Annotated in this window: 205 protein-coding genes, 2 tRNA genes, 2 rRNA genes and 1 pseudogene; 114 read left to right on the top strand and 96 right to left on the bottom strand. The window is 45.3% G+C overall.

The window, feature by feature from the left end:
• From R2S67_RS14240 to R2S67_RS14220, 5 genes are all read left to right on the top strand, one after another.
• Positions 1-94: ribosomal RNA gene (locus tag R2S67_RS14240) — 23S ribosomal RNA — on the top strand; the annotation flags it as partial.
• A gap of 93 nt (positions 95-187) precedes the next feature.
• Positions 188-304 (top strand): 5S ribosomal RNA (rrf, locus tag R2S67_RS14235).
• A gap of 101 nt (positions 305-405) precedes the next feature.
• A tRNA-Ser gene (locus R2S67_RS14230) sits at positions 406-496 on the top strand.
• Between the two features lie 277 nt (positions 497-773).
• Positions 774-1535: a cytosolic protein gene (locus R2S67_RS14225; RefSeq protein WP_317345203.1), complete on the top strand. Its 762-nt coding sequence runs from the start codon at positions 774-776 to the stop codon at positions 1533-1535.
• A gap of 103 nt (positions 1536-1638) precedes the next feature.
• On the top strand, positions 1639-2670 hold the full coding sequence (locus R2S67_RS14220; protein WP_317345201.1) for a cytosolic protein: 1032 nt from the start codon (positions 1639-1641) through the stop codon (positions 2668-2670).
• A 156-nt stretch (positions 2671-2826) separates the two neighbouring features.
• Here R2S67_RS14220 and R2S67_RS14215 read toward each other — a convergent pair whose 3' ends face one another.
• Both R2S67_RS14215 and R2S67_RS14210 read right to left on the bottom strand, forming a co-directional pair.
• Positions 2827-3183, bottom strand: coding sequence for a YibL family ribosome-associated protein (locus tag R2S67_RS14215; protein WP_005374274.1), 357 nt, complete (start codon positions 3181-3183; stop codon positions 2827-2829).
• A gap of 85 nt (positions 3184-3268) precedes the next feature.
• On the bottom strand, positions 3269-4264 hold the full coding sequence (locus tag R2S67_RS14210) for a 2-hydroxyacid dehydrogenase (RefSeq protein ID WP_054866878.1): 996 nt from the start codon (positions 4262-4264) through the stop codon (positions 3269-3271).
• A 289-nt stretch (positions 4265-4553) separates the two neighbouring features.
• Here R2S67_RS14210 and R2S67_RS14205 point away from each other — a divergent pair, with 289 nt between their 5' ends.
• Positions 4554-5036 carry a murein L,D-transpeptidase family protein gene (locus R2S67_RS14205; RefSeq protein ID WP_048624649.1) on the top strand — a complete coding sequence of 161 codons (483 nt, stop codon included), beginning with the start codon at positions 4554-4556 and terminating at the stop codon, positions 5034-5036.
• A gap of 35 nt (positions 5037-5071) precedes the next feature.
• On the opposite strand, the gene R2S67_RS14200 is transcribed toward R2S67_RS14205, so the two are convergent.
• Entirely contained in the window at positions 5072-5782 is a 711-nt protein-coding gene (locus tag R2S67_RS14200) for a glycerophosphodiester phosphodiesterase family protein (RefSeq protein WP_048625142.1), read from the bottom strand.
• 239 nt (positions 5783-6021) lie between these two features.
• Here R2S67_RS14200 and R2S67_RS14195 point away from each other — a divergent pair, with 239 nt between their 5' ends.
• The 20 genes from R2S67_RS14195 to R2S67_RS14100 all read left to right on the top strand — a co-directional run bounded on the left by R2S67_RS14195 (position 6022) and on the right by R2S67_RS14100 (position 24161).
• Positions 6022-6975: a lactate/malate family dehydrogenase gene (locus tag R2S67_RS14195; protein ID WP_317345194.1), complete on the top strand. Its 954-nt coding sequence runs from the start codon at positions 6022-6024 to the stop codon at positions 6973-6975.
• A gap of 147 nt (positions 6976-7122) precedes the next feature.
• Positions 7123-7788, top strand: a complete 666-nt coding sequence (locus R2S67_RS14190; RefSeq protein WP_005393531.1) for a response regulator transcription factor — start codon at positions 7123-7125, stop codon at positions 7786-7788.
• Complete coding sequence (locus R2S67_RS14185; protein ID WP_317345192.1) at positions 7788-9161, top strand: histidine kinase sensor domain-containing protein; 1374 nt, start codon at positions 7788-7790, stop codon at positions 9159-9161. The genes R2S67_RS14190 and R2S67_RS14185 overlap by 1 nt, the downstream gene beginning before the upstream one ends.
• A 207-nt stretch (positions 9162-9368) precedes the next feature.
• Positions 9369-11468 carry a TonB-dependent siderophore receptor gene (locus R2S67_RS14180; protein WP_317345190.1) on the top strand — a complete coding sequence of 700 codons (2100 nt, stop codon included), beginning with the start codon at positions 9369-9371 and terminating at the stop codon, positions 11466-11468.
• A gap of 74 nt (positions 11469-11542) precedes the next feature.
• Positions 11543-12310, top strand: coding sequence for a DUF3450 domain-containing protein (locus tag R2S67_RS14175; protein ID WP_317345189.1), 768 nt, complete (start codon positions 11543-11545; stop codon positions 12308-12310).
• Complete coding sequence (locus tag R2S67_RS14170) at positions 12311-13678, top strand: MotA/TolQ/ExbB proton channel family protein (protein ID WP_054866882.1); 1368 nt, start codon at positions 12311-12313, stop codon at positions 13676-13678.
• Positions 13678-14232, top strand: coding sequence for a MotA/TolQ/ExbB proton channel family protein (locus R2S67_RS14165; RefSeq protein ID WP_006741219.1), 555 nt, complete (start codon positions 13678-13680; stop codon positions 14230-14232). Before R2S67_RS14170 ends, R2S67_RS14165 begins: the two co-directional genes overlap by 1 nt.
• Positions 14229-14633, top strand: a complete 405-nt coding sequence (locus R2S67_RS14160) for an ExbD/TolR family protein (protein ID WP_005374257.1) — start codon at positions 14229-14231, stop codon at positions 14631-14633. Before R2S67_RS14165 ends, R2S67_RS14160 begins: the two co-directional genes overlap by 4 nt.
• On the top strand, positions 14633-15253 hold the full coding sequence (locus tag R2S67_RS14155) for an energy transducer TonB (RefSeq protein WP_005393542.1): 621 nt from the start codon (positions 14633-14635) through the stop codon (positions 15251-15253). Before R2S67_RS14160 ends, R2S67_RS14155 begins: the two co-directional genes overlap by 1 nt.
• A complete protein-coding gene (locus R2S67_RS14150) occupies positions 15250-16422 on the top strand; it encodes a tetratricopeptide repeat protein (RefSeq protein ID WP_054866885.1) in 1173 nt (390 codons plus the stop codon). The genes R2S67_RS14155 and R2S67_RS14150 overlap by 4 nt, the downstream gene beginning before the upstream one ends.
• A gap of 133 nt (positions 16423-16555) precedes the next feature.
• Positions 16556-17185, top strand: a complete 630-nt coding sequence (locus R2S67_RS14145; protein ID WP_048625143.1) for a PepSY-associated TM helix domain-containing protein — start codon at positions 16556-16558, stop codon at positions 17183-17185.
• A gap of 21 nt (positions 17186-17206) precedes the next feature.
• The gene (locus R2S67_RS14140) at positions 17207-17746 is read left to right on the top strand and encodes a DUF2271 domain-containing protein (protein WP_006741224.1); all 540 of its coding nucleotides are present in this window, start codon (positions 17207-17209) and stop codon (positions 17744-17746) included.
• A gap of 15 nt (positions 17747-17761) precedes the next feature.
• A complete protein-coding gene (locus tag R2S67_RS14135; protein ID WP_046873905.1) occupies positions 17762-18592 on the top strand; it encodes a DUF4198 domain-containing protein in 831 nt (276 codons plus the stop codon).
• A gap of 42 nt (positions 18593-18634) precedes the next feature.
• Positions 18635-18955, top strand: coding sequence for a hypothetical protein (locus R2S67_RS14130; protein WP_046873904.1), 321 nt, complete (start codon positions 18635-18637; stop codon positions 18953-18955).
• Positions 18952-19506, top strand: coding sequence for a DUF6162 family protein (locus R2S67_RS14125; protein WP_046873903.1), 555 nt, complete (start codon positions 18952-18954; stop codon positions 19504-19506). The genes R2S67_RS14130 and R2S67_RS14125 overlap by 4 nt, the downstream gene beginning before the upstream one ends.
• A 22-nt stretch (positions 19507-19528) precedes the next feature.
• Complete coding sequence (locus R2S67_RS14120; protein ID WP_170901992.1) at positions 19529-20455, top strand: metal ABC transporter solute-binding protein, Zn/Mn family; 927 nt, start codon at positions 19529-19531, stop codon at positions 20453-20455.
• Positions 20455-21183 (top strand): metal ABC transporter ATP-binding protein, encoded by a 729-nt coding sequence (locus tag R2S67_RS14115; RefSeq protein ID WP_053807975.1) that lies wholly within the window; start codon positions 20455-20457, stop codon positions 21181-21183. Before R2S67_RS14120 ends, R2S67_RS14115 begins: the two co-directional genes overlap by 1 nt.
• Complete coding sequence (locus tag R2S67_RS14110; RefSeq protein ID WP_005393560.1) at positions 21183-22058, top strand: metal ABC transporter permease; 876 nt, start codon at positions 21183-21185, stop codon at positions 22056-22058. The genes R2S67_RS14115 and R2S67_RS14110 overlap by 1 nt, the downstream gene beginning before the upstream one ends.
• 22 nt (positions 22059-22080) lie before the next feature.
• The gene (locus tag R2S67_RS14105; RefSeq protein WP_237284788.1) at positions 22081-22950 is read left to right on the top strand and encodes a metal ABC transporter solute-binding protein, Zn/Mn family; all 870 of its coding nucleotides are present in this window, start codon (positions 22081-22083) and stop codon (positions 22948-22950) included.
• A gap of 215 nt (positions 22951-23165) precedes the next feature.
• On the top strand, positions 23166-24161 hold the full coding sequence (locus R2S67_RS14100; protein ID WP_006741232.1) for a porin: 996 nt from the start codon (positions 23166-23168) through the stop codon (positions 24159-24161).
• A gap of 215 nt (positions 24162-24376) precedes the next feature.
• On the opposite strand, the gene R2S67_RS14095 is transcribed toward R2S67_RS14100, so the two are convergent.
• The 4 genes from R2S67_RS14095 to speA all read right to left on the bottom strand — a co-directional run bounded on the left by R2S67_RS14095 (position 24377) and on the right by speA (position 31302).
• Positions 24377-26542 carry a S9 family peptidase gene (locus R2S67_RS14095; RefSeq protein WP_317345179.1) on the bottom strand — a complete coding sequence of 722 codons (2166 nt, stop codon included), beginning with the start codon at positions 26540-26542 and terminating at the stop codon, positions 24377-24379.
• A gap of 310 nt (positions 26543-26852) precedes the next feature.
• Positions 26853-28058, bottom strand: coding sequence for a multidrug efflux MFS transporter EmrD (gene emrD, locus R2S67_RS14090; RefSeq protein ID WP_005393574.1), 1206 nt, complete (start codon positions 28056-28058; stop codon positions 26853-26855).
• Positions 28059-28469: 411 nt separating this feature from the next.
• Positions 28470-29390 carry an agmatinase gene (gene speB / locus R2S67_RS14085; protein ID WP_006741236.1) on the bottom strand — a complete coding sequence of 307 codons (921 nt, stop codon included), beginning with the start codon at positions 29388-29390 and terminating at the stop codon, positions 28470-28472.
• 1 nt (position 29391) lies between these two features.
• Positions 29392-31302 carry an arginine decarboxylase gene (gene speA, locus R2S67_RS14080; RefSeq protein WP_161444533.1) on the bottom strand — a complete coding sequence of 637 codons (1911 nt, stop codon included), beginning with the start codon at positions 31300-31302 and terminating at the stop codon, positions 29392-29394.
• 323 nt (positions 31303-31625) lie between these two features.
• Here speA and R2S67_RS14075 point away from each other — a divergent pair, with 323 nt between their 5' ends.
• A complete protein-coding gene (locus tag R2S67_RS14075; RefSeq protein ID WP_046873896.1) occupies positions 31626-32351 on the top strand; it encodes an MBL fold metallo-hydrolase in 726 nt (241 codons plus the stop codon).
• A gap of 66 nt (positions 32352-32417) precedes the next feature.
• Here R2S67_RS14075 and R2S67_RS14070 read toward each other — a convergent pair whose 3' ends face one another.
• The 4 genes from R2S67_RS14070 to R2S67_RS14055 form a co-directional block, all read right to left on the bottom strand.
• Entirely contained in the window at positions 32418-32846 is a 429-nt protein-coding gene (locus tag R2S67_RS14070) for an ATP-dependent zinc protease (protein ID WP_005393584.1), read from the bottom strand.
• Positions 32847-32908: 62 nt separating this feature from the next.
• Complete coding sequence (rimK, locus tag R2S67_RS14065; protein ID WP_005393586.1) at positions 32909-33814, bottom strand: 30S ribosomal protein S6--L-glutamate ligase; 906 nt, start codon at positions 33812-33814, stop codon at positions 32909-32911.
• Positions 33815-34115: 301 nt separating this feature from the next.
• Positions 34116-35024 (bottom strand): LysR family transcriptional regulator, encoded by a 909-nt coding sequence (locus tag R2S67_RS14060; RefSeq protein WP_317345176.1) that lies wholly within the window; start codon positions 35022-35024, stop codon positions 34116-34118.
• 529 nt (positions 35025-35553) lie between these two features.
• Positions 35554-35799, bottom strand: a complete 246-nt coding sequence (locus R2S67_RS14055; RefSeq protein WP_065645589.1) for a hypothetical protein — start codon at positions 35797-35799, stop codon at positions 35554-35556.
• Positions 35800-35966: 167 nt separating this feature from the next.
• Here R2S67_RS14055 and R2S67_RS14050 point away from each other — a divergent pair, with 167 nt between their 5' ends.
• Entirely contained in the window at positions 35967-36833 is an 867-nt protein-coding gene (locus tag R2S67_RS14050; protein WP_124007450.1) for a helix-turn-helix transcriptional regulator, read from the top strand.
• Between the two features lie 631 nt (positions 36834-37464).
• Here R2S67_RS14050 and R2S67_RS14045 read toward each other — a convergent pair.
• A complete protein-coding gene (locus R2S67_RS14045; RefSeq protein WP_005393599.1) occupies positions 37465-37803 on the bottom strand; it encodes a YggL family protein in 339 nt (112 codons plus the stop codon).
• 266 nt (positions 37804-38069) lie between these two features.
• On the opposite strand from R2S67_RS14045, the gene R2S67_RS14040 reads away from it, so the two are divergent.
• The gene (locus R2S67_RS14040; RefSeq protein WP_317345175.1) at positions 38070-40106 is read left to right on the top strand and encodes a PhoX family phosphatase; all 2037 of its coding nucleotides are present in this window, start codon (positions 38070-38072) and stop codon (positions 40104-40106) included.
• A gap of 99 nt (positions 40107-40205) precedes the next feature.
• Here R2S67_RS14040 and R2S67_RS14035 read toward each other — a convergent pair whose 3' ends face one another.
• From R2S67_RS14035 to R2S67_RS14025, 3 genes are all read right to left on the bottom strand, one after another.
• The gene (locus tag R2S67_RS14035) at positions 40206-41597 is read right to left on the bottom strand and encodes a 6-phospho-beta-glucosidase (protein ID WP_317345174.1); all 1392 of its coding nucleotides are present in this window, start codon (positions 41595-41597) and stop codon (positions 40206-40208) included.
• 242 nt (positions 41598-41839) lie between these two features.
• Positions 41840-42916 (bottom strand): conjugal transfer protein TraF, encoded by a 1077-nt coding sequence (locus R2S67_RS14030; RefSeq protein ID WP_317345172.1) that lies wholly within the window; start codon positions 42914-42916, stop codon positions 41840-41842.
• Positions 42917-43129: 213 nt separating this feature from the next.
• Entirely contained in the window at positions 43130-45202 is a 2073-nt protein-coding gene (locus R2S67_RS14025; protein WP_317345170.1) for an ATP-binding protein, read from the bottom strand.
• A gap of 169 nt (positions 45203-45371) precedes the next feature.
• On the opposite strand from R2S67_RS14025, the gene R2S67_RS14020 reads away from it, so the two are divergent.
• Complete coding sequence (locus R2S67_RS14020; protein WP_256893957.1) at positions 45372-46721, top strand: sigma-54-dependent transcriptional regulator; 1350 nt, start codon at positions 45372-45374, stop codon at positions 46719-46721.
• Positions 46722-46766: 45 nt separating this feature from the next.
• On the opposite strand, the gene R2S67_RS14015 is transcribed toward R2S67_RS14020, so the two are convergent.
• A complete protein-coding gene (locus R2S67_RS14015) occupies positions 46767-47975 on the bottom strand; it encodes a sensor domain-containing diguanylate cyclase (RefSeq protein WP_170901982.1) in 1209 nt (402 codons plus the stop codon).
• A gap of 103 nt (positions 47976-48078) precedes the next feature.
• On the bottom strand, positions 48079-49389 hold the full coding sequence (brnQ, locus tag R2S67_RS14010) for a branched-chain amino acid transport system II carrier protein (protein WP_006741250.1): 1311 nt from the start codon (positions 49387-49389) through the stop codon (positions 48079-48081).
• Positions 49390-50225: 836 nt separating this feature from the next.
• On the opposite strand from brnQ, the gene R2S67_RS14005 reads away from it, so the two are divergent.
• The 3 genes from R2S67_RS14005 to lhgO all read left to right on the top strand — a co-directional run bounded on the left by R2S67_RS14005 (position 50226) and on the right by lhgO (position 54683).
• Entirely contained in the window at positions 50226-51236 is a 1011-nt protein-coding gene (locus R2S67_RS14005) for a TAXI family TRAP transporter solute-binding subunit (RefSeq protein WP_005374185.1), read from the top strand.
• Between the two features lie 88 nt (positions 51237-51324).
• Positions 51325-53448, top strand: coding sequence for a TRAP transporter permease (locus tag R2S67_RS14000; protein WP_317345164.1), 2124 nt, complete (start codon positions 51325-51327; stop codon positions 53446-53448).
• 8 nt (positions 53449-53456) lie between these two features.
• Positions 53457-54683, top strand: coding sequence for an L-2-hydroxyglutarate oxidase (lhgO, locus tag R2S67_RS13995; RefSeq protein WP_213870219.1), 1227 nt, complete (start codon positions 53457-53459; stop codon positions 54681-54683).
• A 47-nt stretch (positions 54684-54730) separates the two neighbouring features.
• Here lhgO and R2S67_RS13990 read toward each other — a convergent pair whose 3' ends face one another.
• From R2S67_RS13990 to R2S67_RS13980, 4 genes are all read right to left on the bottom strand, one after another.
• Complete coding sequence (locus R2S67_RS13990) at positions 54731-55135, bottom strand: cystatin (protein WP_317345161.1); 405 nt, start codon at positions 55133-55135, stop codon at positions 54731-54733.
• Between the two features lie 76 nt (positions 55136-55211).
• The gene (locus R2S67_RS22885) at positions 55212-55310 is read right to left on the bottom strand and encodes a DUF2474 family protein (protein WP_080955913.1); all 99 of its coding nucleotides are present in this window, start codon (positions 55308-55310) and stop codon (positions 55212-55214) included.
• The gene (gene cydB, locus R2S67_RS13985) at positions 55310-56308 is read right to left on the bottom strand and encodes a cytochrome d ubiquinol oxidase subunit II (RefSeq protein WP_317345160.1); all 999 of its coding nucleotides are present in this window, start codon (positions 56306-56308) and stop codon (positions 55310-55312) included. The genes R2S67_RS22885 and cydB overlap by 1 nt, the downstream gene beginning before the upstream one ends.
• Positions 56309-56318: 10 nt before the next feature.
• The gene (locus tag R2S67_RS13980) at positions 56319-57707 is read right to left on the bottom strand and encodes a cytochrome ubiquinol oxidase subunit I (RefSeq protein ID WP_317345158.1); all 1389 of its coding nucleotides are present in this window, start codon (positions 57705-57707) and stop codon (positions 56319-56321) included.
• Positions 57708-57867: 160 nt separating this feature from the next.
• Here R2S67_RS13980 and R2S67_RS13975 point away from each other — a divergent pair, with 160 nt between their 5' ends.
• Positions 57868-59112 carry an NADH:ubiquinone reductase (Na(+)-transporting) subunit B gene (locus R2S67_RS13975; RefSeq protein ID WP_317345157.1) on the top strand — a complete coding sequence of 415 codons (1245 nt, stop codon included), beginning with the start codon at positions 57868-57870 and terminating at the stop codon, positions 59110-59112.
• Positions 59113-59411: 299 nt separating this feature from the next.
• Entirely contained in the window at positions 59412-60812 is a 1401-nt protein-coding gene (locus R2S67_RS13970) for a tryptophanase (protein ID WP_005393637.1), read from the top strand.
• A 74-nt stretch (positions 60813-60886) separates the two neighbouring features.
• Here R2S67_RS13970 and R2S67_RS13965 read toward each other — a convergent pair whose 3' ends face one another.
• Together R2S67_RS13965 and R2S67_RS13960 are read right to left on the bottom strand one after the other, a co-directional pair.
• Positions 60887-61498: a DUF2913 family protein gene (locus tag R2S67_RS13965; protein WP_258684281.1), complete on the bottom strand. Its 612-nt coding sequence runs from the start codon at positions 61496-61498 to the stop codon at positions 60887-60889.
• A gap of 32 nt (positions 61499-61530) precedes the next feature.
• Positions 61531-61614: transfer RNA gene (locus R2S67_RS13960), tRNA-Leu, on the bottom strand.
• 562 nt (positions 61615-62176) lie between these two features.
• Between R2S67_RS13960 and R2S67_RS13955 the strand changes: the two genes are divergently transcribed.
• Complete coding sequence (locus tag R2S67_RS13955) at positions 62177-63385, top strand: NupC/NupG family nucleoside CNT transporter (protein WP_005393641.1); 1209 nt, start codon at positions 62177-62179, stop codon at positions 63383-63385.
• A 54-nt stretch (positions 63386-63439) separates the two neighbouring features.
• Here R2S67_RS13955 and R2S67_RS13950 read toward each other — a convergent pair whose 3' ends face one another.
• Positions 63440-64528 carry a DUF3541 domain-containing protein gene (locus R2S67_RS13950; RefSeq protein WP_317345151.1) on the bottom strand — a complete coding sequence of 363 codons (1089 nt, stop codon included), beginning with the start codon at positions 64526-64528 and terminating at the stop codon, positions 63440-63442.
• A 69-nt stretch (positions 64529-64597) separates the two neighbouring features.
• On the bottom strand, positions 64598-65203 hold the full coding sequence (locus R2S67_RS13945) for an alpha-ketoglutarate-dependent dioxygenase AlkB (RefSeq protein WP_317345209.1): 606 nt from the start codon (positions 65201-65203) through the stop codon (positions 64598-64600).
• Positions 65204-65334: 131 nt separating this feature from the next.
• Here R2S67_RS13945 and R2S67_RS13940 point away from each other — a divergent pair, with 131 nt between their 5' ends.
• Positions 65335-66690: a diguanylate cyclase gene (locus R2S67_RS13940; RefSeq protein ID WP_317345149.1), complete on the top strand. Its 1356-nt coding sequence runs from the start codon at positions 65335-65337 to the stop codon at positions 66688-66690.
• Positions 66691-67078: 388 nt separating this feature from the next.
• Here the strand turns inward: R2S67_RS13940 and R2S67_RS13935 are convergent, their stop codons facing one another.
• On the bottom strand, positions 67079-68635 hold the full coding sequence (locus R2S67_RS13935) for a DUF3612 domain-containing protein (RefSeq protein ID WP_104973366.1): 1557 nt from the start codon (positions 68633-68635) through the stop codon (positions 67079-67081).
• Positions 68636-68809: 174 nt separating this feature from the next.
• Here R2S67_RS13935 and R2S67_RS13930 point away from each other — a divergent pair, with 174 nt between their 5' ends.
• A complete protein-coding gene (locus R2S67_RS13930; protein WP_317345146.1) occupies positions 68810-69388 on the top strand; it encodes a hypothetical protein in 579 nt (192 codons plus the stop codon).
• 102 nt (positions 69389-69490) lie between these two features.
• Here the strand turns inward: R2S67_RS13930 and R2S67_RS13925 are convergent, their stop codons facing one another.
• Positions 69491-70504, bottom strand: coding sequence for a GGDEF domain-containing protein (locus R2S67_RS13925; protein ID WP_005393654.1), 1014 nt, complete (start codon positions 70502-70504; stop codon positions 69491-69493).
• A 366-nt stretch (positions 70505-70870) separates the two neighbouring features.
• Between R2S67_RS13925 and R2S67_RS13920 the strand changes: the two genes are divergently transcribed.
• Genes R2S67_RS13920 through R2S67_RS13910 form a run of 3 tightly spaced genes read left to right on the top strand, consistent with a single transcriptional unit; the run spans position 70871 to position 74460 of the window.
• Complete coding sequence (locus R2S67_RS13920) at positions 70871-72205, top strand: DASH family cryptochrome (RefSeq protein ID WP_256893965.1); 1335 nt, start codon at positions 70871-70873, stop codon at positions 72203-72205.
• A 3-nt stretch (positions 72206-72208) separates the two neighbouring features.
• Positions 72209-73753, top strand: coding sequence for a cryptochrome/photolyase family protein (locus R2S67_RS13915; RefSeq protein WP_317345145.1), 1545 nt, complete (start codon positions 72209-72211; stop codon positions 73751-73753).
• Positions 73753-74460, top strand: coding sequence for an SDR family oxidoreductase (locus tag R2S67_RS13910; RefSeq protein ID WP_048624688.1), 708 nt, complete (start codon positions 73753-73755; stop codon positions 74458-74460). Before R2S67_RS13915 ends, R2S67_RS13910 begins: the two co-directional genes overlap by 1 nt.
• A 71-nt stretch (positions 74461-74531) precedes the next feature.
• On the opposite strand, the gene R2S67_RS13905 is transcribed toward R2S67_RS13910, so the two are convergent.
• Positions 74532-74678, bottom strand: coding sequence for a DUF2256 domain-containing protein (locus R2S67_RS13905; protein WP_074189751.1), 147 nt, complete (start codon positions 74676-74678; stop codon positions 74532-74534).
• Between the two features lie 51 nt (positions 74679-74729).
• Entirely contained in the window at positions 74730-75872 is a 1143-nt protein-coding gene (gene msrB, locus R2S67_RS13900) for a peptide-methionine (R)-S-oxide reductase MsrB (protein ID WP_047007986.1), read from the bottom strand.
• Positions 75873-76075: 203 nt separating this feature from the next.
• Between msrB and R2S67_RS13895 the strand changes: the two genes are divergently transcribed.
• From R2S67_RS13895 to R2S67_RS13875, 5 genes are all read left to right on the top strand, one after another.
• Positions 76076-76474, top strand: a complete 399-nt coding sequence (locus R2S67_RS13895; protein ID WP_005393675.1) for an OsmC family protein — start codon at positions 76076-76078, stop codon at positions 76472-76474.
• Positions 76475-76603: 129 nt separating this feature from the next.
• On the top strand, positions 76604-77158 hold the full coding sequence (locus R2S67_RS13890; protein ID WP_317345143.1) for a sugar O-acetyltransferase: 555 nt from the start codon (positions 76604-76606) through the stop codon (positions 77156-77158).
• 87 nt (positions 77159-77245) lie between these two features.
• Complete coding sequence (locus R2S67_RS13885) at positions 77246-77479, top strand: hypothetical protein (protein ID WP_005393681.1); 234 nt, start codon at positions 77246-77248, stop codon at positions 77477-77479.
• Between the two features lie 1029 nt (positions 77480-78508).
• Positions 78509-79378: a hypothetical protein gene (locus R2S67_RS13880; protein ID WP_317345135.1), complete on the top strand. Its 870-nt coding sequence runs from the start codon at positions 78509-78511 to the stop codon at positions 79376-79378.
• Positions 79379-79409: 31 nt separating this feature from the next.
• Complete coding sequence (locus tag R2S67_RS13875) at positions 79410-83528, top strand: M66 family metalloprotease (protein ID WP_317345133.1); 4119 nt, start codon at positions 79410-79412, stop codon at positions 83526-83528.
• A gap of 70 nt (positions 83529-83598) precedes the next feature.
• Here the strand turns inward: R2S67_RS13875 and R2S67_RS13870 are convergent, their stop codons facing one another.
• From R2S67_RS13870 to R2S67_RS13855, 4 genes are all read right to left on the bottom strand, one after another.
• Positions 83599-83781, bottom strand: coding sequence for a hypothetical protein (locus R2S67_RS13870; protein WP_005393690.1), 183 nt, complete (start codon positions 83779-83781; stop codon positions 83599-83601).
• Positions 83782-83945: 164 nt separating this feature from the next.
• Positions 83946-84632 (bottom strand): helix-turn-helix transcriptional regulator, encoded by a 687-nt coding sequence (locus tag R2S67_RS13865; RefSeq protein ID WP_020834875.1) that lies wholly within the window; start codon positions 84630-84632, stop codon positions 83946-83948.
• Between the two features lie 47 nt (positions 84633-84679).
• Positions 84680-84994: a hypothetical protein gene (locus tag R2S67_RS13860; protein WP_021452372.1), complete on the bottom strand. Its 315-nt coding sequence runs from the start codon at positions 84992-84994 to the stop codon at positions 84680-84682.
• Positions 84995-85108: 114 nt separating this feature from the next.
• Entirely contained in the window at positions 85109-86032 is a 924-nt protein-coding gene (locus R2S67_RS13855; protein ID WP_025571935.1) for a LysR family transcriptional regulator, read from the bottom strand.
• A gap of 138 nt (positions 86033-86170) precedes the next feature.
• On the opposite strand from R2S67_RS13855, the gene yjjG reads away from it, so the two are divergent.
• Entirely contained in the window at positions 86171-86845 is a 675-nt protein-coding gene (gene yjjG, locus R2S67_RS13850) for a pyrimidine 5'-nucleotidase (RefSeq protein ID WP_029800868.1), read from the top strand.
• Positions 86846-86896: 51 nt separating this feature from the next.
• Entirely contained in the window at positions 86897-87436 is a 540-nt protein-coding gene (locus R2S67_RS13845; RefSeq protein WP_005393699.1) for an NUDIX domain-containing protein, read from the top strand.
• A 71-nt stretch (positions 87437-87507) separates the two neighbouring features.
• On the opposite strand, the gene R2S67_RS13840 is transcribed toward R2S67_RS13845, so the two are convergent.
• The 5 genes from R2S67_RS13840 to R2S67_RS13820 form a co-directional block, all read right to left on the bottom strand.
• Entirely contained in the window at positions 87508-87942 is a 435-nt protein-coding gene (locus R2S67_RS13840) for a hypothetical protein (protein WP_005393700.1), read from the bottom strand.
• Between the two features lie 20 nt (positions 87943-87962).
• Entirely contained in the window at positions 87963-88514 is a 552-nt protein-coding gene (locus R2S67_RS13835) for a YtfJ family protein (RefSeq protein ID WP_317345107.1), read from the bottom strand.
• A gap of 79 nt (positions 88515-88593) precedes the next feature.
• Positions 88594-89313, bottom strand: coding sequence for a carbonic anhydrase (locus R2S67_RS13830; protein WP_104972244.1), 720 nt, complete (start codon positions 89311-89313; stop codon positions 88594-88596).
• 78 nt (positions 89314-89391) lie between these two features.
• Positions 89392-90735, bottom strand: a complete 1344-nt coding sequence (locus R2S67_RS13825; protein WP_317345105.1) for an OmpP1/FadL family transporter — start codon at positions 90733-90735, stop codon at positions 89392-89394.
• A 715-nt stretch (positions 90736-91450) separates the two neighbouring features.
• Entirely contained in the window at positions 91451-92707 is a 1257-nt protein-coding gene (locus R2S67_RS13820; protein ID WP_005395362.1) for a type 2 secretion system lipase, read from the bottom strand.
• A 466-nt stretch (positions 92708-93173) separates the two neighbouring features.
• On the opposite strand from R2S67_RS13820, the gene R2S67_RS13815 reads away from it, so the two are divergent.
• Together R2S67_RS13815 and R2S67_RS13810 are read left to right on the top strand one after the other, a co-directional pair.
• On the top strand, positions 93174-95207 hold the full coding sequence (locus tag R2S67_RS13815) for a S8 family serine peptidase (protein ID WP_006741281.1): 2034 nt from the start codon (positions 93174-93176) through the stop codon (positions 95205-95207).
• Between the two features lie 9 nt (positions 95208-95216).
• Positions 95217-95564: a hypothetical protein gene (locus R2S67_RS13810; RefSeq protein WP_005395359.1), complete on the top strand. Its 348-nt coding sequence runs from the start codon at positions 95217-95219 to the stop codon at positions 95562-95564.
• Positions 95565-95685: 121 nt separating this feature from the next.
• Here the strand turns inward: R2S67_RS13810 and R2S67_RS13805 are convergent, their stop codons facing one another.
• The 3 genes from R2S67_RS13805 to R2S67_RS13795 form a co-directional block, all read right to left on the bottom strand.
• On the bottom strand, positions 95686-96942 hold the full coding sequence (locus R2S67_RS13805) for a PTS ascorbate transporter subunit IIC (protein WP_047007992.1): 1257 nt from the start codon (positions 96940-96942) through the stop codon (positions 95686-95688).
• Positions 96943-96951: 9 nt separating this feature from the next.
• Positions 96952-97239 (bottom strand): PTS sugar transporter subunit IIB, encoded by a 288-nt coding sequence (locus R2S67_RS13800; RefSeq protein ID WP_005374080.1) that lies wholly within the window; start codon positions 97237-97239, stop codon positions 96952-96954.
• A 67-nt stretch (positions 97240-97306) separates the two neighbouring features.
• Complete coding sequence (locus R2S67_RS13795) at positions 97307-97750, bottom strand: PTS sugar transporter subunit IIA (protein ID WP_317345090.1); 444 nt, start codon at positions 97748-97750, stop codon at positions 97307-97309.
• A gap of 249 nt (positions 97751-97999) precedes the next feature.
• On the opposite strand from R2S67_RS13795, the gene R2S67_RS13790 reads away from it, so the two are divergent.
• Positions 98000-99028 (top strand): LacI family DNA-binding transcriptional regulator, encoded by a 1029-nt coding sequence (locus tag R2S67_RS13790; protein ID WP_317345088.1) that lies wholly within the window; start codon positions 98000-98002, stop codon positions 99026-99028.
• Positions 99029-99108: 80 nt separating this feature from the next.
• Here the strand turns inward: R2S67_RS13790 and phnX are convergent, their stop codons facing one another.
• The 3 genes from phnX to phnW all read right to left on the bottom strand — a co-directional run bounded on the left by phnX (position 99109) and on the right by phnW (position 102524).
• Complete coding sequence (phnX, locus tag R2S67_RS13785) at positions 99109-99924, bottom strand: phosphonoacetaldehyde hydrolase (RefSeq protein WP_317345086.1); 816 nt, start codon at positions 99922-99924, stop codon at positions 99109-99111.
• A 90-nt stretch (positions 99925-100014) separates the two neighbouring features.
• Positions 100015-101394 carry an aspartate aminotransferase family protein gene (locus R2S67_RS13780; protein ID WP_317345084.1) on the bottom strand — a complete coding sequence of 460 codons (1380 nt, stop codon included), beginning with the start codon at positions 101392-101394 and terminating at the stop codon, positions 100015-100017.
• Between the two features lie 26 nt (positions 101395-101420).
• The gene (phnW, locus tag R2S67_RS13775; protein ID WP_317345082.1) at positions 101421-102524 is read right to left on the bottom strand and encodes a 2-aminoethylphosphonate--pyruvate transaminase; all 1104 of its coding nucleotides are present in this window, start codon (positions 102522-102524) and stop codon (positions 101421-101423) included.
• 268 nt (positions 102525-102792) lie between these two features.
• Here phnW and R2S67_RS13770 point away from each other — a divergent pair, with 268 nt between their 5' ends.
• The 5 genes from R2S67_RS13770 to R2S67_RS13750 all read left to right on the top strand — a co-directional run bounded on the left by R2S67_RS13770 (position 102793) and on the right by R2S67_RS13750 (position 108719).
• The gene (locus R2S67_RS13770; RefSeq protein WP_317345080.1) at positions 102793-103803 is read left to right on the top strand and encodes a putative 2-aminoethylphosphonate ABC transporter substrate-binding protein; all 1011 of its coding nucleotides are present in this window, start codon (positions 102793-102795) and stop codon (positions 103801-103803) included.
• 325 nt (positions 103804-104128) lie between these two features.
• Positions 104129-105235, top strand: a complete 1107-nt coding sequence (locus tag R2S67_RS13765; protein WP_317345078.1) for a putative 2-aminoethylphosphonate ABC transporter ATP-binding protein — start codon at positions 104129-104131, stop codon at positions 105233-105235.
• Between the two features lie 8 nt (positions 105236-105243).
• Entirely contained in the window at positions 105244-106968 is a 1725-nt protein-coding gene (locus R2S67_RS13760; RefSeq protein ID WP_317345076.1) for a putative 2-aminoethylphosphonate ABC transporter permease subunit, read from the top strand.
• A gap of 9 nt (positions 106969-106977) precedes the next feature.
• Positions 106978-107679 (top strand): phosphonate utilization transcriptional regulator PhnR, encoded by a 702-nt coding sequence (phnR, locus tag R2S67_RS13755; RefSeq protein ID WP_053808131.1) that lies wholly within the window; start codon positions 106978-106980, stop codon positions 107677-107679.
• 131 nt (positions 107680-107810) lie between these two features.
• A complete protein-coding gene (locus tag R2S67_RS13750; protein ID WP_317345073.1) occupies positions 107811-108719 on the top strand; it encodes an EamA family transporter in 909 nt (302 codons plus the stop codon).
• 47 nt (positions 108720-108766) lie between these two features.
• Here the strand turns inward: R2S67_RS13750 and R2S67_RS13745 are convergent, their stop codons facing one another.
• Entirely contained in the window at positions 108767-109318 is a 552-nt protein-coding gene (locus tag R2S67_RS13745) for a porin family protein (protein WP_085343330.1), read from the bottom strand.
• A gap of 51 nt (positions 109319-109369) precedes the next feature.
• Positions 109370-110278 carry a VirK/YbjX family protein gene (locus tag R2S67_RS13740; protein ID WP_317345072.1) on the bottom strand — a complete coding sequence of 303 codons (909 nt, stop codon included), beginning with the start codon at positions 110276-110278 and terminating at the stop codon, positions 109370-109372.
• Positions 110279-110702: 424 nt separating this feature from the next.
• Between R2S67_RS13740 and R2S67_RS13735 the strand changes: the two genes are divergently transcribed.
• The 6 genes from R2S67_RS13735 (at position 110703) to R2S67_RS13710 (ending at position 117297) form a co-directional block, all read left to right on the top strand.
• Positions 110703-111062, top strand: a complete 360-nt coding sequence (locus R2S67_RS13735) for a DUF3316 domain-containing protein (RefSeq protein ID WP_005395335.1) — start codon at positions 110703-110705, stop codon at positions 111060-111062.
• Between the two features lie 216 nt (positions 111063-111278).
• Positions 111279-112679, top strand: a complete 1401-nt coding sequence (locus R2S67_RS13730; RefSeq protein ID WP_317345070.1) for an FAD-dependent oxidoreductase — start codon at positions 111279-111281, stop codon at positions 112677-112679.
• Between the two features lie 113 nt (positions 112680-112792).
• Positions 112793-113917: a M14-type cytosolic carboxypeptidase gene (locus R2S67_RS13725; RefSeq protein WP_005395332.1), complete on the top strand. Its 1125-nt coding sequence runs from the start codon at positions 112793-112795 to the stop codon at positions 113915-113917.
• Positions 113918-114374: 457 nt separating this feature from the next.
• A complete protein-coding gene (locus R2S67_RS13720; protein ID WP_005395330.1) occupies positions 114375-115355 on the top strand; it encodes an OmpA family protein in 981 nt (326 codons plus the stop codon).
• Positions 115356-115491: 136 nt separating this feature from the next.
• Positions 115492-116361, top strand: a complete 870-nt coding sequence (locus R2S67_RS13715) for a LysR substrate-binding domain-containing protein (protein WP_317345067.1) — start codon at positions 115492-115494, stop codon at positions 116359-116361.
• Positions 116362-116523: 162 nt separating this feature from the next.
• Positions 116524-117297 carry a phosphotransferase enzyme family protein gene (locus tag R2S67_RS13710; RefSeq protein ID WP_109168869.1) on the top strand — a complete coding sequence of 258 codons (774 nt, stop codon included), beginning with the start codon at positions 116524-116526 and terminating at the stop codon, positions 117295-117297.
• Here the strand turns inward: R2S67_RS13710 and R2S67_RS13705 are convergent.
• Positions 117294-118169, bottom strand: a complete 876-nt coding sequence (locus R2S67_RS13705) for a LysR family transcriptional regulator (protein ID WP_317345064.1) — start codon at positions 118167-118169, stop codon at positions 117294-117296. The two genes, R2S67_RS13710 and R2S67_RS13705, sit on opposite strands and share 4 nt — an antisense overlap.
• A gap of 256 nt (positions 118170-118425) precedes the next feature.
• Here R2S67_RS13705 and R2S67_RS13700 point away from each other — a divergent pair, with 256 nt between their 5' ends.
• A complete protein-coding gene (locus R2S67_RS13700) occupies positions 118426-118662 on the top strand; it encodes a hypothetical protein (RefSeq protein WP_005395322.1) in 237 nt (78 codons plus the stop codon).
• Positions 118663-118739: 77 nt separating this feature from the next.
• Here R2S67_RS13700 and R2S67_RS13695 read toward each other — a convergent pair whose 3' ends face one another.
• Positions 118740-120236, bottom strand: coding sequence for a peptide MFS transporter (locus R2S67_RS13695; protein ID WP_005395321.1), 1497 nt, complete (start codon positions 120234-120236; stop codon positions 118740-118742).
• Positions 120237-120567: 331 nt separating this feature from the next.
• Entirely contained in the window at positions 120568-121938 is a 1371-nt protein-coding gene (locus tag R2S67_RS13690) for an L-serine ammonia-lyase (protein WP_317345061.1), read from the bottom strand.
• A 131-nt stretch (positions 121939-122069) separates the two neighbouring features.
• On the opposite strand from R2S67_RS13690, the gene R2S67_RS13685 reads away from it, so the two are divergent.
• Positions 122070-122912 carry a YdcF family protein gene (locus tag R2S67_RS13685; protein ID WP_317345059.1) on the top strand — a complete coding sequence of 281 codons (843 nt, stop codon included), beginning with the start codon at positions 122070-122072 and terminating at the stop codon, positions 122910-122912.
• On the opposite strand, the gene R2S67_RS13680 is transcribed toward R2S67_RS13685, so the two are convergent.
• Positions 122902-123558, bottom strand: a complete 657-nt coding sequence (locus R2S67_RS13680) for a hypothetical protein (protein WP_046873846.1) — start codon at positions 123556-123558, stop codon at positions 122902-122904. The genes R2S67_RS13685 and R2S67_RS13680 overlap by 11 nt on opposite strands.
• Positions 123559-123807: 249 nt before the next feature.
• The gene (locus tag R2S67_RS13675) at positions 123808-124074 is read right to left on the bottom strand and encodes a DUF333 domain-containing protein (RefSeq protein WP_005395313.1); all 267 of its coding nucleotides are present in this window, start codon (positions 124072-124074) and stop codon (positions 123808-123810) included.
• Positions 124075-124352: 278 nt separating this feature from the next.
• Between R2S67_RS13675 and R2S67_RS13670 the strand changes: the two genes are divergently transcribed.
• Positions 124353-124871, top strand: coding sequence for an NUDIX hydrolase (locus tag R2S67_RS13670; RefSeq protein ID WP_005395311.1), 519 nt, complete (start codon positions 124353-124355; stop codon positions 124869-124871).
• A 436-nt stretch (positions 124872-125307) separates the two neighbouring features.
• On the opposite strand, the gene R2S67_RS13665 is transcribed toward R2S67_RS13670, so the two are convergent.
• The 4 genes from R2S67_RS13665 to flgA all read right to left on the bottom strand — a co-directional run bounded on the left by R2S67_RS13665 (position 125308) and on the right by flgA (position 127706).
• The gene (locus R2S67_RS13665; RefSeq protein ID WP_256955539.1) at positions 125308-126054 is read right to left on the bottom strand and encodes a lytic transglycosylase domain-containing protein; all 747 of its coding nucleotides are present in this window, start codon (positions 126052-126054) and stop codon (positions 125308-125310) included.
• Complete coding sequence (gene flgN / locus R2S67_RS13660; RefSeq protein WP_006741304.1) at positions 126035-126472, bottom strand: flagellar export chaperone FlgN; 438 nt, start codon at positions 126470-126472, stop codon at positions 126035-126037. Before flgN ends, R2S67_RS13665 begins: the two co-directional genes overlap by 20 nt.
• A 20-nt stretch (positions 126473-126492) precedes the next feature.
• On the bottom strand, positions 126493-126774 hold the full coding sequence (flgM, locus tag R2S67_RS13655; RefSeq protein WP_006741305.1) for a flagellar biosynthesis anti-sigma factor FlgM: 282 nt from the start codon (positions 126772-126774) through the stop codon (positions 126493-126495).
• 134 nt (positions 126775-126908) lie between these two features.
• A complete protein-coding gene (flgA, locus tag R2S67_RS13650) occupies positions 126909-127706 on the bottom strand; it encodes a flagellar basal body P-ring formation chaperone FlgA (protein ID WP_046873844.1) in 798 nt (265 codons plus the stop codon).
• A gap of 77 nt (positions 127707-127783) precedes the next feature.
• On the opposite strand from flgA, the gene flgB reads away from it, so the two are divergent.
• The 12 genes from flgB to R2S67_RS13590 are packed head-to-tail and all read left to right on the top strand — an operon-like array spanning position 127784 to position 137774.
• A complete protein-coding gene (gene flgB, locus R2S67_RS13645; RefSeq protein WP_005395306.1) occupies positions 127784-128146 on the top strand; it encodes a flagellar basal body rod protein FlgB in 363 nt (120 codons plus the stop codon).
• A gap of 2 nt (positions 128147-128148) precedes the next feature.
• Positions 128149-128583: a flagellar basal body rod protein FlgC gene (flgC, locus tag R2S67_RS13640; protein ID WP_005395305.1), complete on the top strand. Its 435-nt coding sequence runs from the start codon at positions 128149-128151 to the stop codon at positions 128581-128583.
• Positions 128583-129266: a flagellar hook assembly protein FlgD gene (flgD, locus tag R2S67_RS13635; protein ID WP_005395303.1), complete on the top strand. Its 684-nt coding sequence runs from the start codon at positions 128583-128585 to the stop codon at positions 129264-129266. Before flgC ends, flgD begins: the two co-directional genes overlap by 1 nt.
• 27 nt (positions 129267-129293) lie before the next feature.
• Entirely contained in the window at positions 129294-130490 is a 1197-nt protein-coding gene (flgE, locus tag R2S67_RS13630) for a flagellar hook protein FlgE (RefSeq protein WP_046873843.1), read from the top strand.
• A gap of 12 nt (positions 130491-130502) precedes the next feature.
• A complete protein-coding gene (gene flgF, locus R2S67_RS13625; RefSeq protein ID WP_317345049.1) occupies positions 130503-131234 on the top strand; it encodes a flagellar basal-body rod protein FlgF in 732 nt (243 codons plus the stop codon).
• 27 nt (positions 131235-131261) lie between these two features.
• The gene (gene flgG, locus R2S67_RS13620; RefSeq protein WP_005395297.1) at positions 131262-132047 is read left to right on the top strand and encodes a flagellar basal-body rod protein FlgG; all 786 of its coding nucleotides are present in this window, start codon (positions 131262-131264) and stop codon (positions 132045-132047) included.
• Between the two features lie 32 nt (positions 132048-132079).
• The gene (gene flgH / locus R2S67_RS13615) at positions 132080-132751 is read left to right on the top strand and encodes a flagellar basal body L-ring protein FlgH (RefSeq protein ID WP_005395295.1); all 672 of its coding nucleotides are present in this window, start codon (positions 132080-132082) and stop codon (positions 132749-132751) included.
• On the top strand, positions 132751-133872 hold the full coding sequence (locus R2S67_RS13610) for a flagellar basal body P-ring protein FlgI (RefSeq protein ID WP_031780462.1): 1122 nt from the start codon (positions 132751-132753) through the stop codon (positions 133870-133872). The genes flgH and R2S67_RS13610 overlap by 1 nt, the downstream gene beginning before the upstream one ends.
• A gap of 10 nt (positions 133873-133882) precedes the next feature.
• Positions 133883-134431 carry a rod-binding protein gene (locus R2S67_RS13605; RefSeq protein WP_046873842.1) on the top strand — a complete coding sequence of 183 codons (549 nt, stop codon included), beginning with the start codon at positions 133883-133885 and terminating at the stop codon, positions 134429-134431.
• Positions 134432-135805 carry a flagellar hook-associated protein FlgK gene (flgK, locus tag R2S67_RS13600; RefSeq protein ID WP_005395291.1) on the top strand — a complete coding sequence of 458 codons (1374 nt, stop codon included), beginning with the start codon at positions 134432-134434 and terminating at the stop codon, positions 135803-135805.
• Positions 135806-135816: 11 nt separating this feature from the next.
• The gene (gene flgL / locus R2S67_RS13595) at positions 135817-136716 is read left to right on the top strand and encodes a flagellar hook-associated protein FlgL (protein ID WP_005395290.1); all 900 of its coding nucleotides are present in this window, start codon (positions 135817-135819) and stop codon (positions 136714-136716) included.
• 17 nt (positions 136717-136733) lie between these two features.
• Positions 136734-137774: a flagellin gene (locus R2S67_RS13590; RefSeq protein ID WP_317345045.1), complete on the top strand. Its 1041-nt coding sequence runs from the start codon at positions 136734-136736 to the stop codon at positions 137772-137774.
• 88 nt (positions 137775-137862) lie between these two features.
• Here the strand turns inward: R2S67_RS13590 and R2S67_RS13585 are convergent, their stop codons facing one another.
• Entirely contained in the window at positions 137863-140493 is a 2631-nt protein-coding gene (locus R2S67_RS13585; protein WP_411057561.1) for a DUF2339 domain-containing protein, read from the bottom strand.
• Positions 140494-140940: 447 nt separating this feature from the next.
• Between R2S67_RS13585 and R2S67_RS13580 the strand changes: the two genes are divergently transcribed.
• From R2S67_RS13580 to R2S67_RS13565, 4 genes are all read left to right on the top strand, one after another.
• Positions 140941-142740, top strand: coding sequence for a cation:proton antiporter (locus R2S67_RS13580; protein WP_005395287.1), 1800 nt, complete (start codon positions 140941-140943; stop codon positions 142738-142740).
• Positions 142741-142978: 238 nt separating this feature from the next.
• Positions 142979-143998: a type 2 isopentenyl-diphosphate Delta-isomerase gene (fni, locus tag R2S67_RS13575; RefSeq protein WP_074189797.1), complete on the top strand. Its 1020-nt coding sequence runs from the start codon at positions 142979-142981 to the stop codon at positions 143996-143998.
• Positions 143999-144190: 192 nt separating this feature from the next.
• Positions 144191-144454, top strand: coding sequence for a DUF3012 domain-containing protein (locus tag R2S67_RS13570; RefSeq protein ID WP_005395285.1), 264 nt, complete (start codon positions 144191-144193; stop codon positions 144452-144454).
• Between the two features lie 280 nt (positions 144455-144734).
• Positions 144735-145133: a GFA family protein gene (locus R2S67_RS13565; protein WP_258587217.1), complete on the top strand. Its 399-nt coding sequence runs from the start codon at positions 144735-144737 to the stop codon at positions 145131-145133.
• 96 nt (positions 145134-145229) lie between these two features.
• Here R2S67_RS13565 and R2S67_RS13560 read toward each other — a convergent pair whose 3' ends face one another.
• Positions 145230-145580, bottom strand: coding sequence for a rhodanese-like domain-containing protein (locus R2S67_RS13560; protein WP_048624720.1), 351 nt, complete (start codon positions 145578-145580; stop codon positions 145230-145232).
• Between the two features lie 269 nt (positions 145581-145849).
• Here R2S67_RS13560 and R2S67_RS13555 point away from each other — a divergent pair, with 269 nt between their 5' ends.
• The 6 genes and pseudogenes from R2S67_RS13555 (at position 145850) to R2S67_RS13530 (ending at position 150130) form a co-directional block, all read left to right on the top strand.
• Positions 145850-146140: a co-chaperone GroES gene (locus R2S67_RS13555; RefSeq protein WP_005373989.1), complete on the top strand. Its 291-nt coding sequence runs from the start codon at positions 145850-145852 to the stop codon at positions 146138-146140.
• 33 nt (positions 146141-146173) lie between these two features.
• Positions 146174-147772 carry a chaperonin GroEL gene (gene groL / locus R2S67_RS13550; protein WP_257887316.1) on the top strand — a complete coding sequence of 533 codons (1599 nt, stop codon included), beginning with the start codon at positions 146174-146176 and terminating at the stop codon, positions 147770-147772.
• A 105-nt stretch (positions 147773-147877) separates the two neighbouring features.
• Complete coding sequence (locus R2S67_RS13545) at positions 147878-148087, top strand: hypothetical protein (protein WP_005464025.1); 210 nt, start codon at positions 147878-147880, stop codon at positions 148085-148087.
• 154 nt (positions 148088-148241) lie between these two features.
• Positions 148242-149213 (top strand): leukocidin family pore-forming toxin, encoded by a 972-nt coding sequence (locus tag R2S67_RS13540; RefSeq protein ID WP_006741319.1) that lies wholly within the window; start codon positions 148242-148244, stop codon positions 149211-149213.
• A 134-nt stretch (positions 149214-149347) separates the two neighbouring features.
• Positions 149348-149666, top strand: a pseudogene (locus tag R2S67_RS13535) (LysR family transcriptional regulator); the annotation flags it as partial.
• A 92-nt stretch (positions 149667-149758) separates the two neighbouring features.
• On the top strand, positions 149759-150130 hold the full coding sequence (locus tag R2S67_RS13530) for a VOC family protein (protein WP_005395273.1): 372 nt from the start codon (positions 149759-149761) through the stop codon (positions 150128-150130).
• Between the two features lie 101 nt (positions 150131-150231).
• Here R2S67_RS13530 and R2S67_RS13525 read toward each other — a convergent pair whose 3' ends face one another.
• Positions 150232-150453, bottom strand: a complete 222-nt coding sequence (locus R2S67_RS13525) for a hypothetical protein (RefSeq protein ID WP_317344995.1) — start codon at positions 150451-150453, stop codon at positions 150232-150234.
• A gap of 125 nt (positions 150454-150578) precedes the next feature.
• On the opposite strand from R2S67_RS13525, the gene R2S67_RS13520 reads away from it, so the two are divergent.
• A complete protein-coding gene (locus R2S67_RS13520; protein ID WP_134645408.1) occupies positions 150579-151106 on the top strand; it encodes a TetR/AcrR family transcriptional regulator in 528 nt (175 codons plus the stop codon).
• A 44-nt stretch (positions 151107-151150) separates the two neighbouring features.
• On the opposite strand, the gene R2S67_RS13515 is transcribed toward R2S67_RS13520, so the two are convergent.
• Positions 151151-152101, bottom strand: coding sequence for a helix-turn-helix domain-containing protein (locus R2S67_RS13515; protein WP_317344992.1), 951 nt, complete (start codon positions 152099-152101; stop codon positions 151151-151153).
• A gap of 184 nt (positions 152102-152285) precedes the next feature.
• Between R2S67_RS13515 and R2S67_RS13510 the strand changes: the two genes are divergently transcribed.
• The 4 genes from R2S67_RS13510 (at position 152286) to R2S67_RS13495 (ending at position 157233) form a co-directional block, all read left to right on the top strand.
• The gene (locus R2S67_RS13510; RefSeq protein WP_317344991.1) at positions 152286-153698 is read left to right on the top strand and encodes an ethanolamine ammonia-lyase subunit EutB; all 1413 of its coding nucleotides are present in this window, start codon (positions 152286-152288) and stop codon (positions 153696-153698) included.
• The gene (eutC, locus tag R2S67_RS13505) at positions 153691-154575 is read left to right on the top strand and encodes an ethanolamine ammonia-lyase subunit EutC (protein ID WP_317344990.1); all 885 of its coding nucleotides are present in this window, start codon (positions 153691-153693) and stop codon (positions 154573-154575) included. The genes R2S67_RS13510 and eutC overlap by 8 nt, the downstream gene beginning before the upstream one ends.
• Before the next feature lie 11 nt (positions 154576-154586).
• Positions 154587-155990: an ethanolamine permease gene (gene eat, locus R2S67_RS13500; protein WP_317344989.1), complete on the top strand. Its 1404-nt coding sequence runs from the start codon at positions 154587-154589 to the stop codon at positions 155988-155990.
• Between the two features lie 187 nt (positions 155991-156177).
• The gene (locus R2S67_RS13495) at positions 156178-157233 is read left to right on the top strand and encodes a nitronate monooxygenase (protein ID WP_317344988.1); all 1056 of its coding nucleotides are present in this window, start codon (positions 156178-156180) and stop codon (positions 157231-157233) included.
• Between the two features lie 62 nt (positions 157234-157295).
• On the opposite strand, the gene R2S67_RS13490 is transcribed toward R2S67_RS13495, so the two are convergent.
• From R2S67_RS13490 to R2S67_RS13480, 3 genes are all read right to left on the bottom strand, one after another.
• Positions 157296-158696 (bottom strand): fructose-specific PTS transporter subunit EIIC, encoded by a 1401-nt coding sequence (locus tag R2S67_RS13490; RefSeq protein ID WP_317344987.1) that lies wholly within the window; start codon positions 158694-158696, stop codon positions 157296-157298.
• 11 nt (positions 158697-158707) lie between these two features.
• On the bottom strand, positions 158708-159148 hold the full coding sequence (locus R2S67_RS13485; RefSeq protein WP_025787941.1) for a PTS sugar transporter subunit IIA: 441 nt from the start codon (positions 159146-159148) through the stop codon (positions 158708-158710).
• Between the two features lie 298 nt (positions 159149-159446).
• Positions 159447-159920, bottom strand: a complete 474-nt coding sequence (locus R2S67_RS13480; protein WP_134646420.1) for a peptide-methionine (S)-S-oxide reductase — start codon at positions 159918-159920, stop codon at positions 159447-159449.
• A 193-nt stretch (positions 159921-160113) separates the two neighbouring features.
• Here R2S67_RS13480 and R2S67_RS13475 point away from each other — a divergent pair, with 193 nt between their 5' ends.
• On the top strand, positions 160114-160503 hold the full coding sequence (locus R2S67_RS13475) for a VOC family protein (RefSeq protein WP_301658742.1): 390 nt from the start codon (positions 160114-160116) through the stop codon (positions 160501-160503).
• 91 nt (positions 160504-160594) lie between these two features.
• Positions 160595-161335: a DNA-binding transcriptional regulator YciT gene (locus R2S67_RS13470; RefSeq protein ID WP_301658743.1), complete on the top strand. Its 741-nt coding sequence runs from the start codon at positions 160595-160597 to the stop codon at positions 161333-161335.
• 3 nt (positions 161336-161338) lie between these two features.
• On the opposite strand, the gene R2S67_RS13465 is transcribed toward R2S67_RS13470, so the two are convergent.
• From R2S67_RS13465 to R2S67_RS13455, 3 genes are read right to left on the bottom strand one after another with little or no spacing between them, the layout of a single operon-like run.
• Entirely contained in the window at positions 161339-161695 is a 357-nt protein-coding gene (locus R2S67_RS13465; RefSeq protein WP_054866935.1) for a VOC family protein, read from the bottom strand.
• A gap of 29 nt (positions 161696-161724) precedes the next feature.
• Entirely contained in the window at positions 161725-162378 is a 654-nt protein-coding gene (locus R2S67_RS13460) for an isochorismatase family protein (RefSeq protein WP_005392655.1), read from the bottom strand.
• Between the two features lie 32 nt (positions 162379-162410).
• On the bottom strand, positions 162411-163136 hold the full coding sequence (locus R2S67_RS13455; RefSeq protein WP_005373953.1) for an NUDIX domain-containing protein: 726 nt from the start codon (positions 163134-163136) through the stop codon (positions 162411-162413).
• Between the two features lie 299 nt (positions 163137-163435).
• On the opposite strand from R2S67_RS13455, the gene pncB reads away from it, so the two are divergent.
• The 4 genes from pncB (at position 163436) to R2S67_RS13435 (ending at position 167122) form a co-directional block, all read left to right on the top strand.
• On the top strand, positions 163436-164746 hold the full coding sequence (gene pncB, locus R2S67_RS13450) for a nicotinate phosphoribosyltransferase (protein WP_074190011.1): 1311 nt from the start codon (positions 163436-163438) through the stop codon (positions 164744-164746).
• A 334-nt stretch (positions 164747-165080) separates the two neighbouring features.
• Positions 165081-165440 (top strand): hypothetical protein, encoded by a 360-nt coding sequence (locus R2S67_RS13445; protein WP_005373947.1) that lies wholly within the window; start codon positions 165081-165083, stop codon positions 165438-165440.
• Between the two features lie 214 nt (positions 165441-165654).
• Positions 165655-166173 (top strand): glycine zipper 2TM domain-containing protein, encoded by a 519-nt coding sequence (locus R2S67_RS13440; RefSeq protein ID WP_005392659.1) that lies wholly within the window; start codon positions 165655-165657, stop codon positions 166171-166173.
• A gap of 169 nt (positions 166174-166342) precedes the next feature.
• Positions 166343-167122: a methyltransferase domain-containing protein gene (locus R2S67_RS13435; protein WP_268844528.1), complete on the top strand. Its 780-nt coding sequence runs from the start codon at positions 166343-166345 to the stop codon at positions 167120-167122.
• 65 nt (positions 167123-167187) lie between these two features.
• Here the strand turns inward: R2S67_RS13435 and R2S67_RS13430 are convergent, their stop codons facing one another.
• The gene (locus tag R2S67_RS13430) at positions 167188-168084 is read right to left on the bottom strand and encodes a DMT family transporter (RefSeq protein ID WP_317344984.1); all 897 of its coding nucleotides are present in this window, start codon (positions 168082-168084) and stop codon (positions 167188-167190) included.
• Positions 168085-168178: 94 nt separating this feature from the next.
• On the opposite strand from R2S67_RS13430, the gene R2S67_RS13425 reads away from it, so the two are divergent.
• The 3 genes from R2S67_RS13425 (at position 168179) to R2S67_RS13415 (ending at position 171686) form a co-directional block, all read left to right on the top strand.
• Entirely contained in the window at positions 168179-169063 is an 885-nt protein-coding gene (locus R2S67_RS13425) for a LysR family transcriptional regulator (RefSeq protein WP_301658744.1), read from the top strand.
• Between the two features lie 180 nt (positions 169064-169243).
• Complete coding sequence (locus R2S67_RS13420) at positions 169244-169858, top strand: outer membrane beta-barrel protein (RefSeq protein WP_301658368.1); 615 nt, start codon at positions 169244-169246, stop codon at positions 169856-169858.
• Positions 169859-170018: 160 nt separating this feature from the next.
• Positions 170019-171686 carry an ABC transporter substrate-binding protein gene (locus R2S67_RS13415; protein WP_124007507.1) on the top strand — a complete coding sequence of 556 codons (1668 nt, stop codon included), beginning with the start codon at positions 170019-170021 and terminating at the stop codon, positions 171684-171686.
• 75 nt (positions 171687-171761) lie between these two features.
• Here R2S67_RS13415 and ompV read toward each other — a convergent pair whose 3' ends face one another.
• The 4 genes from ompV to R2S67_RS13395 all read right to left on the bottom strand — a co-directional run bounded on the left by ompV (position 171762) and on the right by R2S67_RS13395 (position 175668).
• Complete coding sequence (ompV, locus tag R2S67_RS13410; RefSeq protein WP_301658745.1) at positions 171762-172538, bottom strand: outer membrane protein OmpV; 777 nt, start codon at positions 172536-172538, stop codon at positions 171762-171764.
• Positions 172539-172757: 219 nt separating this feature from the next.
• Entirely contained in the window at positions 172758-173294 is a 537-nt protein-coding gene (locus R2S67_RS13405) for a copper resistance protein NlpE (RefSeq protein ID WP_046873821.1), read from the bottom strand.
• Positions 173295-173546: 252 nt separating this feature from the next.
• The gene (locus R2S67_RS13400) at positions 173547-174776 is read right to left on the bottom strand and encodes a glycine betaine/L-proline ABC transporter ATP-binding protein (protein ID WP_258669792.1); all 1230 of its coding nucleotides are present in this window, start codon (positions 174774-174776) and stop codon (positions 173547-173549) included.
• A complete protein-coding gene (locus tag R2S67_RS13395; RefSeq protein ID WP_046873819.1) occupies positions 174769-175668 on the bottom strand; it encodes an ABC transporter permease in 900 nt (299 codons plus the stop codon). The genes R2S67_RS13400 and R2S67_RS13395 overlap by 8 nt, the downstream gene beginning before the upstream one ends.
• 502 nt (positions 175669-176170) lie before the next feature.
• Here R2S67_RS13395 and R2S67_RS13390 point away from each other — a divergent pair.
• The 3 genes from R2S67_RS13390 to nqrM are packed head-to-tail and all read left to right on the top strand — an operon-like array spanning position 176171 to position 177184.
• On the top strand, positions 176171-176461 hold the full coding sequence (locus R2S67_RS13390; RefSeq protein ID WP_048625148.1) for a DUF134 domain-containing protein: 291 nt from the start codon (positions 176171-176173) through the stop codon (positions 176459-176461).
• Positions 176458-176973: a NifB/NifX family molybdenum-iron cluster-binding protein gene (locus tag R2S67_RS13385; protein ID WP_048624742.1), complete on the top strand. Its 516-nt coding sequence runs from the start codon at positions 176458-176460 to the stop codon at positions 176971-176973. The genes R2S67_RS13390 and R2S67_RS13385 overlap by 4 nt, the downstream gene beginning before the upstream one ends.
• Position 176974: 1 nt before the next feature.
• Positions 176975-177184, top strand: a complete 210-nt coding sequence (nqrM, locus tag R2S67_RS13380; protein ID WP_005392671.1) for a (Na+)-NQR maturation NqrM — start codon at positions 176975-176977, stop codon at positions 177182-177184.
• Here the strand turns inward: nqrM and R2S67_RS13375 are convergent.
• Complete coding sequence (locus R2S67_RS13375; protein WP_005392672.1) at positions 177162-177956, bottom strand: phosphotransferase; 795 nt, start codon at positions 177954-177956, stop codon at positions 177162-177164. The two genes, nqrM and R2S67_RS13375, sit on opposite strands and share 23 nt — an antisense overlap.
• Before the next feature lie 210 nt (positions 177957-178166).
• Here R2S67_RS13375 and R2S67_RS13370 point away from each other — a divergent pair, with 210 nt between their 5' ends.
• The gene (locus R2S67_RS13370) at positions 178167-178361 is read left to right on the top strand and encodes a hypothetical protein (protein ID WP_164665409.1); all 195 of its coding nucleotides are present in this window, start codon (positions 178167-178169) and stop codon (positions 178359-178361) included.
• A 71-nt stretch (positions 178362-178432) separates the two neighbouring features.
• Here the strand turns inward: R2S67_RS13370 and fusA are convergent, their stop codons facing one another.
• The 5 genes from fusA to R2S67_RS13345 all read right to left on the bottom strand — a co-directional run bounded on the left by fusA (position 178433) and on the right by R2S67_RS13345 (position 185137).
• Positions 178433-180457 (bottom strand): elongation factor G, encoded by a 2025-nt coding sequence (fusA, locus tag R2S67_RS13365; RefSeq protein ID WP_005392674.1) that lies wholly within the window; start codon positions 180455-180457, stop codon positions 178433-178435.
• A 293-nt stretch (positions 180458-180750) separates the two neighbouring features.
• Positions 180751-181743 (bottom strand): N-acetyl-D-Glu racemase DgcA, encoded by a 993-nt coding sequence (gene dgcA, locus R2S67_RS13360; protein ID WP_317344978.1) that lies wholly within the window; start codon positions 181741-181743, stop codon positions 180751-180753.
• A gap of 50 nt (positions 181744-181793) precedes the next feature.
• Complete coding sequence (dgcN, locus tag R2S67_RS13355) at positions 181794-182798, bottom strand: N-acetyltransferase DgcN (RefSeq protein WP_317345205.1); 1005 nt, start codon at positions 182796-182798, stop codon at positions 181794-181796.
• 65 nt (positions 182799-182863) lie between these two features.
• Complete coding sequence (locus R2S67_RS13350; protein WP_317344977.1) at positions 182864-183781, bottom strand: LysR family transcriptional regulator; 918 nt, start codon at positions 183779-183781, stop codon at positions 182864-182866.
• Between the two features lie 147 nt (positions 183782-183928).
• Complete coding sequence (locus tag R2S67_RS13345) at positions 183929-185137, bottom strand: MFS transporter (RefSeq protein WP_317344975.1); 1209 nt, start codon at positions 185135-185137, stop codon at positions 183929-183931.
• Between the two features lie 201 nt (positions 185138-185338).
• On the opposite strand from R2S67_RS13345, the gene soxR reads away from it, so the two are divergent.
• Positions 185339-185773: a redox-sensitive transcriptional activator SoxR gene (soxR, locus tag R2S67_RS13340; protein ID WP_317344974.1), complete on the top strand. Its 435-nt coding sequence runs from the start codon at positions 185339-185341 to the stop codon at positions 185771-185773.
• A 9-nt stretch (positions 185774-185782) separates the two neighbouring features.
• Here the strand turns inward: soxR and R2S67_RS13335 are convergent, their stop codons facing one another.
• A complete protein-coding gene (locus tag R2S67_RS13335) occupies positions 185783-186178 on the bottom strand; it encodes a DUF2391 family protein (RefSeq protein WP_005373896.1) in 396 nt (131 codons plus the stop codon).
• A gap of 13 nt (positions 186179-186191) precedes the next feature.
• Positions 186192-187037, bottom strand: coding sequence for a tetratricopeptide repeat protein (locus tag R2S67_RS13330; protein WP_317344973.1), 846 nt, complete (start codon positions 187035-187037; stop codon positions 186192-186194).
• A 200-nt stretch (positions 187038-187237) separates the two neighbouring features.
• On the opposite strand from R2S67_RS13330, the gene R2S67_RS13325 reads away from it, so the two are divergent.
• On the top strand, positions 187238-187708 hold the full coding sequence (locus R2S67_RS13325; RefSeq protein ID WP_048624747.1) for an ASCH domain-containing protein: 471 nt from the start codon (positions 187238-187240) through the stop codon (positions 187706-187708).
• Between the two features lie 50 nt (positions 187709-187758).
• On the opposite strand, the gene R2S67_RS13320 is transcribed toward R2S67_RS13325, so the two are convergent.
• Together R2S67_RS13320 and R2S67_RS13315 are read right to left on the bottom strand one after the other, a co-directional pair.
• Positions 187759-188346, bottom strand: coding sequence for a class I SAM-dependent methyltransferase (locus R2S67_RS13320; protein WP_237284845.1), 588 nt, complete (start codon positions 188344-188346; stop codon positions 187759-187761).
• Positions 188347-188434: 88 nt separating this feature from the next.
• On the bottom strand, positions 188435-189952 hold the full coding sequence (locus R2S67_RS13315; RefSeq protein WP_046873810.1) for a phospholipase D family protein: 1518 nt from the start codon (positions 189950-189952) through the stop codon (positions 188435-188437).
• A 518-nt stretch (positions 189953-190470) separates the two neighbouring features.
• Here R2S67_RS13315 and R2S67_RS13310 point away from each other — a divergent pair.
• The 3 genes from R2S67_RS13310 (at position 190471) to R2S67_RS13300 (ending at position 195403) form a co-directional block, all read left to right on the top strand.
• Positions 190471-191628, top strand: a complete 1158-nt coding sequence (locus R2S67_RS13310; protein ID WP_139059295.1) for an efflux RND transporter periplasmic adaptor subunit — start codon at positions 190471-190473, stop codon at positions 191626-191628.
• A 13-nt stretch (positions 191629-191641) separates the two neighbouring features.
• Complete coding sequence (locus tag R2S67_RS13305; protein WP_317344972.1) at positions 191642-194794, top strand: efflux RND transporter permease subunit; 3153 nt, start codon at positions 191642-191644, stop codon at positions 194792-194794.
• A gap of 342 nt (positions 194795-195136) precedes the next feature.
• Positions 195137-195403: a hypothetical protein gene (locus tag R2S67_RS13300; protein WP_046873807.1), complete on the top strand. Its 267-nt coding sequence runs from the start codon at positions 195137-195139 to the stop codon at positions 195401-195403.
• Between the two features lie 642 nt (positions 195404-196045).
• Here the strand turns inward: R2S67_RS13300 and R2S67_RS13295 are convergent.
• From R2S67_RS13295 to R2S67_RS13270, 6 genes are read right to left on the bottom strand one after another with little or no spacing between them, the layout of a single operon-like run.
• Entirely contained in the window at positions 196046-196705 is a 660-nt protein-coding gene (locus tag R2S67_RS13295; protein WP_317344971.1) for an HAD family hydrolase, read from the bottom strand.
• Between the two features lie 2 nt (positions 196706-196707).
• Entirely contained in the window at positions 196708-197727 is a 1020-nt protein-coding gene (locus R2S67_RS13290) for an ABC transporter ATP-binding protein (RefSeq protein WP_109168901.1), read from the bottom strand.
• On the bottom strand, positions 197724-198512 hold the full coding sequence (locus tag R2S67_RS13285) for an ABC transporter permease (RefSeq protein ID WP_074189833.1): 789 nt from the start codon (positions 198510-198512) through the stop codon (positions 197724-197726). Before R2S67_RS13285 ends, R2S67_RS13290 begins: the two co-directional genes overlap by 4 nt.
• A 2-nt stretch (positions 198513-198514) precedes the next feature.
• Entirely contained in the window at positions 198515-199405 is an 891-nt protein-coding gene (locus tag R2S67_RS13280) for an ABC transporter permease (RefSeq protein ID WP_085343277.1), read from the bottom strand.
• Positions 199402-200226: an alkaline phosphatase family protein gene (locus tag R2S67_RS13275; protein WP_046873802.1), complete on the bottom strand. Its 825-nt coding sequence runs from the start codon at positions 200224-200226 to the stop codon at positions 199402-199404. The genes R2S67_RS13280 and R2S67_RS13275 overlap by 4 nt, the downstream gene beginning before the upstream one ends.
• Before the next feature lie 12 nt (positions 200227-200238).
• Positions 200239-201306, bottom strand: coding sequence for an ABC transporter substrate-binding protein (locus tag R2S67_RS13270; RefSeq protein ID WP_005392695.1), 1068 nt, complete (start codon positions 201304-201306; stop codon positions 200239-200241).
• Positions 201307-201516: 210 nt separating this feature from the next.
• Between R2S67_RS13270 and R2S67_RS13265 the strand changes: the two genes are divergently transcribed.
• Positions 201517-202245: a UTRA domain-containing protein gene (locus R2S67_RS13265; protein ID WP_074189836.1), complete on the top strand. Its 729-nt coding sequence runs from the start codon at positions 201517-201519 to the stop codon at positions 202243-202245.
• A gap of 62 nt (positions 202246-202307) precedes the next feature.
• On the opposite strand, the gene R2S67_RS13260 is transcribed toward R2S67_RS13265, so the two are convergent.
• Positions 202308-203894, bottom strand: coding sequence for a BCCT family transporter (locus tag R2S67_RS13260; protein ID WP_005392697.1), 1587 nt, complete (start codon positions 203892-203894; stop codon positions 202308-202310).
• A 304-nt stretch (positions 203895-204198) separates the two neighbouring features.
• On the opposite strand from R2S67_RS13260, the gene R2S67_RS13255 reads away from it, so the two are divergent.
• Positions 204199-206607: a beta-mannosidase gene (locus R2S67_RS13255; RefSeq protein WP_317344969.1), complete on the top strand. Its 2409-nt coding sequence runs from the start codon at positions 204199-204201 to the stop codon at positions 206605-206607.
• A gap of 100 nt (positions 206608-206707) precedes the next feature.
• Here the strand turns inward: R2S67_RS13255 and R2S67_RS13250 are convergent, their stop codons facing one another.
• The 5 genes from R2S67_RS13250 to R2S67_RS13230 all read right to left on the bottom strand — a co-directional run bounded on the left by R2S67_RS13250 (position 206708) and on the right by R2S67_RS13230 (position 213788).
• The gene (locus R2S67_RS13250) at positions 206708-206962 is read right to left on the bottom strand and encodes a hypothetical protein (protein WP_046875806.1); all 255 of its coding nucleotides are present in this window, start codon (positions 206960-206962) and stop codon (positions 206708-206710) included.
• A gap of 185 nt (positions 206963-207147) precedes the next feature.
• A complete protein-coding gene (locus R2S67_RS13245; protein WP_317344968.1) occupies positions 207148-208650 on the bottom strand; it encodes an efflux transporter outer membrane subunit in 1503 nt (500 codons plus the stop codon).
• On the bottom strand, positions 208647-211709 hold the full coding sequence (locus tag R2S67_RS13240; RefSeq protein WP_317344967.1) for an efflux RND transporter permease subunit: 3063 nt from the start codon (positions 211707-211709) through the stop codon (positions 208647-208649). Before R2S67_RS13240 ends, R2S67_RS13245 begins: the two co-directional genes overlap by 4 nt.
• 10 nt (positions 211710-211719) lie before the next feature.
• Positions 211720-212802 carry an efflux RND transporter periplasmic adaptor subunit gene (locus R2S67_RS13235; protein ID WP_317344966.1) on the bottom strand — a complete coding sequence of 361 codons (1083 nt, stop codon included), beginning with the start codon at positions 212800-212802 and terminating at the stop codon, positions 211720-211722.
• Positions 212803-212906: 104 nt separating this feature from the next.
• Positions 212907-213788, bottom strand: a complete 882-nt coding sequence (locus tag R2S67_RS13230) for a LysR family transcriptional regulator (RefSeq protein WP_005392703.1) — start codon at positions 213786-213788, stop codon at positions 212907-212909.
• A gap of 112 nt (positions 213789-213900) precedes the next feature.
• On the opposite strand from R2S67_RS13230, the gene R2S67_RS13225 reads away from it, so the two are divergent.
• Positions 213901-214260, top strand: coding sequence for a DUF6559 family protein (locus tag R2S67_RS13225; RefSeq protein ID WP_181869521.1), 360 nt, complete (start codon positions 213901-213903; stop codon positions 214258-214260).
• 78 nt (positions 214261-214338) lie between these two features.
• Here R2S67_RS13225 and tyrS read toward each other — a convergent pair whose 3' ends face one another.
• From tyrS to ppsA, 4 genes are all read right to left on the bottom strand, one after another.
• Positions 214339-215598, bottom strand: a complete 1260-nt coding sequence (tyrS, locus tag R2S67_RS13220) for a tyrosine--tRNA ligase (RefSeq protein ID WP_258644543.1) — start codon at positions 215596-215598, stop codon at positions 214339-214341.
• Positions 215599-215680: 82 nt separating this feature from the next.
• Positions 215681-216487, bottom strand: a complete 807-nt coding sequence (locus tag R2S67_RS13215; protein ID WP_257887822.1) for a helix-turn-helix domain-containing protein — start codon at positions 216485-216487, stop codon at positions 215681-215683.
• A gap of 193 nt (positions 216488-216680) precedes the next feature.
• Complete coding sequence (locus R2S67_RS13210; protein WP_006741381.1) at positions 216681-217460, bottom strand: hypothetical protein; 780 nt, start codon at positions 217458-217460, stop codon at positions 216681-216683.
• A 170-nt stretch (positions 217461-217630) separates the two neighbouring features.
• Positions 217631-220003: a phosphoenolpyruvate synthase gene (ppsA, locus tag R2S67_RS13205; protein WP_317344965.1), complete on the bottom strand. Its 2373-nt coding sequence runs from the start codon at positions 220001-220003 to the stop codon at positions 217631-217633.
• 251 nt (positions 220004-220254) lie between these two features.
• On the opposite strand from ppsA, the gene R2S67_RS13200 reads away from it, so the two are divergent.
• A complete protein-coding gene (locus R2S67_RS13200) occupies positions 220255-221091 on the top strand; it encodes a pyruvate, water dikinase regulatory protein (RefSeq protein ID WP_005392709.1) in 837 nt (278 codons plus the stop codon).
• Positions 221092-221096 lie beyond the last annotated feature (5 nt).

Here is a 221096-nt window from a genome sequence, read left to right as displayed (position 1 = left end):
GGGTTGTCGTAGACTACGACGTTGATAGGCAGGGTGTGTAAGCGTTGTGAGGCGTTGAGCTAACCTGTACTAATTGCCCGTGAGGCTTAACCATACAACACCCAAGGGGTTTTGATGGACTCAATGAAAGAACGTTGAATGTGTAAGAACGAGAATTAAGAAACAGCTTTCCGGATTAAAGAATTTGCTTGGCGACCATAGCGTTTTGGACCCACCTGATTTCCATGCCGAACTCAGAAGTGAAACGAAATAGCGCCGATGGTAGTGTGGGGCTTCCCCATGTGAGAGTAGGACATCGCCAGGCTTTAAACATCGCTTTCAAGTTTTCTTTTTAATTAAGATAACTGAAGGCAAAACTAAAAATTAGCATCGATAGTATAAGACTAAGTTTTAGTGACAATTTGTGGAGAGATGGCTGAGTGGTTGAAAGCACCGGTCTTGAAAACCGGCATACGTTAATAGCGTATCTAGGGTTCAAATCCCTATCTCTCCGCCACCTTTAAAAAACCGCTGTTCTTACAGCGGTTTTTTTGTATCTGCTGTTTTTTAACAGCTGTTATCGAAAACGTCTAATTGGCTTTTCTCCGGCCCTTTCTCTAAGTTCTTTAGCGTACTCACTTTGAGTTTAGTTTACGCAGTAATATCTGCAATCGAAGACATTTTCATAGGTCATTTAGGCTTTAAGTAGAGCTTTGTTAAGTCTCAACGTGGGATGCTTAAAAGCATTTTGATAGAGTTTCAGTCTAAATACTGCTGATGTACTTGGAGAAAAAATGAAGCTACTTTACTGGTTAGATGAATGGCAAGTGCTTACTCAAAAAGAGCAAAATGCTGCTTTACCAATTTCTGGCTACGATTTACTTGATGATGTATTTGTGAAGTATGAGCTCGTCGATCTTAACAAGCCATTGTTGTTCACATTTTCTCCTTCCGGCACTGATGTGCAGGTACAAGATTTAACTCCGAATTTTTCTCCTTGGGGCTACGAGCTCGGAATACAACAAAAAGTAAACATTATTGCCTTTCAACATTTAGGACAAAGTAATTGGTTCCGTAGTCGGAATTTGATTTTCTTTCTGGAGCAGCTGTCTGAGTTGCTTCATCCCTTCCAATGTCGTTTGGGTTATGGGCAAAGTCGAGGTGGCTTTGCAATTGGCGCGTTCGCTAACTTGCTGAAATTAGAACATCTTTTGTTGTTTTATCCTGTGAGCACAAAAAATAAAGCTTTAGTGCCTTGGGATGATCGGCCCAGCACTGAGCTTGCTCAACAGTTCGATTGGGAAGGCGGCTACCATGATCGAGATTTGGGCAATGCCAAAGGTTACATTATTTATGACCCCACCAATCGTATTGATCGTCTTCATGCTGAACGTTACCCAGAGCTAACTCATTTAAAAGTCGTCGGTATGGGGCACGGCACTCAATCCACACAATTAGATAAAGTAGAATTTTTTAATCTGGTGGCGAAGGAGTTTGTTCGTCATCAAACCATAGATATTGACCAATTTAATAAGCAAATTCACGCTTTGTTTTAAAAGAGGACTGATATCAGAGTCCCCTGTAACCAGGGGGAGATGATCACACACTAAAAACTAGATTTTTAACACAATTGCTAGGCGCAATTTAGATGGAGGATTAATGAAGTTACTGTACTGGTTGGATGAATGGCTGGCTCTTTCTCGTGAAGACCAGCAAACCAGGCTACCGATGTCCGGGGAGGACTTACTTGATGATGTGTTTGTTAAGTATGAGTTTGTCGACCGCAATAAACCGCTGTTGTTCACCTTTTCCCCTGCTGGTACGAATCTACAAGTACAGGACTTATACTCAGACTTTGCGCCTTGGGGCTATCGCTTAGCCCAGAAACAAAAAGTAAATATTATTTCTTTTCAGCACCTTGGGAAAAGTAACTGGTTTCGCAGCCGTAATTTGATTTTCTTTCTAGAGCAGTTATCGACATTACTTGAGCCTTTTGAATGCCGTTTAGGTTATGGCCTTAGCCGCGGTGGTTTTGCTATTGGCGCTTTTTCCAATCTATTAAAGTTGGATCAAGTATTGATGTTTCACCCGGTCAGTACAAAAAACAAAGTGCTAGTGCCATGGGATGACAGGCCAAGTACTGAACTTGCCCAACAATTTGATTGGGAAGGAAAGTACCACGACCTCGACCTTGGAGATGCAAAAGGTTACATCATTTATGATCCAACCAATGAAATCGACCGCCTTCACGCCAAACGCTACCCAGAGCTCACTCACTTGAGAGTCTTCGGTATGGGACATGGTACCCACGCGACGTATTTGAATAAATTCGGTTTTTATAAGCAAGTGGCTGTAGACTTTATACGTTATCAGAAGATAGATATAGCGCAGTTTCGTCATCAGACTAAAACGCTGCGATTAAAAGAAGATTACTATCAGTGCCTTAACAAGGCGAATGCGAGTTCACAGCATCGTTTGAACTTACTGAGTACCGCTCATAATGTGTTAATTGAAGAAAAGAAAGAACATGTGAAGGAGCATCAAGCGCAAATCGATATTCAGCCACTTGTTGATATTGCGATGAAGCATGAGCATGACAATCCGCAAGATGCAGTACAACTTTTGGAAGTGGCTCAGCAGTTAGTTCCGAATGACCCCGTTGTGGAGCACAAGTTGCAGCAACTGTCGTAGGCGAGTAATGCAGACTGGCATTTTGAATTTGGTCAGTGGCTTTTGTCGCTGGCCTTTTTAAGAGCTTATGGGTTGATATTTCGATGAAATTTAATGAAGCAGTACAAAATAAAAAGCCCAAGCAAATGCTTAGGCTCAACGAGTATTAATATGAGTTTAAAACTCTTTTGGCGCAAAGCCTGTCATGACATCGAGGCGAAGCTCTTTACCAACTTTTGTTAGTGGGTGAACGATTACTAAGCCGCGTACGCGTTTTTTCAGTTTGCCGATGTCCGCTTGTTCTGCTTTGGTGATTTCACGAGAGAATGGCATATCAAGTAAGCTTTTACGTTCTTTGTTCAGCTCATAGTTTTGCTTATGCTTTAACTGGTTAAGCTTTTTGGTTAGCTGTTCTACTTCATCCGTGAACTTTGTAATCATTTCGTGATCACCACGAGAACGTGCCGCATCAAGTTTACGTTGGCATGTATCTAAACGGTTGTGCAGCTTTTGAATATCAGTTTTTATGCTCATGGTAATTTGGCTCAAATTTTAAATAGTCGAGAAGTATAGCATAGCTGAGATCACACGCTCTACTATACTTCTCGATTGTCTGGCTTTAGTTAATCAGTTCATTGCCCGATACGTTACCAGAGAAAAAGGCTTCGACGTTATCGAGCGTAACTGAGGCAATATTATTAAGTGCTTCGTGAGTCAAGAATGCTTGGTGGCCAGTAAACAGCACGTTATGACAAGCCGATAAGCGACGGAAAACATCGTCTACGATGACATCGTTAGATTTATCTTGGAAGAACAAGTCTTTTTCATTGTCATACACGTCTAGACCAAGCGCGCCAATCTTACCTTGTTTCAAGGCTTCTATCGCCGCTAGTGAATCCAGCAACTCGCCTCGACTAGTGTTAATGATCATCACACCATCTTTCATTTGCGCGAAGGCTTTTTCGTTCAATAGGTGATAGTTTTCTTCACTCATTGGACAATGGAGAGAGATAATATCCGCATTAGCGTAGATTTCTTCAAGCGAACAGTAACGCGCTCCCATTTCTAGTGCTAATGGATTTTCGTAAGGGTCATAGCAAAGCAGCTCCATGCCAAGCCCTTTGAAGATACGCATCGTCGCGATACCAATCTTACCTGTACCAATGACACCAACGGTTTTCCCGTAAAAGTTAAAGCCAACTAGGCCCTCTAGCGAGAAGTTGGCGTCACGTGTACGTTGGTAGGCTTTGTGAAGGCGACGATTTAGGCACATCATCAAACCGACTGTGTGTTCAGCCACCGCTTCTGGTGAGTAAGCAGGAACTCGAACCACTTGTAAGCCAAGTTCTTTAGCGGCTTGTAGATCAACTTTATCAAAACCCGCGCAGCGCATGGCAATAAGCTTAGTTCCGCCTAGAGAAAGCTGTTTAAGAACGGGAGCTGAAAGGTCATCATTGACGAAAGCACACACGACATCGCAACCATGTGCCATTTTGGCGGTTTTTTCGGTTAGCCGGAAGTCGTGATAGTGGAATTCAAAATTTCGGTTATTTTTAATTTTATTAAAAGAGGCCTCGTCGTAGGATTTTGCACTAAAAAAAGCAATATTAATCATGGTTCCCTCTCAAAAAGTGCGGACTTTATAAATAAATATACTTATAAAGTAATGCAACTTAGGCGGAATGAATAGAGAAATCTTCTCTTTAACTTTTGCCATATCAAACAACGATAACGATCACGCCTTTCAATGAGTATTATCTTACGATTCTGCACTTGTGCGTTCATCCCTTTAGCTCCTGGGGTAATACAGGTTCTACCCTAGATACTGTTTGCTTTACGGGCGCTAACTGACTAGCATAATCGCTCTTTTCTTGTTCACTTTAGTTAGGTTAGGCGTTCCGGCAATGTCAGTGAAATGGTGCTCTATGTTCTTGTGTTGTGTGTTGGCTTCTGGCGTCCATGCAGCTGTAGATTTTGTTAAAGTCGACAAGTCAAAGCGTCGAATGTATTTAATGGAACAAGGCACAATACTAAAAGAATACCGCATTGCTTTAGGAGCGAACCCTAAAGGGCATAAACAAGAAGAGGGAGACAATCGTACACCTGAGGGCGAATACACCTTAGATTACGTCATAGAAGACTCGGCTTTTTATCGTTCTGTGCATATTAGCTACCCTGATGCGATTGATACGTTGGAAGCGAAGCGCCGAGGTGTGTCCCCAGGAGGGAACATCAAAATTCATGGTTTAAAAAACGGTGAGAGTCAGTTGCCGATTTATATCCAAAGCTTTGATTGGACCAATGGGTGTATTGCGATTACCAATGAAGAGATGGATGAATTTATCCAGCTTGTAGAGATGGGGACACCAATTCAGATTGAGTGGTAACGAAATGGTGCCTCTGAAGCTCAAGGTGGTATGTGCTATGGCATAAAGCGTTGTGGATGATCACTGAATATACCGTCTAACTGAGGTAGGTACTTCAGTTTGTTTGGATTGTTCACTGTATAACACATCACTTTGTAACCCGCCTGCTGGAGTTTGTTTATTTGGCGCGAGCGAACCCAGTTAATGTTTAGGTTGCAGCTATAGGCGTTAACTTCTTCCAAAAGGCGTTTATCTTTTCTCGTTAAGAATTCACTCAATACACCTAATCGATACTCATTGCAGTATTTATGCAGCGCTCTAATGACATCATGACTAAAACTGGAGAGTAGTACCTTCTCTTGCGGCATGGGACTTTTTGCTAGTACGTTGGCGAGAGCTTGTGCCACTTCTTCTGCTGGGTGGCGATCTACCTTAACTTCAATATTCAAGTTAAGCTTGTGCTCAGTAGCTAAAGTGAGCAGCTCATCTAATGTCATGATTTTCTCACCTGAAAAATCTGCGCTGAACCAGCTACCAAAATCCAACGCCTTTAACTCTTCCAGAGTCAGTTCATCGACACGCCCTTGTCCATTACTGCATCGATTTATGGTGTGATCATGGCAAACCACTAAAACATTATCTTTGGTCGGTTGTACATCAACTTCAACCCAATTTAATCCGAGGTCAATGGCGGCCTGAACGCTCACTTTTGTATTTTCTGGGTATGAGCCAGCAACACCACGATGACCAATTACTAATGTTTCCATGTTCTTCATCTTCTGCTTTGTGTTGAGCAGATTGTACTCGTTTTTTGCTTTGAAGGTATACCTCAAGGTGCATGTTGTCAGATCGTCTTAATAAAAGCCAAATCGCCCATTCGTCAAGGTAGGTCGTTGGAAGCACTCCTGTCGAATCATGAACCAAAGTTGGACTTTTATTCTCCTGCCGCTCATTTTTAAAGAGCAAGGTAGTTGCGAGTGCATCATGGTTATCGGGAGAGAGAAATATGAAGATCGGTGTTATTGGTGCAGGGGCTGTCGGTGTGGGGGTGTGTAATTATCTACTCACTCTGGGTGGTTTTAGTGAGCTTGTTCTACTTGATAAAAATTTAGAACGTGCCGAGGGTGAAGTGTTTGATTTTCGTCACACGATGGCACTGACTTTTTCAAAAAACACACGCATTATGCCGTCGGATGATTACTTAGATTTACTCGAAGCCTCTCTTGTTGTTATCACCGCTGGTACGCAGATTAAACAAGGCCAAACTCGTTTAGATATTGCTGAGGTTAATGCTCAAATTGGAGTTGATATTGCGCGTCAAATAGAACGCGTAGCGCCAAATGCGGTGTTGATTGTTGTGTCAAACCCATGCGATATCGTGGCGCACTTTATTGTAACCAACACCGGTTTTGAGCCGAGTAAAGTTATTAGCAGTGGCTGTGTAGTTGATACCGCTCGTTTAATGAGTATTGTTGCTAGCCGTGTAGACCTAGACCCGAAGAACGTGTTTGGTTATGTATTAGGAGAGCATGGTAGCCATTGCTTTACTCCTAAGAGCTTAATTTCTATCGCTGGGCAACCGGCCGACTATTACTGCGATACCCATAACATTGAGAGAATTGATCCGCACGCACTTCTTGAGGCGGTGAAACAGGCGGGATATGAAATCTTTCGGCGTAAGCAGAACACCGTTCATGGCATTGCCGCCAGTGTCTTTCGAATCATTCAAGCTGTGACGATTAACGAACGATCGGTGTTGCCCGTCGGTACGATGATGTCGGGGCAATATGGTTTGCATGATGTTGTTCTCAGCCTACCTACGGTTATTGGAAAAAACGGAGCAAATTCAGTTCTGATGCATCCCTTCACTGAAGAGGAGTTTGTCACATTAAAAACGATCAGCGCCCACTTAAAACACATCGTCGAAAATGTCGCTAAGGAGACGAAGCTAAAGCCCTGATCTACCCTCATTATCAGGTGATAGTTAGCTTAGCACTCCGGTCTACTGCTATAGAGCTATTTGTACTAAAGCCCTAGGGTGTGTAGTTGTTTAATTTGTAAATGAGTAATAGAATGCGAACCATTTTTATTTGAATGGTGAGTGGTAATGTCTCGAGTTTTGATAGTGGATGATGACGTTCCTTTGTGTGAGCTATTAGAGGCAGTTTTGCAAGAGGAGGGCTATATTGTCTCTTCTGTACATTGCGGTGAAAGTGCTTTGCAATATATGGAAAAAACGCCGGTAGATCTTGTACTGCTTGATGTCATGTTACCAAACCTTAACGGCATGCAAGTTGCCCGGAGAATCTGTCAACGCTTCGCGACACCTATTCTAATGCTTACTGCTCTTAATGATGAAAACTCGATGCTTGATGGCTACCAAGCGGGAGCCGATCAGTACATAGGAAAGCCTTTTAATGTTGCTGAGCTTCTGATGCGCATCAAAGCGATTCTTCGTCGTGTTGGTTTAGAGCGCCAACGTCAGGCGATGTGCAGTACCGTTCAAACGATCAGTGCTCAGCTCAATAGCTTACCACTCACAAGCACGGAAGCTGAATTACTGAGCTATTTAGTCAAAAACCAAGGTGTGGTGATTTCAAAAGCGGAACTCCAAACCGAAGTATTAAAGAAAGAGCTAAGCCCTTTTGACCGCAACCTTGATATGCACATCAGTAATATACGTCGCAAGCTAGTAGAAGCAGGGCTCTCTAAGCAACATATCAAAACCTTCCGTGGCAAAGGTTACAGCTACCTAGAGGCTGTAAACAATTAATGAAGCTCACGTGCCCACCTTTTATCGCGAAACGTAAAGACAGCTTAGCGTTTAAGTTGTTTAGTTATATGACTGCAATTGTGATAAGTATTTTGGTCGTACAAGCAATGGCGGAGCAAGCTCTCGTGAAAGCCATGCTAAAAGTGCCGGACAGTGTGCGAGAAGAAATGCTCGATCTTGCACATCAAGCCAATGTGCTGATTGAGCACGGAGACATGGATGAACTTGCTGACTGGGCGAACGCGCAAAACTTTTATCTGTTTGTGCTGAATGAGCACCAGCAACCCGTCACTCACCGTTTAATGCATCCACACTTCGAGTTCAAACTTCAATTTAAAAGAAGTATTGATGATCAACTTGAGGGAAAGGTAAATCGCCCGATTATCAATATCCCTTTGGTAAAAGATAATAGCTTGGTAATTCAACTGCCACATCGACTGCATCCCGCACATGACTTCATTTTATATTTCTCTATTCTCAAAGTGGTGATTGCGGTAGTTATTTTGGCGTTGTTCTCATTGCTAATGGCACGCAACTTACAACAGCCGCTTGATCGCTTAAGAGAAGCAAGCAAAAAGCTATCTAACGGTGACTTTAATGTCAGTGTGGTGAAAGAGTTAAAATCGAATACGCGCGAGTTTAACGAGCTGGCGCAAGACTTCGACCACATGACACAGCAAATTCATTCTCTTGCCGAAAAGCAGCGATTGCTTATAAGAGATGTCTCCCACGAGCTCCGAACGCCGTTAGCAAGACAGAATTTAGTTCTACACCTTTTGCGGAAGCGAGTTGGGGAGAACGAGCAAAGCTTGGTGACCAGGCTAGAAGACGAAGCTAAAGAGCTAAACCATTTGATAAGCGATATCTTGGAGTTCAGTCGCTTGGAAAATGCGCGTTTCGACAAAGGTGCGAAACGCCGTGATTTAGAGGTGTTGCTCGCACCGCAAGTTGAGCGGTGCAAAATCGATTTAAAGCCAGAACAAACATTGTCATTCCGTTCAGAAGCAATATGCGCCAAAGCTTTTTGCGAAGAAACGCTCATCATTCGTTGTTTGAATAACCTTGTTGGAAATGCCATCAAATATTCAGGGCAAGCATCTCAGATAGAAGTTTCTCTGGCTAATCATGTCAAAGATGGGCAGCAATTGATTTCCATGTCTGTATCCGACAATGGGCCAGGTATTCCAGAGAACAAGTTGGTCGATATTTTTGACCCGTTTACTCGCTTAGATGCATCAAGAGATAAGAAGCTTGGCGGCTATGGTTTAGGTCTCGCGATTGTCAAAGAATCCATGCGCATTATGGGTGGATCCGTTACGGCGAAAAATCGTGAACAAGGAGGTCTGAGTGTTACTTTGGTGTTCAAGCAGTAAGTATGGTTAAGTCTTATTAACTGTGATATTTATCACGTTATTGTGGCTCATCATCAGAGAGTACTTTACAAAAGTTTGCAAATGCAAAGAATGTAAATTTAATGCAAATGGTAATACTTATCACTTATATTCACCCGCGAAATAATTAAGAGGGAATCGCATTCAACAAGCATGTGACCCGAAAAATAATAATCGGAGTGAAAGGATATGTTTACTAAGAGCCATTTGGCGCTAGTGATCGGTGCGGTGTTAGCAACACCTGCAGTGGCGGACGTTCAAACAGACGAACATGTAGTTGTAGAAGGTCGAGAGTTCGGCTACAAGGCGGATACAAACAGTACAGCAATGCGCATGGAAATGACGCAGCTGGAAACGCCAGGACAAGTAGCGGTTATCGATGAAACGGTAATTGATGAGCAGCGTGCAAGTACACTTGGTGAAGTGCTACGTAACGATGCAAGTGTTAGCGCGGGTGGTACAAGCCGTAACCGCGAACGTTTCTCTCTACGTGGTTTTGAGCTTAGCAGTTCAGACGGTTTTCTTCGTGATGGCCGTCAACACTGGTCACACTACCGTCAGCCAATTGAGCTTTTAGAGCGTGTTGAAGTGCTTAAAGGTCCATCAGGCTTGCTATACGGTAAATCTGAGCCGGGTGGCTTGGTAAACATGGTTTCGAAAAAACCAACAACTCAAACACAAGCTAGTTTGAGTCAAGATCTAGGTTCGAATGATCACTCACGCACGGTGCTTGATGTGAGTGGCGCGCTAAATGATGCAGAGACACTGCGCGCGCGCGCAATTTTTGCCAAAGAAAGCTACGGCTCTTGGCGCAGCTACGGCGATGGTACCGAGCCAGAAACGGATCGTACGGTTGCGGGCCTAGTGGTTGAGTACGACATCACCGACAACTTTATGGTATCAGCGCATTACGATCGCACGAAAGACGATGGTAGCGTGGATTCTGGTGCTTACATTGTGGATGGTAAAGCGGTTCGCGGTGACAAGCACATCTGGGATGCCCAGTGGTCAAAGATTGACAACGAAGTAGAAAACTACGGTATCGATATTAATGCTCAAGTGACTGACAATGTAAACGTAAAAGCGGGTTACAACCGTCAAGACTTTAAGCGTTTTGATGTAGAGTCTTACCCAGGTTTCGATACTTATGACCAAGATACTAAGATCGACCATTCTGGTAACGAACGCAAAGATAATTGGGTGTTTGATACTGCATATATAGATGTGACGACGGACTTTTCTCTGTTTGGTACAGATAACACGTTTTTGGTAGGTGCGAACTATCTAGAGTATACCTATGACCGTTTCCAAAAGTATTACAACCCTATAAGTATAGAAGCCGGTCAGTCAGTGCCTCGTCCTGGCTACTCTGGGAAAGTTAAACAGTCCACAAGCGAGCACGACACTTGGGGTATCTACGCGCAAAACATGATGACGATTAATGATTACTGGCAAGTGCTTGCAGGTGTTCGTTATGACGAAAAGCGTGACGATGACCTGACTGAAAACCAGGTTTCTCCAAAATTTGGTGTAATTTTCCACCCAGCGACGAATGGCTCGGTTTACGTTCAGTACTCTGAAAGTTTTATGCCGCAAGGTGAAGTCAGCAGTGGTCGTGGCAAAACTTACGTGAACGATGGCGAGAAGCTAGATGCAGAGCGCGGAATTTCTTATGAAATCGGTACGAAGTGGGAACTGTTTGATCAGCGCTTATTTGTATCAGGTGCTGTGTTTGATATCACATTAGAGAACATGTCGCTGGATGTTGAAAGTGGTAAAGATGCTAGTAATAAGGTTCTACATAAGAAAACTCAAGGTGGTGAGCAAGTACACAAAGGTGCTGAGCTAATGGCCCAAGGTTTTGTGACCCCTGAGTTGTCGCTAACCGCTTCTGCAATGTATTTGGATGCAGAGTTGACGAAAGCGGATAAAAAATTCGAGGGTAACCGCCCTGTAGATGTGCCAGAGTTCTCGGCAAGTCTATGGTCTAGCTACAAGGTTCAAGACAATACGAACCTAAACCTTGGTTTGATTTATGAAGGTGATCGCTACGGTGATGCAAAGAACACCTTCAAGAAAGATGGCTACGCTCGCGTTGATATGGGCCTGTCATACAAACATAAGTACGATGAAAACTTGGATATCATTGCTCGATTCAATGTCGAGAACTTATTCGATACCGACTACTTCGCAGGTGGCGGTAGCACGAATAGCGAGCAAAAAGGTGCGAGTGGGGTTGTGGTTGGAGAAGACCGCAACTACATGGCAACAATCCAGTTCAAGTACTGATAACAATTTGATTATTAAAGGGGAAGGGTAGTCTTCCCCTTTGGTCGTTTTTGGAACACAGAAATATAACTCGTATGAATCTAATGAAATCAAGTATCGCTCTGTTGATATCATCGGTTTTGATTCCCGCTCACGCGGCGAACTTAAACGATGCACAAGCTGTGCAGAGTAAAACAAACCAGTCGTCGGCGGTAAGCCAAAAACGTATTGATGCAAGCGCAGAAAAATCACTTGCTCTAGAAGCTGAAATTGAGCAGCTGCAAGAGGAAGTCGGTAACTTGAAGATTTATCGCGATCATCTTGCAAGCCTTGTTGAGAGCCAAAATCAAGAAGTTGATAGCTTGAACGAGCAAATTGAGCAGATTGCTCAAACTCGTCAAGGTGTCGTGCCTTTGATGTATCACATGCTTGAGGGCTTAAAAGCGCTCGTTGCTAACGACAAACCTATACGCAAAGCGCAACGTGAGGAGCGAATTGCAAAGCTGGATTCCATGATGACGCGTGCAGACGTTGCGGATGCAGAGAAGTTTCGTCGTATTTTAGAAGCGTACCAAATTGAAATGGATTACGGCACCAAGCTTGGCGTTTACCAAGGCAAGATTAACCTGGGTGACAATGAAGCTGTGGAGGCGGACATTCTCTATTTAGGGCGTTTGTCTTTGGTAGCGCGTAGCTTATCTGGTGACACATTTTGGAGCTGGTCACAGCAACAACAAGCATGGCAACAAGTGGGTTCTGAGCAAAAATCAGAGCTAGATAAAGCGTTCGCTATGGCGAATAAACAGATCGCGCCGAGTATGTTAACTCTGCCAGTGTCGTTAACCGCTGCGGAGGGCAAATAAATGATGAAAAAATGGTTATCGGTTGCACTAATCTCGACAGCCGCATTAATGCCTCATACAACTGTTGCTAGTGATGCATTGTTACAAAAGGCGCAGCAAGAAAATCGTCAACAGCAATCGCACAATGTCGCGCGTGAATCAGGTTTTAAGAAAACAGAGCAAGAGCTACAGGCTATAAAGAATAAATTGGCCGCAGAGCGAGCGGCTCTTCAAGCAGAAGCGGACTCATTAAGTGTTACTTTCGGTGAAAATGAAGCGGAACTGGCGCAGCTAGAAGAAAAGCTACGTCTAGAAACCGGGAGCTTAGGTGAGCTATTTGGCGTCGTTCGCCAGAACGCAAAAGAGCTAGAGTCAGAGCTCAAGAGCTCAGTAACGGGTGTTGATGCAAACTCATATCAGAAAGATATCGATGCTATTGTTGCAGCTAAATCACTGCCAACGTTGACCCAACTTCAGGCGATGTGGCGCAGCATGGAAGAACAAATCAAAGCAAGTGGTGAGATGGCAAACGTCTCTTTCACACTGCTAAATGGCGAAGGTCGTGAACAAACGGTTAATGGTGTTCGTCTTGGTTCTATGGCGCTGCTGGATGACACTGGCTACGTTAAGTGGAATGGTCAACGCGGAGATGCGGTAAACTATCTTCGTCAGCCTGAAAGCGGTCCAACAGCGAATACTATTTCCTCTGGTGACATTGATGCGCTTGTCATTGACCCGTCACGCGGCATTCTTCTTGAGCAGCTCGCAAACTCACCGACTTTGGCTGATCGCCTAAATGCAGGCGGCGTTGTCGGTAAAATCATCCTTGGTTTATTAGCTATCGGCCTATTGATTGCTCTCGTACGTGGTGCATCTCTGATGATTTCGCGCCAGAAAATCATGAAGCAACTGAAAACTCCAGCACAGCCAGGAGACAACCCTTTGGGTCGTGTGCTTGCGGTGTATCAGAAAGATAAGCATCGCAGCGTAGAAGCGTTAGAGCTACGTCTTTTGGAAGCCGTTGTTGATGAGCAAACCCACCTAGAAAAAGGGTTGTCGATGCTGAAGCTTCTTGCTGCGCTGGCTCCTATGCTTGGTCTACTGGGCACGGTAACGGGTATGATCGAAACCTTCCAAGTCATCACTCAATTTGGTAATGGTGATCCGAAAGTAATGGCGGGTGGTATTTCGATGGCGCTTGTAACTACTGTACTTGGCCTTGTTTCAGCCATGCCATTGTTATTGGCGCACAACGTATTGAGCTCTCAAGCAGAAAATATTCGCAGTATCTTAGAAAAGCAAGGCATCGGTTTAGTTGCAGAACAAGCTGAGCGTGATATGCCGAGCAACAAAAGTCACTCTAACACCTTAGCGGAGAACGCAGCGTAATGGAGCAGATCCTACTCAACACATTGGGTTTGATCAGTGAGGATTGGGCCACAACCTTGATGAGCTTTATGCAGCAAGGTGGTCAAATCCTATGGTGGCTGGCTGCCGTCGTGGCGGTGTGCTGGCTGTTGGTTATGGAGCGAGTTATTTATCTCACAACGGTTTTCCCTGGGGTAAAGAAACAGCTTTGTGAGCAGTGGCAAGCAAGATCAGAGCACCACTCTTGGTACGCGCATCAAATCCGTGAAGGATGGATTGCAAAAGCGCAAATCGAACTGCGCCAAAACCTATCGACTATTAAGCTGCTTGTGGCGGTTTGCCCAATGCTAGGGTTGTTAGGGACGGTGACGGGCATGATTACGGTGTTTGACGTAATGGCATCGCAAGGCAGCAGCAATCCGAAATTGATGGCTTCTGGTATCTCACTTGCTACGCTGCCAACCATGGCGGGTATGGTAGCAGCGCTGGCGGGCATGTTTATTCATGCTCGCCTTAGCAAAGTGTGTGAACGAAAAGCTATCCAGTTAGAACAATCTTTAAGGAGTCAAAAGTGAGACTCGGACGCAGACCTAACCAACAAGATGAAGCTCAAGTCGATTTAACGTCGATGCTTGATATCGTCTTCATCATGTTGATCTTCTTCATTGTGACCAGTTCGTTTGTACGTGAGTCCGGTGTAGAAGTGAATCGCCCTCAGGCTTCTAATGTGGTAAGCCAAAAAGATGCGGGCATTTTTATCGCGGTAACGGCAGCAAATGACGTGTACATCGACAAACGAGTGGTTGATATTGAGCGTGTTGAGGCTTCTATTGAGCACCTGTTACTTGATCAGCCTGATGCTTCGTTAGTTATCCAAGCTGACGAGCATGCTTATAATGGCACTGTCGTGAAAGTGATGGACGCTGCAAAAGCGGCGGGCGTGAAAAACATCGCATTGGCGGCGGAGAAACCTTAATGGGCAGGCTGTTACTTGCACTACCAGCATCACTGTTAATTTCTGTGAGCCTGTTTAGCTTTATGGCGTGGATGGTTGATAAAGGCAACCAGCGAGCGCCAGAAGCTTCGGAAGCGGTTCGTTTTGATATGGTGATGGTAGAGAATGAAGCAGACGTGCAGCGTCGTCAACGTTCAGTGCCGGAGCAACCAGAACCACCCCAAGCGCCGGAGCCAATGGATCTGTCTCAAGCTGACACTCAAATGGAGCCAATGAGCCAGATGACGCCAGTCAGTGCTTTAGGTTTGAACACTGCTCTTGAAGGTATCGCGATCAGTGCGCCAAACTTGAAGGGAACAATGGGCAACCAACAAGCACTGCCGTTGTATCGTGTTGATCCTCGCTATCCTAGTAAGGCGCTGAAACGTAGAGTTGAAGGCTATGTCATTATGCGTTTCACGATCGATGCAACAGGACGACCAAAAGATATTGAAGTGATCGAGGCTGAGCCACAGCGTATGTTCGAAAGAGAAGCGATTCGTGCGCTTAAAAAATGGAAGTATCAGCCAAAAGTTGAGGATGGTGTGTCAATTGAGCAGTTCGGACAAACCGCTAAAGTGGAGTTCAAGTTAGCCAAATGATGAAAAAATTCTTAATCGGTACGGTATTAAGCCTGAGTGCACTTTCAACCATTGCCAGTGAGTTAAGCCAATACACTGCCGCGAGAGTTCAACGAGCACACAACTTGGCTCAAGAGGAGAAACTAAAAGAAGCGATTTCATCTCTTGAAGCTATGGAGCTTTCTCGTGGATATGACCAAGCTTATGTCGCTCGAATGTTGGGTATTTTTTACTGGCAGAATGAACAAACTCAAGCAGCAATTAAGCAACTTGAGTTGGCAGTCAATAGTGGTTTGCTACAAGATGAGCAAGCATGGCAAACCCGAAAGATGTTGGCAGATATACTGCTGAACGAGCAACGCTTTTCTAAGGCGTTACCTCATTACTATGCCTTGAGCAAAAACATTCCTAAAGGTCAAAAAGCGCATGAGCTATGGCTGCGTATTTCCCAATCTCATTATCAACTGAGTCAGTGGCAGAAAGTGCTTTCAGCAATGGCTCGTTATGAGAAGTTTGGTCAGCCAGACAAGCTTGGCGCATTGTCGATAAAGCTTTCTGCTGAGCTAGAACTGAAAAAGTGGAAGCCGGCAATCTCGACCATCAAACGCTTGATCGCGATTGAACCTGAGCGAATTGAATGGTGGCGTCAGCTTGTTGCTCTTTACCTGCGTGTTGATGACAACAAACGTGCTCTGGACTCTTTGGCGTTGGCAAAACTGAAAGGATTACAACTTAGCCAAGATGACTTAAAGCTGCTGGCACAATTGTACGCGAAACGAGGTATTCCTGAGAGAGCTGCGTTGGTGATGAACGAGCTAGAGGATGTAAACTCGAATAGTAAACTTAAAGCTCAGCAAGCGACGTATTGGCAAATGGCAAAAGAGTGGGAAGAGTCTATCGATAGTTGGCGTGTTGCTGCTCAGCTAGATAGGCAGTATTACTGGAACTATTCTCAACTGCTAGTGCAAGAAGGCCACTATAAAGATGCTCTTGCCGCGCTCGATAAGGTCAGCGGTCGTAAAGCGGATGTCGCACTTATCAAAACTCGCGCTTACTACAAGCTTAAGCGGTTTGACGATGCACTCGCTAATGCCAAAAGAGCGAATGAGATTAAACCGTCGAATCAGGCAAAAAGTTGGGTTAAGTATCTATCACAGCTACGCAAAGTAGAATCGACGCAGAACTCATAGCGAACATTTTTATTAAATACCCGAGCTCAGTCTCGGGTATTTTTTTGTCTAAAGTAAACAATGTAAATTAAATGCCAATACGAATGATTATCACCTAAATTATGCCCCACATTTATTGGTGATGATTGTTTCTATGTTGCTTAAAAGCAAAGGTGTTCAAACTTGGGCTCGCCGCCTACATATCTATATTTCGATGGCTCTTCTCTTAGTTACGCTGTTTTTTGCAATAACTGGTATTACCCTCAATCGCCCCGAATTATTTGAACGCCGTGAACCTATCATTCAACAACATACTCTTACGGTTCCACACTCAGTCCTATTCTCACATTCAGATACTTTTCAACCTAGCCGTGAAGAACTGCTTGCTTTCCTGACTAAAGAAACCGAGCTTCGCGGCACTCCCTCTGCGTTAGATGTGTATACCGAAGTTGAGCAAGGTGAGTTGTTACTCGGAGAGTTGTCTATGGATTTTAAAGGCCCGGGTTATAACGCTACGGTCTTTATTGATATGACTACTGGTGCGGCAGAGGTTGAAACGACGCACTACGGTATTGTTGCGTTGTTGAACGATCTACATAAAGGCCGCAACAGTGGCGGGATTTGGAAGTGGTTTATCGACGTCACTGCGCTTTTGATGGTGTTTTTTGTTCTAACAGGTGTGTGCTTATTACTGCCTAAGAAGAAGACGCTTAGAACGTCAATGCAATGGATGAGCTTTGGTACGTTACTGTCGCTCGTGATTTATTTTGTTGCTGTTCCATAACAGCTTTTTTAGAGAACACTTATGTTGAACACAGGAAGATTTTTCCGCCGTAATCACTTTTGTAAAGCCGCTTTGATCGCGGCTTTTGCTCCTTTCTCTCTTTCTGCGGCTCCTCTACCAGATAACGCGAAGATCGATTTCGAATTCGAACTTCCAAAGATAGACACTTCAATGTACGCACGCCCTTATGTGGCGGTGTGGGTTGAAAATGACCAGCGTAAACCGGTTAAAACCATTCAGCTATGGGTAGGAAAAGACGAATGGCTAAAAGACCTGCGCAGCTGGTGGAGAAAAGCGGGTCGTTATGATCGTGAACTTGTTGATGCGGTGACGTCTGCAACGCGCCCTGCTGGACAGTACCGTTTTGTCTGGGACGGAACCAATGATGCAGGAAAGCGTTTGGAGCAAGGAAATTACACGTTGTACGTCGAAGTTGTTCGTGAACATGGTGGGCGAAACTACTTACGTCAAAAAATAACGCTAGCGGACAGTGAAGTGCGCTATGAGCTTAAACCAACTCAAGAGACGGGTGTCATCACCGTCAATTATCAAGTTAAGTGATTAAAGGACACAACAATGAAAACCAAAATGAAAGCAGTGGCATTGGCGAGTGTAATGGCAATGGGATTGGCTGCAACAACCACCGCACAAGCGCATCCACGTTGGGTTCTGCCTTCTCACTTTACGGTTTCAAAAGAAGGAGGTGACTGGCTGACATTTGATGTTACTGCTTCTCACGGGACGTTTGTTTTTGATAAGCCTGCGGGTAGTGACCAAGCGTTCGTGGTGATGCCGGATGGCCGTTCTGAGCGTCCTAACTTTGTTGTTCGTGGTAAACGTCGTTCTATGTTTGATTTCTTTTTTACGGAAGAAGGCACGCACAAAGTCGCGATCAATAATCAGCCGAGCTACTACACCCAATACAAAGCGGGTCGTCGTGATACGGTGAAATGGGCGCGAGCAAACAAAGCTGAGCGTCATGATGTTCTTCCAGAACAGGCGCGTGATGTGGTTACTCAACTAAGCTACACCCGAGCAGAAAGCTACATTACGGTTGGTATGCCAACGGGCAAAGCGTTGGAGATTGAAGGCAAAATGCTGGAGATGAAGCCGGTCACGCATCCATCGGATATCATTGAAGGTGAACCAGTCACTTTCCAGTTTTTCTTCAATGGTGAGCCACAAGAGGGCGTCACAGCGGAGATCACACGTGAAGGCACCATGTACCGAAACCATCAAGAACAAATCGATGTGGTGAGTGATGAAGATGGCAAAGTGATCTTCACGCCAGAGGTCGCAGGGCGCTACTTAATGAAAGCGAACTACAAAGGTGAATTAAAAGATAATCCATTGGCGGATAAAGCGAGTGCCAATGTTCACCTTACGTTTGAAACTCAACTTAACTAATCGAATTAGGCTCAGCAATCGCTGGGCCATTTTGGAATCATCATGAATAACACTTCTCTTCTCAAAGCTGCTTTGCTTTTTTCTGGATTTGCTTCTTTTCACGCTGCTGCACACTTCCCTCTGATGAGTTGTCACTTGGCGCAAGATAAAGTGATTTGTGAAGCGGGCTACTCGGATGGATCGACAGCGGTCGACTACGATGTCGAAATGTACGATTACGACGACAATCTGATCGCCAAAGAGAAAACAGATAAGCGTTCCATAGCAGAATTTACTCACCCTGAAACAGATTTCTATTTGGTATTTGATGCCGGACATGAAAGCCCGGTGGAAGTGGATATCGTTGAGCTGAAAGAGAAATGAGTGTACAGAAAGTTCGTCCCGATGATGGTAACCGAGAAGGAAAGTGGGTCGCACTGACTATCGCAGCGATTCTCGGTTCTGCAGCCATACTTATGCCCTACCATCAGGTCGCGACTGAAAAGCCAGACATACAGGCTCATCAAGTTTTAATCACGGACTTACATCAAAACGAGTTGGGTTTGATCGCTGAACTTAAGCTTGCTCATGAAGAGATTCGTGATTTGCAGCTAGAAACTGGAACTTGGCCTGAGGTCTCTGACATGGAGGCGCTTTGGATTGCTCCATTCGTAAAAGACCAAAATTGGAAGCGCAAAGGGTCTCATCAGTGGAAACGAATCGATGACGGAGTCTACATTGGCATGAAGAAAAATGCCCAAGGTTCTGCCTCTATGCTTCTGGATAGCCGTGGCTCTCAAGCTGATATTTGGTTTAGTGATTCTAGCCGATCGTTAAATGCGGAGGTACTAAGCGATCTAGCAAAACGCCGCCAGCATGGCTGGCAACAAATCGTTCTGTCAGATTCCTCTTCTTCCCATTCTCACGCCCATTAAGACAACATAATTGATAAGTACTATGCTCAAACGCTCTCTTTTACGTCGTATTCTTACAGCCACCGTGTTATTGACGGTGTCTTCTACAGGCTTTGCTGCCGATAAACTCAGTATTGGTATTACGCTTCAACCTTATTACAGCTATGTCAAAGCTGTTGTTGATGACAAGGCGAACATCATTCCTCTGGTCGATGCTGGTTTTAACCCTCATAACTATTTACCGCAACCCAATGATCTTAAACGTTTGAATGAAATGGATGCGATAGTGATCAATGGTATTGGTCATGACGATTTTGCACTGAAAGTGATCAAAGCCTCTCAGCGTGATGATCTCGTGGTTATCGAAGCGAACAAAGAAGTGCCTCTGTTACCGGCGATGGGGCAGTCAGTTGGTCAAGGTGCAGTGAACCCTCACACCTTTGTTGGTCTATCGACCACTATTCAAAAGGTTTACACCATCGCGAGTGAGCTAAGTAAACTGGACCCAGACAACGCTACTTTTTATCGCCAAAATGCTCGTAAATATGCGAAAACTTTCCGCCTGATGAAGCGTGATGCAATGTTGTCTCTTGGTGAGTTGGACACGGCTGGTATGAAGGTGGCGACAACCCACAATGCTTACGGATATATCCTTCAGGAGTTTGGTGTTGACGTTGCCGCTGTCATTGAGCCTGCTCATGGTGTTGAACCAAGTGCCAGTCAGTTGCAGGAAACGATTGAGAAAATTCGTGAATCGGGTATTGATGTGCTGTTTTATGAGCTCAATATGCCGAACCGTTTTGTTGATACCATCGAAGAGGCGACAGGGGTGCAGCTTTATCGCTTTTCCCACATGACTCACGGTGAGTATGAGGCTGATAAAGTCGAGGTTGAGATGCGAGATAATGTGGAAACACTAATCGAAGCCATGAAATTTGTGGCGAGTAAGCGAGCAGGGGAAAAGGCGTAATGACTGGACCTTCCGTTTCCTTAAGTAACGTGGGCCTAAAATACGCCGACAATATCATTTTGCAGAACATCAGCGCTGAATTCGAGAGCGCGAAATGCCACGTTATCATGGGGCCGAATGGTGGTGGGAAAACCTCTTTGCTTCGTTCGATACTTGGGCTAACACCATTTTCGGGAAACATTGCACTCAATTGGCCAGAGCAATCAGCTGCATCGGGTAAGATAGGATATGTACCACAAAAGGCGATGTTCGAGGCAAGCCTCCCGTTAACCGTGATGGATTTTGTGCTGCTTAATCAAACCCGTATCCCTCTATTTTGGCGACGTAAAACAAAGCAAACTCAACATGCTCTGGCCCAGCTTGATCGTGTGGGCATGGCAACGCGTTGCGATCGTCGTATGGGGCAACTCTCTGGCGGAGAGCAACAGCGTGTTTTGTTTGCGCAAGCTTTACTGGATGAGCCCAATTTATTGGTTTTAGATGAACCTACAACTGGCATGGATGAGCAAGGTGTTCGATATCTTGAAGGTTTGATTCATGAAGTCGTTGGAGAAGGCAAAACGGTACTGGCAGTACACCATGACGTGACCGCAGTGCGCCGTTTAGATGCGCAGGTCCATGTTGTAAATCGTCAAATTGTGGCGTCAGGGCACCATTCAGATGTGCTAAGTCCTGATCGTATAGAAACATTATTCAAGCACTACACAGCAAAAGTGGAGGCTGCATAATGGATTGGTTACGAGAGTTAGCGGTTAGCGGCGTTGAAGCTGGATGGTTAAGCGATAGCTTTTCTTATGCCTTTATGGTGAACGCAATTGTGGCAGCGCTGATATTAGGACCGTTACTTGGTGGTCTTGGGACATTAGTCATCGCCAAGCGACTGGCTTTTTTCTCTGAAGCGGTTGGGCACGCTGCGCTTACCGGAATCGCGATTGGTGTGTTGCTCGGTGAGCCGCCAGAGAATCCGATCATCGGATTGTTTAGCTTTTGTATGATTTTTGCGCTGTTGCTTCACTTTGTTCGTAATCGTACGAATGTACCTTACGACACACTGGTTGGGGTTTTTCTTGCGCTAGCGTTAGCGGTTGGTGCTGCGCTGTTAATGTACGTTGCTCGTAAGATCAACATTCACATGTTGGAGAACGTGTTGTTTGGCTCGATCTTGACTGTGACGGACAACGATATCCTTATTTTAGCGATCAGTTGTTTGATCATATTACTGCTTCTTATTCCAACGTTTAACCGCATTTTGCTGACTTGTATTAGCCCGGATATTGCACGTGTACGCGGCTTTAATACCAGCTTTTATGATTACTTATTTGTCATGATGATCACCTTGGTCACCATCGCCGCGGTAAAGATTATTGGCGCGGTATTGGTTGGTGCATTGCTACTGATTCCTGGTGCAACGGCTAGGTTATTGACTAAACGCATGGGCAGTTTCGTTCTCCTTTCTTCTTTATTGGCAACCATTGCGTGTTTAGTCGGAACCATACTGCCGATGGAGCTTGAGCTACCAGTGCCATCAGGCGCATCCATCATCATTGTTTCTGCGGCATTTTTCCTAACAGCAACGGTTTACCGAATTATCCAAAAAGCGTAACCCTTTTTATAAAGTAATGAACATGAAGATAAAAAAATTAGCGATAACTTTTGGTTTGGTTATAGCGACGACATTTCCATCGTTGGCAAGCGCCAAAGACATTTTAACCAGCACTCCCGTCACGTACATGTTGTCTGAGCAACTCATGAAAGGTACAGGGATAGGGACTCAGTATCTGCCTCCAAAGCGTTACGGCGTTGAGCGTCTTGAGAACTGGTTCGCAAATAAAGGTACAGAGCAAGTTAAGCAAGCGGGTCAAGCCGCGACGGTTGCTATTACTCTTGGTGCGATTTGGAAACAAGACCCGACTTATGTTTACGCTCGACAGGGCAACATTCACTTGATTGAAATCGATGCATCGCAGGCCATTTCTCCTAGAGCTCAAGGAGTTGCAGTACTGACATTGGAAAACGGGTCAACATCGAAGTACGCGTGGCTGAACCCTACAAACTTAATCCGAATGGCGGGCATTGTTGGAGAGGATCTACAACGTGTATATCCTGAACACCAAAAGGCGATTCAAACGAATCAACAGGCTCTTATGCTCAATGTGCGTGAACTGATCAACCAACAACAGGCAGAGATCTTTGATAAAGGCATCGATTCAGTGGTACTGATGAGTGAGTCACTAGAGGACTTTGCCTCTGGCAACCAATTGTTTGTGGTTGGGCGCGAATTTAAGCCAGAACTCGAGTGGACAGAAGAAGACAAATTATCTTTAAAAGCTCAGTTTGAACAAGATAAAACGCTATGGTTAGTGACGGATAAACGACCGTCGAAAACCTTGACATCGCTTATTAAACCGAGTCGTATACTGCAAATTGATGTTATTGACCGCTGGGGCAGTAAGGGTATCAAAACTGAGAAGCCACTCGCACGTTGGGAGATGTGACACGTAAAAAGCCACAGATTTTATGATGGGGAATGAAAAGTTCCCTATTTTTTTGTGACTTAGTTCAAAACGTGAGCATTAATACCACTGGTTGCATAAGAAAGTGTTTGTTTCATTTCTATTTCATTACTACTTTGTTATGTGTTCGTTGCGATTGATTCGGATTTAATCTGTCTCTAAGCGAACCGGTACAAACAACTATACGGATGTTAACAATGAAAATGAAAACTCTAGCCGTTGCAGTGGCGGCACTAGCATGTGGTTCACAGGCCTTCGCAGCAGAAGTTTATAACAGCGATGGTACATCTTTATCGATCGGCGGTCACGTTTCAGTTGGCGTGGGTGAGTACTACGAGGAAGATGTGAAAGTTCATCAAGTGTCTCCACGTATTAACGTCGCGGGTAAGAAAGACATTGGCAACGGTATCACTATCGACGCTAAAGGCGAATGGGCGCTTAACTACCTAAATGGTGGTGAACAGTCATTCAAAACTCGTCTAGGTTACATCGGTGCAACTCACGAGCAGTACGGTCGCCTTGTTGCAGGTACTCAATGGTCACCTTACTACGATGTCGCTGGTGTTGCGGATCTACCAATCGCGTTTGCGAACGACTTTTTGTACGACAACCACGGCAACCTAGGCTCAGCTCGTGCTGATAAAATGCTTAGCTACCGTAAAGGTTTTGAATTTGGTGAAGGCTTTGCTTTCAACCTAGGTCTAGGTTGGCAAGGTGAGCAAACTTCAGATGCAACAACATACGAGCAACGTGGTCAAGTTGCACTGAGCGGTTCTGTAGCTGGCTTTGGCCTAGGCTACGTATACAGCGGCGGTGATGTTAAAAACGCGACTCTAGGTACTAAGAACGCTGAATCACACCTATTCTCTGTAAACTACGGTCAGTACGGTTCAGGTCTATACGCAGCAGTAGTATACGGTATGAACGATTACTTCTACGAGATGCGTAAAGAGACTTCTCAAATTGAAGCTCTTTTGGCATACGGCGTGAACGATTGGACATTCAGCGTTAACTACGAAGGCGTAGAAGACGAAGAAGACAACAAGACAGTTTCAAGCGAAACTGCGCTACAAGCAGAGTACGCTGTAACTCCTGCTTTCGTAACGTTTGCTGCTTACCAGTTTGACCTAGGTAACGATTACACTAGCGAAGAGAACGACTACTGGACTCTAGGTGCTCGTTACTACTTCTAATAAATAGGCCAGTTTCTACTGCCTAAACACATTTATTGTGTTAACGCCTACTCGTTGTGAGTAGGCGTTTTTCTTTCTGCTTTCCGTTGGCTATAAGAGACACTGGTAATGATGTGCTTAGGTACCCCAACTCTCTGTTTAGAGAGCGCGTCTATAAAAAATGCCCGCAASTTGCGGGCATTTTTGTTGTTAGAGATGCAGTTCAATTGAAACGATTATTTTTTATCGAGTAAATCGAGGAAGAACGCATACTCTAGCGCATCTTCTTTTAAGCGTTTAAATCGACCAGATGCGCCGCCGTGTCCGGCTTCCATATCGGTTTTGAACAACAAGACGTTATCGTCTGTCTTCATTTCACGAAGTTTGGCGACCCACTTCATTGGCTCAAAGTACTGCACTTGAGAGTCGTGCAAGCCAGTCGTTACCAACATGTTCGGGTAGTTTTGTGCCTTGATGTTGTCGTAAGGCGAGTAACTCAACATATAGTCATAGTATGTTTTGTTATTTGGGTTACCCCATTCATCATATTCATTGGTGGTCAATGGAATTGATTCATCGAGCATAGTGGTTACCACGTCCACAAACGGAACATGAGCGCCGATACCGCGATACAGTTCTGGTGCTTGGTTGATGACAGCCCCCATTAAGAGACCACCTGCAGAGCCACCAACAGCGAAGACTTTATCTTTCGCGCCATAGCCTTGTTCAACCAAACCTTTAGTCACATCAATAAAGTCGTTGAATGTGTTTTGCTTGGTGAGTTTTTTACCATCTTCATACCAAGGACGGCCAAGCATTTCAGATCCACGGATATGAGCGATGGCGTAAACAAAGCCGCGGTCTAATAGACTCAAACGTGTCGAGCGGAAAGTTGGCTCAATGGTTGCGCCATAAGATCCATAACCGTATTGGTAAAGCGGATTTGTACCATCTTTCTTAAACAAGTCCTTACGATACACCAGTGACACAGGGACCTCTTTTCCATCACGTGCTTTGATCATGATGCGCTCTGATTGGTAGTTATCCGCATCAAAGTCACCCAATACAGGTGTCTGCTTCATGATTTCAGATTCGCCCGTTTTCAGATCGAAGTCGTAGTAGGTTCCTGGAGTAGTCAAGCTACTGTAGTAAATGCGAACTTTTTTGTTATCCAGTTCGAAGTTGCCTGTTAAGTATGCCGCGAACGCATCGTCATTAAATGTGAGTGGGAATTCTTTTCCTGTTGAAAGCTGACGCACAGTGACGCTCGCTAGGCCGTTAGAGCGCTGCTCATAGACGAGGTGATCATCGAATAGCTCGAAGTCGACAAGTTGAGTGTTGTCATCTGCGGCAATCACGTCTTGCCACTTAGAGCGATCGTGCATCTCTTCTTGCTTAACTTTCATCAAACGGAAGTTCACGGCTTGATAGTTGGTATAAATGTAATACCAATCGCCTAGCTTAGAAATGCTGTATTCAATGCCATTTTCACGAGGATAAAAAGGCTTCGCCTTTGCTTTAGGGTTGTTCGCATCGATGATGGAGACGCCGCTGGTTTCTGTACTGGAATGCCAGATATAAATATCTTCGCCATCTTTGCTTTTGCTTAGTGAGGTGTAATAGGCGCTGTCGGTTTCTTCAAAAATCAACTCATCGCTGCTTTGTGGCGTGCCTAAAACATGACGATACACTTGGTAGCCCAGCAAGGTCTGTGGATCTTTTTTGATGTAGTAAAAGGCGTTGTTATCGTTCTGCCATGCAATCGCGCTTGAGGCGCCTTCGATTTCATCTTGTAGGTAATTGCCTGTTTTCAGGTCTTTGATCTTAAGAGTGTAAACGCGGCGGCTTAATGTATCTTCGCCATACGCTAGTAAGTTTTCATTCGGACTAACGTACAAGCCGCCAATGCTGAAGAACTCATGTTCTTTTGCAAGTTCATTGACATCTAAAATGACTTGCTTGTCTTTGCCTGCAAAGTCTTTAGCTCGAAGGTGAACTTCGTATTCGTTATCTCCGGTCACTTCACTTGAGTAGAAGTAGTTGCCTTTACGCACAGGAACGGAGTTGTCGTCTTTTGCTATACGACCTTTAATTTCTTCAAATAGCTCATTTTGAAGAGCTTCAGTGTGCTTGAGAACGGTTTCCGCATACTGATTTTCTTGCTCTAGGTGCTGCAAAATTTCCGGATCTTTACGTTCGTCGTCACGCATCCAGTAGTAGTTATCAACGCGAGTATCACCATGAATAGTCATCGCGTGAGGGACTTTTTTCGCAACCGGAGCTTGAGTTTGTTGAGCAACGATCTGTGATTGGGAGTATTGAGTCATGCTGGGGGTTCCTTGATTGCTGCATCCGGCGACAAGCGCGACCGAGACGGTCAACGTAGTTAAAGTGAAACGCATCTGTTTTTGTCCTTATTATACGCCCAAGTGGCCTCATCCTGAGGGCTGGGCTTTCATTTCGTTAGTGGTTTTCAGTTGTCCATTCTTTGTTATGGGGTGTGCCGAAAAAGTGAGAATTCTCAATATTTCCGAGTTGGCTACTCAATTTGAAGGGAGCTGAAAACACATTGTGTAAGCAGCTGTTATTTTTAACAAATATCAATTCGAAAGTTAAATCATTCTCATCGGTAAATCGATATAGTGTGATATGAAAAAGGGACACACTAGTTTAGTGTGTCCCTTTTGGATTTTGAACGTTAGTCGATAATGATCAGATGACTTGCGGCACTTCGTTTGAGTGGTTGTGCGCTCGATTTACCCACATGAGCCCAAGCATTGCAATTACCGACATTGCCATCATCAAAACACCTAGTGGCATCTGGTTATGCGCTGGAAATAGTGATGCAAGCAAGGTCGCAATACCTGCTCCCAAGTTTTGCATGCCACCCAATGTCGCGCCTGCTGTTCCTGCATGGTATGGGAATGGCGCAATTGCTCCGGTTGTTGCGGCTGGGAATAGGATACCCGCACCCAAAAAGTACACGGTTGCGCCACCAACCAGCGTTAACGCCGTGGTTAAACCAAACAAGCCAGGGATGAGCACAATAGCAGAGCCAACAAAAATCGATACCAAGCCAACATTTAAAGCACGACGCTCAGAGCGACGCTGCGCGATGTAGCTAGATAAGCCCGCACCCACCAAGTAACCAGGGATTGGCAAGATAAACAGCAAACTTACTGTGGTCGCTGGTAATGCCAATACACCACCTAGCAATACCCCAGCTGCTGCCTCGAACACACCTACGCCAGCAAACGTCGCAACTAGGCAGATCAAAAAGCCTTGGAAGCGGCGGTCAGACAAAACGTGTTTGTAGCTTTTGGCTACTGGTTCGAACTTGCGTTTCTCTTTTGGTAGCGTCTCCATCATGCTGGTCATCATGGTAATCACCACTGCAATGCCAAACAGCGCTAAGAATAGGTAGCTAGAGCGCCAGCCAAACGCTTCGGTTAAGTAGCCGCCAAGTACGGGAGCCAACAATGGTGAGAAAATCACACACATGCTGATTAAGCTATTTGCTCTGTGTAGCTCAGAACCTTCAAAGCAGTCGCGAGTCAGAGTACGTGACATCGCACCACCGCAGCCAATACCTAAACCTTGGATGAAACTACCAATCAAGAACCATTCAAATTGGTGTGCAAAGAGCGCCACCAATGTACCTACGATGTAGATAAGTAGGCCTGCTATGATGATTGGCTTGCGACCTAAGCGGTCCGATAACGTACCGTACACGAATTGCGATAAGCCATATGGAATCAGGTAACAAGCCATCACAGCTTGAAGTGATGACGCAGACACCAAAAACTCACCCGCCATATGACCGATTGAAGGCACGTACATTGTTTGGGTCATTTGACCCACGGCAGTCAATATTGCGATTAAAAAGGTAAGTTTCGCTAATGGAAACGAAGCAGACATTTGCGTATCTCTCCAAAAAATTTAAGACGTAAAAACCCTTAGCGCTCTAATGCAGAGTGCCAACAGACTTTTGGTGTTACGGGGCTATTTGCGCGAGATATTAGTCTTTGCGTGTACAATTAGCAATCGAAAAGTGTGAAGTTGAGCAAGATAAAAATCTATAATATGCATTAGAAAAACTAATCTTAATTAGCATTCGGAAATAGGCTGCTTTTCTTTGTTGAATTACGTTAAATCTCTTATTTGTTGTGAATGGAAACCTACTTATAGGTCATTGGTTTTTATGGTTAAAATCGAGGGGAGAAGAATTGTTTTGGTTAGCCAGAGCAAGACATGGTTCGAACGAAGAAAAGACTGGAGAAGGCACCATGAACAAAAAGGGAGCCGAAGCTCCCTTAGAAATGATTATGTTTATTCGCGGCCAGATGCGTATGCGTAAAGCATTTCTAGCGCGATGGTTGCTCCCGCTAATGCGGTAACATCACTGTGGTCGTACGGAGGCGATACTTCTACAACATCCATACCCACAATATTCATACCGGCTAAGCCACGAATGATCTTCAGTGCTTTGTCTGAGTTCAAGCCACCACAAACGGGTGTACCTGTTCCTGGTGCGAAGGCTGGATCCAAGCAGTCGATGTCAAAAGTAACATACACTGGCTTGTCTGCGACGGTGCGACGAATCTCCTCTAAGATCTCGTTCACCGACATGTCATTCGCTTGCATCGCATTAATCACATTGAAGCCGTGATCTTGCTGTTTGTATTCAGTACGAATACCGATTTGTACTGAGTTCTTCGCAGAGATCAAACCTTCTTTCGGCGCATGGTAGAACATTGTACCGTGGTCGTATGAACTGCCATTTGCGTAGGTATCCGTATGAGCGTCAAAGTGAATCAGAGCCATTTGACCATGATGCTTCGCGTAGGCACGCAGGATAGGCAGTGTGATGAAGTGGTCACCGCCCAATCCCAACATGGTTTTACCGCTTTTTAGAATTTCACTGGTTGCCGCCTCTAGACGGTAAGTGAAATCTTCCGCATCACCACAGTCAAACACGAGATCGCCCGCGTCGATCACTTTCAACTTATCCAATACGTTGAAGTCCCAAGGGAACTTCTTACCTTCCCATGCCAAGTTGACTGAGGCACGGCGAATCGCATCTGGACCCATGCGCGCGCCTGGACGACCAGATGTAGCCATGTCCAGAGGAACCCCTAGCACCACAACGTCTGCGTCTGCCGATACCGGATTACGAATGTACGGTAGACGTAAAAACGACATAGAGTTGGAGTAAAGCGAATAATCGTTTTTAGTAAACAAATCATTCATATCAGAAGTCCTCTAAATAGGTGTATCCCGCTAGACCTTGTTCTAGTTCTGCTAGGATTTGTGCTTGTTCATTGGCTTCAACTCGTTGGGAAACCAATTGTTTGTAATTGTCACGAATCGCATCCACGTCGATATGAACGTAGCGCATCATGTCTTCTACACTATCACCTTCATTGATATAACTGATCTCAAATTGACCGTGTTCATCAACATTGACTACTGCACTGTGGGTGTCACCAAATAGGTTGTGCATGTCACCAAGGATTTCTTGGTATGCGCCTACTAGGAAAAAGCCCATTAGGTACGGTTTGTCTTTGCTCCAAGCTGGTACAGGTAGCGTGCTCTCGATGCCTTGACCATCAACGTAGTGATCGATCGCGCCATCAGAGTCACAGGTGATGTCCAACATCACAGCACGACGCTCTTCCGCATCGCCAAGACCAGAAAGTGGCAGAACAGGGAACACCTGATCAATACCCCAAGCATCTGGTAGAGATTGGAAGAGAGAGAAGTTCACGAAGAACTTATCTGCAAGACGTTCGCTCAACTCGTCCAGAATCGGACGGTGGAAGCGATTTTTAGTGCTCATCTTGCGGCTTAGTTCGAAGTAAATGCGCAGTGACAGTTGCTCTGCCCACGCACGTTGCTCCAAGTTAAGCACGCCAGTTGCGAATTGAGAGTGTACCTCTGCCAAATCACTTTGGGTATCGTTGTAGATCTCAATTAACGCACGAGCGTCGGTACCATCTTGTAAGTTTTCCCAGTTTCGCCACATGTTTTGTAGTAAAAGTGGAGCATCTGCGCCAAGTTCATGCACTTCTTCCGGTTGGTACGTTTCTGTACCAATTACGTTAGAAATCAACACAGCGTGGTGCGCTGTCAGTGAACGACCGGATTCAGAAATGATCACTGGCATCGGTTGTTCGTATTGCTGACACACGTCGCCCACTGTGTTGACGATATTACGTGCGTACTCTGCAAGGCCGTAGTTCATCGAGTTCGATGATTGGCTGCGTGTGCCGTCGTAGTCGACTGCCAAACCGCCGCCCACATCGAAGTACTCGATGTTTGCACCCAGTGCGCGCAGTTCGCAGTAGAAACGTGCAGACTCATTCACACCATTACGTACGTCACGGATGTTTGCCATCTGTGAACCCAGGTGGAAGTGAACCAGTTGCATCGCATCTAGGCTGCCTTCGCGTTTCAGACGTTCAATAACGCTAAGCACTTGCGATGCAGACAAACCGAACTTCGATTTTTCACCGCCACTTGCTTGCCATTTCCCTGCACCTTGAGAGGCGAGGCGAATGCGCAAACCAAGGCGCGGTTTTACGCCCAAGCTTTTCGCTTCTTCTAGCACCAGATCCAGCTCAGAAAGCTTCTCTAGTACGATGAATACTTTGTGGCCCAGCTTTTCACCGATCAGTGCAAGACGCACATACTCACGGTCTTTGTAGCCGTTACACACGATCACGGAGCTGCCTTGTTGAGCCAATGCAAGTACTGCCAACAATTCTGGCTTGCTACCCGCTTCAAGACCAAGCTGTTTGGTTTCTAGTTGAGCTTGGCTCGCTAGAATTTCATCCACCACTTCACGTTGTTGGTTTACTTTAATTGGGTACACCAACAGGTATTTGTTTGGATATTGGTATTCTTCAATTGCTTGGTTGAAAGCGTGGCAAATTCCATGCACACGTTGGTGCACGATTTGCGGGAAGCGCACTAATACAGGCAGATTTAACTGCTTCGCTTCTAGCTCATTTACAATGGCACTGAAAGGGATTTGATGTGCACGATCACTACGAGGTGATACGTAAACCTCGCCTTGGTCATCAATACCGTAGAAACCTTGGCTCCAGTAGTGAACGTTGTAGTCCGCGCGGATGCGGTCTAATTTAGTTGCTTTTTCCAACTCGATTCTCACAAAAATGTACTTAAGTCCTTAATTAATTAGAAGGAAAAGTACAAAAAAGCAAATCATGAGGCATTAACCTCATACCCTGACACGAACTCCGTGTGCGCGCATTAACGAATAAAAGTGCCGCTGAGTCTAATGATTAAAATCTATCATCTCGATTATGATTTCTTGTCGTGCGCTGATGTGAACATTTGTTTACCAGTGCGTCCATTCAGCTGTTATAGTTGGTCTGACCAGCATGGAAGCGGTCATGAAAAATCTCACTCAAATAAGGACATATTTTGCAGCTGCACAGAATTCAGGGATACATTCAGACCATGTATCTCGCCGAATATCCCGATAAATTAATGTTGCTTGATGGTGCAAGTCGAGCAGACATTCCTCACCTTAAAGATTTTATTGAACATCAACTCCATCGTCCTTTTTCTGACCTAAAGTTGGTCGTTGTAACTCACATGCATCCAGACCACGCTGGTGGCGCGCACAAACTGCGTGATTTAACTGGATGTAAGCTATTGGCCGCAAAGCGAGAGAGCCAGTGGTATAGCGGTGTAGACGGTTGGCTAATGCATTTGACCGATTTGATGTTAGCGCGCTGGATGGCGAACCGGATGCGTAAACCAAAGCAAAACCTGTGGTATTCGCGCAAGTTAAAGCCCGATATCGAACTCATCGATGGTGAGTGTATTCCGGGGTTTGATGATTGGCAGGTGCTAGAAACGCAGGGACATACCGATAGAGATTTGTCGGTTTATCATTCTGAACAAGATGTATTGTATGTGGCGGATTTGATGGTGCAGGTTAAGAAACACCTGATTGCGCCGTTTCCCATATTTCATCCAAACCAATATCGCCAATCATTAAAGCGTGTGTTTGAGATGAATCCGCAATGTTTGCTTTTGGCGCATGGGGGAGAGGTGACTTTTGATGAGAAAGCGTATCAGCACATTCTGCATACTGCGCCGACTAAGCCGATGACCCATTGGCGCGTTACAAAGGTCAAAGCGAAGGGCTTGTTGTTTGCGCTATTTAGCAGGAAGTAGACGAAGATAAAGCCAGACGAGTGATGCTCAACAAAGATGCTCGATCACTCATCTGAAGCTACGGGGTTAAGATGCCAATAAATGAGATTGGCTAGGGTCTACCAGCACTTTGTCTGCCATGCCCTGACGACCTAACAGCATCATGTAAGTCATTTTTTCACGGTTGGTCAACGTAATGTCGATTGGCCATTGTTTGTCACCCATGCGCAGCATGGTGGTGATAACGCAGCGATGCTCAAAGGTACCGTTTGAAGATTTAACTTTACGGTTTGCCTTTAGCTTCGCTGTGCAGCGAACCACTTGTTCTAAATGATAAACATCCGGGTGTAGATCGAATGCAACGTAAGACTGACCATCTTTTTCAAAGCAATCAATGTTATCTACATGCAATGAAGAGGTTTGTGCGCCCGTATCAATGCGCGCTTCAAGGTGAGTAATCCCTAACTCAGGTAAGCAAATAGCTTCGGCGTTCCCAATGATCATTTTCTGATTCATAGTGTCATCCTAGCGATGAGTAATACGAGAGCCTACTAAGCAGGCTCTCACTCAAACAATTATCAACCTTTACCACGAGTACGGTTTGCGTGTGGTTTTGCGTTTTTCTCGATAAAGTCGAAAATCATACCAGCAACGTCTTTTTCTGTAGCGAGCTCGATACCTTCAAGACCTGGTGAAGAATTCACTTCCATTACCACTGGGCCGTTTTTAGATTGAAGGATATCTACACCGCATAGGTTTAACCCCATGACTTTTGCCGCGTTAATCGCAGTAGCGCGTTCTTCTTTGCTTAGTCGCACTAACTGTGCAGAGCCGCCGCGATGTAAGTTAGAGCGGAACTCGCCTTCTTTCGCTTGGCGTTTCATCGCTGCAATCACTTTATTACCGACAACAAAGCAACGTATGTCTGCGCCTTTAGCTTCTTCGATGAACTCTTGCACCATGATGTTTGCTTTCAACCCCATGAATGCTTCGATCACGCTTTCTGCTGCTTTGTTGGTTTCAGCAAGCACAACACCGATGCCTTGAGTGCCTTCTAGTAATTTAATCACTAGAGGTGCGCCACCAACATTTTTGATCACGTCCTGAATGTTATCAGGGTGGTGAGCAAAGCCAGTGCGCGGCAAGCCGATGCCTTTACGCGATAACAGTTGCAACGAGCGTAATTTGTCACGAGAGCGGCTGATCGCGACCGATTCGTTGACACAAAATGTGCCCATCATTTCAAACTGACGTACAACCGCGGTACCGTAGAATGTGATGGATGCACCGATGCGAGGAATCACAGCGTCGTATTGTGGCAATTCTTCACCCTTATAGCGGATCTTAGGGTTGTTGCTCGTAATGTCCATATAACAGTGCAGAGTATCGATGACGTCTACTTGATGTCCACGCTCTTCACCTGCCTGTTTTAGGCGCATGGTTGAATATAAATTCTCATTACGAGAGAGAATAGCAATACGCATGGCAATTCCTTAGTAAGTCAGTACCAAATTAAAAATATAAGTATAGAGTATAGAATGCAGCAGGTATGTGATATTTAGGTGATATTACCTACTGACTTCAACGATTTAGATGTGTGGTTGGACAACCACTTCGTTAGAGGTGCGCACCTTAGGTTTTTTTCTCGCGAGAAGAAAACGAAAAAAACTCGTCGTTACGACAAAAATAATTTGTTGAATCATCGGGCATTCCCAGCGTTGTAAGCTGGAAGTTGTCTGTGGGCTTTTTTAAGCAAACGGATTACAACGAGTTTAAAACGTTAGGCTATTCTGTAGTTTGTTTTGAGTTTGTGATGACGTCCAATAACACATCGTTAATTGTTTGATAGCGCAGTGGCAGAACACGACTGCGTTTGCGAACTAAAAATAACTCTTCACACACGGTGTTTTTCAGTTGTGCGATGTGCAAGGTATCTTTTTGTGGGAAGTTGTCGACAGCACTTTGAGGCAGCACGGTGAAGCCGAGTCCTTTACTCACAGGTAGTAAAATTTGGCTTAATTGATTCACGTAGCCGGATAATGGTAAATCGCTCATCTTAATTTCTTGGAGCTCTTGTTCCGCGCATTGGTCAAAAAACAGCGTCATGTAGTGCTTGGCATCAGGATGGGCAATGACACCACAGTCGTGCAAGAGTTGTGGTGTTATCTGCTTTTCGCGGTATTGATTAGGTAGGACTAAGCACAACTGCTCCTTACCAATTCTTTCACTGTGAAATAAACCTTTGTGAGGAACATCAGTTACGATACCAATATCAATGCTCCCTTCCGTTATTGCATTGAGAATCGAGTGATTGGGTGCGGCTTCTAAATGCAGCGATAAGCCTGGGTGCTGTTTTTGCTTTTCTAAAAGAGGGCCATACAGCATCAATGCCATTGCGCCAGAACAGGCCAGTTTACAGTGACCTGAAAATGCATCATCAAAACTGAGTTCTTCGAGCAACGCTTTCTCTCTTTCTTCTAACTCCAGCGCGTAGGCGTAAACAATCCGACCTTGCTCTGTTAATTCGAAGCTTTTGTTTTCACGTTTGATCAGCGCATGCTGACAACTTTGCTCTAACTTTTTGATGTGTTGGCTGACACCAGGTTGGGTCATAAAAAGTTTTTCTGCCGTTTGTGTGAAATGACCGACTTCAATCAATGTCTTAAATGTATGTAACCAAACAGGATTAAGCATAATGTGAGATTTGCTGTGAGCTTGCTGAAAGACGTAGAGAAAATGATAGCACGGCACGAAATAAATCGACGCAAGAGAATCGGGTGCCTCGTGAATAATAAATACCAGACAAAATAAAACCCCGCCTGGTTTCCCAGACGGGGCTTATTCTCTTTCGCAGCAATCCGGCTACTATAGGTGCTCCCTGCATCTATCCTTGATTGTGGCTAAGTCCTTTAACCGAGTTCCTTGTTCATCGCCTTCCTAGCGGTGTCCATTCTTGCCTATCATCCTGACGGGCGAACTCTATCCTAGAGCTTAACTACATCCCTGCTGATAACTCATCCTAAGCTACCAAATCTTCATCCTGAAGATACCTAGTCCATTAGGCTTTTTTCCTGTTCCCGCCAACATCCTGTCGACACAATCAGTATTGATGTTTTTCTGATTACTCTCAATTAGCTAGGTAAAAAAACTTTGGCAGTGAATATTGTTTGAAATGATATAACTGATAATTTTCAATGGTTTATGTTAATTTTTCGATTTTGTCTTAGTCAATGATGGTCGTTTTGCTTACATTGCTTGTAAGAGATCTCGCACAAGGTGTCGAGCAAATGTCCGAATTGGTGTCGTTTTCATCCTGTTTAAGAATTTGCTCAAGATCACAACTCGATTTGTAGCCATAAAATTTGGCGATAGTATTAGGTGGAATTTCCATTTCTTTGATGGCGAATGTTGCCCATTCATCACGTGTTTTGTGCAGGACTTGGCGTAGCTTGACAGTGAAGTGACTCATGAAAGCCTCCTTAGTTATCTTGTCTTTCAAGGCAACAATAAGGAGCGTGACGACACAAAGTTGATAGTATGCCGCTTAATATCAATACTATTTCGGCGTGATGAAGATTAAGCTGGCAATACTGATATTATTTGAGCGTGAAACAATACTATTTTGTGGAGTAGCCAATGGCACACATCGAAAAAGTACCACAAAGACCAGGTTTTTCTTGGCGCTATCGTCGCATTGATGAGCCAGAAAAAGAGTACGATCTCCATTTTCACGATGATGTGTTTGAATTAGTCATCCATCGCCACTTCACTGGCAGTTTGCATATTGGTCATCACGAATTAGAAGTGACTCACAACCAAATGCTATTGATCGCTCCAGGTGTGCCTCACTCTATTCATTCCACATTGGTCGAGAGCAAGTGCGAGACTCATGTGATCTGGTTTAAGCGTGAGTGGATTGCCAATTTGATGTTCTATTGCGCAGAGCTTAGAAAGCTTGATCCGCTTTTAAAGGCGGCCAACAAAGGTGTGGTGTTTTCTGAGCGGACAGCTCAGCACGTTGTGGATCTTCTGCATGAGCTCATGACGTTTCCTGCAATGGAGCAACTATCGAGATTTCTCCATGTTTTGTCTCTGATTGCTCACGACGAAGGGGCGAAAACACTGATGACTCACTCTTACTTATCGATGAGTGAACACGAATTACAGGAAAGAGAACGAGTGGCAAGTGTCAACGCGTATCTCGAACAGCACTTTGCAACTAAGGTGACGCTCGCAGACTTGGCGAACTACTTATCGCTGAGTGAAAGTGCGGTCACAAGATTGTTTCAAAAGCACTTTAAAGAGCCGTTTAGCCAACGCCTAATGAAATTGCGGATCAATCATGCCGCAGATTTGCTGCAATCAACGCCTTTGCCGATTGGAATTGTGTTTGAGAGAGTAGGGTATCGAAATCAAGCCCTGTTTAATCGTCACTTCAAAACGTATAAAGGGCTTACGCCACGCGAGTACCGCCAGCAATATCAGCAGCGAATCCAGCCTTAATTGGGTTGCACACAACTGCGATCACGAACGCGAAAAGAGTTGCTCGGTTGAAAGTGATGGGCAATTGATATCTTACTTGCAAAATTTTTCAGGAATCATTATTAAGATTCAGTGACAGATAATATAGGGAACTTGATTGCCATTTTTCTGTCATATCTGGTGAGTAAGTTAACCGTGTCAGAGAGATAATACGCCGTTTACTAGTCAAAGATGACTGCAAGAAATCGGTAATTATCATTATGTTGTGAAATTGGTCACGGTTAAATAATTGGTTCCCTTATAGATTGAAGGGGATTCGACCTTAGACAATAAGCTCCATAAGGAGCGTTACTTATATAAGATGAGGGATTTTACTATGAAAAAGACTAGAAGAGCTCAGCTACATCGTGTGCGTATTCAATACTGGAAAGACACGAAAGACGCACCAGCTAAAAAATCATAGTTAATGATACCTAAAGGCACGAGCTGGCAGTGGAACGCCGTTTCCCGCTGATTGCCAGCTCAAAAACGCCACAATCACATTCACTCCGCACAACCTCCCAGCACTCTACTTTTACTATCACACACTTCCAAAAGTAAAAAAGCCAGTCCGGAGACCAGCTTTTTATTATTGTCAGTATGACTCTGTTACTTACAGGTAGTTTGCGTCAACCAAGTCGCCAGCTTTTGCGCTTTTCACTTCTGGACGTGCTTCTAACCATGCAATAACTTGTGCTTTTTGCTCTTCAGTAGCACTGCCGTAACGGTCAGTAGAGCATAGGAAGCCTTCAAACAGTTCTAGACCACCGCCGCCGAAGCAAAGGCCAAGCCCATCAATGTAGTCGATAAAGTCATCAACGAATGCATCGTAACGGTCGAAGTCGTTGATGTCTGTTTCACAGCTGATCTCGAAACCTAGGATTGCGAACTCACCTAAGAACAGCTTTTTACGGATACGACGGCTCTTGTTATCGATCTTGTCTAATTTCATGATTATCTCTCGTAGATGATTTGAATTCGTACACCTTATACCTTCTATCACACTTTAGCCCAAGTAAAATCAGAATGACGCGATACAGTTGGTGATTATGTGACCAAAACTTAATTGCTCAATTGGTAACGCTGCTGAGTTTGCTGCACTGCTGAAACACAAGTTTCATATGTTTTAAGCACTTTTGTCATTTTTCTTCTCCAAACTTCTTGCCGTTCAACTAATCACTTATTTATTAATTAAACTATAAGATCGGGAAAGTAAAAATGAGCAAGGAAACCTTTGACGCGACGCGTTATAACCAAAGTGAAAACAAACCATTTGAAGAAGTATTAGAAGCGAGCCTATCTCGACGCAGCATTCTAAAAGGTGGTTTAGGTATCAGTGCGATGACAGCGTTTGGTGCTTTCGGATTGGCTGGTTGTAATTCGTCTGACTCAGGAAGTACAGTAAGCAGTGGCTCGGGCGTATCTAAAGCCGTTCTTAACTTTGAATCTATCCCTGGCTCACTCACTGATGCCGTTTCAATTCCACAAGGCTACACCGCACAAGTACTGGTACCTTGGGGTACACCGCTGAATGCTCAAGGCAGCGCGTGGAAAAATGATGGCAGCAATACCAGCTCAGACCAACTTAACGCGTTGGGCATGCACCATGATGGCATGCACTTTTTCCCATTAAATGACAGTACGACCGACGGTCTGCTTTGCATCAACCACGAGTACATTGATACATCAGCACTGCATCCAAACGGTCCGACGGTTGAAAATGGCGTACGTACCATTGTAGATGAAGTGCGTAAAGAGATTAATGCGCACGGTGTGTCAGTGGTTCGCATTCAACTGGAAGACAACATGTGGAAGTTGGTTGATACCGATCCACTAAACCGCCGTTACACTGGTGCGACAGCAATGGACTTATCTGGCCCAGTCGCGCACACGTCACTAACCGTCACTCGTTTCTCGCCAGATGGCAGCCAAGCACGTGGTACGTTAAACAACTGTGGCAACGGCTACACGCCATGGGGCACTTACTTAACTTGTGAAGAGAACTGGCCAGGTTACTTTGTTAACGCCGGGACTCGTACAGAAGAACAAGATCGCATTGGTGTTGATGACCAAAGCACACGCTACTTGTGGGAAACACTTGCAGGAAATGCAGAAGAGCGTCTTGATGAGTTCTCTCGCTTCAATGTGGCTCCAACAGGAGCAAGTGCAATGGATGATTACCGTAATGAAGCCAATGGTCACGGTTACATCGTCGAAATTGACCCTTACACGCAAAACTCGCGTGCGAAGAAGCGTACTGCACTAGGTCGTTTCCGTCACGAAGGCTGTACTTTTGGTAAGCTTGAAGAAGGCAAACCAGTGGTATTCTACTCTGGTCACGACTCTCGCTTTGAGTACCTATACAAATTTGAATCTGCGGCAGCGTGGGATCCAGCAGATGCAAACTCGGAAAACCGCCTAGCGGCAGGCGATAAGTACATGGACGAAGGCACACTGTATGTTGCGCGTTTCAATGAAGACAGTACAGGTACTTGGTTGCAGTTGACGCTTGATAGCGTAACAAAATCTGGTGGTACGTTAGCGGAGCACTTTAACTCATTGGCTGAAATTATCATTAATACGGCAGGCGCGGCTGACCTCGTTGGGGCAACCCCAATGGATCGCCCAGAGTGGTGTACGGTTGATCCATTCACAGGCTCGGTTTACTTAACATTGACGAATAATACGCGCCGTACTGATGAAACTAATCCTGCGAACCCACGTTTGAACAATAAGTTTGGTCACGTTATTCGTTGGGATGAAGGGGCTTCAGCTACAGACTTTACTTGGGATATCTTTGTCTTTGGTTCGCCAGCAAATGGTGATGCAGATACCAACCGTTCTGGCCTGAATGAGCTAAACCAGTTTGCTAGCCCTGACGGATTAGCGTTTGATGGCCGTGGTATTTTGTGGATTCAGACCGATAACGGTGCAGATGAAGTTACGTCTTACACTAATGATCAAATGTTGGCCGTTGTGCCATCTAAGCTAACAGATGAGAATGGTGACCAAGCAGTGATTGGTGCGGATAACCAAGCGGAGCTTAAACGCTTCTTTGTTGGACCAAATGGTTGTGAAGTGACAGGCTTTACTATCAGCCCTGATTACAAATCATTGTTTGTGAATATTCAGCACCCAGGCAACTGGCCATACAGTGAAGATGCCGCCGAAGAAACGCCTGCTGGTGTTTCTGTGCGTCCACGAGCTGCGACGGTTGTCATTCGACGTGAAGACGGTGGAGAGATTGCAGTTTAATCTCTAAATGCATTAACACCTTAAAATTCAAGCCCTGCAAATGCAGGGCTTGATTGTTTAGGCGAATGCCCAGTCGCACTTTATATCCAGACAACAGGCTTAGCTTTTCAATGAACCGCCTGAAGTACGAATCACGTCTTGATACCAGTAGAAGCTCTTCTTGCGTTTACGTTCTAGCGTTCCTTGCCCATCATCATGACGATCGACATAAATATAGCCGTAACGCTTGCTCATTTCGGCTGTTGAGTTAGCCACCAAGTCGATTGGCCCCCAGCTGGTGAAGCCCATCAACTCAACGCCATCCAGAATCGCTTCGTGTGCTTGAACCAAATGATCATTAAGGTATGAGATTCGATAATCGTCTTGGATTTCCCCGTTTTCATCGAATTCATCACGAGCGCCTAAGCCATTCTCGACGATAAATAGCGGCTTTTGGTAACGATCGTGAAGGAAGTTAAGCAAAACGCGCAGGCCTTTTGGATCGATCAACCAGCCCCATTGGCTCTTTTCAAGGTATGGGTTTGGTACGCTATCGACGATGTTACCCACTTCTTTCTGTTTCGGATCGGCACTCGCACAGCCACTTGCGTAGTAGCTGAAGGAAATAAAATCGACACTTGCCGATGCGATCTCTTCTAAGTCGCCTTCTTCCATCTGAATTTCAATGCCATTTTCACGGAAGTAACGCTTCATGTAGCCAGGGTACTGACCACGTGTTTGTACATCACCGAAGAACAACCACTTGTTGTTTTCATGCATGGCGGCTAACACATCATCAGGGTTACAAGTGTATGGGTAGTTGATTGCGCCAAGCAGCATGTTACCAATCTTGCCGTTTGGTACGATTTGCTGACACAGTTTTACCGCTTTCGCGTTTGCGACTAGCTGGTGGTGAATCGCTTGATAAATGTCTTGTTCACAGGCGTCTTCTTGCAAGCCCACTCCCGTAAATGGCGCATGAAGTGACATGTTGATTTCGTTAAAGGTAAGCCACAGCTTCACTTTGTCTTTGTAGCGTTCAAGCACGGTGCGAGCGTAACGCTCGAAAAACTCTATCACTCGACGATCGCCCCAACCACCATAATTCTCAACCAAGGCGTAAGGCATCTCGTAATGAGAAAGCGTTACAAATGGTTGCATATCGTGTTTGGCCAGCTCATCAAAAATTTTGTCGTAAAACGCCAGTCCTTCTTCGTTTGGCTCAAGCTCATCGCCATTAGGAAAAATACGACTCCAAGCGATGGACAAGCGCAGGCAGGTGAATCCCATCTCTTTAAACAGGGCAATATCTTCTGGATAGCGATTGTAGAAATCGATCGCAAGATCTTTGATACCAGGCGTTCGTTCTTCACGCGTTTGATGCGGGCTCAGAATGCCGTTTGGCAACATATCTGATGTTGATAAACCTTTCCCCCCAAGGTTGTATGCCCCCTCTACCTGGTTTGCCGCAATGGCACCACCCCAAAGGAAATTATCTGGAAACTTAATCATGTTTCTCACTCTTTATATTTAGGAAATGTTTGTGGATTTATTGCTTGAGAATAGTGTAGGAGACATCTCGATACTTGTAGCGAGATCGTGTTTTTATCAGTTCATCACCAAACGTCAGTAATGATAAACATTGAGATATAGGATGGTTGTTAACAATGCCAACCTAAGTGAATTTAGGTTGGCATTCGTATTCAAAACGTAAATGCTAAATTCGCCGCCGCACCAAACTGGTTATCGCCAGCCTAAGACCCTGCTAGGTCTACACTGATCACATCAAAAGGACTGATGCCAATGCCCCCTGTCACCGAGTTATCGAGATTATTTTCTAGGTCAACTTCATAACCAGCGCGGAGTTGCGCCCATCCCCAAGCATTCCCCTCGATACCAACGCGAATAAACTGGGTGTCATCGTCGAGCTCTTTAAAGCGCTTTTGTTTGGTGAGATCGGCGTCTAGGCTCAGAGCGACATAATCCCCGACATAGCCGATACCAAGGGTCGCTTGTGGCGTGAGTTCGTAGGTATAGTTGCCTAGTTTTGTTTCTATATCTTGCTCGAAGACGTCTTTTAACGAGAGACCAGCTCTAAATGCGTTGTGATACCAAGCGACCCCAAGATCCATATTGAACGTGTTCTTTGATACTTCACTTTTGTCGTAATCCTCGATATCAAAGTCATCTAGTGTTGTACGCTGCGTATAGGTTTTAAGTTGTTGGTATTTGGGCGTAATACCAAATGCGAATTGCTGCCCACCTATCGTGTATGCGCGAGCTAAGGCAACGCCATATTCCGCACTACCGAAAGCCGCTAGGTCGACGGCAGAATTGAGGTATCGATCTGCGGTGTTTGTTGAATCTGAGATATCGGGTGCCGCAAGTATCTCCACATAACCAGCGCTAAAAAGGTTTACCGACATGTAGCGTGTCGGAATCGCAATCGCGAGGCTCAGACCTCCGTTAATGACGACTGGAGCACTCTTATCTAATTGATCGAGTAGTCGATTAAGTTCGGCTTCGTTCGCAGGTGTGGGAATGCCCTGAATACTATCGTAAAGGTCTTGAACATCATCAACGGCTGATAAAGCTTCATCCTCATCGTGAATATTGACGCCGAGAGCAGGAATGAGTAGGCCGATATCGTCATTTTCTCGATAGAGAGCGCCTAGGGCTGGGTTGTGTAGAGGAGCGGTTAAATAGTCAGCGGAAACGACGCCTGTATTTCCCATTCCGTGACTTCGAGCGTCTGCTGCGTAAGGTGCTGCAAAAGCGTGAGGTGATAAAATAAAAAGCGCCCCTGTTGCTGCTAAAGTTAGTTTTCTCATAACGCATCCATTCTTACTTTAAATAATTACTTATCAATAAATTAGATGGTGGGAGCTAAAACTTGGTGTCAACCACCAAAAATTGTGCTGATGAATAGCATATGGCGATTCATCAAGTTAAGCGTAGGTTAGGCAACTCGCTTTATAAAGTTGATCAAGATTTATTGCTCTTTAATTGTGTGGAGAAAAGCTGAAGAGGTGGATGGTATTGGGTTAGCTACGATGAGGAGCGAGCTTAAACATTAAGGTGAAGGACATGCCTTTATCAGCGTTGAGCTGCGCACTGACTTTCCCTTGCATATCTCGCATATTGTTGGCGGTGATGGAAAGTCCTAACCCCAGTCCTTCACCAATTTTTTTACTGGTTTGGAAAGGCTCGAACATGGTATCGAGTTGGTCTGAAGGTACCCCACACCCATTATCACTTACCACGACCTCAACATTATCGGTAGTGGGTGTAACGGCAATCATTAACTGGGGATCTTGGGTCTCTTTCATCGCATCTAATGCGTTGGAAATTAGGTTGCCGAGCACTTGTTGTAGGCGTTGCTCTTCACCAATGATATTGGGTAAATCGTTGGGAATGCGTACCCGAACATCTACCTTCGCGAGTTGAGATTGATAGACGCGTAGCGTCTCTTCTAAAGCGTTTGTCAGCGATATCTCGTGCAGTGTCTCTGGTTTATTGTAGGCAAACGTTTTTAGCTGACTGGTCATGCTTGCCATGCGGTCAATCAACTTTTGAATCAACTTGTTATTGGCTTTCATCATGTCTGTTTGTCCACGTTCTGCTAGCAACTCGTTGGTGGTTAAAAGGGTACGCAGGCCAGTCAATGGTTGGTTTAACTCGTGGGTAATCGCGCTCGACATTCTGCCCAATGCTGCCATTTTGCTTGATTCAATCAATTGCTCTTGGGCTTGTTTTAAAGCTTGAGTTCGCTCTTCCACCCTTTGAGCTAGCTCTTGGTTAATCAGCTGCAGCGATTGTTCCGCTTTTTTACGTTTGCTAATGTCGATTACGGTAGCAAGAAAATACTGCTCACCGTGCCATGGGAAGCTAGTGAGTGAAAATAGTACAGGAAATACGCTGCCATCACTGCGTCGCGCCATGGTTTCTACAGCGCTAATCTCTGCCAGTTCCTTATGCTTTGGCAGATCTCTAAGCAAAGTGAGTGTGGTTGAATTTGAATTACCTGCATCAAATAATTCCCAGGCGAAGGTATGACGATTCACACTTTCAGGAAGACAAAAAAGGCGTTTTGCCATTGGGTTGAGGTCGAACAATAGACCTTGTTCATCAATCAACAACAAACCAACATGTGTTTTATTGATCATCTGTTTAAGTCGGCGTTGCGATTCTTCTAGTAAGGCTTGAATACGCTGCTGATTGAGATGTTTTTGTCGACGCTGTAAACCAATGATGACCAACAGGATAAGGAGCAAGAGGAGCGCTGCGATGCTCCATCCAATGACACTAATCGTTTGCTGAACAGGTTTGGTCGGAATAAGGTAACTGACAAACCAGTTTAAGTCGTCCAGCTTTACTGTGTGTGCAAAGTAGCGCTGCTGATTGAGAGTCCAGAAATGAATCACCGTATTGTCATACAGCGTTTGAGTTTCGACTTTGGCTTGGTTATTCGGTTCATTAAACCAGTCGGCGTTATAGTTTGTACTGCTGGAGAGGAAGAAGYGTTGATGGCGATTTTGTAGCGTGATGATGTCTTGGCTGGTGATGGTCTGCTCCGTTAGCAAACTCAGGTTGATTTGAACAACAACGATGCCCGCTATCTCCAAACCATCAAAAATTGGTGCAGAGAGGTAGTAAAGGGGACTAGAACCTTTTGTTTTATTCACCAGTGAGACGCCTTCTCCCTGACGTTGTATTTGTTCGACAATCGCACGGCGGTCAGAGCGGCTGAACCGTTCATCGATCAGACTTGATACCAACACTTCTCCCGAGGTTGAAAGTATCAACCAGCCCTCTGTATTCGCGGCTTTATCGAGCTGTGTCAGTTGTGCTTGAAGTGGCTCGTAGTAGTTTAAATTGCCTTTCACAAACGAAATTGTTTCTGGGTTATTCGTGACGAGATAGGGAAGGTGATAGAAACGTTTTAATGCTCGGCGGACTTCACCAATGTAGTCGAGGAGTTTCTGTTGTGCTTCTTGTTGAGTTTGGACGCTCAGCCATTGATGGGCCACCTCTCGGCTAGCACCGTAGAAAAAGATCACCAGCGCACTGATCAATACGGCGGTTAGCCACATTTTCCCATTCTTAGTGCGCTGCATACGAGCTCCGTTTGGCTGAACATAGTTATCGTAGTTGGTAGTGAAAGAGTGCGCTTAACTGATTGGATGTTAAAGAATTGTGATTAAGAAGTGGGATCTAGCTCCTTTTCTATAGCATGGTTTTTGCTAACTTTAGCAAAGACTTCTATCACCGATCAGGCAGTAACTCATGACTTTTGACGACATTCCGCGTATCGCCCTAATTGAAGATGATGACATCGTTCGTCAAGCAACAAGCCAATGGCTGCAATTGGCGGGGTTTGACGTCACAGCTTTTAGCTCGGGGGAGGAAGGCAAAACCGCCATTCTGAACCAAGAGTTTGATGCGATAGTTAGTGATGTTCGTTTGCCAGATACTGATGGAATTTCGATTTTAGAGAGCCTTATTGCGAATCACATTCCAACACCAATGATACTAATTACTGGTCATGGTGATGTGGATATGGCGGTGAATGCGCTACAAAACGGCGCGTTTGATTTTATTGAAAAACCTTTCCAGCCGGAGCGTTTGTCTCAACGTGTGACAGATGCGGTCGAGAGCCATCGCGCGCAAACATCGACGCTTCACCGCCAAGAGTATCTAGCTAGCGTGAGTGGTTTAGAAGAGGTGCTCATTGGTCAAAGTCGAGTGATGCAGCAATTACGCGAGCAAGTTGCGAAATTGGCGAAAATCGATACTAACGTGATCATTTACGGCGAAACAGGTTGTGGTAAAGAGCTGGTGGCGACCAGTTTACATAATGAAAGCCAACGCAGAACCCATCATTTTGTGCCAATCAACTGTGGCGCCATTCCTGAGAACCTGTTTGAAAGTGAGCTGTTTGGGCATGAAGCTGGGGCATTTACCGGAGCGGGTAAAAAGCGCATTGGCAAATTGGAATACGCGGATAAAGGCACCTTATTCTTTGATGAAATCGAGAGTATGCCGCTGTCCATGCAGGTGAAAGTGCTGCGTTCATTACAGGAACATACAGTTGAGCGCGTTGGAGGCAATCAACAGATCTCGGTTGATTTGAGAGTGATCGCCGCCGCGAAAGAAGATCTCAATGATCATGAAGAGTTTCGGCAAGATTTATACTATCGGCTCAACGTCGCGCAAATTTATTTGCCGCCACTCAGGGAGAGAGAAGAAGATTCACTGATTTTGTTTGAGCACTTCACCTTGCAAACTAACCCTGAAACCCGACCATTGAGTGATGCCGACAGAAACGCTGTGCTTTCCTACGCTTGGCCTGGAAATGTTCGAGAGCTGCGAAACGTGGCTATGCGTTTTGCCTTGGATGAAACGGTATCTGTGATGGAAATTCTCTCTAGCCGTCCTTCGTCAACCACGGAGGAGACGCAAGTGGGTGTTCCACTGGTTATTCAATTACACAATTTTGAGCGCAAGGTGCTGCATGATTCATTGGTCAGGCATCACGGACGCATTAACGAGGTGATGCAGGAGTTGGATTTACCTCGTCGAACTTTGAATCAAAAGATGCAAAAGTTTGGTTTAAATCGCTCTGATTATACTTAACGCAATTTTTAAGCTGACTTACCGCTATGGGCGTCACAAATATGATTATGCGCTTTTCGAGGGAGTCGGGACAAACTTATAAGTTAGGCCTTTCCCTTCTCCAAACAAGGTGACTTGGTTTCTGCCCGTATGTTTAGAGCTATACAGCGCTTCGTCAGCTTCAGCAACGACATCGTGGAGTGATTGTCCCTCAGATAACTCACTGATTCCAAAGCTCATGGTGATCTCATTTTCGAATGACTGCAGTGAGGCTTCAGTTTCTACCGCTAGGCGAATTTGCTCGGCAACAATTTTGGCTCGGTGTGCTTTTTCAAGTAAAACAATCATGAACTCATCACCACCAAATCGTACTGTGCAAGCTGACTCCGGGAGGTGTTTCTTAAAGATAGCGGCAATCGTAGCCATGACGGAATCGCCTACCGTATGGCCATAATGATCATTAATCGCTTTGAACTCGTCCATGTCGGTCATGATGATGCTTATTGATTGCTTCCGTTTGTGCGCTTGATTAACAAGGTTTGGAACAATTTCTTCCATCGCGCGACGATTATGAAGCCCTGTGAGGGCGTCTAAATGTGAGAGATCATTGATTGACTGTATCAAGCGGCCATTAATTAGCCACAACATGCTAAAGCTCATAGCGACAATCAGACAGATGCTAAGTAAAAACGTCATCTGGTGGATAAAACCTGCGGTCATAAAGTTTGGCACTTCATTGGCGAAAGCGCTCCAAAGTGCTCTGAAGCCCATAAAAATACTGAAGCAAAAGAAGGAGCACGCCATCACTATGGTTGGGAGTTTTTGGTCTTGCTTGGTGCCTTTCAGCATGGCGATCCCACTAAAAAACGTAACGATGCAGATATAAACACTTAAGTAAATGATACGGCTTTTAATTGAATGGTCATGGAAGGTGAAATAATAGAACGAACCGCTGAAAATGGGCGTTAAAAAAGCGAGTGAGTGGGCCAGTTTTAGAGGGAATTGACGAAAAATGCTCACACTGTAAAGCGTAAGCAAGAAGCCGATTAATATGAGCGTATTCGCTATGACGATGGTAAGCCAATCTGGTGCAGAGCCTCTAAATCCTAGTAAAAAAGGCCCAAAGCCAATAAATAACAGCGAGAGAGAGAAAGTCTTTAAACCTTTGATCTTTTTTTGTGTGTATTGGTAACAAAGTAGACTGATTGAGTAAATGCAAGAGAACAGAATAACGATAAAGTTGAGCGTTCTGATGTCTAAATACTGATTGTCCATAAGCGCTCCACATCAATCCATAGTTCAGGCAACTCCTTTGCCTGATATCAATAAGCGAACTACATATTAACTTACTTATTGAGTGATGTCTTATGTTAAACGGCTATTCATTTACCAGCTCGAATTGTTCGGTTTGGTTGGTTTTCGTCGTAAACAGCAGACCAACAATCATCATCAATACGCTAGGCATAATCCAGCTAGCAAAGTCATTGTACAGAGGCATGTAATTACCCATCCACTCATCGGTGGAATCTGGCATGTAACCTAGGATGTGCAGCGCATCAACACAACCAAACGTTAGAGCAGTGAACGCCGTCGCGACCACCATGATTTGCGACATCTTGTTACGCACTGGTGCCATGATCATCAATGCAATCGCTACTGGGTGAAGCGCCACAACCGCTGGCAATGTGATAGCCAATAGTTGCTCTAGACCTACGTTAGCGATTAAACCTGCCAATACCATAGTCGTGACAACGCAGCCTTTGTAGTTCACTTTGCTGAAAGTGTTGTCGTAGAACTCACTGCCTGCGGTGGTTACGCCGATAGCAGTAGTCAAACACGCCAATACCATCACGGCACCAAGTAATAGTGAACCAAATGCGCCGAAGTGGCTGAAGGTGAATGCCGTTAAAATGTCGCCACCGTTACTGAATTCAGAACCCAAGTATGAGCTCGTCGAGCCAATGTAAGCCAATGAGATGTAAACAAATGCCATGGCAACCGCGTACATCAAAGCAGCAATTAGTGTGTATTTTGCAGTGGCTTTCGGACAATCCACACCCATGCTGCGAATCGCACGGAAGATAATCCAACCAAAACCGATAGAACCTAGCGCATCCATGGTCATGTAGCCTTGCGTTAAGCCTTCAGCAAATGCACCAGATACGTATGGTCCCGTTGCGGCAGTTAGCTCGCCTGCAGGAGAAACCAAAGCAGTCACAGACATGATGATCAAGATCGCCATCAATGCAGGCGTTAAGATCTTACCTAGGTTGTCGACCAACTTACCCGGATATAGGGCAAATAGAATGGTGATAGCACAGAAGGCAATAGTGAAAGGCACCAAAGCGGCATCACCAAACATTGGCGCAAAGCTGAACTGGTAAGCCACGGTAATTGCGCGCGGAATCACGAACGCAGGGCCAATCACGATAAACACCATCACCCAAAAACTGGTCGCCAAAGGTTTAGGTAGGGCAGCGGTTAATTTGTCTGAACCGTTTACGATAGCCACCATCACCAGTGCCATCGCAGGCAGACCTACACCCGTCAAGAGGAAGCCAGACATCCCGCTCAGAAAGTTTTCACCTGCTTGGTAACCCAAAAATGGAGGGAAGATCAGGTTACCCGCGCCTAAGTACATGGCGAAAGTCATGAAGCCCAAAGCGGCGATATTGCGTGCGCTTAACATTATTATTCCTCTTATGTTTCGCTTGGAAGAAACTGAAAGGAATGGGAGGAGTATGTGGTGTTCCCGTCAGCTTCTTCTCAAGCTGACAGAAAGTTAAGATATAGCCTGTCAGCTCTGAATCAGTTCCAGAGAGAGCAGGAGGATCGCAGCAGCAACGCCAGATGGGCGTTTTAAAGCGAATTGTAATTGCGCAGTTGCTGACATGGTTGATCCTTAATGACGAAAAAATACCAAGGAATACGTTTGCCTTGGTGTGTAGTTACCCTAACGAACATAGGGCTATTGGCACAACCCCGAAGTAGAAAATAAGTTGATACGGTCAATGTTTGTTTCTGAATTGGTGGATCGAACTGGTTTGTAAATTCAAAATTAGAATAAATGACTTTTCATTTCGTTAACATGGCTTGTTTTGCTGTATTTTTGTGCTATTTGTAGTCGTTTAGGCTATAAGCCTCCGCTGATAAAGTGAGCAGTGTAGAATGATGCGCTTTTTATTCTTATTGTTAATACGCTCATTAGTTGCAGTTCAACCTAAAATCACGTCGGCAAAATATTGCTTATCAGCGAATCGTCCATTTATTTAGTCTTGATCACATTTTATTAACCTTTTGCGATCTAGGCGTGCAACCTTCTTCTCTTGAATAAGCAAGATCTTGCTCATCGCTTTTCTATCAAATCAGCAGAATTTTGCTCATTTTTGATGTCTTTCTGTGCTTGGATCAACAAATACAATGACTTAAAAGTTGGCATTTCAATTGCTCTAGGGAATGTGTTGTTAATAAAGATTTAACATGATGTAAATCCCCAATCGTGAAACGACTACACGGAGAGTAATAATGAAAATGAATAAGCTGGTAAAAGCTTTGGCTGTCGCTGTGACTTCTTTTGGTATTGCTGCTAACGCTGCGGCAGAAGATCGTAGCTACATTCTTGCAACGGCATCGACAGGTGGTACTTACTACCCTGTGGGCGTAGCGTTGGCGACGTTAAGCAAAGTGAAATTGGCACCAAAGCACCACTTCTCCCTTTCTGCAATCAGCTCTGCGGGCTCTGGTGAAAACGTCAAACTGCTGAACGAGAACGAAGCACAGTTCGCGATCCTACAAGGTCTTTACGGTGCTTGGGCTTGGTCTGGCGAAGGTCCTTATGAGAAAAGCGGTCGCCAAGAGCAGCTGCGTTCAGTCTCTATGCTGTGGCAAAACGTTGAGCACTTTATTGTTCGCTCTGACTTAGCAAAAACTGGCACGGTGACAGATCTGAACAACCTAGATGGCAAGAAGTTCTCTATCGGTAAGAAGAACTCTGGTACTGAGAACTCGGGTCGTCAAATCATGAAAGGTCTGAAGGTAGACCCTGATAAATTCAATCTTGCTTACATGGGCTACGGCGGCAGTGCGAGCGCACTTCAAAACGGCACCATTGACGGCATGAACACGCCTGCGGGTGTACCTGTTGGTGCGGTTACTCAAGCTTTTGCTGCGTTGGGTAAAGACATTTCGATTCTTTCGTTTACTGACGAGCAAATCAAAGAGGCGAACGGTAACTACAACCTATGGACGAAGTACGAAATTCCTGCGAACACGTATCCGGGTCTAGATAAGCCAATCACCACCATTGCACAGCCAAACTTCTTGGCAGTTCGTGAAGATATCTCGGAAGAAGACGTTTACCAGCTAACCAAAGCGATCTACGAGAACTTGCCTTTCCTACAAGGCATCCACAAAGCAACAAAAGCAATGGCGATTGAGAAAGCGATTGCTGGCTTGCCAGTGCCTCTTCACCCGGGTGCGGCGCGTTACTACAAAGAAATGGGCATCGAAATCCCATCAGATCTAATGGCGAAATAACGCCTACTTCGCCCCGAGTTTTGGCTCGGGGCATTTTATCCCTACCGATTTCTAAGATGGAAAAAGCCGCCAGAGCTTGGAGTATGAGATGAGCGACTCAATAGAAAAGGAATTGCAGAAGTTTGAGCTGCCCACGCGCACTGACTTTCCGTGGGTAACCACCACAATTACAGTGTTTGGCGTGGTGTTGTCTGCTTTGCACATTTGGTTTAACACCTTATCGACGTTACCAGAGTTATGGATTTCCGCGACCCACTTTGCTGGCTTTGCGGTGATTTGTGCGCTTTGGTATCCGGCTCATATCTCTCTCAAGCAGAGTAAGATTGCACTCGGTATTGATGTGTTAATTGCTATGGGGGCGGTCGCGTGTTTGCTCTATATTCCCTATGCCGAAGACGCGCTGTATGAGCGTGGCGTGAAGTTTGTGACCAGCGATTGGGTCTTCGCCATCATGGCAATTCTGATTGTTATCGAGCTGATTCGACGCACCATGGGCTGGTTTATTCCAGTGCTGATTGTGGTGTGTCTGAGTTACGTTGTGCTTTGGGGTAAGTGGGCGACAGGTATTTTCCACTTCCCGGGTTTGAGCATGGAAACTTTGCTCTACCGCAGCTTCTATTCTTCTGAGGGTATGTTTGGCTCTATCTCGCGAATCAGTTGGACTTTCGTATTTATGTTCATTCTGTTTGGTGCATTTCTCGTCCGCTCTGGTGTTGGTGATTACATCATCAATGTGGCACGTGCTGCGGCTGGCAAAATCATCGGCGGTCCGGGTTTTATTGCGGTGATTGGCTCCGGTTTGATGGGCTCAGTATCTGGATCTAGTGTGGCAAATACGGTTTCAACCGGTGTTATCAGTATTCCTTTGATGCAAAAAGCAGGTTTTCCTTCGCGCTTCGCGGCGGGCGTTGAAGCTGCGGCGTCGACAGGTGGTCAGTTGATGCCACCAGTGATGGGAGCGGGCGCTTTCATCATGGCGTCTTACACGCAAATTCCTTATGTTGATATTATTGCCGTTTCTTTCATTCCTGCTCTTATCTATTTCTTGTCTGTGGCGTTCTTTGTGCGTATCGAAGCCAAACGCAGCGGCGTTCAAAAAATCACGACCAGCGATGAATCTCTACTGAAAGTGTTGATCAGCGGTTGGCACAACCTTATCCCACTGGCGGTATTGGTCACTTTATTGGTTCAAGGCTTTACACCGACTTACGCTGCGGGCTTGTCGATCATTTCAGTGGTGGTGGCTTCTTGGTTCTCGAAAGATCACAAGATGGGACCAAAAGCGATCATCGAAGCACTTTCGCAAGGCGCGAAAAACATGGCGACAACCGCCGTATTGCTGGTGGGTATTGGTTTGGTGATCAACGTGATCAGCACAACGGGCATTGGCAACACGTTCTCATTGATGATCGACGGCTGGGCGAATGGTGACTTGTTCATCATGATCGTTCTGATCTCGCTCGCTTCTCTTGTTTTGGGTATGGGTTTACCTGTGACAGCGGCGTATATTGTATTGGGTACACTGTCTGCCCCAGCGCTTTACAAGTTGATTGCGGAAAACCAATTGCTTGAATTGATGGTGTCAGGTCAATTGCCTGAACAAGCAAAAGCCATCTTTATGTTGGCGGCGCCAGAAAAGCTGGAACTGCTTAATGCACCAATGGCGTTGGAAACCGCGAAAGAAATGGTGGCGCTAGTACCTGCGGACTTTATGGAGACGCTACTAGAGCAAAGTTTGGGTATGGAAGCAGTAGGTTTGGCATTGCTGGCTGCTCACCTCATCATCTTCTGGTTATCGCAAGACAGCAACGTAACACCACCAGTGTGTTTGACCGCTTTTGCAGCAGCAACCATCGCCAAAACACCGCCAATGCGCACCGGTTTGATGGCGTGGAAAATCGCCAAAGGTTTGTATCTTGTACCGCTACTTATTGCCTACACAGGCTTAGTTAGTTGGGATGTGACGTCGGTAATTACCGTGGGCTTCTTCGCCATCATCGGTACCTATGCATTGATTGGTGCGATTGAAGGCTACTTGGAAGGTCCACTAAACATTCTGATGCGTCTTGTGTTGATTGTGGTGGGTACATTGCTGGTTTGGCACGACATCCCAATGTTGGTTCGTGTAGCAAGCTGCGCAGTATTTGTCGCGATTTTTATTTACAGTGGTCGTAAGTTCAAATTGCAACAATCTCAACTATCGGTTTTATAAGAGGTCGTATGAAATCAGTCTATGACTACATCATTGTTGGTGGCGGTATCGTTGGCGTGTCGACGGCATGGCAACTGCAGCAACGTCACCCTGACAAATCCATTTTATTGGTTGAGAAAGAGTCCGGCTTTGCTAAGCATCAAACTGGACACAATAGCGGCGTGATTCATGCTGGGGTGTACTACGCTCCGGGCAGTTTAAAGGCGGACTTTTGCAAGCGCGGGGTAGAGCGAACCATTTCGTTCTGCGCTGAGCACGATATTCCGGTGGAGAACTGTGGCAAGTTGCTGGTTGCGACCAACGAGCAAGAAGTCGAACGCATGAATGCCCTCTATGAGCGCTGCCATGTCAACGGCATCGACGTAAAGCTTCTCGATGAAGTTCAACTCAAGCTGGCTGAGCCAAACATAACAGGCTTGGGCGCGATTTATGTTAAAACCACCAGTATTGTCGATTATCGTTTGGTCACAGAGCAGATGGCGGAAGAGTTCAAAAAGCTCGGCGGGCAAATCAGCTTGAGAACCAAAGTGGTGGCTGCCGAAGAGAAGGATGAAGAAGTCCAACTGACCTGCATTTCAGACGGTCAAACGATGCAGCTTAATACCAAGTTCTTGGTTACTTGCAGCGGCTTGATGGCGGATCGTATGACTAAGATGATGGGTATTCCAACCGATTTTCAGATCATCCCTTATCGTGGTGAATACTACCGCTTAGATAGCAAACACGACCAAGTGGTGAATCATCTTATTTATCCAATTCCCGACCCTGATTTGCCATTCTTAGGTGTCCACCTGACTCGCATGATTGATGGCAGTGTGACCGTTGGTCCAAACGCGGTGCAAGGCTGGAAGCGAGAAGGGTACGACAAGGTTAACTTTAGCCTGCAAGATACCATGCAAATGCTCAGATTCTCCGGTTTCTGGAAAGTGACACAAAAGCATCTAAAAACCGGACTGGATGAGTTTAAGAACTCGTGGTGGAAGCCGGGCTATCTCAAGTTGGTCAACAAATACTGCCCAAGCATCAAGGTGGAAGATCTCAAACCATATCCTGCGGGTATTCGCGCGCAAGCAGTGTTATCCGATGGCACTTTGGTTCATGACTTCTTGTTTGCCGAGAGCGCAAGAAGCCTACACGTTTGCAACGCACCCTCTCCTGCTGCGACATCTGCAATGCCCATTGGGGAGTACATTTGCGATAAGGTGAATGAGAAGATAGAGGCGAAAACTGTATAAAACAAAGGCGACGTAACTGTCGCCTTTGTTTTATTTGAATCTGGGGATTAGGAGTCGCCATCTTTAGGGCAGAGTTCGCCTTTCTTTGCGTGTCTTTCGATCATGTAATCGCCTCGGGCACTGTGCAGAACGATCGCATTCCAGACTTGGCCATCTTGCAACTCGAACTCAAACGCATAATGGGTGCCGCCGACCATTTTCGTTCTCACCTCATGAATCGCTTTCAATTTATCATCGGCATTCATTTGATAAAGCACCATGTTGAGTGAGCGTCTGGCGTCAGGAGTTGCTTGAGCAACTTGCCAATGGCTCTGTTCGTTTGTTGCGGAGCAAATAGACCGCATTTTACTTTTCATGGCGGATGACATCTGCTTGTCTACGGCCAATGCATTTGGTGAAAACAGTAGACCTGTCAAAGGAATCAAAGTTGCCAGAATCTGCTTTAAGGTCATAAAAACACTCCGTTGTTTTACTCTTGCTTGAGTATAGACCTCAATGACTTCAGATGTGGTGCAGTAGACTCTTGGCCTACAATATCGCAGCTCGTATCAGCGAACTGACGATAAACAAGGCGACCACGCTTGCCAGCCAAATGCCAATGAACCACAAAATGGGTTTTAGTTTCATTAGTGATATCCCTCTCCACGTTTCATCTTACCGCGGAAAACCCAATACGAATAAGCCGTGTAGGCTATGATCAGAGGAAGTAATACCACCGCACCGGCAAGTAAAAATGCCAAACTTTTATCTGGCGCGGCGACGTCTTGATAAGTGAGTGCGAATGGGACCAAGTAAGGAAATGTACTGACACCGAAACCCATCGCGGAAACAAGAAACAGGCCGATGGCAAGTACATAGGCACGAACAGCTTTGTGGTCGAGTAAGGCTTTGAATAGCTGCCAAATGAGTGCCGCTGCAATAACTGGTAAGATGAAAAACAGCAGCGAGTTTGGTAATGAGAACCAACGTTCAAAGACGATATGTTGGCTCAATGGCAACCACAAACTGGCGATGAATATACAGGCTACCATTGCTAGCCCCCATCGTCGCGCGACCACGTAGTAACGCCCCATCAGCTCTTCTGGAAGCTTGGTTAATAACCAGCATGAACCAAGCAGAATATAAGCACAAACAAGCGCCAAGCCACAAAATACGCTAAATGGCGAAAGCCAATCAAACCATCCACCTGCGTATGCTCGTTCACTAACTTCTATACCTTGGAGCAGGGTTCCAAGCATAATGCCTTGCATCAATGCCGCGGTGAGTGAACCAATGAAAAAAGCGCTATCCCATAAAAACTTTCCGCGTTGTGTTCGGAAGCGATACTCAAAAGAAACCCCGCGCAGAATTAACCCGAGCAGCATTAAAATCAGGGGAGCATAGAGTGCTGGCATAATGACCGCGTAGGCGAGGGGGAACACGGCAAAAAGCCCACCACCGCCAAGAACTAGCCAAGTTTCATTACCATCCCAAACAGGAGCGATGCTGTTCATCATCATGTCGCGCTCTTCATCGTCATTCGCGCTGAGGAAAAGGATACCAATACCGAGATCAAAGCCATCTAACACGACATAAATCAGAACGGCGAGCCCAATCAAAGCGTACCAAATTAATGCGTAATCCATGAGTTAGCTCCTAGGTTAGATGGTTAGAATGTGTGATGGCATCGGTTTTCGTGCCATCAGGAAGTCGGCTGTCTAAGCCTTCTTCATAACGAGTTGGAGATTTGCGCATCAAACGCAGTAGATAGAAGAAGCCTGCTCCAAAAACCACAAAGTAAACCACGATGAACGCCGTCAGGGATACGCTCACCGCGGCGGCATCAATAGGCGATGCCGAATTGGCTGTGGTTAAAAGACCGTATACGGTGTAAGGCTGGCGACCGACTTCGGTGGTTATCCAGCCTGCTAAAACTGCAATGAACCCCGCTGGGGCAAACAGGACACAAATACGTTGAAGTGCCCTTGAATCAAAAAGTTTGCGACGTTTTCTTAGCCAAAGGCTCCACAAACCAATAACAAGCATGCCAAAACCAAGCGCGACCATTACTCGGAAAGACCAGAAAACGATAGATACAGGAGGGTGTTCCTCCTCTGGAAAAGCATCTAATCCCTTCACTTCACCGTTGAGGTCATGAGTTAAGATCAAACTACCGAGTTTGGGGATTTCCAGTGCGTATTCCATACGTTTTTCTTCATCGTTAGGGATACCGAAGAGGATCAATGGCGCGCCTTGGTGAGACTCATAGTGCCCTTCCATCGCGGCGACTTTGGCGGGTTGATGTTCAAGGGTGTTTAATCCATGCATGTCTCCAGCAACGATTTGAATAGGTGTCACGATGGCAGCCATCCACATTGCCATCGAGAACATAATTCTGGCTAGAGGGTTATGGTTTGCTTTTAGCAAGTGATAAGCGGCAACGCCGGCTACAACAAAAGCAGTAGTAAGGTAAGCGGCGAGCAACATATGAACGAGCCGGTAAGGGAAGGAAGGGGTGAAGACAATCGCCCACCAGTCTTCTGGGACAAACTGTCCGGCTTCGTTGATGCTGTAGCCTGCTGGTGTTTGCATCCAACTATTAACCGAAAGTATCCAAAACGCAGACAAAAACGTCCCGAATGCAACAATACAAGTCGCGGCGAAGTGAAGCTTCTTACCCACCTTATCCATACCGAAAAGCATCACGCCTAAAAAACCAGCTTCGAGGAAAAACGCAGTAAAAACTTCATAACCCATTAGCGGGCCTAGGACTGGGCCTGTTTTGTCGGCAAACACGCTCCAGTTAGTACCGAATTGATAGCTCAACACGATGCCACTCACCACACCCATACCAAAACTGATGGCAAAGATTTTGAGCCAGTACTTATAGATTTGCATGTACTGTTTGTTGCCCGTTTTTAAGTACAAGCCCTCTAATACAGCGAGATAACTTGCCAAACCAATCGTAAAAGCTGGAAAAATAATGTGGAAAGAGACAGTAAAGGCAAATTGGAATCTAGCTAGGTCAATGGCGAGTGTGTCCATGAGCGGTCCCTTTTTCGTTGAATAAAACTGTTCGCCGGATTTAAAGAGGAGACAGAAGAGTGGCGAACAAGGTGAAATACGAAGAAGGAAGACGAAGAGATTAAAAAACGATCGCTTTTTACACATGTGCGTACCATCTTTTAGATAAAGGAGGAGCGTTATGAGCCTTAAACATTACTTTGAGAAAGCGACACCTAAGTTTGGTCCAGGTGGGAAGTATCACAAGTTCTATCCATTGTTCGAAGCTGTCGAAACCATTTTTTACACGCCTGGTAAGGTAAACCAAGGCATGACTCACGTTCGAGATAGCATCGATTTAAAACGTATTATGATCATGGTGTGGCTGGCGGTCTTCCCTGCCATGTTCTGGGGTATGTACAACATAGGTCAGCAGTCCAGCGATGCTTTGTTGTATGGAATGGATCAAGCCTCAGCTCATCAAGCGCTGGCTTCTTCGTGGAAACTGAGTTGGGTATGGGGCTCGTTAGATGCGGTTTCACAGGCGGGGTGGGCAAGTAAAATGTGGCTTGGTGCTACTTACTTTCTCCCGGTTTATGCGACGGTGTTTATCGTTGGTGGTTTCTGGGAAGTTCTGTTTGCTATTGTTCGAAAGCATGAGGTGAACGAAGGCTTTTTTGTCAGCTCTATACTATTCGCGCTGATCCTTCCTCCGACAATTCCACTGTGGCAAGCGGCTTTAGGTATCACTTTCGGTATTGTTGTGGCGAAGGAGATTTTCGGTGGTACGGGGCGAAACTTCTTAAACCCGGCACTAGCAGGGCGAGCCTTCTTGTACTTCGCTTATCCCGCTAACATGTCTGGCGGGGCTGTTTGGGTTGCGGCAGATGGTTACTCTGGCGCTACACCGCTGAGCCAATGGTATGAAGGTGGACAAAGTGCCTTGATAAATAGTATGACGGGACAGCCAATTTCATGGGGAGATGCTCTTGTTGGTAATTTGCCAGGCTCGATGGGTGAAGTCTCCACGCTGTTGATTGCATTAACAGGCTTTATTCTTATCTTTATGAAGATAGCGTCGTGGCGAATCGTTGCAGGCGTGTTGGTTGGTTTAGTGGCGGCTTCATTATTATTGAATGCGATCGGTTCGGACTCTAACCCAATGTTCTCCATGCCGTTTTACTGGCACTTCGTGATTGGTGGGGTCGCGTTTGGTACCTTCTTTATGGCGACAGATCCTGTCTCGGCGGCTTTTACCAATGGCGGTAAATGGGCATACGGACTATTAATCGGTGTGATGACGATTTTTATCCGAGTGCTGAACCCAGCTTATCCAGAAGGCATCATGTTAGCGATTCTATTTGCTAACTTATTCGCGCCACTTTTCGATTATTTAGTCAAAGAAAGTAATATCAAACGCAGAATGAAAAGGGCGAGACCTTCTTAAAATGAGGGTGACTTCACTGAAAGTTGATTGAAAACTGCACTATATTGAAAAGGTCAGAAACATGGGGTTTCTGGCTTTTTATTTTTATCAGGAGGACGAAGACGATGAGAATAAAGGATATTCTCGATAGCCGTTTGGTGCTGTCGTTCTGGTACAACCTAGACTACTGCTTGTCTCTTCTTAGTAAAATCTCTTCTCGTTGATTTCCTCAATGCAACCGCATTGAAAAGCATTTTATCTATTTGTTTTTTTAGTCTTACGTGATAGCGCGTAGGGCAATGCGTATAAGGAAATTAACAATGAAACGTATTCCAGAACCTTTCCGTATCAAAATGGTTGAGCCAATCAAAATGACCACTTTGGCAGACCGTGAAGTCGCGTTAAAAGAAGCGGGTTATAACCCATTTCTTCTTCGTAGTGATGATGTTTATATCGATTTGCTGACTGACTCTGGCACTGGTGCCATGAGTGATAATCAGTGGGCTGGCATCATGATGGGGGATGAATCCTATGCGGGTAGCCGAAATTACTACAACCTGTGTGATGCAGTAGAGCATTTCTTTGGTTACAAGCTCACCGTGCCTGCGCACCAAGGGCGTGGTGCCGAGCAAATTTTGTTCCCAGCTTTGATTGAGCGTATGCGTCAAGTGCGTGGTGGTGAAACGCCAGTATTTATATCGAACTACCATTTTGATACCACCGCGGGTCACATCGAGCTCAATGGCGGTAAAGCAATTAACGTGGTAACGGAAGAAGCATTCGACACCACTACGCCTTATGATTGGAAGGGCAACTTTGATATCGATAAGCTGGTGGCAACAATTGAAGCGCACGGTTCACATAACATTTGTGCGATTATCACCACGATTACTTGTAATAGCTCCGGTGGTCAGCCTGTGTCGATGGAAAACATGCGCAGCGTGTACGAAATCGCAACCAAGTACGATATTCCGGTGGTGATTGACTCGGCTCGTTACTGTGAGAACGCCTACTTTATTAAGCAGCGTGAAGAGGGGTACGAAGATAAATCGATTCTGGAAATCATTCGCGAGATGTATCAATACGGCGATATGTTGACGATGTCGGCTAAGAAAGACCCGATGGTAAACATTGGTGGTATGTGTTGTATTCGCGATCATAAAGAGTTATTCCAAGCAGTGCAGACACGTTGTGTACCCATGGAAGGATTTGTGACATACGGTGGTATGGCTGGGCGTGATATGGAAGCGCTCGCTCGCGGTTTGTATGAAGCAGCGGATGAAGATTTTCTTCACTATCGAATTAGCCAAGTTCAATACTTAGGTGAGCGCTTACGTGAGGGCGGTATTCCAATTCAATACCCAACGGGTGGTCACGCGGTGTTTGTGGATGCAGCTAAGATTTTGCCACATATTCCAACGGATCAGTTCCCTGCGCAGGTATTGTGTAATGCCTTGTACTTGGAAGCGGGCATTCGAGCAGTAGAGATAGGATCACTACTGCTTGGTCGTGACCCTGAAACAGGTAAACAAAAAGCGTCAGAGTTAGAATTAATGCGTTTGACCATTCCACGCCGTGTCTACACAAACGACCATATGGATTACATTGCGGATGCGATTATCGAACTGAAAAATCGTGCACATGAGTTAAAAGGGCTCACTTTTGAGTATGAACCACCAGTGTTGCGCCACTTTACTGCTCGGTTTAAAGAAATCGATTAATTAAGGTTTGAATATAGAAAAGCAAAAGGCCGCGAGTTTCGCGGCCTTTTTCGATTTGTTTCTTAGCGTTACAGTTACGCCAACTCTAATGTAATGCGAACGAACTGATCGTCCTGGTACTGCACTTCATAATTGAATGTACCACTGGCGTAAATGCTGCCAAGGAAAAGTGAGCGTTGACTCATTGGTCCACGGAACAGCATCGAAATAGGAGCGATTAGGGCGTTATTATCATCGAAGTGCTGATTTAAGTTCTCAGAAAGCACACACAGCAAACAGCCGTGTTGGTCGTGAGATAAGTCGACGTCTTCCGGTCGAGATAATAATACGGTAGTCCCCAACTTCTTCTCAACCTCGTTAATCAACAGCAAGTAGCTATCTAGATCAGGTTGAGGGTTACTTGGTTTATCTGCACCCACGCAACGTTCGAGTAACGCTTCCAGATTTCCGTTCTCGCCTTTTGCCTGTTGAGTCAAAGACTTTAACGGCTTTTTAATCAGCTTATAGCGATTACTCTTCAGTTTTGGCTTCAGCCATTTCTGCAGTAAGTCGTTACGCTCTTTAAGGGAGAGACCATGTGAGGACGCGTGAATTTTAAAGTGCAGGTGTAATAAAGCGTGAACCGCAAGCTCACTCAGAAGTTGGTTAGCATCTGTAGACTGTCTTGCCTGCTTAGAACTTTGCATTACACTCGAACAAAATTAGGGAAGAAGGATAATGGTGCCGAGAGAGGGACTCGAACCCTCACACCAAAGGCACTAGCACCTCATGCTAGCGTGTCTACCAATTTCACCATCTCGGCATCATGATGCTCTGAATACTCAGAGGCCTCGAAAAGAAGCACCGCGAATTGTATAACCAAAATCCATCTGTTGGCGAGAGCAAAATGACGAATTTTGGATCTTTCGAGTTTGATTGCGTATTTATTGGTCACTTTTGCGTTTTTTACCATCAAAGTCTGTCCTTATGCCCTTACTTTTATTAACAGTATGACGACAAAAGAACGTTTTTGCCTAAATTTTGAACGCTTGAACGTTTGCGTAAATAAATGTGATGAATATCTCTTTTTGTTGGCTATACTTGCGTCCCGTTTAAGCGGGAATTAGGGTTTAGTTGTTCAGGACCCTTACCCATACAAGCCGTCACATGGAGCAGGCCAAGCAATACGCTCGCCAGCAGTGAATGACCCCACGGACCGGACCAGCTACGTTCAATTGCTTGTATAAGGTAAAAATAAGATGTCGAACTATTCGTTCTGTCTACATTCTGGATCTGAAGGCGAGTTATCACTCGCTGCGTTGTCCCTTTCTTCTTCCAATTCCTTTGGCTCTTTTTTCTTTTTCAACGTTCAGTAGGTCCAGCTCATGAGTGTTCTATTTAGTCTATTTGGTATTGTTGCACTGCTAGGTTGTGCTTTCCTACTTTCTGAGGGCCGTTCTTCCATTAATTGGAAAACCGTATCTCGCGCCTTGATGCTACAAATGGGATTTGCTGCCTTAGTGCTTTATTTCCCGTTAGGTCAGGCGGCGCTGGCGAGTTTAAGTAATGGTGTCGCGGGGCTACTCAGCTTTGCTGATGAGGGGATTAAATTCCTCTTTGGTGACCTCGCTTCTTCTGGCTTTATCTTCGCTATTCGTGTCCTTCCTATCATCATCTTCTTCAGTGCTCTTATCTCCGCCCTTTACTACTTGGGCATCATGCAAAAAGTGATTCAATTTATTGGCGGTGCTATCCAGAAGTTCTTGGGCACCAGCAAAGCAGAGTCTCTGGTTGCAACAGGTAACATTTTCTTATCTCAAGGCGAGTCCCCACTTCTTATTCGTCCATTTCTTTCGAACATGACTCGCTCTGAACTGTTTGCTGTGATGGCTGGTGGTATGGCTTCAGTGGCGGGCAGTGTGCTTGGTGGTTATGCCGGTTTAGGTGTTGACCTAAAATACTTGATTGCGGCAAGCTTTATGGCAGCTCCAGGTAGTTTGATGATGGCAAAAATCATTGTTCCTGAACGCCAAACGCCAAGCGATTACAACGATATTGAGCTAGATAAATCAGAAGAAAGCAACGTTATTGATGCGCTAGCAAGCGGTGCTATGGGCGGTATGAAAGTGGCCGTTGCTGTTGGTACCATGCTTATCGCTTTTGTTAGTGTTATCGCGATGGTGAACACGGGACTAGAAAACTTAGGTGACATACTTGGTTTCTCTGGTGTGACGCTACAAGCGATTTTTGGTTACTTGTTTGCACCTCTAGCGTGGTTGATTGGTGTGCCAAGCCACGAAATCCTTGCTGCGGGTTCATACATTGGTCAGAAAGTTGTGATGAACGAATTTGTCGCGTTTATCGATTTTGTACAGCACAAAGCGACGCTCTCTGAGCATACTCAAGTCATCATCACTTTTGCGTTGTGCGGCTTTGCAAACATTGGTTCAATTGCGATTCAGCTGGGTTCTATCGGCGTGATGGCACCTGAGCGCCGCAAAGATGTAGCAAGTTTAGGCCTAAAAGCGGTTGCTGCTGGCACACTCGCTAACCTGATGAGTGCGTGTTTAGCGGGCATTTTCATCTCGCTCTAATTTAGATTGAAGATGCACACTAAAAACCCGCCTAAATGGCGGGTTTTATTATTTCTAAGGCTTAGGTATTAAGCCGTAGGGTATTGATTTAAAAGCGTCAGGGTGCTCTTGATAAGTTGGCGCTTTATGTACCCCTTTCCAATCGAGCAGCATGATGGCTAGCACGTTACGGTGCTCGCCGTACTTGAGATCAAAACTCCCATCGACCGATGGAATCATCCCTTTTTCAGCGTTGATTGCGTGACGAATGGCTTGGCGGGTTTTCTCGACGACCGGATCGTGATCCAAGCCTGCTAACAAAAACGAAATGCCGACTTCTGCAATCACGTCTTCTTTGGCGCGCAGTAGGATAGTGTCGATGTTGTTGCGAAAGTAATCATAAATCCATTGGTGTTTCTTTTCGCTTACCCGCACTTGATAGTACTGTGAGTCGGCAAAGATGATGTGCGTCATACCATAGAGTTTATTCCAATACTGCTGAGCTGACAGCATCTTATCTTTATCGTCGGGATAGGTACTGCGAAAGGTTTGAGCAAATTCGTCGACCACATCTTGCTCGCCTAGCTGGCGAAGCCAGTAGACTTGGTTTGCGAGCTGAGCTGCCCACGCCTCTATCATTTCTTTGTCCGTAACGTAACGCGAGAAATCGTAGCGCCTCAGGATCTTTCTTAGCGTTTTGTCTTGCTTATGTTTCAGACCATATTCGTTTGCTCTTGCCATTGCGCCAAGCAAATCCACGCCAAGATAAAGATATTCAGGATGGTGTTTAGTGACGGTATAGCGTCGTTGCCCTCGCTCACTTTCTTTCTCTTGATACGCGGTCAATCTTTGTGATGAATAAAGAATAATGTCTTCAGGTTCAACGACTTCATTAGCAAATCGGTTTAATCGGCTAGCTACTTGTGCCATGTCGGTCCAAACGGCAGCGAGATATTTCTCATCTAACGTCTGGCGGTACATGCGTAAGCCAAAGTGCCCCTCTTTAAACGCAGGTAAAGTGAACAGTTCCTGCTCGTAGGTACTACGAATCAACTGTGCTGATTGAGCATTATCTAGGAGCGGTATCTCTTCTTGTGATGCCTGAACAGCAAAGGTAAGTGAGCAAGAGAGTAAGACCGCTAAGCTAAGAGGTTTGATACGCATAAATCCATTCCCTATGAAGTCCTGAATCTAAACCTACCATCAATATTAATTAAGAATGTAAAAGCTGAGTCAATAGTTAAAAATCTGTCGAAAAGTCAGATTGATACGTTCACCTTTGGTTTTCGCGGTTTTTGGTACACAGTGTTTCCAGTGATGTTGGAGCTCGCCAGCCATAACCAGTAAGGAGCCGTGAGAAAGCTCATATTCAATCTCAGTTTTACAATGTAAATTTCTGAGCAAAAATCGACGTGTTTCACCTAAATTCAAAGAGGCGATAACCGGGTTTCTACCTAGCTCTGGTTCATTGTCTTGGTGCCAGCCCATCGAATCTTGGCCGTGTCGGTATAGGTTGGCAAGTACAGAGTTGAAGGCTACATCCGCAATCGTCTCACAGCGCACTTTGAGCTGAGTTAACTCAGGAGTCCAAGGGTGAGGCTGCATGGTCAAGCCAGAGTAAGTATATGCTGCATCACCATGCCACGCTTGTAAACGAGGTTGAAGTACTGACTTGCCGAACATGGTAATGCGCTCTTGATGCCATGGCAGTGTTTTCAGAAGTTGGTCAAAGTAGTGATCCGCTTCTAGATGGTTAAGAAAATAAGGATCGTAATAGAGTTTCCCCCTTTCTACTTCTTGCCACTGAGTACCGTCAAATAAATCGCCTTGTTGATGCATCATCTCATACCTAAAACATAAAAAATTTTAATCACTGTTACCTTTCCGATTGGGATTGGTTATTCTTGTAATAATAAGAATTTTAACAATAAATAAAAATCTCGTAACGATATACGAGTTGTGGGGAGAAAATGCGTTATTTACCCAGAAAGCGATGCTATTTTGCATTGTTCTTCCTCAGTTTTTTCGCTTTATGCGTTGGGGTTATTGAGCTGTTGCATCGAAATCAGCAAGAGCTTCACCAAGAGCGAGTTCAAGTTGAGGCCAAAGAGCAACTTTCCACCCTCCGTTCCAATTTGGAAGCGGTACTTATGGCGGATATCTATAAAGCCAGTACCTTGGCGACACTTATTACTTTACTGCCTAAAAACCAAGAAGACGAATTGAACATTGCGGCTCACCGCATTCTGAACAAAAGCAAACATATTACGATCATTGGCATCGCGAAGAATGATGTTATCAGTCATATATTTCCCCGCCAAGGTAATGAGCGTTTAATCGGGCTCGATTACCGAACGGTACCACAGCAGTGGGTACAGGTGCAAAAAGCCAAGGATATACAAGAAATATTCATAGCAGGACCTGTCAACTTGATTCAAGGCGGCAAAGGCTTGATCGTGCGGGTTCCGGTTTTTCTTGATCCACCGTTGAACCAAGATTATTGGGGTGTGATCAGTGCGGTGATTAATTTTGATGCTCTGATGCGAGAAACTGGCGTGATCGATTTCTCTTATCGCTACCCTTTGATGATTCGTGGTTACGACAGTGGCGGTGCTTTTGGTGACGTTTTCTTTGGCGCACTGAGTGAAACCAAAACGCCATACGCGAAAGAAATGGTTCATTTTCCTTATGGTGGATGGAGTATGGTGGTTTTCTCCGGAGACAAACTCGACCGTCAAATTCCTTGGCATCAGCTTTATTTCGCAAGGCTCATCGGTTATCCCATTGTTTTTGCACTGAGCCTCGCGCTTATTGCGATTTATCGCTTGTACACCATTGCGGATGATAGAGCACTGCATGATGAACTGACGCACTTACCAAACCGTCGCTATTTTATGAAGTTTTACAAGCAGCAGTTTGAAATAGCGAAACGTTACAAAAAGCGTTACAGCTTCGCCTTAATCAATATAGATCTGGATAGGTTTAAACATATTAACGATACCTATGGTCATGACGCAGGCGACAAGGTCTTAGTCGCTACGGCTGAAAGAGTGAGAAGCTCTCTGCGTAAATCAGATATAGTGGCCCGAATGGGAGGTGATGAGTTTTTAGTTGTCGTTCATAACCCTGGGACGGAAGAAAATGTTCAGTCTCTGCTACAAAAGCTCAGGTTAGCTTTATGTTCGACGCCCGTGATTTACGATGAAGCGCTCATTTACCTGAGAACCAGCATTGGGTACGCGATATTTGATCCGGACATGTCATCTCCAGAGCAAATGATGAAAATAGCCGATGAGAGAATGTATCAACAAAAACATGGCGGATGAACCTGAGCCCAGTTTCAATCAGGGCTTTGGAGCAGTGGTAAGGTTAAGAATCCGAAATCTCACCATCATTTGGGTATAAGAATATATGACTTTACATGTTAATAGACTCTTTGCTGAGAGAGTCATTATTAGTAGTGCATGAAGTGGCATATTTGCATGTTGTTGCATTTTGCAAATGCAGTTTGCGAAATTTATGGTCAATAAAGCAACGATATGCATCTGGATCTATTAAAAAACGGCCTTTTTAAAGTTGGCACGCATCGTGCTTTATCTAGAGTGACCCTTATTAAGCCGAGGGTCACCTAGCCAACTGACGTTGTTAGTGAATACACATTGTTCACAAGTATATACCGCCAATCACGATTATTGTGATTGGCGTTTTTTCTTTCTAGAGACCAATAATATTCACGTTGTCACCTGTCTCATCGGCTTCTCCGCACTTACTGTAACAACTAGGCTGCCTTGGACAAACGGCCCCTCTTGAGCAGATTAGCCTAGCTTGGGTTTGAATACCTCGTTCTATCCAATTGATGTTTAATATCTTAGCGATGGTTGTTAAGTCTTTTTTGATGTGGGGAGGAATGACACTACTTCCGCCGGAAGCGACACAAAGTGACTTCAGCTCTTCCGCAATAGAAACCGCATCACCACCTTGTGCAGAAATCGCAGGGTTTAAATCTATCCCCGCGCACAACACTCGGTTGTTCCCCGCAGGGTCAAATACGTTGACTGATTCACAACAGTAAATACGTGGCTCGTCGCCCACATTCAAAATCGAAATTTGCGCTGAACTGGTATCCAAAGGTTGGGCTAGACGTCTAAATACGGCCCAGTGTTGGCAAGGATCGTTCACTTTGCGCATATTGCCCCAAGGAAGCGGGATGCCATTTCCACGATATACCGCTTTCAACTTGCCCGGACCATAGGCATCAAAGTAGTGCCAATGAGGGTACGGAGAAACCACGGTCATACGACGCATCGCAACGGAAGGAGAAACGCCGGCCTTTTTGTGAACATCAATTTCGTAACCGGAACGGTCAAGCAACTGACGAAATGGTACTTTGGGGCAAAGCAGGGCACCAGCAAAAAAGCTGGACTCAAAATCGCGCCAAGCTTGTAGGATATCTTGCGAGTTGAGCTCAGAGTTGGAAACTGGGCTGTCCATTTGCTCCCAGTTGTTTTGATGCCCAATAGATAAAACGTTATTCATTGCATCACTGCTATGGAGCACGCGATGGCCGATGTATACCGCCAAGTCATATTTCAATCGGGTTGGGTAGTCACGCATTCGTTTATTGAGATAAATGGTGCCAGGTGGCTCCATGAAAGACGTAATCAACTGTTTGGCGCTGACGCCCAGTTCATCAATCACATCCTGTGGTGCTCGGTCTACCCAGCGAATATCCAACCCCATGCTTTTCGCAATATCTATCAGATCTTCTACCGATAGATTCAGGCGTTTCAAGCCGACCTCTTCGGCTGCGCGTTCTAAATCAGGAAAATGGTTTTGATGGTTTTCTTGGTGCGCACGGATCAACAAGTGGGCGAATTGACGTCCAGTAATACCCGTTTGAGACAACATCTCTGGAATCGCGATTTGGAGAATATCATTGGAGAACAAAAAGCTCGGCTCCAATGCCATACCGTTGATACCGCCACGATTCCCTTTGTTGGGTGTAATGGCTTCTAATTCCGGTTCATCATCTAAAAACCACGCAGGATCTTTTTGAAAAACTTCCGCGATTACTTCGAGCATATCAATACTCGGAACGCGTTTTCCGCGCTCTATCATCGAAAGGTAAGATACCGACGGTGCGTACTCAGGATTGATCCTTACACAGCGTGCAGATAAATCCTCCATCGTTAAATGGTTGTTTTTCCTTAGGTTTCTAATTTTCGTACCTAGAAAATGGGACTGACGAATAAGGCTTTTTGACACAGACATTTTGTAAAATTCACATTGTAAAATTTTTGTTGTGAAATTGTAGTCAATATTTCGCTAGTCTACATAATAAGCAGGCAAGGAAATTAACCATCAACTTCACAGAATTGCCTGAAACTTAAACGAAGGAATTAAGTTTTTACTCTAGGACGAGTTTTTAAGTGCGAGGATATGACGATGAATATGCTGAACTTCGATAAAAAAGAGATGCAACAACAACAACGCCCATTTATCGCTGAAGCTGTATTTGCCGTCGAAGCGGTAAGTGCTGAGCAGCAGAGCGAGAAGCAAGTAAAAGCGAAGCAACTACTAGACCGCATGTTCCCATTGGAGAGCGGGTCGCACCAAGATGTATCAAGTTACGTAATTGATTACCGCCATGTATTGGCTTACTTCAAAGACGGCACACACAGCGGCCTGAAAAGCCCAAAACACTTTGTGGCGTATACGGGTGAGAAAGAAGATCCAAAATCGATCTTGTTTAAAGACGATTCAGGTAACCACGTAGAAGTGCTATTTGGCTGTCACAAAGGCACCGGTTGTGTGGAGTTGATGGATATTGATGACATTCAACTGGAAACACGCACTACGTTTAATCCTGAACTAACGGGTAATGCGCCGACGGCGATGCGCCACTGGATCAGCTTAATCAAAGGCGACAAAAAAGGTAAGCCGATGGCATGTAGTGAAGATAAAGAATACACTGCGAAAAACGGTGACGACTATATTCTAAGCTATTGCTACAGTGTCGATTAAGATGTGAAGCGCCAGATAAATAGACCCCGCATTTAATAGTGCGGGGTTTTTATTCTATTTCGAAAGTCGGTCCTATTAACCAAGCTTACATAACAAATTGATTTAAATGGGCATCACGCGGTTACGACCGAGTTGTTTTGCCTCATAAAGTTGCTTATCGGCTTTATTGACCAGAGCTTCAGGCGTATCACCCACTTCATATTCTGCTACCCCAAAAGAAGCAGTAATGCTGTGAACTTGTGTACCAGAACGCTTATCTCTGATGCGCAGTTTTTCTATCATGCGGCGTAGGGTGTCTGCATATTGGCGAGCAATTCGCAGAGACTTATTGGGCACAATTAAAGCGAACTCTTCACCACCAAAACGATACGCGCATATTCCATCTCGACAGCTTTGTTGTAGTCGACGGGCAATGGCTTTTAGTACAGTATCGCCGAAAAGGTGGCCGTAATTGTCGTTAAATGACTTGAAATGGTCGATATCAAGCATGATCAAGGTCATTGCTTGATTTGATGCGATAAGCGAAGACAGATCTTTATCAAAAGCTCGACGGTTGTAAAGGTTGGATAGACCATCAAATAATGCGTCTTGCTGTACTTCAGCCAGCTGATTTTTGAGGCGAGAAATTTCTTCACTCGCATTAGTTAATTGGCTATTCAAAAACTTTGTCGAGTGACGAATTTCGTGTGACTCTGCGACAAGTTGACGAATCACCACCATCACTTCTTCAATACTTAAGCTGTTGTCTTCAACTTTTTCTAGCTTATTAAAACTTTTGTCTACCATTTCAGAAAAGGAAGAAGTATCTGAAAGTGTATCGCTCATCGAGCTGGACACTTCATGCAGCAGAACTTCTACATTGGTTCTAAGATCTTCAAGGCTAGTTTCTGCTTTACTGGCAACATAGTTGTTATAAAGCTGTTTATTGGTTGCAGGCGGGCAGATACCGTAGTTTTCTAACACCGTATCTAACTCAAAGTTGAGTTCAGGAATGGTCTTGTCAACGTAGGTATACCAAAGCGCATAGTTGGCTGGCGTGGCAGCAACATGATTTTTGATCATTAGTGGGACCGCTTTTTTCAAATTAGCGGTCGATTTTTTAAACTCGTCGGTCATTTCTGCGATGGTACTAGCAAAATGGAATTGTACTTAGATTAACGGATATTAACCAATATCGCTTTAATTTTTATCATTTTTGCATGGTTTATATAAAAAATGAGTGATTAAGACCGTTATCAATATCGCCAAATTTTAATTTTATAAAATCTTAGTATGAAACATGCGCGAACGATGTTTTGGTGTTAAGGGCTCTAAGATGACCAGCCAATTGGTTTAGTGAGATTGTCAGTAACCTAATGATCGTAAAGCTCTATTGCCCGTACAACAACGAGTGGAATAAAAGACTTAGCGCTTAGGCTATTTGCAACAAGAACGCGGGACTCCGAGTTTACAAAAAACGAGTTTACAAAAAGAGGGTGCGACTTGGATAAGAAAATAGGACTGTATTGGTTCACTAATGACCTGCGTTTGCATGACAACCCGCTGTTGATAGACGCTTATGCAGAAATGGATGAGTTAATTTGTTTGTATTGTCGCCCCTCGGTGACACCTTACTTGCAGCACTTTGCGCAGGAGACCTCTTTAGGGCGTGCGAAATTGCAGTTTCTCGAGGCATCGCTTAATGAACTTAATCAATCTTTAGCTAAATTGGGGCAACGATTATGGACGGTTGAACTGACGCCCTATCAAGCGATCAAATATGCCATCAGTCATTTCGGTATCACTCATATTTATGCTGATGCGTTTGCTGGTTCGGATGAGCAACAGGCACTAGAGCGTGCAATTGAAGGCACTCCCCATGTGAACATAAAACAGCAAGCGATCCGTACTTTGTTGTGCGAAGAACAGTTACCATTTGAATTAAGGCAACTGCCTGCGACCTTCACGAAATTTAGAAAGCAGGTCGAAGGTTTAGACCTCTCTCAACCTTACGAGGGCGTTCATGCTTTACCGCCAGAACCTTCAGGTATGAATTTTCCTACCGCCACGACATATTACTTTGACACCAAACCAGCATTTGATGGCGGAGAACTGAGCGGTCTTGAACATTGTCGACGCTATTTTGCTTCAAGTTTAGCGAGTGAATATAAACAGACGCGCAATGGGCTTGATGGGGTGGAGTATTCAACTAAATTTTCACCTTGGTTAGCTCATGGTTGCGTCTCTCCTACAATCATTTATGCCATGCTCAAACAATATGAGCGGAAGAACGGAGCAAATGATTCAACCTATTGGATCTATTTCGAGTTGTTGTGGCGGGAATACTTTTATTGGTACGCGAGAAAGTATCAACAGAAGTTGTTTCGATTTGGCGGTATCGCCAACCAGCCACCACTGACCAGTTTTTATGCGCAACGCTTCAAACAGTGGAAGAAAGGCGAGACACCTTTTCCAATAGTCAACGCATGTATGCATCAGCTTAATAAAACGGGTTATATGTCTAATCGAGGGCGCCAATTGGTCGCGAGCTGTCTGGTTCATGAACTTGGACTCGACTGGCGTTATGGTGCTGCTTATTTTGAAACTCAGCTGATTGATTACGATGTCGGCTCTAATTGGGGCAACTGGCAGTATTTGGCTGGTGTTGGCGCTGACCCACGTGGCTCACGTCAGTTTAATCTAGAAAAGCAGACACAAACTTATGATCCAGATTTTTCATTTATCGACAAATGGCAGGGGAGATGCGTAGGCGTACATCTTGATAGTGTCGATATGGTGGATTGGCCGATTGCGCCAAAAAAAGAGAGCGGGAGATAACCAATGCATTACGAGACGGTTCGGCTCATTCTTGGTGACCAACTTAATAGCGAGCATTCGTGGTTTCAACGTGTAGACGACTCGGTGCTTTACCTTGTTGCTGAGTTGAAACAAGAAAATACTTACGTTACGCATCACATTCAAAAGGTGTGTGCTTTTTTCTCTGCGATGGCGAATTTTGCCAACGAGCTGCAGGAAGAAGGGCATCAAGTTTTGCACCTTACGTTGGATGACACACAATCTTTCGAGGATCTTGCGCAAGTCTTACAACACTACGTGAGTGAAGTTGGTGCAAGTAAGTTTGAATATCAACGCCCCGACGAATACCGTTTACTAGAGCAGTTAGCCAAACTAAAGCTTGATGGGGTCGTGATGCGTAGCGTCGATTCGGAACACTTTTTGTTACCGTTTGAGGAAATAGAATCGCAGTTTCCTCAAGGTAAACACATCATGATGGAGCACTTTTATCGCCGTATGCGTAAGCGCTTCGACATCTTGATGCAAGACGGTAAGCCTATGGGTGGAAAGTGGAACTACGACGCCAATAACCGAAATAAACTTAAAGCAAAAGACATTGAACAGCTGCCAAAGCCATTAATGTTTAGTCATGACGTCAGTGATATTGTCGAGCGCTTAGGTCGGCACAACATTCAAACCATAGGTAAATTAAATGGTGATTTACTTTGGCCAGTAAGTCGCTCTCAAAGCTTGTCTTTACTCGCGCATTTTTGTCAGGTCTGTTTGCCACTGTTTGGTCGTTTTCAAGACGCCATGACAGGTCAGCACGAGGCTAAATGGAGCTTGTATCACAGCCGGATTTCGTTCTCGCTGAACAGCAAGCTGCTGAATCCGCGAGAGGTGATTGACGCTTCACTTAAGGCATTTCATGCCAATGCCGACATCGATATTTCTCAGGTAGAAGGTTTTATTCGTCAGATCTTGGGATGGCGAGAGTACATCCGAGGCGTTTATTGGGCGAACATGCCTCATTACCCGAAAAAGAATGAACTGGAAGCGAGTAAAAAGCTGCCAGACTTCTTCTGGAGCGGCGAAACCAAAATGGCCTGTATGCGAAACGCGATTGGCCAATCTCTTGATTACGCTTACGCGCACCACATTCAGCGCTTGATGGTAACCGGCAACTTTTGTTTATTAACCGAGATCGACCCAGACCAAGTGGATGAATGGTATCTCGGTATCTACGTTGATGCGATTGAATGGGTAGAAATGCCCAATACGCGCGGTATGGCACTGTTTGCAGATGGTGGGATTGTTGGCACCAAACCGTATGCGGCGAGTGGCTCTTACATCAACAAAATGAGCGACTACTGTAAGGGTTGCCACTACGAAAATAAGGCTAGGAGTGGAGAAGGCTCTTGTCCGTTCAACAGCTTATATTGGCGCTTTATGAACAAACACGACAAACGCTTAGCAACGAATCCACGTATTGGGATGATTTTCCGATCTTGGGACAATATGGAAGAGCAGAAACGCCAAGCGATATTAGATACCGCTGAGCACTATATGGAAAACTTGGAGAGCTTGTAATGGACATACTGATCGTTGGTGGAAATGGCGGCATTGGATTGGCGATGGTTCAACAAGCGCTAGTTCGCTTTCCTCAAGCTCGCGTGCATGCCACTTATCGTAAGCATCAACCAGACTGGCAACACCCAAATGTAGCTTGGCATCAAGTGGATGTATCGCAGGACGAGCAGGTGACAGCGTTCAGTGAACAAATTGAACATGTTGATTGGTTGGTGAACTGCGTTGGTATGTTGCACACCCAAGATAAAGGTCCTGAGAAAAATCTTAGCTCGCTCGACGCAGACTTTTTTCAGCAAACCATCATGGTTAATACTTTGCCGAGTTTACTGTTGGCGAAATACTTCACGCCCAAGTTAAAACGCAGTACCAACCCCAAGTTTGCGACCATTTCGGCCAAAGTTGGCAGTATTAGTGATAATCACTTAGGCGGTTGGTACAGCTATCGTGCATCGAAAGCCGCGTTAAATATGTTCCTCAAAACCATGTCGATTGAATGGCGGAGAATGGTCAAACACGGGACTGTACTCGCTCTTCACCCAGGCACAACAGATACGGCTTTGTCGGCACCTTTTCAAGCGAATGTACCTGAAGGAAAGCTGTTTAGCCCAGAGCGTGTCGCGCGAGACTTATGGGGATTGATTGACAAAGCAACCCCGCAGGATAGTGGGGCATTTTGGGCTTATGATGGTGCCTTGTTACCTTGGTGAAGCGCTGCTTGGTCTGAGCCACGTTACCTTGGAAAATAAGGCTAGCAGTGCGACATAAAGTTTTTGTGGTTCTAACTTTTGACTGATTTGTTTCTTCGGCAGCGCTCAGAACAGTAAACGACTTCGTCCCAATTTCTTGCCCATTTCTTTCTCCAAGAAAATGGGCGATGGCAAACAGAGCAGATTTTGGTTGGTAATTGTGTTTTAAAACCTTTCATCTGGTCCTCCCCATTCGCCATCGTATGCCCTTGAAGTTGAATGAATACGAACTATTTATCAAAGAGATACAGATACTCTTCATACCCCTGCGTTTTCATTTCACTTACAGGTACAAATTTCATTGCCGCAGAGTTCATGCAGTAGCGTAATCCTGTTGGCTTCGGACCGTCTTTAAAAACATGACCAAGGTGAGAATCACCAAACTTACTGCGAACTTCCGTTCTTGGATAAATCAGCTTGTAATCGGTTTTTTCAACGATGTAACCTGGGTTGATTGGCTTAGTGAAACTTGGCCAACCCGTCCCCGATTTGTATTTATCGGTAGAAGAAAACAACGGCTCACCAGTTACGATATCAACGTAAATCCCCGCTTCTTTGTTGTCCCAATATTCGTTGTCGAACGGACGTTCGGTGCCTTCTTCTTGTGTTACGTAGTATTGCAACTCCGTTAAGTTTGATTTGATCTCGGACTTAGCAGGCTTACTGTACTCTTTCACTTTTGATAGCAACTTTTTTTCTTCGATCAACTGACGAAGCGTTTTTGGGGTCTCTTTACGATCATCACCAAATACTTCATCCAAGTATTTATCTCGACCAGACGCATAGCGGTAATACTTATACTTTAAGCTGCTCTTTTTGTAGTAGTCTTGGTGATACTCTTCTGCGGGATAAAACTTTTCAAACTCGATCAATTCTGTTTTCAACGGTTTTGGATAGATCATCGCCTTGTCGATTTCCATTATAAACTGTTCTGCGATCTGCTTTTGTTCAGCGTTATGATAGAAAATAGCAGGGCGATACTGTGGGCCACGGTCGACAAAAGAGCCTTTATCGTCAGTAGGATCGATATGACGGAAAAAGTAGTCCAACACTTGCTCGTAACTAACCACTTTAGGATCGTACTTAACTTCGATCACTTCTATGTGACCTGATTTACCTGATGAAACTTGGCGATAAGTTGGGTTTTCAACATGACCACCAGAATAGCCTGATACGACATCGACTACGCCAGTCAACTGTTCCAAATCCGATTCTGTACACCAGAAACAGCCGCCAGCCAGTGTGGCGATTTCTGCATTCTCTGAAGCCTTCATCTTATCCATCGTATCGGCGGTGCCTGTTTTACTCAAAAGTAGAAACAAGACAGGAAGTGCGAAAGAGAATCCGACCAATAACTTAGATATATTCTTCATAGCTACCTCAACGTTGTTTTCCGTAGAAAGTGTGACTGAAATAAAAAGTGTTACGTATAGAGAAAGGCAACCGAGCGAAAAAATTACAGCAATGTTGAAAATTCCGTTGCCCTTTTATGCGAGAAAGCTAAAGTATCGACACGAAATACACAGCTTGATAGGGCAACGATGTCTTCAACGAGCGATGCTAAATGAGGTAAATCATGCAAGCAGAAGTTAAATGGGTAGAAGATTTTAAATTCCTTGGGCAATCTCAGTCGGGTCACTCCGTAGTGATGGATGGCAATGGCGGTGCAACGGCACCAAGCCCAATGGAAATGGTACTAATGGCCGCTGGTGGCTGTAGCTCTGTCGATGTTGTCGACGGTTTGAAAACGGCAGGACAAAAGGTCTTGTCTGTTAATGCCAAGCTAACCACAGAGCGTCGTGAAACCGCACCACGTATCTTTACGCAAGTGAATATCCACTTTGAAGTTTCAGGTGACGAGCTTGACCCAGAAGTCGTAGCAAAAGTGGCGGCTGACTCGCTAGAAAAATACTGCTCGGTTTGCTTAATGCTAGGTGAAGGTGTTGAGATGACCCACAGCTGGGAAATCGTGTAAGTCGACAGACTCCACAAAATATAAAAACAGGAAAGAGAAAAGTGCAGGCTTTTCTCTTTTTTTATTCCGCAATTCACGTACCGTGTGATTAATCTGAAAGTAGTAATTGCAGGTTTTAGGAGTCTCCCAGTGACAGAACTCGAAAAAATGATGTCTGGTCAAGTCTTTGATGGCATGGACAAAGAAATTGACGCAATTAGAAGTCATGCTCTTCAAGCACTTAGAGCGCTCAATAACAATACCGACGAAAGTCAGCGCGACGAATTACAAAAACAGCTGTTTGGCAAAGCGGGTCTTTGCATTGTTCAAGCACCTTTCCATTGCGAGTTCGGTAAAACCATCGAAATCGGCGAAGAAACCTTTATCAACATGAATGTGGTCATGCTTGATGGCGCTAAAATTACCATCGGGAACCACGTGCTAATCGGTCCAAGCGTGCAATTGTATACGGCTTCTCATTCTGTTGATTACCGAAGTCGCCGATGTTGGGAGACGTTTTGTAAACCTATCACGATTGAAGATGATGTGTGGATTGGCGGTAACTCCGTCATTAACCAAGGTGTGACGATAGGTGCTCGCTCGGTGATTGCGGCGAACTCGGTCGTCAACCATGATGTGCCGCCAGATTGTCTATACGGAGGCACGCCAGCTAAGTTGATTCGTCGTCTCAACGAAGAAGAGTAAGAATCGATAGTGATGGTATGATGACTCGCTTTACAGGCATAACAGAATCATGCCATCAGAAAGGGATAATTCGCCAAGGAGTCTAAGATGTCGAACAAGACAGAAGTCCTCATGTGCCCTACATGTGGGGTAGAAACGCATCATGTAGTGGTGTTAGTCAGAAAGAAAAGTGGCTTTGAAGGCGATAAAAATCGCAACAAGAAAGAGTTCATTGCTGGCTTTCTTAAAAGCGTAGTATTCGGCGCCTTCCTTGCTTCTATGGATGAATTTGAACGTCACTTGATCTGCGAAAACTGTGGTCATAAAACCATTCAACAGTAACTGATAGTCTTTCTTTCTCTGCATAAGTTCATAAGTGCGGTTTGAAGCACTGGTTATTCAAATCGCATTATCCTCTTTTAGTGCTTTTGCTCTTCTCATGTTCCTCTCTCAAAAGTGAGTCACATCAGTACGCATTTTAACCGCTTGGGTACAGGTAACTCACTGCTATGTATAATAAATTTCGGTGGGAAATACGTGTTTCAGCTCGATGTTTAATCTCTGTTCTATCGACACGTTTTGGGTCCGTAAACACTTAAATTTCGTTTGCTTTATGTTGCATGCAGTGCAATTGTGTGAATCCGGTCACGTTATTGTTTAATTCATAAAAAAATATTTAATGAATAGTAATTCACAAATATGCTGACCGTATGTGCTATTTAGTTTTGACTTATCTTTTGAGTATTCACTTGGTGAATGTTTTGTTGATTTTAGATTGACTGAAAGTTTGATTTTCTATTCAAACTTGTCAAGGGTTGAATATATATATTAGAAAACATGAATTTGATCTTGTTTCTATCTTTTGTTTTAAATGCGAAATTCATTATTAACAACGGATGGTTTTGATGATTTCTCTTATGTGTATCCCACCAATTTTAGAAATTGAAAATTAAACTTTCTCAATACAATAACGACTAAAATTAAACGGAATGATGTTCTTATATTTTTTGTATTTTAACTTATACATTTTCACTCATTCATTTTAACTGTTTTTGTTGATTTTAAGTTGTTGATAATAATTGTCTTTTAGCTTTTATTTTAATGGCGTTGCTTTGCTGCTTCTTTAATGTTGTGGTGAGTGGTTTTATTTATAAAAAGTCATTTTWAAGTACGTTTTTAAGCAAAGTAGAACGCGACAATACTCAGATAAATAGTATTAAAAATTAAATAAGGATTTAACCATAAGAGTAATTTTATGGTTGATAGGTTTATTGGGGTTGATTATCTGAATTTTTATGGAATTTCATCCCAATAATCTGTTTGTCTTTAAGTTTATTCTAATAAACTTAATTCTCATGGAAGTTTCAAAACATGCAGCACACAACAAAGTGGATGATGACGCCGCTTGCAATGTTGTTGGGTACGCTGTTTTCAGCGCCATCATTCGCGGTGGAAACGAGTGTAATTGATAGCACTAGCACGCCTGAATCTACACAAAATGAAGGAGATGCGTCCTGTATTGTTTGTAAGTTTAGTGGGGCCGTTTACCTATCTTACGATACAAACATTTACGATAAAGACGACTACCGTTCTGTCCGCAATTTCTCGTGGGGAGGCGATCTCGTTTATTCCTTTTCGAGCGACACAAAAGCCTATTTTTCTACGGGTGGCTATCGTGCCCTAGAAGATGAAGTCGGCACCTACGCGACAGATTCGGTGTTGGGCTTGCAATACACGAACCTATATCGCTTTGGAGATACAGGGAAAATCGGCGTTGCGGGTCAGCTCACCATTCCAACTTCAGAAACATCTCGTAAAGATGAACTGCACACCGCGGTTCGTTTAGATGTGCCGATCTCTTTTTCAGCTTGGAGCGTCGATTTTTCGGTTTCGCCAAGACTGAGAAAAAATTTCCACGAATACAAAACCATGGGGGGACGCTCGCTGACTGAGTGGACTTACTCATTGTTTGCTGTTGCGGAAAAGTCGTGGGAATCGTTCGCAGTGGGGATCACGGCGTTAGGTGGTAACAGCATCAGTTATCAAGGTACGCACAGAAGCAGTTGGCAGTATGAGGGGGCGTTGTACGGCACATACGAGTTTGATGAAAGCTGGTCATTGCAACTCGCGGCGTCATCAACGGGTTTCTATCAAGATGCAGAGCGAGGCACCTTGGGCAACATCGATTTGTTGGACCAAGAGAAAGCGTCTTACATCGCGACAGTGACTTACTCCTTCTAGGAAAATAACAACAATTAAGGATATCCAAATAATGTTTAAAAAATTGACTCTGGTGTCAGCAATAACGGCCGCACTTGCAGGCTGTGGCGCAGATGATCAGGCGTATGACTATGTCGAAAGAGATGCAAAAGAAGTCGCAGTAAAAGACCTTAAAGACGGTCGTTGGTTTTACGTTCCGACGACTGGTGCCGCTCCACGCTTTGCTCTGAACCAATTCCCATTCTTGCAAGGTTCACCTCGTTACGTTGAGCTTTGTTTTACCAAAGAAGGTCTGGAAGTTCGCAGTTACGATAAAAACTACCCAGACGCGCATCTAAGCAAAGATGCTAATAACTACTGCGGTGAAGAGAAATTTGTCGCAGACGACGACGGCGTTAACTTCGCGCAAGTGCTGACGATTCCGGGTGACTTTGCGGCGTATCGCTGTCAAGAAGACGCGCATGGTGATTGCACCAACAAAGAAGAAACCAACGAAGACGCAAGCCTAAACTACAAGAAGAAAACCCACTTTACTCCTCGTCCTGAAGATCTCGAAATTGCAGAATTCAATATGGAAGATCTGTATGGCATTACCGAGGGCATTGATGAAATTGGCGCACCACGATTGATCTCGTGGGATTTTGACCCTAAAAACGGTCTTCTCAATTTCGAACTAGAGCGCACGTTCCGTATCGATTTAGATAATATTTCCGACTACATCAACTTTGCAACGAAAGCGAGTTTGGATGAAGCGCTTGTGGATGGCGCGTTTAAATCTCGGTTCTACTACTCGTTGGTGCACGAAAGTGAAGTGGCAACCGAAGGTTACCAACCGATCTTGTACCCAGTGGGTGATGAGAACGACATTGGTTTCTTCACCACGTCGACGAAAAAGCTTAATCCAGTCACGAATAAATACGACCGTGATGTGGTTTACCTCAATCGTTTCAACCCAGATCAAGGTTCTATCAAATATTACTTGAGCGACAATTTCTTTGAAGAGAAGAACAAGTTGTTCTTGGATGCAACGCTGCAATCGATCGACAAGATGAACCAAGCGTTGAATGTATTTGGGGCGGATGCAGGCAAGCCTGAAATCGAGATTGTGAACAAAACCAAAGCAGCTGGTATTCACCCAGGTGATCTGCGTTACAACGTGATTAACCTGATTGACGAGCCTCTAGCGAACGGTCTGCTTGGCTATGGCCCGTCGGTTTCTAACCCGATGACGGGTGAAATCATCAAAGGCCACGTGAACCAATACGCAGGCGTTGCAAGAACCGGTGTGCCTTTCTATTGGGATAACTTGGCGCGTTTCTATAATCGTAATCAACTGGACTTAGATGGATTGGATCCACTGCCGACTAATAGTGAAACGGTGAAAACAGAGGTCGAGGATAGAGTTGAAGCCCTCTCGACAATGGCAGCAATGGCGAGCCTGAAATCGGATGAAAACACTTATGCGCCTTTCGTATCAAAAGAAGACATCGTTTCTGGCAAGGCGGCGACAAAGAGCCCAACTCAGCTAATGAAAAACTTCAATGATGACATGGAGTTTGAAAAGGTGGTTGAAGCTGAAGAGAACCGTTTGTCTTTCTGGGCAGAGAACAACGTCTATCCAATTGAAGCGTCGTGGGTTTCTTCAACTAACAAGGCCATGTTGGACAACTTGAAGTTGGACGACGAGCGTTACTTTGAGATCAAACTCGATGACTCAGGTAACGAAGTATCGCGTCAGCTTAAGCGCTGGAAATACCTGCCAAAAGAGTTGCAAGTGAAAGCCGCAGATGCGATTACGGTTGCGACTTACAGCAATACGCTCGTTCACGAGCTTGGCCACAACATGGGTCTGCGCCATAACTTTAAAGGCTCAAATGACAAAGCGAACTACTACACGTTAGAGCAAGCGCATCAACTTGGTTTGAACAACATTCCTGCTTACAGTTCGACGATGGACTACGCACCAAGCATGTTGGATGAAACGCCAACTTGGGGTCTGTACGACATTGCGGCGTTTAAGTTTGGCTACGGTCGTAAAGTCGAGACGATTCAAGATTCTTCAGGTTCAGCTCCTGCACCTGTTGCGAAACCAGCAGACAGTGCGAGCGATGAAGACAAAGCAGCATACACTCGTTACCTCGCTGATCAGCAAGCCTACCAACAAAGCTTTGCATACAAGTTTGGCAACAATCCAGACAACACATCGCTGATGGTGTGTTCTGAAGTGAAGGCGCTAACGGGGGACGAGAAAGGCAAATCACTCTACAACTGTGACTTTAGCCGATTCGATACCGCTGCGTTGTCTGATGATCCTGAACTGAATGCGAAAACTCGTTATGGCGCACTTTACTACCTAGATAAAGTGAATGAAATTGAGCGTAAGTCTTACGATTTCTGTACCGATGGGAACGTTTCTCTAAACAGCGACTGTAACCGTTTTGACGAAGGTACAAACCTAGAAGAAATTGTTTCTTACGAGTGGCAGAACTATCTCGATAGCTATGATCGACGCAACTTGGAGTTATATGGGACGACGGGATTATTCTCGTCCGATTATCCTGGTTACTTAGTGCGCCGTTACATGGAAATGAGCGCTATCCGTGATAAGATGGAAGATCTTGAGCGCATCGATAACCTGTACACCAATTTGGGTTACACTTCGTCAACGGATAAGCCTGGTGACTTCTTATTGCGCCTTGCTTCAAACCCTCAATACTGTAGCGAAGGCAAAGCCGATAACTCATGGTTCTGTGATTACGCGAATGGGGCGAAAAAATCCGCGGCGTTCTTCCTTGATATCTTGCGCACACCAGAGCATCAATGTGTGATAGAAAATGCGGCAGGCAACCAAAAAGTGATTTCTTTTGGTCAACTGTTAGACAACAACTCACACCAAATTCCGGCTGATTACGATCTTTCAACAGCCAGCTGTTTTGATGATTTGGCAGCACGCTTTATCGAAGATTCAGATGAGGGCTATATAGCTGTTGCGGAAACTGCGAATGGACGCTTCCTAAACTCAATTGGTAGCTTTGACCCGGATTACCCTTGGTCAAATGCGGTGTCTGTGTTGGGTAACTGGCCAGATAAAGCGTTGGCGAGCCACTTCTTAGCACGTCGATTCTCGAACCGTTTTACCGATGAGGTGAGCTTTGCATCGCTGCTTGATATCCCTGGGGTGCAAGCTGAATATGAAGACATCATGGGCAACATCGTGGCAAATGACGCGTTAAATACACCAGTTAAACTGGTGGGTAAAGACGGTAAGGAATACACCAATCTAAAAGGTGTTACCGTGAACCTACACATCACTGAGCAAATGGAGTCCTTGCCACCAATGCCTCGTGGTATTGCAAGATTCCTTGATATTGGTGCAGAAGGTCGCGGACGTGTTGGCGATGTCATCTTGAGAATGGGTGTGAACCAAATGAAGTCTTACGATTATACAGTGAAGACTCGTGGTCAATCTCAGTTTGATACGTTTACGAAGCAGCAAGACCGTTACGGTATCATCGCGGGTGACAAGGTTGAGTTTGTTATCGACGGCGAGAAGTTTGTGGCAACAAAAGCAAACAAGCTGGCTTACGACTACGCAAATCAACTGGTGACGTCCAAAGGTTACGATCTAAAAACGTACCTAGATAGCTATGAGCCTGCAACACTAAACAAGGTTGCAGAGAGCATCGATAGTGCTTGGGGGCCATTCCGAACAGCGATTGTCCCAGCGTTCCACGATCCTGTATTGCTGCTGGATGCGCCAATGGTCAACGCAATGAAGCGAACCATTGATGCGGATATCGCGGCAGGTGTGCTGTCGTTTAGCCAGTCTTTCATCAACTTTACGACAGCGAATGTGACTTCGGGTGATTTGGTCATCGATGCAACTTCGGGCACATTGAGCTACAAAGGTGGTAAAGCGCACGATGAGCTGAAAGCGTTCGAAGCTTACACTGATGCGATGCTTTTGATTTACAACGATCACGCCGAAGACATGATGTTCGCGGTCGACAATGTGTACGCAGGGTACATGGCGTCTTCAGATGCTGACAAAGAACTTTGGCTGAAAGATCTCAATATGATTCAAGCGTATTTGCGTGGTGATATCGGCGCTGTGGCTGGTGATTACTACAAGATGCTTGATCGCCTACCAACTGCAGTGAGTTTCCAGTAAATAACTCTTAATTCACTCATACAAAGGCCTGCAGTAATGCAGGCCTTTTTCGTCATAGGATTGATGGAATTTAGGAGTGAAAGATGATCTGTCCGTCTTCTGTCATCACAAGTGTCGCTTTGCTTTGTTCGATAAGTTGGGCAGCATAAGAAGGGGTAACGGCCTGCATATCACCTTTAGATCGAAGAGTTAAAGACTCCCACGCTTGATCTCGATATTTCCCTGCTTGGGTGTATTGAATCAGTACTTTCATAGCTTCACGCTCCGGTGTGGTTGACGTGCTACTTAAGTTAACGATCTTAGGTTGGTTACGCATCTGTTAAAAATGAAACATTAGTTTAACTAAATGTGCCTTTCCAAATATCGCGCATTGAGCAGAGCAATTTAGAATCCTTGTGATGGAAGGATGAAGATCACTCAATCTTTCGATTCATACTGCGCAATATAATGTTTGAGAGATTTGGTTTCCGCACTCTGAAACTCTTCATCGTGCATACGCAGTGCTTGGATACGGTCGAGGCGGAACTGGCGGTAGTCATCGCGCAATTCGCACCAGGCGACCAGCGTCCAGACTTTGCCCCAAAAGAACTGGCCTAACGGTTGGATTTTTCTTTCGGTCACTTGTCCGCTTTCATCTTGGTAATCCAAACTGACCTTAAACTGATGATCAATCGCGTGGCGCAGAAGCTGCCCTCGTTTGGCAGTCTCGGATTGGGTGTGATAATCGGGCACAATCAGCGGACAATCTTCCACTTGTTGTTTGAGCTTATCTGGCAATACCGAAAGTATTTTGGTGGACGCAGAGTGAGACGCTTCGGCAAGTTCGGCATCCGACCAGGCTCGAACCATCCGCATACCCAGTTCAAGCGCCATCATCTCTTTTTCTGAGAACATCAAAGGCGGCAGATGAGAGCCAGCTTGCAACAAGTAGCCAACACCTGCTTCACCTTGAATAGGAACACCAGAACTGAGCAACGACTGAACATCGCGATAAATCGTACGTTCGCTAACTTCCATTCTTTCTGCGAGCTCTTTCGCTGTCACGGCGTAACGCTTTGCGCGCAGAAGCGTGAGTAGCTCAAACAGTCGTTCTGATTTGCTCATGATGTTCCTTATCTAGACCTACTGGTTGTTAGTGGTAGTGTTGCTGATTACTTCTCTAGCTCACTGCACATTTTTAAGTTGTGATGTTTAAGCTCGAAGCTTTCGCAGTCAATCATTGATAACAGAGGCTGAAATTCAGCGGCTTGCTTAATCTGTTTTCCCGCCTGTTTGGCATCGTCCATTGAACGCCAGTAAATGATGTCTGTCCACACATCGTCCGTAGCTTCGTGACTGAGCGAGCGATACAAAAAGCCCGGCAGATTCTTCACAAACGTTTGTGACTGCTTGGCGGCGGCGATCACGTCTTGCTCTGTTGTGCCTGCGGTTAGACGAAATTGCACAGTTTCGATAACGGTTTCCATATTGTGATTCCTTATTGGTTTTGGCGGATTGCCTGTTGAGTTCCAAATAAGGTTACGCGGATGGAATGTCAGAACATGTCAGTAGTGAAATCTCACTCACTTATCATCAATAGGTTATTTTTCTAGGCTGTTGTAACGATCCCAGTAAGGTAAATCTGTGCCGAGTTTTTCGCTGATAAAATCGATAAAGGCTCTTACTTTCAACGGCATGTGCTTGCGCTCAGGGAACACCGCATAAATGGCGTGTTCTGGTAGAGAATACTCTTCCATCACCGGTTTTAGATTTCCTGCGGCAAAGTCTCTTCCTGCAATAAACGTCGGCAGTTGCGCAATGCCCGAACCTCTTAACAGCAACTGGCGAATGGCTTCACTGTTATTGACGATAAAGTTTCCTTTTGGAAGCACCTTGTATTCGCTGCCATTGTTGATGAACATCCATTCGACGCCGCCACGGAAATAGGAGTAGCGCAGGCAGTTGTGACTGACTAAATCACTTGGTTTTTGTGGTGTGCCGAACTCCGCTAAGTAATCTGGCGAGGCACAAAGCACACTTTTGCAAGGGGCGAGACGTTTTGCGATTAGATTGGAAGAGGTGAGTTCACCAATACGGATCCCCAAATCAAAACCGTCTTTAACCAAATCGACCATTTTGTCTTCGAGGTTTAAATCCACTTCAATTTTCGGGTAACGAGCGAGAAACTCGCTGATCAAAGGCGCGATATGCAGCACACCGAAAGACATCGGCACGGTAATTTTGAGCCGACCTTGTGGAGAGCCTTGCAGCTCCGATACCGCGTCCACGCCTTGCTGGGCTAGGTTGAGCGCTTGAGAGGCGTACTCAAAATAGCGTTCTCCCGCTTCGGTCAGGCTCAGCTTACGCGTGGTTCGGTTAAGGAGACGAATGCCCAAATCGTCTTCTAGTTGGTTGATGCGTTTGCTGATCGCCGATTTCGTCAGATTCAGCTGTTTGGCCGCAAGGGAAAAGCTGCCGCATTCGACAACAGCAACAAAAACGGGCAGGGAGGCAATCGCGTTCACATCAATCTCCTATTATCGTGAAGCATTTATTGTTGAGCACAAGGATACAATTAATTTCCAATTATAGAGATTATCTTCAAGAAGAAAACAATCTAGACTATGCACCAGTATTACGACCTTGATTTTGGGAAGAAGAAAATGAAGTACGATTGGATCCTGTTTGACGCTGACGAAACCTTATTCCACTTTGATGCTTTCAAAGGTTTGCAGCTTATGTTTTCTCGCAAAGGCGTAGATTTTACTGAACAAGATTTTGCTCATTACCAAACCGTAAATAAACCGCTTTGGGTGGATTACCAAGATGGCAAAGTAACGGCAGATGAGCTAAAACATAACCGCTTTACCGAGTGGGCTGAGAAGTTGAATACCACAACAGCAGATCTCAATAGCGCATTTTTAGAAGCAATGGCCGATATTTGCAGCTTGTTGCCAGGTGCAAAAGAGCTGATGGAAGCGCTGCAAGGCAAAGCTAAAATGGGCATTATCACCAACGGTTTTACAGAGTTGCAAGCAATTCGCCTTGAGCGCACAGGGATGACTGAGTACTTCGATAAAGTGGTGATCTCTGAACAAGTGGGCGTCGCAAAACCGGACTTAGGCATTTTTGAATACGCGATGCAGCAAATGGGCAACCCATGCAAAACGCGCGTACTGATGGTGGGTGACAACCTGCATTCCGATATTCTTGGTGGCAATAACTTTGGTATTGAAACTTGCTGGTTAAATACCACAGGCGCAAGTGTCGATGAGCGTATCGCACCAAATTACACTGTTGAGTCTTTGAGTGAACTAAAGAACATTTTGGTGGCGTAACCGAATCGGGTATTATTCCGCAGTAACCCTCAGAAAAATCAAGGAATAACCATGCCAGACATCAAACAGCTAGACAGCAAAGTCGTTTACCAGAATAAGTGGATGACGGTGCGTGAGGACAAAATTTTACGTCCGAGCGGCGCAGAGGGCATCTATGGTGTGGTCGACAAACCTGATTGTGCTGCGATTCTGGCTATCGATAATGGGATGATTCACTTGGTTCAGCAGTACCGTTACACCGTAGGTCAACGTTGCTGGGAGATCCCACAAGGGGCGTGGGAATCAAACCCAGATGCGGATCATCTTGAGCTTGCCAAAGGTGAGCTACGTGAAGAAACGGGCATGCAGGCGAGCGCCATGGCGTATGTCGGCGCGCAGTTTATCGCATACGGCTTTTTGAATCAGACATGTCACGTCTACTTCGCCAGTGATTTAACGGACGTGGGCAATCAACTCGACAGTGAAGAAGAGGATTTGATCACGCGCGCTTTTTCTGTTGAGGAGTTCGAACAAATGATGATCGACGGCACGATCAAAGATTGTGTCACTATCGCGGCTTATGGTTTGGCGAAGCTGAAGAAATTCATTTAATGATAATTTTTAATGAAAACAGCGGCCTAGTGCCGCTGTTTTTAGTTTGGGAGAGCTCGTTGAGCCATCGCTTACTCGTCGATTTTCTTACCTAAAATTTCTACTTTTGCTTTCTTGGTCACCCCCGCGACTTGCAGCGCTGTGCTGCCAACCGATTCATAGTTCAACTCGATCTTGTCTAATTTCGCGTTATCTTTCGTTGGTAGGCTTAAGCTTCTTGATGACATGCCTTTAGTCAGAACACCTAAACTGTCGAACGTCTTTTCCTGACCATCTTTCATGATCACTTTAACGCTTTTCAGATCGACCGTACCTTGCGTACATTTGATTTTGATGTGGCTGAAACGAGCGTTAGCAAATGGGGACAGTGGATTGACTGTGTCGGTTTCCGATTTAAAACTGACGGTTTTATCTGCAATCTTGTCCCAATCGTTGTCTCCAGCAACCGATTGGAAAGAGGCTACAGCCGCTAAAAGACAGAGTGCGATGGTGTTGAACAGTTTCATAGCTTTTCCTTACCTTAGGTTTAGATATTCTGTTTAATCAGTTCGATGACGTGTGTGACTTCGTCTTGAGTTAAAGCCCCTTCTTTCACGAATAAAATTTCGCCTTGTTTATTTTGTACGATAATCGCAGAACTTTCTTGCTGTAGATCCCAAGTCGTTGCTAATACGCCATTTTTGTCCAACACCATGGAAGACCAAGAGAATGTCTTTTTGCTGTCCTCTGCCGACGATTTTACAAATGTACCGGTTCCCCATATGGCGTCTTCTTGGTTGATCACGGTTGTGGTCTGATACTGATCTTCAGGAAAGTGAGCGGCAGTGATTGCTGACATCAGCGGCGCGTTCATCTCTTTGGCTTTACTACGACCTGCAATGGCTTGTATCACACGGACTTTGCCTAACATCTGCTGAGTTGCCCAAGGTTTATAAGACACATCGTCTCCTTGCAGCGTCATTTCGCCATAGGTATCAATGCTGACGGAAGGGGTGGTTTGACCGACAGAAAGGCTATGAGAGAAGGCGAGTGTCGGGGCGAGAGCGAGTAAGAATGACAGAACAGATGGCGTTTTCATTGGGGGTTCCTGTAACGAAGTGAGGTTAGAGCAAATTAAATTAAGGGGCAAATACGATGCCCCTTATCGGATGTGGCGATTAGTTAGAAAGTACAACGCGCGCATTTAGCGGTTGCAGCGGACGATTGTTTTGTCCCATGACTTCCATCAGTTTCGCGGCTTGATCTTTGGATAAGGTTTGAGTGTCTTTAAGCACAAACCAGCGCACACCTTCTGAACATGGTGGTGTGGTTAAAGAGCCGTTAAATCGATAGTAGTTTGCAGTTTTTGGCAGTAAGTCGTTAATCTCAAACGTATCTTTTAAGAACGTGGTTTGATTCTCTTGTGGGATTGCGTTGATCAGTTTAGACAGCGCTGCGTTTTGATCGCCAGCATCAAACATCACCGAAATTACCGCCAACTCGCCGTCTGCGTTGGCGTGTACAAAGTGCGCTTCAAGTGGATATTGGCGGCCTTTGATTTGGTTTTCTGATGGTGTGTGGAAATGGAACTGTTGCAGCTCGAACGTTTCGCCATCGATGGTGAAGCTGTTACGTCCGTTCACTTGCGCTTGCAGCGTATGACCATTATTGGTTAAACCAATGACCTGACCAGTGTACGAAAGGTTCAATGCTTCCAGTTTTGCATCGGCAGGGTTGTCGATGTTGATTGGGCTTTGGTTTTTTGTGGTAGCACAGTCTTTGGCGATTTCTCCCCAGTGCTCTGGCCCGTGTTTGTCATTGCCATAGCCCCATTCCGAAGCCTGAGCAGCGCTTAGAGTGAGAAGTGAGAGTGAAAAAGCAAGTAGTGTTTTCTTCATAATAATGTCTCTGTTCGGTCGCTTCGATAAGCGTTGTTACAAGGCAATGACCTAGAGGTTTGATCACTGCCTGACAAATTAGAAACGGTGGCTGAGTTGGGCACCAATTAGGAACGCATTTGAATGGGTCACGCCTGTCACCATCGGTGCAGGAACACCTTCATACGCGCACTCTTCTACGTTGACATCTTCACCAATCAAGTACGTCATGCCGATGTCAACCGTGGTATCTGATGACCATTGGTAAGAGGCACCCGCAGATAACCAGTGACGGTTCGAATCTGGGATAGAAAGCGAAGTCAGCTCATCGACAGGTGTTTTGTCGAACATGTAACCCGTGCGAAGTGTCCAACGTTCATTGGCGTACCAAGTCGCACCGATGGAGTAGTGTTCGGAGTCTTGCCACTGAAAATCTTTTAGCAACTGATCATCAGCTTTCAAGCTGTCAAATGCTGACCAACCAATCCACTGCACAGAATAGTGCAGGGCAAATTTAGGTAAGACGCGGTGATAACCGGAAAACTCCGCAATATCCGGTAGCGGCATAGCAAGTGAGTCGTACGATTCGCCAGCAAAGTGGATGTCGCCCTTGGCATCAATGTTAGGGCTGTGCTTGTAGCTTAAACCTAAGCGATGACGTTCGTTAAACTCGTACATCATGCCAATATTCGCACCAAGCCCAATGCCGCCAGCTTCCACATCAAGTGCGTTGCCTTTTACGGATCCACAGCGTTGTTCTAGTTCGTTTCCAAGTATGTTCCCACCAACGCAAACACCCACGTCCATATCGCGGTACAGCTCACCAGAGCCGTAAATCACATCAATACCACCACCGATACTAAAACGGTCGTTCACCTTGTATGCCAAGCTTGCGCCAAGGTTGACACTCGCTACGCTGGTGACACCGCCAAAAACAGGTGCGCCATAGTTTGGTTTAAACTCCATGTCGGTTCCGAAGTTGGAGTATGCCGATAAGCCTAGATACCAGTCGTCGTTGATAGGGTGAATAAAGTAAAAATTGGGTACAACGGCTGGTTGACCAACGCCATCGACGTCATCAATGTCGGTCACGGTTTGAGAGAAGGACGGGGTAATGTCAACTTGAGGGGACGGAGCAAAACCGCCCATACCAACATTGACATCCGCATTAATATTAGCTCGATGATATTGCGCATTTTTTACGGTAACGTCAGGTTTGACGTAAGTGACACCGAACGATAAGGCACTTTGTTTAAACAGCGTCATCGCTGCGGCGTTGCGGCTGACTACAGACGCATTATCACCAATGACGGCATCACCAGCAAAAGCACGACCAAGACCCGTCGCAGAATGTTCGTTAATTTGAAAACCACCGGCATACGCCGTCGAGGAGGCTAAACCGATTAATAAATAAATCGGTGAAAGAGTTAATTGTCGCTGCATTTTTTTCTCATGAATTAATTAGAAGTTGTATTGCAACGAAAATTAGTAAAATAAACAAATCTGACCAGTGTATTTAGGAGTAAAACTAACAGTGTGCTGACAATAAGTAAATTTAACTTAATAAATATTTATTGTTGAATTTATTAATTCTTCATGGCGTGAATATAGTAGTTATTTTACGTGTAAATTAAATCCTGAACCTCTATTTTTATTTTTTTCGGTATTACTTCTCTATTTTTATTGTGCTGACTGTTCCCTAACAAATAGAGGGAAATCCAGCGATAAAGTGTCCGTGATGGAAACTCTGAGTCATTTGTATTTCCATTGCATCCCAACGTTGGTAGTTCGAATCAGCAAGAGAACTATCGTTTTAAACCCACATGACACACTCCTTTCAGTCTTACCTGTGTTATGTGGGTATTTTTTATTTAACTTGCCACTTAACTCCTCTTTAAATTCAATAATCAAAATGACCATAATGAAATTTAAATGGATGGCATATTGAATAATTTTTATTTTACTGGTTTGTTGGTATTTAAAAGTTTTGTTTATAATACTTATAACTTAAAATTTTGTATTTCAATTATTGTTCATCTATATTTAAATATAAAATAGACTCATGTATATGAAAACAAAATGGCCACGAAATATCGTGGCCATTTTAATCATCAAAGTATTTATGATGATTAAGAATTTAACCTATAAGAAAGTCTTATTAAAAGCGAAACTCTTCTAAGTTATTGCTGCTTTCCAACATTTTTTCAGCAACATAACGATGCGTGGCTGTGGTTGGGTGAGTCACATCCCAGAACACAAACTTATCTGCGCCAGATGCCGCACACTCAGAACGTAATGAGTGAGTGTACATGTAATCCACAGAAGATGAGCGGTTGATGTCCAGACAAGGATCACTTGCATTCACGAACCCGTGTTCTTCTGGTGCCGAGGTTAACGTCTCAAACAGCGCGTGCGTATCAAACAATGAAATGTTGTAACCTTGAGCTTTATAGTACATCGCTTGTGCTTTGATGAACTCGTTCATTTTCAATACTTTCGCGCGAATCGTTTCAATTTCTTCCTGCGTTGAGTATTTGAACTGTGGTGCTTTGGTTGCGTCTGGCAGTGTCATCAACATGAAGTTCTTCGCGCCCGCGTCTGTTAGACGAATCAGAGCTTCAGCGTAATCCGCTTTTACTTCCGGCACGCTACGGTTGTAGTTCATGAAATCATTTAAACCAAACTCCAACGTAAACAATGTGTTTGCTGGGTTGTAGTTTTTCGCCAGTTTTGTGTAGGTCAAGTAAGAAGAAACTTGTTCGCCGACACCTGTTAGCGCAATGTATTGGTTCTCACCTGCTGCGCCGCCAACTGCCCAGTTATAAAGCGGTAAGTTTTTGGCTTTAGCAACGTATTCCGTCCAAACAAAACCGTTCGAGAAGTGACCTAAGAACCAGCTGTTTGGGTTAGGGAAGCGCCATTGGGAAGCGTTAAAGATGTTGCCTGTATCAGACAAGCTGTCGCCCAAAGCCACTACTTTGTTGATTTGATCTGGTTGCATTGCAGCATCATTGCTCCAGATCGTGTGGTTATAAGAATAGCGATTGTCAGCAGCAAAAAACGTAATGTCTGCGTTCTCGTTCGCCAGATCTAGTGTTTCTTCACAGCGCTGGCGAATCACGTTTTGTGAAGTGTTGGTGTAGAACATGTTTTTAAATGAAACAGAGCTCCACCAATAACCGTCGATAGTGAAGTCACTACCATCTTGGTTTTTTGCCCATTTCCAGTCGGTAGCCGCATCATCCTTAGAGTGGCTCGTACGATACCAGCAGCGAACGTAAGTATAGGTTTGATTTTCTTGCGTGCTGACCACTTCAGACGCAGAAACCATTTCTGGTGATAATGTTGGCTCCTCTGCAACGGCAGAGGCAAGCGGAAGTAATGCAGTTAATAGTGTGATTGTTTTTTTCATCATTCACTCTTCTTGTAATGGTTATGGTTCCGAATACGTGAATACGCTCGGCTATAACAGTATTTAGATGAGAATTTTTCTCACTAAACCTTCTAATTCTGAGTAAATACTCAAGACAGTCAACAACTAAATATTCAATATTTCAGTTTTGGCACCACAGTCAAAAAATCCATTCAGCATAGCAATCGATTAAATGTGTATTATTTAGAATAATTACTCACTAACATTAATTTAACATGCACTTTTTGTTAATTAAGTGATTGCTTTATAAGGTTTTGTTTATACTTTTTGATGTTAACTAAAAATGTTTATTGAATGATCTTTTGTACAAAGTTGTATATTCATGAAACAAATTGTTTGGCATTTTTGGCCTATAAACTATAGCTGAAGCTCTCATGCGAACATCATGGTGATGACTTTTCATGAGAATATAGTGAATAAAAATTAGCTCAAATAAGGAATAGGGCAAATGCACTACACAACAAGTAAAAAACAAGGCTTATTTTCGTTGTCTGCCGTAGCGATAGCACTGACCACTTCTATGTCAGCGTTTGCGGCTCCACCAATGGGATTTGATGAATCTAAGTTACCGACGAAGTACATCGTCAAATTCAAAGAAGATGCAGTCAGCCGATCTTCAATGGGTGGTAACTCTTTTTGGGGACCACGAATCGCGCAGGAGTCTGTTTTAGAACAGGTGAAGGCACGTAAGGTGGAAAAACTAGGTAATCGCGCCATTTACAGCGTTGAGTTGGATGGTGATGACTTAGAACCACTTCGTAATCGCAGTGATGTGGAATATGTCGAAGTCGATCCGCCTCGCTATTTGCTCAGCGAAACTACCCCGTGGGGTTATGAAGCGGTTAATGCTCAACAGTTAGATGACTTCAATGCTGGTAATCGTACTGTATGTATTATCGATTCAGGGTACGACATCTCGCACAACGACCTAAGCGGTAACCGTGTTGCAGGTACCAACGATAGTGGTACAGGATCATGGAGCGATCCGGGTAATAATAACGCCCACGGTACTCACGTAGCAGGTACTATCGCAGCGATTGCCAACACCGAAGGTGTGAAGGGTGTGATGCCAAACCAGAATGTGAATTTGCACATCGTGAAAGTATTTAACGAATCAGGTTGGGGTTACTCATCTGGGCTTGTTAAAGCGATCCAAACGTGTGCAGATAATGGTGCCAACGTTGTGAACATGAGTCTTGGTGGTAGTCAATCAAGCCGAACTGAGCAAAATGCACTGCAAAACATTTACGATCAAGGCGTTCTGCTAATCGCCGCAGCTGGTAATGACGGTAACACCGCACACAGCTACCCAGCTTCTTACGATTCAGTTATGTCTGTTGCTGCTGTAGATAACCAAAATGATCATGCGGCGTTCTCGCAATCTACTGATCAAGTTGAGATCTCTGGCCCAGGTGTGGCGATCTTATCAACGGTTACGGTAGGCGAAGGTAAACTTTCTGATATTACCTTGAATGGCGTAAGCCAATTTGATCGCGGCATTGTCCCTCACAATCGTTTGATCAATAACGGTTCTTCGTATGTTCCGGATCCAATCGCTGGTTCAGTAACAGCAATGCTAGATAGTTGTGATGTATCTGGCGGTAACTTTAACTGTGGTGATATGTCGGGCAAAATTTGTTTGACTGAGCGTATTGGCAACCAGTCTTCAGGTAACTACCCAGAAGTGGATGCAGTTCAGGCTTGTTACAATGCGGGTGCGCGAGCTGCAATCGTATACAGCAACTCTGAACTACCTGGTTTACAAAACCCATTCTTGGTAGACACAAACAACGCTTATCGTATGGTTTCGGTAACGGTTGATCGTGCATTTGGTCAAGAGCTGTTGGGGTATGTTGGTCAAGAAATTACGGTTTCAACCACCTCTGGTGAAGATTACGAGTACTACAATGGTACATCGATGGCAACACCTCATGTAACTGGCGTAGCAGGCTTGGTGTGGAGTTACCACCCAACGTGTACAGCAGCGCAAGTACGTAATGCCCTAGTTCAAACGGCAACAGACATTGATGTCGCTGGACGAGACAACCGCACAGGTCACGGCCTAGTGAATGCGGAAGCAGCGAAACTGTTCTTGGATGCGGGCTGTAACGGTCCTGACGGTGGCGGTAGCTCTTCGGACTCTAGCTTCTCAAACACCAGCCCTGTTGCGATTCCTGACAACAAATCTTCTGGTGCAATCAGCGCTGTAGATGTCGATCGCTCTGGTGATTCAGGTACAGTAAGTATTGACGTTGATATTAGCCACACTTACATCGGTGACCTACGAGTGACGCTAACTTCACCGACTGGTGGAGAAGTCGTGCTTCACGATAATACTGGCGGCAGTGCTAACGATATCAAAGCCACTTTCCAAGCGGATTTCTCTGGTTTTGAATCACAAGGTTCTTGGGAACTAAAAGCGGTAGACAGTGCCAGAAGAGACACAGGCACAATCAACAGTTGGACTCTGACTTTTCAATAAGGAGTGGCTATGAAGAAGTTGACCTTACTTTCTTTGTCTGCGGTGAGTGCTACCGCACTATTGGCAATCGGACTAAGCTCGGCCAGCTTGGCGAACAATCAAGGATTTCCGCTCGTGGATGAACGTTCTGAACAAGCTGAGCAACAACCTACGCGTTACTTTGTTAAGTATCACAAAGGGAAAGAGAGCGAAGTGAGAGCGCTTCTTCGTCAACATAACCTTAAAGTGGTTGATGCGTTGGTGAAGCAACAGGTACTGGTGGTGAGCGGCGAACAAGCGGACGTCGATAAGCTATCTGGTAATGAATCCGTTGAATACACCGAGCAAGAACCAACGAGAAAGTTGTTGTCTCAATAAGATAGCCTCAATATGAAAAACGCCCCTCACGTGAGGGGCGTTTTGTTTGAGTGCTTTCCTGCTAGAGCCTTTGAGAGATGAATGCCGACGAGCCTAATTCTGCATTCATAAGAATAAAAGCTTAGCGCACAATCAGGCCAAGTAGGATACCTACAATGCCGAAGTCAGCATCACTGAATGTTGTGTTTGCAAAGCCAAGATCACCCAGTACTGGCATTAGGAAGACAGGTAGGAAAGTAATCAGTAGACCTTGTGCAAACGCACCTAGAATTGCGCCGCGACGACCGCCTGTAGCATTACCAAATACACCTGCCGCAGCACCCACAAAGAAGTGTGGAACGACACCTGGGATAATCACAGTAAGCCCCATCACGTACAGCAGGAACATGCCCACTAGACCGGCTGCAAAGCTAGATAGGAAGCCCACCAATACCGCATTTGGTGCGTATGGGAACACAACCGGACAATCCAGTGCAGGTTTTGCGTTTGGAACCAGTTTGTCTGAGATGCCTTTAAATGCAGGAACGATTTCTGCGATAACCATACGTACACCTTGCAGGATAACGTACACACCACCTGCAAATGTGATGGATTGCATTAGCGCAAACATAGACCAATGTTTACCGCCACTGACTTCACGGACAAAATCACCGCCAGCGAACAAACACGTCACCACAAAGATGATGCCCATGGTGAACGAGATCGCCACTGGTGTATCACGTAGGAACAGCAAGCTTTTAGGGACATTCATCTCTTCAGTAGAGTGTTCTTTGTTACCGAACTTGCTGCCAATAAAGCCAGCTAGCACGTAAGAAAGGGTAGAGAAGTGACCAATCGCAACGTCGTCAGAACCTGTAACTTGCTTCATGTACTTGTGAGCGATCGCAGGGAAGAACACCATTACAGAACCCACAACCACAGAGCCAAGCGCGATCAGTGGAACGCCTTTCATGCCGCTAGATGCCAGAATCGCTGCTACCATCATCGACATAAATAGTGTGTGGTGACCGGTTAGGAAGATGAATTTCCATGGCGTGAAGCGAGCGATCAAGATGTTCACTAACATACCGAAGAACATGATCATCGCCATCTCTTTACCAAACGCTTCTTGCGCGATAGAGACGATAGCTTCGTTGTTTGGAACCACGCCTGTAATGCCAAATGCGTGTTGGAAAATCGTCGCGAAGTCGCCTAGCGAGCTCACAACTAAGCCTGCACCTGCGCCAAGCACGATGAAACCAAGAATGGTTTTTACCGTGCCTTTAATGCACTCGGTGACTGGTTTTTTCTGGGCAATTAAGCCGATTAGGGCGATTAGACCGACCAGAACCGCTGGCTCTGATAGGACATCGTTCATTAAGAAACTGAAGAATTCCATAACGCCACCTTATAGAGCGCCAAGCTCTTGAAGTGCCACAGATAAACGCTCTTTCATTGCGACTTTGTCGACCATGTTATCAAGCGCTACGATGCGTGGTTCAACGCCAAGTGCATTCAACTGTTCAACGATGTCGTTAGTACCGATGAAGATGTCACAATCCGTACCTTTTGCAGAGCCTAGATCGATATGATCCACTTCTGCGTTTACATTCAATTCTTTCACGATGCCTTTGATGCTCATTTCCATCATTAGGCTAGTACCAAGACCGTGACCGCAAACAACCATAATTTTCATAATTCAGACCTTTTCTTTTTTATAGGGGGTATACCCATTTGTTAATGGGGTATGTCAGGAGTAAAACTTAGTATTTGTCGATGATCGCAAGAACATCTTCTTTGCTTTGAGCGTTGCAGATGGCCTCTACATGCTCTTCATTCATAAACAATTCCGCCAGTTTCGAAATCGCATCAACGTGGCTATTACTGTCCGTTGCCGCTAGCGTGACCAGCATTTTTACTGGGTCATTTTCTTCAGAGTTAAAATTGACGCCGGTTTGGATCACCGTGATCGCCAGTGACAAACGGTTAACGCCATCTTCAGGGCGAGCGTGTGGCATCGCCATGCCAGGACCTACCACGTAGTAAGGGCCAAGCTCTTCGTGCGAGCGGTAAATTGCTTCAACGTAACTTGGTTCTATCGCGCCATTTTCAATCAAAGCTTCACAAGATTTGCTGATCGCATCTTTCCAGTCGGTTGCGTCAGAATGGATGCGAATGACATCAGAGGTAATCAGTTCACGTAGCATTGGAATATTTCCGATTTGTTGTTTTGTTGCTGCGTACTTTATCGATCAATTTGCCAGAAAAACCTGAGAGTGATCACAAATGGTAGCGCTATCTGATAGCGCTACCATTAATTGTGATAGCGCTATCATTTTTATCAGGCATCGAAGTTTCATGTGCTGGTGTTCGAGTTCTAATGCGCTAATATCAAAACCATTAAAGCGCTGTGATAAGATGTCGCAGCTGAAATTAGAGAACATTAAATAAAAACAATGAGCGAACCTCGCAAACGAAGAAGTACCGGCAATGTCACTTTGGCTGATGTCGCCAAACAAGCAGGCGTAGGCACTATGACGGTGTCGCGAGCATTACGAACGCCCGAGCTAGTATCCGATAAGCTGAGAGAAAAAATTCAACAAGTGGTTGATGAGCTCGGCTATATCCCGAACAAAGCCGCAGGGGCACTCGCATCTGCAGAAAGTTATTCCATCGCTCTTATCATTCCGTCACTGTTTGAAAAAGCATGCGCGCATTTCTTACCAAGCTTCCAACAGGCGTTAAACAAAGCGGGTTATCAATTATTACTGGGTTACAGCGACTACTCGATTGAGCAAGAAGAAAAGTTGCTTTCGACCTTTTTAGAGAGCCGTCCTGCGGGCGTTGTACTGTTTGGAAGTGAGCATAGTCAGCGAACGCATCAACTGTTAGAGGCGTCAAATACGCCAGTGTTAGAGATTGCCGAACTGAACTCAAAGGCCAGTTATCTCAACATTGGCGTGGATCACTTCGAAGTGGGTAAGGCCTGCACCAGACACCTGATTGAACAAGGTTTTAAGAACGTTGGTTTTATTGGGGCGCGCGGGAATCACTCAACGTTGCAACGCCAGTTACACGGTTGGCAAAGTGCGATGATTGAAAACTATCTCACCCCAGATCATTTTCTAACGACTCATGAAGCGCCATCTTCACAATTGGGTGCGGAAGGGTTGGCGAAGTTATTGCTGCGCGATTCAAGCTTGAATGCTTTGGTGTGTAGCCATGAGGAGATAGCAATTGGTGCGCTCTTTGAGTGCCATCGCCGCGTGCTCAAAGTCCCGACCGACATTGCCATTATTTGCCTTGAAGGCTCTTCTATGGGGGAGCATGCTTACCCAAGTTTGACATCGGCAGAATTTGATTACGAGCGCATGGGCACCAAGGCGGCAGAAAAACTGTTGCATGCCATCAAAGGTGAGCCAGAAGAAAGACCAACCAGTATGGGCTTTAAGCTAAAACGCCGAGCGAGTACTGCGATCAACTAATTTGATTAGCGACAACCCGCGATACAAAAAACCTCTCAATGCTGAGAGGTTTTTTTATGCGTGATAACAGTGATTCTCGACTAAGGACGCTCACCTGCTGCTAGGCGACGTTCGATATCCGCAACCACTTCTGGGAAGTCAGCAATGGTGTCGATAAGGTAGTGCGGCGAGCTCTTTAGCAATTTTGCACGCGCTTTTTCACGAGCGGCATTAAGCGTTGCTTCGTCCGCAGCTTGGTATTCTTCAAACGTTAGACCCGCTTCGTTACCAGAAAGCAGCAAGCCAACGGTCCACATACCGGCGTTGTGACCTTCATCGATGCCCGGTGCTGCGTCATCCACTTTGATACACGCTTTAACGTCGGTTACATTCAGCTCAATTACGTTTTTCAGTGCCATAAATGGTGCTGGGCGACCACCTTGCGGTAGGTCATCCGTTGCTACTACGTAATCCGGTTGGTAGCCGTAATCCGCTGCAACTGGAATCAGTACGTCCATCACCTCACGCGGGTAACCCGAACAAGAACCGATCTTGATGCCTTTGTCTTTCAGACCGTTTACCACTTCAACTGCGTTGAGGATTGGTTCTGCGTGGTCAGCCACTTTTGCTTTTTGCAGAGGCATAAATGCCGCGTAGATAGTGTCGATGTCTTCGCTGGTCATTGAGCGACCAAACTTCTCATTCCAGCGCTTATCAACTGCAGGAATACGACCCACTGCTTGGATGTGGTCCCACTTACCAAGACCCATTGGTTCGCGCGCTTCTTCAAGGTCAATTTCAAAATCAAAGCCTTGTTTGAATGCTTCCACAAAGATGCTGGTTGGCGCAAAAGAGCCGAAATCGACGATAGTGCCAGCCCAGTCAAAGATCACTGCTTGAATTGGTGAGTTGCTCATGTTCAATCCTTTTTCTTGCTTGCCAGAGCGCTTGCCTACACGTAGGAACCGCGCTCTGGGTAAATTGGTTTTTGTTGAGGTCTATTGACCCTAAAAGTAGTTAAAGTCTTTACACACTTTGGCGATCGCTTCTTCGAAGATCGCCAACGCTTCTGTCAGTTGCTCGCGAGTGATGATCAGCGGTGGGCTGAGTTGAATCACGTTGCCTTGAGATACCTTGAAGCTCACGCCATTGTTGAGGCATTGGTACAACACAGCTTCCGCTTCGTCATACGCGCGTGCTTTGCTTTCGTGGTCGGTGACCAGTTCAATGCCCCACAACATGCCGATGCCACGAACATCACCAATCACAGGGTACTTGGCTTTCATCTCTAGCAGTTTTTCACGCATGAACTGGCTGTCGGCTTTGGCTTTATCTAGTAAGCCTTCTTGCTCAATGGCTTCCATGGTTGCCAGTGCTGCAGCACAACCGATAGGGCTTTTCTCATGAGTGTAATGACCCATGGAGATTTGCTCGGCAGTGTTGTATTTGTCTTTGGTTACCATGGCTGCGATAGGCACTAACCCTCCACCCAAGCCTTTTCCGATGCAGAGCATATCTGGCTCGATGTCGTAGGCTTGGTAGGTAAACCATTCGCCGCTGCGACCCATGCCGTTAGGAATGTCGTCTATGATCAGCATGACATTGTGTTTGTCACAGATTTCACGGATGCGTTTCCAGTAGGCTTTGCTCGGTACTTGTACGTCTGTATTACGAACCGCTTCTGCGATAAATGCGCCCACGCCGCCTTCTTTCTCAATCACGTATTCAAGGTAGTCGGCGTAATGCACATCGCTACCGTCCGCGACTGGGAAAGCGCCACGGTAAGACACCGCTGGTGGAATGCGCTCAACACCTGCCATTAATGGTCCCATGCCTTGACGGAAACACGCTTCACCACCCACTGAGATGGCATCTAGCGATGCACCGTGGAAGGAATCCCACAGAGACACCACCTTGTAGTTGCCCGTGATGTGGCGCGCTAGTTTAAGTGCCATGCCAACTGCAGATGTGCCACCCGGAGCAAACAACACGCGGTTCAATTCGCCGCCACAGATTTGGGTGAGTTTTTCGGCACATTCAATCGCGGTTTCGTTGGTAAAACGACGTGGTGAAAACGGCAGTTTGGCAATTTGCTCTTGCACACGTTTAATCACATGCAGATGACCATAGCCCAACTGGTGGACGTTATTGCCATGGAAGTCCATGTACTTTTTGCCCGTGGCATCTTGGATGTAGATGCCTTCTGCTGCTTCCAACGTATCTAAGCAAGGCGTCGACATGGCTTGATGAAGAAAGACCTCCGAATCACGCTTCAATAATGCTTGCGTGCGTTCGTCGTCCATCGACGAATTCCAAGCTTGGCGCGCCGGTGTCGTGTTGACATCGCCTTCGCTACGGAAATGAGTCGGTTTGATATTCTGAGTCATAACGCTCTCTTAATCAGAAGGCTGCTTTACGCAACTTGCCAATACATTGCTTTTTCAATCGCACCGATTAAGCGCTCGATATCTGCTGGGTAAACTTCACCAATGTTGCCGATACGGAAGCAATCTGCGTTCGATACCTTACCCGGATAAATCACAAAACCTTGCTCTTTTAAACGCGTATAGAACGTTTTGAACTGGTAATCACTGTGAGTCGGAGAGTAGAAAGAAGTGATGATTGGCGAGTGAAGGTCATCACTCAGTAGCGGTTCGAAACCAAGAGAGCGCATACCTGCAACCAGTGTTTTCTGGTTAGTTTGGTAACGGTTATGACGAGCCTCAATGCCGCCTTCTTGTTCCAGCTCTAGTAATGCTTGGTAGAAAGCGCGAACCGTGTGCGTAGGAGACGTGAAACGCCATTTGCCGTGGTTCACTTCCATGCAGTGCCACTGGTCGTAAAGGTCAAGGCTCAAAGAACGTGCCTGACCTTGGCACTTTTCGAGTTCCGTTTGTTTCGCAATCACAAAGCCAAAGCCCGGCACGCCTTGAATACATTTGTTTGCAGAGCTGATCATAAAATCGATACCAAGATCGGCGATGTCCATTGGAATCCCGCCGAAGCTCGACATGGCATCCAGAATCACCACTTTACCGTGCGCTTTTGCCGCAGAAGCAAATGCCTCAATTGGGTTAAGCATGCCAGTGGTTGTCTCACAGTGAACAATCGCCACGTGTGTGATAGCAGGATCCGATGCCAATGCAGTTTCCACCTCGTTCAAGTGTGGCTGTGATGTTTCGCCTGGGGAAACTACATGGCATGGAATATTTAGGTAATCAGCGATCTGAGCGATACGCGCACCGTAAGCACCGTTGTCGACTACCAACAACTTTCCATCTCTGCCAATGGCGCTGCCAATCGTAGCTTCTACTGATGCGGTGCCGCTACCTTGCATGAGCACGCTGGTGTAGCCGTCTTGCTCCGTCGCCAGTTTTACAAGCTTAGTGCGGATCACTTCTACAATGTCTTTGTTGTATTCATCATCCCAAGTACACCAGTCTTTTAGCATGGCTTCACGTACCGTTTCAGAAGTAGATAGAGGACCTGGAGTCAGTAGTAGGTATTCGTTTTTCATCTCGATTTCCATCAGAATAATTTAATTGGTCTACACCAGAATTTAAGTTCACTTTAGCAGGGATGAAAAAGGGTCGTAAATAGCCATTCAGTGAATTTCATAAAACTTTCATATCCAAAATTTCACCGATCAGTTGGTCGCCTATTTATCGATAATTTTCTCAAAACTGCCATTTTATGGTCATTAATTCGTCACATTGGCGAAGTAGGGTAATTAGCGTAAACTGGTACAGACCAAAATGAAAACTTAGCCAAATTAACTGGAGAAAATGATGAAAAACCGTTTGATGAAAGGATCGCTGGCTGCGCTTGTCTCTCTGCTTGCTACCAATGCAATGGCTGCACAGGAAGTGACGGTTTACACCGCTTTCGAAACTGACATTCTTGCGAAATACAAGTCTGCGTTTGAGAAAGACAACCCAGATATCAAGATTAAGTGGGTTCGTGATTCAACCGGTATCATGACGGCGAAATTGCTGGCAGAAAAGAATAACCCTCAAGCAGAAGTGGTTTGGGGTCTGGCTGGCTCGTCAATGGCACTGCTTAAAGATGAAGGTCTTCTTAAGCCTTACACACCAAAAGGTTTGGAAGAGCTGCATGCGAACCTAAACGACCCTCAATCAAACCAAGCTTGGTTCGGTAACGATGCGTTCTTTAACGCAGTTTGTTTCAACGAAGCGGTAGCGAAACAACTTAACCTACCGAAACCAACGTCTTGGGAAGACCTAACAAAGCCGGTTTACAAAGGTCACATTGCAATGCCGAACCCAGCGTCTTCAGGCACCGGCTACATGCAGGTTTCTGCTTGGCTACAAAACATGGGTGAAGATCAGGCATGGAACTACATGCGTGACTTAGATAAGAACATTGCACATTACACGCACTCGGGTTCTAAGCCATGTGTTCAAGCAGGTATGGGCGAAGTGGCTGTCGGTATTTCGATGGCGAGCCGCGGCGCGAAGCTGAAAACACAAGGCGCACCACTAGCGGTTATCACACCAAAAGGCATCGGCTGGGAATCAGAAGCCGTTGGTCTAGTAAAAGAATCGGATGCAGCGAAACGTGTTGTGGACTGGTCAATCTCTAAAGAGGCAAACGAGCTTTACGTAGAAATGTACCCAGTGGTTGCACATAAAGAAGTGAAAGCTACTGTGTCTAACTTCCCTAATGTTCAAGAGAACATGGCGAAGATGGACTTTGCGCAAATGGGCAGCAAGCGTGCAGAGATTCTAGCGGCTTGGTCTGAGAAGTTTGACGCGAAATCAGAGCCAAAATCTTAATTGAATTTGCTTTGAGTTGAATACTGAAATCCACCTCGGTTGAGGTGGATTTTTTGTTTTCTCTGTTATTTCAGAGTTTGCTGAAAGTAGATTCCTAGTCTCACCTAGGTTCGCTGGAATGACGGACTTAAGAAAGTTGGGAGCTTCTATCCGCACTCACAACGTCATTCTCGAGAGCGACGAAGGAGTGAGTCGGGAATCTCTAATTACCACTTGAACAAACCCCATCTCCCTTCATCTATTTGTCATCTTCTAGCTATAAATTTGTCATTGGAACGTAACACTCCAAAACTAAAGTTGGTATATACCATTTGGAGCGTGTGTTATGTCAACTAACCAACATTACCTAAATATCGAAAATGTAGTGAAGCAATTCGGACAGTTCATTGCATTAAAGAAAATCTCGCTAGCGATTGAGAAGGGCGAGTTTGTTTGTTTTCTTGGCCCTTCTGGCTGCGGTAAAACCACTCTGTTACGTGCCATTGCAGGTTTAGACTTGCCAACATCTGGTGCGATTTTTCAAAACGGTCAAGAGACCACATTTCTACCACCAGAGAAGCGCGATTTCGGCATTGTATTCCAGTCTTACGCGCTGTTTCCGAACCTAACTGTGCAAGAGAACATTGCGGTGGGCTTGAAGAACCAAGGTATGTCGACCAAAGAAGCGTTAGAGAAGGTGGATTACTGGCTAGAAACCATTGGTCTTCCAACCTCTGGCGAGAAATTCCCTAACCAACTTTCTGGTGGTCAACAACAGCGTGTGGCACTTGCTCGCGCATTAGCGTTGTCTCCGGGTCTACTGCTACTTGATGAGCCGCTGTCAGCGCTGGATGCAAAAGTGCGTGTTCACTTACGTGATGAGATTTGTAAGCTGCAACGCAAACTTGGCATCACCACCATCATGGTTACGCACGATCAGGACGAAGCATTGTCGATGGCGGATCGTATTGTGGTAATGAACCATGGTGTGATTGAGCAAGTCGGCACACCTCAAGAGATCTACCAACAACCAGCAACGCGCTTTGTTGCTGAGTTTGTCGGCAGCATGAACTTTATCGAAACCTCAGTCGCAACGGACTCCCAAGTACGAATTGCAGAAACCTTGATGCCAGCACCAAGCTTGACCAATCGTAAGATCCAACGTGGTGACCGCTTCGACCTTGCGGTGCGTCCTGAAAGCATCAAGTTCGTTGAAAACTACAACAACTCTTTACCTGTGCGAGTTACCGCAACCGAGTTTCTGGGGGCGTTTTTCCGTATTGATTGCGTATTGCAAAACGACAGCTCAACGAAAACCATCGTAGTGGATGTGCCTGTGGAAACGGTTCAAAAACTCAATATCAAGGCGGGCGATGTACGTTACATCCAGTTTGCTGAAGAAGGGCTGCATGGTTACGCCGTGCCCTCGGTTGATAAAGCGCTAGCAGCGTAGGTGTAAACATGGATGCGAAGACAATGACGATGAATAGCCTAACCACGCAAGACAAAGCAAAATCCCTACTCGGACGTGTTAGCCGCGATAACCTTGTGTTGTTTGGTTTGCTCGCTGGTTTGTCGACCATGATGGTGCTGTTCATCTTAATGCCGCTTTGGGCAATGTTGACCAAGAGTGTGCAAAATGCCAATGGCGAATTTGTCGGATTGGCAAACTTTGCGACATACTTTTCCTCTTCAAGCTTGTGGGTGTCGGTGGGAAACACCTTCACTTTGGGCGTGATTGTGACCTCGGTAGTGGGCGTGCTTGCGTTTGGTTATGCCTACGCGCTGACTCGTTCATGCATGCCGTTTAAAGGTTTGTTTCAAATCCTAGGTACTGCGCCGATTCTTGCGCCTTCGTTGTTGCCGGCGATCAGTTTGATCTTCCTTTTCGGTAATCAAGGCATTGCCAAAGAGATGTTGTTAGGAAACTCGGTTTACGGTGTGATTGGTATCTCGATGGGTTTGATTTTCTGGACCTTCCCTCATGCATTGATGATTTTGACCACTTCGCTGCGTACTTCAGATGCCCGTTTGTATGAAGCTGCCCGCGCACTGAAAACCTCACCAATCAAAACCTTCTTTATGGTGACGCTACCTGCGGCGAAATACGGTTTGATCAGTACGCTTATCGTCGTCTTTACGCTAGTTATCACGGACTTTGGTGTGCCGAAAGTGATTGGGGGCAGCTACAACGTTCTGGCGACTGATATCTTCAAGCAAGTGGTGGGACAACAAAACTTTGCCATGGGTGCGGTGACCAGCATTATGCTTTTATTCCCTGCGGTAATGGCATTTGGTGCAGACCGCTGGGTACAGAAAAAGCAAAAAAGCTTATTTGACACTCGCTCGGTGCCTTATCAGCCAGAACCTAACAAAGCGCGCGACAGCATTTGTTTGGTTTACTGCAGCATCATTTCTATCGCAGTGCTGGCGGTGCTTGGCATGGCGGTGTATGGCTCATTAGTTACGTTCTGGCCTTGGAACAAAGCGCTGACGCTAAACAATTACAACTTTGCTGAAATGAGCACTTACGGTTGGGGTCCATTCTTCAACTCACTAACGCTGGCAGGTTGGACGGCGGTTATTGGTACAGCCATCATCTTTGTCGGTGCTTACTGCATTGAGAAAGGGCGTGCGTTTGGTCCAATTCGTCAAGTGATGCAAATGCTCAGCGTGGTACCAATGGCGGTTCCGGGTATGGTGCTTGGCTTGGGTTACATCTTTTACTTCAATGATGCGAACAATCCTTTGAATGTGCTTTATGGCACCATGGCATTCTTGGTGATTAACACGGTAGTGCATTACTACACCGTGGGTCACATGACTGCACTGACAGCGCTAAAGCAGTTGCCATCGGAGATTGAAGCCACAGCGGCATCGGTGAAGCTTCCTCAATACAAGTTGTTCTTTAAAGTGACATTACCTGTGTGTTTACCTGCGATTTTGGACATTGCGACTTACTTGTTTGTTAATGCATTGACCACCACTTCTGCGGTAGTATTCCTTTACTCAACCGATACGATTCCGGCTTCGGTCTCGATTCTGAATATGGACGATGCAGGTCAAACTGGCGCTGCTGCAGCGATGGCTGTGATGATCATGATGGCTGCCGCAATTGCGAAGATTGTTCAGATGACTTTGGGTAAATTGTTAGAGAATCGCACACAAGCTTGGCGCAAAAGATAAGGACACTTCGTGCAATACGTAAAAATTAAAGATTCGATTGTTGAACAGATTGAAGCGGGCATGCTATCGCCGCGTCAAAAACTGCCAGCAGAGCGTAAGTTGGCGGAATCGTTCGATACTACACGCGTCACTTTGCGTGAAGCTTTATCACTGCTCGAAGCGGAAGGTCGAATCTATCGCGAAGACCGCCGAGGTTGGTTTATCTCACCTGAGCCATTGCGTTACGACCCAACCCAAACGTTGAACTTCCCAAACATGGCAAAAGCGCAAAATCGCGTGCCAAAAACAGAAGTGATAGCCGCAAAAGGCACCTTGGCTAATAAATTGGCCGCTCGTTTGTTGGACCTTCAGCCGTTTTCAGACGTATTTCGTGTCGACCGCGTTCGTTACCTAGAAGAGCGTCCGGTGGTTTATGTCACGAACTACATTCGACCAGACATATTTCCCAACTTATTGTCTTATGATTTATCAAACTCGTTAACCGACATTTATCGTGAACACTACGGTGTGACGTATCAAAAAATTCGTTACCGCATTTCGACTAGTACTTTGTTGGGTGAGGTGGCACAGGCATTGCGCGCGACTTCTGGTACGCCTGCAATGGTGGTTGAACGTATCAACTACAACCAACATGGTGAGTTGATTGACTGTGACATCGAATACTGGCGTCATGATGCCATCAGCATCGAGTCTGTCGCAGAGCTGAATTAATCTCTGTTTGCTGGTCATCTGTCTAGTTGGCGGCGAGCAGTTTATATCTCAAATTCAAAGGCTCCATATTGGGGCCTTTGTTGTACCCAAGCACCATGAGGGTATCTAAATATCATAAACAGGAAAACGGAATGGATCTCTTGGCAATCGCACTCGTTGTATTGTCTGCGGTTATGCATGCTGGCTGGAATATTCTTGGTAAAAGCAATGCTGGTTCAGGGCTCGCGTTTACGATGGCGGCAAGTTTATCTGCTTGCCTTCTGCTCACGCCTTATCTTATTTGGTATCTCTTTAACATTGGCTGGGCGACGTTGCCCAACGTGTTTTGGGGAATGCTGTTTATCAGTGGTTTATCTCAAATCGTCTATTTGGTTGGTTTGATCGTGGCCTACAAGCACGCCGATGTGGGAGTGATTTATCCGATTGCGAGAGCACTTCCTGTAATGATGGTGGGCGCACTCACCGTCGCCTTAGGTTATGAGTTGAACGCTCAGCAGTGGTTGGGTTTCCTGCTTATTACTTTAGGTTGTGTCCTAGTTCCAGTGGCCAGTTTTCGTCAAATTACTTTTGGGGAGTACCTGAATGTTGGTGTGTTTTGGGCCTTGATTGCGGCGTTTGGCACGACGGGTTACTCCGTTGTGGACAAGCAAGCACTGAATCTGCTAACTCAACAAACATCGACCATTCTTAACGACCACTATAGCGCGATTTTTTATCTAGGCGTGCAGTTTTGGGTTATGGGAGTACCGGTTTTATTGTGGTGTATTGTTTCGGGGAGTCAGCAAGAACTACAAACCGCTTGGATGATTCGCAAAAGTGCGAGCATGGCTGGCATCATGATGGCATCAACCTACGGCTTGGTGCTGTTTGCGATGACCATGACTGACAACGTCAGCCTTGTTGTGGCTTTGCGGCAAATCAGCATTGTATTTGGTTTATTAATGGGCGTGTGGTTGTTGGCTGAAAAATGGTATTTCACGCGAGGCGTCGGGGTGCTGTTGATCCTGAGCGGAATCATTCTGTCATTGAGCCCTGCTTGAGGTATAAGGCACCGATGTCGATTCGGTGCCTTGGCACAGCTAAATTTTTAAAATCGCAATTGTGCACCAAACATCACACCGCCAGAATCAAAGTCGCTATTCTTGGCGTAGTTGTACTCCAAGTTCAAACCAAAGTGTTTATAGGCCCAAGCGACACCAGCAGCGGCCTCGCCTCCAAGGCTGGACTCATCATATTCTTTGCTCTGACCATTATTTTTAAATGTATAACTTAACGTGTAGTAAGTGATACCGCCTTTCCCGTAAAGCTCAAAACCAGCTCCCAGAGGGTAACTTGCGTAACCGCTGAGTCGAGGTCCGCCATAACTGACATCGGTGATTTCTGTTAAGGGACTGATAAGTACGGAGCCAATGCCGTTAAATGCGCCCTTATAGCCAGCTTCAATGCCAAAGTTGTGATCGAACATGTAACGGTAATATACATCACCAAGGAACATGTCACCTTCATCATGGCTATTGTTCACATCGTAACTAACATTACCGTAGCCTAAATTTGCTCCAACAACATGTTGGGGTGGTTGTGCATGAGCCGTTAAGGAAAGTGCGGACAGTAAGCATGCAACGGCGTACTTGTAAGACATAAAAACTCCGAATCATAAAATGAAAAACAAAACGTCATGTGCTGCGTTGGGTTAACGTAGCCTTGCCATGAACTCCGCTTTGGTATTGTCTAACCATTCGTAACGGCGTCTATACATCGAGCGTTTAGAACGCGACATGCCTTCGATATCACGACGCGGGGCATTCACATCGAGTGAGTAGAAATGACGGTTGTATTCGGTGCCGCCCAACTCTTGCCAGAGTGCATCGTAATCCGTTTTTATTCGTCCTTTACTGTAGCGTCGTGCAGCATAAGTATGGGATTGTGTTTTTACCGCTAGAATCGTATTCACTTCCCAAATTTGCGCGAGTAAAGTAAGCAAACTCACCATCAAGCTTTTTGGTCTTTGCCCGTAAAGTTTACGAGTTAACTTTTTAATTTTCGCGTTGTTCTCTTCACTGCTGCGTGGCCCTTGCAAGCCGCCAATCATAATGCTGCGTCCAGACTCTATGTGGCCGAGAGTAAATGAGAGTGTATAGAAGTTGCCATCCTCCGCGCTGTGTAGCACTAGGCTCATGTCGCCTTCTTTTTGGTAACGCGCTTCGTACACCAATCGCACAGAGTACAATGTCTCGTCGATTTCAAATGATGTTAATGTTAAGCCTGTCGAATCGGTATAGATCTCTTCAATGGTCTGTTTAGAAAGCAGCTCTGAAATGGTTTTGTAGTGATCAACCACTAGGTTTGAACGATCGAACGCTGAGTTATTTTTGATGATGTAGGGACGAAACGGTTTTTCTAAAAATCGGTGCGTACGTGCACAAAGCATCTCTAGCAATGACGATTCAATATTATCTGACAGGTGCTTAAACGCTCGTTTGTAGTAAAGTGCACGCAAGATGAACTTCGCTCTGTAGGTCCAAATTGGCTTATAGACATCAGCATAATCATCTGAGTAAATTGATTTGCTATGGTAAAAAATGGATTTGTTCGCGGTCATTTTCACTCCAGATTAACGTGTGCTCAACAGCCACAATTAAGAACCGGCGGACGAGCAGCGAAGAACCCGAAAAAGGGGGAAATGCAAAGCACTACTAAAAGGGGAGGTTTTGCTGTGCCCGACGTTTATATAAGGTTTTGAACACTGTTCTTTTGTTGGGATTCTAAGAGAAAATTGACCTTAGGTATTGTATGGGTTGGTAAGGAAATGTCAGTTTGGAAGCCACTTTGAACGTTGTGATTACGAGGTAGAAAAATGCTCGTGTTGGCAGAGTATGATGCCGTGTTGCTAAGTTAAAGTGAAATGAGTTGAACAAGAATTGAACGTTATTTGAAATTATTTTGACGTGTTTCTGGTCTTTATACGTACCTTATAAATATCGAGCCAATTTAGGCCCGATATAAAGGTAAGTAAGGAGAGGTTTATGAAACGCTTAATGACTTTAGCAAGTATGATTGCTCTGACTGCTGCACCTTCTGTTGTTTTTGCTGGTGGCTATCAGTGGACAAACGATACCGAAACGATCCATGGTGATGTTATGGATAGCAAACAAGCGGCTTATGAAATGGGTCGTGACATGATTCAGAACTATCAAAGCAAATCACCAGGTCAGCTTCGTGACGAGTTTACAAGCCTTACAGAGTATGTTGATCGCCAGTCGTTTTCTATCACCGACTCAAAAGTCATGGTGAATGAGTTCTTGCAAAGTGACGGGCAAGTTGTATACCAGCCTATTCTCAATGTTCAATACGAGTACCGCATGCGTGAAACCGGTAAATACTAACCAGTAAGACGGTCTCGATTTTCCGATAATTTATATCCTTGCTGTTTGTTTTGGGGAGCGCTGCTCCCCTTTTTTGTATTCATTGATAGCGGAAACTTCCACTCTCTCAGCGCAACATTTGCTATCGCTCAGCGTTAGATATTCTTGCTCGTTGATTGTGCTCATCGTTTGTAAAGTGTTTACAGAAACGATGCAACGCACTAACAAGGATATCCGATGACACACAGTTCATACTGGTTCAAACAGGCCATTGAAGCTGAACAGCCAGAAACGCCGCAACCATTACATCAAAATATTGATACCGATATTGCTATTGTCGGTGGTGGCTACACCGGACTTTGGACAGCGATTATGATTAAGCAGCAATCTCCTGAAAAACAGGTGGTTGTTATCGAAAAGGGCTTGTGTGGCAGTGGTGCATCGGGCGCGAATGGCGGCTGTATGCTGACATGGTCGACAAAGTTTCCGACGTTGAAACGACTATTTGGTGAGGAACACGCCGCTTGGTTAGTGAAAGAGTCAGAGCAAGCGGTGTTAGAAATCGACGCATTTTGCAAGCAACATGGGATTGATGCACAGCTATCACTCAACGGTGTTTATTATACGGCGACAAACCGAGCGCAAGCTGGAGGAATGCAGCCAGTTGTTGATGAGTTACAACGATTAGAGGTGAACAGCTGGCGTCGTTGCTCGGTGGAGGAACTGCTTGCCAATGCGGGTTCACCTCGCCATATTGAAGGCTATCACTCTCCGGTTGCTGCTAACGTACAACCCGCCTTACTCGCGCGAGGGTTGCGCCGTGTTGCTATTGATCTGGGTGTAGAAGTTTATGAGAACACGCCAATGACGCGTCTAGATTATGGAAAACCTGCCACCCTCTGTACACCTAAAGGAAACATTCAAGCGCAGCAGGTGGTGTTGGCATTAAATGCATGGATGGTGGAGCAATTTAAGCAGTTCAAAAACAGTATTGTTGTGGTGTCTTCGGATATGGTTATTACCAAACCGCTTGGTGATACGTTGTCTCAATCTGGTTGGCAAGCGGGTTCGAGTGTGTTGGACTCACGCATCTTCGTGCATTATTACCGAGATACGCCAGATGGCCGTTTGATGCTAGGTAAAGGCGGTAATCAGTTCTCTTTCAACAACCAAGTTGACGCGATGTTTAACAAGCCGACGCGTTATCAAACGCTACTAAAAAAATCATTCGACAACCTTTTTCCTCGCTTAAAAGGGGCTGAATTTGAGTACTCTTGGACTGGCGGTTCGGATCGCTCCGTAACTGGTTTTCCTTTCTTTGGCCAATTGGATAAGCAAAGCAATGTCTTTTACGGATTTGGTTATTCAGGTAACGGCGTTGCCCAAACTAGAATGGGTGGAAAAATTTTATCGTCGTTGGTGTTAGGGCTAGATAACGAATGGACGCGAAGTGGTTTAGCGCAAGGACCGCTTGGGTATTTTCCACCAGAACCAATACGTTGGCTGGGAGCAATGATGGTACGAAATGCTGTTCGCCGAAAAGAGGAAGCGGAAGACAATGAGAAACATCCGTTTGTTTGGGATAAATGGCTAGCGAAACTCGCAGGACCAGCAGGCAAAGCGGATAAGCTCGACTAAACTGAAGACTTTAGCCACAAACGAGACAGTTTGCAGTGAAAGTCATTGGGGGGCGATGTAGCCTTGTGTTAGCCTCTGTCTTTCAAGCTCAGATTTAAAAGGTGAGTAATATAATGAAAGTATTCAGCAACTTCGATAGCGGCAGCATTCACGTAGTGAAAGCGGACGACAAAAATGACATCCAACTTAAAATCCCTAATGACAATATGTCGGAATTCTACCAGTGGTTCCATTTCCGTCTAGAAACCGAAGCCGAGCAGTCGCACACGATCAAACTGCTTGATTTGGCTAAGTCGGCTTATCCAGAAGGGTGGCAAGGTTACGATGTCGTGGCGTCTTACGACCGTGAAGAATGGTTCCGTATACCAGCAGAGTTCGATGGCGACACGCTGACTTTCACTGTTATCCCTGAGCGTAGCTCAATTTACTTCGCGTACTTTGCACCTTACACATACGATCGTCATTTAGATTTGTTACACATGGCACAAAGCGCGCACCACTGCCAACTAGAAACACTAGGCCACACATTAGACGGCAATGACATGAGCTTGCTAACGTTTGGTGAGCCAGAAGAAGGCAAAAAGAAAATCTGGATGATTGCACGCCAACATCCGGGTGAAACCATGGCTGAATGGTTCATGGAAGGCATGATCCAACGTTTACTGGATGAAAATGACACGGTTGCGCGTGCATTACTGGAAAAAGCAGTGCTTTACGTGGTACCAAACATGAACCCAGACGGTGGTATTCGCGGCCACTTGCGTACGAACGCGGTAGGCGTGAACTTGAATCGTGAATGGCAAACTCCGTCTATGGAGAAAAGTCCAGAAGTCTACCTTGTTCGTCAACGTATGCTGGAAACGGGTGTTGACATGTTTTTAGATATCCATGGTGATGAAGCAATTCCTTACAACTTCGTCGCTGGCTCAGAAGGTATTCCTTCTTACGATGAAAATCTTGCCGCTTTAGAGGCATCATTTAAGCAAGCGCTACTAACTATTACACCTGAGTTCCAAGATGAGATTGGTTATGATAAAGATGAGCCGGGTAAAGCGAATTTGACGGTAGGCTCAAACTGGGTCGCGGAGCAGTTCAAATGCCTGTCGTACACGATCGAGATGCCATTTAAAGATAACAACAATCACCCAGATCCGCTTTATGGTTGGTCACCAGAACGCAGTGTATTATTTGGGCAAGATGTCTTAGCTGCAACGCTTACCGTGGCGGATAAAATCTAGTTCGATAAGTTCACGTCTGTTCATTATTTCGAAAACAGCTCATTTTAAATGAGCTGTTTTTTTATGCCTTCGATATCCATTCTCTCCTGTAAAAATTTGTTGCCATTCACAGGCTTAAATGTCGATTCTTAAATTTGAGAAAATGGGTTTTTATGGTGATTTGCGTCACAGAAAACTGGCTATTTTGTGATATTCTCCGCAACGAATTGACTATGGCTAAACCAACGCAACGAGACTTTATTTCTCGGTTGGGTATGCGGATGAAGCTCATGAATAGATGGTCTTGAGGTTATCTTTCTCCGTTTTACGTCATTGGCGTTTGAATATCATTTTTTGATTCTTTCCTACGCTATTTAGCTATTTCTGTTCGAAGAAAAGAGAAAGTTACGGCTTCATATTTTACGGCAGTATGCTGCCTCGATGTGTTGCTTTGTGTACAAGAAAAAGGAAAAGAATAATGAAAAAAATCGCTATAGCAGTGGCTACTGTACTTGCTGGTGGTGTGATCTCAAACGTTGCACTTGCTGACACTTACATGGGCGGTAAAGTAGGTTACAACTCTCTAAATGATGCGTGTTACCTAAACGAACCTTGTGACGACGACAGTTTTGCAGCATCTATGCACCTGGGCTACAGCTTCAACGAGTACGTTGCAGCAGAGTACGGTGTTGATTACCTTGGTGACTTCACTGCAAACTTCAAAAAGCCGGGCCTAAACACCGTTGACGGTGATCTTTGGGCGTTGACTCTTGCTCCTAAATTCAACCTACCGCTAACGGATTCTTGGAATCTATTCGCGAAAGTTGGTGCTGCATACATGATGGCGGGTGACGAAAAAGATTTCGTACCAACAGGCTCTCTAGGTGCTGAGTACAAAATCAACTACAACTGGAGCCTACGTGCTGAATACCAACGTTACCAAGATATGTCTGATGACGTGATTGAAGATATGGATTCAGATTTCTTCGGTATTGGTTTTAACTACAAGTTCGGCTCTGAGCCAGTAGTTCAAGAAGAAGTGGTTGAGGAAGTAGTAGAAACACGCCCTGCAACACGTATTGTTGAGCATGTTTACCCTGCTCAAACAACAGCGACAGTACAATTCGACCTAGAAAGTGCAGAAGTGAAAGATGCATCGACCCTTTCTGGTACCGTTGATCTGATGAACACTTACCCACAAGCTCAAGTTGAGATCACGGGTTACAGTGATACGACGGGTTCTGCTGCGTACAACCAGCAACTTACAGAAAAACGCGCGAAAGCCGTTGCTGACGAGTTCCAAGCAAAAGGTATTGCGGCTGAGCGTATGACAGTGAAAGGCATGGGTGAAGCTAACCCAGTAGCAAGCAACGAAACACGTCAAGGTCGTCAAATGAACCGTCGTGTTGAAGTAGTTGTCCCTGCGTTTGAATACCAAACCACTGAGAAAGCAGAATAATTCCTGCTTAAGAGACAGTTCCAAAAGCCAGCGTGTATCACGCTGGCTTTTTTGATCCCGCTTAACAAACTCAGCACTTTCATCAATTTGTCATCACCAGTTCATACCATGGCTGCCAAGTATTTGGGAGAGTGTTATGCAAAGTTTACCGCCGCTTAATTTGCTCCGAGCGTTTGAAGCCACGGCGCGATTACAGAGCTTCACTAAAGCCGCAGAGGAGCTAAATGTGACCCGTGCGGCCGTCAGTCAGCAGGTGAAATCGCTAGAACTGCAGTTAAATGCAACATTATTCGAGCGCAAGGGTACGCACCTTACGCTGACCAGCTCAGCAAAAGAATACTGGCCTGTGGTTAACCATGTGCTTCAAACCTTATCAACCTCGACCCATCATTTATTTACTCGCCCACAGAACAAGCAAATTACCTTACATGTCGCCCACAGTTTTTGCTCGCAATGGCTAATACCAAGGCTGGCCGATTTTCAGCGTCAATTTCCAGATGTTTCCTTTAAGATCTCGACAACCGCGAATACGGTTCCAAACGCCAGTGCGATTGCAGATATAGAAATTATTAACGGAGATGGCGATTGGCAAGATCAACAAGCTATTCAGCTTACCCAAGAAAACTGGATCGTTGTAGCAAGCCCCGGCTTTATTCAGTTAAATCCGATTGATGACCTCACGAAGCTGTCTCAAACACCTAAAATCTGCACTGGCGGTTATCATGAATCTTGGCAGGTATGGTTTGCGTACCAAGGTTATCAAGGCAAGGTGAGCAAAGTGATAGCCGAATTTGAACATTCATTGCTTGCTATTCAAGCTGCAACCAATCAACTTGGTATATTGCTGGTGAGAGACTTTCTTGTTGAGGATGAGTTACAACAAGGGATATTAGTACAAATCGGAGATTGGCGTATGCCCAGCTCCGGCGCACACTATATGATGGTTAGAGCATCAGAAAAGTCACACGTAAACACCTTTGCCCAATGGTTAATACAAAGCCTTTGATGTTTTACGGTCTATTTTTACAGCGGTACTTATTCTTGCGATTTACCTAACAAAATTGCGCGGTTTCTTATAGGGTCAGTCAACCTTCTCTAAAAGCTTTGAGTGTATGATGATCTAGCTTTACGTTATCTGATGCGCGCTTAATCCACACAGGATACTGTTATGGAAACAATGCAAGGCGGTAGAGAAAATGCCATCTATCGAAAAGGGAACTTGATATCTCGTCCTGCCAGTTATTGGACGATGACTATCCATCAGCTACTTACCTATCTTCATTCACGAGGCTTTACGGCATGCCCTAAAGCGGTTGGTATTGAAAAAGGAAAAGAGTGGGTTAGCTATGTCGAAGGAGAGACTTACAACTATCCATTGATTGGCAACATTGCTTCTGTTTCCGCGCTCCAATCTGCGGCAAAAATGTTACGCGATATGCACGATGCATCTGAGGGTTTCCTTAAGCAATATCAAAATGAAACGCTGCACTGGATGCTGCCACCACGAACACCACAAGAGGTGATTTGTCATGGTGATTTCATGCCATATAACGTGGCACTCCGTGGAGAGTTTGTCGTTGGTGTGTTTGATTTTGATACGGCGCATCCGGCGCCAAGAGTTTGGGATGTCGCTTTTTCGGTCTATGGTTGGGCACCATTTAAAACCGATGAGCACGATAAAATGGGCTGTTTGGAGCAACAAATTCAGCGTGCAAAACTCTTCTGTGACGCTTATGGGTGTTCGAGATTGGAACGGGAAGAGCTGGTGGAGGTGATGACACATCGACTCTCCGCATTAGTTGATTATATGAGAGGGGTCGCAGCTCAAGGTGATGATAGGTTTCAAGCGAACCTAGAAGATTGCCATCATACCGCTTACCTCAACGATATCGAGTACCTAAGAAAACATAGACAAGTCATCACCCTAGGACTTTTAGGTTAGGGCTGGGTGATATCTTTAATGACATTGAATAACCACTGGTTTATCGGGGCTTGCTGTTGTGATCGACGACAGCTCATCACGTAGCGAACATCAAGCTCTAACCCGCCAGGAAGCGCGATACTTCGGCAGCCCTTAGGCACATGTCCACTCATGGTTATACCAAAATGATCCGTTTGTAGGAGCACTTTTTGAATCATCGCAGGGTGTTCAATTTCTACCTTAGGTGTGGTTCGGAACCCCATATGGTTGAGCCTTTCCAACAACGGGTATCGGTAGTCGTTCCATCCCGGCGTTTTGAAAAGTAAAAAGGGATAGTTTTCTAGCTCTTGGAAATGTTGAGCGGGATGCTCATCTCGAACAAAAAATACGGCTTTTCCTCGACCTAGTTCGTTTTGAATAATTGACTGCGGAAGATCCTCATCAAAATAATGAATCGCAATAGCGTTTTCACCCTCAGTTAATCGCTTTTTCGCGTCGCTCCCCCAACGTAAACAAGAGAACTTTGCTTTTGGGGCGTGTTTTAGTAATTCTAAGTAAAACTTGTCACCAAAGTAATCCCAAAACAATGTGTTCGTATAAATAGTGATCGAGCCGTCAAAATGAGCGGGTGAAAAACTCTGTGGTTTGATGGAATCAATACTGGTGAGTATTTGTTCAAAATGTGGCATGTTCGCTTCGACAAAAGCGGTCGGTTCAAAGCCATTTTTAGTCTGAATGAACAAAGGATCATCGAGCTGCGCTTTCATTTTTGTCAGGTTTTTGCTGATTGATCCTGAGGTCTTTCCGAGTGAATCTGCCACCAATCGGACGCTACGTAACTCATACATCCGTTTTAGTACCAATACGTTTTGAATGTCCAGATTAATGCTCATACATCGTCTCATTTATCTTCTGCCGAGAAATCATATCTCTGAATTTCTGAATAAAAGACAACGTTCGGTCAATTTAAGCATGCTGTCGTATCTTATGGTTTATTGAAGGCGACGGTGGACAGCAAATAGGCTTGGTCATATCAATTTAGTGGTTTGGATTTCCATTTGGTAAATGATGACTTTCCTCGTATGAACACGTTTCTGTTGTTACAGTTTTTTCATCGAAAGAAAGTAAGAACAAAAACAGAGGTGACGTATGAAAAAATTAATCGCACTTGGTTTGATGGTTTGCTCAACAAACATAGCATTAGCTGGCGATGGGTCATACACGGGCACGATTGATATGACGATGGCTACGAAAAATCAGGTCGACGTCGAGCGCGCAGATTCTCAACTGACGCTGAAAGGTCGAAATGAAACTGCCTATGGCGGGGTAATCATCCAAACGGATGCTGCTACACAAAAAATTGAACTTCGTGGTCGACGTGATTAATCGAACATGTTGTTGTTAAGAAAATGCCGCGAATATCGCGGCATTTTTTATATTTTGAGATAGGTAAATCATCAAACTCAGCTTTGAACTTCAACCCCAGCTTCGATCTCGACTGGTTGCGCTTGAGTATCGCTTTCTTTCGCCGCATCAAGCATCTTGCGAATAATGAGTGACGCTGCCATTGCGATAGCGACCATCACGACAGCAAGGACAGTGAGTAATTGGAAATAATCACCATATACGTTTTGTACAATGTCTTGTGTGATGGTCTGTCCTTTCTCTAACGCGATAGAGGTTGAGAATGCAGCACCAATAATACCGCTTAATGCGATTGCCACAGAAAATAGGCTCACAGAGAAGTTTTCGATGTGCTTCGGCGCGACGGAAAGAATAAACGCTACGACCATCGAACCCACGATGACTTCTGCAATCGCCTGGAAGAAGTGAATAGCGAGAAAGATTTCTGGCATGATCACGACATCTTCACCCACGGTAGTCACGGCAAACGTCAAGATACCAAACGCTATCGCGGTCAGTACAAATGCCAAGGCGATTTTTGTCGCGGTAGAGAGGTAGATATCGCGCTTTTCCAGCAACCCAAAAAAGCCAGCTACGATAGGACCACCAACCATACACCAAAGCGGGTTCATTGCCATTGCTGCTTCTGGTTCGAGCGGAATAAAACCAAATAGAGAGCCTTTTAATGTGTTGATAGCAACCATGTTCATCGAGGTCATCATTTGTCCGTAGTAAACAAAGAAACAGGTTGTCAGCAAGGTCACAATTAAGATGGTCCCCATCTTCAAAGACTCAGCTTTGCTTGCTTTAAGCATCAGAGATATGAAGTATGCGATCGCCGCCCCTCCGATGGCGTATACGATATTTTGGCCAATATCCATGTTTGAAAACATGAAAAATACCAACGCGATCATTGCCAATGAAATCAATGCAAAAAGTACCCAGTTTTTTAAACTTACGGTTTTTTGATCAAGCTCAGAGGCTACGCCAACAAGATCTTTGCGGAATACCAATAGCATGATCAATGCCGCTGCTGCCATAACAGCAGAGATGGTAAAACCGCCATTAAAGCCGATCACAAGGACAATCATTGGGAACAAATATTGACCTAAAAAGGCGCCAACATTATTCACTGAATAATTGATTGGGTATCCTTTTTCAAAATCTTCTTGTGATTTGAACGTTCGTTTATAGAGGCTAGGGTAAGAGGGTGACATCAGGCCGCGGCCGTAACTGGCGAGCGCAATACCACACATTGAAAGTGGAACGTTAGAAGCAGAAGCCCCCAACACGAGTAATACGTAACCGGATGCAAAAGCGAAATATGCGATAGAAAGTGAGCGATAAGCGCCTAAAAACTTATCTGCAATAAAGCCGCCCGCAATCGCGAAAAGTGGCCCGATCGCCGAAAAAGCACCAACGATCATCATCGTATCGGCTTCGTTGTAATTTAGATCCTCTAGAAAAAATCGAGTTAGACTTACTAATACACCGTAAAATGATAAGCCAAACATCATTTGGCAGAACATCATGGATTTATTGAGTTTATTCCACATAATTTTGTACTCACATTAGCGGAGAAAGGTAGGTATTGTTATTTCTATTAAATAGTAATGAAACGAAAGATTGAGTATTGAAATAATTGTCGCATAACGTGGAAATGCTGCACTATATTTTCTAATGCTTAGGTGGCTAAATACTAATGTGTTGTTCTAGATCAATTTGAATATAGTAGTGCTTAATTCTGTTTTTGCTTAATTTTGTTGTATTTGTTACTGATTGAGACTGAGGGGGTTATAGGATTACTGGTAAATAAAAAGAGGTCTTGCGAGAAAGGAAATTGCTGACGAAGTGCATCGCCAGCAATGATATAGCGAGCTTATTTGACTATTCGCATGGCGGTGCCATATGAATGACGGCCAAGCCACCTAAGGAAGTTTCACGGTATTTTTTGTTCATATCTTTACCAGTTTGATACATGGTTTCGATAACTTTATCTAATGAAATAAGGCATTTGCTCGTGCGCTTTAATGCCATACGTGAGGCATTAATGGCTTTCATTGCGCCCATGGCATTTCTTTCAATGCAAGGCACTTGAACCAAGCCGCCGATCGGGTCACAAGTCATTCCTAATGAATGCTCCATCGCAATTTCCGCAGCAATACAAATCTGCTCGTTACTGCCGCCTCTGAGCGCCGTTAAACCAGCGGCTGCCATGGATGAAGAAACCCCGACCTCTCCCTGACAACCCACTTCGGCGCCGGAAATTGACGCGTTAGTTTTGTATAAGATGCCGATAGCGCCAGCGACTGCGAGAAAGTCTTTCAGCTGTTTAATATCAAGCTCTTTGATGAAGCGATGGTAGTACATCAATACCGCCGGAATAACCCCTGCAGCGCCATTAGTTGGAGAAGTAACGACTTGTCCTCCAGCTGCATTTTCTTCGCTAACCGCAAAGGCAAAGAGGTTAATCCAATCCATGATCTCCATTGGATCATTCTCAACTGCAGCGTTAGCTTCGAGCTTCTTCAAAAGATTTGGTGCACGACGAGTGACATTGAGACCACCTTCTAAAATCCCTTCCGTATCGAAACCACGTTGCATGCAGAGCGACATCACTTTCCAAATTTGTTCTGCTCTTTGGCTAATTTCTTCATCTGAGCGGAATGCCAGTTCGTTTTGTAGAATCATACCTCCCAAACTAAAACCGTTAGTCTCGGCTTTTTCCAGCATCTCATCCGCTGATGTGAAAGGAAATGGTACCGCGACTTCATCTTGTTGCGTGCCGTTTTCTAGTTCGTCAGCGGTGGCGATGAACCCACCTCCGATGGAATAATAAACTTCAAACGCCACTTGGTCTCCCGCAGCGTCTAGTGCAGTAATCGTCATTCCGTTTTCATGCAGGGGAAGGTTGTCACTATGAAAGACGATGTCATGGTCGTAGCTAAACTCAATCTGGTGCGTACCAGCGAGCAGCAGCGTGTTGTTGTCTATAGTATTTTGTAGCGCACTTTTAGCGCTACTCATTTTGATGGTATCGGGTTTATTTCCCATCAAACCAAGGACAGTGGCTCGGTCTGTGTGGTGCCCTCTACCAGTAAGTGATAATGAGCCATAAAGGTCCACTTGCACCCGATGCACTTTCGCCATAGAGTCGCTAACTAGTTGAGTGAAATGGAATCCGGCAAGCATAGGACCATTAGTGTGGGAGCTAGAAGGCCCGACACCAATCTTAAATATATCGAAAATCGACAGCATAATTGACTTCCTTTAGCAGTGAACCTTTATAAAGGCCTCTAGAACAGTGTTGTTAACTAGATGTTAAAGCCTGTAGGCCGGGAGTGAAAGAAGATTTTTGTAACACTGCCAACTAAGCGCGAGATTTTGAAATGAAGTTAGACAATGTGGTCATCGTTTTAGGTAAACGCCTCGTCAATAGCAGATTGACCGTTGAGGGGGTAACAAGAGTCGAAGCCTTATCTAATGTGATTGCGTCATTGCCGACAGAGCGAACGGCGATTATTTTTTGTGGTGGATTAACGCAAGGTCAACGCATTTCTGAAGCAGATGCAATGTACAGCTATTTTAAATCTCTTAATGCGGCCGCTGTGCATCCGTTCCCTGAACATCAAGTACTTTTAGAAAATCGATCTTTGAATACGTTTCAGAACATGCGTTACGCTTCTCGCGTTTTGTGTGATAGTGGTTTGTTCCAGTTATGGTCAGCGCGTTCGGTTGAGGTCACCTTGTTGTCGAATGACTACCACCTTGAGCGAATCATAGAAATCCAAACCTTGATGGATGAGCAGGGATTATTACGAGTACTAAAATCTGAGTGCGCCTCCATGGGCGTTACTCTCAACTTACCATTGGATATCAACAAACATATCAGCGTACCATACCCACATAAAGGGCCTGTGGCGGCGGCATTTTTATTACTGGATGAACTCACGACTTACCAAGTTTATTTAGAAGGGGTCAAGCTGGGAGCATTTTTACGAGACTTATCGGTTGTCCGAAAGAAGCCGCTTATGATCGCGAGACATGCCATTCAGCAATTACTCGCTTTACCACTCGATAAAGATAGTTTGCAACAGATTGAAGACATGAAAAAGGCCATCGAAATGACGGCCTTGGATGAATCTGTAGGAGCTGCGGAACAAGCGTTAAGGATCGTTCATCCGATATTAACTGCATTGAACCGCCGCTTGGATCCTGAGTCTATTCATTAAGTTCGCGTTTTGTGCGGACTGCGCTCAATGCGATCAAACAGTAGCAAAGGAGTTCCATGCCTTCTTCCGAAATATTTTTAACATCACGGATGTAGTTCTCGTCCATCACTTGTTGCCAAAAACTGCCCATGCCATATAAGCGAGAGAAGACCAACAATAGCATCACGGCACCAATTAACAGTTTCATGTGGGGCACCGTTAAGATGGTCGCCATTTCGTTCATGGTACCTTTACCACCTTGGTAAGCTTTGGCGCAAGCCAGTGCGGTTACAGCGAGCGCAGGGAAAACCCAAGAACCATGACGAATCATGTCTGTCCAATAGTCTGTTTCACGAATAATGAGCACCGCGAAAAAGCCGGCAATCAAAATGGCCGCATGCTTTAGCTGAGGCTGTTGTTTAGATAGGGTAAAAAATGACCATGATGCAATCGCGAGCATCACAAGCTGGAGTGTTTCTGTTATGGAAAGCTCACCAAGGCTTGAACCCAACACGACATAATCAAGGCGAAGACTGAGGTTAACGAGAATACTGATAGCGACAATCATCAATGCACTTAAACTCGATTTATAAATGATGCGCTTTGACTCTTCAGTAACAACGTTGCTTGGGGCTGACTCGGCTTCTTTTACTATTTGTGTTTTCATCTTGCTCACCTGTTCCAGAAAATGTGGAAGAAATGTGAATTAGTGTGATCTGTGTTTGGGATTTTATTGTCCAAGTGGAAAGTTATGTCAGAGGAATGTCAAGAATAGAACACTGTTCGATATAGTATCGATGTGCGGTAAAGTCAGAGGTATGTAAAAATGAAGTGAGAAAGTTTTGATAAATCAAATAAAAAAGGAGCCTAAAGGCTCCTAAGTGATAGAGGGAATCTGACGTGTCGACAAAAAAATTTAGTAGTCGCCACTCTCACTTTCTTTATGATTGTCGCGATAGTATTCCCATTGCTCGACACGGTTATCGTCAGACAGCACGCAGTAGGTCACACGTTCGCCATTTTCCGAAACGGTATCCAACTCACCACCTTGCTGAACACAGTAAACGGCTGCAGGATTTGCGACGGAGGTATACTCAGTCGAGCGAGTGGCACCTTCGTAAGTTGAACAACCAGCCAGTACCAACGTTGCAGCCATAGCCATCATTAAATTTGTCTTTTTCATTCTTTATCTCCGCATGGGGTGGGCGAGTATTGTATTGATTATAGGCAACTTTCAGAGATTATTGTCTTATCGATGTTAAAAGTAAGAGGGACGTATAAGAATTTAGATATTCTCATCTTTTACTGGTTATCACGTCACACTTCTATTTGTTGCGGATTGTTACGAAGGTTAGAACCGTTGCGTTCAAACCAATGTATTGAACGCATTTGGACCGACAACGATGATTTAAAGCGTGAAGTTCGGTAATATGCGCGCAAAACATGACAGTGGTATTTTCGATGAGACACTTAAAATCGACCGTTCATCCGGACATTGAGCACTTGGACGACAAAATTATTTTCCAGCGCAATGCGGCACGCGCCATCGTACTAGATGGTGAAGATGTGTTGTTGCTCTATACAGAGCGTTACCATGACTACACTTTGCCTGGTGGTGGTATTGATGATGGTGAAGATGTGATTGCTGGACTAGTTCGTGAACTAGAAGAAGAAACCGGCGCGCAGAATATCCATGGTATTAAGCCTTTCGGGATCTTTGAGGAATTTCGTCCTTGGTATAAAGACGACGCTGACGTAATGCACATGGTGTCGTATTGCTATACATGTAAAATTGATCGTGAGCTAGGCGAAACGGCTTATGAAGACTATGAAGTTAAAAATGGAATGCGTCCGGTATGGATGAACATTCACGAAGCGATAGCGCACAATGAAAAGACCATGGCAGAAAGCCCGAAAAAAGGCATGAGCATCGAGCGCGAAACGTTTTTGCTTCAGTTGATTTCTAAAGAATTACTATAAATAACTTAGCTTGCCTCATAGTGACTTACCCACTCATTGTTCTGTTGATAGGTCAGCTTTTAAATCGATAAAAAAAGTCCGGACTCCCCCCCGGAACCCGGACTTATTCCAGACGCGCAAGCGAAGCGTCATCTTGATATTTTAAATTTGTTTCGAACTATGAAAACAATAGCTGTTTTACATTTAGTGTGTAAATAATTATTAGGTCCAACCATTGGTTTTCATGTTTTTTGCAAACGCAATGTGACGCATATCTACCCAATTGGCAAGCGCAATTTGGGTACCTTTTAATAAACCACTACTCTTTCTTATCTTTGAGATACCTTACCTCAACTTTTTTGCACACGTTTGCATAGAGATCACGAGTTTTCAAATTGGCCGAACACGATCTTGTAATTTTACGTTTTTCTGACTTTGGATTTTGTCGTGATTTTTATCACAAATTGACCAACGGAGGTAGTGGACTAAAGTCGATCAGCGGTTGCGAAACCATCGGAGCATCTGAAGCAAATAAGAGTAAAGGTTGAAATGATGAGGATTGTAACTGACCGATATCTATCAACTTTTCCAGCGCGAAGAATCGACTAACGTATTGGCGAGTCTCTTTAGGTAGTGTGAGCTTCTGAAAGTCGTTACTGCCTGCTCGCTGAATAGCGCGTGCGACACGCCCTTCGCCTGCATTGTAGGCCGCTAATGTCAGCGCCATGTTTTGATCGAATTTGTTGTATAAAAACGTCAGATACTTGAGTGCTGCAGCTGTGCTTGCTTCTGTATCAAAGCGATCGTCTTGTTTTGTATCTACAGTCAACCCGAATCGTTGAGCGGTTGCTGGTATCAGTTGCCAAAGTCCGGCGGCGTTGGCATGAGAAACGGCTTTGGGGTTGTAAGAGGATTCCAACATTGGCACTAAGGCTAGAGTCTTTGGTAAAGAGTGGCTTTGCAGTTGTTTGAAAATATGATGAATCACCAGGCTGGATGAATCGAGACGCTTGGCAATTTGTGGTTTGTATGGGGCTAAAACTTGATATTGCGTTTGAATATCAGCTGGGCTTGGTTTCGCCTGGCAGGTGATTGAAAGGCAGGATAGTAAGGCGATAAAAATAAAAAGGCCTACAGTACTCAGCCGAGATGGCGACTGAATCTGTAGGCAAGACGAACATCGTTTAGAACGATTTATCTTCATAAGTGTGTTGCACAGGTTGTTTGAGTTGACTGACCAACTCATGGAACGCCGCAGAGCTGTGGCCATTGCTCTGATTGTATTGTTGGCACTGACTTACCAACGTTTCCAATAGCGCCCATTGTTTTCTAGCTTGCATACCTATTTGGGCAGGCAAAGCATTGAAAATTCGTTTTACGCTGGCGTCATTACACGCTAACCCCAGCTCTCGCATACACTGGCTTCTATCACTGGCTGAGCGACTAAGTTTATTGAGTATTGGCATTTGTTTCTGAACATTGTTGCTCAGTGCCTCACCATCAAACTTTAAGTACAACGTTTTTTGCTGTTGAAGCAAAGGGATAAGTTGTTGATAGAGCTTGATATCCTCAGGTATTGAGCGAATAAATTGTTGAATTCGCTGCGATACTGCGCTTGCCATGATCTCTTCCTAGTGTGTTATTACTCGTGACCTGTATGGAATTGCATGATCGCCTTTGATAGTGCTTTGGTATCTAGGCTAAGTTCGCCACGCGCTAATGCGTTACGTACTTGTTCTACTTTTTCCATATCAACATCAGGTAGTGATGCCATTTCAGCTTGAGCGCGATCTATCGCTACGGTATTCGCTTGAAATGCAGGCTCGTGTACTTTGCTCTGTTCGACGACGTCGACAGGCTGTTTGCTTGCTTGCTGTAATTTTGTTTGTGGGACATGACCGCCCGCGACTTTGTCGATTTTCATGCTGTGGTCCTCATCATCATGTTCTAAATTAAGTAGGCGGTTAGGATGTGATAAACATTAAATATTTTTTTGTACTCGAAATTCAGTGTTACTGACGAGAGCCAAAATTAAAAAATGTTACTCTGAGTCCAAAATCAAAATTGAGTATGAACCTGGTTTAACCCGGTTACGACAGCTCTAATGACCTTGCCTGAACTTAGGTTTTCTACTTCAATTTGTTGCCCTTTCGCACCATCTTCTAAGGCGACTCCTTTCGTGCTGGCGCTAAATCCATTTTTGCTCGCAATCACTATGACTTCATTGCCTTTTTCGATTAAAGGTGGAGCCGATAAATTGGATGGGTTGACCACTTGCCCTGCACGTAAACGACGAGAGGTTTCTAAGCCTATTGCTTGTCCTGGGCGAGTATAAAAATCGTCTTGTCGCGAGATGGTGCGCGTTTCCAGTTTAACGTGCTTGGCAGTCACAACTTCATTTCGACCGACCGTGGTTGTGGCAACCAAGACAGGCAGTGTCAGAGAAGATTTTATCGTGACGTTAATTCGCCAGGGTGAAGCGATGTCATCGCAACTTACTGAGCGCTTAAGGTTTCCAACTGGCAACGCTTGATTGTCGCGACCAGTGATGACCAGAGGCGATTCACACTCAGGTAGGTGATTCGCCGAGCCTGGTACCCACATGTCGAAATCCAGTTGGTATTCTCCCCACTGGTTAGAGTGAGCATTTTGGGCCACTTCTTGTTTGAAATGCTCTGCTACAACAGATTTTATCTCCTCAACGCTTAGGGTTCTGCCAGAGGTGTTGGCGAAAGTTTGTCCTGGTATTAGAGCAAGCAGAGTTAGCATTAATGTTGAGGAAGTAAGCACTTTCCCCTTGATTTTAATGCTTTCCGTGAGCCGGAAGTTTGGCTTCCATCCTTGTTTGTAAATCATTGATATATATAGCTATTTTTTATGGCACGCATCTTGTTTGTATGTTGGCGTATTCGAGCCAACTGTAAGGAAGATGCATGGCGATCACATTTGAAAATGCTTTAGGTGTACATCCAGAGGCACTTAATTTTCGCGTTCAGCGTACCAAAGTCCTTGCCAGTAACCTAGCAAATGTTGACACCCCTGGGTATTTGGCGAAAGACCTAAGTTTCACCACCGTAATGAACCAGGTGGCTGCAGGCGGTGTGAACAAACCAGTGCCTAAGTTTCAGGTTCAGGCCCAATACTCGGTGCCTTACCAGAACAGCAAAGATGGCAACACTGTAGAACTGGGTGTTGAACAAGCGAAATTCACGCAAAACAACATGGACTTTCAAACTAGCCTGACGTTTCTCAACATGAAATTTAATGGCTTAACGAAAGCGATTGAGGGACGTTAATTATGTCATTCACTGATATTTACTCGATCACTGGATCCGCGATGACGGCACAAACTGTGCGTCTTAACACGGTCGCCAGTAACTTAGCTAACGCGGACGCGGTGTCTGCAAATCCAGATGACGCTTATAAAGCGCTGAAGCCCGTATTCGCGACTGTGTACCAAAAAGCGCAGCTGACAACGGAAAACGGGGTTTATCCCAATGCTGAAGTTCGCATTGTTGACGTTGTGAAAAATGCGGGAGAAGCCGAGAAACGCTTTGAGCCAAACAACCCGTTGGCCAATGGTGAAGGTTATGTGTACTACCCAGATATCGATGTCGTGGCTGAAATGGCAGACATGATGTCAGCGACACGTAGCTTCGAAACCAATGTTGAAGTGTTATCAAATGTGAAAAGTATGCAGCAAGGTCTGCTTAGATTAGGGCAGGGCAGTTAATGAGTCTCGCACAATATACACCTTTATCGTCTGATGCTCCTGTGAGCACTAAAGCAAAAGAGAACAATGGCATTGCACCAAATCCTAAAGATATGAACAGTGCTTCTTCATTAGAGAACGAATTCATTTCTTTGATGGTGGCGCAGATCCAAAACCAAGATCCACTTAACCCACTTGATGGCACGGAATACGTTGGTCAGTTGGCTCAATTCTCTCAAGTTCAAAGTACCGAGAATATGTCCAAGACAATGCAACAGAGCATGATTCTCCTCGACAACATGCAAGTGCTATCGACAGCGGGGCTCGTCGGACAAACTGTTTACGTCAACTCCAAAGAATTTGAGCTTGGTGAAGGCGTACAGAACGGAAAAATCGAACTGGCTCATAGCTCAAACCAAGTGACGTTAGTTGTGAAAGATGAGTTTGGTCAATCTACTAAAGTGCCATTAGGTGCTCACGGCAAAGGTGACGTCGACTTTTCAATTAATCCTGAAGAACTTGGTCTTAAACCAGGCAAATACTCAGTGGCAGTAGAAGTGCAAGAAGGGCAAGCAAGTCCAAATGTACTCATGGCTGGCACTGTTGAGCAAGTGCGTATTCCAAATACTGGCGGCGCAGCATTAGTCAATGTCCATGGCGTTGGCAACGTTCCTTTCTATCAAATCACTCAGTTTGGTGCTTAACCAAATAGGGAAATCAGAGGTCTTTTTATGAGTTTTAACATCGCACTAAGTGGTCTGGACGCGACCAACACAGAGCTAAACACAATCAGTCACAACATTGCCAACGCATCAACGTATGGTTTTAAAGGTGGCCGCACAGAATTCTCCGCAGTATACAACGGCATGCAACCTGGTGGTGTAGAAGTCGCGTCAATTTCACAGAACTTCGACAAAGACGGCAGTATCTCAGGAACTGGCCGTGCGATGGATTTGGCGATCAACGGTGGCGGCTTCTTTGTCACTAAAGACAACATGGGTCAAACGCTATACACGCGTTCAGGTGTATTCGCGACAGATAAAGATAACTTTGTTACAGCTAACAGTGGCGCAAAACTGCAAGGTTACAGTGTGGATAGCAACAACAACCTGATGACAGGCTCTGTGGGCAATATCCAAGTATCTACGTCATCACTGAATGCAAAAGCGACAGACGGCCTTGATTTTGTTGCAAACTTTGATGCAAGTGCGTCTGCCATTGATAAAACGGTAACGCCGTTTAATCCAGACGATCCAAACTCATTCAATTCGTCTTACACCACAAAAGTCTATGACTCGCTGGGTAACTCGCATACGGTAACTCAGTACTTCACTAAGACCGCTTCTAACTCTTGGGAAGTGAATGTTCAAGTGGATGGTGGTGCAACACCAGTGACAACGGTGCCAGTAACGTTTGACAAAGACGGCTCGCTTTCTTCACCGACGGCTCCGTTTAATGTTTCATTCCCTGCGGCAGGCGCAAACGCGATGAGTGTCGACATTAACTTGAAGGGCAGCACGCAGTTCGGTGCGAAATTCGGCGTAAGTACTAACAGCCCGAATGGTTACACATCCGGTGAGCTTGCAGGTGTACGCGTTGAAGGTAATGGCATGGTTTACGCGACCTACACTAACGGCCAATCACAGCTGCAAGGTCAAGTTGTACTTGCAGACTTCGCCAACACACAAGGTTTAGCAAAAGTGAGTGGTACGGCGTGGACTCAAAGCTTTAGCTCTGGTGCGCCAATCATGGGTGTCCCTGGTTCAGGTACGTTGGGTGATTTAACCCCAGGTGCGCTAGAAGGTTCTAACGTTGACCTAACCAGTGAGCTTGTGGCGCTTATGACCGCACAGCGTAACTACCAAGCAAACGCGAAAACCATCTCTACCAGCGACAAGCTAACTCAAGCTTTGTTTAACGCGGTGTAATGGGAGTTTTGCATGGATAGCTTGTTATTTACTGCAACGTCAGGTGCGAGTCGAGTTCTTAAGGCTCAGCACGTGCGTTCAAACAACTTATCAAACGCTGATACTGCTGGCTTTCGAGCGGATATGGAGCGCGTGCGCAGTGTAGAAATGCAAGGCCCAGGTTTTGATGGTCGCACTATGGTTGTGACCAACTCTGCCTCAACGCGTTTTGATTCTGGCGACATTATGAAAACGGGACGCCCGTTGGATGTCGCCATCATGGGTGAGGGTTATCTTGCTGTTGAAACTCCTGCGGGTAACGAAGCGTACACGCGAGCGGGCAATATCCAAGTCGACACTTTTGGTGCCATGACCATCAATGGTTTTCCTGTTCTTGGTGAAAATGGGCCTTTGGTTGTGCCTGATTATCAAAAGATTGAAATCAGCGAGCGTGGTCAAGTATCCGTGATTCCGCCAGGTGGTGGCGCAGAAATCGTCGCGGGAACGTTGAAGTTGGTTAAACCAGAAATGAACCAACTTCAAAAAGAGAGTGACAGCCTACTGCACAGTGTAGATGGCGTGCCATTCGCTGCCGATGAAACCGTGCAACTTTCTCCTGAGCACATTGAGGGCAGTAACGTATCTGCCATTGATGAGTTGATTGGCGTGATGTCGTTAACGCGTAACTTCGAGATGCAAGTTCGCATGATGAAAACGGCCGAGACGTTGGCACAAGCTGGTAATAAATTAATGGCGGCGAGATAAGTCTCGCCCCGCAAGGAGTAATAAAAAATGCATTCAGCATTATGGGTAAGTAAAACAGGCATGGCAGCGCAGGACACGAAGATGACTGCCATTTCTAACAACCTAGCGAACGTAAATACAGTTGGCTTTAAGCGTGACCGAGTTGTATTCGAAGACCTTTTCTACAGCATTCAGCGTCAACCTGGTGCTCAAGTAGACCAAGTTAACGAGTTGCCAAGTGGTATTCAGCTAGGTAGCGGTGTTCGCGTAGTTGGCACGCAAAAAGTGTTTACGCAAGGTAACACTCAAAATACAACACAAGAGTTGGACCTTGCCGTTATGGGACAGGGTTTCTTTCAAATCGAAAACTCGGATGGACAGATCATGTACACACGTAATGGTCAGTTCCATGTCAACTCTGAAGGCTTGATGGTTAACAGTCAAGGCTTGCCGTTAGAGCCACAAATTCAGATCCCAGATAATGCCTCTTCATTCTCTGTTGGTGTTGATGGCACGGTAACAACAACGACGGCGGACGATCCAACGCCACAGCAGCTTGGTCAAATCACTCTCGCAAAATTCATTAACCCAGCAGGCTTAGAGGCGGTGGGTGGTAACTTGTTCCGTGAAACGGAAGCCAGCGGCCCGGCAGATGAACTGATTGCTGGTGAAGATGGCGCAGGCCTCATCAAGCAAGGTGCATTGGAAGGTTCAAATGTACAAGTAGTGGAAGAGATGGTCGACATGATCACGACTCAACGTGCGTATGAGATGAATGCGAAAGTGGTCTCTGCTGCAGATGACATGCTGAAGTTTGTTTCGCAATCAATGTAAGTATGAAATTGGTGATGATGAAGGAAAAAGCAATGAAATGGCTTTCTAAGAGTTGGGCAGTAGCCGCCGTGTTGCTGGTGGGATGTGCCGGCCGTCAGGAATTTATTCCGCCTGAGCCAAATGCCGAGGAATATGCACCACCAACGCTCGATTACACGTTGCCGGAAACTCAGTCTGGTAGCCTTTATCGTCACCAATACACGATGACCCTGTTTCAGGATCGTCGTGCTTACCGAGTTGGCGATGTGTTAACGGTTCAACTATCAGAAGAAACCTCATCGAGCAAAAAAGCGGGTACTAAGTTTGGCAAAAGCTCAGCGGTTAATTTCGCGGCGCCGACCATAGGAACGAAAACGTTCGATGAGTTAGGGGTTAGTGTCGATGGCAGCCGCAACTTTGATGGCAGCGCTTCAAGCTCACAGGGCAACAAACTGCAAGGTGCAATCACCGTAACGGTACACGAGGTGTTACCTAATGGTGTATTGCGTATCAGTGGCGAAAAGTGGCTGCGCCTAAACCAGGGAGATGAGTTTATTCGTCTCACTGGCATTGTTCGTGTGGATGATATTAATCGCAGCAACCAAGTTTCTTCTCAACGAATTGCTGATGCACGAATTACCTACGCAGGTCGCGGAGCTCTGGCTGACAGCAACGCAGCCGGATGGCTAACTCAATTCTTCAACAGCCCATGGGTACCTTTCTAATGAAGACAATGCAATCTTTCTTTACGTCTTTCCTATTGGTGTTGACCTTGGGATTACCAACCACTTCACATGCTGAAGTGGAAATTCCGATCATGGACTTGGTCGATGTACGCGGCATTCGAGAAAACCAATTGGTTGGTTATGGTTTGGTGGTTGGCTTAGCTGGCCAGGGTGACCGAAACCAAGTGAAATTTACTTCTCAATCTATTACCAACATGCTCCGTCAGTTTGGGGTTCAAATTGATGACAGTATGAACCCTAAGCTACGAAATGTGGCTTCTGTGAGCGTGACAGCAACCGTTGATCCAATGGCGGGCCCTGGACAAACTTTGGACGTGGTCGTGTCTTCAATTGGTGACGCGAAAAGCCTCCGTGGCGGTACGCTATTGTTGACGCCTTTACGCGGTATTGATGGTGAAGTGTATGCCATTGCACAAGGAAACGTCGTGGTGGGCGGTTTATCTGCAGAAGGGCGAAGTGGCTCCAAAGTCGAAGTTAATACGCCAACGGCAGGTCGCGTTCCGAATGGTGCGACGTTAGAGAGAGAAATCAAAACTGATTTCAACCAGCGTGATGAAGTCACCTTAAACCTGCGTAAACCAAGCTTCACGACGGCAAAAAATATCGCGCGTGAAATCAACAACACTTTTGGGCCTAACGTTGCTGTTGCGATCAATAAAGCGCGCATTGATATGCGTGCACCAAAAGATACCCAACAGCGCGTAGTGATGATGTCGATGCTTGAAGAAATGAGCGTCGTGGAAGGCCGCAAGCCGGCTCGAATTGTCTTTAACTCTCGTACGGGAACGGTCGTGATCGGTAAGAGTGTCAAAGTGAGTGAGGCGGCAGTGAGCCACGGCAACTTAACCGTGCGAATTTCTGAATCACAACAAGTCAGTCAGCCAAATGCGTTTGCAAATGGCGATACGAAAGTCGTTAACCAAACGGATCTTGATGTGAACGAAGATTTAGCTCAAATGGTGATTTGGCCTCCAGGCACGGAGCTCAACACTATTGTGACTGCGGTAAACAGCTTAGGTGCCACACCTACTGACTTAATGTCTATCCTGCAAGCACTGAGCGAAGCGGGTGCATTGAACGCTGAATTGGTCGTGATTTAAGGAGTTAAGGATGAAACTAGACAGTACCAATGAACAAACTCAACTGAATTCGATGCTGTATCACGACAACAGCGCACTTGCCAGCATCAAGCAGAGTCGAGATCAGGAAGGCGCGCTTGAAGTAGTGGCGGGTCAATTTGAGGCGATGTTTTTACAAATGGTGCTGCGTCAAATGCGCAGCAGCAGCGATGTTCTAGCGGATAAAGACAGCCCGTTTGCGAGCCAACAGCAAGGTGTTTTCCGCGATATGTACGATGGGCAACTGGCAATGGAACTGGCAAAAAAGCAGAGCTCTGGCATTGCCAATATGCTCATCCAGCAACTTAGCCCCTCTATGCGCGAAGTCGCCTTTGATGCTGCGCGTAACATCTCATCTGCAAACGATGGTAAAGGTGCGAATTCTGAATCTATCTCACAGCTTGATGCTAACGAGATTGAGGGGAACTCGAGCTTATTTAATACCGCCTCTCAAGCCGTCGCCTCTGTAAAACAGGTGCTCGGTGAGGCCGGTATGACTACCGCGTTTTCTCAGCCGTTGATCAGGAAAATGGAGCTGTAAATGAACCTAGTTAATATTGCCCTTTCAGGTTTAGGCGCGAACCGCGTGGCCTTAGACGTAACGGCACAAAACGTGGCGAACGTGAATACTGTGGGCTACAGTCGTCAACAAGCGTTGATGGCATCAGTCGATGACGGAAAAGCCAACCGCTTAAGCCCTGGTTTAGGGGTAGAGGTCACCAGCATTCGCCGCGTTACAGACCAATTTCTGATTAAGCAAACGTGGTCCACTAACAGTATGGCGGCGTACGCTTCTGGTTACACCAGCAACATGAGCCAATTGGAAAATACGCTAGGGGCCGATGGCTTCAGTATTTCTGCTGGTTTGGACTCTCTAAACGCTGCGCTTAACGATGCTACGGTTAAGCCTGAGTCGATCCCTTACCGTCAACAAATCATCAACGAATCTGAAGCGTTGGCGCGCCGCTTTAATACGCTTACTGAGTCTTTGCACAACCAACATAAAGATATGAGCGACCAGCGTAATGCGGCACTCAACCACGCGAATAGCCTCATGGAAAACATCGCGAAGGTAAACAAGCAGCTGGTTGAAATGCAAGGAACAGGTGGCAACCCATCGCAACTTATGGATGAACGAGATAAATTGATCGGCGAGTTATCTCAAACCATCGAAATCAGAACAACAGAACAGCCTGACGGCAGTGTTCAGGTGACGTTGACCTCTGGTCAGCCACTTGTGATGGGCACGGACCATGGCAAACTCGCAGCCGTTCCAGACCCTAGCGACCCTTACGTAGCAGACTTACACGTAACATTCTCAAGCCAAAGTTTTGCGATTGGTGACTCTCTTGGTGGCAAATTAGGTGCGATTAACGATTATCAAACCGATGTATTAAAACCAAACCAATTGGCTTTGAATGACATGGCGAAAGCATTAGCGGATGAATACAACGCTGTGCTCGCTACTGGACAAGATTTAAATGGTAACCCAGGTAAACCATTGTTCAGTTACGACCCTGCCAACCCAGCGGCAAGTTTGGATATCACTGAGTTGACTCCAGGTGAGCTTGCGTTTTCAAGTGATGGTACGCCAGGTAATGCGGATGTATTGCAGTCGTTGATTAATTTAAGCAACAAGCCTGTTTCTGTGACTGGCTATGGCTCAGTGAGTTTGAATGACGCATTCAGTTCCATGGTGGGTCAAACCGCGATTAAAGCACGCCAAGCAGACGCCGATTACCAAGCTAAGTTAGCCATGAACAAGCAAGCACATGCGGCTCGTGACAATGTGAGTGCCGTTAACAGTGATGAAGAAGCGGCTAACTTAATGACGTTTGCTAATGCACACAATGCCAACATGAAAGTGATCAGCACAGCGAATCAGCTGTTCGATTCTGTATTGCAGTTATTCTAAAGGAAACCCAGATGCGAATCAGTGACAATCAATTTAGCCAAATGATGCTGCAAAGCCTGCAAGGTAACAATGCAGGTCTGGGGCACGTGCTACAACAAATGACGACAGGTGAGCGTCTAACTAAACTATCTGACGATCCAATGGCATCGATTAAGCTGCTTAATTTGGATCGTGAAAACAGTGCCATCGCCCAATATCAAAACAATATCGCAAACGTCAAAACCACGCTTTCGAGTCAAGAAACACATTTAGACTCAGTGAAAGAGAGCCTAATGAGCATGCGTGATATTGCATTATGGGGCGCGAATGGCTCACTGACTGATCAAGACCGTACCGGTATGATCACGGAGCTAAAGAGCTATCGTGATTCAATTGAGTCGTCTTTCAATGCTCAGGATGAAGAAGGGCACTACCTATTTTCAGGCACCAAAACTGACACCCCTGCTATAAACAGTGCAAGCGGTAGTTATGTCATCGAGGGCAACAGCGATAAACGTGTCGTGACGATTGCGAAAGGCGTAACGATGGATTCCAACATGACGGCAAAGGACATTTTGGACCTTGGTGGCGGCAAAAACGTACTGGATCAAATTAATAATCTAATTACAGAATTTGAGAACCCGAGTCCGAATTTCCAAGCTGAAGTGGACGCAAGCCTGAGTGCCATTGATGATACGTTGGCAAGCGTACTTGGCACGATGACGGAGATTGGTGGCCGACACAATAACCTAGATTTGGTTGGCGGTGCTCATGGTGAGAATAAACTGTTCGTCGATAAAGTATCAGGTGACCTCTCAGCTCTGGATTACGGTGAAGCATCGGTACGCTTGAGCAATTACATGGCGGCTTTGCAAGCAACGCAAGCGAGCTATGTAAAGATCAATGATCTATCGTTGTTTGACCGTCTATAAGGTTAGGAAGTTCTTTTATGGTAATGAGTACAGTAGAGGTTAGACCCCATAGCATACGCTTGGGTGGGCAAGAACAAGCCTCTATCATGCCGACCCGTTCTGCAGACTCAAGTACTGCAATTAAACCGCGCCCGGCGCAAGTTCAGGCTGACACTACGTCAGCCTACTCTGTCTCTGGGATTCAACTGACCCAAGGTCAGCAGCAAGCGACGGCAGTGCAGATCGCATCGAAATCGTTGCAGGTGATTGGCAAAGAGCTGACTCAAATTAAACGTGGTTTGACGCAAGCGGTGAATCAAGGCGTGCAAAATGTACCTGGCTTGCAGGATACATTGGTTCGTTCTAAAGCCACCATTCAGAACGTTGTGGAGCATGCTCGTTTCGACGGCCAGAAAGTGCTCAACAACGAACTGCATTTAAAGCTAGATAAAGCAGACATTCGTCGCTTTTCTATTCCTGGCTTGAACGTGCATCGCTTAAGTGACAAGGCTGAGCAAATTCGTTTGGATTTCCCTCAGGGTCAAGCGGTAATGATTCAGTTCGATGGACAAGCCGATGGTGCTCGAACTGTCAAAATGCTTGACCGAAGCTTGATTGCTTTAGGGATGCGTGCCTCATTAGCTGACGATGGCAGCATTTTATTTGAAGCCAGAGACAACGCTTATCAGCAAATGCAGCAGAAAGTGATGGTCACGGGCGAAGGGCACCGTTTTCCTGCGGGCCAGCCGAACGTTCTAAATCTAAAGTCAGAGCCAGATGGTATTGCAGAACTTGGGTTTGATTTGGCGTCACGCGATGGTATGAAACAGACGATTGCCAAAGTGAACCAGCACCTAAGACAAGTGCAAACGAGCTTGCAGGAAGCGAAAGCATTTCATGGAGAGTTGAATACTCAAATGCGCTCAATTCAAAATAAAACCGCGCAGCTTTCTGTGGATGATGTGAATGCAAAACTGGATGGTTTTGTGCAGAAGTCTGGTGAGTTTACCTCGACTTTTCAAGCGTTGAATGCACAAGCAAACGTGCGTCGTCATACGGTTGTTGCGTTGCTAAAATAACGAACACTCCAATGATTCCCGGCTTTGCATCGCTATCGCCCCCCAATAACGAGAACGGTGCATTGTCGGGAATCTCTCTTTAATTCGTTTATGGTTCGAGTGCTTTTGCCACCGAGCGATTCAATTTCTGGAATAACCACCCAAGCGCGATTAAAGATGCTCCTAAACCTAAGAAGCTGATTGCTCTCCAGAACCCATCCAGAGAACTAACATCCCATAAGAATACTTTGAGTGCGACAAAAGCTAAAACCACTAGACCCACGCGCTGCATCATCAACCCTCTGTGTGTCACACCGCGCCAAGTAAGCAATCCACCCACGAGCAAACCTGCTACTGAATAACTGAACAGTTCTGCCATGCTGGTCGGTTGGTACAACATCATGGATGTGGTTTGCCAGAATTGACGGATAGACATACCTAACCAAATAGCAGCAAGTGCAAAGCCTAGGCTAGCAACCGCAAATCGATGAACCTGTAACGTATTCCAGCCTCTAAAGGTTGCGATAAGTAGGATGCAAGCTGGCAGCAACCAGCCGACGCTTAGCATATTAATGACGGGAAGAGCTTGGGCTGAGACGTTGTCAGTCACCAATGGCGACTCTGCCGTATTAAGCAAAATTATCAGCAATGCGAAGGCACACCAAAGCAGGTAGCTGTAGGCTTCATAGATGCGGCTTAAGCGTTGTGCAAATTGGCTACGGTAGCTGTACACCAAACCCATAACCAACGCTTGGTTAGCAAAAACGATGGCGCTTGTGAAATCAAGGTGTCCCAAATAGCCGTACTGCCCAGTTAACCAGTAGTTGGTTTGGGTGAATAGCGCCATTAAGAATACATGCAAAAATGCGCCTTCAAACCAGTTGGTCAGTTCGAGGTCCACTTGCTTTAGCGTGGCTCGAGCATAGAGCAGGATGATGAGAGACGGTAGGTAACTCACAATAACCCAAGCCCAATGTCCTGCTTCTACGGGTTGCCATTCAGGGATGAAGGGTAAAAGTGTGAGGCGGATGACCAGTATCCCCATCGCCACTTTAATCGCCCAACTTGCGGGGCGAAATAACCCTGATTGCGTCTGTAGCGCCATTACCGCAACTTGTATCGAGATTGCTGTCGTCAACCAGGTATCGCTTAACCAAACAAAGGCGACGCCTACGATTAAAGCGTGCATGACGGCAGAACATTCCAATGCTAGCGAATGTAAGCGCTGACCAAGTACAACGTAATAAACGGTCACCAATGCGCAGAATGCAGTCCAGTGCCACAGGTAGCCTTGCATAAATTCGTCGACATAAAACAGCGTAATCAAACTCATTGCAGGAGCCAGTACTAACAGAAGTACGCCGCTAAGTTGCGATCGGTCACTGAGTGACTGGCAATAAGTTCGACAGCAGATCAGTGCAATACTGGTGGCCAATGCGAGTAAGATACTGGCACCATGTTCTGGCATATACAAAGCGTCAAACGCGACAGTGAGGACAACAAGTGCGGTCGCAGAGACCAATATGGAAGGCAAAAATACGCGCAATGACCAACCTGTGCGAACCGCTGGGAGCCATACTGTCGCAACGAGCAGCGCATAACAGCACACCATTTGCAGTGTGTCCAATTCTGGCATTCTGGTGACAGCCGAAAAGGTCAATAACGCAATCGCGAGAGAGGTAGCGGTCGGCGGATTTGTCCACTTATTCTGGCAGTGATGATAACGAGGATTGAGTGTCCAACCCAGTCTTGGAACGGCGAAAATAAGATAGAGCGTAATTGAGAGATAAATAGCCAGCCAAGAAAAAAGCGTCTCAAGCGGCATGCTTTCAATGAGCAACAGCATCCAAACAACATGTGGAAGCGCGATGCTTGGAGAAATCCATGCACTACGCACTTTTTGCATTAGCAATGTTGCCGCAACCGATATCGCGCTGATATACCCAGCTAATAAGAAGTAATTAGGCTCGCTTCCACCAATCCATAACGGTGCGGTGTATCCACCAATCAGACCAAGCACCGCCATCAACGGCCCTTGCTGTAAAGATAGAGCCAAGCTGCAAAATGCGGCAGCGGCTAAGATGATCAGCGAGACACTAGGTGTCAGCATTTGATAAACAACAAACGCAAAGATAACCGTGCAGTAAATGCCAGTTAGCCCGGTTCCGGTAACGGCGGCAGGCACATAAGTAAAGCCTTGGGCTCGTGTTGCTCGTTGAGGATTTTGTTGTTCTTTGCGGTGGAACCATTCGCCAACAAGCACCATAAGTAACGAGAGTACAAACGCAAAGGACACACGCATAAGTGGCGAAAACTCAATGTGACTACCAATAACCTGTACTAGATACCCCCCACCAATTAGCATTGCCAGCGCGCCCACCCAAACCAACCAGTTTTCTTGAATGTTGTTAAGCAGGCTCTGAACTTTACTTGGCAATATAGACTCTTGTTCTTGACTAAAAACGTCCAGTTGAACTTCGCTTGCCTGGTATTGAGCTTGATGTGTTGTGTTTGGATAAGATGCTCGGTCGGTAATCGGATCATGCTCCTTAGAGGATGAGGAGTTTGCCTCTTTTGTTACCTCTTCAACAATGGATTGTTGGCGCGTTGGTTGGTTCGAGTCCTTATTTATACTGACTCGCAGTGATGTTACCTCTTCACGAAGTTTGGTTAGTTCTTTTTCTAAAAGTGCTGCTCGGTTGGCGGCTTTCACTCCGATGAGGATGGCGAGCAACGCCATGAACAGTGCTAGTATTACGTACAATCCATTTCTCCTTGCGTACGTCGCGTGACACACGATTCTTAACTTTGAGCACGTACGCTAAAGCTTAGTCCAAGCGCTTTGCCTTAGCTTCATATAGTGCTAGGTTCCGCGCTTTCTTTAAGAATCATTCTACATAATGAAACTCAATGCATAATGATGAATTCGACAAAGCGACATACTTGTGTGTCACTTTAAGATCTGATGAACAGAAATGAGTCGTTAAGTCATTGGGGTTCAACTATATTCATAATTCTGATGCGATACCCAAGTGACCTCAAAAATGTGCATTTCAGAGGCATGCTGTCGAAGAGTCGAAGGTAAGCCGTTTAGTCTGCATGCCAAGTCATGCTTATTGAACCGCACGCCCGAGGTTATTTGGGTATAGCGCATTCACGCGAAAAAAGACAAAACAGGTAATGATTAATGCAAGTGGGTAATGAAGCGCTGGTTCTATCAGCGGTTGGGGTCATTGGTTTAGGTTGTCAGTGGTTGGCATGGCGATTGCGCTTACCAGCGATTTTATTTTTGCTGCTAGCTGGGTTGATTGTCGGGCCATTTATGCAGTGGTTAAATCCAGATGAGATTTTAGGGAATTTGCTCTTTCCGTTGGTTTCATTGGCGGTTGCGGTGATTCTTTTCGAAGGCAGCTTGACCCTAAACTTTAAAGAAATTCGCGGTGTGAGTGGCTCAGTCTGGAGTATCGTTTCCATCGGGGCCATCATTTCGTGGGCAGCAACCAGTATTGCGACGCACTATTTCCTCGGTTTTACTTGGGAGCTCGCCATGTTGTTCGGCAGCTTAACCGTGGTAACAGGTCCGACGGTGATCGTGCCACTTCTTCGGACGGTAAGGCCTAACAGTACGCTTGCTAATATTTTACGTTGGGAGGGGATCTTGATTGACCCACTCGGTGCGCTTTTTGTTGTGATGGTTTATGAGTTCATCGTATCGCACAGCGCGATAAATAGCGTTGAAGTGTTCGGGACGCTCATTGCCGTGGGCGTCATTCTTGGTGCAGCCTCTGGCGCAGCAGTCGCAACGATTATGCGCCGTGCGTGGCTACCGGAATACTTGCAGCCATTTGCGGTTTTGATGATCGTGCTCGGCGTATTTTCCGTCTCCAACCATATTGAGTCTGAAGCCGGATTACTCACGGTTACTGTAATGGGTATGTGGCTTGCCAACGCAAAGGGCATCAATATTCAACAAATTCTGCACTTTAAAGAGCACTTGACCATATTGCTGATCACCGGCCTATTTATTTTCCTTGCTGCACGCATCAGCTTGGATGATTTTGCTGCGCTGGGTAGCGGCGCGTTATTGCTGTTTGTATTTATGCAGTTGGTGTCGCGTCCGTTGTCGATTTTCCTCTCAACCATCCGCAGTAACTTGAGACTTAAAGATAAACTGTTTCTGTCTTGGGTTGCACCGCGCGGTATTGTCGCTGCCTCTATTTCGTCTCTTTTCGCGATCAAATTGACCGAATACGGTATTGATGAAGCGATTTTACTGGTTCCTATGACCTTCATGGTGATCATCGGAACGGTTGTTTTACAAAGTGCAACGGCACGTCCTGTCGCATTGATGTTGGGCGTCGCGGAGCCAGCGCCACGCGGCTTCTTGTTGATTGGTGCTAACCGAGTAGCCAGAGAAATTGGTCAAGCGTTGGCACGCTATGACCGCCGCATATTGATGACCGATTCTAACTGGGAGTACATCAGTCAAGTTCGTATGTTGGGGCTGGATTACTACTACGGGAATCCGATTTCTAGTCACGCAGATGACAATTTGAACCTGATAGGGGTGGGACAAGTCGTTGCATTAACGCCTGACCAGCATTTCAACATTATGGCTTGCATGCAATTTGTCGACGAGTTTGGTGAAGATAAAGTTCACTGCTTGCAAAAAGTGAAAACCAACGGCAATGGTAGCGAGAAGCACTCCGTGGCTCAGGAGTACCACGGTAAATTGCTGATGGGCGGTAACGTAAGCTATACCCAGCTGGCCAGTTTGTTGAGCCGCGGTGCAGAGATAAAACACACGAAATTGAGCGACAACTTTACGTATCAAGACTATTTAGCGCACCACAAAGGGAACTCGGTAGTACCGTTGTTCCACGTTGAAGAAAAAGGGAAAATTCAATTCTGTGATGATCCTGAGCAGTTTGCTCCAACCACCACAAGCACCGTTGTGTCTCTGATTCTGTCAGAAAGCGCAAAGTAAATTAGAGAAGTATGCGGCTCTTTTTATCGTGGTTTCTTGCACGCTGATTACTTCAACTTGGAGGAACACTCGCCTGCTTGTTTAAAACAGAAGGCGAGTTTCTCTTTCTATAATGTCAGAGTAAGTCGTGATTCATTACTGGTTTCGGAAAAGTAATCTCGTGAATTCAGAAAATTCGCATTGACGTTACTGATAAGGATCGCAATACTGCGCGACTGTTTTACTTTAGGGTGACATTATGGCTCCGCAAACTAACCGAAAAGATTTACATCTAGACGCTGTTTTACATCATGACATGAGCATGAAGCATAAAACGGCGGGCTTTGAGTCTGTCGAGTTTGAACACTGCGCGCTGCCAGAATGTGACTTTCAGGCGATCGACCTGTCGACAGAGTTTCTTGGCCACCGATTGGCGCTGCCGTTTTTGATTAGCTCAATGACAGGTGGAGCAAAAGACGCAGAAGTGATCAATTGTCGTTTGGCTGAAGCTGCCAGTGAATTAGGCATTGCGATGGGCGTGGGTTCGCAGCGTATTAGCTTAGAAGAGCGCCAACACGCAGGTCTAGGCAAAACCATTCGTGATTTAGCCAAAGATGTGCCGCTTTATTCCAACCTTGGAGCCGCTCAATTGCGCGACAAAGGTAAACTTGATAATGCGCAGCGTGCGGTTGAATCCATTCAAGCGGATGCGTTGTTTGTACACGTAAACCCAATGCAGGAAGCGTTTCAGAAAAATGGCGACCATAATTGGATTGGGGTCTTACACGCTATCGAGCAGCTTAAATCTCGCGTGAACGTTCCGATCATTATTAAAGAAGTCGGTTTTGGTATTAGTGGTCACGTTGCGCAGCGATTGGTTGACGCCGGTGTGGATGCCATTGACGTAGCGGGCGCGGGTGGCACAAGTTGGAGCGCGGTTGAAGGCTATTGCCAAGATAACCCGAAAATGCAGCGTGCAGCCGAGCTTTTCCGCGATTGGGGCATCCCAACGGCAAAATGTTTGACTCAAATAAGAGCACAGCATCCTACATTACCTTTGATCGCCTCAGGTGGTGTGCATAACGGACTTGAAGCGGCGAAAGCCATACATTTGGGCGCCAATCTCGTTGGGCAAGCGGGCGCAGTCTTGAAAGCGGCTACCATAAGCACTCAAGCGGTGGTCGAGCACTTTGAGCAAATGGCGTTAGAGTTACGTTTAGCATGTTTTGGCACGGGGTCTTCTAAGATCAGCGCATTAACGCAAGCGCGCTGCCTATAGGTGTTTATGGTGTCATGTACGCAGCTTGGCTCAATAATTTTTCGGTGTCTTAACACGTAGACTGATAATTTCGTTATAGTTGATACAAAAGTCACTTCAACAAGTGACTGCTTAGTTCAGACCGTTGAATGGGCATTTGTTGAAGCGATTGAGTTTTATTTTAATATTGTTTGCAACTGGAACCTTAAATTTATGAAAAAACTAGTCATGCTGATGTTGGCGGCTTCTGCTTTAACCGCTTGTAGTGATGAAGTGGGCACTGAAGGCTGGTGTAACGACATGCGCGATAAGCCAAAAACAGAATGGACAGCAGACAACGCAGTAGACTTTGCGAAGCACTGTGTTCTTCAAGATGGTGTGGGCAGCGAGCAATGGTGTGAGAACCTGAAAGATAAGCCAAAAGGTGACTGGAGTGCAAACGAAGCCACCAGCTTTACTAAGCACTGCATTTTCTAAGCACTACACTTTCTCAACACGGCGTCTCTCATTAAGAGTGATGACTGTGTTAGACAAAATATTAAGAAAACACCAAGCGTCTTGCTTGGTGTTTTTGTATCGACAATAGCTTGAGCTCTCACGTTCTGAGCACACCTATCTTTCCTCTGAGTAGAGTGTTTTACATTTTCGTTTCATTTTTGAAAACCTGTATTACCTGCCTTTAATTTTTCGCATTGCAGTGGCATGGTGTCGGTGTATTCGTCTAATTCAATTAGATTCATAACAAAAAGGGACTCAAATGGAAGTACTCAAAGGCTCATGTCTGTGTGGTAAGGTGAAATTGGAAGTGGCAGATGAATTCAAGTACATGGGAAATTGCCATTGCTCGGAATGTCGCAAGTTCACAGGCTCCGACTACTCGTCTGCAGGTGGTGTCGCTTTGGATAAGTTGCTCATTATCCAAGGAAAAGAGGATATTCAGACTTATCAGAAAAGCGAAAATACCATGTTATGTTTTTGTCGCCATTGCGGGTCGAGCCTGTATTCGAAAAAGAACAATGGGATTGTCAATATTCGCCTAGGTGTCTTGGATGATGCTCCATCCCACAAGCCAAATTTCCATATTTTTGTCGCGTCCAAAGCGCCGTGGCTTGAGATATCGGATAACCTGACTCAGTTTGAGGCCGGGCCCAAATAGAGTAGTAGCGGAAGAGAATTATTTAATAACAGAGGGCGTTGCAATAAGTCTACAACGCCCTCTACGCTTTTATTTTTGAAATTAGAACAGAGATGATTATTTGGCGTCTTGCAGTTCTTCTAAGCCACCTGCATTGTGCAGATTCGTGAACCCTTGCGATTGCAAATATTGATACGCTTTACCAGAGCGGTTACCACTGCGGCAGTACAATACGATCGCTTGATCTTTATCGACGGCTTGGAAATGTTTATCAAGCTCAGATAGAGGGAAATTGACCGCATTGTCTAAATGCCCCTCAGAGAACTCTTGCGGCGTGCGTACATCGACAATCATTGCGCCTTTCTCAATCAGTTGCCACCCTTGCTCAGCACGCTCAGAAGCCGCCACGTTGGGAGAAAGCAAGCCAACGCACAATGTTGCAAGAAACAGAGATACGACCTTTTTCATTGTTTGATTATCCTTTTTAAGAGTATGTAACCACTCTAGATTTGATTGAACACATTTTCCATCATAAAGAGGTTTTAAGTGGTCGTGAATGTCAAAAGTTTCGATAGAAGATTTTATTCAATTCAATAAAAAATTTTTATGAAATCCACCTCTTGAACTCCAATTTTTCGACCTTATTATTCTCATCGAAAGCGAGCGGTCGACTCGCAAATCCATCTTGATGTTTATTCTGTCTTTTATTTTTGGTTCCAAGTAGGAGGCACTTAAAAATGAAAATTCGTCCTTTAAATGACAAGCTAATTGTTGAAAGACAAGAGGTGGAAAATAAATCTGAAGGGGGAATCGTTTTAACTTCTCAGTCGGTGAAAAAATCAAACCGCGGGAAAGTCATTGCTGTTGGTTTAGGTAAACGCCTTGAAAATGGCGAACGCGCTGCGATGGAAGTCAAAGTGGGCGACCAAATCATTTTCAATGACGGTTACGGCGTGAAAACCGAGAAAATTGACGGCGCAGAATACTTGATTCTGTCCGAATCTGATGTGTTAGCAATCGTTGAGTAATTATTTTTGTAGTAGTTTTTTGAGGAGATAATTATGGCTGCAAAAGACGTATTATTTGCTAATGACGCACGTCAAAAAATGCTGAAAGGTGTGAACTTACTGGCGGATGCAGTAAAAGTGACACTAGGCCCTAAAGGCCGCAACGTTGTGCTTGATAAATCTTACGGCGCGCCAACCATTACCAAAGATGGTGTGTCTGTAGCGAAAGAAATCGAACTGAAAGACAAGTTCGAAAACATGGGCGCACAAATGGTGAAACAAGTGGCGTCCAAAGCGAATGATGAAGCAGGTGACGGTACAACGACGGCTACTGTACTGGCGCAATCTTTCATCAATGAAGGTCTTAAAGCGGTAGCGTCTGGCATGAACCCAATGGACCTAAAACGTGGTATCGACAAAGCCACTGAAGCGGCGGTTGAGAAACTACGTGAAATGTCTAAGCCATGCAGCGACAAAGAATCCATTACCCAAGTGGGTAGCATTTCTGCAAACAGCGATCGCGCGATCGGTGAAATCATTGCAGAAGCGATGGAAAAAGTGGGTCGCAATGGCGTGATTACGGTGGAAGAAGGCCAAGGTCTAGACAACGAATTGTCTGTGGTTGAAGGTATGCAATTCGACCGCGGTTACTTGTCGCCATACTTCATCACTAACCAAGAAAATGGCAGCGTAGAGCTAGACAACCCTTACATCCTATTGGTGGACAAAAAAGTCAGCAGCATCCGCGAGCTATTGCCAGTGTTAGAAGAAGTGGCGAAATCTTCTCGCTCGCTATTGATCATTGCTGAAGACATCGAAGGTGAAGCGCTAGCGACATTGGTTGTGAACAACATGCGTGGCATCGTGCGTGCGACTGCGGTGAAAGCACCTGGTTTTGGTGACAACCGTAAAGCGATGATGGAAGACATTGCGGTACTAACCGCAGGTACGGTCATCTCTGAAGAAATCGGCCTAGAGCTTGAAAAAGCAACGCTAGAGCAACTAGGTAGCGCGAAGAAAGTGACCATCACCAAAGACACAACAACCATCGTGGGTGGTGCAGCAGAAGCAAGCGCGATTGCTGATCGTGTGGCTTCGATTGAAAAACAAATCGAAACAACCACTTCTCAATACGACAAAGACAAGCTTCAACAACGTGTTGCGAAGCTTTCTGGCGGCGTAGCGGTGATCAAGATCGGCGCTGCAACTGAAGTTGAGATGAAAGAGAAGAAAGACCGCGTGGACGATGCGCTACACGCTACTCGCGCAGCGGTTGAAGAAGGTATTGTTGCTGGTGGTGGTGTTGCCCTAACTAAGATCGCGAAAGAATTGGCGGATCTAAAAGGCGACAACGATGACCAAAACGTGGGTATCCGAGTTGCGCTACGTGCAATGGAAGAGCCTCTTCGTCAAATCGCAACCAACGCAGGTGATGAAGCTTCAGTCGTAGCGAATGCTGTCAAAGCGGGTGATGTCGATTACGGTTACAACGCTGCAACAGGTGAATACGGCAGCATGATCGAAATGGGTATCTTGGACCCTGCGAAAGTAACACGTTCAGCGCTTCAATTCGCGGCGTCTGTTGCTGGCTTGATGATCACGACTGAAGCGATGATCACCAACCATGTTGAAGACAAAGAACTTGATATCTAACGTTATCAATCGTTAGTGATTAAGTAGGCGTTAAAACAACAATAACATTGCAAAACCTAAGCGGGCTCGCTTGAGCCCGCGAATCAGTCATTTGAGGTAAGTGTTATGACCCGTTTACCTGCGTTTTCTTTCTCAATATCTGAGCCGGGCGGTAATGAAGCTTCGTCAACGTGGCCGACTGCTATTCACTTCCCCCTCGTTCCAGCTGGGCCAGAGTTTTCGATCGAAAATGCTCTGCCTAAACGTCCGACAGTGACAATATTCACTATCGATTTGTCTCAGTTACTTAAAGGGGACGCTCGGGTCATTCATTAACTGCATCGAAACAGCCAACGTAAGTTGGCTGTTTTTTTTCATTTCTGGGTGTAGGTCAAATTATTGATAATGTGAATCGTTTTCGTTTGATTGTTGCTACTTGTTCAATGTGTTAGCTTAAATTGGGACTGTTCCCAAGTAAGGTAATAAAATAATGAATAAGAAAATACTGCTTCCCTTAATGTTAGGGATTTCCGCTACTGCCGCTGCTTCTGATAACAAGGTTGTAGAAAGTGTCTTGATTGATGACATCGCGCTAGAAGGTTACGTGAAGAAAAGCTATGAGGTCGTGATGCAAAGCGAGCCTGAGCTTTTCCCGTACGCGTTTCGTGGTAGCCGTGTGCAAATGAAGTTACTGGTTGAGTTATTCCATAATTCAAAGAACGACAAAAAAGCGGCTCGCGTGATCACTCTAGGGAATGGTTATGTACCAGGTAATCCGGGTGTAAAACACACTTACGATGCTGCGATTGTGGACCGTTTTACTCAAAACTACCCAGTCGCGTTCGACTACAGTATCTATCAAGCTGGTGGCACGCCGGTATTTAGTGAGGATTACTCACCGCAAAACGAAGCCAATGATGTTTCCGTATCGACAACCACGGTTGCTCCGTCTATCGGCTTAACCGCGACTGCAACACCGGGCTCAGCACCAAGTTTTTCTGGCTCGTTGACGACCGACCTGGGTGTGGCTTATACGTCTCGCTACTCAAGTAAGGATTACGTCACCGCAGCCAAACCAAAGGCTTCCATGGAACGCGGTATGGGCGTTAAGTGGACCACCTCTCTTAGCCAAATTTACACCAACGATTACCAGTACTACGGTAAATGGGCGGGCGTTTACCACTACACAGGTTGTTCAAACGAGAACCTATTACCAGAAGAGAACTTGCCGCGTTTGATCTACGGTTTCAAACCGAAATTTCAGTACGTGTTCACACCAGAATTTGAGCGCGGAGAAGAGCCAAAAACGGAGATGATCGCACGAGCGGGCATGAAAGAAGTTGAAGAAGGTTTCTCTCGCAATGCGTGTAACTGGTACGATCAAGGTACAACTAGCCACTACACTGAGGCACAAATTCGCTTCACGATTGATTGGGATACGCTAACCGTTATCACTCAATAAACGTTTCACTTATCAGACCGAAGGTTTGTGGATTGTAATGCGGCTCTAGTAGCCGCATTTTTATGGTCGAAATCTGATCGCAAGCGCATTAAGTCTTTAAGCCCAGCATCGCGCCGAAAATGACCAATCCCGCCCCACATGCTTGGGCGGATTGGCAGCAATCAACACGTTGTAAAACCTTCAACGGCAACACTCAGCAATCATTTGCGCATTTTTATTTTTGCATACAAGCCTCGGTGGATGGCTTAGGCGCGGCGATGGGATCTTATGGGCGATATTAAGCGCGATAATTTGGTCGCGCCATTTGGTTTTGTGCTATCAGGTTGCAATTATGTTTTATTGAGCCAAGATAAAAAGCGTACAGAACTCGAACATAAATTCATCACGTGGTTACAAACGCAAATGGTAGAGTGTGTACCACTACCATCGCAGCAAAATACGCAAGGCGAATAGAAGGCGAATAGAAGGCGAATAGAAGGCGAATAGAAGGCGTAGAGCGTGATTACGTCAGTCAGTTTGATGGAAAAGGGCTTAGGAAATTGGAAATGGAAAACCTCAATATTGTTGAAATCAAATCATTTGTTCCAGCGAAAGATTACGCGCTCTCAAAACGTTTTTATGAGGCGATAGGCTTTGATATGGCGTCAGACTTCGGTGATGTGGCGTACTTCTCTCAAGGCAGCTGCGCGTTCCTTTTACAGAATTTTTATGAGCCAGAACACGGCAACAACTTCATGATGCACTTGCTCGTAGAAGACGCAGAAAGCTGGCATCAGCACTTATCCAAAGTGGGCCATGAGGAATTTGGCTCGCGTTTGACTGAGCTGGTCGAGCAACCTTGGGGCATGCGCGAATGTTGTTTGTTTGACCCTAGTGGCGTTTTATGGCGAATCGGTCAGAACATGAATACTGACTAACGCCAGTCCTCTTTTCAGAACATCTATATCGCGCAGGTATTGATATCTCGATACCTGCGCGTTTTGTTTTTTGCTTAACCTTGCCAACGTTTCTCGCGCACTCACGCCTTTTTCGTGGTGGTGTGCGATGGACTGAACCCAAAAAGCTCCTCAAGCAGCATGGCTTTGAGTTCCGCCCGGACTTCTGTCCCTCCGATTAACGCCAAAAGTGCGAGTCCACCTGGGATGAGAATCACCATCAATATTGGTCTTAAAATATAAGAAAAGCAGAATATGGTCGGCAAGAAAATCAATCCTTGGCCTAGTTTGTTTAATACGTACATGAGCGATTCCTTTTGTTTTTATATAAAAATTGAGCGTGCTCATTTTTTATAATTGAGCGCGCTCAATTTGTCAATATCAGTCGCTCAAGGTATGATCCTTTCAGGCTCATTAAGCAGATACATCAATGACGAAGCGACAACAAACCAGAGATAAAATCCTAAAAGCCGCGTGGGCATCTTTTGCTCAAAATGGCTATGACATGACGACCACAAGGCAGATTGCGAGAGAAGCAGGAGTCGCCGACGGTACGGTGTTCAGCCACTTCCCGACTAAACTGTCGATTTTGCGCGAAGGGATGCTGGCGCAACTGCAACAGATCAGCCAAGAAACGCTAGTCAGTGTGGAAGGCAAAACCGATATCGACATCGGTTTGGCGCTGACGGAGAAATACTATCGCTACTATTTTGCGAACGTCGAGCTGAGCCGAGCCTTGTTGAAAGAGGTGATTTGGGATTTGGATTATTATCAGTCGTTTAACCAAGCTTTGTTTCAATCTGCGAGCGTAAGTTCTGTTCTTGAAGACAAAATGCCGTTGATTTTTGACTGCTACTTCATGACGCTAATCGCACATTTAAGCCGAGCAGAACCGGATGTTGAAGCCGCGCTTACAGATCTTCATGCTAAGTTTCAGCAAATCATTGCGACTACATAAAATGGCCCCAACGCAGAATCTGAAAGAATATACTGCCTGTCATTTTATTTGCTGGACTCCCATTTTCTCGTTTCAGTTGGCGTCTCACCAAATAGCCGCTTGTAGCTTTGGCTGAACTGCCCGAGATGAAAAAAACCAAAGTCAAAAGCGATTTCTGCAATTGTTCGATTATCTTCAGGGCTTTGTAGCACTCTACGTACTTGATTCAGCCGCATTCGGTGTATGAATTGCTTTGGCGAAGTATTACAGCAATGTTCAAAGGTGTACTGCAGTGTGCGGCGACTGACGTGCACAGCGTCACACAGTTCACTGACGGTGATCGGAGTTCTGTAATCTAAGTCGTGTAGCTGTTGCTTTATGCGGCGCATCACATGCTGACGATGAGAGATTGATATCGGGTGGCTTGCGCTTGGTGAACTGATTGAGAACAGTTCGAGAACGATGTCTTTTAAAACCACCTGATGTGTGCTGTCAGACCATCGCGATTCAGTGGGACCGAGTAAAGTACCCAAGTAGAATTTAAGTTGTTGAATGTGCTTTTCTGTTAGTCCCGCTAAGTGCGGTGTGTTGCAGCCGATACCGTCTAACTCGAGCTGTTTTTCTATGATTTGAACCAGTTTTCTGTCGAGTACTATCCCATAGATAGAAAACTGTTCAGGTGTCATTAACTCAAAATCTGCACCGCCTTGTCTAAGCAAAAGCTGGCTTGCATTAAACTGACTGTGATTTAGGTGTAGCGGCTTATTTTCCGCACTCAAGCCCAACCAAATTCCTCCCTCTTCAACCCTGCATTGCTGTCTTAGTGAGCGGTTACTGTCTTCACGAAATACATGGAAATTGGGAAATCGTCGTTCTCGAATTTGACCTAAAAATCGGCCATCGCTGAGTTGATCGTATTCCTGTTGCCAGTTTATTAGGCTTGCAGCTTGTTGGTTTGCATCCTTTGTGTGATGGATGCACAGCATTGGTGCGGTTTGGGGTGTTTGGTCACTCATCCTTGTGATGCTCATTCCTTTTTTGTGAGTCATGTTGGAGCAATTTTTATGTAACTCATTGTTTATTATTGTTTTATAAATGTTGCCAGTTTTTGATAACGCTACGGAACACATTTGGCAATACTTTCTTAAAGCTTATTGATAGTTCAGCAAAAAGCGAACCAAATAGTGAAGAGGAAGAGCAATGACGGCAACTTATCGTCGGCAACAAGGAAGTAAAGTCTATACCTTTAAGTCATTAGCTGACTTGATGGCGAAAGCGACACCGGAGCGATCAGGCGATGCGTTAGCTGGAGTTTGTGCTCAGTCAGCGGCAGAACGTGTAGTCGCACAAATGGCGCTGTCTGAGTTACCACTTAAAACGTTTCTTAACGAGGCGGTTATTCCATACGAAAGCGACGATATCACTCGCCTAATTATCGATACGCATGACCTTGAAGCCTTTAAACCGATTGAGCACTTGACGGTCGGAGATTTTCGAAATTGGCTGCTGAGTGAAGAAGCCGATGGTGAAACGTTGGCTAAAATTCGTCAAGGTTTAACACCAGAAATGGTGGCCGCAGTCAGTAAGATTATGCGCAACCAGGATTTGATTCTCGTTGCTAAAAAATGCCAAGTTGTCACGGCTTTTCGGAATAAGATTGGTTTGCCGAGTCGCCTGTCTACTCGCCTACAGCCGAATCACCCCACTGATTCTCTCAACGGTATCGCAGCGACCATTTTTGATGGTCTGATGTACGGAAATGGCGATGCGGTTATCGGTATCAATCCGGCAACAGATAATGTGCCTCAAGCTATCAAGTTAATGAACTTAATGGATGAGGTGATTCAACACTATCAAATACCGACTCAGTCTTGTGTGTTAACTCATGTAACGAACACGATCGAAGCCATTGAAATGGGTGCACCAGTCGATCTCGTTTTTCAGTCGATAGGCGGCACGCAAGGAACGAACGATACCTTCGGAATAGACTTATCAATTTTGAAAGAGGCCCATGAAGCCGCGTTGTCTTTGAATCGAGGTAGTGTAGGAAACAATGTGATGTATTTTGAAACCGGACAAGGTACAGCGTTGTCTGCGAATGCATTTCATGGGGTCGATCAACAGACTTGCGAAGCTCGTGCTTATGCTGTCGCGAAACAGTTCGATCCTTTGTTGGTTAATACAGTCGTTGGGTTCATTGGCCCAGAGTACCTGTTTGATGGCAAACAGATCATTCGTGCTGGGCTTGAAGATCATTTCTGTGGGAAGCTGCTTGGTTTACCTATGGGTTGCGACATCTGTTACACCAATCATGCCTATGCCGATCAGAATGACATGGATAACTTACTGACACTATTAGGCGTGGCCGAGTGCTCTTTCATCATGGGTATTCCAGGGTCTGATGACATCATGCTCAACTATCAAACTACCTCATTTCACGATGCTCTTTATGCAAGAAAAGTACTCGGTTTGAAGCCAGCTCCAGAGTTTGAACAATGGTTAATGGAGATGCAGATTTTCGAGAGCGTGCAAGACGTTCGGTTAAGTGAGCAAATCTCTCGCTCGTTTTCGGGAGCAATTAATCAACTGAATAAGGGGTATTCTCATGGGTAAAGTGATCACCATTTCTCAGTCCACACAAGACGAGTCTGAAGTTGTCACACACAACCCTTGGGGCAAGTTACGCGACTTCACCTCTGCTCGGATCGCTCTGGGTCGCAGCGGAAACAGTGTACCAACCAACGAGTTACTCTCATTTCAGCTGGATCATGCCCAAGCTATGGATGCAGTGCATTGCAGTTTGAATATTGAGTCTCTCGTTGCTGGTTTGTCGGACTCTTACTCGATTCTTGAAAATACCTTAGAGCCTCCAGTGGTAGTGAGCAGCCAAGTGAGTGATCGGCTTATGTACTTGCAAAGGCCCGATTTAGGACGGCAGCTCGATGAATCTTCTTGGAAAACGCTCAACTCGATAGCAAATGAGCATAACACTGACATTGATCTTGCGATTGTTATTGCTGATGGACTTTCTTCCGTCGCAATTCAAAACCATGCCGTGCCTGTTGTTACGCGATTGATTTCTCTTTTAAGCGCTGATGATGAACATCAATGGAAATTCGCACCTATCACAATCGTAAAGCAAGGAAGAGTAGCTGTAGGGGATGATGTTGGTGAATGTTTTAACGCTAAGGCCGTGCTGGTTTTAATTGGAGAGAGGCCAGGTCTAACGTCTCCGGATAGCATGGGTATGTATCTCACTTGGGGGGCTAAACGAGGCTCTAAAGATTCCCAAAGAAACTGCATTTCCAATGTGCGTCCCCAGGGGCTCAACTATGACGATGCCTGTGAACGCGCATTTTACTTGCTCAAGGAGGCTCGAAAATTACAACTGTCAGGAGTGAACCTGAAAGATCGCTCCGACATCAATGAGCCAAGTGGCGCAAGCGTTGAAGATAAACACAGCGACAACTTTTTAATTTCATCAAAGTAGAAGGATTTACTATGTCTAAACATCAGGAGTACTTGGCCAAAAGACAGCTAAAAAGAGGCACCGCAGGTTGGATTTTACTTGCGGGCTTAGGTGTCTCGTATGTTATATCAGGTGACTTCGCCGGTTGGAACTTTGGCATCGCTCAAGCAGGATGGGGAGGCTTTCTTATTGCTGCTATCGCGATGGCAGTAATGTATTTCACGCTAGTATTGTCTTTAGCTGAAATGTCTGCGGCGATTCCTGCTGCGGGTGGTGGTTACAGCTTCGCAAGACAGGCGATGGGGCCGACAGGCGGCTTTTTCACTGGCTTATCAGTTTTGATTGAATATGCGCTCGCGCCTGCTGCGATAGTGATTTTTATTGGCTCTGCAGTAAATGAATTGGTTGGTATTGATGGCCCTGTTGTTTACGCACTTTTCTACGCCGTCTTTATCGCTATTCATATGGCAGGGGTTGGCGAAGCTCTCAAAGTAATGATGGTCATCAGCGGTTTGGCTGTGTTAGCCATTCTCATTACTGCTGGTGTGCTTATTGGTCACTTTGATGTGAATAACTTATTCGATATTGCTCCAGCGACGGCTCAGACAACAGAAATCTTGCCGTTTGGGTGGTATGGCGTATGGGCGGCGTTGCCATTTGCTATGTGGTTATTTCTTGCGGTTGAAGGTGTGCCTTTAGCTGCAGAGGAGGCAAAAAACCCGGCGAAAGATGTTCCAAAAGGCATCATTGGTGCGATGTTGTTTTTATTACTAACCGCAACTCTGGTAGTCGTTCTTTTGGCTGGTGCGGTTGGTTCAAAGGTCATAGGCGATAGCGCGGTGCCATTAGTTGACGCGCTGAAGCTTACAGGCAATTCAACGATAGCAATGGCCGTGAACTTACTTGGATTGGCTGGTCTTATCGCTTCTTTCTTCTCTATCATTTATGGTTACAGTCGCTTGGTGTTTGCGCTTTCCCGCGCGGGTTATTTGCCGCAAACTTTGTCATTAACCAGTGACAAAAAAGTGCCTTCTCGTGCGCTTTTGGTTCCGGGCGTTTTTGGGTTCTTGGTTTCCCTTACGGGAGAGGGGGACTTAATCTTGGCGATGGCAGTTGTCGGTGCGACGGTATCGTACGCATTAATGTCCTTGAGTCATATTTTATTGCGAATTAAACAGCCGGAGTTAGCTCGCCCATATAAAACGCCTGGCGGGGTAATCACTTCGAGTATTTCTCTGGTGCTTTCTTTGATCGCAATGACAGGTGTTTATGCTTTTGATCCCTCTGCCTTTTTCATGACAATGGGATTGTTTCTTATCGGTGGTGTTTATTATGGTTTATACAGCCGCAACAAATTGGTGGCAGCAACCGCGGAGGAGGAGTTTGCCATGCTGTCGGTTGCAGAATTAGAGCTTGAATCAGATGTAGCACGATAGCCATTTCAATTATTGTTCGCCACTACATCAAGGGAGCCATGTGCTCCCTTTGTCATTTCTATCAAAAGTGCATAGCGCACAAATGTATCACTTTAACTTTATAAGTGGTTAATCATGTGAAAGTCTAGTCTGGATAACTATGGCGCAGAGCCATCACAGGTAAAGGTTAAGTTTTCAAGGAAAGATCATGATAAATAAGGTATTTAATACACTTTTGGGAACAGAGTTACCGATTATTCAAGCGCCAATGGCCGGCGTGCAAGACAGCCAAATGACCATAGCTGTCAGTAATGTTGGCGGGCTTGGCTCGTTACCTTGTGGAATGCTGAATAAAGACGCCATCGTTAAAGAACTTCAACTTATTCAACAGGCGACCAATCGACCGTTCAACCTCAACTTCTTTTGCCATGAGATGCCGGAATACGACGCCAACAAGCACGAAGAGTGGCAAAAAGCGCTGCAACCGTATTTTGCTGAAGTTGGTGCAACCGTACAGGAGCAGCCAAACGCTCCGACAAGAATGCCTTTCAATCATGATATTGCTGACGCGATTGAACCATTTGCACCGCCAGTGATCAGTTTCCACTTTGGTTTGCCAACCGATGACTTATTAGCGCGAATTCGAGGCTGGGGAGGGAAGATCCTTTCGACAGCAACCACGGTGGATGAAGCACTTTGGCTGGAAGCAAAAGGCGTTGACGGTATTATCGCCCAAGGCTTGGAGGCTGGTGGACACCGAGGCATGTTTTTATCGGATGATTTAACTACTCAATTAAGTCTGATGGCGTTATTACCACAAATCTCCAAACGGGTGAATTTGCCTGTTATTGCTGCAGGCGGAATCGCTGATAGAAGCGGTGTGGAAGCCGCGTTGAGATTAGGAGCGAGTGCCGTTCAAGTTGGCAGCGCCTATTTGTTGTGTGATGAGGCGAAAACATCGTCTTTACATCGATATGCCATTGCTAGTGAACGCGCGCAACATACCGCTGTGACCAATGTTTTCTCGGGCCGACCAGCGAGAGGTATTGTGAATCGCGCGATGTCGGAGCTAGGTTACATCTGTGAGTCTGCGCCGAAATTCCCATATGCTTCCATTGAAATGACTCAGTTAAGAGCGCTTATGGAGAAGCAAAACCGAGATGAATTTACGCCGTTGTGGTGCGGACAAAATTCGTCGGGTTGCAAAGAAATTTCGGCGGCAGAAATGACACTGTCATTAGTGGAAGGGATTGATTTGAATTGACTTATTCGATAATAAATAGAGCCCTTTGGGGGAAAGGGCTCTTAGGGGGAGGAGCTTAAGGTTTAAGCTTTCACAAGAGTCGCTGCGTTACGCATCGCTTCTTTCGTTGAACACTCAACAACGTTTGCTTTTGCAAAGCGGTGAGCGTCTTTTACTTGGATATCGTGAGCTAGAATAACCAGCTTCGCGTTTGCTACATCTAGGTCAGTGATGCGGTTCTGGATACCGTTTTGACCTTGAGTTTCTACTTTGATTTTCAGACCCGCTGCCGCACCTGCTTTCTCTAGTGCTTTCGCTGCCATGAATGTGTGTGCTACGCCAGATGGGCAACATGTTACTGCTACGATGTCGTACTCGCCTTCGCCTGCTGCTGGAGCCGCTTGAGCTTGTGCTGGTGCTGCTTCTGCGATTTCGTCTTCTGCTTCTTCTTCAGCGACTGGTTTCCAGAAGCCAACGATAACTGCTGTTGTTAGTGAGCCTAGTGCGATACCCACAACGTACATTGGGATGTTGCTTGATACAGGTGCTGTGATTAGACCGCCCCATGGTGCGTGCAGCAGTACGTCTGTTAGGAAGCCGAACACACAGCCAACGATACCACCAGCAACGATTGAAGGAAGAACGCGTACAGGGTCGTTTGCTGCGAATGGGATAGCACCTTCAGAGATACCGATAGAACCCATGATTGCTGCTGCTTTACCTGCTTCTTGCTCTTGTTTAGTGAACTTCTTCTTGAATAGGAATGTTGCTAGTGCCATACCTAGAGGAGGCGTACAGATTGCGATACCAACACCACCCATTAGCCATGGTTGTGTATCAACTTGAGTTTGAGCGAATAGCGTTGCTACTTTGTTGATTGGACCGCCCATATCGAATGCAGTCATACCACCAAGAATCGTACCTAGAACCACTTTAGAAGCACCAGCCATAGAAGCTAGGAATTCGTTCATAGAAGCCATGAAGATCTTGATTGGCTCACCGATACCCCATAGAACGATACCTGCAGAGATAAGTGTACCTAGTAGAGGGTAGATGAAGTAAGCGCCCAACGCAGTCATGTTAGCAGAAAGAGGGATCTTCTTAAGTTGTAGAACTACACCTCCAGCGATAAAACCAGCGACGATACAACCTAGGAAGCCACCGCCCATGTCAGCCATGATGCCAGAAGAGATCATCGCTGGTGCTAGAGCTGGTTTGTCTGCAATTGAGTAACCGATGAAGCCACCAAGAATAATTGGGAACAGCACCAGACCTTTAATACCGATATTAGAAATATCCGCCAATAAACCGTCCGCAGGAACCGCACCTTTACCTGATGCCATTACCGCCAGCGCCAGTAGTACACCACCCGCAACGATAAATGGCAGCATGTGAGAAGTACCGAATAAAAGGTGACCTTTCATGGTACTTAGGAGTTTTTTGAAATCGCTATTATTGCTAGCTTGAGCTGTGATTGTACTCATAATTTCACGCCTTATGAATTAATTAAAATATTTAGTATTTGGTTTTCGTCTTTTGCGTTATGAATATCTTCAATAAACTCTTCGCTAAATTTTCCGAATAATTCTTGAAGAACATAAATATGGTGGTCGGCACCGTTATCAGGTGAAGCAATCATGAAGAATACGGTCGGTTTGACTCCCTCTTCGTCGCCATACTCGATGCCTTCGCGCTTTACGCCAACAGCGATTGCAGGCTCTGTAACCGCTTTGCTTTTTGCGTGTGGGTAAGCGATGCCGTCCATTGAAGTCACGCTTAATACTTCACGTGCTTCGATGTCGGTTAAAAAAGCCTCTTTGCTGCTGATTCGATTATTTTCGAATAGCATTTGTGCTAGCTCTTCAAAGACTTCTTTTTTATTATTTGCTTGAAGGTTGCCTTTAATTAAATTGACGTTTGTTAGTTCTGTAATCATTTTGTGACTCATTGGTACTGAAGTAATGAGTCAAATTTAATTAATGAAGTGGTTTTCGGAAATAGTAAAAAAAAACCAATAACTATACTTTTGTATCACTCAATCTTAAGTGTGATAGCCGTCATTAATAATGCGGAATATTATAAAATTTATTATGTGATTTATATTCCAGTTATTTTGAAATAAATAACTAGACATGAAAATGAACTGGAGGAGGATCAAAGCCCTGGTTAGGATGCAAAAAGAGGCGTTGCGCCTCTTAGTTTGAGATAATAGAAACAGCGATAAAGGCTGGCCATTAATTTTTATATTTATGCAGCAAATCTAACGGGATATGGCAGTAGTCATTTGGAAAGCGCGTGAGTCGGTCTTGGTGCTCATCATCACTTGGCACGTAGTTTGTGAGTGGCAGCACTTCTACGGCGATTTTATCGGCATCCGGTCTTGCTGCGATAAACGCTTTAGCAATAGTTAGGTGTTGCTCGTTTTGGCTATAAACACCGGTACGGTACTTTTCACCTACGTCTTCACCTTGCTTGTTAACGCTGTGCGGGTCGATGATCTCAAACAGATACCCCATCAAAGTTTCAACCGAAACCAGCTCAGGGTCGAATTGGGTTTTCACGCATTCTGCGTAACCATCGTATTCGGATTGAGTGTTATCCGTCGTGCCATTTGCTCGTCCTGCTTCGGTGCTGATTACGCCGGGAAGGTGGCGCATAAATTCTTGAACGCCCCAAAGGCAGCCGCCTGCGAAGTAAATTTCTTCCATCATTCTGTCCTGAAAATCTTTGCGCCATTATGGGCATCACTTTCACTCAAACACAACTCCAACCATAGATTTAATGACTCATCGATGAGCAGTTCGGACATAAAACAGGAACAACTCGGTGATGATTTGCTCTCTTTTTTGTGCTGCTTTTCCTCGTTAGATTGAGCGCAATTAAGAGCTAAGGGGAACCCTAATGAAAATTGAACATATCGCGATTTGGACTGAACGTTTGGAAGAGCTTAAAGCCTTCTATGAGAAATACTTTAACGCGGTGTCTAACGATAAATACCACAACCCAACTAAGCAGTTTTCATCTTACTTTCTTTCGTTTGAAAGTGGTGCACGATTGGAGTTAATGTCGATGGAAGGTGTGACCGCTTGTGAAAAATCTCATGCGATGCAGGTAACGGGGTTGGCACATTTTGCCTTCGCCTTAGGAGCAGAACAGGCAGTGGATCAATTAACCAAAACCTTAGTAGATGATGGCTACCAATGGATCGACGGTCCGAGACAAACGGGTGATGGTTACTACGAAAGCTGCGTATTAGATCCGGATGGCAACCGTCTAGAGCTTACGGTGTAACGCAACTTCGCTTATTTCTATCGTTCACAGGCTGCTTTCATATGAAAGTATTCGGGCGTATACTGCAAGCTCATTAATAAGGAGTGAGCCTGTGAACCCAAGACAAAATGAAATCCTGCAATTAGTGAATGATCGTAAACGCGTTCAAGTCACGGAGCTTTCTGACATTATCGGCGTGTCGGGCGTGACCATCAGGCAGGATTTGAATTTTCTGGAGCAACAGGGCTATCTAAAGCGCGTACACGGCGCAGCTACCGCATTGCAAAGTGATGATATTGATACCCGATTAGAAGTCCGTTTCGATATTAAACAATCACTTGCAAATAAAGCGGCGGACTTGGTATCACCAAACGAAACCGTATTGATCGAGGGCGGCAGTGCTAATGCGCTCTTGGCTCGCACTTTAGCTGAACGCGGCGATGTGACCATCATTACCCCATCGGCGTACATCGCCCATCTCATCCGTAACACCTCTGCCAACATCATCTTGCTTGGTGGCGTGTATCAGCATCAAAGTGAGAGCCTCGTTGGCCCGCTCACCAAACTCTGTATTGAGAACATTCACTTCAGCACGGCTTTCTTGGGTATAGACGGATTTCACCAAGACACTGGTTTTACTAGCCGAGACATGATGCGTGCCGACATCGCAGAGGCCATTCTGGCAAAGAATAGACGTAACATCGTACTGACGGACTCCAGTAAGTTTGGACAGATTTATCCTTCTTCAATTGGAAATACCAACGAAATATCGGTGTTGTTAACCGACAAAGCCGCTCCGAAAAGCGACCTTGAGCAAATCAAAAAGCTAGGTGTGGAAGTGGTGTTGGGGTAAGTACTAATTGCTCTCCGACCATACTGCGAATTCATTTCCACTTGGTTCGGTGAAGTGGAATCGGCAGCCGCCGGGAAATTCGAAAATAGGGCGGATAATTTTTCCACCATGCTGCTCAACTTTTATCTGCGTGGCCTGAATATCTGAGCTATAAAACACTAAAAGTGCGCCACCATTTGCGGTTTGGTTTACAAACTCAGATTTGAAGAATCCGCCATCTAACCCTTGTCCTGAAAATGCAGAGTATTCAGGACCATAATCGATAAAAGTCCAGTCAAAGGTACGCTCAAAAAATTGTTTTGTAGCGTTAATATTGGTGGAACCAAATTCGACGTAATTCAATTTTTCATGTTGATGCATAGTGAAATCCTTCTCGGTTACTATCGTCTCTAGGCGAATTTTTCTACGATGATGTCATCCGCTTTTTCGACAAATAATGCGCCTTGATCCTTGAGCTCTGTCAGCACATTTTCAACATTATCAGGCAGCACTGCGCGAGTTGAAGCAAGGTTGACCACCACATTGTAGCCAAGATCCAGTGCTTGCATGACGGATTTCTTCACACAAAAATCTAGCGCGAGACCACCGATCACTAGGGTATCAATCCCGTTGAATTTTAGAAATTCATGTGCGCCTGTCGTTTTAGTATCGGCAATATCATGGAAGAAAATACCGTAAGGATGCGCATCAGGATCCATGCCTTTATTAACTTGAAAATCATAGTCCAAAACAGGTGGTAAACCGTCTAAAAGTTCAGAACCTGTTGTGCCAAGCACACAATGGCGGTTCCATTTTATATCCACATTGGGTAGGCCGACGGGTTCAAGCATGTTGGCTGGTGTTTCGGCATCCCATTTTGCTTTTGGTGGGTGTAAGTCACGACTGACCAGTTTTAATCGGCCTTTGGCATGATTACTCAGAAGCTCCGGTACGATTTCCAATGCACCTGCAACGGGCAGTTCATTTGGACATAACTCGCTAAAGCCTTTCTCTGGGTCAACGTCGATCACTGCTGTAGTTTGATAGTTTACTCGAACAGTCATGGCAGACTCCTTGTCTGTCTGATTGCCTGCGTTTATCCACGCAAACAGTTTTGAAAAAAGGTTACTTCGTCGCTGGTCAGCGTATATACCATTGCGGGTTTTCCACCTTTGCCTTTGTTGGTAGAAGCGACTTTATTGGTGGGTTTTAGTACGCCTGAATCTATCAAGCGGCGCTTAATCGTCATTCGGCTAATATCAATACCAAACTCTTGATAAGCAGAAATGATGTCGGCAACCAAAAACTCTTTGTCTAATGCAAACAAAAGAACCGATGTGTATTCAATGGATGCACGAAGCTTCTGCCACGCTTTTTCAATGGTTTTTTGATGGTCAAACGCGAGGGTCTCTTCTCCATTGAGTATAGCTTGTAGCGAAAACCATTTAAGTTGGCACTCTGGTACACCTGCATTGTTGATTTGCTCTACATTGTTACGATCGACTAAGGCGTAGTGCGTAATGTTTAAGCTCCAGTCTTCTGGATCACGTTTGGGATCGCCGTCGATAAAAGCTTCACTAAAGTGACGAGGGTAGGTATGGATTTTCTCGCGGCAAATTCGGCGACGCGCCGCCTCAAAGTTTTCATCGGCCGGGCGTCCTCCTTCACTGGTTAAGTCTTTATCAAAGACAAATCCGCCCGGTAGTGCCCAGACTCCATGGTATGGCCGATTTGGATTTGAACGTTTAATCAACAACACTTCCAATCCCTTATCGGCACAGCCAGATAGCCTGAATGGAATAATGTCGACAGATACGATCATGGTTGGGTCCTAATATTGATTTGTAAGTAATCTAGCGCATAACAAGTGGTCAATCAATGGGTAAGTAACGAGTTGTGCGAAACGTTTTTGGTAGTGCTTCATAGTACGCCTTGAGTATAAATCTACGAATGAATCTGACTTATTCACAATCTGTGTGCGAATTCTAGACAGAAAAACCTTATAAAAATGAGTGGTTAGTAACAAAAGTTGACAAACTATAGATGGGTGTTTATTGTTTACGCAAATTAGTTAGTAACAAAAAGTTATATACCCAGGAAGGGCGTGTAGAAGGGCACCTAATGACCACCAAACTATTTTCTTCCCGCATCATTCAAAGCGCTTTGGATTTTGATGTTTACAAAGTCAATATGATGAGCGCAGTAACAGCGCTTTACCCTGATGCGATGGTGTCATACAAGTTTATTGTGCGTAGCGAGGAAGATCTCTCTGAACTGCTACCAGAGGTAAAAGCAGAAGTTCTTAAACTGCAAGACATTCAATTTACGCAAGAAGAAATCGAATATATTAAGCGTGTCGCGCCTTACCTGAATCCTGATTTTGTTGATGCATTGCGCCATTTCCGGTTTAACCCGCAAAGTGATGTCTCTTTCCATAATAAAGCCATGGCTGATGGCTCAAGCCAGTTACGCATTACTATCAATGGTTTGTGGCGAGATACTATTTTGTACGAAACGATCATCATGAGTATCGTGTCTGAAGTTCGTAGCCGTCAGCGTTGGTCTGATATCCCTGTAGCGCAATTTACCACCGTTTTAGAAGAGAAAGTTCGGTACCTAAAATCCGAACTAAAACGTCGTAACATCACTAACTTTAAGTTTTCTGATATGTCGACGCGTCGACGTTTTTCCTTTCAAGCTCAGCGCACCATGCTGGAGTTCTTGTGCCAGGAAGTGCCGGAATGTTTGACAGGAACAAGCAACTACCACTTAGCAAAAGAACTGAATTTGACGCCTATCGGTACCGTTGCTCATGAATGGTTTATGGGCCATCAAGCTCTGGTGAATGTGCGAGATTCGCAAAAAGTGGCTTTGCAACGTTGGCAAAAAATGTTTAACGGTGCACTAGGTATTGCACTTACCGACACGATTGGTATTGATGCCTTCCTTAAAGACTTTGATGAAGAGCTAAGTAACGCGTATTTCGGTGTGCGTCACGATAGTGGTTGTCCTTATAGCTGGGGTGAAAAAATGATTGCACACTACCAGTCGCTTAATATAGACCCATTAACAAAAACACTGGTGTTTACCGACGGACTTAACTTCGAACAAGCGTTAGATATTTGCGAGTATTTCCAAGGACGTATTCAGGTGAGTTTTGGTATCGGTACTTTTCTTGCGAACGATATGGGTGATTATGTCAATAAAGAGGGTGAAGCCTACCAGCCACTTTCTATCGTGATCAAAATGGTCACGTGCAATGGTTCACCAGTCGCAAAAATCAGTGACGAGCCTGAGAAAGCCATGTGTGAAGATATCTTCTTTTTGATGAACCTCAAGCGCCGCTTCGAGCAACCTCTTGATTTAAACGAGTGTCGTAAACTGATTGATCGTCTAGAAACTGAAGGTCAAAACTATCTCATCGACGCGTAGGCGTTATCCCTCCTTCTTGATAAGCACCCTCTATCGTTACGACAAATTTATATAGACAAACGTAGAGGGTGATTTCGTTATAGTAATACGCAGAAGTAACCAGATACAGCGTAGGAAAGCACTCGAAAATGAGGTTGTTTTTTTGATGTGCTATGTGCCTATGATTGGTGTAAATCGATACGTTACAGCATCGTGGAAGGTGTATTTTCATCGGACACTAAACTCAGTCTAATCACGTAGTTTATTCCCATGTACCATGAGGTCACTCGGGTATAGACGTCTATCTGCTTTTATGACTTTGGGCTTCGCGTAATTGCTTGAATCAGGAGTCAAAATGAACCTAGTAGTACATTTGCAAAAGAAAGCGATCCGAAAATATGGCTATGAGATGGCCACTCGTCAAGCATGGAAATGTGGCATCAAGGCAAATCTTGTTAAGCGCGTGATCGGCCTTTTTAAAGGACAAATTGTTTGTGTGGTTGAAGGTTGTCGCGCAGAGTTTTCTTCTCCTCTTAATAACCCCCTTCACGAAGATGACAAGCAAGGGCGATATGTGTTTGTTGGCGGTGTATGCTGGGAACCAAACAACATTATTGCTCCTGGTTTTCCTGACTTTATGTTTATGCACGTGCGTAACCTGAGTCACCGTCATAAGTATTTAACGGATGACGAACTGTTTTTAAGCTTGGCTTAAAAATAAGCCTCATAGGTTAATCAAGCCTAACCATAATCAGTAATGATACGGTTTTAGCTTAGTTGACATTCTGTTGAGTGTTTCTTGACGTACCTTTTATAAAACAGTGTTTCTTTACTCGTTAATGACAGAGGGTTTGTTTTCGCCTGATGTGATTTCCTAATTGCGATTTACTATACCGCTCATCAAAGCAAACCATACTGGGATGTAAATCATGAATATGAAATCTATCGCAATTGCAACGGCAGTTGTTGCTGTACTAGCAGGCTGTAAAGACAAAACGCCACCAGCTCCAACCCAAGCAAACATTACTTTGGTTGAAGCGGTGACTGAAACTGTGAAAAATCCACACCAAGTATGTAAAGACGTGGTAGTAACGGAGCAAGTTGCTCCTACGGATGATAATAAAATAATTGGTACGGTCGGCGGCGCAGCAGCTGGCGCGGCATTGGGTAACCAAATCGGTGGCGGCTCAGGTAAAGTGATTGCAACTGCAGCTGGTACGATCGCTGGTGCGTTAACGGGTCGTAAGATTCAGGAGAACGTGCAACAAGGCGATGTAGTGACAACGACGAAAAAGCAGTGCCACACAGAATACACAACATCTGAAAAAGTAGTGGGTTACGATGTCACTTATGAAGTTTCAGGTGCGCCAACGACGGTTCGCTTAGCGAGCAAGCCTGCGACAAAAACGTTCCCAATTCAAGATGGCAAAGTTGTTCTTCCGCAATAACTAGCCTCTCAACTGAAGTGATTAACAAGCCCTTTTATCTTGAGATGAAAGGGCTTTTTCACATAAGCGGTGTTTTCATCTATTTTCCCGCGGGAATGTGCAGCCAGAATTACCAGCTAATTTCAGCGTTCGATACAATCACTTTTCGAAAAGTACGAACGGAAAAAGCATGGAAGATTTTTACCTGACCGATCGCGGTTTAGCTGGTTATTTCGAAGCGCAATGGTTCGACAAGTTCATCGAAGATAAGCAGATTGAGACGATAACCAGTCGCTCAAAACAAGTCCCACTCTCTTTTTTGTCATCACCTCACTGCTCCCAAGTTGCTGATTTTATTGCGCAGACGGCACTTGAGAGCGGCGTTCAGCCGTATTCCCTACTTGAGGTTGGCGCGGCGCTGGGAAGAAACTATTATGAGTTAGTGCAACGCTTACCTAACCTTAAAGAAGCGACGCTTGTGGAGCCTTCAAATAGGTTGATGGATGGCTTGAAGCAACTATTAATAGAAGAACAACGAGTCGAGCTAACTTATCTTCACGATGTGAACACCTTAAACGCTTTAGAGGTAGAGAATAGAGATATCGTACAGAAATGTGCTCATGTTGATTTGACGCTGATTAACCAACCTTTTGAGCACGATACTCTCCAGTCTAGCTTTGATTTAGTCGTATGTTTGAACGTGGTTGATCAATGTGAGTCGCCACTTAGCGTGATCAACGCTCTAAAAGAAGCCACCAAGGTTGGCGGGCTGATGGTTGTCTCTTGCACTTATCAGTGGAACGCGAAACACATCAAAAATGAAGAAGAAGCGGTCGATGATATCAAAGCGTACTTTGCTGAAGGTTGGCGTTTAGTATCGGAAGCCGATCATGAATATCGCATCCGGTTTAATGATCGTTTTGCAAGGCAGTTTTTATCTCATGTGGTCGCTTACATCAGAATGGATTAGAGCCACATAAAAAAACCGAGTACTTACGACTCGGTTTTTTTTAGTCTTTGAGATAGAGCGCGATTTTAAGTAACGTGCGCCTCTTTTTGTTCTCGCTCTTGCTGAGCTTGCAGCTTTTTCTTGCGACGCTCTCGTTTAGAAAGCCAAACCAGCGGCACAACAATCATTATTGTTCCTATCGCCATGAATATGTCTGGCACTTCTCCAAACCAGATTAATCCCACAAACACGGCACCAATTAAGCCACTGTATTCAGCGCTGGCAATTTTGTTGCTATCAATCGAGCGGTAAGCGATCACACATGTTGCCGCATAAATCATGATGAACAAACTTGAGCCAGCAGCGACAGGGAAAGCACTCCAGTCCCAAGGTTCCGCTTCGATCAGAACAAGTAAGAAAGCCACGGGAATACCTGCCAAGTTTGTCATTAATAGCGTTTGCATGACGGACTGATTTTTTGGCAGTTTTCTAATAAGCAAGTTATTGATTGCCAGGGTAATAGCCACAACTAAAGCCGAAATCGCTGCCCAGTCGATTTGATCTGGACGAATGATGACCAACACACCAGCAAAGCCCGTGATCGCAGCCGCGACCGATTGTTTAGACAGCTGTTCGCCAAAAAATATCGCGGCAAGCGGCAGCATGATTAATGGCGCGGCGTAGAAGATTGCGTTCGCAGTTGCGAGCGGTAAAGATGAAATCGCCAAAACCATAAATATAGCACCAAGCAACCACACGTGAGCGCGGACAGCATGCCATTTAAATCCTTCAAGAAAATGCGTCTTTTTTGTCAGCAAGCAGACAGGCAGTAGGAAAAGCACTGCGGAAATTTGTCGGAAAAAGACAAACTGAAAAATAGGCACTTCATTTCCGACACTTTTAATTAAAGAGTCCGAAAGCACCGCAATGAGATTCCCAACAATTAATAGCAGCATAGCTGCGCCGACCGATGTAACTTTCACTTATTTCCTCTCCTCTTTCTTTGCCAAAGAGTAGGTGATGTCATAGGATGAAGTGAAGTGATATTTATTAGTTTAAGTATGAGATTTTTAGATAATGAAGTTGCCACCACTCAGAGCGGTTCACTGTTTTGAATCTGTCGCTCGAAACTCTAGCTTTTCGCTTGCGGCTGAAGAGCTCAATGTGACGCAAAGTGCCGTTAGTCATCAGATACGATTATTGGAAGATTATTTGGGCGAGTCATTATTTATTCGTCAAGGAAGAAAGCTCTCTTTATCGGATACTGGTGCTCGTTTTTTAGAGGATATTAGCCCGGCAATTAGCTCTATTGCGATGGCCAGCCAAAAGGTGAGAGAAGGGGACAAAGGCAGCATACGTTTAGCGATTTATAGCTCGCTTGCCGTAAAGTGGCTTATTCCGCGTTTGTCTGATTTTAAGCGGTTACATCCGGAAATCGATCTGACACTCAATATGGTTGTTGGTGATCCTGAGCAGACAGATAGCGTTGGTGATTGCTTTATCACGGTAGAGAAGCCAAAGCGCAACTATATGTCGGTGAAGTTATACGCGGAAACGCTGTATCCGGTATGCAGCCATAAAATTTGGAAAGAGTTACAAGATCAACCCATTCCAGAAGCGCTTTGGCGATATCCTATTTTGTCGACAGATTCTATTTATCGTGAGAGAGGAAAAGACTGGGCAGAGTGGTGCAGAGCGGGTGGTTACACTTTGCCAAAAGATGTCGATGTTCAACATTTTAGTCATATGTTGTTGGCAATTGAGGCTGCACGTTATGACCAAGGCATCGCATTTGCGAATGATTTTATGCTCAATGAAAGAGATAAAGCGCATGATTTGGTGTATATCCCTTCTCATGGATTAGAGACGGGGGACAGCTTTTATTTTATTCATAAAAAGAGCCGAGCCAAGCAGGCGGAAATTATCAAACTCACTAATTGGTTGAAGCAACAGTGCTTGTAAAATGACTAAATTGTCATAATTAAGAAATAAAGTGGCAAAGTTGTGTTTAAATATTTCATGTTTTATTGAGTTTTTATTCAGTAACATCAACTTGGTTTTGAAACCGAGTGAAATGGATAGCATGACGTGCTTAAGGATGGGCAAAACACAACCTCAATAATTAACAGGCAGTGAAATACAATGTTAAAAAAAACATGGCTAATGACAGCCCTTCTAGCAACATGTTCTGTTGCAAACGCAGCTCCTTACGTTGGTGCATCGGTAGGTCAAGCATCGTTTGGTGATGTTAATGGCTCTATCAATGGTGGTGGTACTAACGCTAGCACTAAACTTAAACTTGAAGATGACTCAAGCCTTTCAGGCAAAGTATTCGGTGGTTACAAATTCAACGAATACATTTCTCTAGAAGCAGCCATTGGTGGCTACGATGCTTTAGACGGCAAAGTTGTTACTGTTGGTGATATGAAGTATTTATCGATTCAACCAAAAGCGACTCTACCTATTGGTGATCGTTTCAACCTTTTTGCTAAAGCTGGTCTTTCTTACTTCAATGCTGAATTCAAAATTAGCAACTCTGTGATTGACGGTAGCGCAGGCCATACCACCATTTCTGACAGCACTGTAACAGGCATGTACGGTTTAGGTGCAGAGTTCGCTATTACTGAAAACTTTGCTCTGCAAGTTGAATGGGAATACATGATGCCTGAGCTAGACATTGCGAAATTTGGCAATGAAAAAGTAACGGTTGATGCAGACATCAATGTGTTCTCTGTAGGTATGAGCTACCGTTTCTAAGAATACTTATTCAAGTTACCTCTTGGCTTAGTACACGTTTTTGACTTCTGTTGGTCGAGCTGAGTCCAAGCTTTGAATATGTTTAGATATAGCACAGGAAGTTTAGTTGCTAAGCGTCCTGTGCTATTTTTTTGCTTTGGAATAACTCTTAGGAATCTTTGTGAACGATGTCAATCTTAGGTATCTGGATCTACTGTTAAAGCACTTTGAACCTCATCAATATCACTTCGTTACGCTGTCTGAGCTTGAAGTGGTAATTTGTACGTCAAGGCGCAATGTTTCTATTGTGATGAAAAAGCTTGCCTCTTACGGTTGGGTAGATTGGAAACCTGCAATTGGCAGAAGTAACGCCAGTCGTCTGAACATTACTATTTCCCTTCAACAAGCGATGACCGAATTTTTGGTTGAGGAGCTTGGTCGGGGAAGAATGAACTCGATAACAAAACTTATCGATTGGTTCGGTCAAAGCGCTGTCAGGGCGCTGACGATTGCCTCTGAAAAAGTGAACCAGTTGAATGAGTCAAATAACGCTATTTTGATCTCCTCTTATCCTTGGGTGTCTAAGGTCGATCCTGCGAACACTTATCGTCATACTGAACTGCATGTGGCGAAAAGTGTTTATGATGTTTTGCTGACTCAAAATTCCAATGGTGGCATTGAGCCTTCGCTAGCACATGAGTGGAAAATGGAAGGCAATGTGATGACGTTATGGTTGAGACCTGGAATATATCGTCACGATGGTGAACTTCTCAGCATACAAGATGTTGTTTGGAGCATAGAAAGACTTAAGGAAATAAAAGGACCAGTACACGAGCTCTGGCAATGTATTGACAGTGTGATTGCCGAAACATCGAGCTGCTTAAAAATTACATTGAAACATCCGAACATGTTTTTTCCATACATGCTAGCCACTCCTCACGCTTCTATTCTTTGTCGAGATGTTGTTTCTTTCGGTTCTGGTTATTCTTACCACATAGGCACCGGACCATTTAAAATCAGTGGTTGGAACCAAGAGAGTATGCTTCTTCAAGCACACAAAGAATATTTTTCAGCGCGCGCATTGTTAGACCAAATTACGCTGTCTCATGGTAATGTTAAGACCTTGAATATGTTGAGTTTTAACCAAACCTCTGATCACGTTGAAGTGGAAAAAATCAGCGCATTTTCATATTTGACCTATCGGCAGCGCGCGGACTCTAATCTCGCAAAAGAAGACTGGCATCAACTCGCCGATTACATCAATGCGCAAAAGAGAATCTATGAGGCGCAAAGTGCCGTTGACAGCATTCAGTTAGCGACTCAAGATCAAGATTTACTAATCGCAGAGGCTGTTGTGACGCCTAAGCTACAGGGTAAAGTAGCGCTAGCCGAGCCAATCTGGACGATACCAAGTTTAATTCGTCACTCTGAGTGGTTGCACCGTGTGATTCGGGCGACGGGATTAGAGCTAGAGATCGTCATTATTGATGACATTAGTTTTCCTGAAGTCGTATCACATCGAGCGGACTTGCTCCTAATTGAAGAAGTCATGGAAGCGCCGTTTGAGTATGGCGTATTTGAGTGGCTATCGATAGCAACAGGTTTGCGTTTTAGTTTTGATCAAAGCCAGATGTTGCTCCATCGAGAAAACCTTCGCGAAGCCATGACAAATGCTCAATCTTTACAATCTCTTTTAGGCGTAGAAAAAGCGTTACGAGAGCAGTATCTTTATTTGCCTTTATTTGTTGGCTATGAAGAGGTGACAAAAACACAGCAAGTGCGCGGTGTTCAGGTGAAAAATACGGGTTATAGCGATTTGCATCGTCTCTGGATCGCTCACTCTAACTAGCATATTTCGATACGGTGAGCATAGAGTATGAATACATAAAGCCATCGCAATGATGGCTTTATGTGGAATGTAGAGTTAGAAGTTGTACGACACACTCGCACCAACAACCCATTGGTTTGCACTATCAACAATTGAGGAATCGCTGATACCGCTGCCTAGGCGAGTGTATTGTGTCATTTGGCTCACTTGCCAGTTATCGTTGATTGGCGTGACTAGCTTGTAGCCTAAACCATAGCTTACTGTTGAATCACCTTTGTACGCTTTGCGGTTTGCATTTGCTTCGCGTTGTTTTACGCCAAAGTAGTAATCTACGTAGTCTTCACTTTGATAAGTTAGGTTAGCAAAAGGAACAAAATCAACACTACCGAAGTTCATAATGTGGAAGTAAGTTGCGCCCGCTAAGTAACCTTTGTAAGCACCACTGATATCATGTTGAAGGTATGTTGAAATCACATTGTGTTGATCTAACGTAAAGTCAGTGTTCAAACCTAAATCGACAGCAAAGCGACGTTTATCCGTGCCTTTCAGGCTCTTTGCAATATCACCGTCACGCATGACACCACTGCCAACAAGGTAAGCACTCATGTTGATTAATTCATTGGTGTTACCGAAGAAGCGGTAGTTAATGCCACTTAGATCGGCGTTAAAGTCGTCACCATGGTAACCGCCATTTAGAATTGGAGCTGTATTGTATTTTTGATCTTTGAAAAGATCGCTGCCATGAGCCACTCCGACTTCCGCGTTCCAGCCACCTTCATTGTTGTAGATGTTACCGTTACGAATATAAGTATCACCAGCAACCGCTGAACCAGCAGCAGTCAGAGTTAGTAGTGCAATTAATGTCTTTTTCATCATTTTTCCGAGTTGTTCTGATTTGTTTTGAACACTGTACAAAATGAAGTTGTAAGCCTCTATCAGCAAAGCGTATGGAAATGTAATGAACCATCAGGATAAGAAGCGGAACGTAAGATCAGAGGAGGAAGATAAGAAAGGCAACCGCCGTCGATGGAAAGAAAAAATCCGAGCTGGGGTAGCTCGGATTTAGATTATTTATCAGGTATCGATACGAACTTATTGTTGTTTCGTTAAGTTGTATAACGGTGCTAGGTCACCTGTTACTTTTTCGCCATTCATGTCTAGTTTCATAAGTACATTTTCACCAACAAAGTATTGGTTTGGCGCATCTTCGTTTGTCAACGTTACGATGCTGCCGTTTGCATCCCAAGTGAACTGGCCTTCAGACTTTGACTGACCGTCTTCTTTGTCTTGGTAGCTTTCTTCAAGTACGTAAGTGCCATCTTGATTTAGTGTGATGGTCATGTCGATACCTGAACAATCCGCACATGGAAGCGTACCTTTGTATGTGCCGTTCCAGTCAAGGGCATTTTGTGCGTTATGCTCAGAGTCTACAAATGTTTCTTCAGTGATGACTTGTTCTTCTGCTACTGGCAGCGTGTCAATTGTCTCTGTAGTAACTTCTGCGCTAGTGGTGACTTCAGTTTCCGTCGCTTGAGGTACTTCAACTGCGCTTGTTTCGGCAGGTTTCTCATCTTGACAGCCTGCAAGAATGATTACCGCGCCTGTTAGTGCCAACATTGTTTTTTTCATTTTATCCCTCTTTAAATCAAGATTTTGTATGAGAGTAATAGTAGACATTTATCAGGTATTTGCGTCATCAAAAAGCAATAGAATGATCTATCTATGTCAATAAAACCGAATATGAGCATGAAATTGTCAGGAAAATCAGAACAATGTAAATGTTGATTGGGATATCAAGCTTGAGTCTACAAATAAATATCTAGAGGGGGGCAGAGATAGTGAAAACAGCCCACATTGCCGTGAGCTGTTTTATTAAATCAGTTAAGAGGCCTTATCGATGTTTGAACGTGAGGTGCTTCGTTTTGTGCTGTCTTCATCAGCGAATAAACCAGCAACAGTACGACGCTCTAATTCACCTTTCAAATGGCCATGCTCATCGACAACGGGCAGTGAGTATTCGCACGACATGGTTTCAGTCAATATTTGCTCAATTGCTGAATGGGGAGAGATGATAGGCACTTCTTCATAGATATCATCATCCCAGCTTGGGGGGTGAGCTAACTTCGTCGCGTCTAGTAACCCTTGTTGCGTTATCACGCCTTGATAGCCTGAATCGGTCACATGATAAGCATAATCACGTTTTACACGTTTCATCTCACTGAGCGCTTCTTCAATGGTTTTAGCGGCAATGCGATATGAAGGTGGCTGCATCACAGTCTCAACCGTCAATGCTCGCGCTCTATTGACGTCTTTTACAAAGGCTTCAACGTACTCATCGGCAGGATGCAGCAATATTTCGTCTGGTGAACCTTGTTGGACAAGCTCACCGTCTTTAAGGATCGCAATGCGATCGCCAAGGCGCAATGCTTCATCTAAGTCGTGAGTAATAAAAACAATCGTTTTGTGTAACTGCTGTTGCAGTTCTATTAACTGATCCTGCATTTCGCTCCGAATCAGTGGGTCCAGCGCTGAAAATGCCTCGTCCATTAACAGTATTTCGGCATTGGTTGCCAACGCTCGTGCGAGGCCTACGCGTTGCTGCTGACCACCTGATAGCTGAGCGGGGTATTGGTTCTCATAACCCGTTAATCCAACGGTATCCAACCATTCGTTTGCTTTTGATAAGCGCGCTTCTTTACTTATTCCTTGAATTTCCAAACCGTAAGCGATGTTGTTGATAACAGTGCGATGAGGCAGTAAGCCAAAACGTTGAAACACCATCGACATCTTATGACGACGAAACTGCTCTAACTCTTTGTTAGAAAGTTGCATGACATCTACCCCTTCCACCAAAATCTGTCCCATGGTTGGATCGATTAGGCGATTGAAGTGGCGAATCATGGTGGACTTTCCTGAACCGGATAAACCCATGATGACGAAAATCTCGCCCTTTTTAATTTGGAGGTTGATGTCTTTTAGCCCGACCGTGTGGCCCGTTTCCGCTAACACGTGTTCTTTACTATGTCCCAACTTGACGCGCTCAATCACGCTGTCGGGTTTGGGTCCGAAGATTTTATACAGACCGCTGATTTCGATAAGTGGACTAGTCATGCTTTAAATCTCCTAGATGGGCTTGAGTGCGTTTCGCATACGCTTGTGAAGCTCGGTCGAAAAGAATCGCTAGAGCGACAATGGCTAGACCATTTAAAAGACCAAGAGTGAAATATTGATTGGTAATCGACTTAAGAACGGGCTGGCCCAAACCTTTTACCCCAATCATCGATGCGATGACGACCATCGACAGTGCCATCATGATCGTTTGGTTGATTCCTGCCATGATGGTTGGCATTGCGAGCGGAAGTTGGACCCCAAAAAGTCGCTGTTTACTGCTGGCTCCAAATGCGGTTGCGGCTTCCAACACTTCTTTATCCACCAAACGAATACCCAAATTAGTTAAACGAATAACAGGTGGAATCGCGTAGATCACTACTGCGATGAGGCCAGGAATTTTCCCGATCCCGAGCAACATCACAACTGGGATGAGGTACACAAATGCCGGCATGGTCTGCATGACGTCGAGTAATGGTGTCACAACTGACTGAATACGATTAGAGCGCGCCATGGCGATGCCGATAGGGATCCCGAGTGTGATTGCCAGCATGGTACACACCGTGATAATACTGAGCGTGCGCATTGTGTCTTCCCACATGCCGAAGTAGCCAATCAGGATAAGTGAGCCAAAACATGCGATAGCCAGTTTCCAAGAGCGACTAGCGGCATAAACGAGGGCGGTGCAGACGCCTAAAACAACGACCCAAGGTGTTGAAATAAGCAGTTTTTCAAACCAGACAAGAAATGAAAGGAGCGGATCAAAGAGAGACTCGATAAGTTCACCATATTCACGAGAGAAATCTCGGTAGGCGCCATCGAGTGTTTTGCGAATCGCTCTAAGATCAGAGCGATCCATTTCTGGGAATTCGCTGAGCCAATTCGAGTCAGACATATTTACTTCCTTTTCTGATATATCTAGGTGCCCTCAAGAGACGTGATTCAGCAAGAATGGCTGGGATCGTAGACCAAGTAATGATTGGTGGTTCGATAGGTCCTCCATCTATTGTTTTACCCTTTAGGCTCATTTCAATGCGGTCGACCTGCACTTTATAGTTACTTAGGTAGACACCCTTTTAATAAAATAATCATTAGTGTTCAAATGAATGATTTGATCGGATTATAGTTTTTCTTCTCCAATAAAATGAATACATTAGCGCGTATTTGTATGAAAAGTCTGCGCAAACTAACGTTTTTATTATCTAGATAATTAGAATTGATCTTTTTGCTCGTTTGTCACCAAAGTTTGTAAATTTTTAGATGTCTAATTAATCCTGATGTCTTACGTATTTATCGTGTCGATTTTTGCAAACTTAGTTTATTGGCATATGCTAAAAATGTTATTGGCATATGCCAACTTAAGGCGTAATTTGATCCTGTGTTTTTGAGGGATAATGATGGCAAGACCAAAGATAGAAAGACGAATATGCGGACGTGCTGCACACCATTGTTTCAAACCCAATGGCGTGCCATTTCATCAGTTGGAGCAAGTCGCCATATTACCAGAAGAGCTAGAAGCACTGCGTTTGGCCGATTTAGAGGGGCTTAGCCAGCAGCAAGCTGCTGATCAGATGGGCGTCTCTAGACAAACTTTTGGTAACACAGTAAAAAGTGCAAGATTGAAAGTCGCAAAAAGTTTAGTTGAAGGTCATGCATTAGTTTTTCCGGATGAGGAGTCAAACTTATGATTTATGCTATTCCTAATGATGGTGAGCGGGTGGCAAACCACTTTGTTAAAGCACCATATATTGCTATTTATTCTGATACTGACGGTATGCTAAAAAACTTAGCGAACATTGCTTCGATGCCACAAGCAGGTTGCAATGCGAAGTCTCAGTTAATTCAGTCTCTGCAAGAGTACAATGTGGATGCTGTACTTGTACGAAATATCGGTGAACGCGCACTAGCCAAATTACTTCGTAGTGGCACGCAAGTATTCAGGCTTTCTACCCGTAGCTCATTGGAAGATGTACTTGCGGTTCCAAGAGAGCCTCTCATTGAGCCGTCTCAAGGTCGTCCCTCAAACAATCATAAGAAAAATGCTCACAAGCCAAAAGGCGGTTGCGGTTCCTGTGGTTGTGGTGGCAAAAAATCCAAACCCTCCTTGCTGGCAAGACCGAAAGCACCAGCAGGGCTACTTAAAGTGACATCTCGCCCTGCTATACTTAGGCTAAAGACGATGGCTAATAAGGCAGGTTAATATGGTTTGGTTATTTACCTTTCTTGGTTTTCTCGCAATCATTTTGTTGATGTCGCTTGGCGTCATTTTCCACAACAAGCGTATTCAAGGGAGTTGTGGCGGATTGAATAATGTCGGTGTTGATAAGGTGTGCAATTGTGAAACCTCTTGTGCCGAGCCTGAAAGACGTTTGTATCAAATATCCGAACCTAATTCGTCATCTGAGCGCTAAGATCTTTTGCCCATTTCGGTAAGGTTTGTTTAAACCAGTCAATGTATTTACTGGTCTGAGGGTTCTGTCTCGAGACCAGTATATTCACCACTTCTACCACCATCCACGTTTTAGCTATTGCAATCGTTCTTGCTAAATTACTCGCATCGCCTTGCTTTGCCGTCTTGGTATAGGTATGCGCCACACCAAGATAATCTTCGAATGTGCCCATGCCTTTGACTAGTGGTGCTAAATCTATCGCGATATGCCCTGTAGAAAAACGTTCCCAGTCGAACAGCACCAAATCGCCATTATCTCGTCGCCCCCAGTTCCCGGCATTGGTGTCTCCAGAGATCAAATTTTTGGCGTTGAAAAGCGGGCCGGATTGCTCTTGTAGCTGATAAAAGAACCGCTCTGTTTTTGCGTCTAGTTTGAGCGTGTTTAAAGCTTGGGAAGTGGCTGGTTGTGTCCACTGATGAGGATGATAAACACCATCTGATGTCGGAGATAGTCTATGTATTTTAGCTAGTTGTTCTATCACGCGCGGCTCTTCAAGCAGGAATTCTTGATTGACAGAGTGCGGGATATACTCGATTCGTAACGTATTTTGTTGGTGATCGTAATCAATGAGCTCAGGTACAAGAATGCCAAGTTCATTGAATGGTTTAGCCTGGTGTTGATAAAAAGCGACCTCAACCTGTTCTACCTGCTGCTTTTCAATGAATGAAATGCCGTGTTTTTCTACCAGATAAACTTTGGCACTGCCCATCTGGTTAAGCTCTTGCTTTGACATGAGACATCCTGTCTTTTGATGGTGGAATCTTCACTTATCTTAAACGCGAAAGGTGTGCGCACCAAGAATACTTAAAGAGAACATTGAAACAAAATAATGCAATGGTTTGAGTATAAAATTGTCGCTAGTGTCTAAATTTTACACAGAGGCTTTTACGCATCGCTAACCACGTTCTACGCTTAATGTTCGATTTAAACAAGGAGAACCACTATGGCTGTAATAAAGCAGGATATTCCAAATCGTGTAACGGTTTATCATGACAATATCGATCAAGAACAAGAGCTGAAAAATGCGATGCTGCCAGAGAAACCGCGCTACTTTAACGGTGCTCCGACTTACAAAGCGAACAGCATCGAAGAGTTTGAAAACAAAATCAGTCAGATCGGTTTGTCTCTCGATAAATAAATTTTAATTTACCTAAAAGCGCCCTCATTTTGAGGGCGCTTTTTTATTTGATTGATTTGAATCTTAGGGAATTAACCTTGTTGAGCACTGCCTTGGCAGACTTGTTTTTGCACTGCTGGTGGCGCGGGCTCGTAATGGCTCAAAGTCATACTAAAACTGCCTTCACCACCCGTGATAGCTCGCAATCGACGAGCGTAATCTTGCAACTCGTTTACTGGCGATTTGGCTTTCAACAACGTGAATTGGCTATCAATCGGTTCGGTGCCTTCTATTAATCCTCGATTACCTGACAAATCCCCAGACACGTCACCGACGTTTGTGGTTGGGACGTGTAACTCCATTTGGACAATGGGCTCTAACACAATAGGATCAGCGTTGTTGATCGCATCTAAAAAGGCTTTCTTACCTGCGATGACAAACGCAATTTCTTTTGAATCGACGGAGTGATATTTACCGTCATAAACGGTGACTTCCACATCCTTGATTGGGTTGCCAGAAATCGCCCCTTCTTCGAGTACTTGTAAAATACCTTTTTCGACCGCGGGAATAAGCGCGGTTGGAATGGCGCCACCCACCACTTTGTTGATGAACTTAAATCCGGCGCCACGTTCGAGTGGACGAACCTTCAATTGCACTTCACCAAACTGGCCTGCACCGCCACTTTGTTTTTTGTGTCGATAATGCCCTTCGGCAGGTTTGGTGATGGTTTCAAAGTATTCGACGCTTGGTTGGCAGGTTTCGACGTCCAGCTTGTACACGTTCGCCATCTTTTCTAATGCGACTTTGAGGTGAAATTCCCCTTGGCCGCTGATGATGGTTTCGTTGGTGCGAGCGCGATGTTCGATGCGCAGCGAAGGATCTTCGCTGGCGATTTTATTCAGTACATCGCCTAATTTTTGCTCATCTCCACGCTTAAGAGGCTTCAAGCACAAAGAATACATGGAGTCAGGAAGGTCTAACGTCTTGAGCTGAACACCATCTTCTTCGTGAGAGTCATGAACGATTGAATCGAATTCGAGATCATCCACTTTGGCTAAAACGCAGAAGTCGCCCGCAAGCGCGCGAGGGATCTCGGTTCTATCTTTGCCCTGCAGTTGATATAAGTGCCCAACTTTAAATGCCTTGTTGCTTTCGCCAATATAAAGCTGGCTGCCCGCATTGATTTCACCCTGATACACACGTAAGTAGGCAAGTTTTCCCATATATGGGTCGACGCTGACTTTGTACACGTGTGCGACGGTGTGCTCTAAAGTTTCGCAATTTACTTTGATTTTTTTACCGTTCTTTTCCAATAGAGGAGGGTTACCTTCGTTTGGCATGGGCATGATCTCCGCCAAGGTACGAAGCAGAAGCTCGACGCCCGCGCCGGTTTGTGCTGAGACAAAACAGACCGGAATCACATGTCCAGTTCTCAGTGCTTCTTCAAACGGATCATGCAGTTGCTCTGCGGTGAGTTCGGAACCTTGTTCCAGATACAGTTCCATCAGTTCTTCATCGACTTCGATAACTTGGTCAATCAAGGTCTCATGAGCTTCATCTACCGTTGCAAGTAAGGTTTCTCGTCCCAGTTCTGGTTCGAAATAGCAGTCAACTACAGATTCCCCGTCAGCCGAAGGTAAGTTGATCGGCAAGCAATGGTCACCAAAATGCTCAACGATGTTCTCCATCAATCTCTCTAACTGATGACCGTGGTTATCGAGCTTATTGATGATGATCATCTGACATTTTTGCTGCTCTTTAGCAAAGGTAAATAAGCGATCGGAAGTTTGGTTTAGTGGTGTTTGAGGGTCGATGACAAGGGCGGATGTTTCAACGGCAGGAAAAACGCTGATCGTACGGCCAAGTAACTCGTTTTGTCCCGGAGTGTCGATGATATTGAGCCGATGTTTATTCCAGCGCAGTGCGACTGGCGTTGCTTCAATACTGTGTTGATATTGGATGGATTGAGGGTCGAAGTCGGTAACGGTATCGCCTTTTTCTACGCTGCCTAAATGGTGAGTGGCATCGCAGGTGAAGAGCAGTTTTTCTATCAGCGTGGTTTTACCGGTCCCGGTTTGGCCGACGAAAGCGATATTGCGTATTTTGTTTATAGGCATAGAGCCTCCTTGCAAGATGGCGTGAAAAACCTACGAATTGCTAGGAAGTGGGTTGTTAGAGAAACCCACGCACTGCATTGGAGTAGGGCGGGATTACCGCCTATTCGTCTTCCATGTCATTTTCCGGATGACTCGATGCATAAGACCACCTTATTGGACTACTGTAATCTTAGCATGCCGTAATAACCATATAATTTATGTGACTTATTTCATGATGGGGCTGATTGTTTTTTAATCGAGATCATAAACTCAGAGGTTCTGACTTTTGGAGCAAAACCTCTGGATTGTTTAGGCTATTTGGAAAGAACGATTTCGCCGTCGCGATAAACTAAGCTCGGCGTTATATCTTGTCCGAGCAACACCGGGCCATCAAGATCGACAACGCTCGCCTGAGCAGCAATGGGTAACGCAGCACGCATCGCCAGCGACGTCCCCAACATACAACCGGACATGAGACTAAAACCGAGTTTTTTTGCATCGTCGGCCAGCAATAATGCTTCACTGAGCCCGCCCGTTTTATCTAGCTTAATGTTCACCATTTCATATTTGCCAAGCAGTTGATGCAATTGCTCTCTGGTGTGACAGCTTTCATCGGCGCAAAGTGGAATGGGGTGCGGAATGCTGGCGAGTACGTCATCACGGTCTTGTGGCAGCGGTTGCTCGATCATGATGATATTAAACGGTTCGAGTTGATCAAATACCGTCGCGAGGTCGAGGTTTTGCCACGCTTCATTCGCATCTAAGACAATTTGTGCGTGCGGCGCGGCGTCACGTACTGCTGCAACGCGCTCAATCACGTGTTCACCATCCAGTTTTACTTTTAGCAGTTTTGCGCCTTGGCTAAGGTAAGCTTGCGCCTGTTTTGCCATCGCTTGCGGCGTGTCGATAGAAACTGTCACCGCCGTCACAATCGCCTCGGGTAACGTAAAGAGGTCGTGAACCTGCTGCTTGTGGCTCAAAAGCGCAAGAAGATGCCAAAGCGCGCAATCCAATGCATTTCTTGCCGCTCCTGCGGGCAATAACGATTGAAGTTGGCTTTTGAGAGCCATCACATCAGCGTCACCTTTGGCGTACAAACTTTGCAGTTCATACGCGGCGTGAGAAATCGCCTTAATTACCGATTCAACCGATTCACCATAACGAGGGTATGGCGTGCATTCTCCTTGGGCGAGCATGCCTCGGTGTTCAATTGTCACGCGGACTACGTGGCACTCTGTCCGACTGCCGCGAGAGATGCGAAATGGTGTCGCCATAGCAATCGTGACGGGTTCTACATGAATTTTCATCTCACTAGTTTTCCCTAAACCACAGTTATTTTCTAAACCGTAAATGTTTCCTAAATAGTAAGGATCTTATCTGCAACCGCGTCAACGCCAAAACGCACAGGGTCGGTGACGGGCACCCGATATTTGTCGCTCCAATCCTGGCATAACTGGGTAGCATCTTCTTCGCTGATCGCCGAAGTGTTTAAGCAAATACCCACTAATTGAGCTTTTGCATTTGTGAGGCGAGCAGCGGCCAGGTTCGCTTCTATCGTTTGTTCAATGGTTGGCAAGCTCGCATGTGGTAAGTTGCGGATGTGTGGGCGACCAATCTCATGGCACAGTACCAGAGCGTCCGCTTGTGCGCCGTGAAGTAAGCCCAAACTTACGCCAGCAAACGAAGGGTTAAATAATGAACCTTGCCCTTCGATGATGTCCCAATCGTGGTCGGTGAAGTCGGGGCTGATAGCTTCTACTGCGCCGGAGATAAAATCGGCAACTACGGCATCAATTGAAATGCCACTGCCTGCGATGAGAATTCCGGTTTGACCCGTTGCTTTGAACTCTGCGCGACAGTTTTTACGCTTTAATGCGTGTTCAATGGCGAGGGCTGAGTACATTTTGCCAACGGAGCAATCTGTTCCTACAGTAAGTACTCGCTTGCCTGCGCGAGCTTTGCCATTGCCGACCTTGAGCGGGGCATCATAATGGCGAACATCATACAGTTTGGTTAATCCGCGTTGTTCTAGATCGGCAAGAGGAGCAAATTCCGCCAAACGTTGGTGCATGCCCGATGCAATTTCAAATCCCATTTCTGCCGCTTCAAGTAAGGTAGCTTGCCAAGCTTCGGGAATGACTCCCCCCGGGTTTGCTGTGCCAAGTACCAGCGTTTTTGCACCTTGCTGCTGCGCTTGTTGTAGTGTCATGTCGGTTAAACCAAGCGATACGGTTTCTGGCGTCAGGCGGATTTGGCCAAGACAAATCTCAGGTCGCCATTGGTAAATGCCACGCGCGGTTTTTGCTGCGAGTGGATCGGTTACATCGCCAAGAAAGAGTAGGTAAGGTTGAGCAATTTGCATGATGGTTCCCTTCGTCATCGTTATTGCTCATTAATGTAGCCAGACTGATTTAGGAAACCGAATGCTTATTTGTTAGGCAGGTATAACTTCAAGTTATACCTATAATCCATCTGTTGTTTTAGGGCGGTGATAAATTGCTTTGTCGCAATGGATTGAGGTGTGTGCTCTGCGAATAAAATAGAGACAGAGAAGGACATGTTTGGTTCCAAAGCATGCACGGAAACGGCATTATCTTGGCGATATTGTTTTGTGGTCCATGGGTCTACAATGGCGAACCCTGCTTGGTGTTTCACCAGTTCAGCCGCCGCGGAGTAGCTGCGTACGGTGATGGCATGTTGATAATGCTCGTCACGCGCTGACAAGGTTTGATGCAACAGCAAGCCCAGAGGGTCTCGACTATCTAAACCGATAATGGGTAAATCGTGACTGATGAGTTCTTCTAAAATGACGGTCTTTTCTACGGGTATCGCTGCGCTTTTAGGAGCGATCAGTACTAAGTTTTCTTTCAATAATACGTGCCCCATGATCGCTGGTGGTGTTTCTTCACCGAACACGATGGCGACATCCAATTCATGTTTCAGCAACCCGGAGCACAGCTCATCGCGATTGGCCGTTAAGAGCTCAAAGGAGATGCCGTGTTCTTTCGACAACAACGCGACAGTCGGCGCTAACAAGTGCGCAGCCAAAACAGGCGGGGCACCGACTCGTAAATGTTGAGTTCCCTGTTTGACTTTGTTGGTCAGAGAGCGAAATTGTCCGAGTTGTTGATAGACCTTTTCTGCCTCTGGCAATAAGGCTTTGGCTTCTTGAGTGGGAACGAGACGCCCCTTTACACGCTCAAATAAAGCGAAGCTCAGTTGTTGTTCAGTATGGGCGAGAACTCGAGTGACATTAGGTTGGGAAACGTGCAGTAAGCGAGCAGCACCAGACACCGTTCCTGCTTGCATAATGGCGTAAAAGACTTCCAATTGTCTTAAGTTCACTGCGAATTCCTTCTGCTCATGTTGGTCACCTCAGAATACCCAACCTTGCTGATGAGCGATAGAGGAAAAAGTACTGGTGTAGAAAGTTAGGAAGACGATTTTGGTTATCTTCTTATCTCGCTTTTTCAATTTCTCAACTTCTATGCTTCACTTTGCCGCTGCATGAAGGGGCATGTCGTTAAACGGCTCGACGTCTCGGCTGAGTAATCCCATCAATATCACTGCTAACACCATGACAACAGCTGCGATTGCAAAACCGTATTGTGTTAGCTCGTAATGACTCAACATCGCGATTAATACATAACTGAGAGATTGAATGGTGGTGGCAAACATGCTGATGCCGCCATCGACGCGACCTCGTTGATGAACCGCTACGGTGTGATGCATCCAGTTGACTCTCGCAATGCGATTTAGCGCGTTAAACACACCAAACAGAGCCGTAAACAATAAGATGGTCAGCGGGCTTATCGCAAAACTCATTCCGAGAAACGCTAGAGATACCATGACCATCGAAGCAAACATAATGTGGCTATGGGAGGCGCGACTCAGCACTTTGGTGACAATGAAACCTGTTAGTAACGAGCCGAGACCAAAACTGATGTTGAATCCTGCAAACCAATCGCCAGAGATGCCTTGTTCAGAAAACCAAATCGGCACCAATTTGCTCAAATACGTCAATGCAGGATAAGAGAGGCAAGAGAGCAGAATAAAGCCATAAAAGCGGGGTTCGAGACGGAATATGTGTTTGCTCTCTTTGAGTTGTGCGATGAAAGCAACGGACTTTGATGCCCTTAATTGTTGGGTATACGGCGTCAGAATATAAAACATCGCCGCTAAAGCGGATGCGCTGGCCGCAAACAAAGCAAACTCTTTCATTCCCCACATTTCAAGCAAAACAATACCCAACGCACCAGCGCCGAGGGTCGTGGATTGCATTACAATTTCTTGCTGACCCGAAATTTTTGCGTATTCGTGATGCTGATAATTTTCTTGAGTGAAGGCGTTGTTGGTCGTCCATGCAAAGTTACTCGAAACCCAATACACCAATTGCGCAAAAGCCAGCAGCCAGTGGGACTCAAACCCTAACCAATAAGCAATGAACACCACCAAAGCCATTCCCGATTGAATCCATTGATTGAGTACGAGGAGTGCTTTGCGTGAGTGTCGGTCAACTAAAGTGGAAAAGAAAGGCGTTGCCAGAAAAGAAATCGCGGTGCAGCTCAGAGAAACTAAAGCGACGAATGTGCCCATTTTGGGCTCGGAAAGCATGACCCATGGCAGTGCCATCATGAACAAGCCAGATGAGATACTGTCAAAGAAGCGGCCAGCTAAGTACGGCTGAGTTTTATTTTTCATTATGTTTGCCTCAAGTTCCCTTTGGATTTCAAAACGTTGACTTATAACGGTGCTGTGTTTGTCGACCAACTTGTTCATTCCGAACGCATTATTTCGAGACCATCTGGGTTTAGCGTTAATTAAGATGGTGCAACTTTAAAACCTCAAGTAAACTTGAGGTAAAGCATTTTTTTAACAAAATTGATACACAGGGAGTCAAGGATGGAAATCAGCGTAGGAGAAGTGGCAAAACGTTCTGGAGTGAAAGTATCTGCCCTACATTTTTACGAGCAAAAAGGACTGATTTCGAGCTGGAGAAATCAAGGTAATCAGCGCCGCTACCACCGCAGCGTTTTGCGCCGTGTTGCGGTGATTAAAGCGGCGCAGCAAGTGGGGTTGTCGTTAGAAGAAATCAAACATGCGCTAGATGAGCTGCCGAAACATCAAGCGCCAAACAAACAGCAATGGGAAGTCATGGCGAGCCATTGGCATGAACAGTTGGAGCAAAAAATTCAAAAGCTCAAAGCCCTGCAAAACGATTTAGGCGGATGCATTGGCTGCGGGTGCTTGTCGTTAGAAACCTGCGCACTTCGAAACCCAGAAGATGTATTAGGGAAAGACCACTCGGGGTCGAACTTAACGTTAGAAGAAGAGTAGCGATTATCTCTATTCTTTGTCGAAACTGTCGACTACGATCGCGCCCATCGAAGCAGGCATTGTGATGACGATAACGCGTTTTATCGCAACCAAAGGCTCATTCATGAGTGGCAGTTTATCAAGACAGAAAAGAACTAACGCTACCACAACGGCCGCAATGAGGTACGCGATAACCACACGAAAAATAAAGATGGATACGCGATTCTTGATGTGGCTTTGAAACACGCTTTGATACGCGAAAAAACTGAGGAAAATGACAGAAAGACTTAACAGCATGAGCAAGTTTGCCATTGGTAGGCTCTCACCCAATCGCCACGCTTCCTCCGAAAATGAGATCGGGACTGCTAGGGCAAAAGCGCCAACCAATACTTGGCTAGCGTCTTCTAGATTAAAGTGGCTGCTCATGCTGTTTATTCCATTATTCGCTTGCTAGATGTAAGAGCTTTTCAAAACGCTCATTACCGTGCAGCAATTCGAGGTCTCGTTCTTCGGCAAGTAAATCACGAATGGATGGGCTGTATTCAATTGCGCGTTCCAAGTCTTCAATAGCTTGCTCTTCAATGCCAAGACGAGAGTATGCACACGCGCGTTGATACAGTGCAGGGCCGTTGGTGTAATCGACTTCAAGTACGCGGTTACAAATGCTAAGTGCCCAATGGTATTCGTTGATTTCCATCGCTGCGTCGGCTTTGTACGTCAACGCTTCTAAATCACCTGGGCGAATCAGCAAAATCTCATCATAGATTTCAATACGTTGCTCTGGTGTTTGTGAGCTTTGCGCACGCAACCATAAGTTATGGATCTCGTTGATTTTCTCAATTTCTTTATTGTTTTCACTGATAATTCGAGTTTTGCGTTTTAAATCTCGCTCCAGTGCGACAAATTTCTTCTCGTATTCTTGGGCGATCTTTTCTAATCGTTTATCCGCCATCTCTTTGGTGTTGTGTTTAAACTCACGCAGAGATTGCCAGCCTACAAAGGCGATCAGCGATGCGACACCTGCGATGATGTAGAAGAAGTAGGTTACGGTCACGTTGGCATAGTTCAACGATTTATCCGCAACCGTCAACTCGCGGTCGGTGATCTCTGTGATCATTCGTTTTTCTAGGCTCTGATAGTCCTGACGCAGTGCTTTTAGCTCATCTAAAATATAGCGTTCCATTAATGGTCTATCTAACAGATCCGATTCTGAATACTTTTCGTCCGATGCCATTGTCGGCAAGGCAAGTATTAGCGAGAAAAAAATACCAATAAATAAGCGCATAAAACGTCCTTTCACGAGAAGAGTACAGATAGACCATGCAACAATAGCAAATAGCACAAACGTTTAGCAAAGTTATTACAAAAGAAATAATTGTCGTCTACGTAAAAGTCATATTCTTGTTGTTTTTCAGTTTGTTCCTGGTGGTTATTTGCCGTGATATCTTTTATCCTCCTTGCGAATTTATGATTAATGGAGTGAGCATGGACGCGCGAGCTAAGGATTACTTAGAGCAGTATCTAAAATTATTATCACCAGAACAAAGAGCTGCCGTACCATCAGTTAGTGCTGACTATTATTGTGCCGATGAATACAACGCCAATGTATGCGCCGATTTGGTTCGAATTGGACAGAAAACCGCCTCTTGCAGTATGGAGCTTTGGTATCGAGAGCATGGCGAAAGCATGCCACAAGTCGGCCATTTACAAGTCGTCACGAATTGGAACGGTGACCCCGTTTGTGTGATACGAATTACTGACGTAAGTACATGCAAATATGAGGATGTAACCGCAGAGTTTGCCTACGCAGAAGGCGAAGGTGATAGAACCTTAAACTGGTGGCGTGACGCGCATAATGCATTTTTTAACGCTGAATGCGATGAGTTGAACATAGATTGGCATGAGAAACGTACGCTAGTTTTGGAGCGTTTTGAAGTGGTGTATCCAGTCAATTAATCTCTGATAGCAGCACTTATTTGAAGTGCTGCTTTCTTGAGAGACCGCTTTTAGCGCTTGCGAGCGGTCACACTAAACATGTGCCAGTGTTTTGGGCTTCCGACTACCGTGGTTCCGTCTTCATCTCTTTCATTCAATGAAATGAGTTCGTAATCCTCGAATAAACTTTCCACTTCCTTTTTCGTTAATGCGGTAATGTTCGGATGCATTTCTGATGCAACCCAGGAGTCTTTTACTCCTAAGAAATCACCGCAAAAGATACCGCCAGGTTGTAAGGCACTGCTTATTTTGGTCCAAACTTGCTCAAAGCTTTCGTCCGGGCAAAAGAACAAACTGGCATTCGCGATAACCAGGCTGCATTGAGGGTAGTCAAACTCAGTAAAACAGCACTGTGAAATTGAGAAACGCTTCTGGCCTTCAAAGCGTGTTAAACAAGTTTTTACTGCATCTTCATGGCTATCAAATGCGTGAACGTTAAACCCCTGTTCGAGGAGGAAATGACTGTCTCGACCTATTCCGCAGCCAACATCAAGAGCGACTTTGCTCTCGAGTTTCAGTAGGTTTACGGCATTTTCTACGTTTGGGCGGTGAGGTTGGTTTAAAATTTTCTGATAGTACTCGTTCCACTGTGCTGACATTGAACTTCCTTGTATTATTGTGTTTCCCCAAATCTAGTGTCCATTCTTGTATTGCTTTATCGGGGAGGTTTTGAAACATTGGCAATTGTTATAGCTGATCTTCAATTGGCAATATGCCGGAGAACCAAGCGCCCATTTTTCGCCATACTCCGGCCTCTGGTTCAGAATCATATTCTTTGCCTGTTTTTATGTCAGTCCAGACAATGTCTCCGTCGCGTAGAGTTAAGGCATAGGCGTTATTCGACAATTGATTCGGCAGTTGTTCTAGAAACATTTGCACATATTCTGGCTGTTCGATAACAACGGCCATTTCGGTATTCAAAGCGGCTGAACGTGGATCCCAGTTCATCGAGCCAACAAACAGCGTCTTGTCATCAATCGTCATTGCTTTTGCGTGTAAACTTGCTCTGCTGCTCCCCGTTAGGCTCCACTTGCTTTTGAGTTTCGCGCTCGCTTTTACTTCCCATAGCTTGACCCCAGCTTCGAGTAGGTCTGTTCGATATTTTGCGTACCAACCATGCACGGCAAACACGTCGTTAGAGGCGAGACTATTGGTCACTATCGTGATATCAACGCCTCGCTTGGCCGCGTTACTCAATGCTTGAGTGCCGACTTCGGTTGGGACGAAATAGGGGGAGATAAGAACAAATGAATGTTCAACACTTTTAACCAGCTCCGTTAAATTATCAATAAGTTGGCTCTCTCGGGTCGCAACTTTATCGGGTAAGTCAAACCATACTTTTGCTTCTCCCCAGTAGAGCTTGAGATTGCCTTGTTTGAGAGCTTGGTACATATCCAGTTTAGTGAAGTCATAACGGCCGGTTGAGAACTTTTCCTCTAGCTGGAGTTTGTCGACCTGCTTTTGAATCGCCAGGTCGGTAATTTGCTGTGAGTCCGGTGTTATCCATTCCATTGGTATCGCATAGGCGCTATTCCAGTAGAGGTCGAACTGATCTGCAGTTTGTTGTACCGCCTCACCATAGAGCAGTAGATCAAAATCACCAAATTCGACCTGTGATTCGAAAGAAAAGTATTCATTGCCGATATTCCTACCCCCGACAATGGCAGAAACACTGTCTGCAATCAAAGACTTATTATGCATACGACGATTAAGACGTTCAAAATCGCTAGCAAGTGCGAACCAGCGGGAATCGCGATACTGATGCGGATTGAATAAGCGGATTTCGATATTAGGATGTGCATTGAGTGCAGCCATCACGTCATCGTTTCGCTTTTGCATATCGTCAAGCAACAGCCTTACTCGGACTCCACGCTTTGCAGCTTCATACAAGCGCCACGTTATTAGCTGACTCGTTTCGTCACCACGGTAAATATAGTATTGAAGATCAAGGCTTTTTTGTGCGGACTCGATCAAAGAGGTGCGAGCAAGAAGGGCATCGTGTCCTTGATTTAAAGGAGAAAAGCCAGTGATTGACTTTGGGTCTTTCCCGTAAGCTTCAAAGTACTGTGCAAGCACGGAGTCACCTTGATACCCAAGTTGGAAGCTAGTGGATTTTTCACTGGGATCGTTCAATGACACGGATGAACATGCCGATAAAATTGTGAATAAAGAAGGGAAGAGCAGCTTAGCGAGTGTATGTAACAAAGTACATTTCCTTTTCTTACAGAGTGTTACTTATCGGAAATTATAGACCTAAGTTGCCGCAGCGTGCATCCAACAAGGTTTGATAACGGGCTATTAATCAATGAATTGTCATGTTCTCGGGATTAAGTTCACCTTTTTGAACGCAGATAATCATTTATTTTAATTATGATTGTGTCTGAATTGGTCATAATCACTAATATCTGGTGATTATGACCAATAGCACACTGGTTAAAATAGTTGAGTAATAATAACTATTTGAATTTTAATAAATAAATGCCTGGCACGTCCCTTGCTATTTAAAAGAAGAGTTAAGTCAGGGCAACTTGCGAAGTTAGTTAATTTTTTGTTAATTTTATTAACTTTGAATTGGCAATAACTCTGTAGTTAGCAACCGAAAAAGCAAGGTACGCGCTGCTTTGACGTCTATTCAAATGTAATTCCCTCACCATCATGCTTACAGGGAGTCAAAGATTTAATAAAAGCATGGTGATGAAAACAACAATAAAAAAGGATTTTCGATGTTAGCAAAACCCGTATTACGTTGGCTTTTACCTTTCGTTGTCGTTGGTGGATCTTATGCAGGATATGCCGCAATCGCCGCGACAGCTCCGGAAAAAGAGTCAACCAAAGATGCCATTACAGAGCCTACCGTTCAGGCTTCTTCTCTTTTTCCTACCGATCATAAAGTGGTGATAACCAGCCATGGTGAGTTAGTCCCTTTTGAAAAAACACACCTTTCCGCGCAAGTCAGTGGTGAAGTGATAAGTTGGCACCCTAATTTTGTAACGGGTGGGATCGTGAAACGAGGAGAAGTGCTGTTCACGATTGAAAGTGACAACTACGAAGCGTCGGTTTTGCAAGCCGAAGCCAATTTAGCTAGCGCACGTGCGAGCTTGATTGAGGAGCAAGCCAAAGCGGAAGTGGCAAAACGCCAGGCCAAGAGACTGAGCGATAAGCAAGTTACAGACCTGTATTTACGTAAGCCTCACGTTTTGAGCGCGCAAGCGCAAGTGAAGTCGGCTCAAGCGGCACTCAAACGAGCAAAAAGAGATTTAGAAAATTGCAAAGTCGTTGCACCTTACGATGCGCTGGTTGTTGAGCGTGATATTGGTGTTGGCCAATTTGTCACATCTGGCTCTCGAGTTGCCACGCTAAATAACATTGAAGTGGCGGAGGTGCATGTACCAATTGCCGGCTTTGATAGTGCATTTTTACCCGAATCCATTGGTGAGCTCACTGCGACAGTAACGCAGCAAGGTGTGTTTTCTACCACTAGAGAAGGTCGAGTGGTTCGTGATTTAGGCATGATTGATAGCGCTACCCGAATGATTAACATGGTCATTCAAATCGCTGACCCATATGGTGTCGATAATCAGCAGCCTCCAATTAAATTTGGCTCCTACGTTGAAGTGAGCTTCACAGGTAAGGAGCTAAAGCATATCTATCGCCTGCCACAGGAATTAGTCAAAAATCGCACGGTATGGGTAGTGAATGGTGAGAATCAACTTCAACCTCGGACGGTAACGGTCTTGAGAGCAGAAGGTGAGTTTTTACTCGTGGGGGAAGGCTTAGAGCAAAGTGATAAGTTGGTACTTACCTTGCCGGAGTACCCTCAAAAAGGCATGGCGGTACAAATCGCAAAAAAGAGTGACGACTCCGAAACCGTCGTACAGTAAGTAGGAGTTTGTCATGGAAGATACTAAACAAAAGGGCTTAATTGCTTATTTTGCGAATAACCCCGTCGCTGCCAACCTTTTGATGGTGTTCATCATCATCATGGGTGTGGTGAGTTTTCTCTTTATTCAAAGGCAGATGTTTCCGAACATTGAGGTGAACTACATTGATGTTCGTGCGACTTATCCTGGCGCTTCTCCTCAAGAAATTGAAGAAAGTATTCTCGTTAAGGTTGAGGAATCGATTAAAGATGTCACCGGGATTAAAAAAACGGTCTCAACGGCCTCTAGAGGTAGCGCGTATGTCTCTATCGAGGTAGACGTTAATGCTGATATCAAGCGTGTCTTGGATGATGTAAATCAACGCATTGATACTTTATCCAACTTACCTGCCGGTATGGAACCGATCAATGTCTACCAAGTTGAGTGGCGTCAAGATGTGATAGAAATGGGGTTAGTTGGGGACCGACCGCTTGAAGAGCTCAAACCCATTGCTAAGCAAGTCGAGGATGAATTACTTCAACTCAAAAATGTCATGTTGGTGTATTTGAGTGCACCAGAGGAAGAGATAGCGATTGAAGTTGATCCACTTGTTCTTCGTAAATACGACTTGACGTTGAGCGATATCAGCAGCGCGATCAGTCGTTATTCTGCCAACTTTTCTGCGGGCGAAGTCAAAACAAACTCAGGGATGATCGCAGTAAGGATTGAAAATCAGTACTACCGTGGTGATGAGTTTAGGAATATTCCTGTAAAGCTTGGCGCAAATGGTGCGAAGGTTTTACTGCAAGATATCGCCACGATCAAAGATGGCTTTACGGAAGAAGAGCGCTACTTTGAGTACTCAGGGCAAAATGCGATCTACATGTCTGTTGAAGCGACTCGTGATCAGAACATTATCCCTGTTGCCGAGTCTGTTCGTAATTATATCGAAGCAAAAAACAAGACATTGCCGCAGGACGTTAAGCTCAAAGTCTTAGTGGATACGACCTATTATTTAAATGGTCGTCTCGATATGATGTTGAAAAACTTGCTGCAAGGCGCTGCTCTAGTGGCGATTATGCTGACCATTTTCTTGCGCTTTCGCTTGGCAATGTGGGTAATGATTGGGCTGCCAGTGTGTTTTCTTGGCGCGGTGATGATGATGCCTGCATTAGGGATCACGGTAAACATCGTATCTCTTTTTGCCTTCATTATGGTGCTCGGTATTGTGGTCGATGACGCCATCGTGATGGGAGAGAGCGCCTACAGCGAAATTGAAGAAAAAGGCGGTGGCGTCGAAAATGTGGTTCGCGGTGTCAAACGTGTTGCCACGCCAGCTACTTTTGGCGTTTTAACAACAATTGCCGTGTTTGCCCCTTTCTTGTTGTCTAGCGGTATTGACAGTGCTTTCTTCTATGGTATTTCGGGCGTTGTGATTCTTTGTTTGATCTTCAGTTTAATTGAATCAAAGTTAATCCTTCCTGCTCACCTCGCACATACTCACTTTAAGCCAGTTAAACCTGGTGGCTGGCGTGACCGATTTAACCAACGCTTTTTTGGCTTTGTAAACGGTACGTATCGTAACTTTGTCACGACATGTACGCATTGGCGCTGGACAGTGTTTGCTGTGTTTTGCGGTTTACTGCTGATCAGTGCGGCTTTGGTCAACGCGAATTATGTTCGGGTGATCCCTAACCCTAAAGTGCCTACTGACTATCCTGCGATCACTATTGAAATGAACGATACCGTTTCAAGTGAGCAAACAATCAGTGCTCTTAAGACCATCGAACGTGTGATGCAAAAAATTGAATCAGAGACCATCGCAGAACATGGTCAAGGTATGATTCGTGATGTGCTTTCGTACAACCGAAGCCGCACCGAAGGCCGTGTTTTGGTGCCATTGGTTGATGAGGAATTACGCCCGTTCAATACATTTGAACTTGCTCGACGTTGGCGTGAAGCTATGCCAGTTATTCCTGGAATGAAGAGCATCAAAATCCGCGAGCAGAGCGCGGGTGGCGGTGACAGAGATGAGTTTGGTTACTTGCTGTTTGGTTCTAATATTAATGAATTGAACGAGGCTGGGCGTTACTTGATAGAGCGTTTACAGCAGGAAGAAGGGCTATACGATATTTCATCTTCTATTGATTCAGGAAGCAAAGAAGTGCTCCTTTCTCTTGCGCCTGTAGCGTACGATCTCGGACTGGATCTCACCATGATCGCAGAGCAAGTGGGTGGCAGCTTCTACGGTGGTGAAGCACAGCGTCTTATTCGTGATGGTGAAGAAATCAAAGTTATGGTGCGTTACCCGCAACTGACACGTGAAGCATTTTCATCATTACGTTACGCTGTGATTACCACGCCAGCAGGTAAGAAGGTCATGCTGGGTGATGTGGTGAAGATTAACGAGCAGCCGGGCGTGAGTAGCATTCGACGTGAAGGTGGGTATCAAACCGTTTATGTCTATGGTTCGATAGACGAAGAATTGGTTGAACCTCAAGAAATCGTGAAGGTCATCGACGACAATATCTTACCGGACATGAAGCAAGCCTTCCCGAGTGTGAAAACGGAATTAGGTGGTGATATTGAAGAGCAGGCAGCGCAGCGTAATGAACAGATTTTGTTCTTTATTGCAGGCATGATCATCGTCTACATCTTGTTAGCCGTACCGTTAAAAAGTTATACCCAACCTTTGATTGTAATGTCAGTCATTCCATTTAGTCTGACGGGGGCGATTTGGGGCCACTTCTGGCTAGGTTTGGATATCAGTATGATGTCGACATTTGGTTTGATCGCCGCTGCTGGCGTGGTTATCAACGACTCTCTAGTTATGACAGATTACGTAAACCAAGTGAGAGAAAAGGGTATGAACATCAAACAAGCGGTGGTTGAAGCGGGCTGTGCACGCTTTCGAGCGATCATGCTCACCTCAATAACGACGTTTGCGGGTGTATTGCCGATTATGTTTGAAACGAGCTTGCAGGCGCGTTTTGTCATACCAATGGCTGTAGCTTTGGGCTTTGCGGTGTTGTACGCAACGGTTCTGACTTTAGTGCTGGTGCCTTGTTTGTATTTAATGCTTGAAGATATTAAAAATATTTTCAGATCGATTAAGGGGCTTCTTCATCGCTTTATCAATCGTTTCAGAAAGTCGCCAGTGACGTCGAGCGTTGAAGTAAATATATAGAGTTAACAAGCTTGATGTTAACGATTAGGAGCAGCCTTCGGGCTGCTTTTTTATTTCTGTATTTTGATTCAAAGCAGTTCTAGAGTGGGTTGTTACGTAATTTATTCGATGAAAGAACAGCGAGAAAATCTCCTGATAAGTTATTCCTTTTATGAATACCTTTTGCGTGTTTGATTTTCTTGGTTAATTTAACACTTGGTTAGCGAAATTTACCAGAGGGAGATAATGATGATTATATGGATTTATTTAAGCTATTGAAAAATAACAAAATAAAAGTTGGCATCGTATGTGCAATATATAAATTGTAACTAAAACAAACTGCTAATCCTCAAGGAGCTTATTATGAAAAGCGTATTTCTATCTACTCTAAGTCTTATTGTTGTAATGTCATCACCAATCGCTGCTGCTAACACTTTAGACAAAGAGGAGTGGAGCTCAGATTTACGTCAGGACTTTTCTGAAATGAAGCATGAAGCTGTAGCAGATATTCAGCAAATGAATATGGATGCCATCCACGCACGCGATGAGCGTATCGTGAAAAACATTAAAGATGAGCAAGAACAGTTAGTAAAGGTAACGTGCCACAAAGAGAAAGCAAGCAAGTCATAACCGCCGATAAAGAGACTAACAGACGAAAATGAATCCAATACGAGTTCAGTGCTAGTTAGCAGTAAGCACTGACCTTGTTGCTCTACTTGCCAGCCTTTTAAGGCTGGCTTTTTTGTTTTTACTACCAGACCAATAAAGCTGGAAGAAAAAAGCCCGCAAAGAATTTCCTCTGCGGGCGTAATAAAGGGCACCAAATTGGGTGTCTATTCATTTTGGAGGTGGTCGAACGTCCATATAAACTGACAATAGGCTTGGTGAGAGGCTTACCACCAGCGCGACCAACGGAGCTAAAGTTAACATTGTTGCAATGATTGTTAAAATGTTAATTCTTCAATCAATGTTTTCATTATCGTTAGTCTGGATTGTGAATATGTTGTTCTATTGTTCCTGGAATGCTTGACTGTCGAATTTGAATACATCATGAGATATAGAGGGCCCTTTCTTTATTCATTTTGGTTATATAAATCTTGTCATATCACACTGCTAAATCTTCATTATTTTTAATAATTCGACATGGCTTACGCCATTTTGTTACTGGTGTGTTTGTTTTTCGATGGTCTCAAATTTGAGTTCACGTATAACCAGGCAATTAAAGGAAAAGAGCAGCAGTTAGCTGCCCTTTATTGCTATAAAGACCGAAGGCTAATTCCAACGTAATAGCGTCCAATTTGATCGATTCGCGTGTTCTTTTAGGTGTGAGCATGGATTTACCAGGTAGGTGTAATCTGCGTATTCACATAAAGGCAAATCGTTGATTGAATCGGTATAGAAATGGATTTCAGAATAAGGCTCAGGCTGATTTTCTAGCCACTGTTTTAAGCGCGTGACTTTACCTTCACGATAACTAGGGACACCGTCGATTTCAGCGGTATAACGGTTGTCTTTCTCAATTAAATCAATTCCGAGTACGGTTGGAATATTAAGACGGCGACCAACGGCTTCCACCAAAAAAGTGACGCTGGCAGAGATGATAACCATATCTATACCATCACGAGACAGTTGCTCAATCAGAGTTTTGGCTTGAGGAAACTGTTTAGCCAGAATATGGCTTTCAACACATTCTTCAACCAAGGCGTTTACTTCTTCAATCGGCATGTTTTCTAGTGGCTTCATGGAGAACGCTAGGTAATCTTCCATGTCCATTTTGCCTTCAGAGTACAAGGCCATTAGACGCTGATCTTCCTTAATAAATAAAGGATCAGTCGCGATGCCTCTCTCAACCATAAACTCGTTCCAAATCATTGCGCAGTCAGCGTTTATTAGGGTTTCATCCATATCAAAAACATACAAAGGTTTGGACATGTTTAGGCTCTCACTGGTTGTATTTCGTTTAGGTTAAAGAGTAGCTCTAGTTGGCTGCCATTCGCTAGTAAGCGTTCTGAAGAGCGGTTAAGTAAGTCAACAGTGAGCTCACACTCTTCAACGTTCACTTGATAGCGAATAATATTACCTAGAAGCTGGTGGTTGGTGATCGTACCTACTTGTGGCGCTGAGATGTGGCTATCATATTGACGACCTTGCTCTTTTACATATATAGACTCTGGGCGAATCGCTACTTTCCATTCGGTATCAATATTGAAGAGTTGCTTGGCTTTATTGGCCTCTACAAGGTTGTAGTGCCCCATGAAACCGGCCACAAACTCGTTAGCAGGATGAGTATAAATTTCTTCAGGTGTTCCTGCTTGAACAATTTCCCCTTTACTCATTAGGAAGATACGATCAGACATAATCATCGCCTCTTCTTGGTCATGAGTTACGAAGATAGTGGTGAGATTCATTTCTTTCTGAATATCTCGGATTTGCTGACGAAGATGTTTGCGGATTTTGGCATCAAGCGCAGAAAGTGGCTCATCAAGCAATAATATGCGAGGTTTCACCACCAACGCTCGAGCGAGTGCGACACGCTGGCGCTGACCGCCAGAAAGTTGATGCGGATAGTGTTTTTCTTTACCAGCCAGATCCACCAGTTTGATGACTTTAGCCACTTCACGTCGAATATCATCATTCGCAAGCTTTTTCATTTTTAAGCCAAATGCAATGTTGCCTTCGACGGTCATATTGGGAAACAGCGCATACGATTGAAAGACCATCCCAATACCACGCTCTTGCGGGACTTGATGCGTGATATCTTCTCCGTTTACCCAAATCTCGCCCCCATCGACAGGGTTAAGCCCTGCAAGGCTGCGAAGTAGCGTCGATTTACCACAACCGCTAGGGCCCAAAAGCGTAATGAATTCACCTTGCTCGATGTTAAAGTGAATGTCCTCAAATACGGTGTTATCACCAAAACGTTTAGTCAGATTTTTCGCAGTGACGTAGCTCATTGTTTGACTCCTCGGCTGAAACGACTTGCCAACCAAGTCAGGAAAAAAATAAATAGGAAGTAGGTCATCACTAAGGCAGACGTGAAGTGGCCGCTTGTCTGACGCATGTTATACAAGTAGATTTGCAAGGTTTCATAACGTGTGCCGACCAAAATATTGGCGAACACAAACTCTCCCAGTAGAAATGAAAATGAAAGGAAAAGCGATGCCATCAGCCCTTTCTTGAGGTTAGGTAAAATGACCATCAAGAACGCTTTGGTTGTGCTTGCCCCTAGTAAGTGTGCCGCGTCCATTAAATCATTGAGGTTAATTGCTTCGAAGCTATTGGAAATCGCACGATACATGAACGGTAACGCGATGGTGAAGTAAGTGCCTATTAAAATCCAAGGGGTACCGATAAGAGATATTTCACTGTCAGCATAAAGTTGAAGCAAGCCGACGGACGACACGACTGGTGGTACAGCGAATGGTAGCAAAATCAATACGTTCATGAGCTTATCGAGCTTCGGAAAGTAGTAAAACACCACGAATATCGCTGGCAGAACCAGAAGCACACTGAGGGTTAGCGAAGCAATACAAATAAACAGCGAACGCCCAAACGCTTGCAAAAAACGTGGGTCGGTCAGCAATTTAACGTACCAATCAAAAGTGAAACCATCCGGAAGCACCGTGGCGCCCCAGCGTGATGAAAGCGAATAGACAAAGGTCGCTAAAATCGGGATGAGCATGATCCCAACAATGGAATAAACCACCGTTTTATGGAATCGAGTATTAACGTTGTGCATGACTACTTCCTACCTGCATAGCTTTTCGAAATGAGCCATTGGTTAATCACTGTGATAAAGGCAAGTAACGCCATTAGAATCACCGAAATTGCAGCGGCGAGATTAGGTTCAAGGAACAGATCTCCCGATACCAGACTCGCAATTCGAATTGTGATGACGTTATAGTTACCGGAGGTCAACGCATAAACACTCGCATATGCGCCGATTGCGTTGGCTATTAAGATAATAAAGGTACCGAATAAGGCCGGTGAGAGCACTGGCAGCGCGATTTTCGCCCAATACTGTGATGTTTTGGCTCCCAGTAGCGCAGCAGCTGCTTGCCAATCATCACTCAACGCGTCGAACGCAGGGTAGAGCAACAACACCGCCAGTGGGATTTGGAAGTAGATGTAAATGGCCAGCAGGCCCCATTTACCATAAAGGTCGAAATCACCGAGTAAGCCATACTGCTTGAGCAAAAGGGTAATCGCCCCGTTGGTGCCTAAAATAATAATAAAAGCGAATGACAGAGGTACGCCTGCAAAGTTGCTGCTCATGTTCGTAAACGCAATCACACCGTCGCGGACTTTAGAATCGACTCTGCGTAGAGAAGAGACCAACAAAGTCGCAATGGCTAAGCCAAAAATGCTCGACCACACCGCTAACCACAAGCTATTGCCAAACGCCTGCATCATAAAGGCAGAGTCGAGCACTTCAATGTAGTTATCTAAGGCAAACTCGCCATCGTAGATAAAGCTGTTTAACAGTACCCAAATCATCGGTGCGAGTTGAAATAGGTAGAAAAACAGCGCGAAAGGCACTAACCAAATGGCTGGCTTAAAGCGCTTTAACCAAGTACTTGCCAAATTTGAGCGAGATTCGCTAGAGCTTGGGGAGAGGACAGAACTGCTCATAGTGCTAACAATTCCTGAGTGTATGGCTTCGTGTGGTCAAGGTTTAGCAATTGACAAACGGTGCCACAAATATCAGTTTGCTTAATATGACAATCCTGATGGGTAAACTTATCGCCAATGACAAACAGAGGAACTTCTCGCTCTTCAGGTAAAATCCCACCGTGAGAAAGATCGTTGTTCATGCCATGATCGCTGGTCACAATGATTTGATACCCATCAGCAAGCCATTGTTCGATGTAGTTGGAAAGAATAATGTCTGCACCTCGCGCACAATTGCGGTATTGGCGAGAGTCTAGGCCAAACTTATGTCCTGTATCGTCGATATTCATCGGGTGGATCAGTAAGAAATCAGGTTGATAGTTTCGACGTAAATACTCTGCGTCCAGGAACAAGGCTTCATCAGGATAATGATCCCAATGGTAAAAGCAGCCGTGCTGGATATTCAGGGTTTCATCATGCGTGAAACGATCGCGAACAGGTTCAAATGGCGCGCGATTATAAAGCTCACTTACCCAGTGGTAGGCAGCCGCAGCGGTCACTTTGCCTTGGGCTTTTGCCAAACTGAAAATGGAATCGTGTTTGGATAGACGAACGATATTGTTGTTTACGATGCCGCTTTCTACAGGGCGAACGCCCGTTAAAATGCACTCATAAAGTGGGCGAGACATAGAGGGCAGCTCACATTGCACAGGATAAAGCGTTGCGCGAGTTTCTTGTTGGGAACGACTTTGTTCTAGAAGACCATTGAGGTAGCCCATACAATCACGGGCTACCTGATAGTTCAGTCCATCTAGAACAACAAGGATGACCTTATTGCTCATAACGACTTACTCTTATTGCTGGTGGATTAAGACACTTTCTTGCCATTGACGTGGCAGCTTACGCGCGGACTTTTCCCAAGCTGAGAAGTCAGTCACTGGGTGAACATTGCTGTATTGGTCGTTAGCAATTAGCTTGTCTTGCACTGCTTGAGGCAGTGTGATGTTGGTGCGGATTGGACGCGCATAACCTTCTGCTAAGTTGATTTGCCCTTGATCGCTGAAGATGTACTCACGAGCAAGTTTTGCTGCATTAGGGTTCTTCGCATATTTATTGATTATGGTTGTATAACCAGAAATCACAGAGCCATCTTGAGGAATGCTCACTGTAAAGCGATCGCGGTCAATTTTGTCGCGATAGTTCAACGCATTGAAGTCCCACATGATCGCCACTTCCACTTCGCCTTTTTCTAGGTTGGCGATGTTCGGATCAGTAAATGAAAGACGACCTTGCTTCGCGAGTTCAGAAAAGAACTTGAGCGCAGGCTTGAGGTTGGATTCGTCCCCACCGTTGGCGAACGCTGCGGCGAGAACCGCGTTGTTTGCCTGTGCTGCTACGCCGACGTCACCTACGGTCACTTTGTAGTCGCCTTTTAATAGGTCATCCCACGTTTTTGGCGCGTCTTTTACGAGGTTATTGTTGGAGATAAAAGAAATAGTGCCAGTGTAAGCAAGTGCCCAATGACCATCTTCGTCTTTTGCCCAATCTGGAATGTCATTCCAAGTTGTTGGTTTATATGGCTGAGTGACGCCTTTTTTAACCGCTACACGTGCGAAGGCAAAGCCTACGTCACCAATGTCTGCGGTCGCGTTTTTCTTCTCAGCTTCGAATTTTGCGATTTCTTGAGCCGAGCTCATATCTGTGTCTTGGTGCTTAAGGTTGTAGTTTGACTTTAAATCAGCCCAAGTGTCTTTCCAGTTCGCCCAACTGTCAGGCATACCTACACTGTAAACCGCCCCTTCTTTTTGTGCTGCGGTAACCAATGACTCAATATCGGCTTCTTTCGCTACTGTTGGTGCTGCGAGCGTTACCGCGATGATTGCCGCTGGTGCAGTAATTGAACGACTTAGCAAAGTTTTCATTGTCTCCATCCTTCTGGACTAGGTCAGTAAGTTCGCTTTGTATGCTATGGATGGAATGTGACGATTTAGCGCAAGTAATTTGACAGTTTTTATTAATTTCTATGGCACTTATATTTCATACGCTCGGTATGTGTTCTGTTGATTAATGTCATATTTTTGTTACGCACACGCCTTATGTTGTTCATCAAATTATCGTTGGACTAGATCAGAATGAGAGCGACAGGCACCAGCCAATTTGGTACCCAATTAGGAAAAATTAGAAGCAGCTTAAAGCAGCAGATTCTTTCCGGCATCATGTCGGAAGGGCAAAAGCTGCCATCAGAAAGGGAGCTCAGTGAGCTATTTTCTACGACTCGAATCACTATCAAAGATGCATTGGTGTCTTTAGAAACTGAAGGCCTGATCTACCGAGAAGAGCGTCGTGGCTGGTACGTATCTCCAGAGCGGATCTGTTACAACCCGTTGTCTCGTTCTCACTTCCATCAGATGATTCGAGAGCAGCATCGTATTGCAGAAACCAAGTTACTCAACGTGCGAAGTGAAATGGCCGCAGGTGAGTATGCAAAATCGTTAGAGGTTGAGCGAATTACCCCAATTTATGTGATTGAACGGTTACGTTTTATTGATGGGCGAGCGGTATTGTTTGTTGAAAATATACTCAAATCAGCACTGTTTGAAGGTATATTGTCCGAGAACCTCATCATGTCACTGACGGGTATTTATCGTGAGAAGTATGGCTACGAGACAAAGCGCTCTCGTTTTGATGTGATTCCAACGTCAGCACCTGCTCATGTCGCTAAAGCGTTGAACTTGGCTGAAGGACAGCCGGTTCTGAAAATTCGTCGAGTAAACTACAAACAAGATGGCAAATTAATGGACTGCGAATTCGAGTATTGGCGTCCAGATGCAGTGATGATTCGCATTGATAGCGTAGGATAAAGTGCAGAATTAAAAAGAGCCCAATGAAGGGCTCTTTTTCGCATATTGGTTAGAGAGGCGGTTTAAACTAGTCCTTGCTCTTTTGCCATTTTACTTGCGATGCCAGGCGCTTTCCAAATGCTTGGCAGCAAAATGAAAGACACAGGCACGGCGGTAATTACAATGAAAGACTGCAATGCAGAAATACCACCAGAGCCCATTGAGATAAGCGCGATAGCGACAATACCCATCATCAAGCCCCAGAATGAGCGAATCACTGCGTTTGGTTCTGTTGAGCCCGTCATTACTACACTGATTGTGTAAGTCATTGAGTCACCCGTCGTCACGATAAATGTTGTCGTTAAAATCAGGAACAGAACCGAAATGATCATTGGGTAAGGTAATTCACCGGTAATCGCTAGCAGTGCTGCAGGCAAGTTAAAGCCTTCAAACGCAGATGAAATCAAACCAGGGTTATCAAGTTCAAACGCAAGGCCACTGCCACCAACGATACTAAACCAGAAGCATGTAATCAGCGGTGCTGCGATGCTAATAGACATAATCAGTTGGCGAATTGTACGACCACGAGAGATACGAGCAATAAAGATCGCCATCATTGGGCCATAACCGATAAACCAACCCCAGAAGAATACTGTCCACCAGCTTAGCCAGCCCGTATCTCCACGGTAAAGCGCCATTGGGAAGAAGTTATCTACCATGCGACCAACGCCTTGTACGTAGCCATCAACAATAAAGCTTGTCGGTCCAAAGAACAGGATGTAACCAATTAACAGCACAGACAAAATAATGTTGTAACGACTGACGATTTGAATACCTTTGCTCAAACCGCTTAGTGCGGAAAGGGTATACATCAGGATCGCTGCCATGATAACCATGCTTTGCGTTACGAAAGTATCTGGCAGGCCAAACAATGAGTTTAGCGCGTAGCTAATTTGTAAACCTAAGAAGCCGATAGGGCCGATTGTTCCTGCTGCTACGGCAATAATGCTACATGCGTCAGCAACATCACCAATCCAGCCTTTAATGGCTTTATCGCCAAACACAGGGTAAAGCAGAGTACGCGGCTTAAGAGGCAGGCCTTTATCGTAATGCAAGTGCATTAAGACAATGGAAGATAAACCACCAAGGATCGCCCAAGCTAAGAAGCCCCAGTGCATAAAAGACTGAGATAGAGCATTGATTGCGGCAGTTTTCGGTGAAGCTTCACCGTATAAAGGTGGGGCAGTCACAAAGTGCGCGATAGGCTCAGCAGCGGCCCAGAACACACCACCACCTGCAAGTAGGGTACAGAGTACAATTGACAACCACTTAAAGTTATCAATATCAGGTTTCGCTAGACCACCTAGACGCACATAACCAGTGCGACCAAACGCAAGAGCCAAACCAATAAGGAAATTCAGAAGAAGCAGTACTTGCCAGTAAGCTCCGAAATATTTAGTAGCAAAGCCGAAGCCGGTGTTAACCATTGCGGTTAGAGAGTCGGTATTCGTTAGGGCAAGTAAAACGAATAGAGTGAGGAAGCTACCACTTAACCAAAAGACAGGATTGGTGAGTTCGAGGCGCTTGAGCAGAGATGGGGGATGAATAGCAGAATAGTCAGCATCCTGAATAGGCGCTGTGTGGGAGGCGGCATTCGTCATATTTGACATAATTACTTCGCTTTTTAGGGCTATGAAGCCGTGCATTTCCCCTCACATCGTTTCGACGAAAAGTGTGAGGATGTTCAAAAAGCCGGTGATGTTAACATGTCGAAGTTGCAAATATAACCTTAGATTTCGATTAATTTTTAACAGGTTAGCCAAGTTGCTGATTTTTGGGTAGAGATCAAAGGAAAGTGTTTTTACGTGAAGTGCACCGCATTTCATATGTAAATAACATTTCCCTTGTTTTTGCATGGATTACTCAGGATTACATTGAGCAAACATGTTTCTTCTCCAAACTGAGGTTTACTCAATGGCTCACTTCGAACTTAATGGACCGTGGTTACTTACCTCGCCACAGCGTCCCGATATTGAAATTCCAATGTCTATTCCGGGCGATAATATTTCGGCGCTTTTACAAGCAGAGCGCATTCCGGATCCTTATTTTGCCGATAATGAAAACAAAGTTCGTTGGATTGAAGAGTGTGAGTGGCATATCTCGCGTGAGTTTGAAGTCGACGCGTTTACGTTGTCTGCCAAGCAAGTTTGGATGACGCTAACTCGTGTCGATACCTTGGCAACCTTCTATATTAATGGTGAGTTAGCACTAACTTGCAGCAACATGTTTACTCAACAACGAGTTGATATCAAACCTTATTTAAAACAGGGCATAAATACTGTTCTTGTTCAATTCGCAAGAGTCGATATAGAAGGTGTGGAACGTGCTAAAAAATTGCCTTTCCCAATCCCTTCCGCAATGGGAAATAATCAAATTCCGCACATGAATTTGATCCGAAAAACGCAATGTCATTCCGGATGGGATTGGGGCATTTGCTTGATGGTATCGGGTATTTACGACCCCATTCAAATCGACATTGTGAATGAGCTTTGGCTCAAAGGCTTTTCGACAGAGCAGCATTGGCAAGCCGATGGGAGTGTGTTTCTTGATGTAGTAGTTGAAGTTGAAACGGACAGTCAACGCCATGAAATGATGGTTGAATTTAATGGCGAGCGTCAATGCATTCAAACAAAAGGAAGTGGTCACTATCATTGCCAGTTCCACATTTCGGAGCCTAAACGCTGGTGGCCATCGGGTTATGGTGAAGCTTATCTTTACCCCATTACCATTTCTTGCAGAGAGCAAAAGTTAACGCGCAACGTTGGTTTGCGTCAGTTAACCCTAAATAACCAAGCTGATGAACATGGCTCTGCGATGGAATTTATCGTCAATGGCGTACCAATTAATGCCAAAGGCGCCAACTGGATCCCTATTGACGCAATGCCGGGGCGAGAGTGCGAAACACGTTATCGCAACCTTTTGCAAAGTGCGGTTGACGCCAACATGAATATGATACGTGTATGGGGGGGAGGTCAGTACGAAAGTGAGATCTTTTACAATCTGTGTGATGAGCTCGGCTTGTTAGTATGGCAAGACATGATGTTCGCATGTTCACTGTACCCATCTGATAATGTCTTCTTAAAAGAGGTCGAAGGTGAGCTTCGATACCAAATATCGAGGCTTAAAGAGCACCCATCAATCGCACTTTGGTGTGGTGACAATGAAGTGATTGGTGCCATTGGTTGGTATGAAGAATCCAAGCACAACAAAGTCAAATACACGGTTAACTACGATCGCCTCAACCGCATGATTGAGCAGGTGATTACCGAACAAGATAGCGCTCGTCGTTTCTGGCCAAGTTCCCCGTGTAATGGTGAACTGGATTTCGGTGACGCGTGGCATGATGATAGTAAAGGTGATATGCACTTTTGGGACGTTTGGCATTCAGGAAAATCATTCAATGCCTACCTTGACGTGAATCCTCGTTTTTGCTCTGAGTTTGGTTTTCAATCTTGGCCATGTTTTGCAGAAGTTAAGCAGTTTGTCCCGGAGCAAGATTGGAATATCACGTCCCTAACCTTTGAACAACATCAGAAGAATCCTCGTGGTAACAGTATCATCACAGAGATGTTCACGCGTTATTTCCGTTTTCCCTCTGGATTCGAGAACATGCTGTATTTAAGCCAAGTTCAGCAGGCAATCGCGATCAAAACTGCGTGCGATCATTGGCGTGCCATTTCTCCAGTTTGTCGCGGCATGCTGTACTGGCAACTCAACGACAACTGGCCTGTCAGTTCTTGGTCTAGCTTGGAATACAGTGGTCGCTGGAAGCAGTTGCACTACCATGCAAAACGCTTTTTTGCGCCGCAGTATTTGGTATTTTCCGAGCATACAGGCAAGTTGAGCCTGCATTTGCTCAATGATGCCAAAGAGCCCGCAAGCGTCAACGCACTGCTCAAGTGGGTAGATTGGCAAGGGGAAGAAAAGCAATGTTGGAGCTTAGAACAAACGGTCATAGCAGACAGCAATACGATTTTGTGGCAATTGGATGAATCGGTTGAGAAGGATGAGCTTACGTCAGGCTTCTTCTATGTTGAAGCGCAAATCGGTGAAGACAGAATAAGCAACACATGGTTTTGCACTCATGAGCTGAAAACTTTGCCTATGGCAAAAGCCAATATTGATGTCTCTATTGAAGGAAGCCAAATTACATTGGTTGCGGATAAGCCTGCGTTTTTTGTTCATTTGGAAAGTGATGTTGATGGAAGGTTCAGTGACTCCAGTTTTACTCTATTGGCCAACGTTCCAATGACGGTTGAGTATTTAGGTGATGATGTTTTAGGCATGCAACAGTCGTTGAGGGTATACCACCTTAATGATTAAAACGGGCATAGAACATCTATATGCTGATATCTGAGAAGGGGCCTTTGCTCCCTTTTTAGTTATCAAGTATCCGTTATTAAGCTCAGGTTGAGACAGAAGGTTATTTAAGTTTCTGATGAATACGGTAGCCAACAACAAAACCTATGTAGAATAGCGCTGCGAGAGTAAGCATTGCCGTAGCGTACGCCAGTAGGCTGTTTAACCCTAAACCAAAAGCCAGAGTGAAGGCGATACCATGAATGGCCTCCGCAGGGATTCGGTACCAAGCAGCGTGGACGGAAGATCCGAAGAGGATAAAGGTACTAAGTAAGACAATCGTGCCGCCTATAAAGCCGACCCATCTGCTGTTGTTCATGTTGTAATCTCAGGTGTTACCGAGGTAACGTAACAAAATATTTCAGAGCATGCATTATACAACCGAGAGAGGGTATAGGTGGTAGAAATATTTGCCTCACAAACTAAGAGGCCATCTAAGTGGCCTCTTTTTAACCGATTTAACGGCATCCGTTATGACGCAAAGGTGTGAGGCTTGTAAGAAACCTAACCTTTGGCATTCGTGTCGGGTTGTGCTTCTGGTTGTAGCGTCCAATCACCACCAAGCGATTTGTAGAGCGCAATCGTAGCTTGTGCGGTTTGTAACTTTGCCGCGACTCGCTGATCTTGCATCATGCGTTGCTGACGTTGCGCATCTAAAACCGATAAGTGATCAATCAAGCCAGCTCGGTACAGTGACTTGGCTTTGTTGACGGCGTTATTGGTGGCTTTCAATGCCTCATCGATTCGGCGCTGATTTTCTTGGCTGCGACCATAAGCAAACAGCGTGGATTCGGTTTCTGCCAAAGCCGCCTCGACCGTATGTTGATAAGACAATGTCGCCGAATCAAAACGCGCTTGGTTGATGGCTTCAATTGCCTCGCCACGCCCCCCATCGAACAAGTTCCAGCTTACGCCTGCCGCGCCCATCCAACCGAAAGAATCGCTACTGAAAAGATCGTCAAAGCTTGACGCCGACAACCCCGGAGCGCCCGTCAAAAAGAACTTCGGATATTGATCAGCAACGCTTGCTGCTAACTCTTCATTGAGCGCGGCCATTTCGCGCTCGGCTAAGCGAATATCGGTACGACGTTTAAGTAAATCGGAAGGTAAACCGACCGGCACCATGTCCTGCATGACAGGTACACTATGCTGCTTAGACAGGCGAATTTCGACTTGCGTTAGCGGCTCACCAAGCAATACTGCTAAACGATGTTTGTGCGCTTGTTGGGCAATCTCTAACTGCGGAACGAGCGATTCCATCGCCGCAAGAGTGGCCTTCGCTTGGGCTAAATCGAGAGCAGAACCGTAGCCGCTGCGCACGACTTTCTCGACGAGGTCGAGTGTGCGTCGTTGATCTTCTAAGTTCGACTTTGCTAACTCAAGGCGTTCGCTTGCGCCTAGGTATTGCAAGTAGTTATGAATCAAATCAGCCGTGATCACCGTGTTCAAGCCGTTTTGATAAATCTGAGCTTGTTCGAGACGAATTTGCGCCGCGTTCGCTTGGCGGTCGATGCGCCCAAACAGATCAGCCTCCCAAGCGATACTCGCGCCTGCAAATACACCATCGTGCTGATTATCCATTAGGGTGACGTTACCAATTTGAGGTGGTAGACCCGACACGGAATCACTGAGTGGATTCAATATTGGACCGAGTGAAGAGTCATTTTTACTGAACTGATAGTTCATGTAACCCGCACCGAGATTAATTGTCGGCACCTTGAATGACTCCACCATGGTTTTATAGTTGTTGGCCATTTTCACCCGTTCGGCCGCCACTTTCAGCGGAATGTTTTGGCTCTGCATGTCTTGAACCATTTGATTCAACACCGGATCGTGAAACTTAGTCCACCAAAACTCAACGTGTTGTGAATCGGTACTCAACCCTGCATTTTCGGCGTTCAAGTAGGTTTCTGCCATGCTGGTGGTCGGTGCTTGGTAGTCTGGCCCCACTGCACAGCCCGCTAAACTTAGGGCTAGAACGACAGGCGTAAGAATGAATTTTTTCACGATGACGCCTCCTCTAGCTCAGCGTTGGTTTGTGTGGATGGTGCTTTTTCTTTGTAAGCAAGGCGATACAGCGCAGGCATGACAAACAGTGACAATATGGTTGCGGCTGCCAAGCCTCCGATGATGGTTGCCGCCATTTGGTCAAACAGCAGATCTGACAGCAGCGGGATCATGCCGAGCGCGGTCGTTAACGCACCCATAGAAATGGCCATAGTACGGTTGACCGTGGCTTCTTTGATCGCGTCAGACAAGCTCTTGCCATTTGTGCGTTCGAGCTCAATTTGATCCATTAGTACGATGCCATTTTTGATGATCATCCCGGTCAGTGTGATAGCTCCGATCAGCGCCATAAAGCCAAATGGTTTATCGAATCCAAGCAGAGCAAACACGGCCCCTGATGCCGCCAGTGGTAGCGTTGCGAGGATGATGATTGGCTGCTTAAAGCCGTTGAACATCGCGACTAGGATGATCACCATGATCAGCATTGCTTTTGGTTGCTGCTTCATGATGTCGGTGACCGCTTTGTCTTCATCGTAATATTCGCCGCCCCATTCCATTCTGTAACCCGCAGGAAGTTGGATAGCTTCAACCTGATCTTTAATGGCATTCCTAACGTTCGCTGGTGTGGAGTCTCGGCTCACACCCGCTTGAACCGTGATGGTTTTCACGCGGTCTCGTCGCCAAATCATGCTCTCTTCGGTAACCAGTTCGAATCCATCCACCACTTGACCAAGCGGAACGCTGTTAAAGCCAAGTAGCGAGCGCACAGGTAGCGTTTCTAGTGACGCCATGTTTTGCGATGTGCCACGTAACTGAATTGGAATCAGCTCATCATTCAGGTTCATTTGTCCGAGCGGCATGCCGTCTGATGCACGTTTTAGCGCGAAAGCGACATCGGCGCGGTTAATGCCTGCTTGACGCATTTTGTCTTGGTTTAGAATCGGCTTGAGCACTTTGCTTTCTTGGCGCCAATCATCGCGAATGTATTTTGCATCAGGGTTTGAAGCAAAAATCGTTTTCGCTTCCGCCGCTAGTTGATGTAATACGGTTTCATCCGGACCAGAAAAACGCACCTCAACCGCGAACTTATCTTTGGTTGCCAACTTCAGTGCTCGGAAGCGAGGTTCGGCATCCGGAAACGCCTCTTTCAGCCAATCATCACCACGCGTCACCAAGTAACTGATGCTCTCGTAGTCTTTGGTGTTGATCAGAATCTGCCCGTAAGCAGGGTCGAGCGGCTCAGGCTCTACCGTTACCGAGAAGCGAGGTGCACTGGTGCCGACATAGCTAGAGATACTTTCCACTTCTGGTTGTGCGACCAACCATTCTTCAACTTTGCGCATGTCTGCCGAGGTTTGTTCAATCTTGGCACCATTGGGTAGCCAGTAATCGAGAAACACAATTGAGCGATCCGACTGAGGAATAAAGTTCACGGCCACATACGGGATTGCCACGGCGGTGACTAAAATCAACGGAACCAAAGCGGCTAATGCTTTACGCGGGTTGTCCACCGTCCAGAATACCAACTGTTTATAACGGCTCGGTTTGGTCTCTTCGCTGTTAGCTTTTGGCTTGATGAACATCCACGCCATTAATACCGTAAACGTCATCGCGACGATCCATGAAAGCAACAGTGACGATGCCACAATGTAGAACACAGAGCTCGCAAACTCGGCAGAGTCGGTTTTGGAGAACAACACTGGGCTTGCGCCCATAATCGCGATGATTGTTGCGCCTAAAAGTGGCACAGCGGTTTCTTTGACGGAATCAATCGCGGCGCGAGTTCGCTCGATACCTTTGTTGAGCTTGGCGATCATCATATCGGTGATCACAATGGCGTTATCCACCAACATGCCCAATGCGAGAATAAACGTACCTAGCGAGACACGGTGCAAATCGATGCTGGCGATGTTCATGTATACAAGCGTGAGCAAAATCGTCAGGAGCAAGCTTGCGCCAACGATGGTCGCACTCTTAAAACCCATGAAGACCAACAACACCACAAACACAATCGCGACACTTTCAAGCAGGTTGCCAACAAAGTCGTCGATAGACTTTTGTACTTCTTCAGGTTGATAAGCAACGGTCGAGATGTCGACACCCAACGGCAGCGTTGCTTGGTAGTTAGCGATGATGTCTTGAATCGTATCGCCAAGTGACACCACGTTAATGCCTTGAACTGGGCTCACCGCCAAAGTTACAGCGGGCTCTCCGTTGTAGCGGTTTTCTGCCAATGCTGGTGTTTGATAACCCATGGTGATATCGGCGATGTCACCAAGACGAATCAACCCCGAGCCAAACTCGCCGGTGCCACCATTGATGATTAAATTGCGAATGTCTTCTAGAGACTGAAACTCACTGGTTTGCGCAATACGAATACGCTCTGTACCTGCATCGAATTTTCCCGCTTCGAACGTGCTGTTTTGTGTGCTCAGTTGGTTCCAAACTTGTGCGATCGACAAACCATATTGAGCCAAGCGCTCATCTGGCATATCGATATGTACAACGCGAGGTTGAACGCCGTGTAGCTCGATCTTTTTGATGCCGTCGACGGCTTTGATTTGGCGTTGCAGCTCTTCGGCGTAGCGACGCAACTCTTCTGGTGCAGCATCTGTGCTGTAGATAGAGAAAAGCATGCCGTAGACTTCAGAGAACTCGTCTTGCACTACGCTGATCTGCGCGCTGGAAGGCAACTGCAGTTTTACATCGTCTACTTTGCGTCTCAATAAGTCCCATTCCTGCGGAAGTGCTTTGGAATTAAGGCTCTCTTTGAGGTCAACAAAGACCATAGACAAACCGGGACGAGACAATGAGCGCAAGCGATCCAACTCCGCCATTTCCTGCAATTTGGTTTCAACGGTATCGGTGACTTGGTGTTCGACTTCTTCGGCAGATGCACCCGGATAAAGGGTCACGACTACCGCAGTTTTTACCGTAAAGCTCGGGTCTTCTAACTTGCCTAAGTCGAAGTAAGAATAGATGCCAGCGATCACGCTCAATACGATAAAGAACAGAACGAACTTACGTTGGCGAATCGCGAATTCAGCTAAATTGATCATGGATTCGCACCTACAACGTCTTGATGGTCAGGTTTGGGGCGGCATCGCCCTCGCTCAGATAATGGCTACCGCTGATCACCACGTAATCGCCTTGCTCAAAACTTCCGGTCACACACGCTTGGTATGCGTCGATAGAGTCAAGCTTGACCGGCTCTGAATGAATAACCGCATCACGAACCACATTCACGTGCAGAGTTTGTTTCTCACCCAAAATTGCAGAGTAAGGAAAGCAATGGCTTGAGTGACTGGTGTTGAGCGCGGTATTAACCGTGACTGCTTTACCGTTGAATAGCGCACTGGAAATCGAATCGATGTCTAGCGTGACGGTATAGGTTTGTTTGAGCAGGTGCTTCTTCGGCGCGATTTCTGCCACGGTTGCTCGGTAGGATTGCTCCGAATCATACCAAGTCAACGATGCTGGCTGACCTAGTGCGAATTGCGCAATCATATTTTCCGGCACGTCGATGTCGACTTCCCAGCTGCCTTCTTGCTGAATTGACACAACACTGCCGCCCGGCAAGGTTTGTTCATGTGGATCAACAGAAACGTCGGCAACAATGCCAGTGAATGGTGCACGTAGAGTGGTGTAACGCAGGGCATCTTTTGCACGTTGGATGTTTTTCTCAACCACTTTGACGGCAGAGAGGCTACGTTCGTAGCTGCTGATGGCTCGGTCTAAGTTTACGCTGGCAATGGCATCATCAGAAGTCGCTTGTTTTACGCGCTTTAACTCGGCTTTCGCGAGTTTGTGGGCTGATTGCGCTTCTAACATGCGCGCTTGTAATTCTTCTAGTGAGACTTGGTAATCGTGCTTGTCCAGCGTGGCAATGACTTGGCCTTTTTCTACCACGCTGCCTTTATTTACGAACACGCTTTCCACGGTGCCGGGTACACGAAAAGAGAGTGAGGCGGTTTCTTTTGCTTTTACGATCCCGCTGAATGATTTGTTGAGTTCTTCATTCCTTTCGTTGACTTCAATCACTTGAACGGGTCTGGATGCGCTAGGCTCCTCAACCTGAGGTTGAGTTTGATTACAGCCGAGTAGAGAGAGCGCGATAGTGCTCAGCGCGGCGGTTTTAATTTGATGATTCATAAGATGGCTCCATAATTTCGGCGCCATCTTATAATTCACAGATGTTCAGATAATCATGCGTACGCATGATTCAATGTCACGAATTTTATGACAATAAATGCAAGCTACAAAAGTTTTGGGATTTTATTGCACAAATGTTCAATAAGTAACCGGCTAGCTTGGTTCAGCGTTTTCGGCTTAGGGTAGAGTAACCACCCCGTTTCTTCTGTGACGGCATATTGAGACAATACTTGCACCAATGCACCGGATTCGAGCTCATTTTTTACCAACAGTTTTGGGATATAACTGATGCCGCGGTCAAGCACTGTGGAGCTTTTGATAAAGCCGATGTTGTTGGAAATGAGTTTCGGTTTGAGCGCTACGTTTTGTTCCTGAAAGTGCCAAAGGTTGTCGACATTGCCATTTGGCCAACGAAAACAAATGCACTGATGATCACTCAACTCTTCTAATGTAGCGGGCGTGCCGTGAGTTTGAAGATAGTTCGGTGAGGCAACGACACATCGGTCTAGCGTTAAGATCTTTCTGGCGACAATGTCTGAATCAAACAGCATGCCGCCGTGCAGCGCGATGTCCAACCCCTGCTGAAACATATCAATAAAGCCATTGTTGATATTGCGAATGTCGAGCTCAACCTGCGGGTATTGATCCTGAAATTCAAACAAAATGGGTTGAAGAGGTTCATAGGTTTCTGGCAGAAGGCCAAGTTTGATTTTGCCTCTGACCTCGATGCTTTCGTTACTGGCTTGCTGGTTTGCCGAATCAAGCAAGGTGAGCACTTTTTGCAGATCTTGGTAGTAGGCATCGCCTTTGTTTGTCAGCGAAAGGCTGCGAGTGGTGCGGTGAAAAAGTTGCGTTCCGAGGTAACGTTCCAGTTCTCCAATGCGTCGGCTAACATTTGCTCGTGGCAGGTCCAAAGCATTGGCTGCCGCTGTAAAGCTACCAAGTTGGACGACTTTGGTGAACAGTTTTAGATCGTCAATTTTCACTCTTGAACTCCATACTCTTTGAGCGCCGTGCTAAACCCTGACACTCTAGAGTATTGATGTGTGGTATACAAAACTTATTATTAATTATCGAAATATAAATAAGGGCTTCAACATGTTGAGATTTATACAACGTCGCCGCATTAAGAAAGTGATTAAGCTAATGAGTACCAGATTGGTGGTGGGATACGGCAGTCGTGAGTACTTTTCCGTCGGTCAGGTAAAGACGAGCACCAGCGAGTTAAGCTCGTGCCAACAAAAAATTGCGTTGGCGCTGTTCGCGAATCCGCAAGATCTTGATTTGGAAAATCAACCAGAGTTGCAAGCCATCCGCTCTGATGTGGCGAATGACTTCTTTGCTGGTGCCGATTATACCGCTCAAGATGTGCTTAATTTATTCGGTGCTGGTGGCTGGAAAGGCGGCCGAATGGAAGATGGAATGTCTCATCATTTTGGTATGCACAGCCGATACTAGAGCGAGCTAACCTTATACCGTCTTGTCAGTTAACTCGCTATATCAATTTGCCTTGTGAGGTGTCACTCCGATGCTTTGTTAAGCGGCACGCTTTACGAGGCAGAAGTGCTTTTTACCACGTTGCAGTAACCAGTATTGGTCAAACAGTGGGAAGCTTAAACTCGGGTTATCAGCCGACACTTTTTCACCGTTTACACTGATGGCGTTGTTGCTGATGTGTTCGCGCGCAACACGTTTCGAGCTTGCTAAGCCCGACTCAATCAATAGCTCAACCAAATCTTGTTGTGTGCTCTCAATGCTTGGTAAACCATCTAACTCCAACTGTTTTAATTCACCCAAACTCAGTTGTTGCACATTACCGCTGAACAGTGCTTGAGTGATGCGCTCGGCACTAGATAGGCCGTCTTCGCCATGCACAAATCGCGTCATTTCTTCAGCGAGAATACGTTGTGCTTGTGGCTTGCCTTGGCTTACTTGGTCTTGCGCTTCAATGCTGGCAATTTCTTCGCAGCTCAAGAACGTGTAGTAACGCAAGAAGTGGTAAACGTCGGCGTCTTCTGCGCCAAGCCAGAACTGGTAGAAGGCGTAAGGCGAGGTTTTGCTAGGATCTAGCCACACTGCGCCGCCTTCGGTTTTGCCAAATTTGGTGCCATCGGATTTGGTGATCAGCGGCAGAGTTAAGCCAAATACTTGCTCACCATTTTGGCGACGAGTTAAATCGATCCCGCTGACGATGTTTCCCCATTGGTCATTGCCACCGATTTGCAGACGGCAACCGTATTGACGGTTTAGCTCGGCAAAATCGTACGATTGCAGCAGAGCGTAGCTAAATTCGGTGAAGGAGATACCTTGGTCAGGTCGTTGCAGGCGTTGTTTTACCGATTCTCGGTTGATCATAGTATTGATCGAGAAGTGCTTACCTACATCACGGAAGAAGTCGATGACGTTGATCGCTTTCATCCAGTCAGCATTGTTCACCATGATCATTGGCTTGGTCAGTTGGTGATTCATCAACTGCTGAATTTGATTAGAAAGATCGTTAACCCAACCTGAGACGATTTCTGAAGAATTCAGACTGCGCTCGGTCGCTTTAAAGCTTGGGTCGCCAATCATGCCCGTTGCACCGCCAATCAAGGCTATAGCCTGGTGTCCGGCATCTTGAAAGCGCTTAAGCATAATCAAAGGCACGAGGTGGCCGATGTGCAAGCTGCCTGCTGTAGGATCGAAGCCGCAGTAAACGGTTTGTGGCTGTGAGAGAAGTGTCTGAATTTCTTCCAAATCGCTGGCTTGTGCGATCAAGCCACGATCTTGTAAATCTTGCAGTAATGGTGTCGTCATTCTTTTTGTCTGTCTTAGTGGTTGTTGTATTCAGACTAAAACGCGACACCTTTTGTCGATATATCCCTTAAGGGACAGTTTTTTATCTTGAATGGAGAATAAGGTGATTGAGGAAAAGCTGGAATAACTCACTCAATGAAGACACATTTAACTGCGAGTAAATGCGTTTTCGATGATTTTTGACTGTGCCTTGCACTAAGTGTAACCGCGCGGCAATTTCTTTGGTGTCAAACCCTTGAGCGAGAAGTGAAGCCACCTCTTGCTCGCGACGAGTGAGTGATTCTAAGCCAAATGTTGCTAAAGCTTGCTCAATGGCTAATCGCATACTGCCAGAATAAGCACTCTGGGCAAAAACAGGCTCAGAAAAGGTAAACTCCGTTTGTTTCCAGTGCTGCTGACAAAGCGATTGAATTATCGGGAAGTAGGGCTTTAATTTATTGATTTGCTGTTGAGAAAAGTATTTTCCATCATTCATATACCCGAAGTACAACATGACCCAACGGCCAGGTTCGACTTCGACTAGCATGCTCAGTTCGTCTTTCCACCCGGTCTGATGGTAGAACTGTTCGCAGTAGGAAGTAAAATCAACGCCTTTGCGTGCTACGTCTTTGAGCGTAAATACGCCTTGTTGCTTTGTCTCGTTTAGTTTGAGAAAAAAAGGGTCATTTTGAAATGAATCGGTAAGGTAGCGTTGAAAAAGTAATTCTCGCTCGTTCTCAATCGAGTCGTAGAGATAAATAGGATGTTTACCTTCTCGATAACCTAAAATAACCGCGCAATCAAAATGAAAAAGAGTGCGAATGACACGCATAAGCTTAGGAGTAAAGTTAGGCGTATTAAGAGCAGAAATTGCTTCTGCCAGCAGATTATTAAAGTTATTGTCAGGCATGGGATACCGAATCGCAGATGGTTTTGGGCAAGCATAACGAAAAGCCATCCAACGAGAAAGGGAAGTCACCATCTTCTGGTGACTTCCCATGAGAAAGTTGCACAAGTACTCAGTTTTGAGGAGTCATAGCTGCGTTAACTTATTGATAAGGGTGCATAACAACCGTTCTGTTTAAGCGATTAGTTGCTATGCGTTACTGCGAGTTGGTGAGCTCTTCGTTAACCCAATATTTAGAACCAGACACGTTGGCATCGATGAGCAAGCCTTTTGCATTCAACTGATAAACGGCGACGCCACTGTTAAATTGTTTTGAAAGTTGCTCTGAGTCTTCGCCAGCTACAGCAGAGGCTTCACTGGTCGCTTCCCATCCTTCGTTGACGAACGTATCAAAGTCTTCTTTGCTCTCAAACAGAATCACTTGTTGGTAAAACTTGCCGCCAGCCCCAAGTGCGACGCCCAAACCAAACATATTCATATAAGTGCGTTTTTCTGTTTCCTTATTGACTGCGACACCTGACCCTGAGTTGGTGTGAAACAACAAAGACAATTTACGAGAATCAAAGACCGCGTAGCCGTAAGCGTTGTCGTAAATGGCTTTGGCCTCCGGCTTTTCATTAAACAACTTGAGTAAAGCACTATCCGCCATTAAGTCTACGGCTTGGCGAGCTTCTTCTGGCGTGTCGCCTTCCATCAGTTCATCAATTTTCTTGTCGGCTGCATCTATCCATTCTTTGCTTTTCTCAATACTGGCTTCTGTCCACTCGCCCGCGGTATTGATTGCTTCCTCGGACCAGTTCGTGAAATCTTGCCACGCTTGTTTTGAAAAGGCTTTGGTATCGTCCCAAGCATCTTGCGCAGTATCAGAAACCGCTTCGCCTAGCTCAGACATTTTGTTGGAAATATCATCCCAATCTGCGTAAGCGGGAGATGCTAGGAGCATCAATGTGGTAATGAGTGCGATAGACTTTTTCATCAAATTCTCTCTGGAGTTGTCGATACATCATTCATTCTAGGTCATCAGACTTTGATAATGAAATTGACTAAATGGCGATCTTGAGAGAGGAATCACGAACTGATTGCGAAATGACGTATGAATAACAAAGCCCTCACAAGGGGAGTGTGAGGGCTTGAGTTTTTAGCGCGTTACTTGCTGCTAACTTTACCGAGCTGTAACCAAGTATCGATAACGGTGTCTGGGTTTAGTGAAACAGAGCTGATGCCTTGCTCCATCAACCATTCCGCCAAATCTTCATGATCTGATGGGCCCTGACCACAAATACCCACGTACTTGCCAGCTTTGGTTGCTGCGTCTATTGCCATTTTCAGCATGATTTTAACTGCTGCGTTACGCTCATCAAACAGATGTGCCACGTCGCCAGAATCACGGTCCAGACCAAGCGTTAGCTGAGTCATGTCGTTTGAACCGATAGAGAAACCATCGAAGTACTTCAAGAACTCGTCAGCAAGCACGGCGTTGGATGGCAGCTCACACATCATGATGACTTTCAGACCTTGGTCGCCACGGCGCAGATCAAACTTCGCTAGCAAATCAATCACTGATGCAGCTTCGCTTGGTGTACGCACGAATGGGATCATAATTTCAACGTTCTTCAGACCCATTTCGTTACGAACGCGCTTGATAGCTTGAGTTTCTAACTCGAAGCAATCTTCAAACACTGGAGAAATGTAACGAGACGCACCACGGAAGCCGAGCATTGGGTTTTCTTCATGCGGTTCGTAGGCTTTACCACCAACCAAGTTGCTGTATTCGTTCGACTTAAAGTCAGACATACGAACGATGACGCGTTTTGGCCAGAAAGCAGAAGCGATAGTCGCGATGCCTTCAGTCAGCTTGCTCACGTAGAAATCGATAGGATCTTTGTAACCACGAATGCGCTGTTTAATTTCTGCTTTTAGCTCATCGCTTTGCGCATCAAAGTTAAGTAATGCTTTCGGGTGAATACCGATCATCTTGTTGATGATGAACTCTAGACGAGCAAGACCAACACCTTCGTTTGGAATCTGAGCAAAGTCGAATGCGCGATCTGGGTTGCCCACATTCATCATCACTTTGGTCGGCAGTAGTGGCAGTTCATCAACAGAAGAGCGTTTTACATCAAACTCAAGTTCACCTTGGTAAACGTAACCCGTTTCGCCTTCTGCACAAGATACTGTCACTGTTGCGCCATCAGTCAGTTTGCTTGTCGCATCGCCACAGCCAACGATTGCAGGAATACCAAGTTCACGAGCAATGATTGCTGCGTGACAAGTACGTCCGCCACGGTTGGTAACAATAGCAGAAGCTTTCTTCATCACTGGTTCCCAGTCTGGGTCAGTCATGTCTGTAACTAACACATCACCTTCTTGAACCAATGACATTTGGTCCAGAGAGTCAACCAAACGTACTGCACCTTTACCGATACGTTGACCGATGGCACGACCTTCAATCAAAACATCTGCTTTGTTCTGTAGCTCGTAGCGCTCAATCACGTTTTGTTCCGTTTGTGAACATACGGTTTCAGGACGCGCTTGAACAATGTACAGCTTGCCGTCGATGCCATCTTTTGCCCACTCAATGTCCATTGGACGCTGGTAGTGCTTCTCGATGATCATCGCTTGTTTGGCGAGCTCTTTGATCTCTTCGTCGTTCAGTGAGAACGTGTTGCGCTCTTCATCAGAAGTATCAACGATATCAACTTGTTTGCCGATCTTTTGGTTGTCAGAGTAGATCATTTTGATCAACTTAGAACCAAATGTTTTCTTAACGATCGGGTGCTCACCTGCTTCAAGCATTGGCTTATGAACGTAGAATTCATCAGGGTTTACTGCGCCTTGAACGACCATTTCACCTAGGCCCCATGAAGAGGTGATGAAGACAACTTGGTCGAAACCAGACTCAGTATCAAGCGTAAACATTACACCCGAAGAAGCTTTGTCTGAACGCACCATACGTTGGATACCCGCCGATAGCGAGATACCACGGTGGTCGAAACCTTGGTGTACACGGTAAGAGATCGCACGGTCGTTAAATAGAGAAGCGTAAACGTGCTTAGTTGCTTCTAGTACTGCGTCGATGCCTTTCACGTTCAAAAACGTTTCTTGCTGACCAGCAAAAGAGGCATCAGGCAGGTCTTCTGCCGTAGCAGATGAACGAACTGCGACTGAAAGCTCAGGGTTGCCTTCAATCAGTTCTTGGTAGTTTTCACGGATTTCTTGTTCAAGGTCCGCAGGGAAAGGGGCCTCTAATACCCATTGACGGATGGTTGCACCTGTCTTACGCAGAGCTTCCACATCCTCAACGTCTAGTTCATCAAGTAATTGGTGAATACGCTCATCCAAACCTTCGTGGTCAAGGAATTGGTTAAACGCGTATGAGGTTGTCGCAAAACCATTTGGTACAGAAACGCCTGCGTTCGCTAGGTTAGAAACCATTTCGCCAAGTGAAGCATTCTTACCGCCGACTTTGTCGACATCATCCATGGATAGGCCATTGAACCAGAGGGTGTTCTTTTGCATGTCTTTCTCCAGAAACATTGCAGCTTAGTAGGGGGACTTAAATCGTTCTAAACAATCGCATGTTGGCTGTTATTACACTTTGACCATACATTGCTTCATTTAGATTGATATCAAAGGCAAACGATTACGTTCTGGCTGAAAAAAATTCAAAAGAATTTTTAAAGCTGTGGTGAACCTAACTGAAAGCCAAACTGATTTATTAATATTATGTTTACCATCCTACTCAAAAGATTTTGAAAAATTAAACAGAAATGCAAATAAATAACCAAAGTCGTGATGTGTTCTATGTTTCTGACGGTACGGCGATAACATGTGAGACATTAGGGCATGTTGTTCTCGGTCAATTTCCGTTCATTCCTAACGAAAAAACCTTTCCGTTCGTAGAAAGCCAGGACAAAGTTGCTGACGTTGTAAAAGAAATTGAAACTTCCTACCAACGCAATGGCGTCAAACCTCTGGTGTTTTTCTCTATAGTGGTGCCAGACGTACGTGAAATGCTGCTGGAAGCGCCTGCATACAGCTACGATGTGTTGGAAAGCATTGTACAGAAAGTGCAAGACGACATTCAGATGGCGCCAAAACCCAAGTTGCAACGTTCTCGCAGTGTGGGGAAAGATTCCGATACCTATTTCGACCGTATCGCGGCCATTGAATATACATTGGCGCATGATGATGGCATCACGCTAAAAGGGTTGGAACAAGCCGATATCATCCTGCTGGGAGTATCGCGCAGCGGAAAAACCCCCACCAGCCTATATATGGCGATGCAGTTTGGTTTGCGTGTCGTGAACTACCCATTTATCGCGGAAGACGTGAAGATGATGCGCTTGTTGCCTGAGTTTGAGATCCATCGTCATAAATTATTCGGGCTTACTATCGACCCTGAACGTTTGACTGAAATCCGTGAGAATCGTTTGTCTGGAAGTGATTACGCCAGTACTGAGCAGTGTAAGTTGGAGCTAGACACCGTAGAGGCGTTGTTTAGAAGAGAGGCGATCCCATACATCAATACGTCCTCTCTCTCTGTGGAAGAGATCACCACGCGTATTCTTGAAAAAGCAGGGATGAAGCGCCGTTTGTTTGGTTAACAAGG

The sequence above is a fragment of the Vibrio sp. T13N genome (assembly GCF_032970445.1).
Lineage (GTDB): Bacteria > Pseudomonadota > Gammaproteobacteria > Enterobacterales > Vibrionaceae > Vibrio > Vibrio diabolicus.
This window is presented reverse-complemented; position numbering and strand designations above follow the sequence as displayed.

Coding starts and splice junctions, on each gene's coding strand:
- flgE (WP_046873843.1), top strand. CDS start 129,294: ATGAGTTTTAACATCGCACTAAGTGGTCTGGACGCGACCAACACAGAG.
- R2S67_RS14200 (WP_048625142.1), bottom strand. CDS start 5,782: ATGGAAACATTAGTAATTGGTCATCGTGGTGTTGCTGGCTCATACCCA.
- eat (WP_317344989.1), top strand. CDS start 154,587: ATGTCTAAACATCAGGAGTACTTGGCCAAAAGACAGCTAAAAAGAGGC.
- R2S67_RS13210 (WP_006741381.1), bottom strand. CDS start 217,460: ATGAAAAAGTCTATCGCACTCATTACCACATTGATGCTCCTAGCATCT.
- R2S67_RS13750 (WP_317345073.1), top strand. CDS start 107,811: ATGGATCTCTTGGCAATCGCACTCGTTGTATTGTCTGCGGTTATGCAT.
- R2S67_RS14045 (WP_005393599.1), bottom strand. CDS start 37,803: ATGAAATTAGACAAGATCGATAACAAGAGCCGTCGTATCCGTAAAAAG.
- R2S67_RS13565 (WP_258587217.1), top strand. CDS start 144,735: ATGGAAGTACTCAAAGGCTCATGTCTGTGTGGTAAGGTGAAATTGGAA.
- R2S67_RS13805 (WP_047007992.1), bottom strand. CDS start 96,942: ATGGAATTCTTCAGTTTCTTAATGAACGATGTCCTATCAGAGCCAGCG.
- R2S67_RS13800 (WP_005374080.1), bottom strand. CDS start 97,239: ATGAAAATTATGGTTGTTTGCGGTCACGGTCTTGGTACTAGCCTAATG.
- R2S67_RS13965 (WP_258684281.1), bottom strand. CDS start 61,498: ATGCAAAGTTCTAAGCAGGCAAGACAGTCTACAGATGCTAACCAACTT.
- R2S67_RS13200 (WP_005392709.1), top strand. CDS start 220,255: ATGCAAATAAATAACCAAAGTCGTGATGTGTTCTATGTTTCTGACGGT.
- R2S67_RS13475 (WP_301658742.1), top strand. CDS start 160,114: ATGAAAATTGAACATATCGCGATTTGGACTGAACGTTTGGAAGAGCTT.
- R2S67_RS13950 (WP_317345151.1), bottom strand. CDS start 64,528: ATGCGTATCAAACCTCTTAGCTTAGCGGTCTTACTCTCTTGCTCACTT.
- R2S67_RS13705 (WP_317345064.1), bottom strand. CDS start 118,169: ATGAGCATTAATCTGGACATTCAAAACGTATTGGTACTAAAACGGATG.
- rimK (WP_005393586.1), bottom strand. CDS start 33,814: ATGCGTATTGCTATTCTCTCTCGTAATGAGAATTTATATTCAACCATG.
- R2S67_RS13460 (WP_005392655.1), bottom strand. CDS start 162,378: ATGACTGTTCGAGTAAACTATCAAACTACAGCAGTGATCGACGTTGAC.
- R2S67_RS13375 (WP_005392672.1), bottom strand. CDS start 177,956: ATGTCAAAGCAAGAGCTTAACCAGATGGGCAGTGCCAAAGTTTATCTG.
- R2S67_RS13980 (WP_317345158.1), bottom strand. CDS start 57,707: ATGGACACACTCGCCATTGACCTAGCTAGATTCCAATTTGCCTTTACT.
- flgN (WP_006741304.1), bottom strand. CDS start 126,472: ATGGCAAGCGCAGTATCGCAGCGAATTCAACAATTTATTCGCTCAATA.
- R2S67_RS13685 (WP_317345059.1), top strand. CDS start 122,070: ATGAAGTTAGACAATGTGGTCATCGTTTTAGGTAAACGCCTCGTCAAT.
- R2S67_RS13300 (WP_046873807.1), top strand. CDS start 195,137: ATGAAAAGCGTATTTCTATCTACTCTAAGTCTTATTGTTGTAATGTCA.
- phnX (WP_317345086.1), bottom strand. CDS start 99,924: ATGAGCAACTCACCAATTCAAGCAGTGATCTTTGACTGGGCTGGCACT.
- R2S67_RS13570 (WP_005395285.1), top strand. CDS start 144,191: ATGAAAAAACTAGTCATGCTGATGTTGGCGGCTTCTGCTTTAACCGCT.
- R2S67_RS13325 (WP_048624747.1), top strand. CDS start 187,238: ATGGACGCGCGAGCTAAGGATTACTTAGAGCAGTATCTAAAATTATTA.
- R2S67_RS13745 (WP_085343330.1), bottom strand. CDS start 109,318: ATGTCTTACAAGTACGCCGTTGCATGCTTACTGTCCGCACTTTCCTTA.
- R2S67_RS13865 (WP_020834875.1), bottom strand. CDS start 84,632: ATGAGCAAATCAGAACGACTGTTTGAGCTACTCACGCTTCTGCGCGCA.
- R2S67_RS13765 (WP_317345078.1), top strand. CDS start 104,129: ATGTCAACTAACCAACATTACCTAAATATCGAAAATGTAGTGAAGCAA.
- flgC (WP_005395305.1), top strand. CDS start 128,149: ATGTCATTCACTGATATTTACTCGATCACTGGATCCGCGATGACGGCA.
- R2S67_RS13395 (WP_046873819.1), bottom strand. CDS start 175,668: ATGTCTGACTCGAATTGGCTCAGCGAATTCCCAGAAATGGATCGCTCT.
- R2S67_RS14155 (WP_005393542.1), top strand. CDS start 14,633: ATGGGCAGGCTGTTACTTGCACTACCAGCATCACTGTTAATTTCTGTG.
- R2S67_RS14150 (WP_054866885.1), top strand. CDS start 15,250: ATGATGAAAAAATTCTTAATCGGTACGGTATTAAGCCTGAGTGCACTT.
- R2S67_RS13860 (WP_021452372.1), bottom strand. CDS start 84,994: ATGGAAACCGTTATCGAAACTGTGCAATTTCGTCTAACCGCAGGCACA.
- R2S67_RS13945 (WP_317345209.1), bottom strand. CDS start 65,203: ATGCATCAACAAGGCGATTTATTTGACGGTACTCAGTGGCAAGAAGTA.
- R2S67_RS13265 (WP_074189836.1), top strand. CDS start 201,517: ATGAGAGCGACAGGCACCAGCCAATTTGGTACCCAATTAGGAAAAATT.
- lhgO (WP_213870219.1), top strand. CDS start 53,457: ATGAAATCAGTCTATGACTACATCATTGTTGGTGGCGGTATCGTTGGC.
- R2S67_RS13740 (WP_317345072.1), bottom strand. CDS start 110,278: ATGACCGCGAACAAATCCATTTTTTACCATAGCAAATCAATTTACTCA.
- R2S67_RS13455 (WP_005373953.1), bottom strand. CDS start 163,136: ATGATCGTATCTGTCGACATTATTCCATTCAGGCTATCTGGCTGTGCC.
- R2S67_RS13465 (WP_054866935.1), bottom strand. CDS start 161,695: ATGCATCAACATGAAAAATTGAATTACGTCGAATTTGGTTCCACCAAT.
- pncB (WP_074190011.1), top strand. CDS start 163,436: ATGACCACCAAACTATTTTCTTCCCGCATCATTCAAAGCGCTTTGGAT.
- R2S67_RS13910 (WP_048624688.1), top strand. CDS start 73,753: ATGGACATACTGATCGTTGGTGGAAATGGCGGCATTGGATTGGCGATG.
- R2S67_RS14020 (WP_256893957.1), top strand. CDS start 45,372: ATGACTTTTGACGACATTCCGCGTATCGCCCTAATTGAAGATGATGAC.
- R2S67_RS13485 (WP_025787941.1), bottom strand. CDS start 159,148: ATGATTACAGAACTAACAAACGTCAATTTAATTAAAGGCAACCTTCAA.
- R2S67_RS13335 (WP_005373896.1), bottom strand. CDS start 186,178: ATGAGCAGCCACTTTAATCTAGAAGACGCTAGCCAAGTATTGGTTGGC.
- nqrM (WP_005392671.1), top strand. CDS start 176,975: ATGGTTTGGTTATTTACCTTTCTTGGTTTTCTCGCAATCATTTTGTTG.
- R2S67_RS13530 (WP_005395273.1), top strand. CDS start 149,759: ATGGAAAACCTCAATATTGTTGAAATCAAATCATTTGTTCCAGCGAAA.
- R2S67_RS14125 (WP_046873903.1), top strand. CDS start 18,952: ATGAGTGTACAGAAAGTTCGTCCCGATGATGGTAACCGAGAAGGAAAG.
- R2S67_RS13825 (WP_317345105.1), bottom strand. CDS start 90,735: ATGCAGCGACAATTAACTCTTTCACCGATTTATTTATTAATCGGTTTA.
- R2S67_RS14110 (WP_005393560.1), top strand. CDS start 21,183: ATGGATTGGTTACGAGAGTTAGCGGTTAGCGGCGTTGAAGCTGGATGG.
- R2S67_RS13820 (WP_005395362.1), bottom strand. CDS start 92,707: ATGATGAAAAAAACAATCACACTATTAACTGCATTACTTCCGCTTGCC.
- R2S67_RS14055 (WP_065645589.1), bottom strand. CDS start 35,799: ATGAGTCACTTCACTGTCAAGCTACGCCAAGTCCTGCACAAAACACGT.
- R2S67_RS13770 (WP_317345080.1), top strand. CDS start 102,793: ATGATGAAAAACCGTTTGATGAAAGGATCGCTGGCTGCGCTTGTCTCT.
- R2S67_RS13895 (WP_005393675.1), top strand. CDS start 76,076: ATGCAAGCAGAAGTTAAATGGGTAGAAGATTTTAAATTCCTTGGGCAA.
- R2S67_RS13560 (WP_048624720.1), bottom strand. CDS start 145,580: ATGAAAAAGGTCGTATCTCTGTTTCTTGCAACATTGTGCGTTGGCTTG.
- eutC (WP_317344990.1), top strand. CDS start 153,691: ATGGGTAAAGTGATCACCATTTCTCAGTCCACACAAGACGAGTCTGAA.
- R2S67_RS13885 (WP_005393681.1), top strand. CDS start 77,246: ATGTCGAACAAGACAGAAGTCCTCATGTGCCCTACATGTGGGGTAGAA.
- R2S67_RS14115 (WP_053807975.1), top strand. CDS start 20,455: ATGACTGGACCTTCCGTTTCCTTAAGTAACGTGGGCCTAAAATACGCC.
- R2S67_RS13310 (WP_139059295.1), top strand. CDS start 190,471: ATGTTAGCAAAACCCGTATTACGTTGGCTTTTACCTTTCGTTGTCGTT.
- R2S67_RS13440 (WP_005392659.1), top strand. CDS start 165,655: ATGAATATGAAATCTATCGCAATTGCAACGGCAGTTGTTGCTGTACTA.
- R2S67_RS13420 (WP_301658368.1), top strand. CDS start 169,244: ATGTTAAAAAAAACATGGCTAATGACAGCCCTTCTAGCAACATGTTCT.
- R2S67_RS13990 (WP_317345161.1), bottom strand. CDS start 55,135: ATGACCTTAAAGCAGATTCTGGCAACTTTGATTCCTTTGACAGGTCTA.
- R2S67_RS13285 (WP_074189833.1), bottom strand. CDS start 198,512: ATGCACAACGTTAATACTCGATTCCATAAAACGGTGGTTTATTCCATT.
- R2S67_RS14190 (WP_005393531.1), top strand. CDS start 7,123: ATGTCTCGAGTTTTGATAGTGGATGATGACGTTCCTTTGTGTGAGCTA.
- R2S67_RS13305 (WP_317344972.1), top strand. CDS start 191,642: ATGGAAGATACTAAACAAAAGGGCTTAATTGCTTATTTTGCGAATAAC.
- R2S67_RS13345 (WP_317344975.1), bottom strand. CDS start 185,137: ATGAAAAATAAAACTCAGCCGTACTTAGCTGGCCGCTTCTTTGACAGT.
- R2S67_RS13840 (WP_005393700.1), bottom strand. CDS start 87,942: ATGAAACTGTTCAACACCATCGCACTCTGTCTTTTAGCGGCTGTAGCC.
- R2S67_RS13260 (WP_005392697.1), bottom strand. CDS start 203,894: ATGTCAAATATGACGAATGCCGCCTCCCACACAGCGCCTATTCAGGAT.
- R2S67_RS13545 (WP_005464025.1), top strand. CDS start 147,878: ATGACCCGTTTACCTGCGTTTTCTTTCTCAATATCTGAGCCGGGCGGT.
- R2S67_RS13935 (WP_104973366.1), bottom strand. CDS start 68,635: ATGTCTGTGTCAAAAAGCCTTATTCGTCAGTCCCATTTTCTAGGTACG.
- R2S67_RS13270 (WP_005392695.1), bottom strand. CDS start 201,306: ATGAAAACTTTGCTAAGTCGTTCAATTACTGCACCAGCGGCAATCATC.
- R2S67_RS13725 (WP_005395332.1), top strand. CDS start 112,793: ATGAAAGTATTCAGCAACTTCGATAGCGGCAGCATTCACGTAGTGAAA.
- R2S67_RS13680 (WP_046873846.1), bottom strand. CDS start 123,558: ATGAAAACACAAATAGTAAAAGAAGCCGAGTCAGCCCCAAGCAACGTT.
- R2S67_RS14030 (WP_317345172.1), bottom strand. CDS start 42,916: ATGAGAAAACTAACTTTAGCAGCAACAGGGGCGCTTTTTATTTTATCA.
- R2S67_RS14180 (WP_317345190.1), top strand. CDS start 9,369: ATGTTTACTAAGAGCCATTTGGCGCTAGTGATCGGTGCGGTGTTAGCA.
- R2S67_RS14225 (WP_317345203.1), top strand. CDS start 774: ATGAAGCTACTTTACTGGTTAGATGAATGGCAAGTGCTTACTCAAAAA.
- R2S67_RS14000 (WP_317345164.1), top strand. CDS start 51,325: ATGAGCGACTCAATAGAAAAGGAATTGCAGAAGTTTGAGCTGCCCACG.
- R2S67_RS13445 (WP_005373947.1), top strand. CDS start 165,081: ATGAACCTAGTAGTACATTTGCAAAAGAAAGCGATCCGAAAATATGGC.
- flgD (WP_005395303.1), top strand. CDS start 128,583: ATGAGTCTCGCACAATATACACCTTTATCGTCTGATGCTCCTGTGAGC.
- R2S67_RS14165 (WP_006741219.1), top strand. CDS start 13,678: ATGGAGCAGATCCTACTCAACACATTGGGTTTGATCAGTGAGGATTGG.
- R2S67_RS13330 (WP_317344973.1), bottom strand. CDS start 187,037: ATGCGCTTATTTATTGGTATTTTTTTCTCGCTAATACTTGCCTTGCCG.
- R2S67_RS13735 (WP_005395335.1), top strand. CDS start 110,703: ATGAAACGCTTAATGACTTTAGCAAGTATGATTGCTCTGACTGCTGCA.
- R2S67_RS13240 (WP_317344967.1), bottom strand. CDS start 211,709: ATGATCAATTTAGCTGAATTCGCGATTCGCCAACGTAAGTTCGTTCTG.
- R2S67_RS13730 (WP_317345070.1), top strand. CDS start 111,279: ATGACACACAGTTCATACTGGTTCAAACAGGCCATTGAAGCTGAACAG.
- R2S67_RS13555 (WP_005373989.1), top strand. CDS start 145,850: ATGAAAATTCGTCCTTTAAATGACAAGCTAATTGTTGAAAGACAAGAG.
- R2S67_RS13830 (WP_104972244.1), bottom strand. CDS start 89,313: ATGAAGAAAACACTACTTGCTTTTTCACTCTCACTTCTCACTCTAAGC.
- msrB (WP_047007986.1), bottom strand. CDS start 75,872: ATGAAGAATATATCTAAGTTATTGGTCGGATTCTCTTTCGCACTTCCT.
- R2S67_RS13590 (WP_317345045.1), top strand. CDS start 136,734: ATGGTAATGAGTACAGTAGAGGTTAGACCCCATAGCATACGCTTGGGT.
- soxR (WP_317344974.1), top strand. CDS start 185,339: ATGGAAATCAGCGTAGGAGAAGTGGCAAAACGTTCTGGAGTGAAAGTA.
- R2S67_RS13880 (WP_317345135.1), top strand. CDS start 78,509: ATGCAGCACACAACAAAGTGGATGATGACGCCGCTTGCAATGTTGTTG.
- R2S67_RS14145 (WP_048625143.1), top strand. CDS start 16,556: ATGTTGCTTAAAAGCAAAGGTGTTCAAACTTGGGCTCGCCGCCTACAT.
- R2S67_RS13975 (WP_317345157.1), top strand. CDS start 57,868: ATGAGCCTTAAACATTACTTTGAGAAAGCGACACCTAAGTTTGGTCCA.
- R2S67_RS13605 (WP_046873842.1), top strand. CDS start 133,883: ATGAAACTAGACAGTACCAATGAACAAACTCAACTGAATTCGATGCTG.
- R2S67_RS13275 (WP_046873802.1), bottom strand. CDS start 200,226: ATGAGCAATAAGGTCATCCTTGTTGTTCTAGATGGACTGAACTATCAG.
- R2S67_RS14220 (WP_317345201.1), top strand. CDS start 1,639: ATGAAGTTACTGTACTGGTTGGATGAATGGCTGGCTCTTTCTCGTGAA.
- R2S67_RS13280 (WP_085343277.1), bottom strand. CDS start 199,405: ATGAGCAGTTCTGTCCTCTCCCCAAGCTCTAGCGAATCTCGCTCAAAT.
- R2S67_RS13675 (WP_005395313.1), bottom strand. CDS start 124,074: ATGAAAAAGACAAATTTAATGATGGCTATGGCTGCAACGTTGGTACTG.
- R2S67_RS13870 (WP_005393690.1), bottom strand. CDS start 83,781: ATGAAAGTACTGATTCAATACACCCAAGCAGGGAAATATCGAGATCAA.
- dgcN (WP_317345205.1), bottom strand. CDS start 182,798: ATGCAAATTGCTCAACCTTACCTACTCTTTCTTGGCGATGTAACCGAT.
- R2S67_RS14075 (WP_046873896.1), top strand. CDS start 31,626: ATGTATCTCGCCGAATATCCCGATAAATTAATGTTGCTTGATGGTGCA.
- R2S67_RS13790 (WP_317345088.1), top strand. CDS start 98,000: ATGAGCGAACCTCGCAAACGAAGAAGTACCGGCAATGTCACTTTGGCT.
- R2S67_RS13480 (WP_134646420.1), bottom strand. CDS start 159,920: ATGGAAGAAATTTACTTCGCAGGCGGCTGCCTTTGGGGCGTTCAAGAA.
- R2S67_RS13690 (WP_317345061.1), bottom strand. CDS start 121,938: ATGCTGTCGATTTTCGATATATTTAAGATTGGTGTCGGGCCTTCTAGC.
- R2S67_RS14130 (WP_046873904.1), top strand. CDS start 18,635: ATGAATAACACTTCTCTTCTCAAAGCTGCTTTGCTTTTTTCTGGATTT.
- tyrS (WP_258644543.1), bottom strand. CDS start 215,598: ATGACGACACCATTACTGCAAGATTTACAAGATCGTGGCTTGATCGCA.
- dgcA (WP_317344978.1), bottom strand. CDS start 181,743: ATGAAAATTCATGTAGAACCCGTCACGATTGCTATGGCGACACCATTT.
- R2S67_RS13495 (WP_317344988.1), top strand. CDS start 156,178: ATGATAAATAAGGTATTTAATACACTTTTGGGAACAGAGTTACCGATT.
- R2S67_RS13875 (WP_317345133.1), top strand. CDS start 79,410: ATGTTTAAAAAATTGACTCTGGTGTCAGCAATAACGGCCGCACTTGCA.
- R2S67_RS13250 (WP_046875806.1), bottom strand. CDS start 206,962: ATGAACAACAGCAGATGGGTCGGCTTTATAGGCGGCACGATTGTCTTA.
- R2S67_RS14175 (WP_317345189.1), top strand. CDS start 11,543: ATGAATCTAATGAAATCAAGTATCGCTCTGTTGATATCATCGGTTTTG.
- R2S67_RS14035 (WP_317345174.1), bottom strand. CDS start 41,597: ATGATTAAGTTTCCAGATAATTTCCTTTGGGGTGGTGCCATTGCGGCA.
- R2S67_RS13710 (WP_109168869.1), top strand. CDS start 116,524: ATGGAAACAATGCAAGGCGGTAGAGAAAATGCCATCTATCGAAAAGGG.
- R2S67_RS13390 (WP_048625148.1), top strand. CDS start 176,171: ATGGCAAGACCAAAGATAGAAAGACGAATATGCGGACGTGCTGCACAC.
- R2S67_RS13760 (WP_317345076.1), top strand. CDS start 105,244: ATGGATGCGAAGACAATGACGATGAATAGCCTAACCACGCAAGACAAA.
- R2S67_RS14195 (WP_317345194.1), top strand. CDS start 6,022: ATGAAGATCGGTGTTATTGGTGCAGGGGCTGTCGGTGTGGGGGTGTGT.
- flgK (WP_005395291.1), top strand. CDS start 134,432: ATGAACCTAGTTAATATTGCCCTTTCAGGTTTAGGCGCGAACCGCGTG.
- R2S67_RS13795 (WP_317345090.1), bottom strand. CDS start 97,750: ATGCTACGTGAACTGATTACCTCTGATGTCATTCGCATCCATTCTGAC.
- fusA (WP_005392674.1), bottom strand. CDS start 180,457: ATGCCTATAAACAAAATACGCAATATCGCTTTCGTCGGCCAAACCGGG.
- R2S67_RS13370 (WP_164665409.1), top strand. CDS start 178,167: ATGGCTGTAATAAAGCAGGATATTCCAAATCGTGTAACGGTTTATCAT.
- R2S67_RS13320 (WP_237284845.1), bottom strand. CDS start 188,346: ATGTCAGCACAGTGGAACGAGTACTATCAGAAAATTTTAAACCAACCT.
- R2S67_RS14210 (WP_054866878.1), bottom strand. CDS start 4,264: ATGATTAATATTGCTTTTTTTAGTGCAAAATCCTACGACGAGGCCTCT.
- R2S67_RS13290 (WP_109168901.1), bottom strand. CDS start 197,727: ATGAGCTACGTCACTGCGAAAAATCTGACTAAACGTTTTGGTGATAAC.
- R2S67_RS13520 (WP_134645408.1), top strand. CDS start 150,579: ATGACGAAGCGACAACAAACCAGAGATAAAATCCTAAAAGCCGCGTGG.
- R2S67_RS13610 (WP_031780462.1), top strand. CDS start 132,751: ATGAAGACAATGCAATCTTTCTTTACGTCTTTCCTATTGGTGTTGACC.
- flgL (WP_005395290.1), top strand. CDS start 135,817: ATGCGAATCAGTGACAATCAATTTAGCCAAATGATGCTGCAAAGCCTG.
- R2S67_RS13700 (WP_005395322.1), top strand. CDS start 118,426: ATGAAAAAATTAATCGCACTTGGTTTGATGGTTTGCTCAACAAACATA.
- R2S67_RS13400 (WP_258669792.1), bottom strand. CDS start 174,776: ATGACTAGTCCACTTATCGAAATCAGCGGTCTGTATAAAATCTTCGGA.
- R2S67_RS14140 (WP_006741224.1), top strand. CDS start 17,207: ATGTTGAACACAGGAAGATTTTTCCGCCGTAATCACTTTTGTAAAGCC.
- R2S67_RS13930 (WP_317345146.1), top strand. CDS start 68,810: ATGAATATGCTGAACTTCGATAAAAAAGAGATGCAACAACAACAACGC.
- R2S67_RS13510 (WP_317344991.1), top strand. CDS start 152,286: ATGACGGCAACTTATCGTCGGCAACAAGGAAGTAAAGTCTATACCTTT.
- R2S67_RS13235 (WP_317344966.1), bottom strand. CDS start 212,802: ATGAATCATCAAATTAAAACCGCCGCGCTGAGCACTATCGCGCTCTCT.
- R2S67_RS13540 (WP_006741319.1), top strand. CDS start 148,242: ATGAATAAGAAAATACTGCTTCCCTTAATGTTAGGGATTTCCGCTACT.
- flgH (WP_005395295.1), top strand. CDS start 132,080: ATGAAATGGCTTTCTAAGAGTTGGGCAGTAGCCGCCGTGTTGCTGGTG.
- R2S67_RS13580 (WP_005395287.1), top strand. CDS start 140,941: ATGCAAGTGGGTAATGAAGCGCTGGTTCTATCAGCGGTTGGGGTCATT.
- R2S67_RS14170 (WP_054866882.1), top strand. CDS start 12,311: ATGATGAAAAAATGGTTATCGGTTGCACTAATCTCGACAGCCGCATTA.
- R2S67_RS13225 (WP_181869521.1), top strand. CDS start 213,901: ATGTTGAGATTTATACAACGTCGCCGCATTAAGAAAGTGATTAAGCTA.
- R2S67_RS13905 (WP_074189751.1), bottom strand. CDS start 74,678: ATGAAAGGTTTTAAAACACAATTACCAACCAAAATCTGCTCTGTTTGC.
- R2S67_RS13915 (WP_317345145.1), top strand. CDS start 72,209: ATGCATTACGAGACGGTTCGGCTCATTCTTGGTGACCAACTTAATAGC.
- R2S67_RS13215 (WP_257887822.1), bottom strand. CDS start 216,487: ATGCCTGACAATAACTTTAATAATCTGCTGGCAGAAGCAATTTCTGCT.
- flgM (WP_006741305.1), bottom strand. CDS start 126,774: ATGAAAATCGACAAAGTCGCGGGCGGTCATGTCCCACAAACAAAATTA.
- R2S67_RS13665 (WP_256955539.1), bottom strand. CDS start 126,054: ATGAAGATAAATCGTTCTAAACGATGTTCGTCTTGCCTACAGATTCAG.
- R2S67_RS13970 (WP_005393637.1), top strand. CDS start 59,412: ATGAAACGTATTCCAGAACCTTTCCGTATCAAAATGGTTGAGCCAATC.
- R2S67_RS13925 (WP_005393654.1), bottom strand. CDS start 70,504: ATGACCGACGAGTTTAAAAAATCGACCGCTAATTTGAAAAAAGCGGTC.
- R2S67_RS13845 (WP_005393699.1), top strand. CDS start 86,897: ATGCCAGACATCAAACAGCTAGACAGCAAAGTCGTTTACCAGAATAAG.
- R2S67_RS13835 (WP_317345107.1), bottom strand. CDS start 88,514: ATGAAAACGCCATCTGTTCTGTCATTCTTACTCGCTCTCGCCCCGACA.
- groL (WP_257887316.1), top strand. CDS start 146,174: ATGGCTGCAAAAGACGTATTATTTGCTAATGACGCACGTCAAAAAATG.
- R2S67_RS13780 (WP_317345084.1), bottom strand. CDS start 101,394: ATGACTCAGAATATCAAACCGACTCATTTCCGTAGCGAAGGCGATGTC.
- R2S67_RS14050 (WP_124007450.1), top strand. CDS start 35,967: ATGGCACACATCGAAAAAGTACCACAAAGACCAGGTTTTTCTTGGCGC.
- R2S67_RS14060 (WP_317345176.1), bottom strand. CDS start 35,024: ATGCTTAATCCTGTTTGGTTACATACATTTAAGACATTGATTGAAGTC.
- R2S67_RS13670 (WP_005395311.1), top strand. CDS start 124,353: ATGAGACACTTAAAATCGACCGTTCATCCGGACATTGAGCACTTGGAC.
- R2S67_RS14205 (WP_048624649.1), top strand. CDS start 4,554: ATGTCAGTGAAATGGTGCTCTATGTTCTTGTGTTGTGTGTTGGCTTCT.
- ompV (WP_301658745.1), bottom strand. CDS start 172,538: ATGAAAAAGACATTAATTGCACTACTAACTCTGACTGCTGCTGGTTCA.
- R2S67_RS13815 (WP_006741281.1), top strand. CDS start 93,174: ATGCACTACACAACAAGTAAAAAACAAGGCTTATTTTCGTTGTCTGCC.
- ppsA (WP_317344965.1), bottom strand. CDS start 220,003: ATGCAAAAGAACACCCTCTGGTTCAATGGCCTATCCATGGATGATGTC.
- flgG (WP_005395297.1), top strand. CDS start 131,262: ATGCATTCAGCATTATGGGTAAGTAAAACAGGCATGGCAGCGCAGGAC.
- speB (WP_006741236.1), bottom strand. CDS start 29,390: ATGAATGATTTGTTTACTAAAAACGATTATTCGCTTTACTCCAACTCT.
- R2S67_RS14015 (WP_170901982.1), bottom strand. CDS start 47,975: ATGGACAATCAGTATTTAGACATCAGAACGCTCAACTTTATCGTTATT.
- R2S67_RS14120 (WP_170901992.1), top strand. CDS start 19,529: ATGCTCAAACGCTCTCTTTTACGTCGTATTCTTACAGCCACCGTGTTA.
- R2S67_RS13405 (WP_046873821.1), bottom strand. CDS start 173,294: ATGAAAAAAACAATGTTGGCACTAACAGGCGCGGTAATCATTCTTGCA.
- R2S67_RS14070 (WP_005393584.1), bottom strand. CDS start 32,846: ATGAATCAGAAAATGATCATTGGGAACGCCGAAGCTATTTGCTTACCT.
- cydB (WP_317345160.1), bottom strand. CDS start 56,308: ATGGATTACGCATTAATTTGGTACGCTTTGATTGGGCTCGCCGTTCTG.
- R2S67_RS13295 (WP_317344971.1), bottom strand. CDS start 196,705: ATGTCCAAACCTTTGTATGTTTTTGATATGGATGAAACCCTAATAAAC.
- R2S67_RS13525 (WP_317344995.1), bottom strand. CDS start 150,453: ATGTACGTATTAAACAAACTAGGCCAAGGATTGATTTTCTTGCCGACC.
- R2S67_RS14185 (WP_317345192.1), top strand. CDS start 7,788: ATGAAGCTCACGTGCCCACCTTTTATCGCGAAACGTAAAGACAGCTTA.
- brnQ (WP_006741250.1), bottom strand. CDS start 49,389: ATGTTAAGCGCACGCAATATCGCCGCTTTGGGCTTCATGACTTTCGCC.
- flgB (WP_005395306.1), top strand. CDS start 127,784: ATGGCGATCACATTTGAAAATGCTTTAGGTGTACATCCAGAGGCACTT.
- fni (WP_074189797.1), top strand. CDS start 142,979: ATGGCTCCGCAAACTAACCGAAAAGATTTACATCTAGACGCTGTTTTA.
- R2S67_RS14100 (WP_006741232.1), top strand. CDS start 23,166: ATGAAAATGAAAACTCTAGCCGTTGCAGTGGCGGCACTAGCATGTGGT.
- R2S67_RS13585 (WP_411057561.1), bottom strand. CDS start 140,493: ATGGCGTTGCTCGCCATCCTCATCGGAGTGAAAGCCGCCAACCGAGCA.
- R2S67_RS14005 (WP_005374185.1), top strand. CDS start 50,226: ATGAAAATGAATAAGCTGGTAAAAGCTTTGGCTGTCGCTGTGACTTCT.
- R2S67_RS13435 (WP_268844528.1), top strand. CDS start 166,343: ATGGAAGATTTTTACCTGACCGATCGCGGTTTAGCTGGTTATTTCGAA.
- R2S67_RS13515 (WP_317344992.1), bottom strand. CDS start 152,101: ATGAGTGACCAAACACCCCAAACCGCACCAATGCTGTGCATCCATCAC.
- R2S67_RS13955 (WP_005393641.1), top strand. CDS start 62,177: ATGAGTGTTCTATTTAGTCTATTTGGTATTGTTGCACTGCTAGGTTGT.
- R2S67_RS13425 (WP_301658744.1), top strand. CDS start 168,179: ATGAAGTTGCCACCACTCAGAGCGGTTCACTGTTTTGAATCTGTCGCT.
- R2S67_RS13810 (WP_005395359.1), top strand. CDS start 95,217: ATGAAGAAGTTGACCTTACTTTCTTTGTCTGCGGTGAGTGCTACCGCA.
- R2S67_RS22885 (WP_080955913.1), bottom strand. CDS start 55,310: ATGAAACTAAAACCCATTTTGTGGTTCATTGGCATTTGGCTGGCAAGC.
- R2S67_RS14215 (WP_005374274.1), bottom strand. CDS start 3,183: ATGAGCATAAAAACTGATATTCAAAAGCTGCACAACCGTTTAGATACA.
- flgF (WP_317345049.1), top strand. CDS start 130,503: ATGGATAGCTTGTTATTTACTGCAACGTCAGGTGCGAGTCGAGTTCTT.
- R2S67_RS13940 (WP_317345149.1), top strand. CDS start 65,335: ATGCGTTATTTACCCAGAAAGCGATGCTATTTTGCATTGTTCTTCCTC.
- R2S67_RS13720 (WP_005395330.1), top strand. CDS start 114,375: ATGAAAAAAATCGCTATAGCAGTGGCTACTGTACTTGCTGGTGGTGTG.
- R2S67_RS13695 (WP_005395321.1), bottom strand. CDS start 120,236: ATGTGGAATAAACTCAATAAATCCATGATGTTCTGCCAAATGATGTTT.
- R2S67_RS13490 (WP_317344987.1), bottom strand. CDS start 158,696: ATGAGTACAATCACAGCTCAAGCTAGCAATAATAGCGATTTCAAAAAA.
- R2S67_RS14105 (WP_237284788.1), top strand. CDS start 22,081: ATGAAGATAAAAAAATTAGCGATAACTTTTGGTTTGGTTATAGCGACG.
- R2S67_RS14040 (WP_317345175.1), top strand. CDS start 38,070: ATGAGCAAGGAAACCTTTGACGCGACGCGTTATAACCAAAGTGAAAAC.
- R2S67_RS13385 (WP_048624742.1), top strand. CDS start 176,458: ATGATTTATGCTATTCCTAATGATGGTGAGCGGGTGGCAAACCACTTT.
- emrD (WP_005393574.1), bottom strand. CDS start 28,058: ATGTCTGCTTCGTTTCCATTAGCGAAACTTACCTTTTTAATCGCAATA.
- R2S67_RS13255 (WP_317344969.1), top strand. CDS start 204,199: ATGGCTCACTTCGAACTTAATGGACCGTGGTTACTTACCTCGCCACAG.
- R2S67_RS14095 (WP_317345179.1), bottom strand. CDS start 26,542: ATGCGTTTCACTTTAACTACGTTGACCGTCTCGGTCGCGCTTGTCGCC.
- R2S67_RS14135 (WP_046873905.1), top strand. CDS start 17,762: ATGAAAACCAAAATGAAAGCAGTGGCATTGGCGAGTGTAATGGCAATG.
- R2S67_RS13715 (WP_317345067.1), top strand. CDS start 115,492: ATGCAAAGTTTACCGCCGCTTAATTTGCTCCGAGCGTTTGAAGCCACG.
- flgA (WP_046873844.1), bottom strand. CDS start 127,706: ATGATTTACAAACAAGGATGGAAGCCAAACTTCCGGCTCACGGAAAGC.
- phnW (WP_317345082.1), bottom strand. CDS start 102,524: ATGAAAAACGAATACCTACTACTGACTCCAGGTCCTCTATCTACTTCT.
- yjjG (WP_029800868.1), top strand. CDS start 86,171: ATGAAGTACGATTGGATCCTGTTTGACGCTGACGAAACCTTATTCCAC.